Source organism: Paenibacillus sp. cl123, from assembly GCF_900101595.1.
GTDB lineage: Bacteria > Bacillota > Bacilli > Paenibacillales > NBRC-103111 > Paenibacillus_G.
In genome coordinates this window covers 1-178,287 of the sequence record NZ_FMYY01000007.1, presented here as the reverse complement: position 1 = coordinate 178,287, position 178,287 = coordinate 1, and the positions used below count along the sequence as shown (strand labels likewise).

Here is a 178,287-nt window from a genome sequence, read left to right as displayed (position 1 = left end):
AAAGACGGCCTCACACTCTCCGCACCATTGCGCCACGGCCTCCAGGTCATCACCGCAGACCAGAGTGGACCGGCGCGGGTGACGGTGCTGGGGCGGACGCTGCAGCAACTCAATCAATACGCCGAGTGCGATTCACTCACAGGATGGACTACATCTGCCGTTACATTAGACACATCTATCAAACGCTACGGCGACGCAAGCTTTAAAATGTTCGGGACCGGAGCATCCCGGGCTGCATACAGGGACATTGATCTTGATGCAGCAAAAATGTACGTGGCGGCTGTGGATGTTTACGTTGTGCGCGCCGTAATATTGCCCAACATTGCCGTGTATAACAAAGGTGGGTTTAGCAACGGTGTATTTAAACAAATTAACCCGTCATTACTCGACCAGTGGCAAACGGTCTATGTCAAGTTTACAGGGCGTCCGTCAATACGATTATTGATTGGCCTGTTATCAGGAACTGACAACTTCGATGCTTACTTCGATGGAGCGGATTTATACGAAGTAGACACCGCGCTGTACAACGCTATCGGCACGACAATTACGGAGAGCAATATCCGTGATTACCTGCCACATGTAAACGGCATGCAGTCGGTGGCGCTGCCTGCCGTAATCAAGACGGGTAAAAACCTGTTAAAGCCATTAACGGAGCAAACCATCACATCCGGACACACGGTAAGCTTGGTGGACTCGTATACGATGGATCTCACTACCAACACCGCAAATGGCAATGCCTATTTTATAGTCGATGTACTGCCTAACACTAACTATACTTTGAGTATTAACAGCGGAGCAGGCAGCACGTACGCTATCTTCGATAATGCGGCAAGTTTGTCAATTATATCTGGATACGCGACCACACCAAGAGCGTTTAATTCCGGTGCTAACACGACGATTCGGGTGTACGTACGCAATACGTCGACTGGAACGGTACGGTATAGCGATTTTATGCTCATCCTCGGTACCGCCGCAGACCTGCCGCTGAGCTTTGAACCGCGTAACGACGATTATACCGTCGGCGTCTCGGACAGCGACGGTAAGCCGCTGGAACTGCACGGCGATCCGATTAGCGGCGTGTATGACCGCTTGGACTTTACAGCGCAGACGGTGTATCGGCGGTTCAAAAAGATAATGCTGGACGGGTCGTTACCTTGGTCCTACGTGGATGACTACGTAGGATTTAAGCGTGTGCAACTTCCGTATACGTCTCTACCCGGATTAGTAGCCGCGGTTACGCCATCCAATTCGCTTGTCACAAAATATGACGGTAAAGTCATAACGCAGTCGGACAGCACAATAACGTCCGATAGGTACAATACTCGTGTGCCTTCGGGGGTCTCATACTTAGTGATTTCTATATCCGACGCTGACAGCGGATTTGGAGAGGGGTATACCGCGCTCGATGCGGAGGTGCGCGCAACCCTTAACGGTTGGCAAGCGAAGACCGTAGACGGCAACGGCAAGCCTACGGCATGGCGCTCGCTACTCACGCAGGCCGACGCGCCGACACAGACGCTGGCTTACGTCAGCGCCAACAAAGCGGCGGGATGGACCGGATGGGCGACGTTGGTGTATCAGCGGGCGCAGGGCGTTGAGGAGTCCGTCACCGTAGAGGGCGCTATCTCGATGCATAGCGGCGGCAATCTGGTCGAGCTGGCGGAGGGCGTTATCGTGCGCGAGCTGGCGAATCCGGCACTTGTCGCTGGCAAGTACGTAATAAACGACGGCAATACACCGAGTACGCTGCTCAAGTATCGTAGCGCTCGGCTGCTGGGCGTATATAAAGGCGTTGATCCCGCAAAGGGAACGCGCGTCAATGACAACTTTTACAAAAATCAGCGGTTTGACATACAGCCTGCTGATTTTGACCCGTCCCAAAAATACTACGTTACTTATGTAGCGACCGATAAGCAAAACATGACCGCAGCGGCTACGGACGGCCGCGTCGAGTACCCCGGCAATCCCGGCAGCGCGGTTAGCGCCTTGTCGCAAGGACTGGCGGATGCTCAGACGCAGATTGCCGTACACAAATGGCTACTGACGTGGGATGGCGCATTGCTCGAAAACCTGCGACTTGACGTTGATGCAGACAAGGCAGCGTTCAATACGCACCGGACGGCAGCGACGATGGATCATCCGCCGGGATCGGTCGGCACGGATCACCTCGGCAGCAAGATCGTGACTGCCGCTAAGCTGGCTGACGGAGCTGCGACGGATGTGGTGATCGGACAGCGTACAGTTGACGATACGGTCGCACTGCCAGCGACTACGAGCGGGACGATTACGCAGATACTCAACTGGTTCGGCAGCATGATCAGGCGGATTACCGGCGAGGCGAAGTCGTATAACGCACCAGTACGGAGTATCCGGCAGCTGTACGACGAAAAGCTCGATAAGGCAGGCGGGGCGATGACTGGCATATTGTCATTGCCGCAAATCACCGGTACAGGCGCGTCCCTAAACTTTCACGGCCCAACGACAACGTATCCGAGCGGAGCGGCAGCGGTTAAAGTCGGCAGCCTACGTGCGACAAGTAACTATAGCGACACCACGCCATCTTCCGAAGGAGTTGTTTCCGCATCAGTCGAGATAAATACCGAGGGCGTGTATAAATGGCAGGGTAATACATTGGCGCCAGTGCGATATAATGCGGGCGTGCCCGAAATTTGGAATGGAACGGGGTGGCAACCAGTGGGCGGTATAAAAGCGGTACAGCGCGGGGTCGCGTCTATGGCGTATGACCAGGTTCAAATCGACATTACCATAAGTCCTGTTAATCTAAGCAAAACGTTTACGACGTTTACAAACTCGGGTTCTGCCATTAGGGTTTCTGGCGGTGACGCGTCGAGAGAGGTAATAAAGGCTAACCTAATCAACAATAACACCTTGAGGATAACGCGGCGCAATTCAGGCATTAACAGCGAACTTCCGCTGGAGTTCGCATGGGAAGTCGTAGAATCCTATTAAGGAGGGCGGAGGAACAATGGATTATAGATACGCACAAATCGACGCAAAGGGACGTGCTTTCAACGTCTCTTTTTTGTCCGGCGAGATCGACGCTCCTGATATGATCCTTCTTGGGCCGGAGGATGACGTAAAGCCCGGCGACATCTATGAAGACGGAGTATGGACGCCAGCGCCTCCTGTGGAGCCTCCTGAGCAGCCGAGCGGGCCGACGATGCGTGAACAAATCGAGCAGCTACAGGCTGAAAATCTTAATCTCATGCTCGCGCTTACCGAAGTGTACGAACAGGCCGAGGCAGACAAAGCGGCGCTGCAGCAGGAGAGCTTACAGACCATGCTAGCCATGACCGAGCTTTACGAGATGATCAATCCGCCAACTCCGGAAGGAGGCGAGTAACCATATGGCAGCGATCTATTATAAACTGATCAAGCTCGGCGCAAAGACGATCGAGCAAGTACCCGTTAACCTACGAGATGACGTGCAAGCCCTACTGGATGCCGATGTTTAACCGGCTGATAGTCGGGCTTTTATTATGGCTTTGGGAGGGAGGTGATACCATGGTCACTGTATATGCGACGCTGATCGTAAGAGGAGCAAAGACGTTTGCTCAGGTCCCGAACAACCTTAAGCCGGCCGTGCAAGCTGAGCTTGAGGCGCTTGGCCTCGGCACGGACGGGAAACCGCTGCCGGAGGAGCCGGTTAAAGAAGAGTAGTATCCATGCCCCGAGCAATCGGGGCTATTATTTTTGTCGCAGAGAGGAGGACCATGCGTGTACAATATCAATCGTTTTGGCGTAAATAACGGGCGCGTCATCAAAGAGGATGGCACGACCGTCAATGTAGGCGACCTGCTGGAACAGCTGGCTGCTGGCGGAGGCGGGGGTGGAGGAGCATCCGGTGAGAACCCGTTTAATACACAATCAGGCCAAACTGTTGTATCCATTAACGAGACATATTGGTCCCGCCTAGCTCGGCATGCACGCCCGATATGGGCCATCGTCGAGGGGAACGCAACGGGTACGAGCGGCAATATGTCTTACAGCGTATCGTACAGCGTCAAAGAGGGATATCTGTTTTATCCCAAACTCATGATGGTGCATATCGATGTGGATGGCATAGTCGGGATCAATATCGACATCGGATCGTTTACCACGAATAACAGCAAGGAGCTTAAATTCAGCATCCCCACCAAGGCTGCTCAACCGTCCGTGCTCAGGATGGATTTCGACGGCGAGATATGTGTCCAGGCCGGAGGCAAATGTCAGGTGGGGTCAGCAACAACGGTCGTCGGCAAGGTATACGGATACATTTACGGATATGAGGTGAGCCGAGATGTCTAAACGAGGCGGGCGTTATATCGCTCTTGGCAGCTCCAGCACCTATAACACAGTCACGGATTATCGTAACTTGTACCCTTATATCATCCGTAACCGCATCGCAGCTCAGTATGGCGCCATTGAGCATCGCAATATGGGGTGGAGCGGCGCAAAATCCACCGACATGATTAATGGCATCCATCGCATCTCAAACCTTGAGGCCAATCTCTTTACATTGCAGATCGGGGCCAATGATGCAACGTCGACCACGCCGGTCATTAGCAAAGAAACGACACGAGACAATAACCGCACCATTATCCGCCGGCTTAAGCAGACCAACCCGGACGCTGTCATAGTCGTAGTAACGCCCCACACATTGGCAAATGCCGACGAAGACAAGTATGCAGCGTATCGGCCTTATATCATTGAGGCGGCACAGCTAGAGGGAGTAGCTTATTGCGATACATCTACAGCGTGGACAAAGGCTGCGGCAGCGACCTATCTCGCAGATGCGCTGCACGCCAATGATGCCGGGCACGTAAAGGTCGCGGACGTGCTATGGCCGGTGGTGCAAGCAACTGCTGCAACATGGCTGCAAAAGCTTGGATAGGCCCCGGATACGGGGCTATTTTTAATGCTCGGGGGAGTGGAGGGACACATATATGCCAGTGGATGACATCAAAATGCTGACCGAGCAGATGACCGGCGTCCGGCTTGACCTGGCTCGGCTGGAGACGAAATTGGACGCGATCAAGGATCTCAGTAAAAAGGTCGAGGAGATCGACGACCTCGCCAAAGAGGCGATGCAGAGCACCAAGGCTGCACACAAGAGGCTGGACATGATCGATAAGGTGATCAACTGGGCCGGGACGACGATCATCGGCAGCGTGCTCTTGGCCGTTATTGCGTTGGTCATCAAAAAGTAGGGGGATGGGTATGAAGCTTATTGCTTTGGATAACGGCCACGGCGCTCAGACGGCCGGCAAGAGGACGCCGGTCTTTCCGGATTCGACGCCTGTGATGCGCGAATGGGAGTTTAACCGCCGCGTCGTGCAGCTGCTCAAGATCGAGCTCGAGCGCTGCGGATTTCGAACAATTGAAGTATCCCCGGGAGAAGCCGACACGGACCTGATGCTCCGCACCAAGCGCGCAAATGACGCTGGTGCGGATTTTTATTTGTCCGTGCACGCCAACGCTGCAGGCGGCAACTGGAGCTCGGCCAACGGGATCGAAACGCTGACTGCCGTATCGGGAGATGGACTGCGGATCGGTAAGGTGCTGCAGCGGTATCTGGTCCAGGCGACGGGACTGCGTGACCGCGGCATTAAGGATGGCACTTGGCTGGCAGTCGTCAAATACACCAAGATGCCGGCTGCGCTGGTCGAGTGCGGGTTCATGGACAATTTGACGGAGGCCAGGCTGCTGATCTCTGAGACGTACCGCCAAACATGCGCGGTCGCGCTGGCTAAGGGACTTTGCGAGGCATACGGTGTCTCCTATGTGCCGGACGCCCCGGAGCCAGAGCCGGACGACCGCATGCTCGACGAGGGTGTCGCAAGGACGGTCATCGACACATGGATCAGCAAGTCGTGGTTTGACACGTCGAGCGCCGAGCTGCGCGATCGATACCATTGGCTGGCCGACGAGCTGCGCTATGCATCCGGCATCCTACTGCCCCACAAGTCGCTTGCGGGATGGGTGGCCGATACGATCATCAGCACATGGATGTCCAAGTCGTGGCATCTGGCTTATGACGCAGGCTCGTACAGCGAGGCCAAATACATCGGCGACCTGGCCGACGCGCTCCGGATCGCAGCCGGGTTGCTGCCTGAAAACCAATAAGAGAGGATGTATGTATGATGAGTCAACAAATCACGGAGATTTTAACCCCACTTGTCCTGGCCGTCCTGACGGCGCTTGTCAGCGTCGCAGCGGTCGCCATTAACGCAGCCAAGGATCACGCCATTAACTGGCTCAAGGCGCGCACCAACGCCGCACAGCAAGAGATCATCGGAAAGGTGGCTGTCGAGGCTATGGCATATGTGGAGACGCTGGCGGATATGTACCAAGGGCGGCAAAAGCTTGAGGAAGCTGTCAGCTACGCGGCAAACGAGCTGCAGGCCCGGGGGATAGCTGTGTCGCGGGAGAAGCTGATCGGGACCATTCAGAAGGCTTGGATGGACTACAACAAGCCCAAGGAGTTTGTCGTCGAGGAAAAGCAGTAGTTCAGAAAAAAATGCCCATCAGCTTATGCTGGCGGGCATTTTCTTTGTTTTTGGGTTACTTGCTCAGCTTAAAGAGAATGTACTGATTTAGAGAAATTCCTTCCTCATCAGCCTTGAAAATGAGCTGCTGATGGAGCGACTTCGGCAACCGTACTAAGATCTTACCGCTAAAATTTTCGTGCGGCTCCGGGATCGGATCGCCATGCTCCAGTTTAATCTCGATGTGATCCTTCAACACTTCCTGCAGATCGGCATAAGCTTCCTCCCAGGTATCCCCGGACGTATGGCATCCGTCAAGTTCTTTCACGTTGGCCCAATACCGGCCTTTAGAATCTTCCTCCACACGGCGGACTTGGAACGTATACGGTAAGGATAAATAGTAAGCAACATCCTTTTGATTTTTCATAAATTTCGGCATATGATAAAGGGAGGAAGGGAAGAGGGGATTTCTCCCCTCCGGCTACTGCCCTAACCTTTCGAGCGCGTCCTTGACGGCTTCCGGGTTAACCGGATTCTCGCGCTTGACCGTTGTCAGAAGTCCTTGTGCATTCCGGAAGTGATGGTGAGAGCCGCGAACTCTTACTTCACTATATCCTGCATGCTCAAGGGCTTTCTTCAATTCGTTGAAGGTTATCCCTTGCTGACTCCTTCTCATCTTCTCGATGAGCTTCTCTATCTTCGCCATTTCTCAACTCCTTTCTATATATTTATGATATCATATATAGTATCATTTTTCAATAACAAATTGACTCACAAAGGTAATGTTCTCTTGAAAAACAAACAAATGTTCGTATATAATAAGAACAAATGTTCTATTCGGAGGCGAACAGTTATGCAAAAATATGTTGGCCATGTTGTCGAAATTATCTACCTTGGCCGAGATGGCAAGATTACGCAGCGCAAGATCGAGATCCGGGGTGTCGCCGGGGGAGTCGTTAAAGCCTACTGCCTACAGCGTAAGGCGCCTCGTGTGTTCAGGCTTGATAGCATCCTCGCTGTGCAACCGGTGGTGTCCATGCATGCTGTCTGACAACGAGCGCAAGGTGCTACGAATCATATCTGCCTCGCTGCGGCTATACCGTCGAGAGCCTACAGTGGCGGAAATAATGATGCGATCGGGCAAGAAAAGAGCGGATGTCTTGTCCGTCTTAGGCTCCCTCAGCACCGCGGGATACATAGAATGGTCATCGCATACCCCTGATGACATCCGACTGCTTAAAGATACCGATGAACATCTTAGAGCGCCCGTAGCGCGGCGAACAGACTATTTTATGGATTGAGGTGGTAGGCATGGCTGGCAAGCTGGAGGAGAACGGATTATGGGAATCCAGTAGGATGATAATTCCCCAGCATCGTGATGCTGCGGTAATGCAAGAAAAAGAGAGCAAAAAGCGGAGGCGACCTGAGTTGGACGAGCAAGAATGGGAACTGATCGCCCAAGTCTTGTACGAGTCTCGGGCTTATACGCTCCCCTGCACTGTGACAATCTTCGAAGTTTACGAGGACCGACAGGTGACTGGGGTCGTCGAGCGGATTGATACGGCTGGCGATCGCCTGCTGCTGGACATCTCCGCGGGAGAGGCACGGGATATCGAGCGTATCAAATTGTCGGATGTGCTCAAAGCAGAACGGTCTTAGGAGGACATAGGCACCCCCGCGGCGAATAACACGATGGAAGATATTACTGGGGGTGTTTGTGTGCGGAAAATAGTCATAGTCATGATGATGATCCTTGTGCTCACCGCGTGCGGGAAGCCTGCTGAAACGGTACCTGCCGTCGATAGTAGACAAACGATGATGAACGATATCCAGGTATATTTGACCAGCGCGAAAACGGGGAAGACTGCGGCAGCAGATGCTGGGAAACTGATCCGAGCGACCTTGCCGAATTATAAGGGGAACGACGCGGAGAAGTTTAAGGAGATCGCGGATAAAATGGATCAGAACAAAGTGGATGAGGTCAGCAAGCTCTACCAGGAGCTAGGAGGCAAATAGGGAGAGCCAGGTCTGTTAGTGGACCTGGCTCTTTTTTATGGCGATCGTGGTCAGTACGACCTTGAGGTTATAAGCGATGTGGAAGATGATCGGAACCATGAGGCTGCCGGAGGTAAGATATAACCAGCTCAGAGCCACGCCGAGCAGGGCCGTGTCAATCATACGTTCCACTCCCTGCTGGAAGTGGGCTAAGCCGAACAGAATGCTTACTGCAATGAGCGCGACCCAAGCGGGCAATCCCCAGTCTGCAAGGAAATATTGATAAGCAAACCAACGATACATCATCTCCTCGGCAATACCGGTCACGAAAGCAAGGATGCTAAACACCACGAGCCCGCGGGTAGTTTTGGGAAACGTCTCTCGCTTGCCTACATACTCCTTGGCAACCGCAGCACGCATCCTAGGACTCCTCCAGGTCAACAGCAACGGCACGACAAGCATGAATGCTTGATAAGCGACAATAGACCAGAGCACCGATTTCACGATCAATGGAGCGTCGAAGGAGTGGGGGGGATGAAACAGCTCGTCGACCGGTCGAATCTGCATTGTTGTTGCAGCGGCGCCTATGTATAAAACGATGAGGAGACAGTATACTCGAACCTTTGACTTATCCGTCTTGTCTCGAGCGAGGTATCGAGTGAAAAGCAAGCCTGCAAAAGGCAAAATAAAGACAGCAACTAATATAAAAATATGGTTCAAAACAGCACCTCGCAATCATATATTGACGACCGATAGCGGTCATGGTACTATTTTACTAGATTGACCGATAGCGGTCAATGGAAGGAGGATATCATGAAGGCGGAGGACCTGCAAAAGATCATCATGGGAACGGAACAAGCGGCCGAAATGTGGGGTCTATCCCAAGACCATATAAAGAAACTATGCCGGCAGGGTAAGTGCGTGGCTGTCCAAATAGGTAAGACATGGGTCATCGCGAAAGGACAAGAAAATCCAAAGAGTAGGCGGGGAGAATGATTTGTTGCTTGAGACGGTTTTCAGGGTTGTAGTCACCATCCTATTTGTTTCATCGGTCGTATTGTGCAGCTTCGCTATATTTCGCATGATCATTGTACCCAGCCAAATCTTCACTATAGCCGCGGTTGTAGGGATCACGAATCATTACTTCAAGTTTGTGATAGACTCCCCCTTTTCGATGCTTGCTCAGACCATCGTCTTCACGATAATGGTTATGGTGACAAAGCGGTATCCTGCTCTGTACGCTCTCCTTGTCACGTTTACCGGATCAATCATTGTCTCTTTGATCGATGCTCCAGTAACGATCCTGGCTATGCAAACAGGGTTTGCTGCCGTTGAGGACATGCGTAATAACCTCTTGGTATTCACGGTGCTGCATATTATCACTGGTGCGTTGCTTGTCGGAATATCCACGCTGCTGATACGATTGAAGGCAGGGTTTTCCTTCATCATTCGGCGATATGAAGGTAACTCCATATTGCGGGCGTCAAATTTCATCTGGGCTTCCATATTGCTTGGGGCATTACTTTTCTTCCAGTTTACATATGCAAGGCTCCCCGTGCTCTCCATGCACGGATACATACTAATGCTGATGGCAGCCACGATGCTTGTAGTACTATGGTACGCTATCCGGCAAAACTATAAATCAGCCGAAGCACGGAAAGGGCGCACACTTACATGACATATGTCGATAGATTTGCAACATACTTGGCCGAGTCCATCAGGCATAATAAACCAGAATCATCGTCCGTAGCTGTGCTGCGGTACGCCTTGATTGCACTGATAAATCAAGCGATAACGATGGCGATTGTGCTAGTAGTCGCCGCAATAACCGGCGACATTTTAAAAGCCTTGGCCGCGAGCCTTCTGTTTCCGCTACTGCGTAATTACAGTGGCGGTTTTCACTTTCAGAATGCGACCCTATGTAACTGGATAACTGCAGCTTTTGTCCTAGTCTCTGTGTACGTTCCTGTTGATTTTTGGTATAATGGGATCATACTTTCGGGTGCGACGGTTGTCATCTTGCTGCTTAATGCCCCGGCCGGGATCAAGAGGAGCCGCATTGATAAAAAGCACTTTCCAGTTTTAAAGCTGGTTGCCGTTGGCATTGTGAGTATAAACTTCTTTCTGCAGATTCCATTCGTATCGGTACTGTTCTTCATACAGGCACTGACTACATTCCCGTTTCTGCAGCGTATTGTAGATAAATTAAAATTATAGGAGGCACATAGAAAAATGAAAACGATTCTTGCAAACATCGGAGATAGCATCTGCACATTCTTCAGCAAGCGTCTGGCGACAACCGGCTGTTGGTGGGGTTGTCATCGCGAAGAAGCTCCGGACGAACTGTTCAAATAAAACGAAAGCGGCCCCGACGAAGGGCCGCTTTTCTTATGCTCGGGATGCTGCAATCGTACGGACGAACAGATCGGCAATGCGCTTTATGTAGCCGCGGTGCTCTGCTTCAGCCCGTTCGTATACCTCTATGTCTTGTTTGTCCAGTGCCAGCCCGATCCCTGGATGCATTTGATGATGCTTGATGATCAGATAGCATGCTGTTTCTTGCAGCTCGATCGGTATGTTGCTATTGATCAACATAATATGCCGGTTACTCTCATCTTCCCGCAGATACAACCCACAGATGGCGTCACCGACGTTTGTGTCGTAGTGTTCAATCCCCATATGCTTGGCTGCCTTAAAAGGGCAACGCTCCCCGATCTCTTGATAAAGTGTTTCGATTTGAGCATCTATGTTCATTGGCTCAGTTTCCTTTCAGCACCGACCCCGACCCCACGCGTGTCAGCTGCTCTTTGATTTTGTGATATTTTGACTTTGTATTAGCAGGGATAACTCGCAAACCCCGAGCGATGGATATTTCCATGACAGCCTGAGTATGTGCCGCAGCAACGTCGCCGTAAAGACTCAATTCGTTCGGTTTTGGATCGAAATAGAGTCGCCCGCGCCACTCATCATAAACCTGCGCTTTAACAAAGTTACAGACGTTCGTACTATCAGTAGAGCGGAAACCTCTGTGGAACCATGCTTCCTCGATTTCTTCTTGGTTACGGGGCTGCCGGTATTTTCGGCCGTCCTCCGTTTGGAATACAAGACCGCGCCTATCGCTACCTATGATCAAAATGGACTCACGATTTATTTCCTTCACTTCCCCTGTGTCAATATCGACCACTGGGATGAGACTCACATAGATGACTTTTTCGTCGGACATACCAGACACCCTCCGTCCGAATAACACATTAATTTATATTAGTCAAGAATTTTATTTCCGGATATTCCGGTCAGACTGTTCGTGTTTTGTTCGCTTCAAATCTACGTAAATAAGACATAAGATAACTATAAGACAAATTCCTTAACTCCAAACGATGGCTGAATGGGTTGCCGCCCCAGCCGTTTTCTTGGGGTATTTTTTTGTTTTTTCGACTGATCACCTCCTCAAGGTTCCTTTGTGCGTGATTTTTTGGTACGATGTACCAGTACCTTAAAAGCTAGGAGGCAGCCTACCCAAATGCGTTATAAGTTGGGAGATTGCCACTTGCACGCGATTTGGAAGGAGATTGGCTGGACCAACCAAGACTTTGCCGATACCCTGGGGCTTTCGCGCCAGCAAGCGTCCGACTACGCTAATGGCAATAAAAAGATGGGTACGGCTCTCTTGCTATCTTCTGCAAGAGCGATGGGAGTAGATCCCTACAGGATCTATGATCTCATTCCTAAAGTCAGTCGCAAGGGGCAACATTCAACGGAGAGCACCGAATAATCGGTCTCTTCTGGGGAAGTTGTCCTACTTTTAGGGTACAAAGTGCGTAAAAAAAATCCTCATGCCCCAAAAGATGAAATATGGGCGATGTAGGAATCATTATAGCACGGACATTTGCATTTTTTACGTCATTTTTGCGTCATGATGCAATTCTAAAGGTTTTTTTATAATTGATCTCCTTATTTTGAATCTTTGAATACAAACTCCAAGAATTTCAATGCATGAGCAATGTCCTCTTCCTTCACTTCAGATTTGCCTCTAATAAGGGCTTCTGCTTCAGCAAGGAACTTCTCTTTTGCGCCGTCTTCAACTCGAGTTTTGTCAAAGAAATGCTTTTCGGCGTTCTCGCGACCAAGCAGGTAGTCCGTGGTCACGTTAAAATAATTAGCCAACTTAATCAATGTTTCGTAATCCGGTGTCGCCTTGTTGTTCTCATAATTTGAGATATTGACCCGACTCGAGCTAATGATCTCTGCCAACTCCGGCTGTGTGATGTCCCTCTTGGTGCGCAAATCTTTGAGTATTTCTCCAAACGTTGCCACAATCAACCTCTCCTCAACAAAAATATAAGACGTCAAGAAAAATTACTCTTGCGTCAATAAAATTTACGTGTTATTATTCGAACATAGCCAAACGAAGACAAACGTAACCTATCGTTAGGCTATGTAATCAGTATTAACAGTTTAATTCGTTATAATCATCCAACGATAAGGTAAATCGCTTCTTATTTATAAAGCGTTACTTATCGGTACAAGATGATTATATAACGTAATTAAAAGTTACGCAACAGTAAATTTTCTGTACTCTGTGCAGGAGTCTATTTGTTATGCGCCTCGGGTAAAAATTATGTGCGTAAACGTCAAGAAAAATTACGCGAAGGAGGTGAGGGGCTTGTTTATACAGTTCAAAGACCTAGATAAATTCAACGAATTTTTGCTCCGTAATGGCTATACCAGGTCAGACCTGAGCAAGAAACTTGGAATCACCACGGTAGCATGCGGAAGGATGCTTAACGGTAAGTTGTCTAAAATCTCCCCGCCTATGGCTACAAAAATTGCGGGTGTGCTCGGTCAAGATTTTGATGACATTTTCCAAATTGTTAAGGAGGTGCGAGCTGGTGGATAGGAGATACCTTGCAAGGCTGGCCGAGGCAATGATTACCGAGGCAAAACAGATTAATCCTGAAAATGCTTTGGAGGTTGCAGTTGCAGAGCTGGAAAAAGCATGTTGTTCAGATGTTGACAAGGAGCGTGAGTCGTATGATCGGCATTCACCCGGTACATCGTAAGCTGGCCGAGTTCGCCCAGATGAATCTCCAGAAGGACGGCAGCATCGTCCTGGACGTACATGACAGAGTAGTCCTCCTGAGACTGCTCAAGCAGAATCTCGAACTGGTCCAAGAACTTGACGGATTGAAGCAGTTAGCCCACCAACTCCATTTGATTGGAGAGATGGAATGGCATCAGGAAGTACGCAGCCGCATCGAAGAGATCGAAACAAAAATGATATGAGAGGGGCGGTCATCATGACAGCCGTAGCAGTAGTTAATTATCACCTCGGGCCGAAAGATGAAGTAATCGCAGCAAACCTCCGCTTGGTCCACCATTTTGCGAGGAAATATTTATCGTATGGTCGGCGGAACGGCGTAGAGTACGACGATTTGTATGGTACCGGTTGTGTGGGATTGGTCAAAGCGTACAACAAATTCGATCCGGAAAAATCAATGTTTTCCACCTATGCCGGCACATGGATCAAATTCGAAATCCTTAGACATATCGAGCGGCATTCTGGCAGAGTAAAGATCCCAAGAACGACGTTGGAGTTAAGGCGAAAAGCTCAGAAGTTAGGATTAATAAATGAACCTGTGGTTGAAATAGCGAATCGATTGGGCTGCTCATTAAAGGCTGCGGAGCGGATCTCAAAGACCGAAATGACCAGGGTTACGAGCATCCATGTGCAGTTGGATGAGGAGCAGAATATGACCGTAGAGGACATGATCGGCACATCAGATGACTTAAGCGAGATTGAGGTCAGAGACTTTATGAGCCAGTTGCCTGCTCGGACCCAAACGATAATCAAACTGCGCATCCAGGAGATGACTCAGGCGGATATCGCTGCTCAAGTAGGGCTCCAACAAGTCCAGGTAAGCAGGATACTCGCCAAGATCAAGCGGCAAATCCTGAATCATGATGGGAGGTGAGGACGCTCATGAACGCACTGAGCATGCAGCAGGGCAGACGTTGGATTTTAGCCGTCAGCGGGCTGATGAAGGGAGCTGATGTACGGCGAGAAACGGCCAAATATCTGCAAGAAAACAAAAAGAGCCGAGCATAAGCCACGGCCGATAAGAAAATCACCTAACTGCATTGTAGCACGCATTTTTAGCCAGGCCTATTATTTTTTTGCCAAAAACGGGATTTTGACCTTGAAAGGAGCTGCGGAATGCCTCGAATTATCCGATTTATCGAGCTGCAGTTGATCAATTTTACGACCCATCGAGAGTTGACGATGACATACGGCCGCAGCAATTTTTTGAGCGGCAAGAACGGCGAGGGTAAATCCTCAATCGGTACGGCGCCGGCATGGATATTCTTCGGGACGGATTTGGCCGGAAAGACATATGACCCGTCGCCGAGCAATTATGAGTTTGACCGTGTGTACGCATCCCTTCTGCTGAGCAAGGATGACACGGAGCACAAATTCGCCCGGGAGATCAACGACAAGGGCAAGAACGTATTTTACGTCAACGATGTACCGCAGTCGGCCACAGCATTCAAAGCAGCCGTAGCGGAGCTGTTCGAGCAGGATGAGTTCTTGTCGCTCTACTCACCAGCCTACTTTTTCACCCAGCACTGGACAAAACAGCGGGAGCAGGTCATGCGCCATGTGGCGGCTCCGACCAACAAAGAGGTATTCGAGGCTATGAGCCGCTCTTCCCCAGAGCAGCCGGCTAAGGATATCGTGCTCAACCCGCATGCTGCCAAACTCAGCGAGCTGCTGAAGAAGCACAACATCGATGATTTGCTCAAGATTCACAGCGGCAAAGACGGCCAGAAGACGAGGCTGGAGAAACAGCACCCAGCCGCGCAGGCCAGGACCAGAACGCTTAAAGAGCAGTTGGATCGGTTGCCGAAGGGTGAGGTTGATCTGCAGGAGTTGAAACAGCAGGCAGACGCACTGCTTGAGCAGATTAAGGCCGAGGAAAAGGTCCTTGCATCAGCTGATGAGATTAATCGGAGAATCAACACTCTGGGCTTCAAAATCCGGTCCATGTACGACCAGGCCGAGCGCATGCGAAATGAGTTCATGCTGGTGCATGAGGAGCCGATCCTTGAAGCCTGCCGTACCTGCGGGCAGGCGTTGGACGATGAGAGCCGCAAGAAGTCGGAATTAGCGAAGTTTGCCCGCAAGGTGAAGATCAACGAGGACAGAAAGGCCGTAATTGCTGAGCGAAAAGCATTGGAAGAAGAAGCCGCCTCCCTTTTCGCAGTCGACATCACGGAGCAACTGCAAAAGGTTCGTGAGCTGGAGCAGCAGCGGGAGCCGATCGCCGAAGCCATTCGCAACCAACTGGAGCGCACCAGACTGACGTCCGAGGTCGAGAAGGCCAAGGCCGCCGAGGAGAAGACGCTCGCCGACCTCAAGGAGTCTATATTCATCCTGGATGCGGTCAAAGCGTTCAAGGCCAAAGAGGCTGAACTGCAGGTGAGCAAGGTCGATGCTTTATTCACGACTTTGAAGGTACGGCTGCACAACTATGTCAAATCGACGGATTCGTACGAGCCGACATTCGTCATCCAGCGCGACGGCAAGGATTACGGCCAGTTGTCGGCAGGTGAGAAGATTGGCGCTGGCTTGGAGATTGCTGAAGTGCTGTTTGAGCAGTCAGAGCTTATCGTTCCATGCTTTGCTGACGGCATCGAAAGCTACACCGGGCGATTGGCAGTTTACGACCAGCTCATCACCGGCCGCACGGTGCCGGACCAATCGCTAAAGATCGAAACGAGCCAGTCATAATGTTCCGGGGATTTATATGGGCAATGTCACTTTACGGTTATGTGCTGGCAATAGGCGTGATCCTGTGGTTGGTACTCAAATAAACGAACGGAGGATGTCAATGAGTCAGGTAAAGGAAATAACTGCGGGGTACACATATACCAAGAATCTGGGGAACTACGAATCACTCAAAATCGACGGGTCTGTAACGATCACCGTGCAGCCCGGTGAAACTGCTGAGGAAGTTACGGCCAAGGCATACAGCGTCGCCAAACAACAGGTAGTCAACGGACTTAAAACATGGGGAGCAGGTGTCGGACGATGATCAGGAGCGTCGAGTTTGCAGATTTTCGTGGGCACCCATCCATCGAGCGTAACGACTGCATCGTGCTTCGTCGGGTGGAGTATGTCGGTTCCCTGAATGTGAATATCGCGTTCCCTTTTCATGAGGACACTCCGAATTTCACCCTTACCGTTCCAGAAGCTCTAACGCTGCGGAATGCGATCGACGATATGGTTGCGATCAAAATGATCGGCGAGCCGGCTCCAAACTATCCACATCGCATGACGGCTGTCAGCGAGCGGGACATTACCCGGATCGATGCGCTGCAGGAAGAATATCCGCTTGATAGTGGATTCGATAGATCGGCTCGGGATGCAATTCAGCGGGTCAAAATTATACTGGGCATCGCCCAAGGAGGTACGCGATGAGCGCAAACAAGTCACTTCAAACGGTCAATACGCAGGCGCTGGTAGGCAACTTCACACAAACTGAGCTCGACACCCTTAAGGCCACGATTGCCCGCGGGACAACGAACGAGCAATTTGCATTGTTCGTCCAGACATGCGTCAGTGCAGGCCTGAACCCGTTCCTCAATCAAGTATTTTGCATCGTCTACGACGGTAAAAATGGCCCTGTTATGAGCATCCAGATTGCTGTTGAGGGTATTGTCGCCATCGCAAAGAAGCACCCCGAATACAAGGGCTTTATTGCTTCAGAGGTCAGGGAAAACGATCACTTCAAGGCCAATGTGGCGAAAGGCGAGGTCGAGCATGAACCGAACATGATGAGCCCCGGGAAAACGGTGGGTGCTTACTGCATCGCTTACCGCGACGGAATGCCAAACATCTTGGTAATCGTCCGGAGCGATCAGGTTGAGCATCTGGTAAAAGGCCGGAACGGGCAGATGTGGAAGGACTATTTCGACGACATGATCGTCAAACATGCGATCAAGCGAGCTTTTAAGCGCCAGTTTGGCATTGAGGTCGCGGAAGATGAGTACATTGGCTCCGGGGGCGGAGATACCTTGCAGCAATACGAACCGCAGCGCCGGGACATTACTGCTGAGGCGGAGAAAATTGCTCCCGAGCAACTCCCACAGTCAAGCCAGCAGCAGAAAGCAGACGGTCCGACTCCAGCGCCTCACGATCAACAACAGCCCGACCCGAAGATCAAGCAAGCCCGGGCTCAGATGAGCGCAAAATTCAAGGAGTTGGGAATCACAGATAAAGACTCCATGTCAGCATACATCGCTCAGCACGGCAAGCTTAAAGGAGATACGCCGACACTCGCGGAGTACAACGCGCTGCTGAAGATCATGGACCTCCATATTCAAGAGAGCAAAGCGGCGGCAGACGCCCGGCCAGATGATGATGATTTACTCGACGACGAACTGTTCGACGCCATTAAATAGGTGACGACGCAACCTATACAGATTGACCTGTTCTCGATGCTCGATCCGTACCCGGTGCCAGCTGCCATAGCGGTGCCGGCAGCTCCGGTCCTGAACGGATTTTACTATGAGCGATCCAGCGACATGTTCGTTTCCTTTGCCCAAGGGCGCCGACACTACGAGATTCCAGCTAGAGGCTGCGGCCATCTTAAAGCGTGGCAGGAACGGTTGAAGCGGGAGCGCGAGATTTGAAAGGAGAATGAACGATGTTGGATAGACTAAATGATTTAGATTGGCAAGAAGCTTTCGGGGCTGCAGGAAAAGAGGTAGACACAGAGTTGAATGGCAAGCCTGTAGTCGTCCAGTTCGCTTCCCCTGTTTCTACAACACCATTCGACCGCGAGGATGTTGCAGAAATTATTGCAATCTCGGATGGGGAACACAACGGGGAAAACTGGTTAGGGGTATTTCTTCTAAAAGATGGACGATTTGCAACGATCGACTCTGGCTGCGATTACACAGGTTGGGGATGCCAAGAATGGGGTGTCGCCGAAGTGGCTGGATCGCTTGAGGAGATTGTTCGATACGGTCTATCTAATGAGCAACGCACACGATTAGGTCTATTTTTGCCCGGTGGTACCGAGGAATGAAAATCGACATCCTCGCATCCGGCAGCGCGGGCAACTGCATCGCCCTGACCGCCAACGGCAAAACGATCCTAATTGATGCCGGAGTAGCGAAGACAAAGATCGAGAAGCGGCTGCTCGAGGCGGGCATATCGGCCCCGGACATAATCGGCATTTTTATCACTCATGCGCATGCTGATCACGTCAAAGGCCTGCCGCTGGCTGCAAAGTACATCATCCCCGTCTACGCGACGGACGGGGAATGGAAGTCCATTCGGGAGCCGGAAGACCATGACGGCCTTGTGCGGCCGGGGAATACCGTGATGAGCAGCTCCGACGGCTGGGAGGTTGCAGCATTCAAGACCTACCACGACAGCTACGAACCGGTAGGATACACGGCGAACTGCGACGACTACAAAGTCAGCATCTGCCTAGATACAGGCAAAGTGGACGATGACATGCTGGAGGCCATGGCCGGCAGCCACGCCATCATCATTGAGGCAAATCATGACGAGAGCATGGTCGAGCAAAATGAGCAATACCCATCAAGCGTTAAAGCGCGCATATTGTCCGATATCGGTCATTTGAGCAATGAGCAGACGGCTGCGGCACTGTCCCAGCTAGTCCGGGGCCGGGGGGAGCGGATATACCTGACCCACCTCAGCAGCAATAACAACATGCCGGAGCTTGCCCGGATGACGGCTGTATCTGCGCTACGACGGTGCGGGTTTACGGAAGGCAAGCATTATTATCTGGAGGTGCTTTAGGTGATCATTCGTATCCTCAAAACATTCCCGCACACTCGCGGCGATTTTATCCATAGCGGCACGGAGGTATCGGCTCGAAAATCGTTGACTAATGACAGGGCATACCAAATCCTCGAAGGGGTCCATATTGGGGCAGAGATTCCAGACCATCAATGCTATGAGGTCGATCAGGAGGTCGTACATCTCCAAAATAAAATCAACAAACTGTCCCTCGAGCTGGAGGAGAAAAGAAATAGAATCTCCCAGTTGAGCAAGAAAGTCACCGATTACAGCTTTGACCTGTCGGAAGCAAGAAGAGAACGTGACCTCTTACTGCAGCAGATCGAGCGCAGCATAGATGAGCTGCCGCAGCCGAGCGATGCAGAAGTGAAGGCGGGAATCAGCAAGATTTTTGACGAGTGGGATGCGGATCGGTCGTCGGGGCGCCCGATGGATGATGACCTGGAGACGAGGATTATCAGGTTCGTTCGGAGTGTTTACTTCCGGTAAAAGCAGGTGAGGGGAATGGCTAGTCCCCAGAAGGAGAACGGCTATACGGGGATCGCCAACGAGATCCTGGACGAGACATGCAGGTTTAATTTTAACGGAGCTCAGTTCCGGATCATTATGAAGGTTTGGCGAATGACTTACGGGTACGGTCGCAAAGCACATGAGTTTTCGCTGACATTCCTACATGCCTCAACCGGCATATCCGAGCGGACAGTCAAAAAGGAAGTGGCTGCGCTCGTAAAGGCAAACGTGCTGATTGTAACTCGGAAAGCAACCAGTACGACAGCAAGGATGCTTGCCTTCAACAAAGATTTTGACGCCTGGACGATTCCGAAGGGAGGGGAGCCGGTGATTCAGGGAGACCTTTTTGACGACTTAGGGGGGAGCGATTCTTCCCCCCACAGTAACGAGGGGGAGGGGAGCAATACTTCCCCCCAGGGGGGGAGCAATACCTCCCCTCAAAGTAACGATTTTCCTTACTCAGGGGGGAGCAATACCTCCCCCATAAAAAGAAAAAAGATCTTAAATAAAGTATTTAAAGAAAATGTCGACTACTTTGCAATCTTCTACTCTGCATATCCACGACGGATATCAAAAGCAGCCGCTCAGAAAGCATGGTCTGCACTCGAAAAGAGCCCAGACTATGATCCGGAGCTGATCATCCAGAACACCCGCAATTATGCCGAGACATGCAAACTGTTGGGCACGGAAACCAGGTATATCCCGCATCCTTCAACCTATCTCAACCAGAAGCGCTTTGAAGATTATAACAGCGTAGATCCCGAGGGCATTACGGCCGGCTCGGGTGGTAACAAGGTCAGTGACAATATGGATTTCCTGAAAAATCAATTGGGAGGCGGTCAATTTGACCAGGGACGAAGTGGCGCTGCTGATGGCGAAAGCTTCCGCAGCTTACCCGGACAGCGCTCCGAATTTGAAGAGGAACCCTGAAATCTTCGAGCTCTGGGTCGAGAGGCTGGCCGACTTCGATGCTCGGGAGGCACTTGCCAACCTGAATGATCACATCGACGAGAGCGAGTGGTTCCCTAAAATCGCCTCAATTAAGCGGCAACGGGAATCGTACGTCGATCCCGAGATTAGAGCGAGAAACATCCAGATTGCACACCAAGATTGGGTAGCAGCAGGCAACGACCCGGAGGAGTTTGTATATGAGCCAAACAGCGGAAACAGCATTAGACGACTTACAAGCTGAGCGATCCGTTCTAGGGGCCGTATTCCTCAAACCGGAGGTCTTGGATGATCTACTCTTCCTGGAGGCGCGGGACTTCTACTCCAAGAAAAACGAGCTTATATTCGGGGTGATGCGGTACCTGCACGGCAAAGATATCCCGATCGATCTGCTGACCGTCACGGAGCATTTCCAGCGGCGTGGCCGGTACGACGATATGGGCGGGGTAGCATACATCGCCGAGCTAGCACAGTCTTGCCCGACCGCCGAGAATGCCCTGTATCACGCTAGGATCGTGCGCTCAAAGGCACACAGGCGCAGGGGAATCGAAGCAGCAAGGGATATCGTTGAGATTGCGACAGGCGGGGACTATACGGTGCAGCTCGTTCCTAATAGTTCCCTGAAAAACAAGCCTGCTGAGTTCGAATCCGACGAGGACTATTTCGCAGCAGTCGAGGAGAGAGTCTTCGACATCCGGCCGCAAAACACCTCGAAGATGAGAAGTTTCGCGGATATGAGGAAGGACTACTTCGACCACCTTAAAAGCAAAGCAGCCAAGCTCCTGACTGGCGTATTCAAGCAATTTGATGAGTGGGCCATGATCTGGATGGGATGGCTCTACATCATTGCTGGCAGGCCGGGGGTCGGGAAGACTGCTAAGGCGTTGCAGCTCGCATATGGCATTTGCAAACATAACGCTTCAGCTGGCCCCGTGCTGTTCTTCTCCCAGGAGATGGACGAAACCGAATTAATCGATCGGATGGTCGCCATGTCAGCCGGGGTCAATTATAACCGGTTGATTAATAAGGGCGGGCCGGAAGGCTTCACTGAAACCGAGTGGAAGCGAATTAACGATGCATATGACGAGATCGAGCGGTTCCCACTCTATGTCCAAGACAGCGCAGGCGTAACGATCGACGAGATCCGGGCCACAGCTCGCCAGTTCAAGAAGCGGTACGGGAAAATCGCTGCGATCATCGTCGACTATCTGCAGATCATGGAGATCCCCCTGCGGGGCAAGAACGAAAACCGGGCTCAGGCTATCGGACGGGTGACTCGTACAGCGAAAACGATGGCTCGGAACATGAAATTCTGCTTTATCATGCTAAGCCAGCTTGACCGCGAGGTAGACGACGGCGAGCCGAAGCTCCGACATCTTAAAGAGTCCGGATCCATTGAACAAGACGCCGATGTCGTTGAGTTTTTGTATCATGGTGGGGATTATGAGAACGGCGCAAAGGTCATACAAAGCATATTCGCGAAAGGCCGGAACGTCGGCCAGAACCGATTCCGCTTGAAGTTTGAATGGTGGCTGCAGCGATACGTTGAGCTTGAAAAAAAGGGCGGTGATGATGGTGGCAAAACTGGAGCTCCAAACCGAGGAGCAGGCGGCAAAGGCGGCGGCTCTAAAAAAGGAGCTTGAGATCGAGCTGGAGGACCCGCTGCTCGAAGATGACGAACGGGAGAAGATGCAGGCCAAGGTCAGGAGACTGGACCAAGCGCTGGACGAATACCGGGTCCGTAACGCAAAACCTAAAACGTCTCCCGTTGACGAGCAGCCGCTGCCGCCTCCACCGAACGAGGCGCCGCCAGCACAAGCAGGGCCTGCAATTATCCTTCAAGAGGCCGCTCCGCCTACCGTCGACCCGCGGCCCGACCTGGCCGACGACATGCACCTCTGGCATGTACTGCTTAAGATGGCAGCAGAAGATGACCAGCGAGCAGGACGGGTGTACGGAGTGGACGACAACACGCTTTGCGGTGTGCTCAATGGTATCCGCTGCGGCGGTACCCGGATCAGGCCCGGAAAAAATGGCTGGGTTATCAGGCCCGACATTGACCCATCTGGCCATACAGCCTGGACGACACAGGAAGAATACGACTACATTAAGGCGCGGTACCTGCAGCCATGGGTCAGCCAAATTGCTGGACTGCTGCAGGAGCTCAAGAGCACTCATCCGCTGCCCGGATAGGAGAATATGCGTGGAAGTGATGAATATACCGGTCCAGCTCAGACTGACCGACAGGGGCCCGGAGGAATGCCGGCACCGCTTGCTGCAGAGTCTCGATGATCTGCTCCATGAGGTGAGCGGAAGCGAAGTCGATAAGGCTCAGGCTGCGAAGTATCTCTCGGCGGTAAATCAGCACTTAATTGACTATTTCATGGCGCGCGGAGTGCTGGCATACCCGGCCGAGGATGTGGCGGGGAACGTCAATGATTTTTTCGGAAGTCAGAACCCGGAATGTGCGATCACATGACTTGCCGCAGACAAAAGGTGCGATTGCAAGGAGGTCACATGTTTGAAAATGACTAGAGAGGATTACCAGCGGGCAAAGGCACACGGCATCTCGGGACCAACTCTCCTGAGACGAATCCAAAACGGTTGGGATAAGGAAACAGCGCTCACCCGGCAGCCAAGAAAACAGGCGGTCAGAGACGAAGCATACTATTCATGGCGCGATGTCGCACTCAGCAATGGTATAGGCAAAGAAACCTACAAGAGCCGCATCTATGAGGGATGGAGCTATGAAAAGGCGGCAAGTGAACCTCTAAGGCGTCGTGTTGAGGAAGTGCCTCCTATTGATCCCGATGAGTCAGTTGGTCCGCAAAAACGATTGATATCAAAAGAGATTCACCGCCTCGCCAGATGTAACGGGATACCACGGGAATTGCTTTTGGAGAGAGTATATCTCCAAAAATGGAACCCGATAAAAGCGGCGACGGAGGCACCATAGGGAGGAGATAGCATGAACCCTTACGATTATTACATCACGCCCGAGGAGTATAAGCAGGCTGAGGCAATTGGCATCCGTCCCACATTACTGGAAGCAAGGATTCGCCAACTTGCATGGCCGAAGGCGAGGGCATTATCAACTCCGCCGCACTCGAAAAAGCCGCTTAAAGATTGGGTCGAAGTCGCCGCTGCAAATGGTATCTGTTACAGCACTTTGCGGTATCGGGCTAACCGACTCGGATGGGATATCGAACTGGCTGCTACGCAACCTCTCCAGGATCGCAGCGCGCAAGCCGTTCGGGCGCATGAGGCCAGTCGGAAATATCCGGTCGAAGCACTGAAAAAGGCTATTGAAAACGGGATTCCGGAGCGAACATTCCATCGCCGCATGAAAACCGGATGGGACGCCGAGGAAGCAGCTACCCGTCCGCCTATGACGCATCGGGAAGTGGGCCTGCTGACTAAATCAAAACGGCAATGGAGCAGGAATCTCCTGAAACGGTCTAATTGGCAAGGCACATACAGTGTCAGACAATCCAGGTGATCAGGGGGAGGAGATAGCATTGGGAGTCCCCCGTATACTGCACGGAGACTGCCGCCTCGTAATGCGTGATCAGCTGCCGGCGAGGCATTATCACACCTGCGTCACGAGCCCGCCGTATTGGGGCCTGCGCGATTACGGCGTTGAGCCCAGCGAATGGCCGGAGGTCATCTATACGCCGATGCCCGGGCTTCCGCCGATTACGGTCCCAGCATGGCGCGGATGTCTGGGGTTGGAGCCTACGCCGGAGATGTTTGTCGGTCACATGGTGCTGGTGTTCCGGGAGGTCTGGCGAGTATTGAGGGACGACGGAACCCTTTGGATGAATTTCGGAGACAGCTACGCCAAGGCCGGAATATCCGGATTAGGTGATCCGACGATCGGGCAGCGCAACCTTGGGGGCATGAAAGCCATCTCCAAGACTATTCCGTCCGGACTCAAGCCGAAGGACCTGATCGGCATTCCGTGGCGCGTCGCCTTTGCCCTCCAGGCAGACGGATGGTATCTCCGGATGGACAACATATGGGCCAAGCCTAACCCGATGCCTGAGAGTGTGGCGGACCGGACGACCAAGGCACATGAATACATGTTCCTGCTGGCCAAGTCCGAGCGCTATTACTACGACAAAGAAGCGATCAAGGAACCGGGTGTACAGGATGAATGGGCAAATGGATTTCGTGGTGGTGCTTACACGGGAAACAGCACCTTCGACAACAACCAAGGGGGGAAACGAACGGTTCGGGGGAATTTCAAGGTTCCGGCAGGCTGGGACACAGAACCAGGGTCGCACGGCACGATTCACCGGACCGGGAGGAGCCGGTCAAATTCATTCGCCAGGAAGGTTAAGGAATCGCCGCCGCCCGGTCAGCCCTCGCAGCATCGAGAAGAGCGTGAAGAAGTGGAATACAGCGGCATGCGGAATAAGCGCAGCGTCTGGACGGTGGCGACGCAGCCGTTTCCGGAAGCACACTTTGCAACATTTCCCGAGAAACTGATTGAACCATGCATCCTCGCAGGCGCTCCGGTAAGCGGCTGGGTCATTGATCCCTTCGGCGGCAGCGGAACGACAGCCAAGGTCGCACTGGCAAATAACCGGGAATGCACCTTGATAGACATAAATCCAGACTATATCGCCATGCAAGAGCGACGGACGGCTGCGGTACAGACCAATTTGTTTTAGAGGGAGGAGATAGCAGCCATGCTGACACTACAGCCGACGACATTTGCCGATGCCTGCGAATTTGTGAAGCAGTACCATCGTCATCACATAGCGCCGCAGGGCCACAAATTTAGCATCGCCGTTGCGGATGATGACAAGGTCGTCGGCGTGATCATGGTCGGCAGGCCGGTCGCCCGACATTTGGACAACGGCCGGACGCTTGAGGTGGTACGCTGCTGCACGGACGGCACGGCCAACGCCGCCTCCATGTTATACGGAGCTGCTTGGCGCGCTGCTAAGGCGATGGGATATCGCAGGATCGTGACGTACACACTGGCCGAGGAGCCGGGAACCAGCCTGCGGGCGGCCGGGTGGACGGAACTATACAAGACGCCGGGCAAGAGTTGGAGCGTGCCGAGCAGGCCGCGGATGGATCGTCATCCGCTGGGGCAAAAAACGATTTGGGAAATGATTTAGGGAGGAGATAAGGGTATGACCAGAGAGATTAAGTTCAAGGCTTTCTACAAGCCCCTAAATATAATGTTACAACCGGGACAGATCGAGAGTATCAATTTTGAGACAAAAGTCCTCGGCGTGTACTTGGACATCGATGGTAAAGGATTTCACAAACTGCGCATGTCTGACTTTGAGATGTTGCCCTATACCGGCCTGAAGGACAGGGAAGGCAAGGATGTCTATGAAGGGGACATCGTGACTCTTACAGTTCCTGATCAAGATTTCGTAATCCAAGGTAATGGCTATATGGATAACGGAGTACACAAGGGGTTCAGTTTGAAAGGTGAAGTGAAGTTTCTGTATAGCTGCTGGTTCATCGACGAGGGCGGCGGAAAAGGAGGACCGTTGAATTTCGAAGATGGTCAGACCCTTGAAATCCATAGCAACATCTACGAAAATCCCGATCTACTGGAGGTATCCCCATGACCTACACAGTAGAGCAGATACGCCAGCAACCGGCAGGTGAACAACTGGACGCAAGGTTGGCGAGCGCCTTCGGCTGGGAGCATTATTTTGCCAAGACAGGGATCGTAGTAAAAAGGCAAGACGGCAAAACATTCCATGCGCATCTATCGACGACTTGGTCTGGCATGGAACTGGTAGTAGAGGAGATGCGTGCAGAATACTCCCTTGAACTAAGTGTACCTGGAAAGCGTTACGGAGATAGATGGGCGGCAAGGTTCGGGATTTATAGTGAACACGCATTTGCTGAAACAGCCCCTCACGCAGTAGCCATTGCGGCTCTACTGGCTCTCAAGGGGGAGACAGCATGACAAACTTATCTGCAGAGGCACTGTCCATCTGCAATCAGCACTACGCCAAAAACTGCGGCGGATGCTCCTTACGTCCGGCTTGCGTTTCATACATCGGGCAAGGACAAGAGGCGCTGGATAAGTGGATAGACGAGGTTAATCGTAAAGCTCAAGAGTTGAGGGATGGAGGGGAAGTATGAGCGACAAAACCAAAATAGAATGGTCTGATTCGACTTGGAACCCGGTAACCGGCTGCACTAAGGTCAGCGAAGGATGCCGCAACTGCTACGCCAAAACATTCGCGGAACGCTTCGAGGGAACACCCGGGCATTATTTTGAATCGGGATTCAAGGTGACGCTGCGACCTGAAAGATTAGGACAGCCGCTGCGTTGGAAGCGACCGCGAAAGATATTCGTCAACAGCATGAGCGACTTGTTTCATCCGGACGTGCCGGACGAGTACATTGATCGGGTCTTCGCGGTCATGGCGCTTTGCCCGCAGCACACGTTCCAGGTGTTGACCAAACGGCCTGAGCGGATGAGAGAATACTTGTCTGACAGGAAAGAGGTCGTTAATGAAACGATCGCCTTTAATATGATGGATGTGCCAACAAGACATATTGGCAAGCGTTGGGGAGGATGGACCCCGGCGCAAACGGGTGAGTACGGAAGGGTTGAAATTCCCGGATATTTTGACGATGTGAGCATAGATTGGCCCCTCCCGAACGTCTGGCTAGGTGTGAGCGTCGAGAATCAACAGGCAGCTGATGAACGAATACCGTTGCTGCTGCAGACTCCTGCGGCCGTCAGATTCCTGAGCTGCGAGCCGTTACTGGGTCCAGTAAACCTAGGTAAATGGTTGCTTACTCAAGGATGGAGTCCGAGTTATTACGATCCTGATAACATTCATGGTTACCCTGAGTCAGAACCGACAAACGAGCATATCAATTGGGTCATCGTCGGCGGCGAAAGCGGACGGAATGCCCGACCGATGCATCCAAACTGGGCGAGGAGCCTCCGCAATCAGTGCAATGCAGCTGGCGTGCCGTTCTTCTTCAAGCAATGGGGAGAATGGAAAAAAGTTCACGATCTCAGTGCTAATGACCCCGGAATTAAAGGGAAGCTTTGGCACACCTTCGATCCTGATACGTCGGTATGCCGGATCGGGAAAGAGGCTGCTGGCCGTATGCTAGATGGTCGAGTTTGGAGTGAAATGCCGCTCGTTGGCGGAGGGGAGAGTGAACAGCCATGAAGGAACACCGATTGAAAACTTGGCCGGAATATTTCCAAGCGGTGGTGGACGGAAGCAAGACTTTCGAAATCCGTGAAAACGATAGGGACTACCAAGTAGGAGATAATCTCCTCCTGCTTGAATGGGACCCGAAGGTGGAAAAATACACCGGCGATTTAATAAGTCGAAAGGTCACATACATGACAGATTTCGCTCAGCGTCCTGGATTCGTAGTGATGGGAATTAAGCCTTGGGAGTACGGTGAACAGCCATGAACAAAGTGCCTGTAATGGTATTGCGTAATAAATCCAATCCAGACAGATATCTGGCGGCAAGTATGGATGTCGGAGACTGGGATGATGAAAACCTGGATGTTACTTTAAACGACATCCAGAACGCTTATATGGTCGTTCGCAAGGATTTGTCAAGGCCGACAGCCGCTGATTTCGAAGAGCACAAGGCATTGCACGCGAAATGGAAGCAAGTGCTGATCGAAAAATATGGAGAAAACGCCTGCATTTCATTGGATTTTGAGGGTGTCTGCGAACACTACGAGCCAGTGAACATCGAGATAACACAGGATCAATATAACTATTCCAAAGATCTGGCCGAGTAAGGCACCTAAATACAAGGGAGGGCTAACCATCGACCACCAAACAGCAGCGATCCGGACGAAAGTATTCGTGCTGTACGTCCACCGCCGGATGACGATCCGGCAGATCGCGGAAGAACTGGATACCAACAAGGGCGCCGTACAGCGTCACCTCAAGCAATTGCTGCAGCTCTCCCCGCGCATCCGGTTTATGGTACGGAGACAGGCTGAAATCCAGCGGCATAATGGCAATGCGTCGCGCTTGGATGTGCAGCCCATGATTCGGGTGTTCAATGTATGATCAGCGCATCCGAAATGACGAAGCGTCATCTTTATGAGGTTGCCACGGCGAGAGATGTTGTTCTTGACGACCGGTACGAGGCAGCGCGGGAGCTTCAGTCGCGTGCTCTGGGAGCAAACATGATCGTCGACCTAGTCCGGATGTGGCCGACGCATACGATCGCTGATATCGGAGATTACCTGGGTATACCGCCGCAGACAGTGCTCGGAGAGGCAAACAAGCTCGGACTGCCGATGGGACTGCGCAGGGAGGCACACCATGCCCATTGACCCATACTTCGGTTCTTATATCGTAGATGTCATTACGCATGATGGCGAGGCCATTGGAGCGGTTTACTGGCTGCCATTACATCAAAAAAGCCTAGGAGGCGGTACCCATACGGCACATCGGTATAGATCCAGCGACGCGCACCGGGCTCGTAGCGCTCGGCCCGAACGGAGATATCTTGACGGCCAAAGAGTTGACCGGAGCAGGGGCATCCACACCACGCAAGATCCGGACGCTCCACGATGAGGTGCTCCGGCATCTGCAAAAAGGCGACAACGTTTGTATCGAAGGCTTTGCGCTGGATGCCCAAGACACAAACAAGGTAAGCAGCGGAAATAACTGGGCGGCCAGGCTGGCGGCGGATCGGATTGTCGGAGCATTTGAAGTGGCTGCACCGGGCCAGCTTAAGAAGTTCGTGGATGTCTCGGAGTGGACCGGGGTTAAGGGCAGTAAGAAACGGTTGCCAGGACCGACGGTCAAGAAACTCGTGCAGCAGGCTGTTGAGCGGATATGGGGCTTTAGGGCACCAACGGACAACATCGCAGACGCTTATGTCCTGGCACGCATTGCCGAAGCTCTGCATGCCGTTAAAGCCGGCAGGGACCCGGCAACATACCCCGACTATCAACGAGAGGTGCTGGAGTCGATCATCGATCCAGACTCGGCCAAGAAGAAGGGGAAAACGAAGAAACCCGGTGCAGCTGCTCGGGGACCGGCGAAGCGCGCTCAAAAAACAGAACAAACGATCTTATTTTGAGGAGATGAGGCAGTGGGAAGACCCCGTAAGAAAAACTATATCATCGCTGGCCCGCCGGACTCAGTCAAAAAATTCCGCCTCTCAAAAGAGCAGTATCTGCTCGAGCGGATCGCCGGCAAGAGCCGGCAGCGGATCGCTGACGAGCAGGGTATCAGTTTCAACACCCTTTATAACCGGCATTTGGTCAAATGGGGCATCAGAGCAATGAATCTCGAAGAGGCCGCCATGCAGCTGCTGGGAAAGAGCACAGGGATAGGAGGAAACAACTGTGAAAATTCAAGTCGAGGATGATCTCTACATCGAGGATTCATCTACCGGGTTCGGTTTTGTCATAAAGAAGTACGCTCCACCGCGTTTCGATGAGGCGAAAGGACAGGACGTTACCACCCACAAAATCATCGCCAACTTCCAATCGTTGCCCGGCTGCGTGAGCTACATTCTCCATAAGCACAATGTTTCAAACAGTTGCGCTGCTGATCTGAAAGCACTGACTCAAGAAATCCGCAAGCAAGAAGCATTGATTAAAAACTTGTTCGAAAAATCCAAACGTACCGAGGGGAGCAAATAACTATGGCTATTAAAATCCGTGCATCATTTAACAAGCAAACGAAGGACTCGAAAAAAGAACTCATCCAATTTTATTTGACCGGCGATGACGAAAAGAACCCCGAACTGAACGAGCTGTGCAGGGAGGTCGTGGAGCTGGAGATTGACGGCGTTGAATCGAAGCTGACGGCAGAGTTTTCGAAGGTTGTCCAGGATGCCAAGAAGACGACCCTCGACTTTATCGTTAAGGGCAACTCGTCAGTGTCCCAGTCCTATGATTTTTATCGCAAGGCCGGTTCAACCGTGCTCCTGACAATTGCAGCCGCGCAAATGTCCTTGGGTGATTACCAACAGGAACCGCCGCACGAGGGCATCGAGTATACAGTCAACGGCGACGGTACGGTCGAGACTGACCCGAATCAGGTGTCGATTGATGATGTGCCGCCTGGAGACGGCGACGCACCACCACAAGGGACCGAGAATGTGACGGATCTGCAGCAGGCTCGGACAAGACGGGGACGGCCACGGAAGGCGACTGAGCAGGAACAGAAAGCTGAGCAAGCGGCGCCGGCGGCAGATGATGCCGACGACCTGATGGAGCAGGCCAGCGATGAGGATTTGCCGTTTTAACGTCCATATAATCAATGCCCCCGATCACCGCGGGGGCTTCCTCCAAGAAAGGAGCGAGCTGCGCGCATGGGGCAAATGGGATTCGAACTGCCGGAAGTGGACCGGAAGCAAACGAAGGAGGCCGTCGAGGGGGCTCTCGAACGTTATCGGATATACAAATTCCTGAGCTTCGAGGAGCGCGAGGCGACGATCACAGCCTCTTATGACGACACTCCGCGGAGCAATACCGACGTAACGAGCGATCAGACGGCTAAGATCGCAATATTCAACGTCGACGCTCAGGCGGCCCGAAAAGCACACATCGAGCAAGTCGAGCGAGCTGTCAACCGGCTGCCGCGGATGGAGAAATTTTTGATCATGGAGCGATACATGACGTCCGAGGCGGATTATCTTACTGATCAAAATGTTTATAATCACAAATTCAATCCGCCGATTAGTCAGGGGAAGTATGACAAAATTCGTTGGAAGGCATTTTATAAGCTGGCATTTTTTATGGAGCTAGTGGTTGTAAAAAAGAGGGAGGACGGAGGGGCAAGTTAACCAAGCCCCTCCTCATAAGATAAAAGTGGGTGATGCCGATGGGTAGAGGTGGCAACAAGCAAAAAGCAAAAGCCTACAGTATCGAAGTAATCCGTGTTGGGGACAAATCCGACGAAATTATGAGGTCCATCGTCAAGAGAGAAATCAAAAAAGTGCTGGAGAAAAATGGAGTTATAGCGTACAATCTTGATGATGTTTTGACTAAATACATTACGGAGGAAACGTGTAATGAGCAAAAAGAAGAAGAAAAAAGCAGCTTACGTACGCGTATCAACGTTAAAGGAAACTCAACAGGATAGCCCAGAACACCAAGAATCAATGATACGATCCCACGCAAGCCGCATGGAGATGGAGATTGACCATGTCTATGAGGACAGGGATTCAGCGACGAGTATGATGAGCAGGGACGACGTCATGCGAATGATTGCGGATGCCAAGAGGGGTGAAATCGATACCCTCTTTTTCGCGTCTCTATCTAGGTTTAGTCGCGATGCATTAGATGCCATCTCGCTGAAAAGGACTTTGGTGAACGCGCTGAAGGTAAGGGTTATTTCGATCGAGGATGGATATGATTCCGCCTTAAAAGACGACGAGCTCCTCTTCGGAATAAAGTCCGTAGTAAACCAAGATCAGAGCGGAGCTATAAGCGTTTCATCCAGGCGGGGGATCAATGAGTCCGCGGAAGCCGGTAACTTCACGGGATCTATCGCCCCTTATGGATATAAAAAAGTACTTGTACCCGGGGAAGGAATCAATGGAAAACCTCGTAAATCCCTCGAAATTGTTCCCGAAAAGGCTGAAATCGTGAGGATGATTTTCGAACTGGCCAGTGAGGGCATGGGGGCAAAGAGTATCACAAAGTACCTGAATGGAGAAAACCCTGCTGGCGTTCAATACCCGTCCTATTTTGGAGGCCCATTCGGGCTCACATCGGTACAAAATATTCTTAAAAACGAAAATTACACAGGGTATACGGTCTTTGGTAAATTTACGAATGAGGTTGCTTATAATGACCTAAGCAATCTAATGGATCGCAGAAAAAAGCTAGTGAAGAAACCTGAATCTGAGTGGAAAAGAACTAAGTTTCAAACACATGAAGCTATAATTTCAAAGGAATTGTTCGACAAAGTCAAAGGGGCTAGGCTGCAGCAAGGCGGAAATACAAGGGGCGGCAGAAGGAATTTCGTTAATGTCTTTGCGAAGCTAATATTTTGTGAATCATGTGGTTCCGCAATGGTTTCTATGGCCGGAAAGAAGCCAAAAAGTGAAAATTATGAGTATCGGTATCTTGCTTGCTCGCGGCGGAGAAGGATGGGCGCTCGGGGATGCAATAATGACAAATGGATACCATACCAGCCATTTCGAGATGATATTATCGCCGAGCTAATCAAGCTCATGCGGGAGAAAATGAAGTTGATTGAGAAGGAAGGCATCCAATCGATCATGCTCGGTGCCAATGATGGAGGCAATGACCGGGAGAAAGAAAAAAAGAAGCTCACCAAGAATCTCGAAAGCTTCCGCAAACTGTTATTCGAGATCAGACGTCAGCATATGCTCGAAGAAATTGATGCAGCACAGTATGAATTTGAAAAGGATCAGTACGAAAAGGATATCGCGACAATTGAATCAAGACTTGCGGCAATTGAATACGCTGAAAAGCGAGTTGTTGATCTGGAGAAAAATGCAAGAGAAATTAAAATCGCTCTGGGCAAGCTGACTAACCTGAAAACTTATGATAATGTGGAAAAGACGCGGCCGCTGCTAATGGAGATAATTAGGCGCATTGATATTAATCATGAGGGACAAGCACGCTTGCAGACATACTTATGACGTTTGCGTACTTGAAAACATATCTCCAACGTGATATAGTTTGAAGCACACAATATGTGATGCTTCTTTTTTTGCGCCAGTGAGTATCTATAAGTGTAGGCGTGGCGCGGCATCAGGGGGATCGGGCACAAGGTTGATAATGCCGGCGGGCTTACGCGGGGAAGTTTTGTAATGTCGGATTATAGTGAAGCCAGAAATAAAGCGGTCAATGAAAGTATATCCGGTATGAAATTACGTGCTGGTTTAAAGGATTTAACTGATGAGCAATGGGAAGTGATATCGTATTATGTAATGATTGCTTTTATTGATGGCAAAGATTATGCCCTAGAAAAGTACATCCTTAAGAATACTCAAATAACTTAAGGGGCTTCGGCCCCTCTTAGGAGGGACTCGCATGAACGTCATAACTTGGATCATCGCAATATCCGCGCTGTTGCTGTCTATCGCTGCGCTGCTCAGGGTGCGTAAATGACGCACTGGATGCGTGAGGCGGCGGACAGGATTGGAGGCTACCGAACCGGTACGCTCGTTATCGAGTGCGGCACGGTAAGCCTCCAAGATGCCGCAGGGTCGTTAACGGAGTTGTCGGAAGAGGATTGGATCGAAGTGCTTAATGATGGAGTGTTCGAGCCTGTCACGCTGCAGCGGGCCTTGACGTTGCGGACGGCGGAGGGGTGGCCGCTACTTGGCGGACTATATGCTAGGATAAAATAAAGAAATGACTACTTAAGGCGAAGCAGCTCAAAATGGGCTGCTATTTTTGTTTTGTCATTAAATGACCGAATCGATGAAAATTTTGATCGAAATTTGCAAAATAAATGATTGAAACGTGTGTGTTGCTGGACTTGATAGGGTGTATATTTGTATTATCGAGAATTGAGCAAGAGGGAAACACAAAAGTATGAGGGGAGCAATCGCTCCTCTCTTGACGGGAATGCATGTTCGCTGTAAAATGGTCTTATCCCTTCTTTGCACTTAGTAACAAAGTACGTATGCTTTTAAATGCACGAGCGCAGCAATGTGCGGTCTTCGCCCACTGCGTTCGAGATCGAAACCCGTTCCGCGACACACACTCACGTGCTCCGGGCGGGTTTTTTAGTGCCATCCTTTCGAAGGTTGATAAAAAACGGTCGACGAAGTCGATCACGTCGGGTGAATGCCGAAGGCAGAGGGGCGGCGTTTGAGCCCCTTTCTTTAAATACGCTCGAGCGTGACTTTAGTGCTCTAAGAGAGTTCTAGCGTCTAAACAGGCCCATATATAGTTATGCGGGACTTGACTAATAGCACACGGTCAAAAAAATATTGTTCCACCAGGCTGCTCATACGAGTGGCCTTTTTTATGCCCAAAACCAGTAGAGGAGTTGATTATCCATGCTAACCATTTGTAATGAAGGGTGCAGCAAACAATTCTACATCAGCGACATGCCGACAGAAATACTTCCTGGAGGCGTGGAGAAGACCCATTTCAAGTGCCCGCATTGCCAGCACGAATATGTGTCGTTTTACACCGATGTCGAGATCAGAAAGCTTCAGGCAAAGATCAGGGACGTGCTTAAAAATAATGGGAAGACCACCCGAGTGGAAAAGTTGAGAGCCCAGATTAAAGAGAAGATGGATACGCTGCGATCCAAGGTTGAGAGGACATCGGTTTAAAAACGAAGAATGGAGGGAAGGAGTTATGAGCGAAAGCGAAGCAGCAAAGGAGGCGTTGGTAGCTGCAATTACGGACCATGCCTATGACCAATACTGCAGCCGCGTTGAAAAGGTCAGCAGAGGCGATCTGGTTGCTCTCGTGCAGCAACAGCTCGACGATCTGGACTATGACTACCGAAAGAAATCATTCATCCACTTAGCCGGCATATGGTGGGTTTACACCATAGAGGACAATCGATTCGTGATGGTCACCTGCTACGGCCGGAGTGACTGGAACGTGCCGCATGCTCTACACTGGGCACGATCGCAGAAAGACAGGTTGGATTTTACGAAACCACTGGAGGTGTAAAGCTATGAATGAACAGGAAAAGGAACTGTATTCAGAGCAAATTAAACTATGGTTTGAAGAACAGGTCATCATCAGGAGAGAGTTGGAGAGAACACACGAAAGTCATCAAGCTTTAGCTGAGTTAAACCGCAAGCAACTCCAACTGCATAATGCACGGATCAATATTGCTGTTACTGAATACAACGAATGGGCAGCTGCTAACGCTTATCCGAGCTTGTGAAGAAAACAGTCGACCCTTTCTACAAATCTGCTGCATGGCTCAAGTGCAGGGAAGCCGTACTGATTCGGGATCATTACCTGTGTCAGCCCTGCTTACGAAAACAGAAAATCACCTGCGCTTATGCAGTCCACCACATTCAATCATTGCACGATAGGCCAGACCTTGCGCTTACTATGGACAACTTGGAAAGCATCTGCGCAGCATGCCATAACAAGGAGCATCCGGAGAAAGCTGCGGGGAAGCGTAAGGAGCATCTGCTCAAGCGTAGGGCTACGATACTGAAATCAAAGGCAAATGAGGAAAGGTGGTAATTAGATGGACTTATACGTATTGGCAAAGGACGGAGCTCAAGCACAATTCTTGTGGCGGTTTATCAGGGAGCAGCTCGGAAGCAACGGCTTCAGCAGAGTGAAGATGACCAGCAGTAGATTCATGCCAGATGGTTTGAACCCTGCAAACATGACGATCTTGTTGTGCGGCGAATATTGGATGAATCCAGCGCTTCGAATTATCGAAGGACTCGCATTCGAACAGCGAGGTGCCTTGATTGTGAAGGTGGATCCGTTAACCCATAAACCCCAATGGCCGGAAGTGAGGAGCTCAGAAGAAGGTCATGCATTAACGAAACCAGGTCGAGAGCCTTGAACTCATACGAATAAAAGGGGGCGCGCGGCGGCTGACGAAGATGTCGCCAGAAGGACGGCAAAAACGGAAAAAGGGGAATGAGGGCAGCCGAAGAACGCCTTCCTAGGATCGATTCTAAGGAGGCTAAGCACGAAGGTGGGTTTGTTACCGGAAAAAGTCGTGAAGCCCCCCCTGGCATCGAACTTGGGGGTCTGAGCTGCTCCGGACCGGTGGGCCACCTTCGTTTTCGGCGTGGGATCATTTTCATTACGAGGGGGGGGTGTCATGGGGCACAAACCGAAAAAAGAGATCAAGCACAGAGCAGCAAAGCAACTATTTGAAATCATCATTCGAGAACTTGAGATCGATGAGAATCTATCCGATCGAACGATAATGATTACGGACAATATGGCGCTGTTGGAGCAGTTGAAACAGCAACACATCGAAGACATCAAAAACCGAGGTGTAGTCGAACTTTTTGTCAATGGAGCGCAGCAAATGTACCGTCAGAACAAGTCTGTCGACGCTGTAATCAAAATTATTGAGCACCAACGAAAGTTGCAAGCGGAGCTGAAACTCACCCCTGCCTCAGACCGAAAGGTGTCCGGCGTCGTCAATCCGGAAGGTGGAGATCAGGGTGACGATTTTACCGCTTTCTGAGCCGCCCAAACTCCAGACAACTCAATACGCTTGTGATGTAATTAATGGGAAGGTCATAGCATCTAAGAAAGTAAAACAGGCTTGTCAGCGGCATTTAAATGACCTGAAAAGGCAAGGAACCAATTCGTTTCCGTACGTTTTTGACGAAGAAAAGGGCTATAGGCCAGTCGAATACATCGAAAAATTCTGTAAACCGTCCATGGGTGACTATGACAAATTGGTGCTGCAGCCGTGGCAGCATTTCATTGTCGGTTCACTCTATGGGTGGGTGCATAAAGATACCGGCCTCCGACGCTTCCGTGAGGGGCTTATTTTTGTTGCTCGGAAGAATGGTAAGTCGGCAATCGTGTCCGGCCTGTCTCTCTATGGCGCATCGAAGGACGGAGAGAACGGCGCAAGGGTTTTCCAGCTGGCCAACTCAAAGGAGCAAGCCAGGGAGCTATTTGACGAGTGCAAGGCCATGATCAAGGCTTCGCCGCTGCTCCGGAAGCACTTCGACGAAACGCTGCATGAGATCCGCTTCCGCCGGACGATGTCTAAGATAATGCCGCTTGCTACAGACAGCAAGAAACTGGATGGCAAGAACTGCAGTATGGGCGCTTTCGACGAGATTCATGAGTACAAGACGTACAAGCTGATCAACGTCATTAAGAACTCCACCGGCGCGCGTAAGCAGCCCATGATTCTCTATATCACAACAGCCGGCTATCAGCTCGACGGACCGCTTATGGACTACTACGACAAAGCAGCCGATGTACTGGAAGGAGTATACCCGGCAGATCATGCATTTTACTTCATCGCGGAGATTGATCCTGAGGATGATGTTGAAGATCCGATAAACTGGCCGAAGGCAAATCCGAACTTGGGCATCACAATCAAACTTGAGGATATGCTCAAGGAATGGGAAGATCGCAAGCATATCCCGGCAGAGCGGAACGACTTCGTCACAAAGCGGCTCAACCGGTTTGTTCAGTCCGATGAGCAATCATTCGTGGATTTCGAAATACTCAGGTCAAACGACAAGATGATCGACATCAATACCTTAACCGGTCGCCCGTGTATCGGGAGCTTCGATCTTTCCGAATCCGAGGATTTCACTTCTGCCTGCCTAGAATTTCCCTTGGGCGATGGCAATGTGTTTGTGCTTTCTCACTCCTGGATTCCGCAACGGAAAGTGGATCTGGACAACGAAGGGTTACCGTTTAGAGAGTGGGAGGCAGATGGACTGCTTACCATCAGCCCGGGGAGATACGTTAAGTATGAGCTCATATATGAGTGGTTCGTGAAACAAGCGGAGTTGTATGCTATTGAATTGATAGGATATGACCCGGCCAATGCATTTCGCTTGGTCGAGGATTTGAAGGCGTATGGGTTTAACACTCTGGTCGTTCGCCAGGGCCCTCTGACGCTCAGCCCTGCACTTAAAGACGCCAAGGAGCTACTTATCGATGGGAGGGTAATCTTCAACCAAAACCCGCTGTTCCGCTGGTATTTGAACAACGTGAAACTGGTCGAGGATCAGAAGAAGAACTGGATGCCGACCAAGCAGGGCAGGTACAGGAAGATCGATGGGTTCGCGGCCTGGCTCAACGCACATACTGAGGTCATGAAAAAGATGGCCATACCGCAGGCGACCGGTAATGTAGAGTTCATCAGCATCAATGACCTGCTGGGGAGGTGAATAACATTTGAAGTGGGGACAACGACTCAAACTGGCCTGGAATGTTGTTAGGAACAATGTCCAGGGCGTAGGAGATGGCTTCGGGAAGTGGTTCTTCGGCGGCAGATCGATCTTCGCCGGCAGGTCTGGAAATACGTTGGCGACGAATGAGACGATTTTTGCAGCTGTAACCAGACTATCTAACTCAATGGCGTCGCTGCCGCTGAAGCTTTATAAGGAATTTGATCCTATTGTTTCTGCTACGTCGGATATGTTGGCTAATGCTCCTAACAACAATATGACCGGGTTTGACTTCATTCGAACGATGGAGACATTCCGGAACGTAACAGGGAACGCCTATGCACTAAAAATGTATGATGCAAGGTATCAAGTCTCATCATTGCTCATTCTAGACCCGTCTTATGTGGAGCCGGTCGTGGAGCAGGGGACAAACGAACTCTGGTACTCAATTAACGGCGACAAAGGGCAGTATTACGTTCACAATATGGATATGATCCACGTCAAGCACATCCATACCACTGGATACAAGGGTATTAGCCCCATCGATGTTCTTGCGAATACGATCGAATTTGACCGAGAAGTTCGAAAGTTCAGTTTGGATCAGATGGACACAGCGATCAAGGCATCCTTCATCCTGAAGATGGCCACACATCTCGGCAAGGAGAAGAAAGAAGAAATTCTCGAGAACTTCAAACAGTTCTACAAAGAAAACGGTGGCGTGATCATCCAAGAATCTGGTGTTGAGGTCCAATCAATCGATCGGAAGTTCATCGATACGAAGGTTTTTGAGGTCGAAAAGATTACAAAATCGCGTGTGGCAATGGTCTTTAATATCCCGCTGTACCTTCTCGGGGAGACCGATGGGGTAAGCTATTCCAGCATGGAGCAGCTTTCACTAGATTATGTGACCAATACCTTGGTTCCGATCGTTCGGCAATACGAACAGGAATTCAATCGGAAACTATTAACACGCGAAGAGCGTTTGCGAGGACTGTATTTCAAGTTCGCCGTGAACGCTCTTTTGCGTGGGGATATGCAGACCAGGGGCGAGTTTTACTTCAAGGGCATTCGATCGGGACTGTTCAAACCAAATGAGGTCCGCGCTTGGGAAGAGCTCCCTCCCGAAAAAGGCGGAGAAAAACTCTACATTAGCGGCGATCTCTACCCAATCGATACACCCGTTGAGCAGAGAAAGGGGGTGAACAAGAGTGAGCAAACACACGGCTAAACAGAAATATTGGGAGTTTAAAGCTGCGGCAACTGATGGTCAAGGGGACCTGTTCATCTATGGTGATATCACATCCTGGGAATGGGATGACTCGGATACGTCGGCCAATAGTTTCAAACGCGACCTGGACGCCCTCGGAGACATCCAAACGCTGAACCTATACATCAACTCACCAGGCGGCTCCGTGTTCGAGGGTGTGGCGATATACAACATCCTGAAGCGCCACAAGGCCCGTGTGAACGTCCACGTCGATGGTCTGGCAGCGTCTATTGCCTCGGTCATTGCGATGGCAGGGGACGCCATTTATATGCCTCGTAACGCGATGATGATGATCCATAACCCATGGACTGTTACTTGGGGAAATGCCAGTGAGTTGCGAAAGACTGCAGATGACCTTGACCGTATCGCAGGCAGTATGAAACACAGCTACCTAGATCGGGCTGGAGATAAATTGAATGACGCAAAGCTGACAGAACTCCTTGATGCTGAAACGTGGTTGTCGGCCCAAGAGTGCCTAGACTACGGATTGTGTGATGTTGTCGGTGATGCAAACCAGGCAGCGGCGTGCGTCAGCAATGAACTATTTGCGAAATACCGCAATGTCCCTAAGGCACTGGGGGCAACTACAACGCCGGCTGAACCAGTTGCTTCAGTGACAGCTGAGTACTTGCGGGAAGTCCAAGAGGCAGCAAAGCTTGAAATTCAAAATTTGAGAAGTTACTTAGGGGGAGTTTAATCAATGAAAACACTTTTTGACGTGAAAAATGACCTGGTCACCATCGGCAATGCCCTGGCTGCTACAAAGCAAGATAAACTGGCTGAAGCATCCAAGCCGGATGCAAATATCGAAACGATTAAAGCGTTGGAGACAAAAGAGTCCAACCTTCAGACTCGCTTCGATATCCTTCAAAAAGAGCATGATGCTATGGAGACCGAACAAAAGGCTGCACTGGCGGCGAAGGTACCTAAACAATTTGGCGCTAACTCCGCAGATCCCAAGGAACAAGTGAAGGCTGCTAAGGCATCCTTGTACCGTGCAACTGTCAAGGGTCAGGAAGTGACTCCAGATGTCAAGGCGGCCTTGGGCGATCATAATTCCACTGGCGGCGAGAAAATTTTGCCTTCTACGATGACAAATGAACTCTTGCATGAGCCGTTTGTTAAGAACCCCCTACGTAATCGGTCCACATTTACCAGTATCACCAATCTTGAAATCCCAAAGGTCAACTTCACTCTGGATGATGATGATTTTATTGCAGACACGGAGATGGCCAAAGAATTGAAAGTTGACGGCGATGTTGTAAGTTTCGGCCGGCACAAGTTTAAAGTCTTCGCGCCGATCTCTGAAACGATTTTGGCAGCCACTGACACAAACTTGGTCCAAACCGTTGATCGCGCACTGGAAAGCGGTTTGGCAGCAAAGGAGCGAAAGGTGGCCTTCACTAAGACTCCAAAAACTGGGGAAGAGCATATGAGTTTCTACTCGACTCAAAATGCAATCAAGGTTGTTACTGGGGCAGATAAGTACAAGGCCATCAAAGCTGCTATCGCGGACTTGCCTGAGGATTTCCGAGAAAGTGCCACTATTTACATGACATATGCAGATTACATGGACATTATCGAAACCCTTGCGAACGGTAGTGCTACTTTGTATAACGCACAACCCGAGCAAGTTCTCGGTAAGCCGGTTGAATTCTGCGACCTTGCGACGGACCCGGTAGTTGGGGATTTTTCGTACTCCCACTTTAACTACGACCCGAGTATTCTTTACGACCGAGACAAGAATGTTCGCACAGGCATTTGGGATTTTGTTTTGACAGCATGGATTGATCACCAAATCAAACTCAAGTCCGCATTTCGTATCGCAAAAAAGGCCTAGCTCTGCCTGGAACATGGCATCCAACAGGCAATGAGGGCTTGCACAACGGGGTAAACCACGTTGAGTTCGAGCTGTTGGATTCAGGCGGAGTTCGAGTCTCCCTCGCAGCCAGCAACGTGCAATATATCAAGAAAAACGGCATTAATCTGGTCCTTGACAGCAATGAAACGCTTTGGTTTAGCGAATCCAATCTTGCAGGTGACTACTCGTTCGAGATTTTTACCAAGGACGGGAAGCTTTACATCGCTACTCTGAATTGGATTCCTACGCCATGATCGGAGTGATACCATGGCTGAAATGGAACTGTCTCTGGAAAATGAGCTAAAGCCGTATCTGCGGATTGATGGGAGCGAGGATGATTCGGTCCTCGCTCTTTTAGTTGATGCCGCCAAAGAGTACCTGACCGACGCTGGTGTGCCGGAGTCGAATGCAGCGAAGTACAAGTTGGCAGTCATGCTCCTTGTCGCTCTCAATTATGAGAACCGCAACCCGGCAATGAAGATCGATAAGCTCAGTTTTTCGCTTGAATCAATCATTTTGCAGTTAAAAATGGGGTGAAAAAATGCAAAAATACCGTGTTTTAAGGACGTTTCGGGACAAGTTTACACTCGCAATCCATGAAACAGGTGGACTTTACCCTACCGATGATATCGAGCGGGCAGCGGACCTCCACCGGCGTGGCTTTATTGACGCGGGGGAAACTTCGGCGCCTACACAGGGGCAGTTGTTTGCAGGAAAAGATGAATCGCTGGGACATACAACTAACCCTGGAGAGGGAGGAACTGCGGTACCGAAGAAGCGCGGTGGTCGTAAGCCAAAGACTGCTGATCCTACGGTAGAAGTGCAGGAGCCGGAAGGCGGAGAAGATGTCGAATCCGACCAATCCGAGTAAGTACGATCGGCGCATTAAAATCCAGCGACAGGACGGTCACACGACGGACAACGAAGGGATTTTTACACCCAATTGGGTAGATATTATTTCACTTTGGGCTGCAAGGAGGCCTTTAAGGGGGCGGGAATTCTTCGCTGCAGCCGCTGTCAATGCTGAAAATACTGTCCGATACGAAATTCGATGCCGCCAAGGGATCGCAGAGGACATGCGCTTAATCGATAGCGGACGTATTTACAACATCATGGCCGTCCTAGATGATCCCAAAGGTGACGGAACCGAAACGCACCTGATGACGCAGGAGGCGCTGAAAAATGGCTAATGGGCGCGCAGAACTCTTGGGGGGTAAAGAAATGCTTGCAGCTATCAGGTCTAAGCTTAACGGCGCTGCCGATCGCCTGGAGAACAAGGCCTTGAAAACGGCTGGTGAACCCATTGCAGAGGCCATGAGCGCCCGAGTCAACGTCTCCAATCTCAAGTACAAGCACTTGAAACAGGACATCAAGGTGAGTCGTGTTATAAGACAGGATGGACTTAAGTTTGTACGCATAGGAGCGGGGAAGAAAACTGCCTGGCGCGGACATTTTCTGGAATGGGGGACATCGAAAATGTCTGCTCAACCATGGGCTGAACCAGGCTTCCTCGAAAAGAAGGGCGAAGCGCTCCAAATCCTTGTAGATGAGTTCCGAAAGGGGTTGCGGGGCAAGTGATTACTGATGTCAAAGCAATCCTACACGCTGCGCTGCTGGGCAATCAAGCATTGGTCTCCCTGCTCGGAGGTACTGAGATATATCAGCTCGTTTCTCCAAAATCGGAGACATACCCACGGGTCACGTACTTTGAAGTGAACAATCGCGACAGTTTTTTCGCCGACGATACTCCAATTGCAAGCGACATCGTCCTTCAGGTAGATATTTGGTCCAAAGGCAGTACTTCGGCTATTGCCAAAGAGGTTGATCGGACAATGAAGGAATTGGGGTATACCCGAACCTCTGGCGCTGATCTTTACGAGGAAGATACCAAGGTTTATCACAAAGCGCTCCGGTATCGGACGCGAATACAGGAGGATTGATTGAATTGGCAAAAAACATTCCGGTTGGATTGGATATGCTCTTTTACGCCTTAATGACCGATGAGTCGAATGAAACCTACGATACCCCGAAACGAATCTGGGGGGCTATCCAGGCCACGATCACCCCAACGATCAATAGCACCACACTTTACGCCGACGATATCGCATACGAAAGTGCGAGCTCTATGGGGGACATTGCTGTGTCGCTTAACGTGGCTGATATCCCATCGGCTGACCGTGCTGCATTGCTTGGTCATACGATTGATGCTAATGGTGGTGTTGACGAAAAGTCTACGGATATCGGACCGTACGTAGCAATTGGTTACCGCCGGCGCATGTCGAATAAAAAATTCCGTTATGTATGGTTGTACAAGGGCAGATTCACTCCAGGTGAAGAGGAAGCGAACACCAAAGGCGATACACCGACTTTTCAAACTCCAACAATTAATGCTACATTCATCTCCCGTCAGACAGATGAACGGTGGAGATATGGGGTTACTGAAGGTGATCCGGGTGTGTCCAATACGTTCATAAACAACTTCTTCAATACAGTTTACATTCCTGGAGCGGATACTACCTTGCCAACCGTTACAACAACGCCTGCAAACAACGCTACTGCGGTGCCGGCGAGCAGCTCGGTTAAGTGGACTTTCAACAAGGCAATCAACCCCGATACCGTTAATGCAGGTAATTTTTTGGTACAGAAGGCAGACGGAAGCGGTGCAGTACAAGGCACGCTGACCATTGACACTGCTCAGAAAGTTGTCACCTTTACCCCCGCGGCCAATCTTGCTGCAGCTACTGCGTACTTGGCGTCTGCTGGGCTTGGAGTCAAAGACATCGCCGGCAATGCTCTGGCTGCCACGAATATCATCAAATTTACTACTGCATAGAGGTCCTTCAGGGGCCTCTTTTTCATGATCGAGGAGGAGATTATCTATGGAAATCAAGCTTAAGGTAGAAGGCAAGGACACTACTTTCACGCAAGGCTTTATTTCGGGGCTCATGTTCCGGCGTACCCTGGAGATCCAAAAAAAGTTTGATGGAAAAATTGACGAAACAACGCTTGACGCAATGGTTGATTACGTTGTTGATCTCTTTGATAAACAGTTCAATCGAGATACTTTTTACAGAGGCGTCGATGCCAGAGTGCTGTTGCCGACAATTACGAATTGCATCAATGAGGTGGTAAATGGTGCCTCCGACGCTGTAGGGACAGATCCTGACGCCCCAAACGTGTAGAGGGGGAATTTGACCCCCAGCAATTTATCAATGAACTGTACTCGACACTTTTAAAGCAGGGATGGACACTCGCCGCAATCGACGAGATGGACATCTTTTTTTATTTCCAGTTGATTTCGAGCGCCAGCAGCAAGGAAAAAGAGGCTGCCCATAGCACACTGGATAGTCTCGGACTTTAATCCGGAAAGGGGAGAGAATCGTGGAGAATATCGAGGTGGCCGGGCTAGTCGCCAAAATAGCGATAGACGACACCGGGATTACGAAGAGCATGGCTGAGTTGGACCGGCAGATGAAACTGGTCACCTCGGAGTTTCAAAAGGCTTCTGCCCAACTCGGAGACTTTGGCAAGACTGAGGAAGGACTCAAGACCAAGGCAGATGCTTTGAACAAGCAGATCGATATCCAACAGCAAAAAGTAGCTGCATTGTCTGCTAAACATGCGGAGTCGGCGGAAAAGAAGGGTCAGGACGCGCGCGAAACTCAGAACCTACAGGTGCAATTGAATAAAGCGGAAGCGACCCTCGCAACCCTATCGAACGAATTGAACTCAACCAACGCAGACCTTGAAAAAATGCAAAATGGGATGAAGCAGGCTACATCACAGGCAGCGCAGCAGGCTGCTGCATGGTCGAAATTATCCGATCAGTTTGCGGCAGCAGGCAAAAAAATGGAGTCTGTGGGAAAGGTTATGACAGAAGCGGGCAAGGCTCTAACAATTGGGGTAACGGCGCCGCTAACTGCGGCGGCGGGGCTGTCCACCAAAGCTGCCATTGACTTCGAGACAGCGTTCGCGGGCGTGCGAAAAACGGTAAATGGAACAGAGGCTGAATTCGCAGCCCTTGAAAAAGGGATTCGTAATATGGCGAAGGAAATCCCGGCTTCGGCAACTGAAATCGCGAAGGTTGGTGAGGCGGCGGGCCAGTTAGGCATCAAGAAGGACGCCATAATGGGTTTTACCCGAACAATGGTTGACCTAGGCGTGGCTACCAATATGAGCAGTGATGAAGCAGCTACGGCACTGGCGCGGTTGGCAAACATTACCCAAATGCCTCAGCAAAACTTTGATCGCCTTGGCGCGACAATCGTTGGCCTGGGCAACAACTTAGCGACGACGGAATCGGAAATCGTGGCGATGGGCTTGCGAATTGCAGGCGCCGGGCATCAAATCGGCCTGACGGAAGCGCAGATTCTAGGTTTCGCGGGAGCATTATCCTCTGTTGGTATCGAGGCCGAAGCTGGTGGATCGGCGATAAGTAGAGTCATGATTGATATTGCCCAAGCTGTTGATGTTGGCGGAGAAAAACTGAACCTCTTCGCCCAGGTAGCTGGGAAGAGCACAACTGATTTCCGAAGAGCCTTCAAGGAGGATGCAGCCTCGGCGATCCTTGACTTTATCGAAGGTTTGGGACGAATGTCCAAGTCGGGGACAAACACGTTCGGTGTCCTTGATAAACTGGAGTTGTCAGAAATTCGTGTGCGTGACTCCTTGTTGCGTGCTTCAGGTGCCGGCGACTTGTTCCGCGACTCCATAGAACTTGGGTCCAAAGCTTGGAAGGAGAATACAGCCCTCACGAACGAGGCTGAACAACGCTACAAGACTACGGCGTCGCAACTACAGATCATGAAAAACAGACTTGTCGATATCGGGATAACGCTAGGTCAGGCACTCATTCCGGCCATGATGAAAGCACTCGACGCCGCGGCACCTTTATTCAAACTGATCGAGCAAGGTGCAAATTGGTTTGTAGGTCTGGATAAAAGTATGCAAACAACCCTCATTTCCATAGGCGCAATGGCAGCAGCTGCTGGTCCGTTGCTTTTAGGTTTGGGTAAATTGGCTGCTGTTATTGGACAAATTATGGTCGCTCTCTCCACATTCTCCGCCTCGGCGGCCGCTGCAGCTTCTGCTACAGCTGCGGCTGGAACAGCAGCGACAGGCGCCGGGGCAGCCATTGCAGCAATGAGTGGGCCAATTGGTTGGACTATCGCGGCTATTGTTGCACTCACTGCAGCAAGCACTGCGCTATATCGACACTTTAGTAAGGACGCTGTCCCAGCGGTGGAGAGGTTCGGTGACCAGGCTAAGGCGGCAGCGGATAAAGGATCTGGCAGCTTTAAGCAATTCCGGGACGAATCCAAGGGAACTCTTACTGACACAACGAAAACTGCAGAGACCGAGGGCAGGAAGATCGGGGATAATCTGGCATCGGGCGTCGGGGCTGGCAGCAAGAAAGCGAAGGAAACTGCTGTAGAGGACATGAAAGAAATGGTCGACAAGATGAAGGCAGAAGTCGACAAAAGCAAAGATGTCCTTAACAAACTCGGGGATGCCATTGTCCAGGCGCTCAAGAAGCGTTATGACGAACAGGAGAAACTGGCAATTGCCAGTAAAGATGTTGAGGTTAGAGAGGCTGAGAAGGCTGCAGAGGCCCGGGTAAAGTTGCTTGAGGACCAGCAGAGGGCTGCTGAGAAGGTTTCAGATGAAGAGGTCAAACTACAGCGTAAAACCAGTGACGCCAAGATAAAAGAGTATGACCGCGAATATGCCGCCAAGCTGAAAAACATAGATGCGGACACAGCAGCAGCTATCAAAGTCATACAGGACCAAATTGATGGAATCGACTCTCAAGCCGAGGCGGAGGAAAAGGCACGCAAGGAACAAGAATATCAAGCGAAATTAGCCGAACTGAGAAGGAACCTTGCTGTCGCCGAATCGGCCGAAGAACGAGCAAAGATACAGGCTGATATCGATAAGGAAACGGCTACTCGGCAAAAGGAGCTTTTGCAGGAGAGCAGAAAAGCCGAGAAGGAACAACTCAAAGCTCAAATAGATGTGATCAAACAGTCTGCGTCTGATCGGCGCGACGCTCTCAAGGAAGAACTCCAGAACAAGAAGACTAATGAGAAAGACATGCTTGATGCGACGATTGAACGTCTTGGCCAGGAAAAAGAGCAGAGCAAGGAAAAGTCCAAGTCCTTGATCGAGGATGAGAAGGACCAACTCAAGGCCGCAAAGGAATCGCTCGAGGAAGAAAAAAAAGCAATCAAGCAAAAGTTTGATGAGTTGAAGGCAGACGAGAACACTCGTGCAGAGGCCAGGAAATTGATTATCGAGCAAAACAATGAAGAAATCATTCAATTGCTCGAAACCTACGCTCCTAAGTGGCAGGATGCAGGTCAAAGTATGGCCGATAGTTTTGCCAAAGGCCTCGACTCCGAGAAGAGGTCAATTGCTGAAGCAGTTAAATCCGCTATTGATTTGAGCCCATACATTGACGATCAAGTCACGAAACTTGAGGCGCTGCAGGCCAAACTTAAAGAGTTGGAGGCAGCCAAGAAGAATGATGGAGGAACTACTTCTTTCAGCCCGCCGTCTGTTGGCTCTAGTGTAGCGGACAAGGCCAAAGAGTTGGAAAAAACCTTGAACCAGGGCCTTAAGCCAGCAATAGCCGGGGTTGGGGAAGCAACCAAAAAGATGGAAGTCGAGTCCTTCAAGGCCTTTTTAGGGCTCAATGACACTGCCACTGTGGCGCTCAATCAGCTTAAATGGTCTGGCGGGAAAGTGACAGAGGAAACAGCAACGAAGATCGCGGACACGTTTTTCTCGATGGGCGCGACAATTACCGAAAATATGGGCGTTAGCCATGCAGAGCAACTACAGACCATGAGAGATTTCTTTTCCAAATCAGCTACCTTAACCGAGGAAGAAAAGGCTGCGGCCTTGAAAAAACTACAGGAGTCCCAATCCAAAGAGTCAACGGAGATAGAGACTGGGCAGAAGCGTATTGCAGAGATTTTATCCAAAGCATTGGATGACAAGCGGGCATTGACCCAGCAAGAACAGACCGAGATCAACCAGATCCAGAAAAACATGCGTGATATCGGACTACGAACGCTCGGCGAGCATGAGACACAACAGAAAGCTATCCTCGAAAAAATGAAAGCTGAAGCTGGAGAAATCACAACTCGCCAGGCTGCGGAGGTTGCGAAGAACAGCGCAACTCAGAAAGAGCAATCCATCAAATCAGCGGAGGAGCAGTACAGTAAGGTAGTAGCGGAGATCATCCGCCAGCGGGATGAAACGAAGAGCATAAGTGCAGAGCAGGCCGACAAGCTCATTGCTGATGCCAAGAGGCAACGCGACGCTGCGGTTTCCAATGCCGAGGAAATGCACCAAAAGGTGGTTGACGCAGCCAAAGCCCAGGCCGGCGATCACTGGAAGGAAGTCGATTGGGAAACGGGGCAAGTAAAAAGTAAATGGGAAGTTTTCAAGGATGATGTTGGCCGAACCTGGGATGGCGTTGTCAAAGACACAAAGACCAACATAGAGAATCAGATTGAAGCCGTCCGTACTGGCTACATCCGGATGAAGATTGCCGCCGGCGAGAAGTTGGATGAATTTGTATCGTGGGTCTCATCTAAATGGCAGCCGATCGAAGTTTTTTTTAAAGGTATCGACCTACGAGAAATTGGGCGCAACGTTATAGATGGATTTATCGAAGGAATCAAGGAAAAGTTTAATTCGGTCAAAGATGTATTCGGAGACCTTGCAGGCGGCGTGGTGGAATGGATTAAGCAACCTCTCGGAATTAGGTCGCCATCTCGAGTCACAATGCAACTTGGTCGCTTTACAGGGGAAGGGATGGCACTCGGCATCAGGGATAGCTTAGATGATATCCGGCGCCAATCAGCAGCAATGGCAGCAGCAGCCACTCCGTTGATGCAATCTGTCCAAGTGCCAGGAGGTAACGTTTCTGCCATGTCTGCAGATTCGAACAGAGGGCAACCGACAGCAGGATGGTCCAGCATTAACTTTGAAGGTATGTTTGCAGGAGCTGTTTTTAACATTCGAAAGGACGATGACATAAAGAAATTGGCAATGGAGTTGGTCCAGGAGTTTATGTCCATCGCCCAAAACGAGTCTAGGGCCAGAGGGGGACTGATGCCGTCATGAGTGTTAAGACTTTAGCCGGCAAGACGCCCCGGGAAATGGGGATGATAGTGCTTCGAGGATCGCAGCGTTCTGGTCTTCCGAGCACACGCGACAAGTCGGTAGCAATTCCCGGAAAAAATGGGGAGCTTGATTATGGCGCTGACATGCATCCGCGGCTATTTGTCTTGGAATGCGCATTTGCTGCAAGAAACTCACTCGAACTGCAGCTGCGAATTGAAGGCCTGGCCAGATTAATGGTGGATAGTTATGGGAGGCCGCGAACTGTCGAATTGGTTTTCAATGCCCACCCAGACCGGTCTTACAGCGTACGGTATAGTGGCGCATTTACAATTGAACGAATAGCGGGACTGGGGAAGTTCTCCTTGCCATTGACCGCCTACGAACCTTATTCTCACGGATTAGAGCAATTATGGGAACAGACGGTGGTGACGTCGCCACGAACTTTTACAATTAATTCGGAGGGCGATATTCGGACTGAGCCGGTCATTGAGCTAACCAATACAGGCAGCACAACCATTACGAATTTCCGCATTCAGAATGAGTACGAAATAGACCAAGGATAGGAGTGATCATCTTGCCACTTTCAAACACGCTTGCAACGGCGCTGCTCAATCAGGTATTCCGTAATACGGCCTACACACGGCCTACAACCATTTACGTAGCTCTTTATACCTCAAACCCTACAGGCGCTGACACAGGCACGGAGGTTACAGGCGGGGGTTATGTGAGACAGGCCATCACGTTTAGCGCTCCGACAAATGACTCTTATAACGAATACAACAATAAGACCGGGCAACTCGGGACAGTCACAAAGCCGACGAGTAAAAATAGCGCGGAAATTGTATTCCCAATTGCTACAGCCGATTGGGGTACGATAACGCATATTGGATTGCGGGATGCAGCCACAGGCGGCACGTTGCTGTCCTATGATCAAATCAACAACCCGCGGACGGTTCTGGCGAACGACCGGTTGCGGCTTCCGATCGATGCCATTATCCAGACCATGAGGTAAGAGGGGGCCGAACGATGTTCAATCGCGGCTTTTATAACCGTATGCCCTTTAACCGATTCGCTGTCGTGGACATTTTTGCTGCGGTGAGGATTGACGGATTCGGGGATTTGACCGCCCGTACAGTCGCGGAGATGTACACCGGGGCGAGGGTCGATGGGCATGGGGACTTACAGGCGGATGCGACACGGGAGATTTTCTTTGGGATAACGATGGATGGGCAGGGCGACCTGTCCGCAACCATTAGCCGTGAGGTCTTTCAAGGGGCTGTCATTGACGGCCGGGGCGATCTGTCTGCGGATGCCCGCCGCTATCATGTGGACGTGCTGGAGTTTACCGGAAACTTTGCTCCGGGTGACAAGATCGTTATCGATTCCAAGCAGCTATCTGTAACCAAAAATGGTGTGAACATCCTTCATAATTTTACGGGGGATTTCTTTAACCTGAACGTCGGCAACAACGATTTCTTGTATCAAGATACGGCAGCGGGGCGGTCAGTGCTGATCCGCATCACACACCGAGACAAATTTGTGTAGGAGGTCCATATGCATGATATCGAACTGATTATTGTTGACATAAATAAGGATCTTTGCCGGGAAATTCAGGTATGCTTTGAAGGATTGGAACGCGTCTCGGTCGTCAACGGGTCATTCACTGACATCAAAGAATGGGACTGCATAATCACTCCCGGAAACAGTTACGGGATCATGGATGGCGGGTTTGATTTGCACGTCTCTAGATTCTTCGGGCCTCAACTGGAGCATCGGGTGCGAGGATACATTTTTGCAATGCATGCAAGTATCCAGCCAGTTGGAACGGCATTGATTGTCCCAACCAAAGATCAAAAGCATCCTTATGTGGCTTACGCTCCGACAATGCGGACACCCATGCCGATCTTTGGAACAATCAATGTCTTTTTGGCAATGAAAGCGGCTCTACAGGCTATCCAAAATCATAATGATACCTGTTCGCAAGATGGGTGCCGGCCTATTCGAAAAGTGATTTGCCCTGGTTTTGGAACAGCAACCGGACATGTCGCATATGACGTTGCAGCACATCAAATGCGCATCGCATACGAATTAGTCTACGAACCTCTGCGGCGTGTAACATGGGAAAAGGTTGAAGAATTCGAGCGCAAGCTTGCCAGGAGGACAACATGCCGAACGCTCCGATAACCATCTATGATAACCAGATGCGCCGAGTGGCATACCTGCAAAATGCCTTTGGTATTAGCTACGAGACGCCGTTCAATGGGTTATGGACGGCGTCTTTTTCATTGCCTGCAAATGACCCTAAGTCAGTTGAATGCAAGCCTCTGTATTTTGTCGAGGTTTACGACGAGCGGGAGCGTGTGGAACTGTTCCGCATACTCCCTCAGACGGCCCGGCGCAGCGCTGATGGCCAGACGGTCACCTATAGCTGTGAGCATGTCCTAGCGACGCTGCTGGATGACGTGCTGTTCCAGTACCACACGGTGGGCAACCTTGGCTATCCGACGGCAAATGTGCTGCAGTATATCCTGAGCAATCAGACCGTCAAACGTTGGCAGCTCGGTTCGGTCGGGATCAGCAGGCAATTTGAGTACAACTGGGAGAACGAGACACTTCTGGCCGCGCTAATCAGCGTCCCAAGGCCATTCACGGAGCAATACCAATGGACCTATGACACAACGGTCTACCCTTGGCGCATTAACCTTGTTGAGCCGCCGCAGCTTGTAGAGGCGTATATCCGGTATGGCGTCAACATGCAAGGCGTAGAAAAGACTGTCGATCCCACTAACCTCTGCAACCGAATCTATGGCCTTGGATACGGCGAGGGCGTCAATCAGCTTACGTTTGCAGAGATCAACGCTGGCCGACCATATATTGAGGATGCAGCCTCCCAAGCTCAGTATGGGGTAATTTCCCGCGTCATGGCGGATCGGAGGTTCGAATATCCAGAAACCCTGCTTGCTCGCTGTGAGGCGCTTCTATCCGAGCTTAAGCAGCCTCGTATCACGTACACGGTGGCGGCTTCTGAGATTGGAAGGTTCTCAGACACACCTATCTACAAGTTTTATAGCGGGGCGTTGGTCCGCGTGCAAGATAAGGAAATGGGGATTGACTTCACGGCGCGCGTTGTCAACAAAAGGAAGCGGGACGTTCGCGGACAACCAGGGGCGGTGGAACTGGAGATTGCCAATCGACCACAGGATATTGCTGGAACCATCGCGGACCTTGCCAATCGGCAGCGAATTGGAGAAGTATACGCTCAAGGAGCTACCAACCTAGACTCCCATGACTTTGCTGATAACTGCGACCCAACTCATCCTGCCGTGCTGCGCTTCCGCATTGACGAGCAGGCAGTCCGGGTTAACAAGGTTCTATTATCGTACAAGTCGGAGGCGTTTCGAGGATATAACAGGCCAATCCAAGCGGCTCCTGCGGTTTCCTCCGGGCCAAGCAGCAAGACAACCACAGCGAGCGGCGGCGGGCAGACGAGCGGCTCAAGCAGTGCCACTACAACGGCGGCAGGTGGGGCGACAACGAGCGGGCCGAGCAGCACGACGACAACTAATCCTAGTGGTGCTAATAATTTGGAAACTCCTACAGAAGGGGATTTCTGGCCTTTTACTTATAACTATGGGCCAGGGGACGTGATGTCATTTACAGGACTACATGATCACGGAATCAGCGCTGGTGTCCAACTTATGACAGTCGGTGGCGGTTATGTGACATGGGTTCCATCGGGGAATCATAGACATGGGCTAGTTCACCATTACCACAAGTATGCTACCCTTGACCACACTCATGGTATGGATCATACACACACGATAGGAAGCCATGTCCATAACATGGAACATACGCATCAAATCGCTTCACACACCCATGATATGGACCATACACATGAAATACCAGCACACAATCACGAAATGGAGTATGGAATCTTCGAGGGGCCAATACCTTCTGCAATTATGGTAAAAGTAGATGGGGTAGTTATTCCGGGTTTGGGGACGAATGCGGACGATATTGATATCATCCCTTATTTATCAAAGGATGGAGGGGGGAAGATAAACCGAGGCTGGCATAATGTTGAGGTGATACCAAACAGCCTCGGGAGGATCGTAGCCAGCATTAACACCCAAGTGTTCTGCCAGTCTAGAGGGGGCGGAGATTTTTAATTCTGGATAATACCCAGTTTTATTAAGTCATATTTATCAAGGTAAGTAGTCCCGTCAATAAACATGACGTTGATATTGCCCTTGGCGCTGGTGGCAATTTGTTCCCCTGTTTTCTCTGACGGCAATGATATTTGTAGACTTTCATTTCCGTACTTTAATAGCAAACCATCAAATGCTCCAAAAGCTTCGACATTAAAGTTTTTAACTAAAGTTTCTAGAGAAATCCAATCCTCCATTTTCTCGGCACCCGCTTCCTTCTTTTCTTCAATCTTACCAACGGGAACGGGTGTTTGCAATGAAATCGTACGGGTTGCATCGTCATATGCTACTTTGGCCCCAAGCAGACCGGCGACTTCGCGCACAGGGAGATAAGAGTTTCCATCAACAACGATAGGAGAGGTAGTAAGCTGCTTTTCCTGCCCATTGACCTTTATAACGAACTTGGCGATAGTCGCCTGCACCGTCTCGCTCGTCGCGGCTACGGCCGTCGCTGCCGATCCTATCAGCATGCCGAGGGACAGGGCGATGATTACTTTTTTCAAAACTACCAACTCCTTTTTTTAGCATCAGTATACCACATATATTCAATTTTAGACCCCGACAGGTTTCGGGGTTATTTGACTTGGAGGTGTTCAAAGTGGTGGATAGTAACAACTACCAGCCCAGTTACGGTGGAGTCCTCAAGGAGGATGGCACCAAGGTAAATGTCGGGGATATGCTTCAGGATGTCCTTGACACACTTGGAAATACCGGGGGAGTGGGTGTTGGTAACGAAACAGTAAGTGTACCGGTCAATGCTATTGCCCAACTAGCACATATTCCTTCGAATGCGACGAAAGCAGTAATCAGTGTCGAGTCCGGTGATATTAGGTACTGGCGTAAAACTCCTCCGTTGCCAACCTCAACGAGCGGCCATCTTGGTAAGGCGGGTAGTGAGTTCCAGCTAACATCAGCGGCGCAGCTGGCTGACTTTCGTGCATTCGGTTTGTCGGGATCCCCGACCCTGCAAATTAGCTATCTAGGTCCGACTGAAAAACCTGATCCCATTGACACGCAGCCGCCAACAGCACCAACGGGATTATCTGCCACCGAGGTAACCGCCTCGCAGGTCAAACTTAGTTGGACTGCATCTAGCGATAACGTGGGAGTTGTTGGATATGATGTGTACCGGAATGGAGTTAAGATCAGTAACAGCGCGACAACGACTTACACGGACAATACTGTTTCACCGGCAACATCGTACACTTACACTGTCAAGGCCCGAGATGCAGCTGGAAATGTTTCTGCAACGAGCGAACAGGTTACTGCAAAAACCTTGCCCTCTCAAACTACTGAATACGGAGCTATTTCGGACCCCCAAGGAAGGTCATTTGTGGCCGATAAGGGTTATGTATCCAACAGCTTATCTGACCCAACAAGCGGCATTTGGCTGACTTCTGCAACTTTTCGCAGCAAGCACACGGCGATGAAAAATTTTAACAAAATGCAATTTGTCTACTCTGCATCTAGTGGCGAATCAGCCTTGCCCAATACGATGACGCTTAAGTTAGCAATCGAGGTAGAGGACCCTACGACCAAGGCCCTGACACGATACCCGATCACTTGGGATGCCGGGGGTACACGATCGCTGACATTCCAGCCGGGGGAAATCAAATATACACACCCGTTGGAACTGGAGTTCGTAAAGGGTCAAAACTTTTGGATTCGGTCCTTTATTTCTGTTCCAACAGACGGAAAATATCCGAAAACTGCTGTAGCGCTGCACAATCTGCTGCAAGAGGGCAAAGTCGTGGGAGAGGATCGTTGTGACTTTGACCAGTCGGTTAACCCTGTATTGACGGGCAGCTCCGACGTTGCGGGTTCTTTCATGCCTTTAGCTATCATTGGCGTCGAAAAATCCGGAGAGAGAACGCCTTCTGTACTCCTATGGGGCGACTCGATCAATTCCGGATCGGCTGACGATCAGGCTGCAGGAAAATTACCGAATCAGCGTGGTTTCGGGGCGCGGGCCTGCTATGAAGCCGGATTACCGTTTGCAAACATCTCCATCGGCGGCGAACGTGTAGCGGATTTCCAGCAATTTAATACTATTCGCCTGAATATAGCCAAGTTTGCAACACATGCAATCGGCAACTACGGGACTAACGATAACGGTTCTTCCCTGGCGACTATGAAAACGAACTTGTCCAACGCCTTTACAGCGGTCAAAGCGGCGAATCCAAAAATCATGGTGTACCAAATGAAAATCCTCCCTCGTAACGTTACGAATATCAATACGATCTACAGCACATGGTACGCTCCGGGTAATGTCCGGGATCAGGTTAATGACTGGATATCTACCCTGCCATACGCTGATGGCCTAATCGACGGATATTTTGACGGCGCATATCCGACCGAGAAGCAAAATCCGCGCAACGGTGGATTCCGCAGTACGGCATACACGACCGACATGACGCATCCCATCCCGTACGGCCATGAGATTATCCGAAAGGCCGTAGATATGGAGCGCATATTGGCATTCCAGCCGTTCCGCAAGGTGGAGGACCGGATTCCGGCGAAGCCGACAGGATTCAAGGCCGCAGTCGGGGAGACGAATGCATTCCTAACCTGGGACGAGTCGCCTGACTTTTTCGTAAGCGGGTTTAACGTATACCGTAACGGCACGAAAGTAACGGCTACTCCGATTGATTACAAAACGCCGTTGTTCTACGACTCCGGCTTGACCTCTGGCATAAGCTACACATACACGGTTAGGGCCGTATCGCTCTTTGACGTAGAGAGCCAGGACAGCGCAGCCGTTACGAAAACAGCCGCACCGCTGCCACTTTTGGTATCCGATACGTTTAACCGGCCATCCAGTACATCATTGGGCGATGCTGAGACTGGTGTCGAGGGCTCCAAGGCGTGGGAGCGTAATAGCACAGACAGGTATGATATTTACAACCCGAGCGGCACGGACGGCCAACTACGGCGCGTGGGAACGGCTGGAGCAAACCAGTTTGCATATATCGAGACTGGCGTGGATGACTATGCATTGACGGTCACCCATACGGCGCTTGCGAATAACGGCGGGCCTACGCTTTGCCTGAGACTTAAGGACGCGCAAAATATGGTTTCCGTCAACTTCTCATTGCGGGCAGGCGTATCGACTCGAATTAATAACCAGTTTACGGCCAACATTTTCGAGTCTCCGACCATTACACCAGCTTCGACGGCGGGGGAAACGCGCAAATACACGGTTGTCATGCAGGGCAGTGCGGTGTTCCTGCTTATCAACGACGTACTTGTGCATGCCGCTTATGACAAGCGGGTTAGCTTTGCAGGACATGGCACAAAGGCCGGATTTAGCGCATCTACAGTCAACGACGCGATTGATAATTTTTCGGTCAGAAAGATTTAGGAAAGGTAGGATCATATGGCTCAATTACCTATGTATAGCGCGGTTGTAAATTCACCGCAAACAGAATTGCCATCTGGTATTAATGCGACACAGACGACCGTTCCTGTGGTTAATGCCTCGCTGCTGCCGCCAGCGCCGAATCTGGTGACGATCGGCACGGACGAGTCGGCGGAAACTATCCTTTACACCGGGATCAGCAGCAACACCTTGACAGGGGTGACTCGGGCTTTCCAGGGGCAAGCGAGTGATATTAATCATGAGGGACAAGCACGCTTGCAGACATACTTATGACGTTTGCGTACTTGAAAACATATCTCCAACGTCATGCAGAAACTGAATGTAAAAGGACGTTCGCAAGCGGTGGTGGAATTAATCAAGCTTGGGGAACTAACGATCTGATCCAGACCAAAGCTACTCGGCGACTGACCACAATTCAGCCTTCTTGGCGCTCTCCTCCTTCGGGAGACGAGCGGCGGGAAGGCTATTTGGCCGTTAAGGCCCCTGGCGAACAGCAGAATAACACGGGGGAGCTGTTTCCGGTTGAAGCCGGATGCCTTTTCCTATAAAATAATAAATGATAATCATTCTCAGAAAAGCGGGCATTTTAGGAAGTTCAGGGAGGAAACGATGGATAACGACTTCAATATAGATGAGCAAGCCCGCTTATGGGCCTACGCTTCGCACAAGGTGCTGGATGTCCGCCTTGGAACATTGCTGCCCAGGGAAACGCTTCTTTCCTACCGGCTGCCGGCCAGCGCTTTTCTGTTCGCGGTGAACGGCGAGGCTCGGATCTCGCTGGACGGGACGGAATATGCGGCGAAGAAGTTCCATGTTCTGCATGCGGGGAAGGGCTTTTGTCTGGATATTGCCGCAGAAAAGGAGCGATTCGAATACTATTTGATTTTTTACAAAGCGGTGCTGCCCCCTGTGCGGGTTCCCGAGCTGCATCGCCTTATGGAACGGTGCAATCCGTTTCAGAGCCAGTTCGGGTTTGCTCCCCGGCATCCGCTGTCGTTGTTCCGCCAGCTAGAGCTGATGGACCGCGATTGGCATCGGCAGGCAGGGCTGGAGCGTCTGCATGTGAAGGCTTTGTTTCATCAGTTCATCTATGAACTGATGCGCCAGCTCCACGAGCAGAAGGTCCCGCTGGTGAAGGCGGATGCCGCAGCCCAGGCGATCCGCTATATCCATGAGCACTATGCGGAGCCTCTGACCTTGGAGGAGCTGGCCCGATTGCTGGACAGCAGTCCCCGGCACCTGTCGAGGATGTTTAAAAGCCGGACAGGCTGCAGCCCCATCGACTATCTCATCCGGCACCGCATCGATAAAGCCAAGGAAATGCTGCTGTGTACGGATGCTTCCTTGCTGCAGATTGCAGCGGAGGTCGGCTTTCAGGACCGGTACTACTTCAGCCGGATGTTCAAGAAGTTTACTGGCATCACCCCTGTTCAATACAAGCAGCAGAATGCGCATGAGCAGGATCGTCCGTATCCTCCATCGGTTATGGCCAGAAGCTCTATTGCGGTGCGAAGGGTTCGCCCCTATACTGTTGACGAGGATGATAATCATTATCAACAAAAGTGTGAAGGGGCATCTACCATGAAAAGCCGTACAACATCATTTACCGTACTAACTTTGCTGCTAAGCCTTACCTTGCTGCTTGGCGCATGCGGAACGAATTCGGGCGCCACCCAGGAAAGCCAGCCTCCGGCCGGCCAGCAGGCCGCCGAGCCTGCCGCAGCTGAGCGCGTTCTGAAGGACGGGCTTGGGCATGAAGTGAAGGTTCCTGCCAAGCCGCAGCGGATTATCGCCTCTTACTTGGAGGACCATCTGGTCGCACTCGGGGTAAAGCCGGTCGCTCAATGGTCAGTTAAACAATCGAATGTGCAGTTCTACCTGCAGGATGCCTTGAAGGACGTTCCCTTGATTCCTTCCGACCTGCCCTTCGAAGTGGTCACCAGCTTCCAGCCGGATCTGCTTCTGATCGATTCCGCCGAGACCGTCGCCGGTGATAAGTACGCCCAATACGCCAAGATCGCGCCGACGTATACGGTAGGCATGGACAAGAATAACGATTGGCGGCAGGAGCTGCTTGAAATCGGCAAAGTGCTGAACAAAAGCGCTGAAGCCAAGCAGGCGCTTGATACGTATGAAGCTAAGGTCAAGGAAGCGAAAGAAAAGCTTCAGAAAGCGATCGGCACCAAGTCGGCGGTAGCGGTCTGGCACAGCAAGAAAAACTTCTATGTCGTGAACGAGAAGATGTCCAGCGGTGATGTTCTCTACAAAGACCTGGGTTTTACGGTTCCGGCCGTGGTGAAGGAGATCACAAGCACCAGCAACAATAACTGGAATGCGATCTCGCTGGAGAAATTGGCGGAAATGGATGTCGACTATATTTTCTTGGTCAACAGCAACGGAAAAGATGCCTCCGAAGAGCTGCAGCGTCCCCTGTGGAAAAATATCCCGGCTGTAAAAAACGGACAGATCTATGAGTTCGGACTCGAGAAAAGCTGGCTGTACACAGGGACCATAGCCAATACCCAGATGATTGACGATGTGTTGAAAAGCGTTATTAAGTAGGGAAGCTTAAAAACGAAGAAGCCTTCAAAACCACCGCTAAAGTGGGCTTGAAGGCTTCTTTTTGCCCGGAAACCTATCTAATGTCCCCAAACACCAGCGCTCCATGCAAGAGCCTGCGGAGAAGGGGCCGGTGGGGCAAGGGCACTGCTCGCTGCTTGGCGGGGCCGTCCGGTCCGGCCGAGATATTTGCCTGCTCGCCTCTCCTGTCATTTACCCGGGCTGGCTTCGGAAGCAAGTTCCCCCACCTGAGGGGATAATTCAAGAAAAATCATTCGATAGATTGTAAAAAAACAAGAAAGAAAATAAAGGACGAGCTTGAATGTTTGTGGAATAATAAGTGTATACTGGGAGTATATGAACCTATTTTTCTCAGTTAGGAGGAATTCAATTTAATCATGGATCAAATCTCATCCTTATCCGAATTGCTGTCGGTTCAAAAGGCCGCGTCTTTTATCGAAATTCCGGGAGCGCTTTCTAGGACATTCGGTCAAGCGACGTTGTCTACGACACTGCCGATGAGCAAGCTGTTTGCTATCTATGAAGTTGACCTGGAGGTACAAAGAGCGATCGTTCCTCAAAATTTGTCACGGATGATGGATTACATTATGCTGTATCTGGATCATGGGCAGGGCATCTATTTTCCGGGACTGATTTTGTCTGCGCGCGGAGCCGGCGAATATGACCACGGGTCAGGGACTTACCGTCTGCAGGCGATCGAGAAGCTGTATGTTGTGGACGGCCAGCATCGTCTGGCGGCGTTCAGACGCCTGATGGAGACGCTGCAAAGCGCCATGGCGCGGGCTAAGGACCGCCGGGAGTACGACCGTATGGAGGAAATCGGCAAAAAGCTGAGCAAGCTGTATCAATTTCCGATGTCGACGATGATTTATCTGGATATTAACGCCAGACAGGAGCGTCAGCTGTTCTCGGATATTAATAAGCTGCCCCGCAAGATCGGCGGCAACCTAGCCGTGCTGCGCGAGCAGCGGCGCTTCTACCATGTGCTGGCTACCCGGCTGGTAGAGGAAGCCCCGGTGATGAAACAGATTCCCGTCGATATGTATACGGAACGGGGTAAGGGTCCTGAATACTTGTTCTCTTATCATCTGTTAATTGAAATATTGATCGGGCTCACAGAAGGACGGCTGAAATCTGCGTCGCGCGGAAATAGTTATTACTTCGAAGAAAAAGATATCGAGTCGCAGATGGAGATAGCCTCCCATTATTTCGAGGGGCTGCTGCGCTTTCTCCCCGCTCCCGAGAAGGGAGAGCTCTGCTGGTCGGAGAACCTGCAGATTGCGCTGGCGATGTTCTTCCACGGCGAGGCGACCAAGAGCGGAAGCTTCAACCGGTATGCGCTGGATTATGCGCTGCATATTTTGCCGCATCTGGATTGGAACGGGATCTATGCGGGCGACGAGAAGGATCGTTTGCCGAGACGCTCGCGCATTATGAAGGCCTACCAGTATGTCAAGGGATTCTATGAGGAGCATCATCTTTTCCTGATCCGGGAGTCGGATATGATGGATGAGCTGCAGGATGAGCTGCAAGAGAAGGAGGATGTCGGTTAATGGACGGCTTACGGTTAAATATGACCATTCATCCGTTCTGTGAACGGTTCGGCTTGGCGACGATCCCTATTCAGGTGCAGGATTTGCTTAACTATACGACGATCGACCCGATGGTGCAGCGCAAGCTGAGCAGCGGACAGCGCCGCAAGATTGCGAATTATTTGCAGGAAAGAGAGCTGGACCGCGTGTTCTTCGGACCGGTGACGCTGTCGCTGCGCGATGTGGTCAGTCTGGCGAAGACGAGCGAAGGATTATCGCTGCGTCCCGGCTCCAAGCTTAGCATCCTGGACGGACAGCACCGGATTTTGGCGCTTGGCTATGTCAACGAGCAGTTGCTGAAGGAAGCAAGACGCCTGGAACGCAAGCTCGCGGCTTTGAAAATCGTCATTCGCAAAAATCCGCAAAACGCGGAAGCGGTGACTGAGGAGGAGCTGCTTAGCGGTCAGCTTGAAGCGTTGGAGCGCCGCAGACTGGAGCTGATGGAGAGCGAGCTCGGGGTGCAAATTTACATCGGTCTGAGCGAGGAAGAAGAGAAGCAGCTGTTCGGGGATATCAACTCGAAGGTTCAACTCGTCAGCAAGGAGCTTGGCCATTCGTTCGACTCGATCGATCCGCTTAATCTCGTAATTCAGCAAGTGGTCGACCACAATATGTTCCTCAAGGGAGCAGGTGTGGAGCGCCGGGCGAATTTGACTGCCTACAACAAAAATTTCACGTCGTTCAGCTGGTTGTATTCGACGGCTACGATGCTGTTTACAGGGAAGATGCAGCCTTCCTACGAGCTGGCCCGGAAAATCAAGTCCGAGCCCAGCATGTATATTGAAATATTGCATCAGTTTTATACGACCTTGCTGCCGCTGATGCCGGAGCAGCCGGGACTGCCGCAGTACAGCTCCTCGGCCCGCGCCATGCAGGAGAGCATCGCACTTTTCGCGCATCGCTTCCTGTTCACGGACGGGCAGTATACGAAAAACTGGACGACATGCCTGCGCATCTTCGACGGCTTCGACTGGTCGCAAGGGAATGAGCAGCTGATCGAACGGTTCGGCCTGCTCGACAACGGCAAGCTGAATCTGATTCATGAGAAGTCGCTGCGCAAGCACGGCAGACTTGTTCAGTTGTTCCAGGAGCTGCACGGCGATTCGGGGGCTTCGGAGGATGAAGCGACGGCGTAGCCGGAAGACCGGAGCGGCGGTAAAATCATGAAGCACGCAAAATGAAGCAAATATCAAGGCTATTCCGCGGGATCCAACGATCTTCGGGATAGCCTTGTTTCAGGTTCGGCTCCAATCTGGGGTGGCTGAGACAGCTGAGGCTTCCAGCCGCCCTAACCGGCGGTCATCCGGTTAATGACCATCAGAGCCGCTCCGGTCGCCAGCGCGTCTTCGCCCAGCGAGCCAAGGCTGAAGACGACCTGGTATTTGGGGTAATAATAGGCTCGCTGAATGGCAGTCCGGGTGGCCGTGTGGAAAAAACCGGTATGGCTGCTGATCAGCGCTCCGCCGAGAATCACCTTCTCGGGGTGAAGAATATTGAGCAGGTTGGCCAGCCCGATCCCGAAGTAAGTGGCCGCTTGCGTAAACAGCTCCACGGTCAGCGGATCATTCTCCTGCAAGGCCTGCTGAAGATGGGAGAATTGGACGCTCTCCGGCTCCGGCGCGAGGCGCAGAAGAAGGCTCTCTCTGCCCTGCTTCAGCCTGGCCTGCGCCTGCTGCTCCAGGGCATGGATGGAGACATACGACTCGAGCGCTCCGAAGTTGCCCTGTCCCCACAGACGGGGACCGTCGGTTTGAATGATCATCTGGCCAAGCGAGCCTTCCATATCGACGGCTCCGTAGACGAGCTGTCCCCCCGTCATCATGGCCGACCTGATGCCTACCCCTACATGCACATACAGCAGATGGCGGTAATCCCGCTCGCGGACGGACCACGACTCGGCGATCAGCGCGGCATTGGCGCCGTTGTCCAGCATGCAGGGGAAGCCGAGCCGCTCCTCCATATAATCCGTAAGCGCCACCTGATTCCAGCCGGGGGCTGGGAAATGCAGCGGATCGAGCAGAGCACCGGTCGTCCTGTCCAGCGGGCCTACCGCCCCGATTCCGAGGCCAAGCACACGAGAGCGGTCGAGATGGCGCCGGGCCAGCATGTCTTCCGCTTCAGCCGCAATTTCGCCGAGCAGCTTCTGGGGGGTCATGCGCTCGTTCATGATCCAGCGCTTCGATTCGAGCCGGTTCATCTGCAGATCGAAAAGCATCAATTTGGAGTGCATCCGGGAAATATCCAGCCCGAACACATAGGCATAATCGGAATTGATCGTATAAAGAATCGGCCTGCGCCCGCCTGTCGACTCGCCGAAGCCGGCTTCGGCGATCAGCCCTTGGGCCGTCAGCTCTTCAAGCGTCCGGGTGAGCGTGCTGCCGGTAAGACCGCTTCTGTCCAGCAGGTCAATCTTTGACACGACTCCATGCTTGCGGATGTGCTCATATATATCTTTCGCTTTGCGTCCGTTAATCAGCTGTTCGATACGCACTCGGCTCATACAGATTCCTCCATCGCTTGGGAAGGGCGTTGTTCAAGCATTCATTATACTACAGCGTCTGCCGCTTAACCATAGATTTTCCAAAGCGCTATCTGGTAGAATAAAGGTTAATTGCCATTAGACCAAAGGAGCAGAATCAAATGTCGGAGTGGTACACCAAAAGTTTCGGAGACGATTATTTGGTCGTCTATAAACATCGCGACATGCAGGGGGCTTATGAGGAAGTCAGATCCATGATGGAATGGCTGGAGCTGCCCGAGGGCTCGGAGGTACTGGATTTGTGCTGCGGCATGGGAAGGCATTCGATGGCGTTGACGGGGTTCGGCTTTCGGGTCACAGGCGTCGATCTGTCGGAGGTGCTGCTGACGGAAGCGCGCAAGCTGGACGAAGGCGGGGAGGTCGTCTGGGTGCGGGGCGATATGCGCGAGGTGCCGCTGGAGGGGCCGTACGATGCTGTTGTCAATCTGTTCACTTCCTTCGGCTACTTCGAGGAGGATGCCGATCATGAGCGTGTGCTAGGAGAAATCCGCCGTCTGCTGAGCAGCGAAGGCCGGTTTATAATCGATTTTCTGAATCCGGAGCATGTTCGCACCCATCTTGTCCCTCATTCCGTGCGGACGGAGGATGGATTGCGGATCGAGGAGAACCGAAGAATCGAGCGTGGTTATGTGTGCAAAACCATCATACTGCAGGATTCGGATTGTGCGGACAAGCGCGTGTATGAGGAGAAAGTCAAGCTGATCGGGCTGGAGGAGTTCCGAGTTATGCTGGACAAGGCCGGCCTTATCGTGGATGCCGTATATGGAGGCTACGATGCTTCTCCTTATTCGGCCGCCGATTCCAAGCGAATGATTTTTGTCGGCAGGAAGGGGGAGGCCGGTGAGTAATACGCGAGCAGCACGGCAAGAGGTGATCGTCAAGCATCCGGATGCGTATCAGATCAAAGTGCCGCTGCCGTTCCCGCTTCGCTGGGTGAACGCTTATGTGCTTGGCGGGCCGACGGGCTGGACGATTATCGACCCGGGACTCCGCACCGCCGAAGCCGAGAAGGTGTGGCAGGCCGTGTTCGGCGAGCTGGGCCTGGAGCCGAAGCGGATTGAGCGCATCGTCTTGACCCATCACCATCCTGACCATTATGGACTGGCGGGCTGGATGCAGGAGCTGGCGGATGCGCCGGTTCTGTTGTCCCGGACCGGCCTGGAGCAGGTAAAGCTGCTCTGGGGCGCAGGAACGCCGCTTACGGATCAACTGCTGGCGCTGTTCCTGCGGCACGGGCTGCCAGATGAGCTGACCGCGCCGATGCGCGAGCATATGGACGGCTTCGTCCCGGCCGTATCGCCGCAGCCGGAGGTTACGGTGATGGAGGACGGGGAAGACATTCCGCTGGGGGGCCGCGTCTACCGCGCTATTCATACGCCGGGTCATGCGGCGGGCCATCTCTGCTTCTACCGGGCGGAAACGAAGGTGATGTTTTGCGGAGATCATGTGCTGCCGCAAATCTCGCCGAATGTCAGCTACTTGACCGAACGCATCGACGCCAACCCGCTGGACAGCTACCTGAGCAGCCTGGAGGAGATGAGCCGGTACGAGGTAAATTTCGCTTACCCGGGCCATCGTGAGCCGTTCAGCCGGTTTGCCGAACGGACGGGGGAGCTGATCGCTCATCATGAGGAGCGTCTGGAAGCTATGGCCTCCCTGCTGGCGGAGCCGCAGACCGCCTATGAGGTATGCCAGTCGATGTTCGGCGACCGCCTCAGTCTGCATCAGCTGCGGTTTGCGCTGGCGGAGACGCTGGCGCATTTGATCTGGCTGCAGGAGGCGGGACGGTTGTCGGCCGAGGAGGAGCAGGGCGTTATCCGCTTCGCGAAAAAAAGCGGGTAGCTGCTTATGCGGATATGTGGGCCGCAAGCAGCCGACCATCTCGCCGAAGCGTCGTTACGGGGTAACCCGGACGGCGCTTTTTCGTCTGCGATCGAACTTATACATGGGGCTGGCCCCTTTCCTCACCGCAAAGTATCTGAGCCGGTTTCGAAATGACCTCCCCGTTTTATGGAGCTTATTTGAAATCTCAGAAAGATTTCTTAGGTCAGCGCACTAAGTGTATAACCCTTCCGGAAGGAAAAGGTATTAAAGCTGGGTGTACGGAGCGGTCCGGAGTTTTTACGAAGTCAGCGACCCTTAGCGCACGAAATCGACCGCATTCCATTTGTTACGGAACTCGGAGCCCGTTACAATGCGAAACGATTCCGTTTCGCTCATGTTGCCCGTCTAAGGGTCGCTGATTTCCGTCAGGATGGTGAGGTCGTGAGAAAAGCGGCTCTAAGGAACAACGATTTCCTTTACAGTTTCATGCGCGCCATCCACCTCTCATCCGTCTGAGCATAAGGACGCCGTCAGGTGTTTATCCTCGACTTCCTGCTTAGTTTTATTGGGGGGACCTAGCAGTGGGTTTTTCGTACAAATCCCTGCGATTGATCGCCAGCCGAGCGAGTGTATGCGATTTTTCGTATAAAACCTGTACGTTTGAGCGTCAGTGGGGCGCAAGTATGCTATTTTTCGTATAAAACTTCTGCGATTGACCGCCAGCCGAGCAAGTGTATGCGAATTTTCGTACAAAACCCCTCCGCTTGACCGCCAGCCGAGCAAGTGTATGCGATTTTCCGGTTGCTGCTCGGCATCTCTTTCGAGACAACCTAAGTAGTCTCATTCTTTAAGAGTCAGCGCCGCAGAACTTTCTGCTCGACAAAAAAGCTACCGCTAAAACACGCATGTGTTTCCACGAAAGGGCTCCGATCATGAGCTTTTCTTATGCATAATGGGCTCAGTGGATGGAAATAGTAGGAATTCAAGGTAAGCATCATAAGTTCCTGGTGGAAGCGGAGGAGGAGCAACATGCACGGAAAGCCATCGAGCCGCAGAAAAGGGTTGACGGTGGGGCTGCTGCTGATGTCGCTCGGCTGTGCGGGTTGTGCAGCCGGGGAAATGGAGGAGTCATCCTATCGGATAAGCCAGGCGGCTCCGGGAGGAGCGAATCTTGCGATCGCGGGCATTGATGAAGGCGCTGGGGGCATTCGCGTTACAGCTCTGCGGGGACCGTCCGAGAGGGCGGGAGGCGGCCTCAAGCCGTTAGCGGCCGCGGGTGTGGAAACCCGCTCCTTCGTTTCGCTGTCGGATGCGTCGCTCCCCTGGCGCAGTACGCAGCCGCCGCAGCTCGTCGTCATCAGCGAGCGCTGGGTGGCTCGTCACGGCTTCCCCTCATCCTGGGTCGCCGAGCTTCGCCGTCTCGGTCTGCGCACCGGCAGCCAGCCCCGGATCGCCGCAGTCGAAGGAACCGCCGAATCCTTCGTCCGGCGCCCGGATGCTGCGCAGCTTGGCCGCTATGTAATGGGCGGCCATACCGCCGTGCGCGACTCGCTGCGGGAGATGAGGACGGAATATGAAGCCGACCAGGCGCTGCCTTTATTCCCTTCCGGGTTGTCTGCGAGGTCGGATGGAGGATTTGCGCCTGTTTCAATTCAGATGTTATTGTTTAAGAAACAAGAGCTTGTCGGCCGCCTGAGCGCGGAAGAAAGCCGACTTTTCGCTTGCCTGCGGGGCGGGAGGGAGCTTGCAGACCCGCTCGCCTTCGCAGGGCCGGACGGAGGTCCCGCGGAGCTGCAGGGAGTTGTCTGCCGCACAGGAGTTGCCTGGAACGGCGATTGGAAGCGCCCGCTGATGAAGGTTTCCTTGCGCATGAGCGGATATCCCGCAGCTTCTGCCGGGGCGCCGGACAAGCAAATGGTTGTTCGTTACGAAGAACGGCTGAAGGCTCAGGTTATTTCTCTGATTCGCCATCTGCAGCAGCTGGGCGTAGACCCGCTGGAATGGGGGGAGTCGGCCCGCGCGCAATTTCCGGGCTATTGGAGTGCCGACAGGTGGAGGGGCTCTTGGAAGAGAGCCGATGTCCAAGTGAACGTGGACGTACATATTCCTGGAGGTGTTTAATATGTTATTCTTGTCTCATTCAAGCTGGAAGCGAACTTGGGTAGGAGCCGCGGCTATCCTGCTGGCTTCCGCTTCGATCATGTCCGCCTGCTCCAAGCAGACGCCGCAGCAGGGGGAGACTCCGCCAGCCGCATCGACGGGGGAGACCGGCCAGCAGCCGCAGACGCCTGCTCCGACTACGCCGGGGGAGACTGGCCAGCAGCCGCAGACGCCCGCTCCGACTACGCCGGGGGGCCAGAACGGTCAGCCGCCAGCAGCCGGGGGGACTCAGAGCGGAACTCCGGCGGCGCCGGCCGAGCCGGTGAAGCTCGCGGCTCTGGATATTTCCGATATGTACAAAAAAACGGTGCTGGATCTGGCCAAAGCCCAAGGTCTGAAAACGGCCTACGTTCCCAAGCTGGGGGCGCAGGATGACCGGGTTTCGCAGATTCAGGGCATGGGGGATTCGTTTACGATCCAATATCTAAACATGGAGCTGAGCGAATCGGCCAAGGAAATGAAGCCTGCCGGGAAAGTGGACTCGGAGAAGCCGGTGCAGCTCAAGATTGGCAGCGGCAAATGGGTGACGGAAGGCGGAAAATCCACGTTGTACCTGAAGGTGGGGGACGCTTATCTGGCCCTCCGGTCGCTCCAGAAGCTGACAGCCGCGGATATCGAGGCGATCGCCGAGACGCTGGCCCCGCTTGAGTAGCATATTGCCGGCCTGCGGCAGCTTGTTCATCAGGAGGAGTCCGCCGTCGCGGTCTCCTCTTGATGCTCCCGACGGGTGTTCTTCAACGCTTGTCGGAACATCGAGGAATCAGAAAGGGATGTCTGCATGAAAACGTTTCTGAAAGAGAAAGTGGAAATTTTTAACGAATTCCGTGAGGAAGTGTTTGCGCTGTATCCTCAGGCCGTGCTGGAAGAAGCGATCGCCCGGCTGCTGGTGGAAATCAAAGGAACTAAAAAAATTCCTCATGAGACGATCACGACTACCTTGATGGGGGTTTTGAGCAAAACGGAAACGTTTAATGTGATGTCTACGCTGATCGAACTTCAGCAAATGGTGAGGCATGATTCCGAGCTGCTCGCCAGCATGAAGGACCCTTCCTACAATGTTCACCGCACGATCGCGATGTCCATCTGCGGCCTCTACGGCAGCGGGGCTATCTCCCTGTTCGGCTTCGTGGATTGCAAGTTCAGGTTTTTCTTCCCGACCAAACGTCCCAAATCCTTTATTTCCAAAGGCATCGCGGCCATTGTGGCCTCCGCGACGAGCGTCGTCATCTCGGATAAGGTCAAGGAAAATTACGCGGCCAGAAATTTGGAGCTGCTGGGCACCCGGGGAGTGAAGCTGGACGATCTCGTTGATATCCTCGATCAGCTGCAGCGTCCTTATAACCCGGATATGCCGCGCAGCTTGTGCGAAGATCATATTTTAGCCGTACTGGCCAAGCAGCAGACCTTTCACACGATCCAGCTGGCGATCAAAATCGACAGAGCCGTGGAGAATGGCGAATTGAACAGGCAGTACACGCATATCGTCGGTCAGGACGAAGGGCTGTTCGGTGTGGATGAAAGCATTGCGACGGCTATTCCATTGATGTACGGCACGATCGCGTTAACGAATTTCGGTTATTTGGACAAGGTCAAGCCGGGCATTATTCAAGATTTGGATTCGGATCATGCGGAAGGCAAATGCAACACCTTCATGGATGATATCGTATGCGGCATCGTAGCGGCCGCCTGCGGACGTCTGGCTCACAACAACGTGCCCAAGTACAGCAAACCGCTGCAGTAGGAAGCATCCCCTTCTTTCATCCGAAAGGAGCTGCCGCCTCTGCAGCGGTTTCGTTAGGGCGCCGCTTATACAGGACGCCGGCTGTCGACCGGGCCGATCCCCCGGCACGGCTTCAGCCGTCCTCGCTCTCCCGGGAGGGGACAGGCTTTTTTCTGATGCCGGCCAAGGTTGAGAGCTCGGGCACCGGATGAAGCCGGGATTTGGATACGCCGATCTGCTGGGAGGAATAAATGCCGGTATGACCTGAAAACAAATAGCTGATAACGCAAGCCGTCAACAAGTAAACGGCCGCTTCCGAGCCGAACAGCTCGATCCCCATGATAAAGCAGGCGATGGGCGTATTGGCAGCTCCGCTGAATACGGCGACCATGCCCAGAGCCGCCAGAAACGGCGCGGATAAGTGAAGCAGGCCGGCCAGCGAATGACCGAGCGTGCTGCCGATGACGAACAGCGGGGTCACTTCGCCGCCCTGGTAGCCGGCTCCGAGCGTCACGGATGTAAACAAGATTTTCCACAAGAAGGCAAGCGGAGCTACCGTGTCGGTAAATGAAGCCTGAAGCAGGGGGATGCCAAGACCGAGATAATCCCGTGTACCGAACAGATAGGTCAAGGCGATAACGAGCAATCCGCCCGCGAAGGCGCGAATAACCGGATTGCCGAACAGGCCGGTCAGCAGCCGCTTGCAAGCATGGGTCAGCTCGCTGAATGCGAAGCCGGCCAAGCCGAACAGAGCGGCCGCCAAGACTACCTTGCTCATGACCAAGGCAGAGAAGACGGGCGTCTCCCCGATGGCAAGAGGCAGATGGCGCACCCCCCAGGCCGTCGTTGTGAGATGCCCCGCCAGACTGGCGATCAGGCACGGCAGAAGCGCCTGATACCGGATAAGTCCGATCGCGACGACCTCCACCCCGAACACGGCGCCGGCCAGCGGCGTGCCGAATACCGAGCCGAACCCTGCGCTGATGCCGCACATCAGCAGCAGCTTGCGGTCCGCTTCGTCTACCCGCAGCAGACGGCCGGCAAAGTCCGCAAGGCTTCCCCCCATCTGCACGGCCGTCCCCTCCCGGCCCGCCGAACCTCCGAACAGATGCGTCAGCCAAGTGCCGAGCAGGACGAGAGGAGCCATGCGCAAAGGAACGGCTTCGCCGCCATGCTGAATTTGCTCCAGAATCAGATTGTTTCCTTTGCCCGCCTGATTCCCGTACCTCGTATACAGATAGCTCATCATCGCCCCGCCCAGCGGCAGCAGAAACAATAGCCACGGATGCGCCAGCCGCTGCTCGGTAACCGCTTCAAGACCGGTCAGAAACAAGGCGGAGGCCGAGCCTGCCAATATCCCTGTGAGACTGCCGTACCATAACCATTTGAAGCAGAAGGCCAGAACGGCCAGCTGCAACGATTGCTGCGCATAGCGGTAAAGCCTGGAACGAAGCCTCATATCCAATCGCTCCTATCTCCTAACGTTTGCAAGAGCCGTTAGGCAAAAAACAGACTCCTACCAAGTGCAGCGCACGCTGGTAGGAGTCATGTTATCGCCTGAAAGGCAACCGGCAGGCAAGAACCCCATCGCCTTCGATTATTGCCTTTAACTATACGGGATTTGCCAAAGATCGTCAACGATGCAGGCAAGCCGGTAACTTGAGGAGCCGCCGCCAGAGCGCAAGCGCCTGTGCGCTGTCCGGGAGCTAGGCTTCCGGGTCCGTAAAAAACCGGAACTGATTTTTGCCCAGCTGCTTGGAGGCGTACATGGCGTTGTCCGCGCATTGGAGCAGCGTCTCTCCGTCATAGCCGTCCTGCGGATAGAGCGCAGCCCCGATGCTGCTGGAAATCCGAATATGATGGCCTCCTATATCGAACGGCTGTCTCAGCGCCTCGCTGATCCTCCGGCCGATCTTGATCATATCGTCCGTCTGATCGACCTGCTGCACGAGAACAACAAATTCATCGCCTCCCATCCGGCATACGGTGTCCGGATCGCGAATGGAGTGGGACAGCCGAGAGGCGGCGGCTGTCAGCAGCTCGTCGCCTACAGAGTGGCCGTATTTGTCGTTAATGCGTTTGAAGTCATCGAGATCGATATACAAAATCCCCAGTTTATGGTGATATCGCTTGGCGATGTGCATGGCTTGCATGAAGCGATCCTGAAATAATCGCCGGTTGGGAAGTCCGGTCAATGCGTCGTAATAAGCCAGACGGGTGAGCCGTTCTTCCTGCTGCTTATAGGGCGTGATATCCCTGGCCGACACAGCCGCCGCGACATGCCCTTCTTCCACATGAACAGGGAATCCGCGTACCTCGAGCCAGAGGCGGGCGCCGTCCGGCATGACGGCTTGAAGCATGAGGAGAAAGGGCTGCCGCTCGCGCAGAAGCACGCGGCAAGCTTGTTTCAAAGCCTCAAGATTTTCATCGTGTACAAGACGGTATAAGGATTGGCCGGCCCATTGCTTGGGGGATATGCCGATCGGCGTGCCGGCGTCGTCGAAGATCCAAAGCCAGTCCGGCGATTGCTGAGCCACGGCTCGGTATACCCGGTCGGGAAAGGAATCCTGCAGACGGTTTTCCATGGGGAATCACCTCTTTTTGGAAAAACACACCTATATTATAGGCTTTTAGTACTGGTTAAATCAAGGTGACATGCAACTAAAGAACCAAATTACTTTCTTTGCGAAAATGGACAAAAGCAGGCATAAACTTGTCTTGTTCCCGTATACATAAGTAAACGGACAACTTCCCAAACCAAGGAGGAACAAGTACATGAAACCGAATAAGCCGATCCGGTGGGCCGCCGTTACCGGCCTGATCATGGTCATGACGACTGGCTGCTCCATGCTGGAGACGAAGGAACAATCCCGCCAAATCGATCCTCCCCAGGGCGGTGTGGAAGCCAAAGCGACAAGCGGCCATGTCAGCGTCCCCGAGCTGGTAAATCCGATGCAATTAACCGTTTATGCCAAAGATGAAAAAGGCTTTGTCGCTCCGGTCACCGTGCAGATCGAGAAGGCGGTGGACACGGCCAAGAAAGCGCTGGAGTATATGGTGGACGGCGGACCTGCCGAAGGGCGGATGCCTGCCGGCTTCAGGGCGCTGCTGCCGAAGGGAACCGAGGTCAAGGGCATCAATATTATTCCGGATCAGAAGCTGGCGGTTGTCGACTTCTCCAAGTCTTTCCATGATTATAACCTGCAGGATGAGCGGAAGATTTTGGAGGCGGTCACCTGGACGCTTACCGGCTATCCGACCGTCGAGAAGGTGCGGATCCGCGTCGAAGGGGCGGATATCAAGGAGATGCCCGTAGGCGGAACTCCGCTTGACGAACCGCTCTCCCGCGCGATGGGCATCAATCTGGAGAAGCCCGAAAGCGTGGAGTACGGCCAGGCAACGCCGGTAACTTTATATTTCCTCAGCCGCAATCAGGAGGATTATCACTATTATGTGCCGGTAACCCGGTTAATTAACCGGACGGATCAAATCTCCGAGGCGGTCGTTCAGCAGCTGATCGCCGGTCCTGACGATAGCAAGGGGCTCGCCGCTGTATTGAACGCCGGCAGCGAACTGCTCCAGATCACGAGCACAGACGATGTCATTACCGTCAATTTCTCCGATAAGATGCTTGGCCCGGATCTCAAAGCGCCGGCGGAAGCGCTCAAAGCGGTCGTTCTGTCGCTCACGGAGAATGAAGCTTCGGGCAAGAAGGTGCAAATTCTGGTTAACGGCGATGCGAAGGTAAGCGCAACGGACAATCAGAGCTATGCCAAACCTGTCGCCCGTCCGTCCACGGTGAATCCGGGCAAGCTGTAACCCATACAAACGCAAGGACCTGGACAAGGGAGCCAGGTCCTTCTTCGCCTGCCGTCAGCGCCGGGACAAGCGTTTGGTTTTCACGGGGGCCTTTGGTACAATGGGTTACGGATTGAATAAAGGAGGACGAACGACGTACATGAGAAGCGACGGGAGAAGTGCGGATCAGACGAGACCGATAACCATCACGACGAATTATACGAAACATGCGGAAGGCTCCGTTCTGATCGAAGTGGGAGAAACCAGGGTAATCTGCACGGCGACGGTCGAGGAACGTGTTCCTCCTTTTATGAAGGGCCAGGGCAAGGGCTGGGTGACGGCCGAATATTCGATGCTGCCCCGCGCCACTTCCGTGCGCAATCAAAGGGAGTCTGCGAAAGGCAAACTGGGCGGACGGACAATGGAAATTCAGCGGCTCATCGGGCGCGCCCTGCGCTCCGTCGTGAGCCTTGAGGCGCTTGGCGAGCGTTCGGTTACGCTGGATTGCGACGTCATTCAGGCGGACGGAGGCACGCGCACGACCTCGATTACCGGCGCTTTCGTAGCGATGGCGATCGCGATGGACAAGGTGTCGCGGGAGAAAAATTTGAGCCGGTTTCCGATCAATGATTTCCTCGGCTCCGTCAGCGTCGGGATCGTTCAGGAAGCGGCCTGCCTTGACCTGAATTACGAAGAGGATTCCAAAGCCAAGGTCGACATGAACGTCGTGATGACCGGGCTGGGCAAATTCGTCGAGGTGCAGGGGACCGGAGAGGACGCTCCGTTCTCCCGCGAGGAGCTGGATTCGCTGCTGGCCTTGGCCGAATCGGGCATACGCACGATGATCGGGGAGCAGCAAAAAGCGCTCGGGCCTATTGCAGACCGAATCAGGGGGAATGCTCATGCGCCTGCTCGGCCATAAGACGGAAGAGGTCGTTATCGCGACTACCAATGCGGGCAAAGTTAAGGAGTTTGCCGCGATGTTTGGGGAGGACGGGACGAAGGTCAAGAGCCTCAAGGATTACCCGGACATCCCCGACATTCCGGAGGACGGGGATACGTTCGCGGCGAACGCGCTGATCAAAGCAAGGGCCGTAGCGCGCATATTGGGCGTGCCTGTTATCGCCGACGACTCCGGGCTTGCGGTGGATCGGCTGGGTGGCGCGCCTGGGGTATACTCCGCCCGCTATGCGGGCGAGCCGTCCAACGATGCGGCCAACAACCGCAAGCTGCTTGCCGAGCTGGGCAAGCTGGAGCGGGTAGTCCCGGCCCCCGATAAGGGCGGCGATGGTCCGGTCACGCTCAGCGGCGCGCAGTTTCTGTGCGCCATCGCCTTGGTCGATGCGGCGGGCGAGCCGATCGCGCAAGTGGAGGGAGCTTGCCGGGGCGCCATCATCGGCGAGCAGCGGGGCGAAGGCGGATTCGGCTACGACCCGCTGTTCTACCTGCCGCAGCTTGGCAAGACGATGGCGGAGCTGACGATGGAGGAGAAAAACGCGATCAGCCATCGCGGCCAGGCTCTGCGTTTGCTGCAGACCGTGCTGAAGCAAGCGGATCAGGCTTAGACGAGCGGGGGCGGGCCGGAGCAGGCTGACCCGAGCTGGTTATGGGACTCGCAGGCTGCTCCGTTCCCCGCCTAAAATAATGCTGCACAAAGACGCTTTCAGCCCCACGGAAACCGCGGGACCCAAGGCGTCTTTGTTTTGGAAGCCGCGACCGGTGCTGCCAGCCGTCACCGGATCGAGACCTTGTAGTGGCGCAGCCACGTATCCACCTGGGCCAGATAGGCGAACAGCTGCGGGCCGGTCATCAACTGCCCGAACCAGGGCAGATTAAATTGTCCATTGTCGTTTTCGGCCAGCGCCCGGATCTTCTTCGCATCAATGAATGGCAGCAGAGGGGAAGTGGAATCATCCAGAATGTCGAGCACCCAGGAACGAACGGCCGATAAATAACCCGGGTTATGCGTTTTGGGGTAAGGGCTCTTCTTGCGGGTCAGCACATCCTCCGGCAGCACGTCGCGCAAGGCTTTGCGGAGAATGCCCTTCTCCCGGTCGCCGGATGTTTTGATCTCCCAAGGGATATTCCAGACATATTCCACAAGCCGGTGATCGCAGAAGGGAACCCGCACCTCCAGGCCGACGGCCATGCTCATCCTATCCTTGCGGTCCAGCAGCGTAGGCATGAAGCGCGTAATATTGAGGTAGGACATCTCTCTCATCCGGTGCTGCTGTTGATTTTCGCCGGCCAGCCGCGGCACTTCGGACAACGCCTGGCGGTACCGGTCCTGCACATATTGCTCCGGCTTTACCCACTCTATGAATTCGGGCGACAGCAAGGCAGCCCTCTCCGGCGTAGCTAGCGACCAGGGGAAGGTGTCGGCGTTCAGCGCCTCGTCGCGGTGAAACCACGGATATCCGCCGAAGATTTCGTCGGCGGCTTCTCCGGACAGTGCGACCGTCGCGTCCTTCTTGATCTCATTGCAAAATAAATACAAGGAGCCGTCGACATCGGCCATGCCGGGCGTATCCCGGGCGAACACGACGGTTTTCAGCGATTCGATAAGCTCGGGGGTATCGAAGGTTTTGTCATGATGTACGGTGCCGAGGTAGTCGGTCATCCGCTGAATCCAGGGGGCGTCGGAATTCGGCTGGAAGGCGTTGGCCTTGAAATGCTTGTCATTGTCGACGTAATCGACCGAATACGTATGCAGCGGGCCGAGCCCTTGTTCTTTATAGTAGGTGGCGGCGAACGAAGTCAAGGCGCTGGAATCCAGTCCTCCCGACAGCAGCGTGCAGATCGGAACGTCCGAAGCCAACTGGCGGATGACCGTATCCTTCAGCAGATCATGAACCTTGGCTGCCGTAGCTTCGACATCGTCTTCATGCGGCTTGCTCTCGAGTTTCCAATAAGCGGTGATCCGGATGCCTCCTGCATCCATGACCATCGCGTGTCCCGGCTTAAGCTCGTTCATGTTTTTGTAGATGCCGTGCCCCGGCGTTCGTGCGGGACCGACCGCGAAAATTTCGGCGAGCCCTTCGCCTGTGATCTGAGCGGGAAAGTCGGGATGAGCCAGAATCGCCTTCGGCTCCGAGCCGAACAGCAAGCGGCCGGAGTCATACGAGTAGAACAAAGGCTTCACGCCCAGGCGATCCCGGGCAAGGAACAAGGTCTGCTCCTCGTCGTTCCATACCGCAAATGCAAAAATGCCGTTCAGTCTCTCCACGCAGGCGCGCCCCCACTCGATGAAGGAGACGAGCAGCACCTCCGTATCGCAGTTGGTCGAGAAGCGGTGGCCGCGGGACTCCAGCTCCTTCTTCAGCTCGGGCGCATTGTACAGCTCCCCGTTATATACGATGGCGAACCGGTTGTCCCCGCAATTTCGGATCATCGGCTGCGCGCCGTTAGCCGGGTCCATTACGCTCAATCTCCGGTGTCCGAGGGCGCAGCGAGGCGTAATCCATGTGCCTGAAGCGTCTGGCCCGCGCAGCGCCATTGTATCCGTCATGTTGATTAAAATGGAGGAATGCCCGGTCAAGTCTCGGTTCCAATCGATCCACCCCGTGATGCCACACATAGGTCTTCATCCTCTCTGGTCTCAAGTGTTGGCTGATCCTGCCTTTTCCAGGCGAGGCGCGAGATGTTTAAGCGTATGCGTCGATCCGGCGTCTCATGTCTGGTCAAGCTCCTGCTTTTCCTCGCCGAATGATCGGGAAAAATTGGACAAACGGACGCGGACAAGCTAAACTAGGGGCAAAGGAATTATTGGAAAACTCCCGTTCCATTCGGCTTTCTATGCATAGAAAAGTACGGTTTTGTCCCAACCTATAGCTTAAGACGAAGCTTGGCGACATTTAGGGAGCAACAAGAAAGGTGGCCGTCAACATGAAGAAAACGATGTCCGAACAACAGAAGGAATATAAAGAAGCGAAAGAGCTTTTCCAGGCGGCTAACAGCGCATTTGAGAAAAAGCTCGCGACGACGAAGAAGCTTGGCAAAGTCGACCAGAATGTGATGGAGCGTCTCGTGGAGGATACGGGCCTTCACACGGCTCTGAACCGCCTCGGAGCAGCCGAGAAAGCTCTTCTCGAATGGTCTCACGAGATGATCCGCAACGAACGCGATTATCTGAAAAATAAAGATTCCGTTGACCGGATGTATGCCTTCATCGACGAGAATCCGAATATTAAAGCGCAGCTGATCCAAGCTGCGATGAAAATGGAATAGCTGCAGTCCATGACGGGCGGCCGGGGAGATGATCCCCGGCCGCCCGTCTGCCGTATAACGGGAAAGGCAATATGGCAACCTAGGGTTATACAGGCAGATAAAGGAGGGTACCGGGATGTCCGGCTCGATACGGATGGGGCAAGCTGTGATGATCATCATGACCTTCATCGGATTGATGAACCATGTTTTGATCATTCCGGTCATGCTGGATGCAGCCCGGCGGGACGCCTGGGTATCCACGCTTGTCAGCGTGCCTCCTTATTTGCTGTGGATTGCGATGCTGGCCTTCATCGTCAGGCGCAGCGGACAGAAACCGATCACGGATTGGATCAGCGGGCTGGGAGGCGTATGGACAGGGCGGATTATCCGCCTGGCGGTATGCGTCTATTTGCTGGCCGTTATGTTTATTACGTTGAAGGATACGGTATTTTGGGCCAAGGATTCTTATTTGCCGGAAACCCCTTTGTTTGTCTTATGCGTCCTTCTGCTGCTCATCTGCTTCTTTGCCGCGCGTTCGGGCTTTGCAGCCATTGCGATTCTTACAGGGATTCTGCTTCCGTTCATCGTCGTATTCGGATTTTTCATCGGCATCGGCAACGGCCCGAACAAAGACTATTCGTTTTTATTTCCGATATGGGAGAAGGGGTATTTGCCCATGCTGCATGGGTGCGTACCGGCATTGGCAGGCTTGGGAGAGCTGACCTTGTTCCTCTTTATGCAGCATCATGTGTCCACGCGGGTCCGCTTCCTCCACCTGGCAATCACTGGGCTTATCCTGGTGGGGCTGACCTTGGGTCCGATCACCGGAGCTATCGCCGAATTCGGAACCAATGAAGCCGTCAAGCAGCGGTACCCGGTATTTGAACAATGGAAGCTGCTCATTATCGCGCATAACATCGAACGGCTTGATTTTCTGTCGATTTATCAATGGTATGCCGGCGCCTTCGTGCGGCTGTCGGTTTCGCTTTGCCTGTTGGTGGAGCTGCTTGGGAAGGGCAGAAGCGTCCGGTACAGGGACATCGTTTTGCTGATCCTGCTTGTTCTGCTGCTCTGCGGAGCGCTCCTTCCGTTCACGGACAACAGCTTTTATTTATGGCTGAAAACCCAATATTTTTGGATCTCTCTTCCATTCCTAGTTCTGCTTACACTCTGGTTGTTCATCCTAGCATTAATTTCCGGCCGAAGGGAGGGACGGACAAGTTGACTGAAACGTCTTCCACATCAGAAAACAGGCGTCTCTGGGATCGGGAGAGGCTTGTGTCGTTATTCCGGGCAAGCGATGACGTCAAGCAGTACCTGCTGCCCGATCAAGCCGGGCTCCTCTTGTATTCCGAGGGGCTCAGCAGCCTCAAAAGCATGAATGAAGTGCTGGGGGTCGATTGGGAGAAGAGGGTCGCCCACGAGGCGAAGAGCTGGAGAGACGAAGGCTGCCTCCCGTTTCAGGTAAGCCCCGTCTCAAGCTGGGCCGATACCGCTCAATTGTCCGCGCTCCTGTTCGCCGGGTGGGGCCTGCTGTACCTGGAGGCGACCGGTTTGCTCTATGGCGTCAACTGCAGCCAGCGGCCTGAGCGGGAGCCGGATGCCTCCACCACCGAGCCGACGAATTACGGACCGAAGGATGCGTTCGTCGAAAGCGTGCAGGTGAACGTCGCTCTGGTCCGCAAGCGTCTGCGGACCCATCTGCTGGCCTGCGAGATGTTCACGGTGGGCTCGCGCAGCCAGACGAATATCGCGCTGCTGTACATGACCGATCTGCTCGATCCGGACACTCTGCGGCATATCCGGGATAGACTGAGCGCCATCAAGCCGGAGATCGTCTTTACCAATGAGCAGTTGAAGAACATGCTGCTCCGGCCGGGCTTAGCGTTCTTCCCGCTGATGTACAACACGTCCAGGCCCGATATGGTGGTCGAAAGCCTCGCCTCCGGCAGGTTCGTGCTGCTGACGGACGGGCTGCCCAACGCGCTGATCGCTCCCGTGCAAATCTCTTTTCTGCTGGCAAGTCCCGAGGACGCTCATCTGCCTGCGCCCGTGCTGATCATAGGCAAAGCGATGCGGCTTGCGGGCCTTCTCATAGCGCTGCTGCTCCCGGGCTTCTGGACAGCCCTGACTACTTATCATCAGGACCAGATTCCATTGGCCCTGCTCGCAACGATCACGATGGCGAATATGGGTACGCCGATATCGGGGCCGCTCGAGATGCTGCTTATGCTGGTCATGTTTCAGCTCTTTGTCGAGGCGGGGGCTAGGCTTCCCTCCACCTTCGGCCCGTCTATATCCGTCGTCGGGGGACTCATCATCGGGGATGCGATTATTCGTGCCGGTCTTTCCTCGCCGGCCTCCCTGGTCGTGGCCGCCGCAACGATGACCAGCCAATTTGTGCTGATGGGCGGCATGTTCGGGCTTGCGGTTACGATGCTGCGGTTTTATATTTATTTGCTTGCCGCCTTTTTCGGCTTGTTCGGCTTCTTTACCGGCGTTATCACGATCCTGATCTACATGGCCAATCTGCGATCGTTCGGCGTGCCTTATCTGATCCCGGTATCTCCCTTCCGCTTGTCCGCTCTCCGCTTTATCCTGATCCGGTTCCCGCGCGGGGACAAGCGCAGAAGACCGACCTTCCTCGGCGATAAGGTGCTCAGCTCCTCCGACGGCGTCAAGAGGGAGGACAAGCCGTGAAGCGTCTGCTGTCTGGACTGTGCTTGCTGGTTCTGCTTCCGCTCACGGGCTGCTGGAACTCGAGCGACGTGGACGACCAGGATTACGTTAACGCCGTCGGCATCGAATACCGGCAGAAGGAGAAGCAGTACGGGGTCTATCTCCAATTGATCAGCTTCTCCAAAATCGCCAAGGACCCTGCCGGCGGCACCCAGCCTTCTCCCGTGCCGGCCTGGATCGCGACAGGCAAAGGCGATACGCTGCTCGAAGCCATCAACCAGATCTACAGCATGTCCGAGCGCAAGCTGTACTGGGGCCATGTCACGGCTATGGTGCTGGGCGAGGAGATGGCCGGCACCCAGAATCTGACGGAGGTGCTGGAGACGTTCATGAGATATTACTCGCTGCGATACACGATGTGGACCTTCTGTACGCGAGAGGACATGGTCAAGCTGTTCACCGCTTCCCCAAACTTTGAGAAAAGCCGGCTGTCGACGCAGCTTCATTCTCCGGACTCTCATTACGAGATTATCTCGAATGTTGAGCCGCTGCGCCTGAACCGGTTTATCCAGCTGTACAGCGGGACACGGAGAACGGCGCTGCTCCCCTGCCTGTCTTTGTCGAGCCGAGTATGGAGTAAAGACGACAAGCCGTTCACTTCCATGAGAGTGGCGGGAGTTTATACCTTCAAGGAGAAACGGCCGCATGGGTATTTGGCGCTTGACAAGCTCCAGGGTCTGCGCTGGCTCGAGAAAAACACGACTCGGGCTCTGATAGGCATTATGGAGGAAGGCAAGCCGCTGGCAGCCATCCGTATGCATCATCCGAAGGTAAAAATCCTGCCTTCTTATAAGAACGGCGCCATGACCTATGATGTCAAGGTAACGGTGAACGGCACGATCAACGAGCTGAAGCGGTTTATCTCGGAGAAGGAGCTGGAAGAGAAGGCCGGCCAGACCATCGCAGCGGAGATTCGCCGCACGTTCGCATACGGGGTGAAGATTGGAGCGGACCTGTATCAGCTGCAGGTTCACGGCCGGCCGGCTATCATGCTGCCGGGGGAGAGAGGCAGAGCGGCGGCGGCCGACGAACCGCTCACAGAGGCTTCCTTGCGCGACATTCAGGTAAAGGTCCACATCGTATCGGGAGGGAAATATAAAATATACAGCGAGCGTTAGTACGGTACGCAAAAGGGAAATTTTGCTTTCGCCCCTTATTTCCGGTACACTGCTGTCAAAGAGTCCCGATGAAAGGCGGTGGTTACCATGAGTTCGCTGCCTCATGACAACGTGATTTTGTTTCCCAAAACCGTTGAGTATTATCAATATGAACTGACTCGGCTGCTGGAGGCGGAGCGATACGGCGAGGCCATCGAGCTGCTGGTCTTCCTGCTTGGCTGCCATTCGGCCGACAGCGCCGTTCGGGAGGAGTGGCAGTCTCTGCTGGACTGGATGCGGATGATGTTCCCGGATCTGACCGGCGGCCAGCCGTCCGGGGAGGAGGAGCCGGAGCAATCCGAGTCCGAGCTGCTGCGCAGCCACCTGCTTGCCCGGGAGGAGAAAAGCGAGGCTTACGCCGAGCGGCTGCTGGAGACGATCCGCAGCCAGCAGGCGCCCGACAAGCTGCTGCTGGCGCTGGATCAGCTGGCTTTCCTGGAGCATGGGAGAATCGATGAAGCTTTGACCGGATGGCTCCGCGAGGAAGAGCTTCACCCGCTGATTCAGTTCAAAACCTTGCAAACGCTGAAGAAAAGAGGCGTGACCGGCTCGGTCACCTTACATAAAAACGGCGAAAGCGCGGTATGCGAGATTGAGGATACCCCGGCGGATTTCGACCGTTTCCCGTCGCAGATCCAGGAAATCATCGCCCGCGTGCAGGAAATCAGCGAGATCAAGCATCCCGCATTGTCTTATTTTGCCTCGCAAACCTGGAATGAATTTCTCGCCTACATCTACGGCACCTCCGCCTACCGGCAGATGCTGCGCCAGGATGAAGCCTGTGTGGACGTTTGGGCGGCCGCGCTGCATCTCACGCTGCTGGAGCGCGTGTTTGACGGAGGAGACAAGGAAGAGCTGCTTGAGCTGTACGGGATTACTTCTGATCTGACCTTCCAGTGGGAGCAGGCGTACCGCATCATGCAGCAGTTCGCTTCGGCCATGTTCGGGCGGGGCTTGTAGCCGGGCCCGATAACGAATAGGGGAGCACCCTTGAAAACTACAGGCATTACGGGTATAATATAGTGGTTATATTGGCGGGCTTGTCCGCATAGCGGAACTAGGCGGCCAGAACGTGAAAATTGATTATCGACCATTTTTGGAGGGGAAGGCATAAAATGAAAGCAAGTTGGGAAAAAATAGAGAAGAACGTTGGAGTTCTTGATATTGAAGTGGACGCGGAGCAGGTAGCTGCCGCTCTGGACAAGGCATTCAAAAAAGTAGTGGCCAAGGTGAACGTACCGGGCTTCCGCAAAGGTAAAGTGCCGCGTTCGATTTTCGAATCCAAGTTCGGCGTTGAAAGCTTGTATCAAGACGCTCTGGACATCATCGTGCCTGATGCATACGTAGCCGCCGTTCAGGAAACGGGCATCGTGCCGGTCGACCGTCCGGAAGTGGACGTTGAGCAATTCGCCAAAGGCCAGATCCTCAAGTTCAAAGCGAAGGTTGTCGTGAAGCCTGAGGTTGAGCTGGGCGAGTACAAAGGCATCGAGCTTGAAGCGGGCGATACCAGCGTGTCCGAGGAAGAGATCGCAGCCGAGCTGGAGCGTCTGCAGCAGCGTCATGCCGAGCTCGTTCCTGTCGAGGAAGGCGAAGCGCAAAACGGCGACGTCGTTGTGATCGACTTCGAAGGATTCGTCGACGGTGTTGCTTTCGAAGGTGGACAAGCTGAGCGCTATTCGCTTGAACTCGGCTCCGGCAGCTTCATCCCGGGATTCGAGGAGCAGGTTGTGGGTCTTGCCAAGGACGGCGAGAAGGATGTTAACGTTACTTTCCCTGAGAGCTACCATGCGGAAGAGCTTAAGGGCAAGGAAGCCGTCTTCAAAGTCAAGCTGCATGATATCAAACGCAAAAACCTGCCTGCTCTGGACGACGAGTTCGCCAAAGATGTCAGCGAGTTCGAGACATTGGAGGAGTACAAGGCAGACCTGGCTGCGAAGCTGGGAGAGCGCAAGCAATCCGAAAACGAGCGCAAGAAAGAAGCGGACGTCGTAGAGAAAGTTGCGACGGCGGCTCAAGTGGAAATTCCTCAAGTGATGATCGACGACGAGGCCGAGCAAATGGTGAAAGAGTTCGAAAACCGTCTGCGCACGCAAGGCATGAACCTGCAAATGTACTATCAGTTCTCCGGCCAGACGCAGGAAGACCTGAAAGCTCAGATGGCAGGCGACGCCGAGAAGCGCGTACGGAACAACCTCGTGCTCGAAGCGGTTGCAAAGGCTGAGGGAATCGAAGCTTCCGAAGAGGATATCGAAGCTGAGCTGAACAACCTGGCGGGCATGTACGGCCGCTCCGCTAACGAGATCCGCAGCATCTTCGCACAAAACGGCTCGCTGGGCACGCTCGTGCAGGACGTTGTAGCTCGCAAGACGGTCAAGTTCCTCGTAGACAACAGCAAAACGGCTTAAGCGTCCGTGTTCAGCGGCGTGACATAGACAACAAGGGCACGTGTATTCTTATGCGTGCCTTTGTTTTGTAGATACGGCAAAACGCTGCGCCTCAAGTAATGTAGAGGGGTGCGGCATCCGTATCGCAGCCGGCGGGGAGCGGTTTACGGCAAGGCGTATTTTTAGGCAAGTCTGACAACGACATAGAAGGTTTAGGTGTTCGACTGGTTACATACATATGAATGAGAGCTGCATAAACGTTCGTTTTTCTGCGAGGAAGGGCGGACCAAGCGCCGAAATTTGTAGAAGACAAGGTTCCGGCGGATATGACTTTGAAGGTGAAACATGTTACAATACAGGGTAAGCAAATTTTGCTGCGCATTCTTGGAGTAAAGGGGTTGGGACATTTGACTCTAGTGCCTATGGTTGTGGAACAGGAGGGTCGGGGCGAGCGATCGTATGATATTTATTCGCGTCTGCTCAAGGACCGTATTATTTTTCTGGGAAGCGCGATTGATGACGACGTCGCCAACCTGGTGATTGCCCAGCTGCTGTTTTTGGCTGCAACGGATTCTGAGAAAGATATCAGCTTGTACATTAACTCTCCGGGCGGTTCGGTGACGGCCGGTATGGGTATATATGATACAATGCAGTTCATTAAGCCGGACGTATCCACGATCTGCGTCGGGATGGCGGCGAGCATGGGTTCCTTGCTGCTGACGGCCGGAGCCAAGGGCAAGCGCTTCGCGCTGCCGAACAGTGAAGTGATGATTCACCAGCCTCTGGGCGGTGTCCGCGGTCAAGCTTCCGATATCAAGATCCACGCGGACTGGATCATCAAGACGAAGCAGAAGCTGAATCAAATTTATGTAGAGCGCACCGGTCAGCCCTACGACAGAATTGAACGCGACACAGACCGTGACAACTTCATGAGTGCTGAGGATGCGAAAGCTTACGGCCTCATTGATGCGGTTATCACTCGCAGTGATTTGACTTAGAAAAGGAGTGATCCCATGTTTAAATTTAACGATGAGAAAGGTCAGCTGAAATGCTCCTTCTGCGGAAAGTCGCAGGAGCAGGTACGTAAGCTGGTCGCCGGTCCCGGCGTTTATATATGCGACGAATGCATCGAGCTTTGTACCGAAATCGTTGAGGAAGAATTGGGTCACGAGGAAGAACTCGATCTGAAGGATGTGCCGAAGCCGAAGGAGATCCGCGCCATTCTTGACTCTTATGTAATCGGTCAAGAGCAGGCGAAGAAATCGATGTCGGTGGCTGTTTACAACCACTACAAGCGGATCAATTCGCAAGGCAGCAAGAACGACGAGGTTGAGCTGCAGAAGTCCAATATCGTGCTTGTCGGCCCGACAGGTAGCGGGAAGACGCTGCTCGCCCAGACGCTGGCCAAAATCCTGAACGTTCCGTTCGCCATCGCTGACGCCACCTCCTTGACGGAAGCCGGCTATGTCGGCGAGGATGTGGAGAACATCCTGCTCAAGCTGATCCAAGCGGCTGATTACGACGTGGAGAAAGCCGAGCGCGGCATCATCTATATCGATGAGATCGATAAGGTGGCCCGCAAGTCCGAGAATCCGTCCATTACCCGCGACGTATCGGGCGAAGGCGTGCAGCAGGCCCTGCTGAAAATTCTCGAAGGCACGGTCGCTTCCGTTCCTCCGCAAGGCGGACGCAAGCATCCGCATCAAGAGTTTATCCAGATCGATACGACCAACATTCTGTTTATTTGCGGCGGTGCTTTCGACGGCCTCGAACAGATCATCAAGCGCCGGATCGGCAAGAAGGTCATTGGCTTCGGCACGGACGGACAGAAGGCCGATCTGAAGCCGGGCGAGTATTTATCGCTGGTACTGCCGGAAGATTTGCTCAAATTCGGCTTGATCCCGGAATTTGTCGGCCGTCTGCCGGTCATCTCCACGCTGGAGCCGCTGGATGAAGCAGCCTTGATCCGCATCTTGACCGAGCCTCGCAACGCCCTGGTGAAGCAGTATCAGAAGATGCTGGACATCGACGATGTGACGCTCGAGTTCGAACCTGAAGCGCTTGAGGAAATTGCCAAGGAAGCGATCAAGCGCAACACGGGAGCGCGGGGATTGCGCGCCATCATCGAAGGCATTATGCTGGAGGTCATGTACGAAGCGCCTTCCCGTACGGAATCGTCCAAGTGCGTTGTGACTAAAGAAGCGGTGCAGGAGAAGATTGCTCCGCCTATTACAGCCCTCGATGCGCCGATAAAGAAAAAAGAAGAAAGCGCGTAAGCGCACGAATACAAACAAACCCGGACACCTCCAATCCGCAGACGGAACTACCTTTTTCATAGGGCGAGTTCCGCATGCGGAGCGGAGGATGTTTGGTATCATGGGAGAGAAGAAATCTATGTTCCACAGAACCGAAACGATTCCGGTTAAAGTCGGCAACCTGACCATCGGTGGAAGTAATGAGGTTATCATCCAGAGCATGTGCACGACCAAGACGGCGGATGTAAAGGCGACCGTGGCCGAGATTCATCGTCTCGAAGAAGCGGGCTGCCAGATCGTGCGCGTCACGGTAAACAATAAGGAAGCGGCGGAAGCGATCAAGGAAATCAAGAAGCAGATATCGATCCCGCTCGTCGCCGACATTCATTTCGACTACAGGCTGGCGCTGCTCGCCATCGAGAACGGCATCGATAAGGTCCGGATCAATCCCGGCAATATCGGGCGCCGCGAGAAGGTAGAGGCTGTCGTGAAGGCGTGCAAGGAGAAGGGGATTCCCATCCGGATCGGCGTCAATGCAGGTTCGCTGGAAAACCATTTGCTGGAAAAATACGGCTACCCGACGCCGGAAGCGATGGTAGAGAGCGCGCTTTATCATATCGGGATTCTGGAGGAGCTGGACTTCCGCGATATTATCGTGTCGCTCAAAGCCTCCGACGTTCCGATGGCGATCGCCGCGTATACGAAAGCTGCCGCTGCCTTTAATTATCCGCTGCATCTGGGCATCACCGAGGCCGGGACCTTGTTTTCGGGGACGGTCAAGAGCGCGGCAGGTCTCGGAGCATTGCTCAGCATGGGCATCGGCTCCACGATCCGGATCTCGCTGAGCGCTGACCCGGTCGAGGAGGTCAAGGTTTGCCGCGAGCTGCTGAAGTCATTCGGGCTGATCACGAATGCGGCTACGCTTGTCTCCTGCCCGACCTGCGGCCGGCTGGACATCGATCTGTTCTCGATCGCCAATGAAGTTGAAGCGTACATCTCGAAGCTGAAGGTGCCGATCAAAGTATCGGTGCTGGGCTGCGCGGTGAACGGCCCCGGGGAAGCGCGGGAAGCGGATATCGGCATCGCGGGAGCGCGAGGCGAGGGTATGCTGTTCCGGTACGGAGAGATGATCCGTAAAGTGCCGGAGGCTGATCTGCTCTCCGAGCTGAAGAAGGAGATCGACGTTATTGTCGAGCACTTCGAGCGTACGGGAGAGATCCCTGGGCGCAAGCATCATGCAGGCGTTTAGAGCCTGAACAGCGGGCTCCGCGGCTGAGGCGGCGGGCATGGGCGGTTTGCACAGCCCGCGCTGTTTGGCGATTGTGTTTATAATGAAAGACCGTGCGTTCTGTCCGCAGAGCTCACGGTCTTTTTTATTATTTTAGAAGACGGCTGCTTAGCACCGCTTTCCCTGCATACATTTCTCAGATTTGGCGAAAGCTTTAGAGGTATAACTTCCAGAAGAGATGAGGCGAGAGCATGTATAGAACAAAGGCTTTGATTGCAGCAGTTCTGCTGCTCGGGATGGTTATCGGGGCAGCCGTGCCCGCCGACACTTCCTCAGCTTCGCCGCTCAAGCCTCCGGATTTCGGTGCAGTCAGACGGGTAGCGCTGGTCATCGACGACTTCGGCAATGATATGCTGGGGACCGAGCAGATGATGGAGTTGCCCGTTCCTTTCGCGGCCGCGGTCATGCCTTTCCTGCCGACGACGAAGCGGGATGCGGAGTGGGCCCACCGCAAGGGGCATACGGTGCTCGTGCATGTGCCGATGGAGCCGAATGCGGGCAAGCCTGAATGGCTTGGTCCCGGAGCCATCACGACCAAGCTGACGGACGAAGAGGTGCGCCAGCGGATCACGGCAGCGATCGAGGATGTGCCTTATGCGACGGGCATCAACAATCATATGGGGTCCAAGGTGACGGCTGATGAACGGATCATGCGAATCATTCTGACGGTGTGCAAGGAAAAGGGGCTGTTCGTGCTGGACAGCCGCACGACGGATAAAAGTGTGATCGGCAAGCTTGCGCGCGAATTGGGGGTGCCTACAGCCAGCAACAACTTATTTCTGGATGATGTATACACCCGGAGCCATATTGCCAAGCAGGGAGTCAAGCTTCAGAAGCTGGCCAATACCCGCGAAGCCACGATCGTGATCGGGCATGTAGGAGTTCCCGGCAAGCATACGGCCGACGTGCTTGGGAGCGCGATCCCGGCAATCCGGCAATCGGGCGCCGTATTTGTCCCGATTGCTCAGATGATGCAATAGAAGCAGCCGGGCCGCCAAGTCAATCAATGGCCGCTGTCTGAAGGCTGATTCTGCAAATAACCGGCCACCCCGGCGCATATCCGGTCGGCAACGGCCTGCTGGCCTTTCTGACTTGTTAACCAGTCCCGGTCCTCCTTATTCGTCAGAAAACCCATCTCCACGATGACCGTCGGGCTTTTGGAGTAATTCAGCAGATAGTAGGTCCGGCCATACACCGGCGTGTTCGGAATGCCGTACATCTCATTGAGGCTGGTCTGCAAGGACAGGGCGAGCGCTTTACTGCGCTCGTCTTTCTGATGCAGAATCAAAGCGCCGCGGGAGGATGCGCGTTTGGCGGCATTCACATGCAGGCTGATGACCAGCTTTGGCTTGACTTCATTGGCAAGCATCGCCCGCTGCGCCAAATCCTTGATATGCCTGGATTTGGACTTCAACCACATATTTTCGCCGCTGAGCGCATAATCGTCCACTCGATTTATCAGCACCCGGTAGCCCTTCTGCCGAAGCTGCTCGTAGGTGAGCTTGGCGATCGTCAGATTGATATCCTTCTCCAAAATACCGCCATGCGTGGTGCCGCTGTCGATCCCGCCATGGCCAACGTCGATAACGATATCCATCTGGGAAAGGGCGGGGTGATCGGTTTTAATCTCAGGCAGCAAGAAAGAGTCCGGCAGCGCCGCCCAGGAAGAAGCCGGCAGGCTGAACAGGAGTAGGGCTGCGGCAGCAATCCGTCCTAATGCTCGAAGGGTTGGATAGATCATCGTGGCTTCCTTTCCCGGAAGATCTCCGGATAGAGTATGGAACGCATAGGACTAGCATTCCGAAAAACTTTGCAGGCTATAGGGATTAATGCTGTCAGCAGAGGGCAATACTACCAATTATAGTTTGCAAGCAGGAGGGTGAAGGGAAAATGAATATCAGTGTGGTTTTAATGGTTATTCAACTGTTTTTTGCCATCGTCATCGGTTTGTACTTCTGGAATTTGCTCCGCAACCAACAAACCAATCGTTCGGCCGTGGATAAGGAATCGAAGAAGGAATTGGAAAAGCTCCGTCGGCTGCGGACGATTTCCTTAAATAAACCGCTCGCCGAGAAAACAAGGCCGCAGGACATGGACGATATTGTCGGACAAAAAGAAGGGCTGCGCGCCTTGAAGGCGTCCTTATGCGGCGCCAATCCTCAGCATGTGATTGTCTACGGTCCGCCTGGCGTAGGGAAAACCGCCGCAGCGCGCGTCGTGCTGGAAGAGGCGAAGAAAAACCCGGAATCGCCGTTTCGCCCTGATGCGAAGTTCACGGAAATCGATGCGACAACCGCACGCTTCGACGAGCGCGGAATTGCTGATCCGCTGATCGGCTCCGTTCATGATCCGATTTACCAAGGGGCGGGCGCCATGGGCGTCGCAGGCATTCCCCAGCCCAAGCCGGGAGCCGTAACCAAAGCCCATGGCGGCATTTTGTTCATCGACGAGATCGGAGAGCTTCATCCGCATCAGATGAATAAGCTGCTGAAAGTGCTGGAGGACCGGAAAGTATTCCTGGAGAGCGCTTATTATAATTCGGAAGACAACAATGTGCCGGGCTATATTCATGACGTGTTTCAAAATGGGCTGCCGGCCGATTTCCGGCTGGTTGGAGCCACGACGCGCAACCCGTCCGAGCTTCCGCCGGCGATTCGTTCCCGCTGCATGGAAATCTTCTTCCGTCCGCTGCTTCCCGACGAGATCGGCCTGATTGCTTCCAAGGCACTGAAGAAAATCGGCTTTCCCGACAATCCGGCTGCTGTCGATGTGGTGAAACGGTATGCGACAAACGGCAGGGAAGCCGTGAATGTGATCCAGCTTGCCGCCGGCCTGGCCTTGACGGATCAGCGCAGAGAGCTGACGGCGTCCGATGTCGAATGGGTGGTCAACAGCTCGCAAATCTCGCCCCGTCCGGAGAAAAAGATCCAGAACCGGCCTGAGGTCGGACTCGTCAACGGGCTAGCCGTATACGGTCCCAATATGGGGATGCTGCTCGATATCGAAGTTACGGCGATCCCGGCTGTGCAGCCTGGAGCCGGACAATTCACCATTACCGGGGTTGTCGATGAGGAAGAGATGGGCGGCGGCTCCCGGACGCTGCGGCGCAAAAGTATGGCCCGCGGCTCCGTTGAAAACGTGCTGACCGTGCTGCGCCGCAAAAATTTGCGTCCCTATGATTACGACTTGCATATTAATTTTCCGGGAGGCATCCCGATCGACGGACCGTCGGCCGGAGTGGCGATGGCGGTCGCCATCGCCTCGGCTATCAAGCAGATTCCCGTTGACAACCATGTCGCCATGACCGGTGAAATTAGCATACACGGGAAAGTGAAGCCGGTGGGCGGCGTCATCGCCAAGGTGGAGGCAGCCTTCCAGGCCGGAGCTACCAAGGTCATCATTCCGAAGGAAAACTGGCAGGAAATATTTGCGGGCCTGCATGGCCTGGAGGTCGTTCCTGTGGATTCCATCGAAGAAGCGCTCCACCATTCGCTCGGCCTACAGTTGGCCGAACGCGCCGACGTGGATACGATAGCGGTAGACGGCGCCGCTCCGGCTTCCGTGGCCATATTGCATGCTGACGCGCTCGATTGAGCGCGTTTTTTGCATATTTATTCAGTGTTTAAGCATGACCCATACGCAGACATCCTCAAGGACCCGGCGGACGGGTTTGTTTGAACTTCCACTTATACGCGGGTGCGCTTTGGGAGAAACTTCGTTAAGGACAGGGTTGGCTCATTGGTGTTTTGCATGTAATTTTGCTAAGATAAAGAAGCATGTAAGTGACTCAAGAATGAGCTGCAAGTCAGTAAAGTCGGGAGGTGCCGGGATATGGGGCCAAGCAAGCATAAGATGCGACGGTTGCCGCTGCTGCCGCTGAGGGGGCTGCTGGTATACCCGAGTATGGTTTTGCATCTGGACGTCGGCCGGGAAAAGTCGGTGCGCGCGCTGGAGAAGGCGATGGTCGACGACAGCATGATTCTGCTGTGCTCGCAGTCCGAGGTAAATATCGAGGAGCCGAAAACCGAAGACATTTACCGGATCGGTACGATCGCTAAGGTACGCCAGATGCTGAAGCTCCCTAACGGGACGATCCGCGTGTTGGTGGAGGGTGTGGTCCGGGCGGAAATTGCCGAATTCCTGACCAATGAAGAATATTACGAAGTAAACGTTCGCGAGCTGCCGGAGCAGGATACGTCCGATCCGGAGATCGATGCGCTGATGCGCACGGTGCTGACGCAATTCGAACATTATATTAATTTATCCAAGAAAGTGACCCCGGAAACGCTTGCAGCGGTATCGGATATCGATGAGCCGGGCAGGCTGGCCGATGTTATCTGCAGTCATCTGTCCTTGAAAATTAAAGATAAGCAGGACATTCTGGAGACGGTGGATGTCAAGCAGCGGCTGGAGAAGCTGCTGGCCATTCTCAACAATGAACGGGAAGTGCTGGAGCTCGAACGGAAAATCAGCCAACGCGTCAAGAAGCAGATGGAGAAAACTCAGAAGGAATACTATCTTCGCGAGCAGATGAAGGCGATTCAGAAGGAGCTCGGCGAGAAGGAAGGCCGGGCCGGCGAGGCTGAGGATCTTCGCAACCAGTTGAACGAGAATGAGGTTCCCGAGAAGGTTCGCGAAAGAATTGAGAAGGAAATCGAGCGGCTGGAGAAAATGCCGGCGACCTCGGCGGAGGGCTCGGTTATCCGCAACTATATCGATTGGCTGCTCGGCCTGCCATGGGCGCATAAGACAGAGGATGATCTGGATATACAGAAAGCGGAAGAAATTCTCAATGAGGACCATTATGGCCTGGAGAAGCCGAAGGAACGCGTGCTTGAATATTTGGCCGTTCAGAAGCTTGTCCAGAAGCTGAAAGGACCGATTCTTTGTCTCGTCGGACCTCCGGGTGTCGGTAAAACGTCGATTGCCCGTTCGATCGCCAGATCGCTCGGACGCGAATTCGTGCGCATCTCGCTGGGGGGCGTCAGGGACGAGGCGGAGATCCGCGGTCACCGGCGCACGTATGTCGGCGCGATGCCGGGGCGCATCATTCAAGGGATGAAAACAGCAGGCACCAGCAATCCGGTTTTCCTGCTTGACGAGATCGACAAGATGGCGATGGATTTCCGAGGAGACCCGGCTTCGGCACTGCTTGAAGTGCTTGATCCCGAGCAGAACTCGACATTCAGCGACCATTATGTAGAGGTGCCGTTCGATCTGTCGAACGTCATGTTCGTAACGACGGCGAACGTCGTTCACAATATTCCGCGGCCGCTGCTGGACCGGATGGAAGTGCTTCATATCCCGGGCTATACGGAGATCGAGAAGCTGAATATTGCCCGCAATTATTTGCTGCCCAAGCAGAAGCGGGATCATGGCCTTCAAGACGGCCAACTCGTATACGAAGAGGCCGCTCTTATGAGGACGGTACGCGAATATACGCGCGAAGCGGGCGTGCGCAATCTGGAGCAGCAAATCTCCTCCGTCTGTCGGAAGGCAGCCAAGCAGGTCGTTGGCGGAGCGGAGAGCGTGTCTATAACGGCGGACAACCTGAAGGAGTTTCTGGGGCCTCCCAAGTTCCGGTTCGGCGTAGCCGAAGAGCGGGATCAGATCGGAGCGGTGACAGGGCTTGCCTGGACGGAGGTTGGCGGGGATACGCTGGTTATCGAAGTGACCGTGATGCCGGGCAGCGGGAAGCTGACACTGACAGGGAAGCTGGGCGATGTGATGAAGGAGTCGGCGCAGGCCGCATTCAGCTACACGCGCTCCCGGGCCGCGCAATTCCAGATTCAGCCGGATTTCCACGAGAAATTCGATATTCATATCCATATTCCGGAAGGGGCTATCCCGAAGGACGGTCCGTCTGCGGGCATCACGATGGGAACGGCCTTGATCTCGGCGCTTACGAATATTCCCGTCTCCCGCCATGTGGCGATGACCGGCGAAATCACCTTGCGGGGCCGGGTTTTGCCGATCGGCGGGCTTAAGGAGAAGTGTCTGGCCGCCCATCGGGCCGGCATCCGCACGATCATCCTGCCCAAAGATAATGAGAAGGACATCGAGGAAATTCCCGAAAGCGTCCGCCGCGAGCTGACATTTTATCCGGTATCGCATATGGATGAGGTGCTTGAGCATGCGCTGGTAAAGCCTGCCCGGGTATAAACGCAGCGTGTGAAATACGTCTTTAACGAGAAGCAGAAATGAGTGAGCATCAATGAAGGTCAACCAAGCTGAGTTTATTATCAGCGCGGTTCGTCCGAATCAGTATCCCGAGGATGCCTTGCCGGAGCTAGCTCTGGCAGGGCGTTCCAATGTCGGGAAGTCTTCTCTGATCAATCGGATGATCAACCGCAAAAATTTAGCCAGAACGAGCTCCAAGCCGGGCAAAACGCAGCAATTAAACTATTACCGGATTAATAACGATCTGTATTTTGTCGATCTTCCCGGCTACGGGTATGCCCAGGTGTCCAAGACGGAGCGGGAGAAGTGGGGCAAGTTCATCGAAGAGTATCTGCTTGGGCGCGAGGTTTTGAAGCTGGTGCTGCTGATCATCGATCTGCGTCATCCGCCGTCCAAGGACGATCAGGCCATGTACGAGTGGCTGAAGCATCACGGAGTGCCTGTATGCATCGTCACGACCAAGGCGGATAAAATCCCCAAGGGCAAGTGGCAGAAGCATGTCAAAGTCATACGCGAGACGCTCGGGGCTGACAAAAGCGACCCGATGATTTTGTTCTCCTCCGAGCTTGGGCTCGGCAAGGACGAGCTGTGGAGCCTGATCGAGCAGCGTATCGGATACGGCGCAGGCGATGCAGAGGCGGAAGCTCACGCAGAGCTGCCGGAGGCGACGGCTGAAGCGCTTGCGGAGGACGGAGCGGCGCCGGGCAATCCCCCTACGGAGCCGAAAGCCGAGTAACCGGAATGAGCAATCAGAGTGAATGGAGCAGGAGATCCCGGCTGTCGGCAAGCCGCACGGGGTCTTTTTTGCATCCGGTTTCCGGTGATTCCGCCGCATAGATGATTCTTTTCTTAAGCCCGCCCCAGCTGTTTCAAATCCCGAGGAATGGGTGAATATAGAGGTAGCCCGCATGCAAGCTAGGCAGGGAAATCTGGAACATCGTGCGCGATAGCGAGTTATCAGGTTATTTTTTCGGCCTCACTCCGGGAAAAAGCGGATTTTTCTGAATTCCGGCGAAATACAAAGGCTTGCAAGCAGGAATATTAAATAAATATGTAGTATAATGTATATAGAACAACAAATCAGAATGCAGGCTTCAAGGTTCGAAAACAATGAATCGAGGGATTTTTATGGCAAATAGGTTAGCGACCGTATACGTCAAAACCTGCCTACAGTTAACGGAAGCCGAAATGGACAGCTTTATCCGCATGTTCAAGGATCATGGAGCTTCTATGCAAGTGCAAGTGCTTGAGAACGGTAACCAAGAGGTGGTATTGGAGGATGACGCGGATGAGGATATCGTCCTGTCATTCGAGCGTCAAATGAATTTGTACGTCTGCCAAGGCACCTGCCGCATTCATAACAAAAATATCGTCAACGCTATGCGGAAAGCTGTATCCCTCTTCAAAGGCGATGCTGTTGTTCACCGAATCTACGCAGGTTATACGATGATTTATACGTACCAACAAGGCGCTGTCGTCAAGATTACGGAAAATACGGAAACCTCTGAGAAAGTTGTGTATGAATACCGCGATACGCTCGGTCAGCTCGAGAGATTGTTCCACAGAAACGAAGTGGAAGCCGAAATCTCCTCTGTCCGCACGCAGATCAACAGCTTGCTCGATCTGAGAAATGAACTGCAGGACGATGGTCTTCGCGAGCATATCGACGGCCGCCTGCATAAGCTTACACACCGTCTTTTCGTACTCGAAGCTTAATTCCATACAAGACTTGTGTACAGAGAAAACCGCTTTTTTCGGCCGCGGCTGAAAAAAGCGGTTTTCTCTGTACAGCGAGAGTCCGCTCAAAAAAATTCTTCGATGCCGCAGCGGGCCAGCACATCGGCCAAGTTTTCCACATATTGTGCTCATGTACTGACAACATTCAAGTCTTTAAAAAAATAGTTTTAAAAAAAGTATTGCTTTTCTGGTCAATAGATGTTATTTTTATTTTCGTTGAAAACAAAATAGGAACCAGGATTCACTCAGGACATTGAATGTTGCGAGAGATTATTCCCTCGAGAAGTGAATGACGTAGGTCCTAGCGGATGAAATTTTCAAAACATTTTATTCCTAGGAAGGGGGAACCGAAAGATGGAATACTCAACTTTCGGAAGACACGTAGCTGTAGACACTTGGGGAGTCGACTTCGACCTTCTCAACAGTGCAGAGTGGTTACAGGCGCAAATGGTAGAAGCAGCTGAGGCATGCGGAGCAACTGTGATGTCGGTACAATCGAAGCAATTTGAACCCCAAGGAGCAACTGTTCTTGTATTGCTCTCGGAAAGCCATCTCTCCATTCATACGTATCCTGAGAGAGGATTCGCGGCTCTGGATTGTTATACTTGCGGCGAAACGGTAGATCCTCAACTCGCGATCGAGCACATGTTGTCTGTGTTGAAGCCTGAAACTGTACACGCGAAGAAAATCGTGCGCGGTATCGGCGAATTGCAAGTCGAAACACCGGTTCTAAAGCAAGCTCAATTGGTTAAATAATAAGAGACTGACATATGGTAACCTCGGAGGTCACATTCCGGGGTTATTTCTTTTCATCCTGCCGGTATTTTTCCTGAAAGCCTATGAGCAGGTATATGAGGGAAGCTTTCAGAAAAAACTACTATGAGAACTAAAAATGGCAAGGGTCCCCTTAAGAACGTTAAAAAAGTTTTCATAAATTTTGTCGAAGCACCGCGTATCGCTATGATATAATGAACCTAAAATTCAGAGAAGGGGGCAGGTGAACCAGATGCATATCGTCGTCGCGGGTTTAAATTATCGTACGGCACCCGTGTCTATTCGTGAAAAATTTACATTCGCCGAGGGTGACTTACCATTGGCGCTGCAAGAGCTTAAGGCAACCAGGAGCGTGATGGAATGTGTTATCGTGGGCACCTGTAACCGCACGGAGCTGTATGTGGCGGTCGATACGCAGCAGTTGTGCGCCAATCACCTCAAAACGTTCATAGAGAAATGGTTCCAAGTGCCTAAAGAGCAATTCAACAAGCATTTATATATTTATGAGAATGAACAGGCAATCGAGCACCTGCTGCGCGTGACGAGCGGACTGGACTCGATGGTCATCGGCGAAACCCAGATTCTCGGCCAGGTGCGGGACGCTTTTCTGCTGGCTCAACAGCTGAAGACGACGGGCGTGCTGTTCAATACGCTGTTCAAGCAAGCGGTCACGATGGCGAAGCGCGCGCACTTCGAAACCGGGATAGGCGATAATCCGGTGTCGGTCAGCTATGCGGCTGTCGAGCTTGGCAAGCGGATCTTTGGCACCTATGAGAACAAGAAGGTGCTGATCATCGGCGCAGGCAAGATGAGCGAGCTTACCGTCAAGCATCTCTGCAGCAGCGGCGCCAGCAAGGTGACGGTCGTCAACCGTACTTTAAGCCGCGCCGCAGAGCTGGCAGAACGCTTCGGAGGCGTGGCAAGCACGATGGACAAGCTCGGGATTCATCTGGAGGAAGCGGACATTGTGATCAGCTCGACCGGTTCGGCCGGTTATGTGCTCACTGCGGAGCAGGTGTCCTGTATTTTGCAGCGGCGCAGGTCGCGACCGCTGTTCATGATGGATATTGCCGTACCGCGCGATCTGGACCCGCGTTTGGGTGAGCTGCCTAATGTTTTCCTGTACGATATCGATAATCTGCAATCGTTGGTGAATGCCCATATGGAAGAAAGACATAAAGCGGCTGTGCAGATCGAAGCCATGATCAAGAACGAGATGGCGGCGTTCGAGCAATGGTCCAAGACGCTCGGTATCAGCCCGGTTATCCAGGCGCTGCAGTCCAAGGCATCCGTCATTCATGAAGAGACGATGGACAGCCTGATGAAGAAGCTGCCGGAGCTGGATGAACGTGAGCTTAAAGTGATCAGCAAGCTGACGAAGAGCATCGTCAACCAGATGCTGCGCGATCCGATAGTTCGCATCAAAGAAATGGCCGCAGAGCGCCACGGAGATGAGGCGCTGGATATGTTCACCAAAATTTTTGCTCTGGAAGAGCAGTTGGACGGGCAGAAACGGGCGGAGCAGGAGCTGCGGCAGCGGGAAGCGGAGGCGGCGCAGGAGCGCGCCAAAGAGGAATTACTCGCCAAAGTGCGTGTAGCCGTGCCCGGCGACATACTGGCCAAGGCCTGATCCGGAAAGGAAAAACCATGGTCACGCAAACCTGGTTTTATGATGCGATACTGTATATGTATGCCCTGAGCCTCCTGTTTTACTTCGCGGATTTTAGCAATCCGAACCGAAGCGCCAAACGGATGGGGACAGGGTTGCTTCTTTTTGTATGGGTTTTGCAAACCGGCTATCTGGTGTCCAGCTTGACGGTTCACTCCAGCCTATCGGCGTTTTCCATGTTCGAGACCTTGTTTATATTCGCTTGGCTGCTGGTAACGGTATCGCTGGCGATCAGCCGGTTTTTCCGGATAGAGCTGTTTGTGTTTTTCGTCAATGTGCTCGGATTTTCCGTGCTGGCGCTGAACATGTTCTCCAAGCCGGGCTTGTCGCCTGCGCTTTCGCATTGGAATATTCAAGACGAGCTATTATTTATTCATATCTCGCTGGCCGTAGCCGGCTATGCGGCTTTTGTCGTATCCGCCGTCTTCTCGGGGATGTACTTGTTCCTGCACCGCAAGCTGAAGGAGAAGCAATGGTCGCAGCGCATGCAGCGGCTGCCGAGTCTGGAGCGGATGGACCACTTCGCGTTTGTGGCGGTTCTGATCGGAGCACCTCTCATGCTGATGACGATCTCGCTGGGCATCGTCTGGATCGCGATTCAAGGCGATTACGCGCTGTTCCTTGATCCGAAAGTGCTGAATTCCTGGTTTGTGCTGCTGGCCTACGTATTTTATCTGTTTCAGCGAATGCTGCTCAAAGCGCCCGGGAACAGGCTGGCCTTGTGGAACCTGGCCGCATTTGTGATTACGCTGGCTAATTTTATATTGACTAACTATTACTCGACCTTCCATCAATGGTCGTAAGGAAAGGTGGAGCGGCCATGACACGATGGTATCCGGTTATGCTGCAGCTGGAGGGAAAACGGTGCTGTGTCATCGGCGGCGGACGCGTGGCTCAGCGCAAGGTACAGGGCTTGCTGGACGCAGGCGCCGAGGTGACGGTCATCAGTCCGCGAACGACGGCGGCGCTGGGAACTTGGGCCGCCCAGGGTCTTCTGCGGCTGGTCCGGCGTCATTATGAGCAGGGGATGCAAGAGGTGCAAGAGGCGGCCCTGCTGTTTGCGGCTACGGATGATGAAGGCGTCAACGCTTCCGTTCGTGAGGAAGGGGCGGCTTTGGGGATTTGGGTCAATGCCGCGGATACAAGGGAGCACGGGGACTTGCTGCTGCCCGCCGTACTCCGACAAGGCGGACTCACGGTCGCGGTATCGACCTCGGGCGCCAGCCCGGGGCTGGCGCAGCTTGTCCGCGACGAGATCGGGGAATGGCTGGGCAGCGGGTATGAAACGTACCTGGACCTGCTGCTGGAGCTGAGGCTGACTGTCCAGCAGCTCGTAGCCGATACCGGGCAGCGTCAGACCTTGTTTCGTATGATGCTGGATTGGGATTTGCAGCGGCGTATGCGTGCCGAGGGCGGCCTACCGCAGCCGCTGCGGGAGGAGCTGCTGGATCGGGTGCGCCGGGACCCGAGTCCCGAAGGCATACGCCGCATCGGGATATGGCTTGCCGAGAACGACTATACATAAGCTGGGAGCGATCAAGACATGCGGACTATCGTTGTGGGAACGAGACAAAGCGCGCTGGCCTTAACTCAGACTGGCCAAGTGATCGAGCATTTGCGTAAGCTTTGCGCCGAGCACGGGATCGAAGCGGAGTTCGAACTAAAGAAGATTGTGACAAAGGGAGACCGGATACTGGACGTTACGCTGTCCAAGGTTGGCGGCAAAGGGCTGTTCGTGAAGGAGATCGAGCAGGCGCTGCTGGATGGCGAGGTGGATCTTGCTGTCCACAGCATGAAGGATATGCCCTTCGAGCTGCCGGACGGCCTGGTCGTTGGCGCTGTGCCTGAGCGCGAGGACCCGCGGGACTGTCTGATCATGCGAAGCGGATACGGGATCGATGATCTGCCCAAAGGCGCCAAGGTGGGAACCAGCAGTTTGCGCCGTGCCAGTCAGCTGCAGCACTATCGTCCCGATCTCAAGATCGAGCCGGTGCGGGGGAATATCGATTCCAGGCTGCGCAAGCTGGAGACGGAAGGCTTCGATGCGATTCTTCTGGCGGGAGCCGGGCTGCACCGCATCGGCTGGCAGGATAGAATCTCCGCTTATTTGGAGCCTGAGCTTTGTCTGCCTGCGGTCGGACAAGGGGCGCTGTGCATCGAGTGCCGCGGGGATGACGAGTTCATCCTGAAGCTGCTCTCCTATTACCGTCATGAGCCGACGACGCTTGCGGTCGAGGCGGAGCGGGCCTTTCTCGGGAAGCTGAACGGCGGATGCCAGGTGCCGATCGGGGCTTATGCCAAGCTGACGGGGGAGCAGGGCGGCGATGGCCGTCCGCGTATCGAGCTGACGGGCATGGTCGGTTCGCCGGACGGCCAAACGATGCTGAAGGAAACGATGACCGGCTCGGACCCTGAGCTGCTTGGCCTCAGCGTTGCGGAGACGCTGATCGGCAGGGGAGCGGCAGAGCTGCTGGATGCTGCCCGGGAATAGGGCGCGAATGCCTGCAGCCCGGGCCGTATCCGCGGCGGCAGGATGGACGGGATGATATAGAGAAGCGATTGAGGGGAGAGCGTTTATGAGCAAGGCGACCGTTTATTTGGTAGGGGCGGGTCCAGGTGACCCTAAGCTCATTACGCTGCGCGGGCTGGAGGCTATCCGCAGGGCGGATGTGGTGGTCTATGACCGGCTGGCCAACCCGCGGCTGCTCCGGCATATGAAGCCGGGAGCGGAGAAAATATTCGTGGGGAAGCTGCCGGACAAGCATATGCTGAAGCAGGAAGAGATCAACCAGCTGCTGGTCGATCTGGCTCTCCAGGGAAAGACGGTTACCCGTCTCAAAGGAGGCGATCCCAGCGTATTCGGACGCGTGGGAGAGGAAGCCGAGCTGCTTGCCGACAACGGCATTCCCTTTGAGATCGTGCCCGGGATTACATCGGCCATCGCGGTGCCGGCCTATGCCGGCATCCCTGTGACACATCGCGACTTCACTTCATCCTTCTCAATCGTTACGGGGCATGAATATAAAAATAAAACCTATTCGAGCGTAAATTGGCCCAATGTGGCCGGGGCGTCGGGAACGCTAATATTCCTGATGGGCGTTGCCAATCTGGAGACGATTTGCGCCGAGCTGATGGCAGGCGGGAAATCGCTTGACACGCCGGTGGCGCTGATCCGCTGGGGGACCTGGATGGAGCAGGAGACGCTCACCGGCAACTTGAGCGATATCGCCGGCAAGGTCAAAGCGGCAGGCTTTCAATCTCCGGCTGTCACCATCGTTGGCGAGGTGGTGCGGCTGCGCGACAAGCTGGCCTGGTTCGAGAAAAAGCCGTTGTTCGGCAGGCGCATTCTGGTGACCCGCGCACGCAGTCAGGCCAGCGAGCTGGTCGATCAGATCGAGGAGCGCGGCGGGGAAGCCGTCGAGTTTCCGGTGATCCGCACCCAGCCGCCAAGCCGGCCGGAAGCCCGGGAGGCGCGCGATCAGGCTCTGGAGAATCTGGACACCTTCGACTGGATTGTGTTTACAAGCGTAAACGGCGTAGAAGCCTTCTTCGACCGGCTGAAGGAGCTTCGCCGGGATATTCGCTCCCTGGCAGGAGCTCGTCTGGTGGCCGTCGGCCCCAAGACGGCTGCGGCCCTTGAGCGCAAAGGGCTGCTCGTGGAGGCAATCCCGCCGGTCTTCCAGGGCGATGCGCTGCTCGAAACGCTGGCTCCCCGGCTGCAGAAGGGAGATCGCATTCTGCTGGCTACGGCGGACATCGCCCGTACGGTTCTTCCGGTGAAGCTCAGGGAGCTGGGGATGGACGTCGTCAAGATCGACATCTATGAGAATGTGCTGGAGACGGAGGGCGGCGATGAGGTGCTGGAGCTGCTTCGTCAGGGGATGATTCACATCGTGACGTTCACCAGCTCATCGACGGTAACGAACCTGCTGCAGGCGCTTGAGCGGTTGGGCGTCAGCGAACCGCTCGCGCTGCTGCAGGGCTGCCGGATTGCCTGTATCGGTCCGCTGACGGCGCAAACGGCCCAGAAGCTCGGCTTATCGGTCGATTATATCGCAGAGGAAGCGACGGTGGACGCTCTGGTCCGCAGCATACAGGAGTCGAGCTAGAGTTGTACCGTCATCCGCGGACAACAGCGATCGAAAAAGCTCATCACTCGTGCGCGGCCATTCCAGGTTAGAATTTCAGTTCAATATTATACAGCAAGACAAGGAGGAGCATCATCATGGGTTTTCCTATCGTCCGAAACCGGCGGCTGCGTTCCACGGCCGCTATGCGCAATCTGGTCCGCGAGCATTCCGTCTCGGTGAACGATCTGATCTATCCGATATTCGTTACCGTGGGTGAGAATGTAAAGGACGAGATCGCTTCGATGCCAGGCGTCTATCATCTGTCGCTCGACCGGCTGGAAGAGGAGATTCGCGAGGTAGTGTCGCTCGGCATCCAGGCGGTGCTTCTGTTCGGAGTTCCTCATGACAAGGATGCTCACGGCAGCTCGGCTTATGATCCCAACGGCATCGTCCAGCAGGCGACAAGATTGATCAAGCAGTGGGCTCCGGAGCTGCTGGTCGTGGCCGATACATGTCTGTGCCAGTTCACCGATCACGGTCATTGCGGCGTTGTGCATGCGGATCAGGCTAAGGGCCGTGCTGACATTCAGAACGATCCTTCCCTGGAGCTGCTGGCCAAAGCGGCCGTATCCCAGGCGGAGGCCGGCGCGGATATTATTGCGCCATCCAACATGATGGACGGCTTCGTTTATGCGATCCGTCAAGGGCTTGATGCGGCGGGCTTCGAGCATGTGCCGATCATGTCGTATTCGGTCAAATACGCCTCCTCGTTCTACGGTCCGTTCCGCGATGCCGCCCATTCGACGCCGCAGTTCGGCGACCGCAAGACGTACCAGATGGACCCGGCTAACGCGAGGGAGGCGCTTCGGGAAGCGGAGAGCGACATCGCAGAAGGAGCCGACTTCCTGATGGTAAAGCCTGCGCTTGCTTATATGGACGTGCTGCGCATGCTCCGCGACCGCTATAACCTGCCGCTGGTCGCTTATAACGTCAGCGCCGAGTATTCGATGGTGAAGGCTGCGGCTGCCCAAGGCTGGATCGACGAGAAGGCGGTTGTGCTCGAGACGATGACCGGCTTTAAGCGTGCAGGCGCAGACCTGATTATTACGTATTTTGCCAAAGATATCGTAAGATGGCTTCAAGCCTAGCCATTAAGCGAGCGGCCAACACAAAGAACGTCCTGCTTTCCTAATCCGGAGGCAGGACGTTTTCACATATCGGCAGAGCGGCGCATCAAGGGGACACTGTCAAACATTTGTCGGAAAACCCGGCTGCCATGCGTTGTTAGCTGCATCCAAATAGGGCATAATGGTAGGTAGAAGTTTGGAAGTTTGCGGAAAAGAGGATGCTTCGATGAATTATAACGATTTGTTTATTCGCGCTTGCAAAAGCGAGCCGGTCGACCAGCTGCCAGTCTGGTACATGCGCCAGGCGGGAAGATATGACCCGGATTACCGGAAGATCAAAGAAAAATACAGCCTGCTGGAAATTTGCAAGCAGCCGGAGCTTGCGGCCGAGGTTACCCTAATGCCTGTGAAAAAGCTTGGGGTCGATGCGGCCATTCTGTATTCCGACATCATGAACCCGGTAGCCTCGCTAGGCATTGATTTCGATATCGTGAAAAACGTCGGACCGGTTATCGATAATCCGATCCGCTCGGCAGCTGATGTGGAACGGCTGCGCCCGATTCAGGTGGAGGCCGACCTGCCTCACATCCTGCGTACGATTGAGCTGCTCGCGGCCGAGCTGAAGGTGCCGCTCATTACGTTTGCAGGGGCTCCGTTCACGATCGCCAGCTACCTGATCGAAGGCAGACCTTCGAAGAGCTATATCCGCACCAAGTCGCTGATGTACGGCGAACCGCAGGTATGGTTCCAGCTCATGGACAAGCTCGGGGACATGGTCGTTACGTATCTGAAGGCTCATGTCGCCTCGGGGGCTAAAGCCTTCCAGGTGTTCGACAGCTGGGTAGGCGCGCTTTCTCCCGCGGACTTCCGGGTATACGTGCTGCCGACGATGCGCCGCATCTTCAGTGAGCTGAGTCATCTGGACGTGCCGAAGATTTATTTCCCCGGCGTAAGCTCAGGCGAACTGCTGCCTGATCTGCAGGGCTTGCATGCCGACGTGATCGGTCTGGACTGGCGGGTCTCCATCTCGGAAGGCAGAAGGCGTCTGGGGGGCCGGTATGCGGTTCAGGGCAACCTCGATCCCTACGTGCTCACCGCGCCGATGCCCGTGATCCGGGAGCAGGCCAAAGCGATTATCGACGAGGGCGTGCGGCAGCCGGGCTATGTGTTCAATCTGGGCCACGGCCTGTTCCCTGAGGCATCCCTTGAGAAGCTGAAGGAGCTGACGGACTTCGTCCACGACTACTCCCGGCAAGCGCTGAAGGAGCGGGCGACTATTAAGCAGGGGAGCGGCGCTTCATGATGAGCCATCACACTACTAACCAGACGGGCCCACGGAAAATCGGCGTGCTGGTCATGTCCTACGGAACTCCCGAGAGCATCGAGCAGGTGGAGGCTTATTATACGCATATCCGCCGCGGCAATCCCCCGTCGCCCGAGCAGCTAAAGGATCTGACGGACCGCTATGAAGCGATCGTCGGGGGCGTATTTCCGCTCCGCGAAAATACGGACAACCAGGTAAAGGCGCTGGAGAACAGATTGAACGAAAAATATCCGGACGCGACCTTCGTTTGCTATCAAGGGCTCAAGCATGCTGCCCCGTTCATTGAAGACGGTGTGGAGCGCATGGCGGCGGACGGGATAACGGAAGCGGTCGGGGTCGTACTGGCCCCGCATTATTCCGTGATGAGCGTCGGCGGATATATGAAAAGAGCGCAGGAAAAGGCCGATGAGCTGGGCCTGAAGATGAGCTTCGTGCGCAGCTATCACCTTCACCCCAAGCTGATCGAAGCGCTCGCGGTCCGCGTCGAGGAGGCGATGCATCGCTTCGGGGATGCGCCGAAGGACGAGGTGCTGGTCCTGTTCACAGCCCACAGCCTGCCGGAGAAAATTATCGAGATGCGCGACCCGTATCCCGAGCAGTTGCTGGAAACATCGCGCGCTGTCGCCGCGCAGGCGGGCATTACCCGCTGGCAGTTCGCCTGGCAGAGTGCGGGGCAAACCGGCGTCCCCTGGCTCGGACCCGACCTGCTGGACGTGCTGAAGACGGTTAAGGTGGAGCGGCAGGCCAGCCATGTGCTCGTATGCCCCGTAGGCTTCGTATCGGATCATCTGGAAGTGCTGTACGATCTGGATATCGAAGCGCAAGCTGAGGCCAAGGAGCTGGGCCTTCACCTCGAACGGACGCGCTCGCTTAACACGGACCCGCTCTATATGGAAACCTTGAGCGATGTGGTGCATGCGCAGGCGTTCGCCGAAGGGAAATGACCGCTATGGACATATCGCCCAGGCGCACAGCTATCATCGGAGGCGGCATCACCGGGCTTAGCGCGGCTTATTATTTGAAGAAGCAGATGGAAGAGGATGGAATTCCCTATCGGATTACGGTTTATGAGAAAAGCGAAACGTTCGGCGGCAAAATTAAGACGCTTCACCGGGACGGCTTCGTCATCGAGCAGGGGCCGGACTCGTTCCTGGCCCGTAAGCCTGCATTAGTTGAGCTGGCGCGCGAGCTTGGTCTCGAAGAGCATCTGACCGGCACGAATCCGAACGCGAAGAAGACGTATATTCTCTCGGGCGGCAAGCTTCACCGCATGCCTCCCGGCCTGATGCTGGGCATTCCGACACGGCTCGGACCGTTCATGCGGACCGGGCTGCTCTCGCCGAAGGCCAAGGCCAGAGCGGCGCTGGATCTGTTTCTGCCGAAGCGGCAATCGACGGAGGATGAATCGCTCGGCGAGTTTCTGGAGAGGAGGCTGGGCCGCGAAGTGCTTTCGCAGATCGCTGAGCCGCTGCTTGCCGGCATCTATGCCGGAGACACGTACTCGCTGAGCGTGAAGGGGACGTTCCCTCAATTCCACAGCATCGAGCAGAAGCACCGCAGCCTGATCCTCGGCATGATGAAAAACCGCAAGGAAGGCGGCCAGGAAAGCCGGACGCTGCCCGAGGTTGCTCAAAATACGACCTTCCTGACGTTCAAGGATGGCCTGGAGACGATCATTCATGGACTGATCGACGCGTTGGACAATGTGCGCTTCGTGAAGGGCTGCGGGATAACCTCCGTAACGTCCACTGACGGAGGATACCGTCTCGTGCGGGAGGATGGCGGAACGGACGAAGCCGACGGCGTGATCGTGACGCTGCCGGCCTATGCGATGGCAGGCCTGCTGGAGGAATCGGCGCCGGCTGCCGCGGCGGAGCTTAAGGCGATCGAGCATGTATCCGTAGCGAATATCGTCATGGCCTTCGACGAGAGCGACCTGAAGGCGAAGCTCGACGGCTCGGGCTTCGTCATCCCGCGCGGGGAAGGACGATTTATTACGGCTTGTACCTGGACCTCCGTCAAATGGCTGCATACGGCGCCAAGCGGCAAGGTGCTGCTTCGCTTCTACGTCGGCCGGTCAGGCGACGACCGCTGGCTGCATATGACGGAGGATGAAGTGATCCGCGCTGTGCGCAAGGATTTGAAAGAGATCATGGGCGTTACGGCGGAGTCGCTGTTTACCGAGATGACTCCGCTGCTGCGCTCCATGCCCCAGTACCCGGTCGGTCATCTCGAGCGAGTGCGGCGCGTCCGCGAAGCGGTTGCCGCCGCTTTGCCCGGCGTGCGGGTAACCGGCGCTGCCTTTTACGGCGTAGGGCTGCCCGACTGCGTGCGCCAAGGGAAGGAATCGGCGCTGGACCTGGCGAAGCAGCTTAAGACGGGCGCCCGGTAGGGTGGGCAGACCGTTTGACGGGTTAATCGGCCAGATTGCCGAGATGAAGAGTCATGGCGTTATCCTGGAAGCTCAGGATGCGCTTCTCCTGCAAATCCCGGATGACCTGCAAAAGCACAGGCTTCTGAACGCTGGCGAGCTGGGAGATTTCATCATAGTCCAGCATCGTGCGGAATGTGATCAGATTGCCGTGACGCAAGCCGTTTTTGTTGGCGAGCTTAATTAAGCTTATAGGCCCGGCTTCTCTCAATATATAGCGGTTTATTAGCAGATTCAAGTACAATTACAGGAAAGGTGTGGGAGGAATGAACGAACGCCGCGAACGATCGGAAACACGGTCGGCAGCAGCTTTTCAGGAAGCGAAGCAGTACATTCCGGGAGGCGTCAACAGCCCTGTACGCGCCTTCAAATCAGTCGGCCTGACCCCTTTGTTCATGAACAAGGGGGTAGGATCGCGCGTCTACGATATCGATGGCAACGAGTTCATCGACTATATCGGGAGCTGGGGGCCGCTCATACTCGGCCATGCACGCCCGGAGGTTATCGAGGCGATCAAGCAGGCAGCAGAGCTCGGGACGAGCTTTGGCGCGCCTACCGAGCTGGAGACGGAGATGGCCAAGCTCGTTATTGAGCGCGTGCCGTCGATGGAACTCGTCCGGATGGTCAGCTCAGGCACGGAAGCGACGATGAGCGCCCTGCGCCTCGCACGCGGTTATACGGGCCGGAACAAGATACTGAAGTTCGAAGGCTGCTACCATGGCCATGCGGATTCCCTCTTGATCAAAGCGGGTTCGGGCGTGGCGACGCTGGGTTTGCCGGACAGCCCTGGCGTGCCGGACAGCGTTGCCGTGAACACGATTACGGTGCCGTATAACGATCTGGAAGCGGTGCGGGTGGCATTCGAGAAGTTCGGCGAAGAGATCGCTGCCGTTATCGTAGAGCCTGTCGCCGGCAATATGGGAGTCGTTCCGCCACAGCCTGGATTTCTGCAGGGCTTGCGCGACATTACGAGCGCGGCCGGCACGCTGCTTATCTTTGACGAAGTCATGACCGGCTTCCGCGTCGGCTTGAACTGTGCGCAGGGCAGGTTCGGCATCACCCCGGATCTGACATGCCTTGGCAAGGTCATCGGCGGCGGGCTGCCTGTCGGAGCCTATGGAGGCAAGCGGGAGATCATGGAGCGCATCGCTCCGGCGGGGCCGATCTATCAGGCGGGCACCTTGTCCGGCAATCCGCTGGCGATGGCGGCCGGTTATACGACGCTCAAGCTGCTCGGCGAGCCGGGCGTATATGAACAGCTGGAGGAGCGCGGCGCCCGTCTGGAGGATGGCTTGCGGGCCAATGCGGCCGAGCTGGGCATTCCGCTGACGATCAACCGCATCGGCTCTATGGTATGCCCGTTCTACACGGAGCAGCCGGTGACCAACTACGAATCGGCCAAAACCTCCGACCTGCAGCGCTTTAATCAAGTGTTTGCCGGTCTGCTGGATAGAGGGATCAGCATCCCGCCGTCCCAGTTCGAAGGTTTCTTTATATCGACCGCTCATAGCAAGGAAGATATTGAAGCAACGATCGCGGCTCATCGGGAGGCGCTTCGCTCGCTGTAGGCTGATATAGGTTGAATGGATATAAAGTCTGGCAGAGACCCACGTCTGCCAGGCTTTTTTCTATGTACGCCAGCATGGGCGTCGTCTTTAGGGGGAAAGTCCTGAATGGGGCGAATTCTGCAAACAATATGCTTTTCGTGGATATTATTTCCCGCAATTGAAATAATAACGATAAAAAACGAAGGAGTGTTGTCTATGGAAGCAAACAGTACTCCCTTGACATCATCCGAATTAGGGAATCTGTGGTTGGATTATCAAGAGAAAACCATGCTTCTAAGATTTTTGGAGTATTTGCGTGAACATGCCGACGACGCAGACATTCAAAGCATTATCCATTCAGCTTACGAAGCCACGAAAAGTTTTATCCATGAAATTGCACAGATTTTTCAAGCTGACGGGGCTGTGGTTCCGATTGGCTTTACAGCCGAAGATGTGCATCCGGGCGTTCCAAAGCTTTTTGATTATCTGTACGAGCCTATGTTTCTGCACATGATCAGTAAGATAGAAGTCAATCTCTTCGCGCTTCATTTTACGATGTCTTACCGCAAAGACATTCGTCAGCTCTATGAGCGATTAGAAGCAAGCTCTCAAAGCATTTTTAACCGGTGCTCGCAGCTTCTGCTCGACAAAGGCGTCCTTGTGCGCCCGCCCTATATGTCCATGCCGAAGGAAGTCAGTTTTGTTAAAGATGACAGCTATTTGACAGGATTTAAATGGATAGGAGAGAAACGAGCGCTTAATGCCATTGAAATCTCGCTTATCCATCATGCTATTGAAACGAATCTGACGGGGATGCAGCTTATGATCGGCTTTGCACAAGTTGCCAATGATCGGGATGTGAAGAACTATTTCATCAAAGGGATGGAATTGTCCAAAGGCATAGAGACGACGCTGGGCGAGTTTCTGCGTCGCGACTATATCGAACCGCCGGCTACGCATGCTGGAAAAGCTACCAATTCAACGGTGGCCCCGTTTTCCGACAAGCTGATGATGTATCTTACCAATCTGCTGGGGGCCTTCGGTCTCGGCAGCAACGCGCTCGGCGGAGCGTTCAGTTTGCGCAGCGATTTGCCGCTTGCGATGGCTCACACGGCGCAGAAGATTTTGCCTTTTTTGAAAGAAGGCGCAGAGCTTATGATCAGGCACGGATGGTTGGAGGAGCCTCCCCAAGTGGAGGATCGCAGAAAGCTGACAAGATCGTAGGCGCAGAGATGATGCGGAAAATAATGTTCTTGCCTGACGCGGACAGGGAGTCTGCAAATGCGAGGCAAACTCAAAAGCCCGTCCGATGAGGGACGGGCTTCAAGCCGAACGGGCATTATGCTTATGTAGCTTGCTAAGGCGCTTTTACCGGTGAGTCTGCCGGAGCCGTCGTCCCTGGGGCCGGCGGAGTCGCCGTGCCTGAAGCCGGGTTGGCTGTGTCTCGCCTGACCGCGTCTGTTGGGGTATCCTTTGCCGGTTTGGCGGAAGAGCTTGTCTCGGCCGTTGACGTATTTCCTGACGGCACGGTTGCGGGCGGATTGGCCTGCGGCTTGTCCGTTCCCTTCGCCGGAGCTTCAACGGGCTGGCCGCCAGCCGAAGGGGGAGAGGAGCCTGCGGCTCCTGTCCCGTCCGGCGGGGCTGGGCTGCCTGCTCCCGTTTTATCCGGTTGCGTCTGCCCGTCTGTTCCTGATGGCGTCGGCGTACCGCCGGGGGCCGTCTTGGCGCCGCCTTCCTTGTCTGCGTCCGAAGCGGTGCCGCCTTTGGCTGAACCCGAGTCTGCGTTCCCGCCGCCGCTTGCTTTGTCCTTCTCTGTCGGAGCTGCCGGCGAACCGTTCTTACCGTTCGCGCCGGTTCCGGGCGAGGAAGGCGTTTTGCTGCCAGTGGCAGGCGCGCCTGTCTTGCCTGGATCGCTTGTGCCGCCGCTCGGAGCCTTCCCGTTCTCCTGCTTGCCGCTCCCCTGCTTCGTCTTATCCGTTTCAACGGGCGGCTTGCTTGTCGAAGCAGGCGGAGTTTGCTGCAGCTTCGCTTTCTTCTCGGCCTGCTCCCGTAAATAATCCGGATGGTCGTAGGAGCCGCCGGCATCGATCTTGTCGACGCCGTCCCAGATGCGGGGAGCCCGTACGGAAGCGGGATTGTCGTATACGAGGAAGGCCGAAGGCAGCCTGCGCTCCCCATAACGGCTGGACGGCTTCGTAACCAACTCTCCGTCCACGACCAGCTCGGAAGATGCGCCGCCGTCCAGATTGCCTGCGATCACGCAGCCTTCCTCCAGCAGCAGATCCTGCATCTCCTTGAGCGTAGCGCCGACGCTATGCGTCTGGCGTCCGTCGACGACGATGAAGATGACCGTGCCGTCGGCGCGCTGGCCGACCACGGTCCGGGGCGCGCGGCCCCAGCCGCCGTCGCCGCTGGTAATCAGCGGTTTGCCATTGGCGATGAGACGGGGGTAGAAGGAAACGGCCTCCGTAACACCCATATCTCTCAGCTCGAACGCATCGTATTTCCCGACGACAAGCCGGCCTTCCTTCGTAAATCCGACAATATGCTGCGGGATGGAGCCGTCTTGGTCAGTGAAAATAATTTCACCCTCGGAGACAATCATCCCGAGTGCGGCGAAACCGTTCCCGAGCCCTTCGGGATCATTGAAAGCTCCCCCGTTCAAGCCTGCGACCGCGCCGGTCCGGCTCACCATGGAGGTGATGCGCTCTCCTTCGCCGACTTTGCTTGGCGTCATGATCTTGATGGTCGTCGGGTCGTACACGTACATCTTCTTGCCCTTGTAGAACTGCGAGGAAATATCCTCGACCTTAATCAACTCATCGATAGACCGGTGCTTCTCCGTATTGGAACGCACCGAAACAAGCCCCAGATTATGCTTCTCCGCGGCCGCAAGCTCAATATCGTCCTGCAGCTTCTTCACCATCAGATCGCGCTGCTCGGCGCCGACGAAAATCCATGCCCAGCTGCGGTGCTGAGTGGTGATGACGGTCTCCGCCATCCATTGGCGCATCTTGCCGCCCGGTACCGTCAAATACAGAAAGCTGGATGTACAAAAAGTAAGCAGCGCGACGACAAACAACGTCTTCTTAATAATGCTCCACTGACGAATCGCTAGCAAACTGCCTTTCAAATGCATTCCTCTCCCAACAACAGGCCCACGTAGGCCTATTATGTCTATGAACCTTAGGTTATTCTATCATAAATCGACTGTTTTTAACAGAAACCGCTAGAGTAAGATGAAGGGTGCGCTGGCAATGTAATCGCTTTGAGAAAGGCGGCGGCTTTGGTACAATGACAGATATTACATAGATATGAACGAATGGGGCGAGACATGTGCTGCAGCGATACAGTTTGTTTGGAATCACGTTGGAGATGCTGCTAGTATTCGGGTTGTTTGCGCTCGGACTCATCTTGATTCTGGGCTATGCTTTCTATGAGCACAGCAGGAGGAAGCGGCTGGACAAGCAGGCTGCGGGCAGGGAGGCGAAGCCGTCGTGAGCTGGCTGAGGAAAGGCGAGTGGCTGGAATGGCGGCACCGCACGGATATAAGCAGCCGGGACGAGGCGAGGGAGGCGGCCGCTGCGCTGGTTGGCGACAAGTGGAGCCGGACCTTGCTGCACAGCGAGGGGTTGCTGTGGCAGGGCAGCCGGCTGCGGCTGAAGCTGTTCCCACTGGAGGAGAGTCAGTATGGAGCGGCGGAGGCCGGACAATCGGGGGAGCCGGAAGAAGCGGAGCTCCTGTACGAGGATGATTTCTGCCTGGTTGCAGGCAAGCCTGCCGGGATGAAAGTGCATCCGACCGAGCCGCTGGAAACCGGAGCATTGTCCCAAGCGGTTAGCCGGCGGCTGTATCTGGAAGGAAGACCCTGCCGTCCCCGTCATATCCACCGGCTGGACGAGGATACGACCGGACCGGTTTTATTTGCCAAATACGCCTGGGTGCAAAGCCGTCTGGACGTATGGATGAGCGAGAAGCGGATTGAACGGACTTATGTCGCTATCGTTCAAGGGCAAGTCGCGCGCGCGAAGGGCAGAATAGATGCCGCTATCGGCCGTGACAGGCATCATCCGACGCGAAGAAGAGTGTCGCCTTCGGGCGATCGTGCGGTGACGCGCTACGAGCGGCTGCAGGTGTGGAAGCATGCCACGCTCGTCCGGCTTACGCTGGAGACGGGGCGTACCCATCAAATTCGCGTGCATATGAGCCACCTCGGCCACCCTTTGCTCGGAGATGTTTTATACGGGGGACCGGCAGACCCGATCGCGCGTCAAGCGCTCCATGGAGAACGGCTTGTTTTCCCCCATCCGCTGACAGGCGAGACCATCGCCGTAGATGCGCCATGGCCCGAGGATTTGACGGCCTTGCAAGCGCGGCTTGAAAAATAGATGTCATGCTCCTTCCGCAAGAGCCATATAAATGGGATAGGACAATGGGGCTCTTAGGATCAAGAAAGGGAGGACATGACATTGACAACACCATCAAACGGATTACGGTTCGATATTTATGAGCGGGTGCACGTCAGCGATGAAGTGCTCGGTATCAAGCAGCTGGAGGGCGTCGAGCTGGTACCTCATATTCAAGTGCTTACTCAGGGGGAACAAGCTGTATTGCGCGGCAATCTGCTATTAAACGGCAGCTATGTGGATGAATTAGGCCGCGAATCGCAAAGGCTGGAGCATCTGATCCCCGTGGAAATTACGCTGCCGATGAACCGGGTAGCCCGCGTGGAGGAGATAGCGGTCGAAATCGAAAATTTCGACGTGGACCTGCTGTCTCCGAGAAGTCTGAATATTACCGGCGTGCTGTCGCTGAACGGGCTGGAGGTCAACGCCTCCCGGGATGAGCAGGAGCCCTCCTGGCGGGAGACCGAGGAAGAGGTTGTCTTCGTGCATGAAGCGGCCAATGCGCGGACCGAAGCGTTTGACGGAGACGCTCAAGTCAGGCAGCGTCAAGAGGATCAGGCGGCTTTTCAGGTGCCGGCGGCGGACACGGCGGAATCGTTCGGCAGCCGGCTGGAGGAGCCGCCGCCTCAGGAGGTTGCGGAGGAAAACGAGCCGGAGATGCCGGAGGATGCGGAGGCTGCACCCTTAGAAGAACCTGTGAACGACTGGCAGCCTCAAGCCGAGCAGGCTCCTGAAGCGGAGAAGAAGGAGCTGAAGGTAGGTTTCGGGGCCAAGAAGGCGCCGGCCGAGGAACCTCCCGCTGCCGCGGCTGACAATGCCGCGCCCAAGCCGGGGGCTTTCGGACTGGCATCGCTGATCAATTACAGCGCGTCCAAATCCGAGGCGCGCGCAGCCGAGGAAGCCGCGCAGGCGCAGGCCGCAGCTGAAGCGGCTTCCGCCCAGAGAATGGAGTGGGGCAATCTGCTGCTTTCGCGGCGCGGAGACCAGCAGGAATTCAAGAAAGTCCGGCTTGTCATCGTACAGAAGGAGGACACGCTGGAGACGATCGCCAAAAAATACGAGCTGAACCCGCGTGAGCTTGTGCTGTACAACCGGCTGGGGGACAACGAGCTGGCAGCCGGCCAAATCGTATATATTCCACGCTAAAGCTTCCACAGAAATCCGGATGGCCTGACAAAAGGCTTATCCGGATTTTTTTGCAAATCTCGGAGGGTATAAGCTCCCGATGAAATTCGGCAATCGCCTTCCGAAGCCTTTTTTTCGTGCCGAAAGGCCCGATGTCCCCGCCTCATATTGACTCTGACCCCGGGATTGTTTATCATAGTAGGCATAAGAAGCTGTAATAACGTGGAAAGGGAGTAGTAAGCAGCGAATCCTTCAGAGAGCGGAGCCGGCTACATGCTGAGAGGTTCTGCAGGACGTACCTGTTGAAGTCGCCCCGGAGTTGCCGGATTGAAGCGGAATGCTTAGATTCGGCCGGTCACAGCCGTTATCTGTCTAAGAGCCGTATGCATACAGGCGGCCGGGAACGTTCCGGTTAGTCGTCAGGCATGCGGAATAAAGGTGGTACCACGGAAGCGTAAGCCTTCGTCCTTTGCGGCGACAGGCTTTTTTCATTGTTTAAGGGACTTAAACGTCTGTTGAGCAAGAGGCCGGAGAGCCGACGGGGAGTGGAAACGGCGAGTGGAAGCCCCGATCGGCCGCGGGCCGCGCGTTGTTCACCGGATTTTTAAAAGTAGCGTTGTTATTACACTTACCGAGGAGTGAATGAGGATGGAAGAGATGAAACAAGGAGCGCCGGAGACGACGATGCCCACCACCTATGATCCGAAGGAAAGCGAGAAGAAATGGTATGACTTCTGGCTGGAGGGTCAATACTTTCAAGCAGGCAAGCGTCCGGACGCCGAGCCCTACACGATCGTCATCCCTCCGCCGAACGTGACGGGCATGCTGCACATCGGGCATGCGCTCGACAACACGCTGCAGGATATTATGACGCGCTTCAAGCGGATGCAGGGCTACGATGCGCTGTGGCTGCCGGGCACCGACCATGCGGGCATTGCGACGCAAACCCGCGTGGAGCAGAAGCTGCGGGAAGAAGGGCTCACCCGCTACGATCTCGGGCGGGAGAAGTTTCTGGAGAAGGTGTGGGAGTGGAAGGACCACTACGCAGGCACGATCCGCGGGCAATGGGCGAAGATGGGCTTGTCGCTGGATTATTCCCGCGAGCGGTTCACGCTTGATGAAGGGCTCTCCAAAGCCGTTCGGGAAGTATTCGTGCGGCTGTACGAGAAAGGGCTCATTTACCGGGGCAAACGGATTATTAACTGGGATCCTGCCGCACGGACGGCGCTCTCCGACATTGAAGTCGAATACAAGGAAGTGCAGGGCGCTCTCTACCATCTTAGGTACCCGGTAAAGGACAGCGGCGAGTTTATCGTTGTTGCGACGACCCGCCCCGAGACGATGCTGGGCGATACGGCGGTAGCCGTCCATCCGGAGGATGAGCGCTACAAGCATCTGATCGGCAAGACGCTGGTGCTGCCTATTATCGGCCGCGAGATTCCGATCGTCGGGGATGAATACGTGGACAAGGAGTTCGGCAGCGGCGCGGTGAAAATTACGCCGGCTCACGATCCGAACGACTTCGAGGTAGGGAGCCGCCATGATCTGCCGCAGGTGCTGGTGATGGACGAATCCGGCAAGATGAATGAAAATGCCGGCAAGTACAACGGACTCGACCGGTTCGAATGCCGCAAGCAGATCGTCGCCGACATGAAGGAGCAGGGCGTGCTGCTGAAGATCGAGGAGCATGTGCATCAGGTCGGCCACAGCGAGCGCAGCGGCGCCGTCGTGGAGCCTTATTTGTCCACACAATGGTTCGTCGCCATGAAGCCGCTGGCCGAGCGGGCTGTCAATTTGCAGAAGTCCGGAGACGGTGTGAAATTTGTGCCCGACCGCTTCGAGAAAACCTATTTGCACTGGATGGAGAATATCCGTGACTGGTGTATTTCCCGCCAGCTGTGGTGGGGCCATCGGATACCGGCTTGGTACTGCGAGGATTGCGGCGAATTGACCGTATCCATGGAGGATGCGAAGGGCTGCGGGCATTGCGGAGGCTCTCGCCTGCAGCAGGACAACGACGTGCTCGACACGTGGTTCAGCTCCGCTCTGTGGCCTTTCTCCACCATGGGGTGGCCGGAAGAGACTGACGACCTGAAGCGCTACTTCCCGAACAGCCTGCTGGTAACGGGCTATGACATTATTCCGTTCTGGGTGTCGCGGATGATTTTCAGCTCGCTGGAATTTACGGATCGTATGCCATTCGACGATCTGCTCATTCACGGTCTGGTGCGCGATGCGGACGGGCGCAAGATGTCGAAGTCGCTGGGCAACGGCGTCGATCCGTTCGAGGTTATCGAGAAATATGGAGCCGACGCGATGCGCTTTATGCTGTCGACCGGCTCTACGCCGGGCCAGGATCTCCGTTTCCGCTGGGAAAAGGTGGAGCAGGCGCGCAACTTTGCCAATAAGATCTGGAATGCGTCGCGCTTCGCGCTGATGAATCTGAACGGATTCCGCTATGAGGATATCGACCTGTCGGGAGAGCTCGGAACGGCGGACCGCTGGATTCTGCACCGGCTGAACGAGACGGTCCGCGACGTGACGCGACTGATGGACGCGTACGAGTTCGGAGAGACGGGACGATTGCTGTACAACTTCATCTGGGACGATCTGTGCGACTGGTATATCGAGTTCAGCAAGCTATCGCTTTATGGAACCGACGATGCCGCCAAGCGGAAAACCCAATCGGTGCTGGCTTATGTGCTGGACCGTACGCAGCGGCTGCTCCATCCGTTTATGCCGTTTATCAGCGAGGAAATCTGGCAGCATCTGCCGCATGAGGGCGAGACGATTATGCTGGCGCCTTGGCCGGTGTACGAAGCGGCTTTCGAAGCGCCGGGAGCTGTCCGCGAGATGGAGCTGCTGATGGAAATTATCCGCACGGTCCGCAACATCCGCGCGGAGGTCAGTGTGCCGATGAGCAAAAAAGTTGAGCTGCTGGTGAAGCCGACCGACAGCGAAGCGCTCGATATTTTGCAGCGCAACGAAGAGTATTTGCGCCGCTTCAGCAATACGTCCAGCCTGGCGATCGACGCCGCGTTGCCCGCGCCGGACAAGGCGATGTCAGGCATCGTGACCGGGGCCGAGCTGTTCCTGCCGCTGGCGGGACTTATCGACATTGCCCAGGAAATAGCGCGTCTGGAGAAGGAACTGAAGACGCTGCACGGCGAAGTCGAGCGGATCGAGAAAAAGCTGTCGAACGAAGGCTTCGTTGCTAAAGCTCCGGCGAAGGTCATCGAAGAGGAAAAAGCGAAGCTGGCGGATTATGCCGACAAGCGCGATAAAGTGACGGCGCGCATCGCCGAGCTGAAGGGGTGAGCGGGCGATGACAAACGAACAGGCTGAAAGCGCCGCGGCGGCGGGCTTGCCGTTCCAGAACGCCAAGGAGGCGGTAGACTGGATCGTGCGGTTTATCCCGCTGGCCGGCATCAAGCTGGGGCTGGAGCGGATGGAGCGGGTGATGGAGCTGCTGGACAATCCGCACCGCCGGCTGAAGTTTATCCATGTCGCCGGAACGAATGGCAAAGGCTCCGTCTGCGCTTACTTGACATCAGCGATCCGCTCGGCGGGCTACGATGTGGGGACGTTCACGTCCCCCTTCATCGAAACTTATAACGAGCGAATCCGGCTGAACGGGCAGAACATCAGCGATGAGGATCTTCTGCGGACAATCAACAAAATCAAGCCGCTGATCGATGAAGTAACGCCGGAATACGGGCAGCCGTCGATGTTCGAGATATCGACCGTCGTGGCTATCGAATATTTCGCCCGGACCGCGTATCCCGACTTTGTCGTCTGGGAGACGGGAATGGGAGGCCGGCTCGATTCGACCAATATCGTAACGCCGCTCGTATCGGTCATTACGAACATCGGTCACGACCATATGGATTTTCTGGGCGACTCGCTCGCAGCGATCGCAGGGGAAAAAGCCGGAATCATCAAGGCGGGAGTGCCGCTAATCAGCGCGGTGGAGCAGCCGGAGGCGCTCAGCGTTATCGAGGCCAAGGCAGCCGAGAAGAAAAGCAAGCTTTACCTGCTGGGCCGCGACTTCAAGACCGAGCTGATCTCGCGGAAGGAAAATGAACAGCTGTTCCGCTTTGAAGGACTGTTCCGCCATCTGCCTGATATGGCGATCACGCTGAACGGCGCGCATCAGGTCAACAATGCGGCGGTCGCGCTGATGACGCTGGAGGTGCTCCGGCAATATTATGCGCTGATCGTGGACGATGAGGACTTGTACCGGGCAATGCGGGAGACGGCTTGGCCGGGACGGCTGGAGCAAATTTCCGATTCGCCGCGCATCCTCATCGACGGAGCGCATAATCCCGAAGGAGCGGAGACGCTGGCGGCGTCTTTGACGGATACTTACAAGTACGGCAAGCTGCATTTTATGATGGGAATGCTGTCAAACAAGAATCATTCCGGTTATTTCCGGCATATACTGCCAATAGTGGATACGCTTATTGTGACCGAACCGAATTGGCATAAGAAGGCGTCTGCGGCTGAGCTTGCGGAGTTGGCCAAGCGAATGCTGGTCGAGCTCGGCCGGCAAGACGTGGAGATCGTGGTCGAGCCGGACTGGAAGCAAGCGCTGGACCACCTTAAGCGCATGTCGGGGCAGGATGATCTTGCCGTCGTATCCGGCACGTTATATTTGATAGGGGATGTACGTTCCTGGATCAAGCATCAATCCGATTCTGACAAAGGCTGGTGACACGGGCGTGAATACATCGGAACACATCCATTTTATCGGCATCGGCGGGTATGGCATGAGCGCCATTGCCAAAGTGATGCTGGAAATGGGCTACCAGGTTTCGGGATCTGATCTGGCGCAGGCCGAGCTGACGGAGAAGCTCGCCGCCAAGGGCGCCCAGGTGTTTATCGGTCATGAGGCGCAGAACGTGAAGGGCGCGGATGTTGTCGTCTATTCGACGGCTCTGTCGAGCGATAATGTGGAGATGGCGGCGGCTGAGGAATTGAATATTCCTATCCTGCACCGTTCTCAGATGCTTGCCCGGCTGATGAACGAGAGAAAGGGAGTCGCCGTCGCCGGCGCTCACGGGAAGACGACCACGTCGTCGATGATCGCCCTGGTGCTGGAGGAATGCGGCCAAGACCCTACCTTTATTATCGGCGGGGAAATTTTGAACGTAGGCAGCAATGCCAAGGCGGGGAAAGGCGACTATGTCGTGGCCGAAGCGGATGAAAGCGACGGTTCCTTTCTCCAGTATCAGCCGCTGATCGCCTTGGTTAATAATATTGAGGCCGATCATCTGGAAAACTATGACGGCAGCTTCGATAAGCTGAAGCAGGCGTACGCCCAGTTTCTCAGTCAGGTGAAGCCGGAAGGCAAAGCGGTTATATCCAAGGACGATCCGTATCTGCGCGAGATGATGCCCGCCATCCGCAGCGAGGTGATTACCTATGCGGTCGATACGGAGGCCGACTATGTCGCGCGCAACCTCGTGCTGGGCGACCGCAAGGTGTCGTTCGAGGTGGTTCATGACGGGAAAACGCTGGGGACTTTGCGATTGTCCGTACCGGGCAAGCATAATGTGTACAATGCCATGGCTACATTGATCACATGTCTGGAAGCCGGGTTAACCTTCGAGCAGATCGCGGAGGCCATCAAGGAGTTCCGGGGCGCGAAACGCCGTTTCCAGGTGCTTGGCGAGGTGAATGACATGCTGGTCATTGACGATTATGCTCATCACCCGACGGAGATCGAAGCGACGATTCAGGCGGCGAAAGCTACGGGCAAGCGCATCGTCGCGGTTTTTCAGCCGCAGAGGTATACGCGCACGTATTTCTTGTTCGAGCAGTTCAGCCGGGCATTCCCTGAGGCGGATGAGGTGATTATCACCGACATCTATTCGCCGGCAGGCGAGAAGCAGATCGAAGGCATTACTTCCGCCAAGCTGGTGGAGCTGATTCGCCAGAACAGCAACGCCAATGTCACCTATATACCGACCAAGGAAGAGGTGCAGACGTACCTGCTGGGCGCGGCCCGGCCGGGGGATCTGATCATCACGATGGGAGCCGGGGACATCTGGAAGACGGCTGTCGGGCTGGCGAAGGCGCTTGAGGAACGGGCTGCGTTGCAGGACGGAGAAATCTCCGGCTGAGCAGGAGCCGAAGGAACCGGATCACGATAACGGAACAGAGAGAGGGATGCTTGGCGGATAGCCGCAGGGCATCTCTTTTTTTGCGCCTTGCGGCTGACTGTTCCGGCCGACTGGCTGAAGGTCGGTCGGGAATGCCTCCGAACCGGCCTAATTTGCAAGGCGTTTCAGTTCTAATCGCGCGGCGACTCTCATAGTCTAGTAGCAAGATCACTGACAAGGGAGAGTTGAAGCTATGAATAAAGCCAAGATGACGTTTCGTTTCTCGCAGGACCGCCGGCAGGAGGAGGTAAGCTCCCGCCGTGACTCCAAGGTCATCCCGCTTCGGCCCGAGGAATATCGTGTGGAAGAGCCCCCATCCCAGGCCCAGGCCGTTGACAGCTACCGGATACCCCAAAACGAATCCGGGGTGTACAAGCCCGATAGAGAACTGGAGCGGCCTCAAGCTTCCACTGCCTCGTTTGGCGTGAAGGATACTCAAACTCCCAGACCGGTGAAGCCGCTGAGCGATTTTACGACAGATTTCGGGGGCTGGCAAAGCTCCTTCGATGAAGAGACGGATCGTGTCAGCAGCATGATCCGCAGCTCCCGGGAGCATGCGATAGATCCGGAGACTGGCTATATGGAACGCGATCCGGACATTAACGAGAAGCTGAACCGTCCAAGCAGGGCCGATATGCAGCCCGAACAGGCAGGAGCACACAGCGATGGCGGACCAAGAGATATTCAAGGAAGCGGCATCGGCGGATATGTCCGCATCACGCGCTCGCCGGGCGGGGGAGGCTCCTTCCTTCGCATTGTGGCTTCGGTGGCCGGAGCGGTCGTTACCGGCGTGGCCTTCGGCTTCCTCGTTCTCTCCATGTTCACGGCGCCGGAAGAGGATCAGACGGCGCGAGCAGGGGGCGGCAAGAATGGGCAGACGCAAGCTTCAACCGCATCCGGTACGGGGGCAGGGGCTGCTCAGCCGGGGGCTGCCGGAGCCGGCAGCGGAGCTCTTCCCACCACGGCCGGCGCAGGGGCTGCCGTTAATTTGCCGGCGCGGAGCTACACCATTTTGCAGGGCGGCGTGTTCAGCACGGCTCAAAGCGCGGAGACGGAGGTGGCAAACTTCCGCAAGAAAGGATTGTCCGCTGTCAGCGAGGCAGGCGAGAAATTTACGGTTTTTGTAGGCGTGGCTGCGAGCCGGGATGAGTCGCTGGGCTTGTCGCAGACGTATAAGGATCAGAACATCGACGTTATGCTTAAAGCCTATGACATTCCTGCGGTCTCCCAAATCCGCTGGAGCGGGAAGCAGCCTGAGCTGTTTTCAGCTTACATGAACCTGGGCAGCAAGCTCGTGCAGCAGATCGCTGCTCAAACCTCGCTTCATGTGGTGGACAAAGAGGCCAGGCCGCTCGATGACAAAGCCTTGCAAAGCATCAAAGCGACCCATCAGTCCTGGGCCCAATCGGCTTCCGCCATCAGCGACGGTTTGGGCGAAGCGGGAAAGGCGGCTCTGCCCAAGCTGAACAGCGCGCTCAATACGGCCGTCGTAACGCTGGAGGAATATAAGAAAAATCCGTCGGCTTCCCTGATGTGGCAAGCTCAGACGGCCATCATGCAATATCTGGTAGCCGAGAAGGAGCTGCTGAAGGCGGTTGCGGTTTCGTAGGAAGCGGACGGTACGGGAGGCGGGCAGTTCCAGACAGGTACAAACCGGACAGAGATAAAGACAGAAACAGAGACAGAGACAGAGACAGAGACAGAGACAGAGACAGAGACAGAGACAGAAACAGAGACAGAAACAGAGACAGAAACAGAGACAGAAACAGAGACAGAAACAGAGACAGCTGCCGGACGGCCGGCATAAAATAAAAGAGGCCTCGGACCCGCCGCTATGGCGGAGTTCGAGGCCTTTATTGTCATCTGCGGAGCCGGCGGCAGCAGCGGTCGGACTATCTGGAGCCGCTCCGCATATAGCGGTCAAGCAAGGTTGCCGCCTCCGCGCGCGTCATGGACTTGTCCGGAGCGAAGCTGGTGGCCGTCGCCCCGTCGATCAGTCCGCTTTTCTTCAGCGCCGCGATAGCGGGAGCGGCCCAATGGCCGGCCGGCGTGTCGCGGAACGGGCCGGTGTCGGTTCCTGCCGTCGGCAGCTGCGCCAGGCGCTCGAACAGGACGGCAACTTCAGCGCGGCTCACCGTCTGATTGGGACGCAGCGTGCCGTCCGGGTAGCCTTCCAGCAGGCCGGTCTTGACGGCTTGGTCCAATTGGCTGAACGCCCAGTGCTTCGCTGTCACGTCACGGAAATCGGCGGCGCCTTGCACGGCTGCCGGCGATTTCGAGCTGCTGCCGCCGCGAGGGACTGCAGAGCTTGTCCCTGAGCTGATCCCGCCTGTGCGATTCCCGTTTGCGGCAGCAGACGAAGGCTTGCAATCTTCGTACACAGAACCCGATACGGAGCCGCTTCCGGCAGGGCAAGCGGAATTCGCGCTTCCCAAGTCGAATACCCGGCCGAGCAGCGTTACCCATTCCGCTCTCGTTAGCGCTCTTGCAGGCTCGAAACGCCCGCCTGGGCTTCCGTCCACGATGCCCTGCTCTTTCAGCCGGATAATGGCTTCTCGGGCCCAATGGCTGCGTATATCGGCAAAGCCGTCTGCCGCGGCCGGCATATAAGCTTCGATGCCGTCGGCAATTCCCACGGCCATCAAATTTCGCGCGCTATCGGTCGAAAGCATCGCCGCATCCTCGGCATTGGATAAAAAAGCCGTCTCCACCAAAATGCTGGGAATATTGCCCATCCGGACGACATATACGGCGCTGGGAACCAAACCGCGGTTCGTGCCGCCGGCCGAGGCCAAGAAGCCGTCCAGCACTCGCTGCGCGAGCTCGCGGCTTTCGGAAGATAACGCCCGCATCTCCTCGCTTGCCGGATAACTGGCTTGCGGATAGGCGTCGTCATAATAGAGCACCATGGCTCCTCTTGTAGAAGGATTGCTGTAGGAGTTCGCATGAATAGAGACAAACAGATCCGCCTGCTGCGCTTTCGCATAAGCAACCCGTTCGCTGAGCGATAAATATATATCGGAATCCCGCGACATTCGCACGTCATAACCTCGCTCCATGAGCAGATCGCGTACCTTGCGCGAAATATCCAGATTGACTACTTTCTCCTGCAGACCATTTACCCCGATTGCCCCGGGGTCGCTTCCTCCGTGACCCGCATCTACAACGACAGTTGCCGCCAGTGCTTGTCCTGGCGCTGCCCATAGGCATAATGCCGCCAGGGCGGCCCCAAGCCATTTTGTTTTCAACCGGTTCACTCCCTCCCATGTTGTTCATTGTACTAGGTGCGACGGACGGATGTAAGCCGGAAACATTCCCCAATAATGCTCACGACCAAGATCAGGATTATGGTATAATAGCGAAGGATTCTGGCATCCTTTTCTTGAATGGCGAAGTCCTATTTTGCTGAAAGAGGTTATCTAACGTTGAAGAAAAATACGCTTACGCTCATCCTTATGCTGCTGATCGGACTTGTCGCGGGCACGCTCGTCGGACAACTGCTGTCTCCGGTCGCGGCACTGTCATTTCTGACAAAGGCTGTCGAGCTGTCCTGGCAGCCCAAGGCGGATCTGCTGGTCATCCGCTACGATCTGGACCTCTATATACGGCTTAATCTGATCAGCATCGCAGGACTTGCCGCAGGATTTTGGGTTTATCGCAAGATATAGGACCGGCTTACGGGCATCTCTATACCCATTTTATAACTATTCGAAACGAGGTGTCGTTTTATGTCGATAGTTCCGCTTATTTTGGCATCTTCCTCCCCGCGCAGAAAAGAGCTGCTTGCAGGGATGAAACTTAGCTTCCGTACCCATCCGAGCGACGAGGATGAAACCGTTCCGCCCGGCACCCCGCCGGCCGAGATGGTTCGGATGCTTGCCTTGCGCAAGGCGTCGTCGGTTGCTGCTCATTACAGTGAGGGAATAGTGATCGGCTCGGATACGATCGTCGTCTGCGACGATGAGATTATGGGCAAGCCGGCGGATGAGCCGGATGCGTGCCGGATGCTGGCGCGGCTCTCGGGCAGGGCGCATCAGGTTTACACGGGAGTTGCGATTGTGGAGGCGGGTGGCGGCAGATCGCGGTCGGCTCACTCACACGCCGAGGGCGATGGCAATGCCGTATACCTTGGAGATATCGGTCAATACCGGATACTAGCTCAGTCGCCAAGCGGACATCCAGAGGTCATGGTGGGGCATACGGTCAGCAAAGTAATGTTTAGGCACATGAGCGACGAGGAAATTGAAGCTTATGTAAAAACAGGCGAGCCGCTCGATAAGGCCGGAAGCTACGGAGTACAAGGGTTGGGCGCTGTTTTTATTGAAAAAATCGAAGGTGATTTTTACAGCATTATGGGGCTTCCCATAAATATGTTGTACCAGATGCTGCAGGCGGTTGGCATAAATCCATTTCAAGCAAAGTAACGTTTACACAACGGAAGGCGCTAAAAATATTTGGCACCTTTTTCGTATATCTCGAGCGAAGGCAGGGCTTCACACAAAGTGTGGGGCTTTGCTTTTTTTATTTCGGCAATGCGAGCGGGAGCCGACGGCATCCATCATGCGCAGCATATGCGTGCTTTCGATTATTTCGACATAGACGACATGGATTCCGTGCTTGGCCAGCAAATCGCGTATGCGCTGATGGCGATGCCTCGCCAAGCGCCTTGCCGATCGTAACCAGATCGGGCTTCGCCTTGCTAAGTCGAGATGCCCAGGCGGATGCCGCCTGCATGGTCCCGCGATATTCTGAAAGTACTCCTGTCATCTTCTGAAAGTTCCCGGGGTTTCGCCGCCCTCGCTTTTCTATATAGTGAAATTGTAAACGAAACGATGCAGCGGGCAGGACATGATCTCATCGGGACCGCACAGGAAGAGGGGACGCTACCATGAAGCAAGGATTCATTCAAGATAGAGGGTTTGAGGCTTTCAGCCAAGGAACGTTCGGGAATGCGGGTCACAACCTGTACGTGTCGAAAAAAGGCATTGTGCAGCGGATTCATTTGTTCGACGTCAACGGGGACGGATACGTCGACTTGCCATTCGCCAACTCCCATGATGACGGAGTGAGGGTTCCGGCTTATGTATACGCTAATCCGCTGGAAGGCGGGGAGCGGATCGAAATCCCGTCCGAGGGCGCGTTCGCAGGGGCGGTCGCCGATTTGAACAACGACGGCTACGACGATCTGGTCATCGCCAACCAATACAACGGCGCTTCCAATTACGCTTATGCGCAAGTCTATTACGGTTCGCCGGAAGGCTACAGCTCGAAACGGATGCTCCAGCTATGGGCGCCGTCGGCAATAAGCGTCGCCATCGGCGACTTCAACGGAGACGGAAGGAAGGATATCGCTTTCATAAGCTTTGGACAGCTTCGGATCTTCTATCAGGAGCCAAGCGGTTTTCGGACCAAAGGATACGTTGATCTCGAGCTGGACCATACGCTGGATTCGCTGGTCTCCATGGACTTGGACGGCGACGGATTCGACGATTTGGCCGTTCGTACGGGCAACAGCCGGTTGGTCATCTATTGGGGGGGCCCCGAAGGGATTCGGGCGGATAACCGAACGTGGCTGGATCCTAGCCTGACGGGAGAGCAAGCGTTGGACGCGGGTCTTGACAGCGCCGCAAGCGGCGCGGGGGCGGGCAGTCTGTTCGTATTCAGCGTACCGGCAGCGCCAAAGCTTAAAGCGGTAAAGCTGAAAGGAACGTCTCATCTGTTCGCTTGCCGGGACGAACAAGTTTTGCTCATCCCCATTCTGCCGGACCGCCGGATCGGGCGGCCGCTCGTACTGGACAGCGGCCCCGTAACGGGTGTAAGCGTAGGCGATGTGCGCGGCAGAGGCGGCGAAGATTTGATTCTTTCCTCCAGGCAAGCGGGCGAAGACGGAATCGAGCGCTCATGGATTTATTGGGATTCGGAGTCGGGTTACTCCGAGGATCGGCGCACCCCGTTCGTTACACGCAGCGCAGCGGATGTCGTCGCAGCCGATCTGAGCGGCAACGGCTGCTCGGATATTATCGTCTGCCAGGACAAGACGGACCATCTTTATTCGTTCGAATCGCTTATTTACAGAGGTTCTCCGGGTGGTCTGCTGCCGGAACCGATCCGGCTGGAGACGCATTGCGCGGCAGGGGCTTTCGTGGCGAAAGCGATGGATGCGGAACGTCCGCAGGTTATTTTCCTCAATCATTTGACCAATCGCATATTGGGGGACGTGCCGGTATATCTCTACCTTGGCGGACCGGAAGGCTTCTCGCCCGAGCGCAGACTGGAATTGCCTGGATGGGCCGCGACGGAGCTCCGCATCTGCGATTTCGACGATGACGGCTATCCGGATATTTTCATGGCCAACAGCAACGAAAACGCGATGCATCTCGATAACGGCTCGTTCGTGTACTACAACGGTCCGGACGGATTCCGCACGGACAAACGCGTCGAATTGCCGACCAGGCACTCGATGAACAGCTGCTGCGCCGACCTCAATCGCGACGGCTGGCTCGACTTGATCGTAGCTGGCCACAACAATGACGAACTGCTCATCTTCTATGGTTCGGAAGCCGGCTTCGTCGACGCTCCCGTTCGCATTCCGCTTGTTGCAGACGGAGTTGTTTACAGGCAGCCCAGATTTATGACGCTTGCGGATCTGAATAATGACGGCTGGCTGGATCTGGTCGCACCGGACTGCGGGGCGACGGACGATCTGCTTATTTTATGGGGAGGGCCGGAGGGCTTCGACATCGGGCGGCGCACCCTTCTTCCGGAAGGCGCGGGCATTAGCTCCCGCGCGGCCGATTTGACCGGGAACGGCTGGCTCGACCTGATCGTCGGCGGGTTCAAAGGCCCCGACCAGGGCGATCCTTACGCAACGTTCGTGTACATCTATTGGGGCGGTCCCGAAGGGTTCTCCAACGACCGCAGGACGGAGCTGCCCGCCCATTTCGCGGCCGATCTGGCCGTGGCCGATTTTAACAACGACGGCATTCTGGATATTTTCGTTGCCTGCTACCACGGCACGCGCACCCGCGATATCGACTCCTATATTTATTGGGGAGAGCCGGGCGGGCGTTTCTCCGCGGACAATCGTACGCGTCTGTTCGGCCATTCCGCCGCAGGAGCGCTGGCCGCCGACTTCAACGAAGACGGCTATGTCGACCTGGCCATGGCCAACCACAAGACGTACGGCAATCATCCCGGCATGTCCTTCGTCTGGTGGAACGGTCCCAACGGCTTCTCGGAGAGCGATATAACCCGGCTGCCGACGAACGGTCCGCACGGCATGACGCATTCCGATATCGGCAATGTGATGGATCGCGGTCCGGAGGAATATTACGAATCGAGAACGATCGCGCTGCCTGATGGGGCTGAGCTCGCAGGCATTTCCTGGATTGCCGACATCCCGCCGAAAACGTGGGTCAAAGCGCAAATTCGCGTCGCGGACCGGGAGGAAGACCTGCCGTCGCAGCCTTGGCAAGGAGACGAGGGAGCCGGGACGTGGTTCGGGAACGGACACACCGCCATGGCGAGGCCCGTCAAGGGACGTTGGGCGCAATACCGGCTGGCGCTCGGCGCCATCAATAGCGGAAGCACGCCCAGAGTCAGCGAAGTGCGGCTGTCTTACAACGTTCCGTCGACGTCGACGTCGAAGTCAATAAAGTAGAGGAGGAGACATCATCGTACAGACTGCAGCAAGCAAGAAGCCGGAAGCGTTCGGGCAGCTAACGAGACGGCCCGGAAAGTGGAAGAAGCTGCTTGGCCAATATCAGCTTATTCTAATGTCCTTACCGTTCGTGGGCGTGCTGGCCGTATTTACGTATGCCCCGTTATGGGGCTGGATTATGTCGTTTCAGAAGTATTCGATACCCCTCGGCATCTTTGGAAGCGAATTTGTCGGACTTAGCCAATTCCGCAAGATGTTCACCGACGATTGGTTCCATATTGTACTTCGGAATACGCTTGCGATGAGCGCCATGAATCTGGTCACGAACTTTGTCGGCGCGATTCTGCTCGCTTTGCTGCTGAATGAAGTCCGGGCGCGCGTCTTCAAACGGACGATTCAGACGATTACGTACATTCCCCATTTCGTGTCCTGGGTCGTTATCGCCAGCATCATTACGTTCGTCCTGTCTCCCGACGGAGGGCCACTCAACGAATTGCTCCTGTGGCTTGGAGCGATTGACGAACCGCTGTATTTCTTTGCGAAAGAGAAGTGGTTCTGGGTCATTCATACGCTGGTCGGCTTGTGGAAGGAGCTCGGGTGGAGCACGATCATTTATTTGGCCGTGCTTGCGGGCATCAATCCCGCTTTGTACGAAGCCGCCGAGGTGGACGGCGCCGGCCGTTTCCGCAAAATGTGGCATATCTCTTTGCCCGGCCTTTTGCCAACGGCGGTTATTCTGCTCATTCTGAACACAGGCAACCTGCTGTCCACCGGCTACGAATCCCAGATGCTGCTGGGCAACAGCCTTGTTATGGAATATTCGCAAGTACTGGATTTGTACGCACTCGATTATGCGATGAAGATCGGCGATTATTCCTACGGTACGGCGATCAGCATGTTCAAATCGGTGGTCAGCATTACACTTGTGCTGCTCGTTAACGCGTTGGCGAAGCGAATCGGCCAATCTACCGTGCTCTGACGGGAGTGGAGGGAAGGATATGAGAAGCAGGCTGAGCGCCGGAAGCGCTTTGTTTCACGGATTGAACTATTTATTTCTGCTGGTTCTCGGGTTCGCGACGCTGTATCCGTTCTGGAATCTATTCGCCATCTCGCTGAACGAATCGCTGGATACGCTGCGCGGCGGCATTTATTTTTGGCCGCGTCATTTTACGCTCGATAATTACGTTCTTATCTTCCGGAACGATCGTATTTACTCAGCGGCGGGCCTTTCCATCGCCAGAACGCTGATCGGCACGACGTTGTCGGTCGTTTGCACCACGATGGTCGCTTATGCCCTGAGCCGCCGCGACTTTATGCTTCGCAGGCCGCTCAATTCGATCATTGTGGTCAGCATGTACGTCAACGGAGGGTTGATTCCCTATTATCTGATGATCAAAAACTTCGGACTTACGAACACGTTCCTGGTTTATATCATCCCGGGCCTTATCGGAGCTTTTAACGTCATGATCATGCGCAGCTACTTCGATCAGCTGCCCGAAGGGCTCATCGAATCGGCCAAGCTGGACGGCGCAAGCGAATGGCAGACGCTGTTCCGGGTCGTTATCCCGATCAGCCTTCCCGTGATCGCGACCATTACGTTGTTCATTGCGGTCGGCCATTGGAACGCCTGGTTCGACAACTTCCTGTACAACAGCAAAGAAAGTTTGACGCTGCTTCAATACGAGCTGATGAAAATATTACTGCAGTCGACGGAGCAAATATCCGCCAGCCCCGGACAAGGCGGAGACGACGCGCTGATGCGCGTAACAACGCCGCAGGCGATCCGCGCCACGATGACCATCGTCGTGACCGTCCCGATTCTGTTCGTTTACCCGTTCATGCAGCGCTACTTCATTCAAGGCATGACGCTTGGGGCTATGAAAGAATGATATCAATCGGGACAACTCGTCTGATATAATAATACAAATGGGGAAGGGTGTTCGTATGAAGAAAAGTTTGATTATTCTAACTTTGGCGTTGCTTGCAGGGCTTGTGTCCGCTTGTTCGGAAGGGAACAACGACCCGGCCGCCTCCAATAGCGGTGGAGCGGGAACGGGCGGCGACCAGCCGAAAGAGCCGGTTGTCATTCAATCGGCCAATTTATTCCCCAACCTGACGGCGGACAATCCTGTCATGCAAGAGCTGGCCAAGCGAACGAACGTCAAATTCGACCTCGTAACCGTGACGGGCGACCGCAACCAGAAGTTCGACGTATGGCTTGCTTCCGGCGATTATCCGAAGGACACGCTGGTCTTGAAGCCGGACTATATTGCCAAATACCGAGACGCGGGCGCTATCCTTCCTTTGGAAGATCTGATCGAGGAATACGGGACGAACATCAAGGCGAAATACGGCGAATACTTTGATCTGCTAAAGGATGAGGACGGTCATATCTATTCGCTGTACGTGCCGAACATTTCGACGGAGGCGGCGCCGCAGCAGCAAGCTTCGTTCGCCGTTCGCTACGACGTGCTGGAAGATGCCGGCTATCCGGAGATTAAGACGCTCGACCAATTGTTCGAGGTGCTGAAGGCCTACTACGAGAAGCATCCCACAATCGACGGCAAAAAGATGATTCCGTTTTCGGGATTCAGCTATAACAATAAAGGCGGCGAAAATTTGAGCGCCCCGGTCTTTGCGGCTTCCGGCCTGACGGATCACGGGAAGTTCAAAATCGACGACGACAACAACGCCAAACTGATCTACGATTCGCAAGAGTTGAAAAGCTACTATTCTTTTCTGAACAAGCTTTATAATGCGGGCATGCTCGACATCGAATTTTTCACCCTGAACAACGACGGCATGACCAAAAAAATAACGGAAGGCCGCGTGCTGGCCGGTTATTTCCCGGATTGGTACGTTCAGCCGGAAGTCGAGAAGGTGATGCGCGCCTCCGGCGATACCGGCAACCTGTTCGCTTACTTCCCGCTGCTGCTCGACAAGAACATGGAGAACAACACGTTTGCGTCGCTGAAGACGCGCTCCAACTGGAACTGGGCGATCTCGGCCAATTCGAAGCATCCCGAAGAAGCGATCAAGCTGCTGGATTACATGTTCTCCGACGAAGCGCAAATTCTGATCAACTGGGGCATCGAAGGCGTCCATTACGAGGTGAAAGACGGCAAACGCGCCGTAACGGAATCGTACAAGCAGCAGCTCGCCAACAATCCGGACGCGCTTTGGAGCGAGCACGGCAGCATTTTCTATGGAACGTCCATGTATTTTGCCCACGGCACGAAGCTGGGAGACGGCGACTATGCCACTCCAACAACGAAGGAATCGGTCAAAAGCGGTTATGACGACAGAACGAACGAAGTGCTGAGCCAATACGGCAAGGAAGTGTGGTCGGACTTCCTGCCTGAACTGAACTACATTCCGGCGTCGCTTGGCCAGCTTGGCGAGCTGGAGGATACGCGCGGGGAACTGGCGCGGATTGAGCAAATCTGGCTGAAGGAATCGGCCAATCTCGTATTCTCCAAGACGCAGGAGCAGTTCGAGCAGGTATGGACCCGCTATGTGGCGGCGCTGGAGCAAGCCGGGGCCCGCACGGTGGAGGACAAGTACACGGCATTGTGGAAATCGGCCACGGACCGCTACAGCGCCATAATGAAGTAAATACGAAGGAAGAAGGAGGGGAGCGGGATGAGTATACGAAGCAAGCTGTTTCTGACGAACAGCATCGTAGTCATCCTGCTTCTCGTTTCTTTGACCTTCGTATTCGAGCATTACAGCCGGCAGGCCGTTCTGGCAAAGATCGAGGAGAACAACCGGAACTCCTTGTCGCAGCTGGCGGAGAACATGGACAACTTTCTGGGATCCTATGAGCAAATCGCGGACTTGTTGTATATGGACGACGGTTTGCAGGAGCAGCTGCTGCGTCCCTTCCATTCGATTAGCGACCTTCATTCGGCTTACTTCGAACGGGTATTTCCGCTGCTTCAATCCATACGTTCCACCAAGGAAATCCGAAATTTGACCTTATATTCGAACAATCCGAATTATTGGATCGGAGACATCAAACCGCTGGACGCCTTGCCTTTGCAAATTGCAAGCAGCTGCTATCCGGCCTCCGAGCCGAAATTCCGCTCTATTCGTTCATGGAGCGGAGTGCGGGAAGACAATGAAGAACAGATTCTGAGGCTGACGCAGCGGCTGAATCATCACAGCCAGCGGGCCTGCCTGTTCGCAGCCATTGATGTGGACGTGCGATTGCTGGAGGCATTCGTAAGGCTGGACAGCTCGCAAAGCCGGCTTGTCGTCAGCTTGCCCGACGGGGGCATCGTCTTCGACAGCTCCGAGGCCGGAGCGTTCGGCGGCCGCTTGGAGGACCAGTGGTTCTATGCGGACGGCAGCCCGGTGGAGACCGGAAGAGTAGTACGGGAGGACGGCAAGGAATATTGGGCCGCCGAACGGACATTGCAGTCCCGCAATAGCGTCAGAGGCATCCGGATCGTATCGCTGACTCCGCTGAACCAGCTTGCCATGGGAGCGCGCGAAATGCGCGCTACGGCTTTGCTGTTGCTGCTCGTAGCCATCGGATTGTTCGTGATTGTCAATTACTTGATCACGTCGGGTTTGACGAGAAGGCTGATCGGGTTGTCCGTTAAGATGAGAAAAACGGATATCGAAAACTTGCAGCCGATCGAAGCCGTCGAAGGCAATGACGAGGTCAGCCAGCTCGGAAGAAGATTCAACGAGATGGTCGGCCGCATGCAGCGATTGATAACGGAAGTGTACGAATCGAAGCTGGAACGCCAGGAGCTTGAGCTTCGGACCAAGGAATCGCAGCTCTATGCGCTGCAAACGCAAGTGAACCCTCATTATCTGTTCAACACGCTGAACGCGATTCGCGGCAATTTGCTGGAGAAGGGCGACCGCGAAAACGCGGAAATCGTCACGCTGCTCGCCAGATCGTTCCGCAACGTGCTTGGCAAGAGCGGCCAGATGGTCACGCTGGCCGAGGAACTGGATATCGTGGAGACGTATTTGAAAATTCAGGCGTTCCGCTTCGCCGACCGTCTGTCCTACAGCCTTGCAGTGCCCAGACCGCTCCATCGCATCGGAGTGCCGAAGCTGTCTTTGCAGACGCTGGTCGAAAACGCCATCGTTCATGCGCTGGAGCCAAGCGCCGGCAGCATCCATATTGCGATACGGGCCGTGCTTGGCCGGGAAAGCGGATTTACGCTGACCGTCGAGGATAACGGGCCGGGCATCGCGCCGGAACAGCTTGCGGCGATCAGGGAAAGGCTGGATGCCCCCGATCAGCCCGAAGACGCTTACCGGATCGGGCTGCGCAACGTGCATCAGAGACTGCGCCAAAGCTTCGGCCCGGCATACGGGCTGCGCGTGGAAAGCGAAGCGGGCCAGGGAGCCAGACTATCGTTAATACTGCCGCTGGACATGACATAATAGGCAGCTCTGGAGGTGAAGGCATTGTATCGCGTACTACTTGTTGACGATGAGCCGTGGGCGATCAAATCGCTGAAATATTTGCTGGATTGGGAGAAGCTCGGTTATACGGTCGCGGGGGAAGCGTCCAACGGAGAGCGGGCGCTGGAGATGTTCCGGGGCGGCTCGTTCTCGTTAATCGTTACCGATATGAAGATGCCGGTTATGGACGGCGTCACCTTCATAGCTGAAGTGCGCTCGTTCTCGGATGTGCCGATCGCCGTAATGAGCGGTTACGAGGAGTTTGCTTATGTCAAGCAGGCCATGTCGCACGGAGTGAAGGATTATTTGCTCAAGCCCGTCGAAGCCGGTGATCTGGAGCGGGTGTTGAAAGCGGTGAAAAGCGATCTGAATCAGTCGCGCGCGCTTGAGCTGGGCAGCGTGGCGATGAAGGAGCGCATTGCTCGCGAGTGGGTGACCGGCTACACGGGCGGCGGCGAAGCGAAGGAAAGACTGAAGCTGTTCGGAGTGGAGCTTCGGGAGCGGCTTGGCATCTGCTGCCTGCTGGCGGAGGTGGATATAGGGGAGTTGACAAACGCCGAGTTGACCGACTCCGACTTGAATTACAAACGGTTTGCCGCCCGCAATGTCATCGAGGAAGTGGCGGGGCAGCATGGTTTCGTGTTCGAAGATTCGGATTTCAGATTCGGAATTGTGATTACGTCGGCAGCCGATCCGTTGGAACGGAAAGACGTGCTGGCATTGGCCGGGCAGATCAAGGAATATACGGAGAAGTTCGCCAAAGTCGGCATGGCGGTAGGCGTGGGAAGCATCGTATATGACATGAAGGAAGCCGCGGAATCCTTCGCGTTGTCCAGATGGATGCTGGATCAGCAGTTTTTTTTCGGCAAACGGATGGTGATCTCGGCGGAACAAATGGCGGCAAAGTCGGACAACGAAAGCTTGCAGGACTGGAATGCGATTCTTCAAACGGCGGGAACGGGAGATTTCGAATCGTTTAAGGGTTTACTGGAATCGCAATGGAGACGGTTCGCCCAGGCGAGCATCTCGCCCAATGCGGTCAAGTCCATGGTGCTGGAGCTGTATACCGTTTTTTTTCGGCTTGTCCGCGAACAGGGGGGCGACTACGAGTCGTTGTTCAACCCCAGGCTGAGGGATTATGAACGCATTATGGAAGCGGGAACGCTGGACGAGCTGTACGACATGACATGGAGCAAGTACCGGGAAACCTCCGCTTTGCTGCGCCGGGCCCAGCCGCAGACGGAAGGAGCGGTGGACTTCGTCGTCCGCTGGGTGGACGAGCATTACGGAGACAACTTGAGCATGCGCAGCATCGCTTCCCAAGTCTATATGAATGCGGCTTATTTGGGTCAATTGTTCAAGGCGGAGAAGGGCGTCGGCTTTAATGACTATTTATTCCAGGTGAGGATGGAGAACGCGAAGCGGATGCTGGCGGGGACGGATATGAAAGTGTACGAAGTGGCCCAGGCAGTCGGTTATAACGATTTGGACTGGTTCTACAAAAAATTCAAAAAGTATACGGGAATGAGCTCCAGCGAATACCGAACGGCGCATGCGGAGCGGTTTTGATCGTGTCTGGTCTGTGAAGCCGTTTACAACTTCTATAAATTCCCCCGTTATCATCTGCATGTTGTCCGGTTTTTCGGGTGCGGCGCGTGCGCGTATACTTTGAACTGTAAGCGGATCGGTTGCGCCGGTCCGGCTGCCAATATGCGCATAATGAAACGGGGGAGAAATGATGGCTCGGATGAAGCGGATGTGGAGCAAAGCCGGCAAACTGCAATTTTTCTTATGTACCGTTCTGATTATGGCGATGATAGCGCCGGAGGCATGGGCCGCCGGCGGGGTTCCCGACAAGGGCGCCCCGTCCAAAGCGGGCTCAGTCTCCGGCGCTAGCGCGCTTGAGGCCGTCGTTGGATATGCGGAAGACGACGTCAATCCCGAATGGGGACCGCTCGGCCGGTTCGGGTATGACGAACGTCTCGAACTGGACTACGAGGGACGAAGCGTCGGTGTTGATCTTGGCATGGTGCGGTCCTTCAACCGGATTGAAATCGTTTCCTCGGGCGGAGCGAACAGGGTGGAGAAGACGGATCTGTCGCTTTACATCGGTACCGACAACTACGAGTACGAGAAGGTGAACGATTGGGATTTCGTCAAGATCGGCAACCGCATCGTGTTGTATAACTTGTCGGAGACGGCCCGCTACGTCAAGGTGCACAACCACTTCGACGACCGTGTCGGTTCATTCTATCACAACCGCTTTCAGGATATGATCGGCGTTTATTCGCTCCCCGCGGGAAGCTGGACCGGCAGCGGCGGAGGCGGCTGGCTCTACCGCAAGCCGATTGCGATAACGAATCCGGGATCGGAGACGATCTTCGACCGGCCGGTCTACCTGGATAAGCAGCAGCTCGGCATCGAGGCGTTGATCCAGTCGGGCAAGCTGCAAGCCGATATGCGGGATGTCCGCTTCGCGGCCGGGGACGGCCGGGAGCTGCACTTTTACGCGGATGATGACGGGTTCTACGTCCGCATCCCGGAAATGCCGGCTTCCGCCAGTATGACGATCGACATGTATTACGGCAACCCGGACGCCTTGTTCCGCGGCGGTTCCCCGGAGGCGCTGCAGATCGAATACGGCAATAAAACCTTGATCGAGCACACGGCTGACTTGACCGCCGGAGAGCAGGAATTCGGCGGAGACCTGAAGCCGCTTCGCCTGAACGACGGAACCCTGGTGCTGATGGCCGGCTCGGACGGTCAGGGCATCCTGGCGAAATATTCCTACGACGGCGGGAAGAGCTGGACCAATCCGGAAAGCTTTGTCGATTCCGTCGTGCCGCAAGGGTCCTCGTTGTACGAATTTCCGGGCGGCGCTTACGTGGATCCGGCTACGGACGAAGTATATTTGTTTTTCAGCGTTCATCACTACTTCGGCGTGTGGGAAGGCAACAACTCCTGCCTGTCCGCCGACGCATGCCGCAACGACTTGTATATGGTGAAATCAACGGGATACGACGGCAAAAAACCGGTGTTCGGCGTTCCTCAGCAGATTACGGGTCTTCAGACGGCTTCGGGTGCGGCGATTCATTATTCGCTTACCTACACGAATCCGATTCGCCTGACGACGGGACGGCTGCTTGTGCCGTTCACGTATGTCATCAGCTCGGACGGCACCTTCGGCATCGGCGTGCTCTACTCGGACAACGACGGGGCATCCTGGAACAAAAGCGCCTCGGAGCTGAGCATTCCTTCCATCGGAGGCGAGGGCGGCGTGACCGAGGCGGCTATTGCGGAGCTGGCGGACGGCACCGTCAAGATGTACTTCCGGCAGCAGCGTTCGGACCTTTATACGCTGGGCGCGAGCACATCGACCGATCATGGCGTCACCTGGTCGCCGGTCGCGGACAGCGAGATCATGAGCAGCAACACATTTCCCGCCTTGATTCGCGACGGGCAGGACGATTTGCTGCTAACGTGGTCGGGGCATAACGCGCTTGGCGGCGGAAGCTACCAGCGCAACAATCTGACGGTTGCCTATAGCGAAGACGACGCATCAACCTGGAACGGCTATCTCGACTTGATGGGTCGAACGAGACTTTCGACGCCGGGCTGGCTGTCCCCGAGCGAGCAGAGGACGGTGGTGCAGGCAGACAAAATTCCGGCAGGCGACGACGCCTGGTTGTTCGCCTGGTCGGGGCCGGGCGGCGCGTACTCTATGCTCGTGGAGGACTTCGACCGTTATTTGCGGCGCACGCACGGCGTGATGGATTCGTTCGAATACGACAATCCGTTCATATCGCCGGATAACGGCAGCAGGCTGGCGAACGAACACTGGTGGAAGACGACGAGCGCGGGAGTTGTCGAGTCGAGCGGCGCGCGCGCCAAGCAAGGCGAACGATCGTTATATGTCGCCGACAATGCCGATGACAAAAAAATAACGGGAGCGTCCCGTCTGTTCCCGGCGTCGAGGAAAGCGAGCGTACAGTTTTCCGTCTATGGGGAAAGCTTCGGCAACGACCTGTACGTCTCGCTGCAAGAAGGATACTCGCAGCATTGGAACGCGCTTGGAGCCGGGTTCATCCTCCGGATCGGGCAGGACGGCTCATTGACCTATACGGATACCGCAACGGATTCCTCGACCACGGAGGCGAAGATCGGCTTCGTCAATCCCGATTCGAATCCGCTGACAGGCAATCTGATCGAGCTGGGATCGACAGGCAGCTTCGCGCTGGATTACCGCAATCGCAGCATCGGCGCCGATCTGGGCCAGGTGACGCCGATCTGGCAGATCAAGCTGCTGGACAGCAAGGCGTTCAACAAGCCGCAGCCCGACGGCACGCTGGGCAACCGGTTGCGGGAAGAACATCTGGAAGTCTACGTAAGCAATACGAATAACGGCGACTGGACGCGGGTGGACGGATGGAATTACGACAAGACGGACGGCAATATTACGCTCGACCTGCAGGGACTTTCCGTTGCGGCACGGTTCGTGAAGGTGCATCAAAGCTTCTCCGACGACGCGTTCACCTTCGGCGGACCTCAGCAGGAGATCATGGAGGTTGTGACGGACGCCAATCAGCCGATTGCGTTCTCCGAGCTGCCTGTGCCGGCCGACATCGGCTTAAACGAATGGACGCAGATCCGGATCGATTACGATCTGACGGAGGAATCGGCGGACATTTACGTGAACGGCGACTTTAAAGGCGTAATCTCCGACGCGCATCCGGGGGCGACGATCAATCATTTGATGTTTTCGAGCGGTGCGGCCGGCATGGGGACCGAGGTTTACATCGACGAGGTCATTATCCGGGACGGGACCTACCCGCTGCCCGTTGTATCGTCAGTTGGAGCGGAGTCCGGCGCGGAGACAGGAGCCGGCGGCAAGGGCAAGGGGAAAGGAAACGGGAAGGGCAAGTCCGATAAATAAAACAACGGCAGCCGGGCCTCCGCGAGGATGAGCGGCGGAGCGCCCGGTCGCATGGCATCAGGAGGGAATGCCTTGAGTCCGAAGCTTGAACAAGGAATATGGAAATACGGGAGCCGGCTGCCGGGCGTGTCCGAGGACTGCCGAATCACGCTTGGAGAAGGCCGGACTCCCTTGGTGCCAAGCGCCGGCATTGGCCACGATATCGGACTTGAGAGCCTGTACTTCAAGCTGGAAGCCTTGAATCCGACGGGCTCTTACAAGGACCGCATATCGGCGCTTGGCGTTTCGCTTGCGAAGGAAAGCGGCAAGACGGGCTGCATCGGCACGACGTCGGGCAATGCGGGCGCATCGATTGCGGCATATGCGGCGAGGGCCGGACTGAAGTACCAGGTGTTCGTGCAAGAAAATATCGTCCCGTCCAAGCTGGAGCAGGTACGGATTCATCGAGCAAGCATTACGAGAGTTCGAGGGTTCGGATTCGATCCGGCGATAGGCGAGCGCGTGTTCCATCATGTATTGCGTACGGCGGAAGCGCACAATCGGCAATTGATGGTGACGGCGTACGCTTATGCCCCCGAAGCCATGGAGGCGGTGAAGACGATTGCGTATGAAATCGCGGAAGCGATGCCGGAAGGAGGACCGGATGCGGTCTTCGTTCCGGTGGGCGGCGGTGGGCTGCTGTCGGGCATCGCGTGCGGTTTCGCCGAGCTGCGCGAGGAAGGTTCGTTCGGCGGAATGCCCCGGATGGCGGCCTGCCAGTCGGCCGGCTGCGCGAACGTGGCGAAGGCGTGGCGGCTTGGATTGAGCGAGCCGGTGCCGGGACCGTCCGTCTCGCGCATCTCCGGCATCCAGGTGCCGAATCCGCCCGACGCCGGGTTGGTGCTCGGGCATCTCGCGCAGAGCAACGGCTTTGCGGAGGCTGTCGAAGACGAGCAGACGTGGTATTGGCAGGAGCGATTGGCGGAGCGGGAAGGGATCTTCTGCGAGCCGGCCGGGGCGATCGCGCTGGCCGGCGTCGTTCAGGCGCTGCGCGAAGGGCGTATTGACAAGCGAGCCAAGGTAGTATGCATCGTCTCCGGCGCAGGTTACAAGGATGCCGAGCGAATGGGTGCCATGGCAAGCGCCGCGCCGGACATTCCTTGTCTATCCGTGGACGAACTAGAGATGGGGGCGGAGATGGAGATATGAAGACGATCAGGCTCGGAATGGTCGGCTTGGGGCGCTTCGCGCAGCTTCATCTGGCCTGCTTGCGGCAATTGCCGATGGTTGAAATCGCGGCGGTATGCGATGTTCGGAGAGAGGCTGCGGACGCGCTTGCGGCACAATTGGGCTGTCGCGGTTATTCGGATGTGCGTGACATGATTGGAGAGGAGGCGCTGGACGCCCTAGACGTGCTGACGCCGGAGGCCTTTCACTGCGAGGCGGCGATGGCGGCGCTGAATGCGGGCGTGCATGTATTCGTCGAGAAGCCGCTGGCGGTCGATCTGGCCGAAGCGGAGCGGATGACGGCGGCCGCCGCCGCGCGAGGCAAACTGTTAATGACGGGGCACCTGACGCGGTTCGATCCGCGCTATGTCGGTATGAGGCAGGCGATCGAGCGGGGAGAGATCGGACGGGTTCGCAGCTTTTATGCGAGGAGGAGCGATAAACGGGAGTTTTTTGGCTTGTACAAGCGAACGTCACCCATTCATATTCTCGGCGCCCACGATATCGATCAGCTCTTGTGGTATACAGGCGAGATGCCAATCGAAGTGTATGCGCGAAGCTCCTCCTCCGAGGAAGGCGTGGATCAGGTATGCGCGATGCTGGCGCTTCCGGGCGGCGCAACCGCCATACTCGACGCCAACTGGCTGGCGCCAAAGGCGTGGCCGGCCCCCCAGGATCAGTATACGCAGGTCGCGGGAGACAGAGGCGTGCTTGTTATGAGGCACCCGGATCATTCGCTCGGAATCTGCACGGAAGAGAAAAGCGAAATTCCGTATCTGTACGCAAATCGTGATCTATACGGGACGTTGGAAGGACCGCTCATGTCGGAGCTCCGTCATTTTGTCGATTGCGTGCGCGACTCCCGTCCTTCCGCCATTCTGCGGCCGGAAGACGCGCTGGGGGTCGTGCGGGTGGCGGAAGCCATCGCACGCTCCTGCGAGCTTGGCCGCGCCGTTCGGCTTGAAGAGAGGGGTTCCTGATGCGAGTCGGGGAACGGGTATACTGGATCGGCAGCGGCATACTTGGCATGAACATGACGGATGAACTGGACTGCAACGTTTATCTGCTCGACGGAGGAAGCGAGTGGGCGATGATCGATACCGGCGCCGGTTACGGCGTCGGCCGGATTGTCGAAGAATTGGAGAAAGACGGATTCCGGCTGGACCGGCTGCGTTACATTGCGCTGACGCACGCTCATGCCGACCATGCCGGCGGGGCGGCGGAGATAAGGCGGAGAAGCGGAGCCGCAATAGCTGCTTCGGAGCTGACGGCCGCGATGGTGGAAGCGGCGGACGAGGAAGCGATGGGGCTCCGGCAAGCGAGAGAAGCGGGCGTATACCCGGCGGATTATTCGTTTGCCCCGTGCCCGGCGGATGTGAAGCTGCGAGGCGGAATGAAACTCCGAGTTGGCGAGCTTACGCTGGACGTGCTGATGACGCCCGGGCACAGCCGGGATATGGCCGCCTATTATTGTCCCGAGCTCCGCACGTTGTTCAGCGGAGATACCGTGTTTGCCCGAGGGGAGATCGCAAGGCTCTCTACGCCGGACTTTTCGCTTGAAGAACTGCGCGCTTCCCTGCGGAAGCTTGTGAGGCTTGAAGTGGAGAGTCTGATGCCGGGGCATATGGCGCCGGTTGTCCGCGACGGCGGCTTGCCGATTCGCCAAGCTTTGCGAATGTTCGATCGAGACGAAATACCGCGCAGTCTGGTGTAAATAAAAATAGGAAACAAAAGGAGAGTCAACAAGATATGAGTCATAGCTTTTATACGGCGCTTGGAACCCCTGTCGACGAAGCGGGACACGTAATCGCCGAAAGCCTGGCCGGACATGTCGAGGATCAAGTGGACAGAGGGGCGGAGGGGCTGCTTGTAATGGGCTCAATGGGGATGCAGCCGGCTATAAGGAACGGCGAGTACGCGAAGGTTGCCCGGATCGCGGCCGAAGCCGCAAAGGGCGCATGCCCGGTTTACGTCGGCGTCATGGACAATGCCATCGCCCGAGTCAAGGATCGGATCGACAGCCTCGAAGGGTTGGCGATCGACGGGGTTGTAGCGACGCTGCCGTTTTTCTTTCTGCCTTCCCCCGGAGAAGCGGCGCGGTTTTTCCGCGGATTGGCGGATGCGTCGCCGTTTCCCGTCTATTTGTACGACTTGCCGGGCGTGACGCAATGCCGTTTGTCTGCCGCTGTCGTCATGGAACTGGCCGCGCATCCGAATATAGCCGGCATCAAGTCGGGTGATTTGGCATTGAGCCGCGTTCTCCAGTTAGAGCTTTCAGGCAGCCGTCCCGATTTTCAGATCATCTACAGCGGGCTGGATACGTTCGATGCGGCGTATTCATACGGCATTCGGCGCAACTTGGACGGCATGTTCAGCTGTACCGGGGCCGTCGCGTCGGACATGTACGCTGCGCTGCAAGCCGGACAACAGGTTACGGCCGCGGGCAAGCTGGACGATATTCTCGGACTTCGCAATTTGTTCGTGGAAGTCGGCGTTTTCCCCGGATTTACCTGCGCCATGAACCTGCTTGGCTTTGAAGGCCGGTTTCACCCGGATTACAGTGCGGCGCTTGGTCCCGCCCAAGCTGAACGAGTGAAATCGTATATGAAGAAAATCAGCCTGATTTGAGGAACGAACAGAGGATGGATCAAATGAAAATACTTGATAAGCCCGAGCGTATGCCTGCGGAACAGTTCGGATCGGCGACGATTGCGAGATTGGAGAGGCGACGGCTGGAGCTGACGTTCGAGGCCGACGAACAAGGGGAGGAAGGGAGCATTCCCCTGCATATTCTAGCCGGAGCGGAGCCGGGGCCAACGTTGCTCGTGCTCGCGGCAGTTCACGGCGACGAATATGAAGGTGTACAGACCGTAATCGAACTGGGACGCCTGCTTAAGCCCGGCGATATACGCGGCACCTTGCTGATGGTCCCGGTCGCCAACCCATACGCCTATCGTGCGGCGAATCGCTGCGCTCCGGAGGACGGCCGCAATCTGGCCCGCGAATTTCCCGGGAACCCCGAAGGGACGTTGACACAGCGGCTAGCTTGGCAGATTGCTCATCGTTTGATAGATCAAGCCGATTTTCTGCTCGATCTGCACAGCGGCGGCACTTATTATGAAGTGGCCGAACTGGTGGGCTACTACGATAAAGATGAGACGGAAGCCGGCAGAAGATCCAAGGCGGCGGCTGAGGCGTTCGGTTTAGAGGTGCTTTGGGGACACCGGGAGACCGGCCCCGGGAGAACGATCACTTATGCGAACGAGCGGGGCATCCCCTGGCTGTACACGGAAGCGGCCGGAGGCAGGCGCATCAAGCGGCAGGAGCAGCTTCGCTTCCGTCAAGGAGCTCTGCGGCTTATGAATCATTTGGGCATGCTGGTAGCACCGGGATGTTGGATCGAGGGAGAGGCTGCGCAGGTTATTTGCCGGTTGGGCGGCAGCGGCGATTTCGACGGCTCGGTCACGGCCGAATGCGAAGGCTTCTTCATACCCGAGGTTGAATTGCTTCAACGGGTAAGGCGAGGTGCGCCAATTGGCGCCATTTATGACGGCTACGGCCGGGAGAAAGCGGAATTGTGTGCTATAAGCGACGGCGTGATCGTGGGACTGGCGGGCACTCCGGCCGTTGCGGTCGGGTCGGTCGTCTACATGATCGCTGAAGAGTACGAAGGGGAGATAAATGGATGATCGTTGGACAATTGCGGCACAGCGATAGCGAAGAGAAGATGTACGCGCCAGCGATCCGGGAAGCGCTCGCCTATTTGCGCAAGACGGATCTGGCGGCGCTGGAGCCGGGACGGCACGAAATAGACGGAGACAGAATGTTCTGCATGATCAGCGAATGCGAGACTTCGCCGCTGTCGCAGCGAAAGGCCGAGTCCCATCGCGCTTATATCGATGTCCATTGCGTGCTGAGCGGAGCGGAGAAGATCGGATTTGCAAGATGGTCGGAAGAGCAGGAGGTTGTCGAAGATTTATTGGCATCAGGAGACGCCTTATTATATGACGAGCTGCGCGACGAGGCGGAATTATGGATGCGGCCGGGCAGCTACGCCGTCTTCCTGCCGAACGACTTGCACCGGCCCGGCGGGAGGCTGGGAGAAGAACCGAAGGTGCGCAAGGCAGTCGTTAAGATCAAGTGGGAGCATTAACCGGAAAGCATTCTCCTCTGTCGGAATTCCCTTGCCGACAATCGCATGAGATCGCACAGGACCGGCATCAAAGCATAGTGAACTCACTTTCTTAAGCAGACTTGTCCATAATATACTGTTTGCATCATATACAATTTTGCGAATAGAAGGGCGGATCCGATTACGCCTGAGGAAGACACGGCAAGCTGGCGCGAGGAAATGAGGATTTTCGTAAAAACACTCGTGAAAGCGTATCTGGATCATCCAGGATTTGCTGATATTCCGACTACGGGCGTTTCGTTTACCCGGAACAATCTTAAAGTACGATTGGGCGCTTCGGATGATGAAGGAATTTCCGATCAACGATTTTGAGAAGATCTCCTTCCTCCTGTTGATCAGCGGCTATGCCAAGTCGGTCGGTACCCTGGAGGGATATGATCCAGGCGATCCGGGAGAGATGCACAGTCCGATTGGCGACGATCCGATTTTGGATTGGAACGAATTTTGGACGGAATCGAGCAGTAAATCGAGCAAAGGGGTTTCAAGCAAAAGCCGAATGATGTATAGGAACAGGGGCTCCGGTGTTCATCGTGGACATTGGAGCCCTTTTTTGTCATTTCAAGAAATGAAGAGCTTCACTCTTATAACAGGCCTGATTTCACCGCGAAACGGTCGCGTTCTCAAGCGGGGGAGTCAATGCCGTCCGTCTTGCCTTGACCTGTGTACCGGCGGGCCAAATGCGGCTGCAACTTCGTATCCACATCGCCGAGCGCAGCATGCAACCGGGCATGCGTGAGGATTGGAGTGCCGATACCGGCTGCCTTTGAACGCCATTTCGACCGAAACAGACTTAAATAAAGTCTTCCTGACGAAAATAATAAAGTCTGTGTCCTCCACGAAAACGTTAAGGCTGCAAGCCTCTGGCTTCCGCTTGTACCGGCCTGTTTCCCGTTTTTTTGTTTGCTGTTTTTTGAACGTTCGAAATGGTATAATGGAAACTCGAATGGAAAAGGGGGGAATACATGGAATCGCTCAATATTACATTGCGCGATGTCCCAAATGAAGATCGACCTAGAGAACGAATGATGCAGCATGGGGCTGAAGCTTTAAGCAATGCGGAGTTGCTTGCTATTCTATTGCGTACCGGCACGATCGCCGAATCGGCGGTTCGACTGGCCGAACGTCTGCTGCGGGAAAGCGGAGGCTTGCGCAAGCTGGCCGATGTCAGTATCGAGCAATTAACCGAGATCAAAGGAATCGGGGCCGCTAAGGCGCTGCAGATAAAAGCCGGAATTGAGCTCGGTCGAAGAATGGCCCGATCGGCGATGAACGATGCCGTTACGATCCGCTCTCCGCAAGACGCCGCCGCGCTGCTGATGGAAGATATGCGTTATTTGCAGAAAGAGCATTTTGTATGCTTGTTTCTGAATACTAAAAATCATGTGATCGGACAGGAGACCTTGTCGATGGGGAGCTTGAACGCTTCGATCGTGCATCCGCGGGAAGTGTTCCGGGCGGCGATCAAGCGCAGCAGCGCGTCGATCGTATGCGCGCACAACCATCCGAGCGGGGACCCGACGCCGAGCCCTGAGGATATACAATTGACCCAAAGATTAGTAGAGGCCGGCGAGATTGTTGGCATCGAGGTGCTTGATCATTTGATCATCGGCGACCGGCGTTTTGTGAGTTTGAAGGAACTCGGAATGATGTAATATAATAATCAGATGCGTGCGATACGCCTTCACCAATAGAAGGGAGAAACATGGATGTTCGGATTGGGAGGATTTACGAAGGATTTAGGCATTGATTTGGGTACGGCGAATACGCTCGTATATGTGAGAGGAAAAGGGATCGTCGTCAGGGAGCCTTCCGTTGTCGCGATCCGTACCGATACGAAGACGATCGAGGCAGTCGGCAATGACGCCAAAAAAATGATCGGGCGCACGCCGGGCAATATCCGTGCGATCCGCCCCATGAAGGATGGCGTTATAGCGGATTTTGAGACGACATCCACGATGATCAAATATTTCATCCGGCAGGCGCAAAAGCAGCGTCTGCTGTTCCAGCGCCATCCGAGCGTCATGGTATGCGTGCCTTCGGGCATTACGGCGGTGGAGAAACGGGCGGTGGAGGATGCGACGCGGCAGGCGGGAGCGCGGGATGCTTATACCATCGAAGAGCCGTTTGCTGCAGCTATCGGCGCCGATCTGCCTGTATGGGAGCCGACAGGCAGTATGGTGGTGGATATCGGCGGCGGCACGACCGAGGTTGCGGTCATTTCGCTGGGCGGTATCGTAACGAGCCGTTCGATCCGGGTGGCCGGAGACGAGATGGACGAAGCGATCACCCAGTATATCAAGCGTACTTACAATTTGATGATCGGCGAGCGGACCAGCGAGCAGATCAAGATGGAGATCGGCTCCGCTTTGCCGATGGAGAAGTCGGCCAAGCTGGAGATTCGCGGCCGTGATCTTGTGTCCGGACTGCCCAAGACGATGTCCGTCTCCTCCGATGAGATTACCGAGGCGCTTGGAGACACGGTGAACAGCATCGTCGAGGCGGTCAAGGTGACTTTGGAGAAATGTCCACCCGAGCTGTCGGCGGATATTATGGACCGCGGCATCGTGCTGACGGGGGGCGGAGGCCTGCTGCGCAATCTGGACAAGCTGCTGGCCCGCGAGACCGGCATGCCCGTACTTGTTGCGGAGAACCCGCTGGACTGCGTAGCTATCGGGACGGGGCGCGCGCTCGAGAACATTCATTTATTCCGCAAATCGGGCCCGGCGAGCAAAGCACGCCGTTAATCCGCGCCGGAAAGCGGATGACGCCGGTAAGAAGGCGGTTTCGCTCACTTTCTATCAAAGTTTGCAAGTTTGGAAGGTGTAAGCATTGAAGCTATTGGGGAACAAACGGCTGCTGATCCTGATGCTGGGTCTCATTCTTTTTATCGTGCTCATGGGACTGACCTATGGGAAGCGCGGTTATGAGACCTGGCCGGGGAAGTTTGTCAAAGATACGGTTTCATTCACGCAAGGGCTGATTTATAAACCGGTAGGAGCGGTGGTCACCTATTTCCAGGAAATTGGCCAAATCCGCACGATCTATGAGGAGAACCGGGTGCTTCGAGAGACGTTGTCCCGGTATGCGCGCGATACGACTCGGCTGAACGATCTGGAACTGCAGAACCAGCGGCTTCAGGATGGGCTTGGCTTCACGGAGCGGCAAAAGCAGATGAACAAGTATAAGTTCCGTATAGCGGAGGTTGTGCAGTTTATCCAGCAGGGGAAAACGATTACGATCAATCTGGGCGAGAAGGACCATATCCGTCCGAATATGGCTGTTATTTCGGTAGAAGGCTTAATCGGCCGCGTAACGGAAGTATCGGCATTTTACTCGAATGTGCAGCTGCTTACGGGGATTGACGATAAAGCGTCCATCGACTCCAAAGTGACAACTCTCGATTCCAAGGCCATTGCTGTCACGGCGAAGGGACGGGTGAATGAGACGTTTGGCCTGATTGAGCGTTACGATCCCGATACCAAGATGCTCATTATGACCAAGATCGACCGCAACGATCCGCTGCAGGTAGGGGATACGGTTATTACCTCCGGGCAAGGGCTCGTATTTCCGCGCGGTATCGAGGTCGGCAAGGTCGTCGAGCGCAAGGAAGGCGACTTCGGCATCACGCATGTGGCCATGATCGAGCCGCTTGCCTCGTTCAATCATCTTCGCGAAGTTTTTGTCGTCGAAGTGCCGGAGTGAGGTGGGGAGCGACTGTGATTCATAAAAAGCTGTGGCTGCTGCTGGCTTTGCTCTTTCTGCTCGAGCCCACGCTGCTCCCGTGGATTCTTCCGCTGGGGTGGCAGACGAATGTGGAGGTCAATCCGCATTTCGTTCTCGTCCTCGTCCTGTACATCGGACTTTATGTCCGCCGGCATGTGGCTTTGGCTTATGGACTATTGTTCGGCTTCCTGTATGATTTTCTGCTGTTCACGCCGATGCTGGGGCCCACTTCGTTCGCGATGGGGGTAGCCGGCTATGCGGCGGGCCTGATGCAAGGGAGGATGTATTCCAGCATCGTCATGAGCATGCTTGTGATCGGGAGCGGGCATTTATTCTATGATTCGATTCTGTACGGTATCCATCGGCTGTTTCGGGTAACGAATGTTTCGTTTGAGTGGATCTTTCTGCATCAAATCCTGCCGAGCATGCTGATTAATTTATTATTCGCCTTGGCGATCTATGTCCCGGTGCGCCGTATGTTCGAGAGCCTGCCCGGGAAATCGGCGGAGAAGGAAGAATAAATTTCCTTCTTACGGCAGGAGAACGCCTGCTCCAAGCCGAATTGTATAGGCTTAGGAGGTAGGAACGTTTATGACGGCAGCCAAACATCATGTGACCATCAAGGGAGTGAAGGACGGGCTCGTCTTTTTGCTGGACGATGCGTGCGAGTTCTCCAAGGTGCTGGAAGAGCTTAACCACAAGTTGGAGAAAACGCATCAGCAAATCTTGACGGGACCGATTATTCACGTGCATGTCAAGCTCGGCAAACGGGCGGTGACAGATGAACAAAAAGAGCAAGTGCGCCGCATTATCGGGCAGAAGGGCAACCTGCTCATTCAAACAATGGAAACGCTCGACCCGTCGCATGACAGGACAATGCCGGACCCTGCGGACGTCAAGATCGTCCGGGGGATCGTTCGTTCCGGCCAAACCTTGACGCATGAAGGCAATATGCTGTTTCTCGGTGATGTCAACCCGGGTGGAGCTATTGTCAGCACGGGCAGCATTTATATTATGGGATCATTACGCGGGATGGCGCACGCCGGCTCGGACGGCGATGAACGGACAGTCATTGCGGCTTCGTATATGCGTCCCACGCAGCTTCGCATCGGGGGGATCATCTCTCGTCCGCCGGACGAATGGGACCTGAGCGAAGCTTTTGATGCGTACATGGAGTTCGCTTATATTAAGGACGGCAAGATGGAGATAGACAAGGTTCATCATATGCACAGATTCACGCCGCTTCATCATGCCTAGCCGGATGCACCGGCTTCGGGGGATCGGCGACTGTGCAGCTGACGCACAGCATAACTAGAGGCAGAGAAGGAGTGGGACCTATGGGAGAGGCAATTGTCATCACTTCAGGCAAAGGCGGCGTCGGCAAGACGACGACCTCGGCAAATATCGGGACGGCTTTGGCGCTTCAGGGGAGAAAGGTTGTCATGGTCGATACGGATATCGGCCTGCGCAACCTGGATGTCGTGATGGGGCTGGAGAACCGTATTATTTATGATCTGATCGATGTGGCCGAAGGGCGTTGCCGTCTGGCCCAGGCTTTGGTAAAAGACAAGAGGTTCGACGAGCTGTACATGCTTCCGGCCGCGCAGACGAAGGATAAGCATGCCATTTCCCCGGATGCTGTCCGGCAGATCGTACTTGAGCTCAAACGCGAATTTGAGTTCGTTATCATCGACTGTCCGGCCGGTATCGAGCAGGGCTTCAAAAATGCCGTTGCCGGGGCGGACAAGGCGATTGTGGTGACGACGCCGGAGAACGCGGCTGTCCGCGACGCTGACCGGATTATCGGCTTGCTCGAGAAGGAGCCGAACGTGGAGTCGCCCAAGCTGGTCATCAACCGGATTCGGCCGATGATGATGAAGAAGGGCGAAATGCTGGATATCGACGAGATTTGTTCCGTGCTTGCGATCGACCTGCTGGGGATTGTGCCGGACGACGAATATGTGATCAAGGCTGCCAATACGGGAGAGCCGACCGTGATGAATCCGAATTCCCGCGCGGCCATCGCCTACCGGAACATCGCCCGCCGCATGCTGGGAGATACGGTGCCGCTGATGCAGCTGGAAGACCGCCCGGGGATGTTCGGCAAGATGAAAAAGTTTTTCGGGATAGGATGACGCAAGGTGCTGCACAAGTTTAAAAAAATAGATCCGCTGATCGTGACTTTGCTCATCCTGCTTATCTCGGTCGGCGCGCTGCTTCAATATAGTGTTGGCGTGGGGAACTCTTCCTTTGCATTCGATGTAAAGAAGAGCATCGTCATCTATTTGATTTCTATCCTGGCGTTTGTCGCAGCCGCTTACTTCGATTATCGGATACTAACCAAAGTTTCGTTGTACTTATACGGCTTCGGCGTGCTTTTGCTGGTGGCCGTTTACTTTTTCGGCTCCAATATCAATAACGCCCGCGGATGGTTCAGGCTCGGATTTCTTGACTTCCAGCCCGTTGAGCTGATGAAGATCATACTGATTATTACACTGGCCGCGTTCATGGCAAGGCGGAAGGGCGAGCCGCTGGAGCTGATTCGGGATATTGTGCCGATCGGGGTTCTGGTGGCTATTCCGATAGGGCTTGTCCTCCTTCAGCCGGACTTTGGGAACGGTCTGATTCTTGCTGTGCTGCTGGTCGGCATGCTGTGGATCGGCAACATTAAAGGCCGGTTTGTATTAATCGGCGTATCGCTGATGGGCGGAGTCTCTTATTTGCTGTTGTTCCTGGTCAATCAATATTATAAGATTCTGATTGACTTTCTTAGCGGCAAAAATTTGCCCGTGCAATGGATTGTGCGGATCAATACGTTTCTGAATCCTACGGATGCCGGAGATAACGAAAGCTACCATGTCAAAAGCGCGATTCGTTCGATCGGCTCCGGCTTTTTGACGGGAGAGGGGTATCTTCAGGGGACCTCGGCCCGTTCTGTGCCGTACGCTTACTCGGACTCCATCTTTGCGGTGGTCGGCGAAGAATTCGGCTTCGTGGGAGCGTCCATCCTGCTGCTGATGTATTTTGTTCTGATTTACCGTATGATCCTGATTGCCTTGTACTGTAATAATTATGCCGGATCGTACATCATTATCGGGATCGTCTCCATGCTGGTGTTCCAAATCTTCCAGAACGTGGGGATGATGATCGGCATCATGCCGCTTACCGGCATTACGCTGCCATTCGTCAGTTACGGGGGGACATCCCTGTTGATTAATATGGTATCCATGGGCCTTGTGATGAGCATCAAAATGCATGATGATAAGCTGCTGGATGAGGATTAGAGCCGGGGCGGCGAGTATGCAGAGAAAGGGCATGTAGAGAGTATGTAAAGAGGTCAGAGGCTAGAGGTCAGGCGCCTGCGAGCGAAGTTGCTTGCAGGCGCTTATTTTGGGTTTGGCTGCCTGTGTTTAAATAAGAGCGGAACAATCGATGGGGAACATCTTATAAGGCGGGGGAAGTCTTGAGGTGACGGGACTTTCGCTTGATCATCTTAAGGAGATGAGCAAGAAGCTCTAATGCCTTGTACGCAGAGCCGGCAACAGAGCATTGCACTCCCTTTTGATATCACGATCGTCGCTTCCGTCCTCCTTCTTCATTGTGCAGCAGTTGATAGACGGAGACGATGGAGCCGGCCACGTCGGCCATTCGCTTGCGTTCGTTCATGGCTTGTTTGCGCAGAAAGTCGTAAGCCTCCGCCTCCGTAATACCTTTGATTTTGGTGAGTATATGCTTGGCTTGGTCAATCCGCTTCCGTTCCTCCAGACGGGACAAAAGCTGTTCTTTCTCCTGCGCCCATTCCGTACGGCGGAAAAAGTGATTGGCTCCCACCTGAATGGCGCAATGAATCTCGAGATCTGTCATCCCGCCACCCAGCATGCCGTCGATCTCCGCATCGAGCCTGCACTCATGGCTGGGGAAGCTTTGCCGGTCACACCACCAGAATACGGGCAGACGGCGGACGGCTAGCGCCGCGGCTCGCCAATATCCGATATGTTCGGTACGGACATTCAGCACGAAGGCGTCCGCTTTGCTGCTATAGAAGGCAAGCTCCTCGGGATTAGCCGCAGGATAGAGACGGAATCCCATATTTCTCAGTTTATTCAGAGCAGCGGAAAAGGTCGTGTTGTCTTGAGGAAGAGAGGAGATGGAGGCCTCATCTGCGTCTGGGACTGAAGCGGACGCAGACGGATGCCCTTCCTGAATGACCACAAAGGACTGGAACATGACGATTCTACCTCCAAACGGATAATAAAGCTCCAATAAATTTTATATGTTATTTATTTGTTATATTTATGTTACAAAATGAAAGGTCGCTTACGGGGCATTTAAAAATATAACATGAAAATCACCATTTTGTCGATGTATTCAAACGTTTTTAGTAACATAACATAATTTTAATGTTATGTTTATTGACATTTTTAATTAGGGTTCATATAATAACGCTATGAACAATGATGTTCAGGAGCGACACAAAGATGTGTCTGTTTATCTGGCAACGGCGCCTATCCTTTACAATTGCGTAAATCGGATAGGCTTTTTGTGTGCAATGGGCATAAAAAAGACAAAAGCGCCGGCACAATGCTGTGCCTGACGCTTCGGCAATGAAGCCGGGGAAAGTCTCTGTGAAGCGGGACTTTCACCGGCTTTTTAGGTAAAACGTCCAAAGGAGAGGGTAGCGGTGGTTGATCGGAAAAGTTTTTTGCAAAGCGGGCATAAAGGTTCGCTGCTAAGCGCGTTTCTGTACTTTGACGTTAGCTTTATGCTCTGGGTGCTGCTCGGGCCGCTGGCCGTTCTCATCGCTAATGATTATGGCTTGAACGCTGCGCAGAAAGCCAATTTGGTCGCTTTGCCCGCGCTTGGAGGGTCGGTGCTGAGACTGGTGCTGGGCTATCTGACCGATCGGATCGGGGCCAAAAAAACCGGAATCCTCGGCATGCTGCTAACGGTAGTGCCGCTCCTGTACGGATGGAAGCTGGCAAGCTCGCTAAACGACATGTATTTCGTGGCCTTGATGCTTGGTATCGCAGGCGCCAGCTTCGCTGCCGCTCTGCCCCTCGCCAGCCGCTGGTATCCGCCCCAATATCAGGGGCTTGCGCTCGGCATCGCAGGAGCGGGCAACAGCGGTACTATTTTCAGTACGCTGTTCGCGAATCGCCTCGCTCAGCACTATGGCGACTGGCATCTGGTGTTCGGGCTCGCCCTTATTCCGCTGGCTGTCGTATTTCTGATCTTTTTGTTTACGGCCAAAGACAGCCCGACGCAGCCTGCTCCTCTCAAGCTGGCCGACTACGGACGCGTTCTGCGGCAGAAGGATACGTGGCTGTTCTGTTTCTTCTATATGGTTACGTTCGGAGGCTTTTCCGGAATGGCCAATTATTTGACGATCTTCTTTAATACCGAATATAAGCTCAGCGCCGTGACCGCGGCCGACTTTGCCACTATCTGCATTATTGCAGGCAGCTTGTTCCGTCCGATAGGCGGGTATTTGTCGGACCGCATGGGGGGGATCAAAATGCTGATGCTGCTCTATGGCGTGATCGGGGTCATGCTGGCGGCCGTGTCGATGCTGCCGGCCTTGTGGCTGACGACGGCTTTGCTGTTCGTAGCCATGATGGGAATGGGGATGGGCAATGGAGCCGTCTTTCAACTGGTGCCGCAGCGCTTCAGCCATGAGGTCGGCATTATTACCGGGATCGTCGGGGCTGCGGGAGGTTTGGGCGGGTTTTTCCTCCCCAAAATTTTGGGCACCTTGAAGCTGACGACGGGCTCTTTCACACCGGGCTTTCTGGTTCTGAGCGTCATCGCTTTGTCCTGCATCGTTGTCATAGCAGCCGTACAAGGCAAGTGGAAGCGCACCTGGGTCGGCGAGGGAGGGAAAGTCCAAGCGACCGGCGCTCTTGACAGCGTCGGAACCGTTTAACGGAGACGCCCCCACAGCGGACCGCCGTCACCATAAGGGAGGATGATTGAGATGAACAAAGAAAAGCTGGTGCTGATTGGCAATGGCATGGCGGGAATGAATGCGGTCGAGCATTTGCTTAAGCTGGCTCCGGACAAATATGACATCATCGTATTCGGCGATGAGCCTCATCCGAACTACAACCGGATTCTGCTCTCCTATGTGCTGGCCGGGGAGTCGGAGATCCGGGATATTGTGATACATCCTCTGGAGTGGTACGAGAGCAAAGGGATCAAGCTGCATGCCGGCGACAAGGTGACTGCTGTCGATACGACCCGGCGGACAGTGAGCAGCGAACGGGGGGTCACTGTCCATTATGACAAGCTGGTGATAGCGACCGGGTCGAAGCCTTTCATGCTGCCGGTGCCGGGAGCGGAAAAGGAGGGGGTGATGGCCTACCGGACGATCCGCGACTGCGAGAGGATGATCGAAGCATCGAAGACGTACCGGAAAGCGGTCGTCATCGGCGGCGGTCTTCTCGGTCTGGAAGCCGCAAGAGGTTTTCTGAATCTGGGCATGCAGGTGGATGTCGTCCATCTCAGCGATACGATCATGGACCGGCAGCTCGACCGTACAGCCTCACATCTGCTCCAGGAAGCGCTGGAGAGGCAAGGAATGAACTTCCTGCTCGGCAAGCAGACGGCAGAGATTACGGGAGAGAGTCGGGTCACGGGCCTGCGATTCCAGGATGGAACAAGCGCGGAGGCTGATCTGGTCGTGATGGCCGTCGGCATCCGGCCGAACAGCGGGCTGGCCCTGGAGGCGGGCATCGCGTGCAGCCCGGGTATCGTCGTGGACGATTACATGCAGACGAGCGATCCGCATGTGTTCGCAGTCGGCGAATGCGCGATGCATCGCGGCATCGTATATGGGCTCGTTGCACCTCTGTATGAGCAAGGGGCGGTGCTGGCCAAGCGGCTGGCAGGCGTGGACACTGCCCCTTATGAAGGGTCGGTCGTTTATACGAAGCTGAAGGTATCCGGGGTCGATGTATTTTCCGGAGGCAGCTTCCAGGATAGTCCCGGGACGAAGGCGATCCGCATACAGGACGATTTCTCCGGGGTATACAAGAAAGTTGTGATGAAGGACAACCGGATCGTCGGAGCGGTGTTGTTCGGCGATACGGCGGACGGCACGCGGCTCATGCAGATGATTCGCGAAGGTACGGACATCAGCCGTATGGAGAAGACGGCCATTTTGCAAGACCCTTCAACCGGAACGGCAACCGGCAGCGGTACGGCGTCCATGAGCGACGACGCAATCATATGCGGCTGCAATGGGGTGACGAAGGGGGTGATCTGCTCGGCGATCCGCGACCAGGGGCTGACCAGCGTGGAGGAAGTAAAAAACTGCACGACCGCATCCCGCTCTTGCGGGGGCTGCAAGCCGCTTGTGGCCGATTTGCTGGCGCTGACCCTCGGGGACGCTTTCGACCGTACGAAGGCGCGGGAGACGATGTGCGGGTGTACGGGGCATACGCGCGATGAAATTGTGGCCGCTATCCGGGAAAAAAGGCTGACACATGTGCGGGAAGTCATGAACGTGCTTGGATGGAAAAACGAAGAGGGCTGCTCCAAGTGCAGGCCGGCTCTGAATTACTATCTGGGCATGATTTTCCCGGATGTTTACGAGGATAACAAGGCATCGCGCTTCGTGAATGAACGGATGCACGCAAATATTCAGAAGGACGGCACGTACTCGGTCGTTCCCCGCATCTACGGAGGGGTGACCACGCCGTCCGATCTGAAGCGGATTGCGGAGGTAGCCGAGAAGTTTAACGTACCGACGGTCAAGCTGACCGGGGGGCAGCGGATCGATCTGCTCGGTGTCCGGAAGGAAGACCTGACCGCAATGTGGGAGGAGCTTGACATGCCCTCGGGCTACGCCTACGGCAAAGCGCTGCGCACCGTGAAGACATGCGTGGGCGAAACGTACTGCCGCTTCGGCACAGGCGATGCGATGGCGGTGGGGATCGCGCTGGAGAAGCGCTTCGAGCGTCTGAACACGCCTGCCAAGGTGAAGCTGGCGGTGTCCGGATGTCCCCGCAACTGCGCCGAGTCGGGCATCAAAGATTTGGGCGTTGTCTCCGTAGACGGCGGCTGGGAGCTGTACGCCGGCGGTAACGGAGGCGTGAAGGTGCGGGTGGGAGATCTGCTGACAACCGTGAAGACGGAAGCGGAGATTATGGCCTACACCGAGGCTTATCTGCAGTACTACCGGGAAACGGGGAATTACGGCGAACGCACGAGCGAGTGGGTGAACAGGCTGGGCATCGACCATATCCGCCGTGTGGTCGAGGACTCCGAACAGCGACGGGAGCTGGGCGGGCGTATGGCGGCGGCACTGGCCGTAACGAAGGACCCTTGGCAGGAGGCGATCCGCAGCGAGAGCATCCGGAAGGATCTGTATGAGGTTGTCGAGCTGAAATAGACGCGGGGAGCAAACAGGCAGAGGCTTGGGCAGGAAGAGGAGTATGAATTCCATGACCTAACAGGCAGGAACGGGAGGAGCGGAGACGATGAATATACACAAAGAAGCGTCGTTAGTATGGGTGAAGGCCGTGGCATATGAAGATTTGGCGCCGCATACGGGCAGAACGATCCGGTACCAAGGCGAGGAGGTCGCTCTGTTCAAGCTGAGCTCCGGCAAGCTGCACGCCATTCAGAATCGCTGCCCGCACAAGGACGGTGTGCTTGCCGAGGGCATCGTCTGCGACGAGCATGTGTTTTGCCCGATGCATGACCGCAAAATCCATCTGCCGTCCGGCGAGGTGCAGAAGCCGGATACGGGCTGCGTGCGCACATATTTGACCCGGATCGAGGACGGGCTCATTTACATCGCTTTCCCGCAAGCGGAAGAGCTGGCTAGCTAAACGGAAACGGCACGAAGCGGGAGGTGAGACGGGTGGGCGCAGAAGGAACGGGAACGATGAACGCTGACAATCTCTTGACCCACTGCTGCTTCTGCAGCATGCAGTGCGGGATGGAGCTGGTGAACGATAAAAATACCGGGGAGCTCGCTATCAGGCCGCGTCACGATTTTCCGGTAGCTGCGGGACGGCTCTGCCAGAAGGGCTTGAACGCGCTGGAGCATGTCCGGCATCCCGAGCGGGTCTTAAGACCGCTTGTCCGCCCGTGGCTGCCTGAAGCTGCATGGCTCCAGGGCGGAGTACGGCTGGAAGAAGCGGCTGCCGCCCAGGCAGACGGTACGGAAGGCTGGCAGCCACTGGCATGGGAGGAGGCTGTGCCGGATATTGCCCGGCGTATCCGCGCCATTCAGTCGGAATATGGCCGTGACGCCGTGGGCGTATATGGCGGCGGGTCGCTAAGCAATGAGGTTTGTTATTTGTTGGGAAAATTCACGAGAGTAGCGCTGCGGTCGAAATATATCGACTACAACGGACGCTACTGCATGTCCTCGGCCGCTGCGGCAGGCAATCAGGCCTTCGGTCTTGACCGGGGCATGACGATGCCGCTTTCGGACATTCCGCAGGCAAAGTTTATTATTTTGGCGGGAACCAATATCGCGGAATGTCAGCCGACCATGGTGCCCTATCTGTTGGAGGCCAAGAAAAACGGCGCCTTGCTTGTCACGATCGACCCGCGCAACACGATGACATCGAAAATGGCCGATATCCATGTACGGCTCCAGCCGGGCTTTGATTCGGTGTTTGTTAACGGGCTTCTTCATGTGATCATCGCGGAGAAGCTGTACGATCAGCGGTTCGTCGACACTAGGACGACGGGCTTCGAGCAGCTGGCGGAGGCGGTGAAGCCGTTCACGCCCGAGCGGGTAGAAGAGCTGACGGGCATGCTGGAAGCGGTCGTGCGCACCATTGCCCGCGGCTTCGCCAAGGCTCCTACCGGCATCGTGCTGACGGCCCGCGGGCTGGAGCAGCAGGTGAACGGCGTGGAGAATACGCTGAACTATATTAATCTGGCTCTGCTGACGGGGAAGATCGGCCGTGCGGGCTGCGGCTACGGGGCGGTTACCGGGCAGGCCAACGGCCAAGGCGGCCGGGAGCACGGGCAGAAGGCGGACCAGCTTCCCGGCTACCGGCTGATCGAAGACCCCGCCGCTCGCGAATATGTAAGCAAGGTATGGGGGATTGACCCGGCGGAGCTGCCGGGCAAAGGGGTATCGGCTTACGAGCTGCTTCAGAAAATTGACGAAGGAGAGATCAAGGCGCTGATCGTGCTGGGCTCCAATCCCGTCGTCTCCAGTCCGAACAGCCGAATGGTCGAGCGGGCGCTGCGCAAGCTGGACCTGTTGGTGGTTATCGATATGTTCGAGACGGAGACGGCTGCCTTCGCGCATTATTTGCTGCCCGGTTCATCCTTCCTGGAGGGCGAGGGAACGTTGACCAACCTGGAAGGCCGGGTGTTTCACCGGCCGCAGGCCTTGGAGCTGCCCGGGGAGGCCAAGCTTGATTACAGGCTGATCTGCGAGCTGGCGGAGGAACTCGGCTACGGACGTTATTTTCAGTATGAGAGCATCGAGGAGGTCTTCGACGAACTGGCGCTCGCGACAGCCGGCGGGAAAGCCGATTACAGCGGGATCACGTATGAGCGGCTGAAGCGGGAGAAGGGCTTGTTCTGGCCCTGCCCGTCGCCGGAGCATTCAGGTACTCCGCTGTTGTTTACTGAGCGCTTCCATCATCCGGACGGCCGAGCGCGTTTGTTCGGGATTACGCCCAAGATGCCGGCCGAGCCCGTCGATCAGGATTACCCGTATGTGCTTACGACGGGACGGGTGGGCAGCCATTATTTGAGCGGGGCGCAGACCCGCCGTACGGCTGCCTTACACAAAAAGACGCCCGTGCCGGTCGCGGAAATTCATCCATGGCTTGCGCGCCGGATAGGTCTCAAGGTCGGTGATCAGCTGCGTCTGACCAGCCGCCGGGATTCTGTTGTCTTTGCGGTAAAAGTGACCGAGGGCATTCATCCTCTCACGGTATTTGTACCGTTTCATTGGGGAGGAGAGCTGTCCGTGAACCGGCTGACCATCCAGGCGCTCGATCCGACAAGCCGCATGCCGGAGTTCAAAATCTGTGCCGTTCAAGTCCGGGGCGAGAAGGTTTAACCGGCTGGCCCATCTAGTCTCCCTTTCGCTGCATCTGCAGCCGGAAGGGAGTTTTTCGTGTGTTCGGACATGCGTATATTTGCCCGTACAAGCTCATAGGATGGAGAGAACGAGCGATTCAGCTGGCGAGGAGGTCACCGGGGTGGACACGAAAAAAAACGTGCGAGACCGCAGAATGGAAAAAATTCGCAGGCTCCAGGAGCATGCGTGGCGCAACGGCCACGGAGAGCCGGCACTTACGCATATGAGCTTTCCGCATGAAGGGGAGCGGGGCCGTTACGAGCGGACAGAGCCCGAGGGGCCGCTGGTGGCGGACCGCTACGATTATGAATACGGGGGGATCGCTCCCGCTCGTCCGGACCCGGAGGTGGAGTGGAAGCGAAAATATGAGCGGGAATGGTCCTCATACAGCTCTCGCTACCGCGACGGGGGAGAGGATGGAGGCGCCCATCATCCGCGGGGGCGAAGATTTGCCGTCCGGCTGGCGCTCAGCGGGCTGCTGTTTGCCGTCGTATGGGGGATGTACCGGATCGATCATCCGTGGACCGAACGGGCACGCGCGCAAGTAGCGGCGGCATTGTCCGAGCCGATGAACACAGCGGCGCTTGCCGTTTGGTACGAGCGGCATTTCGGCGGTACGCCTTCCTTCCTTCCCGCTATCGGCGGAGGGTCCCGGCATCAGGAAGCGGAGAAGGTCGCTTCGCTGCCCAAGCATTACTTTGCGCCCATGGAGGGCAAGCTGATCGCATCCTTCACACCGGCCTTGGGCGGGATCCTGATGGAAGCGCGGGGAGGGACGCCGGTGGCGGCCGTCGATACGGGCATGGTTGTTTTCGCCGGTATGAAGGACGATACGGGCTATACGGTTGTGCTTCGTCATTCCGGAGGCATGGAATCTACTTACGGACACCTGAACGCAGGAGGCATCCGGCTCAATGATTGGGTGAAGGGAGGAGAGACGGTAGGCACGCTTGCCGAGCCTGCCGGCGGACAAGCGCCGGGCGCCTTGTTTTTCGCTTTCTCCAAGGAAGGCAAGCCCGTCGATCCTTCGGATGTGATTCCGATTGACTAACAGGCTCCGGCATGCCTTATTTTATAGGTCCTGGAACGTATGGTTCGGGACTTCCTTCCGTTTCCATCCCTTATTCACCCTGCTGCTGATTTTATCGATTCTGACCGGTTATGCCGCTGAGCTGCTGACCTTGTTCGGTGTCGTGCTCGTCCACGAGCTGGGACATGTCGCCGCCGCCCGGAGTCTGGGCTGGCGGGTGCGGGAAGTTCGACTTCTGCCCTTCGGGGGCGTTGCCGTTGTGGAGGAAGCTCCGGGAGCCACCGCCGTTCACGAGCTTGCGGTGGCGCTCGCGGGTCCGCTGCAGAACGTGTGGATGATGGCGGTCGGTTACGGGTTGATCTGGTCTGGTTTACTTCCCCCGTTATGGGGTGAATATTTCATACAGGCCAATGCGATGATTGCCTTGTTCAACCTGCTGCCCATTCTGCCTCTCGACGGTGGAAAGGTGATGACTGTCTTGTTCGGCCTGTGGCTGCCTTATCAGCGGACGCTCCAGCTTGCGGCGGGGGTCAGTCTCTTGTTCAGCGCGCTGCTGCTGGCCGCTGCCCTGTTCCATGCATGGACGGAGAGGGGCGGCGTGCAGCTGAATTGGCTGCTGATCGGCTGTTTTCTGTTCGCCTCAAACTGGTACGAGCGGCGGGGCGCGCCTTACCGGTTCATGCGGTTTCTGCTGAACAGGGAGGGCAAGTTCGCTGGCGAAATTGCCCAAGGGACTTTGGCTTGCCCGATCGTCGTGCACGGCCATCGCAAGGCGGGAGAGATCGTCCGCCTGTTTATGCGCGATCGCTACCATCTGGTTTATGTGCTGGACGAGCGCTCGCGCATCCGCCATATTATTCCGGAGAAGCAGCTGCTGGACTGCTACTTTGACGGGAGGAAGCGGGAGAGGACGGTCGCCGAGCTGTTCGCCTGAAGGTCTGCAGCAGGCAGAGCCTGCAAGATTATGTTACAATAGACCCGAGGTGTTGCCGGAGATGAAACGAATATTGGTGAAATGCGATCAAGAGCATACCGAGGTGGCTGTTGTCGAATTCGGCAAGCTCACCGAGTATTATAAAGGACACCGTGATCAGGGACAGCTGGCAGGCAACATCTATATAGGCCGCGTCGTCCGCGTGCTTCAAGGCATGCAGGCCGCTTTCGTGGACATTGGCCTTGCGCGCAACGGTTTTTTGTATATCGACGACGTGCTGCCCGCGAATCTGGATAAACAGCCGAAGGAAAAGCCGCCGATTCATGAGCTGGTGCATGTCGGCCAGCAGATTATGGTCCAGGTGGCGAAGGAGCCGGTCGGCAGCAAGGGAGCCCGGGTAACGACCCATTATTCGCTGCCCGGCCGGTTCGGCGTGTACATGCCGAACGCCGATTATGTAGGCGTATCGCGCAAGATCGAGCTGACCTCCGACCGCGAGAAGCTGAAGCGGATGGCCGAGCGGCAGCTGGAGCCCGGCGAAGGCTTTATCGTGCGCACGGCCGCACTGGGCGAGACGGAGGAGGCGCTGGCCGCCGATCTGCAGGAGCTGCGCGGCCGCTGGCGGCTGCTTGGCGCATCTGCGGCGCGGGAGGGAGCGGTCCCTCGTCAAGTTCACAGCGATGTGGACATGCTGCCGAGGCTGATCCGCGACGTGTTCCGGGAGGATGTGCAGGAGGTGCTTGTCAGCTCCCGCGATGTGCGGGATTTGGTGCTCAGCGTCCTGTCGGTTCCCGGAACCCAGTCGCTGGCCGGACGGGTGAGCGTGCACGGCGGCCGCGACGTGATGGAAGACTTCGGCATCGCCAGACAGCTTGAGCTGGCTTTGCGGCGCAAGGTATGGCTGGACAACGGAGGATATCTGATCGTTGACCGGACCGAGGCGTTGACCGTATTCGATGTCAATACGGGCAAATATACAGGCTCGGTCGACCTGGAGCAAACCGTGTTCGATACGAATATGGAAGCGGCCCGGGAGATCGCGAGGCTGCTGCGGTTGCGCGACATAGGCGGACTGATCGTTATCGATTTCATAGATATGGAGACGCCGCAGCGCCGCCAGCAGGTGCAGGACGAGCTGAACCAGGAGATCCGCAAGGATCGCACCAAGACGGTTGTCGTCGGCTGGACGAAGCTGGGCCTTGTCGAGATGACGCGCAAGAAGGTGAGAGACAGCAAGGAAACGACTGCGCTGGAGCCCTGCCCGGTCTGCGGCGGTACGGGCTTTGCTTGTCGGGATAAATAAATTCTTGCATCGCAGGATTGCTTTGTGGTAGAATGATCGGGTGTGTTGCTAACAACATGCTGTAACCGCTCGAAGCGGGTACCCCAAGAGCTTGTCTTTCCGGACAAGTCACCTGGCTTATAGGCGAGTCTGAGACATGAGGAGGTGCAACTATGTACGCAATTATTGAAACAGGCGGCAAACAATACAAGGTTTCCGAGGGCGATGTTCTTTACATCGAGAAGCTGGAAGTCGGCGCAGGCGATGCGGTTACTTTTGACCGTGTGCTCGCAGTGTCGGGCGAAGGCGGCTTGACTGTAGGCGCTCCGCTCGTTTCCGGCGCTACCGTATCCGGTAAAGTCGAGAAGCACGGCAAAGGCCAGAAGGTCATCGTTTACAAGTACAAAGCGAAGAAGAACTATCGTCGCAAGCAAGGTCATCGTCAACCGTACACGAAAGTTGTGATCGAGAAGATCCAAGCGTAAGACCGACATGATTCGCATCAAGATTAGTCGGGGCGCGGACGGTCGTATCGTACGATTTCAAGTCGACGGACATGCGCAATATGACGAGCGCGGCAAGGATATTGTTTGCGCCGGCGTATCGGCGGTTACAGTCGGCACGGTTAACGCGGTTGAAGCGCTGACCGGAGTACAGTTGAATGCCCGGATGAAGCATGGGCTGCTTAGCGCGGATATTCCGGCGCAGACCGACGCGGATACGGAGCATAAGATGCAGCTTTTGCTTGAAGGCATGGTCGTCATGCTGCAATCCATCCAACAATCGTACGGCGCATATATAACGATGCAAGACCAACCATCACGGAAGTAAGGAGGTAGACTCATATGTTGAAATTGGATCTCCAGTTATTCGCATCCAAGAAGGGCGTAGGCTCCACGAAAAACGGACGCGACAGCATCGCGAAGCGCCTTGGCGTTAAGCGTGCTGATGGTCAAACAGTGACCGCCGGCAGCATTCTCGTTCGCCAACGCGGAACGAAAATTCACCCGGGCAACAACGTGGGCATCGGATCTGACGATACGCTGTTCGCGAAAGTCGAAGGCGTTGTGAAATTCGAGCGTCTTGGGCGCGACCGCAAAAAAGTCAGCGTCTACCCTGTTGCAGCTGCACCTGTAGCTGCCGCGGTAGAAGTGTAACATGAACGAAACGTCCAAAACCCTGGCGAACTGAGCTTCGCCGGGGTTTTGTTTGTATGCCGGGCAGGAAAATGCAGGCAGATATAAAAAAACGTTGAACAAGAGGGCGGAGAGCCGTTTTGGGGGAGTTGAAACAGCGAGTGGAAACCCCGACCGGCGCAGGCCGCGCGTTGTTCAGCGGACTTAATCAATAGGTTGGCTGAATATTCTGGAGAAATCTGGGGAATTTTCGGTTCCGCTCGTGTACTTTGCCAGAGGTCATGCTATACTGTTAAAGATATCGATGATGCGGAACGGAGAGATTGAGCATGGCAAATGCAAAAGCCGAGGAATACGGGCGTCAGCCGGAGGACGAGCTTGGACGGCATTCCGCCGCATCGGAAGCTGCCGGATCTGCTTCGGAGCAGGACCTGCGCACCCTTCGTCTGATCAATCATTACCGGCATGATTGGATGAACGATATCCAGGTATTGATGGGCTATATACAGCTGAAGAAGTATGATAAATTACCGGCAATGATGGAGAAAATAAAAGACAAGGTCCAGCAGGAGAGCCTGATCGCCAAGCTGGGCATTCCGTCTCTCATTTTATGTCTGCTCGCCTTCCAGGCCGAGGTCAAGGAATTGAGGCTGGATATCCGGATGAACGAAGAGATCCGGCTTCACGAGCTTCCCGGCTGGGAAGAAGTGGAGGCCGGCATCGTGCTTATTCTGGAGGGCTTCCGCACAGAAGCCACCGCTTCGCCTGATTCGGACGATAATCGTCTGGAGCTGGGCTGGTCCAGAGATGAACGATGTCTCAGACTGGACATCCGTTACTCGGGAGCTTTCCGAGCGGAACGTGTCCGGCAGTTGGAGCGGGAGCTGGCCAAGCGGTGGTTGCCTTGGCAGGCCCGGATGGCATGCAGTTACGAAGAGCAATCGGTCGTATGGAGCGTCAAATGGAAGTTGGACGGCTCCGCGGCGCAATGATAAGAGGGTGAGACTTCATGTTTGTAGATAAAGCTAAGATTTATGTAAAAGGCGGCGACGGGGGCGACGGACTTGTTGCGTTCCGAAGAGAGAAATATGTTCCTGAAGGCGGACCGGGCGGAGGCGACGGAGGCGACGGAGGCGATGTCATCTTCCGGGTGGACGAAGGGCTGCGCACGCTGGTGGATTTCAGGTATCAGAAGCATTTCAAGGCGGACCGCGGGGAAAAAGGCCGAAACAAAAGCCGTCATGGCGCCAATGCCGAGGATTTGATCGTACGCGTACCTCCCGGTACGGTAGTAGTGGACGACGATACGCAAGAGATTATAGCGGATCTGACGAGGCATGATCAGCAAGTGGTCATCGCCAAGGGCGGACGCGGCGGACGCGGCAACACGCGCTTTGCAACGGCGAACAATACTGCTCCGGAAATTGCGGAGAACGGCGAAGAGGGCCAGGAGCGCTGGGTCGTGCTCGAGCTGAAAGTGATGGCCGACGTTGGACTCGTCGGATTCCCGAGCGTAGGCAAGTCGACGCTGCTGTCCGTCGTGTCAGGAGCGAAGCCGAAGATTGGCGCCTACCATTTTACAACGCTGACGCCGAATCTGGGCGTTGTCGAGGTGGGCGACGGCCGCAGCTTCGTGATGGCCGATCTGCCCGGCCTGATCGAGGGAGCCCACGAGGGGGTCGGACTCGGGCACGAGTTTCTCCGTCACGTCGAGCGGACAAGGATTATCGTGCATGTCGTGGATATGGCCGGAACGGAAGGCCGCGATCCGTTCGACGACTGGGTGAAAATCAATGACGAGCTGAAGCTGTACAATGCGAAGCTGGAAGAACGTCCGCAGATTATCGCCGCCAACAAGATGGACCTGCCGGATGCCGAAGTTTATCTGCAGTCGTTCAAGGAACAGCTGGCGGCTCGCGGACTGGAGCTGCCGATCTTCCCGATCTCCGCTGTGTCCAAATCCGGGGTGCAGGAGCTGCTCTACAAGGTGTCCGATTTGCTCGAAACGATACCGGAGATGCCGCTGGTAGAGGATCTGGTCGACTTGTCCGAGCGCAAGGTATACCGGCTGGAGGATAATGAAGACGAGGACTTCACCATCCGCCGCGATAACGAAGCGTACGTGGTCGATAGCCCGAGCATCGAACGGCTGATCAAGCGCACTAATTTCAGCACGCAGGAGGCGGTTTTGAGATTTGCCCGCATCCTGCGCAAGAAAGGCGTCGACAAGGCGCTGCGCGAACGCGGTGCGAAGGACGGCACGATCGTGCGGATCGGCGATTTCGAATTCGAATTTGTCGAGCAGGAATAGACATAAGCGCCGAGAGGCTTTCAGTAAAAAACGCAGCAAGAAGGTCGGATGACCACTTTGCTGCGTTTTTTTGCCTTTAAAGTCAGTGGGTCCCCGCAAGGTACCTGCTGAGCCGGCTTCGAAGCAAAATCCCCACTTTGTGAGGCTATTTGGCATATGCCGTCTCTACAAGCTCAAAGCTCGGACCGGCGCCGCTCCAGCTGACGTTCGACCGACTCCAGTTTCTGCCGGACGGACCCCGGCTTGTCGCGGCGGTCATCAAATTTCACGGAGGTGCAGACCCGCTGAGCGCCGGCCTCGAATGGAAGCTCATGCATGCCGCGAATGACTCGGAACAGCTCGTCAAGCTCGCCCTCCAAAATTGTGCCCATGGCCGTCATCTGAAACGACAAGCTTCCGGCTGTCTGCTGAGCGGTCAAATAGGCGTGAAGCTCCGCGACATAGGCGCTTAAACTGGTGGAGCCTGTCCCGACCGGGATAACGGTGATTTCTGCGATAGCCACTGCTAGGTTCTCCTTTCCATGTACATAAAATAGAATGCCCTTTTCGAGTTTCCCTCCAACGCTATAGCTGCTGAGGATCGATCAGAGCCGTCCAGCGCACCGTAGGGGCGCCTGCAGGCTCATAGCCGGCCGTCCCGACCCAGACATGCGTGCTTGAGGGATGCTGGAAATAATGTTCAAGCAGCTTGTGAAAAATAAACGGAATCTCTCTGTTCAGCACCTGCTGCCGGGGAATCCAGTGCAGCGTCCCTTCATCGGATTGAGTAATGTCGCGCCTCCGGGCAGTGGAGGTATAAATAAACTGCTGGCGCACCTCCTGCTGATTCAGCCGGATTAAAATATACCGCAGCTGCAGGTCCTCCAGGTCTTCCTGAAGCAATCCGGTTTCCTCATGAATTTCCCGCAGTACGGCGCTTTGCGGATCATTGATCTCGTGGGGCTCCAGATGTCCGCCGACCGCGGCCCATAAGCCGGGAGACAGAGTGCGCGTCTCGGACCGCTTCATCATAAGCAAATCTTCCTGGTTAAACAGCATGGCCGTCGCCATCATACGAGCTCGAATCATGGGGCTTCTCCTCTTTCCTGATGGTAGTTTTAACTTTATCATATTTATATGCGTCAAGCCTATTGCCCGAAGCGGTGGGCATGCGATATAATGTCCTCTAGGTAAGAACAATCGTCTGTGTAGAGAGGACTATTGCTGTGCCTGATAAATATATCGAGGAAGGTCCGCCGCAGGGAGAACGTTTTTTCCTGGTTCGGGAGGACATGCTGCCGGAAGCGCTCGTCAAGACGGTGCAAGCGAAAAGCTTGCTGGCCCGGGGCAAAGTGAAGACGGTCCATGAGGCTGTCGAGCAGGTGGAGCTGAGCCGGAGCGCCTTTTACAAGTACAAGGATGGCATTTTTCCCCTTAGCAAGCTGGAGCGCGACCGGATCGTGACGATTTCCATGGATTTGGAGCATCGATCCGGCATACTGTCCAAGGTGCTGGCGCTGATCGCAGGACTTGAGGGCAATGTGCTGACGATTCATCAAACGATCCCTTTGCAGGGCATCGCCAATGTCGTCATCTCCGTAGAGACATCGCTGATGGGCGAGAGCGTAGCCGTATTGCTCGACAAGCTGCGGGAGCAAGATGGCGTAACGCGCGCGACTCTCGCCGGGCAAGGTTAACATTCGACTAACTAACTATAGGAAAGAGACAACGAGGAGGAAGAAGCTGTATGAAACCCGTCAAAGTAGGATTATTGGGACTTGGGACTGTCGGAACAGGTGTAGTGCGCATTGTGGAAGGGCATCAGCATGATCTGATGAACAAGTCGGGCTCCCCGATCGAGATCGCCCAAATTCTTGTCAAAGATAAAAGCAAAGCCCGCAATATCAGCGTGTCCGAAGATAAACTGACGGAAAACGCTTGGGATATTATCGAAAATCCGGACATCGATGTAGTCGTTGAGGTGATGGGCGGAATCGAGCAGACGAAGGAATTGATGCTCGCGGCGCTGGAGCGCGGCAAGCATATCGTGACGGCGAATAAGGATCTGATGGCGCTGCACGGGCCGGAGATTCTGCAGAAGGCAGCCGATCAGGGCTGCGACGTCATGTACGAAGCGAGCGTAGCCGGCGGCATCCCGATCATCCGTACGCTGATCGAGGGATTTTCTTCCGACCGCATCACGAAGATTATGGGGATCGTCAACGGAACGACAAACTATATTCTGACGAAGATGAGCCAGGAGGGGGCTGCTTATGACGATGTGCTGAAGGAAGCACAGCAGCTCGGCTATGCGGAATCCGATCCGACCTCCGATGTGGAAGGCTTCGATGCGGCCCGGAAAATGACCATTCTCGGCACGCTTGGCTTCCATGCCAATATCGCTTTGTCCGATGTGACGGTCAGAGGAATCTCCAAGGTAACCAAGGAAGATATCGCCTACGGCAAGAAGCTTGGCTATGAGGTAAAGCTTCTTGGCATCGCGGAGCGGCAGGATGAGCATATCAGCATCAGCGTGCAGCCGACGATGGTGAAGCAGTCCCATCCGCTCGCTGCGGTTAACGGCGTGTTCAATGCCGTCTATGTATATGGAGAAGCGGTCGGGGAGACGATGTTCTACGGTCCGGGCGCCGGCGAGATGCCTACGGCTACTTCCGTGGTCGCCGATCTCGTCGCTGTCGTCCGCAACTCGAATCTGGGGGTCAACGGCCGCCGCGGCTTCATGCCTTACAAAGAGAAGAAGCTGAAAACCGACGAGCAGATCGCTTTCAAAAACTTTATCCTGCTGCATGTAGAAGACAAGGCCGGCGTGCTGGCCAAAATCACGCAGGTGTTCGCCGAGCATGAAGTCAGTCTTGAATCCGTGCTTCAGCATCCGAACCAGGCGAACCCGCTGGCCGAGATCATCATCATCACCCATGATGCCAACCAAGCATCCATGAACAAGGTGCTGAAGCAGTTCGAATCTATGCCTGTCGTTCATGCGATCAAGAGCGTGTACCGGGTCGAAGGGTAGGCGTGAAGGGGAATGACACAGACAACTAAGCGCAAAGTTCGCGTTCAAGTGCCTGCAAGCACCGCTAATCTGGGTCCTGGCTTTGATACGCTCGGCATGGCGCTGAATTTGTACGCATGGATTGAGATGAGCATGGCGGAGGAAACGCGCTTCACCCTGTATGGCGAGCAGATGCAGGGCATTCCGACGGATAAAAGCAACCTGCTCTACGAAGTCGCCAAGCTCGTATTCGAGCGTGCGGGGCTGGAGGCTCCCGAGCTGGAGATCGCCATGTACAGCGATATTCCGCTGACCCGCGGGCTGGGCAGCAGCGCCTCGGCAATCGTCGGCGCGCTGGCCGCAGCCAATGCTTTGATCGGAGGAAGATTCACGGATGACGAGCTGTTCCAGTTCGCGACGGAGCTGGAGCAGCATCCGGACAATGTCGGCGCCTCGCTTTTCGGGGGCATCGTCGTCGCTTTCTGGGACGGCGAGCGGGCCGAGCATATTCGCATCGAACCCCACGAGAGTATCGAGGTGCTGGTGGCGATCCCGCATTTTCAACTGGCGACGGAGAAGGCCCGCGGCATACTGCCGCGCGAGCAAAGCTTGGACAATGCGGTGTTCAACGTCGGACATTCCTCCGTACTGGTCGCGGCGTTCTGCACCGGCAGACTGGACATGATCAGCCGCGCGATGAAGGATGCGCTGCATCAGCCGTACCGCGCGCCTATGGTGCCGGGACTGTCCGAGATACTGGCCGAAGCGACCGAGCATGGCGCGCTTGGCGTAGCGCTCAGCGGCGCCGGCCCGACGATTCTCGCGCTGGTCGATCGCGATTCGCAGAAGAAGGCCGAGCTTGAGGCGTTTATGCAGGGCAAGCTGCGCAGCGAGGGCATCGATTCGACGATGCTGTGGCTGCTTCCCGATAAAACGGGCGTTATCGTGCAGGAAGCGGCTGCCGGCGAGGCGGAAGACAGTCTGCTGGGCGCCGTGAAGGGAGCGAAACGGCCATGAAGAAGGTAGCTTTGCTAGGACCGGGCACGTACACTGAGGAATCTGCTCATCACGTGCTGGGCAAAGAAGCGTTCGATTATGTCGGCTGCAGTCTGATCGCCGACGTGTTTCAGTCAACGGTAACGGGAGAGACCGACTACAGCGTTATTCCGATCGAGAATACGTTTGAAGGCTCGGTGACGCTGCATGTGGACTGGCTCGTGCATGAGGTCGATCTGCCGATTCAGGCGGAGTGGGTGTACCCGATCTCCATCAATTTGCTTCGGCTGCCCGAGGGGGAACAGGCTGCGGTGGCTGACCGTAAAGAGGCTTGCTCCCGAATCCGGAAAGTATATTCGCACAGCGTCACGATGGCTCAATGCCAGCGCTTCCTGCGGGAGCTGCTCCCGCATGTCGAGCTGGAGCAAGTAGGCAGCAACGGCGAAGCGGCCCGCCTGGTGCGGGAGTTGAACGATCCGGCCGTAGCCGCATTGGCTCCGCAAGGAGCCGGCATCCTGTACAAGCTGCAGACGGTTGCGGCGGGCGTACAGGATCACCAGGACAACTACACCCGCTTCGTGCTGATCGGGCCGGAGAAGCCGGAGCTGAAGCCATCCTCGGAGACGAAAACGACGATTCTGGTCACGCTGCCTGAAGATTACCCGGGAGCGCTGCATCAGGTGCTGTCCGCCTTCGCCTGGCGGAGGATCAACTTGTCCAAGATTGAATCGCGGCCGACGAAAAAACGGCTGGGCAACTATTTTTTCTACATCGATATCCAGGCATCCATGGACTCTGTGCTGCTGCCGGCCGCCCTGCAGGAGATCGAAGCGATCGGCTGCCAAGTACGGATTCTCGGCTGTTATCCCACCTATTCCTACGAGCCCGCAGTATCGGAAGTGTAGCTCCTTTATAGCGCAGCTAGCCGAGCAGGCAGCCGTGCATTGCGCAGCAGACAAATAAAACCGTCGGACGGGTCCGGCGGTCTTATTTGTCTTGTCAGGACGGCATCAGCTTACGGCAGGAAGCAGTCGCTTTGTGTCGAATTGGAGGTACTAGGTGAAGTTAGTACTACCGTCTGCCTCGCCATTGACTACAATGAAGCTAACGAAGACATCGCGATGGATGGGGGAATCGACATGCTGAGACGCGAGGTTAAAATTGTCGGTACGGGAAAATATTTGCCGCGAGAGAGGGTAACGGCAGAAGAGATGGACAGGCGCCTTGGGGTGCCAAGCGGCTGGGTGCTGAAGAAGTCCGATGTGGCGGTCCGGTATTTTGCGGGGGATGAGAAAGCTTCCGAGATGGGGGCCCGGGCGGCGGAAGCTGCCTTGGCTTCAGCCGGATTGGCATTCTCCGATATCGATTGCCTCCTGTGCGCAAGCGGGACGATGGAGCAGCCGATTCCCTGCACGGCTGCGCTTATCCAGCAAGCCATGGGGCAAGGGGACTCCGGGGTGCCGGCGCTTGATATCAATACAACCTGCCTGAGCTTTGTAGCGGCTCTGGACATGGTTTCCTATATGGTAGCGGCAGGACGTTACCGCCGGGTACTGATCGTATCCGCGGAGATTGCGTCCAAGGGCTTGAACTGGCAGCAGAAGGAAAGCGCAGCTCTATTCGGCGACGGAGCCGCAGCGGCGGTGATTGAACGGACGGCGGCCGGCGAGCCGTCTTGTATTTTGCACGCCGCCATGGAGACGTATGGGGCCGGATCCGGCCTGTCCGAAATACGCGGAGGGGGCAGCGGGCTTCCCGCTAGCCTGTATGCGCCGGAAGCGTCGGCGGATTTCTCGTTCGACATGAATGGATCCGGCATCTTCCGGATGGCTTCCCAGCTGCTACCGTCCTTCCTTGATCGGCTGCTCGCAGCCAGCGGACTGCGGATCGGCGATTTCAAGCTGGTCATTCCCCATCAAGGCAGCGCGATGGCAATGCGTTTGCTGGGCCGGAGGCTGAATATCTCCAAGGAGCAGATGATGTATATTACGCCTGATCACGGCAATACGATAGCCGCCTCGATCCCGATGGGGCTGCACGAAGCGGTCAAGCAGGGCCGCCTCGAGCGGGGAGACCGCGTGCTGCTGCTCGGCACCTCCGCCGGGCTGTCCCTGGGAGGGCTGGCCTTTGTCTATTGAACGCGGCCGCGTGCTGCTCACGGGAGGCCGGGCCCCGGCCGCGCTGGAGCTGGCCCGCCAGCTGTCGGCCGCCGGCTGGACCGTGTTCGCAGCCGAAAGCGCGGATTGGCATTTATGCCGCACTTCCCGGTCGGTAGCAGGCTCGTATCGCGTGCCGCCGCCGGCTCAAGAGACGGAGGCGTATACCACGGCGCTGGAGCAAATCGTGCTGAAGGAACGGATCGACTGGCTGGTGCCGACCTGCGAAGAAATTTTCTACGTCTCCGCCGGGCTGGATCGTCTCCGCCGTCATTGCGGGGTGCTGACCGCGCCGCTGGGCCAGCTGGCCAGGCTGCACAGCAAATGGGCGTTCATCCGGCTCGCCGAGCGGCTGGGCTTTCCCGTGCCCGCCACGATCAGGCTGGTGCCGGGCGATGCGGCCAATGTCGAGGAATGCCTGCAGGCGCTGGCACAGGAGAGCTTTGCCCAAGGCGTGATCCTGAAGCCCGAATTTTCCAGGTTTGCGGCGAAGGTCCGGCGATTCGACCGTCTGGAGGAGGCCAGGAGCTTTATTTTGCAGCTCCATGCGGGGGCAATGAGGGCGGCGGAGAGGCAAGAGGAAAAGGAAGCACGTTGGCGCGAAGGGACAGCGGTTGGCGTAAGCGACGGCACGGGGCTGCTGCTGGAGGAGGCGGGCCTAGACGGTAGTTCCCGGGAGAGAGAGGAAGCCCAAGGCGTCTGGGTGATTCAGCAGTGGGTACGGGGACGGACGTTGTGCACGTACGGAGTTGCGCACGGCGGGTCGCTGCGGGCGCATGCGGTGTATGAGTCGCGCTACACGGCCGGAGCGGGCGCGACGATTTTTTTTGAAGCGATCGCACATGATGGCTTGAAGGAATGGGTAGGACGGTTTGTGCGCGAGGAAGACTTCAGCGGACAAATCGCCTTTGATTTTATAGAAGACCCGGAAGGCGTCCTATATCCGCTCGAATGCAATCCCCGCTCCACGAGCGGCGTGCATCTGTTCGGCCCGGAGGACGGCCTGGTCCAGGCGCTGCTGCCCGGCGAAGCCATGCCATCTGAGCATCCGGCCGAGCCGAGCTGCGGAGCCAGAGCGATGCTGGCGCTGCCTATGTTAGCATATGGGCTGCCGGCCGCTCTGGCCGGGTCGGAGCTTGGGGCATGGATCAGCCGCTTCCGGACGGCCAGGGATGTCATCTACCGGAAGAAAGACCCCGGCCCCTTCTTCGAGCAGGCAAGGATGGCTTGGATGCTGGGACGAATGGCGGCGGTCCGGGGAATCTCCGTCATGGAGGCGTCAACCTCTGATATCGAATGGAACGGAGGAAGGATGCGATGAAAGCGTTAGTGACGGGCGGCACCGGATTTCTGGGCGGTCATCTGGCCAGAAGGCTGTGCGCTCTGGGCTGGGAAGTGACGGCGGCAGGCCGCAATGAGGAGCAAGGCCGCCGTCTGCGGGCGGAGGGCATACGCTTCGCGTCCGCCGACCTCGCGGACGGCGAGAAGATGCAGTCGCTATGCGCCGGACAGACGGCCGTGTTCCACTGCGGAGCAATGTCGGCGGCCTGGGGGCGATATGCGGATTTTTATGCCAGCAATGTATCGGGGACGGCTCATGTTGTGGAAGGCTGCTTGAAGCACGAGGTGCGCCGCCTGATTCATGTGTCTACGCCGAGCATTTACTTCGGTGCGGCACATAGATTGAACGTGAACGAGCGTATGCAGCCGGCTGCCCGGCAGGCGAGCTCGTACAGCCGCACCAAGTGGATGGCGGAGCAGATCGTCAGGCAGGGGCTGGAGCGCGGGCTGCAAGCCGTTCTGATCCGTCCGCGGGCGATTTTCGGTCCGGGGGACCGGACGATCCTGCCAAAGCTGATCCGGGCGAACGCGAAATCGGGCGTGCCGATGATTGACGGCGGCCGGGGGCTGGTCGATCTCACCTATGTTGACAATGCGGTCGAAGCGCTGATCCTCGCCTATGAAGCGCCTGATTATGCCCTTGGTCAGCCGTACAACATTACAAATGGCGAGCCGATGAAGCTTGCCGATGCGGCATCCATGCTGTTCGCCAAGCTTGGTCAGCCGCTGCGGACCGTCAAGCTGCCTTTCGCCGCCGCTTACGGGCTGGGCGCTATTTTGGAGCTGGCGGCCGCACTCCGGCCCGGAGCGCGGGAGCCGGAGCTGACGAGGGCGTCGGCAGGCATGCTGGGCCGCAGCCAGACGCTGGACATTTCGGCGGCCAGAAGAGATTTGGGCTACGTTCCGGCGATAAGCGTAGCGGAAGGGCTGGAGCGGTTCGCCGGGTGGTGGAGAGAACGAGAGGGGGCGGAAGCATGAGGCCGGACTGGCTGGAGCGAATAGGGCTTAAGGCCAAGCTCCGCGCGCCTGCGCTCAGGCTGCGGTTGTTCACAGCCGGCGCCTGCAGCCATCCGGAGTGGGTGACGCTGCGCGGAGGAACGCTGCGGACGGTGAAAATCCCGGCGATGTTTGCTTGCCTGGAGCATCCGCAGCATGGCCATATATTGTACGATACAGGCTACGCCGGCCGCTTCCTGGAAGCGACGGCTCGTCTGCCCGCCAGGCTGTACCGGATGGTGACGCCGGTCTCCTTTCGGCCGGAGCAAGGGGCCGCCGAGCAGCTGCGCCGCTGCGGCATCGATCCGGCCCGCATCGGCAAGATCGTCATCTCACACTTCCATGCCGATCATGTGGCCGGACTGCGGGATTTCCCCCATGCGCGGTTTCTCTATGAGCCCGAAGCGTACGCGGCGGTCCGGCGGTTGACGGGACTGGCGGCTTTGCGGCGCGCCTATTTGCCGGAGCTACTGCCGGAAAATTTCGCCGCCCGCTCCGATATATGGAGCCCGGAGGCTTGGCAGTCCACAGACCCGGCGACCGGCTTCCCCTTTTCTTCCGTTCTCGATGTGCTTGGCGACGGCAGTCTGCTGGCGGTGAAGCTGCCGGGGCATGCCGACGGTCAGATCGGACTCCTGTTCGCTACGGAGCGCCACATGTATTTCTTGTGCGCCGACGCTGTTTGGTCCAGCCGAGCTTACCGGGAGTCGCGTCCGCCGCATCCGCTTGCGGGATTGATCATGCCTAGCCGGACCGACTATCACAGCAGTTTTGAACGGATTGTCAGATTTCATCGGCTGTACCCGGAGGTGCGCATCATTCCGTCACATTGTTCCGAGGCGAGCGGCAGATGGTCCGGAGGAGGGGAAATTTTGTGAAGAGCTTCGAGCGTTTATGCATAGCTGCACACTATATGCGGGCGCGCATGAGGGGACGGCGCTGGACGGACCGCGCTGCTCTCGAGCGATGGCAGCAGGCTCGGGTGATCCGGCATCTGGAGCGGATTCGCGAGACATCCGCCTTCTACCGGGAGCTTTGGGGAGAGCGGCCGGTCTCGGAATGGGAGAAATACCCCATCATCGACAAGCAGGCGATGATGGAAGGGTTCGACCGGCTTAATACGGCCGGCATCAGCCGGGACGAGGCTTTCAAGCTTGCGCTGGCGGCTGAATCTACGCGCGACTTCACGCCGGCCATTGGTCACACGACCGTCGGCTTATCTTCGGGAACCTCCGGCAGCCGGGGGCTGTTTCTGGTCAGCCGCCGGGAAAGGCTTGCCTGGGCGGGAACCGTGCTGGCCCGGGTGCTTCCAGGCTCATTGCTTGACCGGCATGCGATCGCCTTTTTCCTGCGGGCTGACAGCAATCTGTACGGCACGGTCGGCGGCGGACGGATCGACTTTCAATTCTACGACCTGTTGAACCCTCCGGATCAGCATATAGCGAGACTGAACAGACAGCGTCCAACCGTGTTGGTCGGGCCGCCCTCCATGCTGCGGCTGCTGGCGGAAGCCTCCCGCTCGGGCCTCTTGCGCATCCAACCGCAGCGGGTGATCGGAGTGGCGGAGGTGCTGGAGGAGCTGGACCGGCGCTTTATCGAGGAAGCCTTCGGCCAGAAGCTTCATCAGGTGTACCAATGTACGGAAGGTTTTCTGGGAGCAACCTGCGGGCACGGAACCTTGCATCTGAACGAGGACATCGTCTGCGTGCAGAAGGAGGCTTTGGACGAACAGTCCGGCCGGTTTGCGCCCATCATCACCGATTTTTCACGGATGGCCCAGCCGATTATCCGGTACAGGCTGAACGACGTGCTGACGGAGCGATCCGAGCCTTGTCCTTGCGGTTCTGTTTTGCTGCCGATCGCTCGCATCGAAGGCCGCTGCGACGATATTCTGACGTGGCCTGCCCTGTCGGGAGCGGGGATGGTGACGGTGTTTCCCGATTATATCAGCCGTGCGATTATTTCGGCCTCCGAGCTGATTTTGGCTTATCATGCCGTTTGGGCCGAGAAGGAACGCATACTGAACATTTCGCTCGAAGTTAAGCAAGAAGCCGTCGCAGCGGAAATACGGGAACAAGTGGCGCGCGAAATCGCCGGATTGTGCGACCGTCTCGGCTGCCGGCTGCCTGAGCTGCGTTTCCTTCCGTATACGTTCGAGCCCGGAGCGCGGAAGCTGCGGCGGGTGGAAAGGAGAGCCTCCTCATGAGCCGGGACATCCGTGTCAAAGTCTATGGAGGAAGCGGGGAAGCCGTTCCCTGGCCGGACGACGAGCAGGGCCGGTATGCGCAGCGGTATTGTCAGCCGATGCTGGAGCGGCCTATTGCCGATTATATAGCCAACGTCGATACCTCGCTTCGCCTGCTCAGTGTTGCCGGCTGCATGCTGCCGCTGACGGTCAACGAAGAACAGTATGACAGCTCGTATGTGTGCTCTCCATTTACCCACTATGTTACGTATGCCAAGGAGGAGCTTGGCTTGACCGGCTTCCGCCGGCTCCGGCCTCCTCTTTCGGCGCTGCTCGACGGAATCGGCGCTGTGCTGAAATGGACAGCGTTCAACCGGGTTGTCCAGGTTAACAACTGGCTGCTGTCGACAAATTTATATCCGGAGCTGCCGGACCGCGCGTGGCTGTCGGCCGTTAGCCTGCTGCAGGCTTCGTTTCCCGGCCATGCCCTCATCTTCCGGTCTTTGAGCCGGAGGCTAAACGGCGCACTTATCGATCAACTGCTGCAGTTGGGCTTCCGTCTGGTGCCCAGCCGGCAAATCTATCTCCTGAATCCTGCGGATGACGCCTCCACCACTTCGAAGGCCCGCTGGCTTGTGAAGCGTGATTATGCGCTGCTTGGCAGGCATGGCTATGAGCGGCTGGGACCGTCCGAGCTTACAACAGAGGACGTACCCCGACTGAAGGAGCTGTATCACGCCTTATATGTGCAGAAATATTCGGCCTGCAATCCGCAATTGACGGAGCGGTTTTTCGAGACTGCGCTGGAGCAGGAGCTGCTTCAATTCCATGCATTGCGCAGCAGGCAAACGGGGCGGATCGATGCAGTGCTGGGCTATTACCGCCGGTGTGGGGTTATGACGACGCCGGTATTCGGCTACGACACTTCTCAGCCGCAAAGCCTCGGCTTGTACCGGATGCTTTCAGCGGTGCTGCTTGATCTTGCTCGCAGGGAGGGATGCCTGCTGCACGAGAGCTCGGGAGCGGCTCAGTTCAAGCGCAATCGGGGAGCGGTGGCCGAGATCGAATACTCCGCCGTGTATGACCGGCATCTGCCTGTCAGACGGCGCGTCGGCTGGGCGGCGCTTAGAAGCGTCTTGAACACGCTGGGGGTTCCTTTGATTCGGAAATACAAGCTGTAGTTGGATGAGAGAAAGCGGTCGCAAAGGGGGTTCGGGCTGTTCGCGGATTTTTTTCACGGTTTCATGGTCAAATGCCCAGGTTGTTGCATAAACTGTAATGTCATTTTGTTCCGGCAGCACAGAGCGCAAAACTGAAGGAGGTTTAGCATTTGAAAATCCATATCGTGAAGAAAGGCGATTCGCTCTACGGGCTCTCCCAGAAATATGAGGTGGAGCTCGATAAGTTAATCGCTTTAAATCCGCAGATTGCGAATCCCGACGTCCTCGACATCGGAATGAAGGTCAAAATTCCGAATGATCCGAAGCCGGTCGCGCCGCCCTCCGATTATTTGTATAAGCATTCCGTGGTGCAAGGGGATACGCTGTGGAAGCTGGGCAAAGCCTGGAGCGTTCCGCTGGCGGACATGGTTGCGGCCAATCCGCAGCTGAAAAATCCGAATGTGCTGATGACCGGGGATGTCGTCTACATTCCCAAGCAAAAATCTATTCCGGGCTCGAACGGACAGCCCGGTCATAAAGCGGATACCTCGGTTCAAGGCGGAGCCGGACACAAGGCGGACACTTCGCCGGTCGAGTCACCGCCTAAGATCGATACGAGCCCCGAGCCGATGGCTCAGCTGCCTGTCGAGGCCACACCGGTGTCGGAGCTGCCGCCCGCACCGGTGGTCGCGGAGGAGCCGGCCCCTGTTCCCCAGGAGCCGATCAAGACGCCGGAGCCGAACATCCAGCCGAACCAGCCTCAACTAAAAGTGGAGGCAATGCCCAATGTGCCGCAGCCTCCTAACCTGGAGCTGCCGTATGCTCCGACCCAAGCCGGCAATATGCCTCCGGCTGCCGATCTATTCGAGCAGTTTAAAGTGCCCGCCGTTAAGGCAGGGGAGCTGCCTTATTCAGCTGAACCGCAGCTTCCGGTATTTCCGAATGTACATGTGCCGAATGAGCAGATGAATGCAGGCGTGCATTGGCCCCATGCCGCATATCCGGCTTATCCCGGATGGGGGGCGAATGTTCAGGGAGCGGGGGATTGCGGCTGCGGCCAGCCGAATCTTCCTTATGCGATATCCCCTGCGGCGGAATATCCGAACGCAGCGCCGCATGCGTACCAGCCGACAGCGGTAAGCCCGGTGGCGGAATGGCCAAACACGTATCAGCCGAATGCATATCCCCCGACGGCGGTAAGCCCGGTCGCGGAGTGGCCGAACGCGTACCAGCCGACGGAGGTAAGCCCGGCTGCCGAATGGCCGAATGCGTACCAACCGAACGCGTATGAGCCAAACGCGTACCAGCCGACGGCGGTAAGCCCGGCTGCCGA

Annotated in this window: 189 protein-coding genes, 1 pseudogene and 2 other annotated features; of the genes and pseudogenes, 172 read left to right on the top strand and 18 right to left on the bottom strand. The window is 55.1% G+C overall.

From position 1 onward, the window contains the following. Positions 1–78: 78 nt before the first annotated feature. Genes BLR08_RS14390 through BLR08_RS14355 form a run of 9 tightly spaced genes read left to right on the top strand, consistent with a single transcriptional unit; the run spans position 79 to position 6,509 of the window. Positions 79–2,970, top strand: a complete 2,892-nt coding sequence (locus tag BLR08_RS14390) for a hypothetical protein (RefSeq protein WP_143014381.1) — start codon at positions 79–81, stop codon at positions 2,968–2,970. A gap of 16 nt (positions 2,971–2,986) precedes the next feature. Beyond that, positions 2,987–3,364: a hypothetical protein gene (locus BLR08_RS14385; RefSeq protein ID WP_072330613.1), complete on the top strand. Its 378-nt coding sequence runs from the start codon at positions 2,987–2,989 to the stop codon at positions 3,362–3,364. 4 nt (positions 3,365–3,368) lie between these two features. After that, the gene (locus BLR08_RS31710) at positions 3,369–3,476 is read left to right on the top strand and encodes a CD1375 family protein (RefSeq protein ID WP_256257619.1); all 108 of its coding nucleotides are present in this window, start codon (positions 3,369–3,371) and stop codon (positions 3,474–3,476) included. A gap of 49 nt (positions 3,477–3,525) precedes the next feature. Then, positions 3,526–3,681, top strand: coding sequence for a CD1375 family protein (locus BLR08_RS31140; RefSeq protein WP_256257620.1), 156 nt, complete (start codon positions 3,526–3,528; stop codon positions 3,679–3,681). A 57-nt stretch (positions 3,682–3,738) separates the two neighbouring features. Next, complete coding sequence (locus tag BLR08_RS14375) at positions 3,739–4,308, top strand: hypothetical protein (protein ID WP_072330615.1); 570 nt, start codon at positions 3,739–3,741, stop codon at positions 4,306–4,308. Beyond that, positions 4,301–4,894, top strand: coding sequence for an SGNH/GDSL hydrolase family protein (locus tag BLR08_RS14370; protein WP_072330616.1), 594 nt, complete (start codon positions 4,301–4,303; stop codon positions 4,892–4,894). The genes BLR08_RS14375 and BLR08_RS14370 overlap by 8 nt, the downstream gene beginning before the upstream one ends. A gap of 52 nt (positions 4,895–4,946) precedes the next feature. Further along, positions 4,947–5,210, top strand: coding sequence for a hemolysin XhlA family protein (locus tag BLR08_RS14365; protein WP_072330617.1), 264 nt, complete (start codon positions 4,947–4,949; stop codon positions 5,208–5,210). A gap of 10 nt (positions 5,211–5,220) precedes the next feature. Further along, positions 5,221–6,126 (top strand): N-acetylmuramoyl-L-alanine amidase, encoded by a 906-nt coding sequence (locus BLR08_RS14360; protein ID WP_072330618.1) that lies wholly within the window; start codon positions 5,221–5,223, stop codon positions 6,124–6,126. Positions 6,127–6,140: 14 nt separating this feature from the next. Next, positions 6,141–6,509: a phage holin, LLH family gene (locus BLR08_RS14355; protein WP_072330619.1), complete on the top strand. Its 369-nt coding sequence runs from the start codon at positions 6,141–6,143 to the stop codon at positions 6,507–6,509. A gap of 55 nt (positions 6,510–6,564) precedes the next feature. Here BLR08_RS14355 and BLR08_RS14350 read toward each other — a convergent pair whose 3' ends face one another. Both BLR08_RS14350 and BLR08_RS14345 read right to left on the bottom strand, forming a co-directional pair. After that, positions 6,565–6,915 carry a type II toxin-antitoxin system HicB family antitoxin gene (locus tag BLR08_RS14350; protein ID WP_072330931.1) on the bottom strand — a complete coding sequence of 117 codons (351 nt, stop codon included), beginning with the start codon at positions 6,913–6,915 and terminating at the stop codon, positions 6,565–6,567. A 54-nt stretch (positions 6,916–6,969) separates the two neighbouring features. After that, on the bottom strand, positions 6,970–7,194 hold the full coding sequence (locus tag BLR08_RS14345) for a type II toxin-antitoxin system HicA family toxin (RefSeq protein WP_072330621.1): 225 nt from the start codon (positions 7,192–7,194) through the stop codon (positions 6,970–6,972). Positions 7,195–7,341: 147 nt separating this feature from the next. Between BLR08_RS14345 and BLR08_RS14340 the strand changes: the two genes are divergently transcribed. The 3 genes from BLR08_RS14340 (at position 7,342) to BLR08_RS14330 (ending at position 8,504) form a co-directional block, all read left to right on the top strand. Next, positions 7,342–7,539 carry a hypothetical protein gene (locus BLR08_RS14340; RefSeq protein ID WP_072330623.1) on the top strand — a complete coding sequence of 66 codons (198 nt, stop codon included), beginning with the start codon at positions 7,342–7,344 and terminating at the stop codon, positions 7,537–7,539. A gap of 260 nt (positions 7,540–7,799) precedes the next feature. Further along, positions 7,800–8,147 (top strand): YolD-like family protein, encoded by a 348-nt coding sequence (locus BLR08_RS14335; protein WP_072330629.1) that lies wholly within the window; start codon positions 7,800–7,802, stop codon positions 8,145–8,147. Positions 8,148–8,207: 60 nt separating this feature from the next. Next, complete coding sequence (locus BLR08_RS14330) at positions 8,208–8,504, top strand: putative periplasmic lipoprotein (RefSeq protein WP_143014380.1); 297 nt, start codon at positions 8,208–8,210, stop codon at positions 8,502–8,504. Positions 8,505–8,519: 15 nt separating this feature from the next. Here BLR08_RS14330 and BLR08_RS14325 read toward each other — a convergent pair whose 3' ends face one another. After that, the gene (locus tag BLR08_RS14325) at positions 8,520–9,203 is read right to left on the bottom strand and encodes a CPBP family intramembrane glutamic endopeptidase (protein ID WP_072330633.1); all 684 of its coding nucleotides are present in this window, start codon (positions 9,201–9,203) and stop codon (positions 8,520–8,522) included. Positions 9,204–9,296: 93 nt separating this feature from the next. On the opposite strand from BLR08_RS14325, the gene BLR08_RS14320 reads away from it, so the two are divergent. From BLR08_RS14320 to BLR08_RS31705, 4 genes are read left to right on the top strand one after another with little or no spacing between them, the layout of a single operon-like run. After that, complete coding sequence (locus BLR08_RS14320) at positions 9,297–9,479, top strand: helix-turn-helix domain-containing protein (protein WP_072330635.1); 183 nt, start codon at positions 9,297–9,299, stop codon at positions 9,477–9,479. A gap of 4 nt (positions 9,480–9,483) precedes the next feature. Then, positions 9,484–10,161 (top strand): hypothetical protein, encoded by a 678-nt coding sequence (locus BLR08_RS14315; RefSeq protein WP_143151543.1) that lies wholly within the window; start codon positions 9,484–9,486, stop codon positions 10,159–10,161. Next, positions 10,158–10,700 carry an accessory gene regulator B family protein gene (locus BLR08_RS14310; protein WP_072330639.1) on the top strand — a complete coding sequence of 181 codons (543 nt, stop codon included), beginning with the start codon at positions 10,158–10,160 and terminating at the stop codon, positions 10,698–10,700. The genes BLR08_RS14315 and BLR08_RS14310 overlap by 4 nt, the downstream gene beginning before the upstream one ends. Before the next feature lie 15 nt (positions 10,701–10,715). Beyond that, complete coding sequence (locus tag BLR08_RS31705) at positions 10,716–10,838, top strand: hypothetical protein (protein ID WP_256257623.1); 123 nt, start codon at positions 10,716–10,718, stop codon at positions 10,836–10,838. A 33-nt stretch (positions 10,839–10,871) separates the two neighbouring features. Here the strand turns inward: BLR08_RS31705 and BLR08_RS14305 are convergent, their stop codons facing one another. Both BLR08_RS14305 and BLR08_RS14300 read right to left on the bottom strand, forming a co-directional pair. After that, a complete protein-coding gene (locus tag BLR08_RS14305; protein WP_072330641.1) occupies positions 10,872–11,237 on the bottom strand; it encodes a hypothetical protein in 366 nt (121 codons plus the stop codon). Positions 11,238–11,241: 4 nt separating this feature from the next. Then, positions 11,242–11,706 (bottom strand): hypothetical protein, encoded by a 465-nt coding sequence (locus BLR08_RS14300; RefSeq protein ID WP_072330643.1) that lies wholly within the window; start codon positions 11,704–11,706, stop codon positions 11,242–11,244. Positions 11,707–12,003: 297 nt separating this feature from the next. Here BLR08_RS14300 and BLR08_RS14295 point away from each other — a divergent pair, with 297 nt between their 5' ends. Then, complete coding sequence (locus BLR08_RS14295; RefSeq protein ID WP_072330645.1) at positions 12,004–12,255, top strand: helix-turn-helix domain-containing protein; 252 nt, start codon at positions 12,004–12,006, stop codon at positions 12,253–12,255. A gap of 179 nt (positions 12,256–12,434) precedes the next feature. On the opposite strand, the gene BLR08_RS14290 is transcribed toward BLR08_RS14295, so the two are convergent. Then, the gene (locus tag BLR08_RS14290) at positions 12,435–12,797 is read right to left on the bottom strand and encodes a helix-turn-helix domain-containing protein (RefSeq protein WP_072330647.1); all 363 of its coding nucleotides are present in this window, start codon (positions 12,795–12,797) and stop codon (positions 12,435–12,437) included. A gap of 349 nt (positions 12,798–13,146) precedes the next feature. Here BLR08_RS14290 and BLR08_RS14285 point away from each other — a divergent pair, with 349 nt between their 5' ends. The 61 genes from BLR08_RS14285 to BLR08_RS13995 all read left to right on the top strand — a co-directional run bounded on the left by BLR08_RS14285 (position 13,147) and on the right by BLR08_RS13995 (position 54,012). Next, a complete protein-coding gene (locus tag BLR08_RS14285; protein WP_176835521.1) occupies positions 13,147–13,380 on the top strand; it encodes a helix-turn-helix domain-containing protein in 234 nt (77 codons plus the stop codon). Further along, entirely contained in the window at positions 13,373–13,543 is a 171-nt protein-coding gene (locus BLR08_RS31135) for a hypothetical protein (RefSeq protein ID WP_176835520.1), read from the top strand. Before BLR08_RS14285 ends, BLR08_RS31135 begins: the two co-directional genes overlap by 8 nt. Further along, on the top strand, positions 13,515–13,766 hold the full coding sequence (locus BLR08_RS30665) for a DUF7667 family protein (RefSeq protein ID WP_072330651.1): 252 nt from the start codon (positions 13,515–13,517) through the stop codon (positions 13,764–13,766). The genes BLR08_RS31135 and BLR08_RS30665 overlap by 29 nt, the downstream gene beginning before the upstream one ends. Before the next feature lie 14 nt (positions 13,767–13,780). Beyond that, positions 13,781–14,455 (top strand): sigma-70 family RNA polymerase sigma factor, encoded by a 675-nt coding sequence (locus BLR08_RS14280; protein ID WP_176835519.1) that lies wholly within the window; start codon positions 13,781–13,783, stop codon positions 14,453–14,455. 8 nt (positions 14,456–14,463) lie between these two features. Further along, a complete protein-coding gene (locus BLR08_RS31700) occupies positions 14,464–14,589 on the top strand; it encodes a hypothetical protein (protein WP_256257624.1) in 126 nt (41 codons plus the stop codon). Positions 14,590–14,763: 174 nt separating this feature from the next. Beyond that, positions 14,764–16,272: an ATPase gene (locus BLR08_RS14275; RefSeq protein WP_256257625.1), complete on the top strand. Its 1,509-nt coding sequence runs from the start codon at positions 14,764–14,766 to the stop codon at positions 16,270–16,272. Between the two features lie 100 nt (positions 16,273–16,372). Further along, entirely contained in the window at positions 16,373–16,576 is a 204-nt protein-coding gene (locus BLR08_RS14270; protein WP_072330657.1) for a hypothetical protein, read from the top strand. Then, positions 16,573–16,962, top strand: a complete 390-nt coding sequence (locus tag BLR08_RS14265; RefSeq protein WP_072330658.1) for a hypothetical protein — start codon at positions 16,573–16,575, stop codon at positions 16,960–16,962. The genes BLR08_RS14270 and BLR08_RS14265 overlap by 4 nt, the downstream gene beginning before the upstream one ends. After that, entirely contained in the window at positions 16,959–17,945 is a 987-nt protein-coding gene (locus BLR08_RS14260; RefSeq protein WP_072330660.1) for a RecT family recombinase, read from the top strand. The genes BLR08_RS14265 and BLR08_RS14260 overlap by 4 nt, the downstream gene beginning before the upstream one ends. Then, on the top strand, positions 17,946–18,176 hold the full coding sequence (locus BLR08_RS14255) for a hypothetical protein (protein WP_256257626.1): 231 nt from the start codon (positions 17,946–17,948) through the stop codon (positions 18,174–18,176). A gap of 14 nt (positions 18,177–18,190) precedes the next feature. Next, positions 18,191–18,574, top strand: coding sequence for a hypothetical protein (locus tag BLR08_RS14250; RefSeq protein WP_072330664.1), 384 nt, complete (start codon positions 18,191–18,193; stop codon positions 18,572–18,574). Next, on the top strand, positions 18,571–19,317 hold the full coding sequence (locus BLR08_RS14245) for an MBL fold metallo-hydrolase (protein WP_072330666.1): 747 nt from the start codon (positions 18,571–18,573) through the stop codon (positions 19,315–19,317). The genes BLR08_RS14250 and BLR08_RS14245 overlap by 4 nt, the downstream gene beginning before the upstream one ends. Further along, positions 19,318–19,806, top strand: a complete 489-nt coding sequence (locus tag BLR08_RS14240) for a hypothetical protein (RefSeq protein WP_072330668.1) — start codon at positions 19,318–19,320, stop codon at positions 19,804–19,806. It abuts the gene before it with no gap. 15 nt (positions 19,807–19,821) lie between these two features. Then, on the top strand, positions 19,822–20,757 hold the full coding sequence (locus tag BLR08_RS14235; protein WP_072330670.1) for a replication protein: 936 nt from the start codon (positions 19,822–19,824) through the stop codon (positions 20,755–20,757). Next, entirely contained in the window at positions 20,672–21,019 is a 348-nt protein-coding gene (locus tag BLR08_RS14230; RefSeq protein WP_143014377.1) for a replicative helicase loader/inhibitor, read from the top strand. The genes BLR08_RS14235 and BLR08_RS14230 overlap by 86 nt, the downstream gene beginning before the upstream one ends. After that, positions 20,976–22,418 carry a replicative DNA helicase gene (locus tag BLR08_RS14225; RefSeq protein ID WP_083537099.1) on the top strand — a complete coding sequence of 481 codons (1,443 nt, stop codon included), beginning with the start codon at positions 20,976–20,978 and terminating at the stop codon, positions 22,416–22,418. Before BLR08_RS14230 ends, BLR08_RS14225 begins: the two co-directional genes overlap by 44 nt. Next, positions 22,345–22,968 (top strand): hypothetical protein, encoded by a 624-nt coding sequence (locus tag BLR08_RS14220; RefSeq protein WP_143014376.1) that lies wholly within the window; start codon positions 22,345–22,347, stop codon positions 22,966–22,968. Before BLR08_RS14225 ends, BLR08_RS14220 begins: the two co-directional genes overlap by 74 nt. A 10-nt stretch (positions 22,969–22,978) precedes the next feature. Further along, positions 22,979–23,254, top strand: a complete 276-nt coding sequence (locus BLR08_RS14215) for a hypothetical protein (protein WP_072330676.1) — start codon at positions 22,979–22,981, stop codon at positions 23,252–23,254. Positions 23,255–23,296: 42 nt separating this feature from the next. Then, on the top strand, positions 23,297–23,731 hold the full coding sequence (locus BLR08_RS14210; protein ID WP_072330679.1) for a hypothetical protein: 435 nt from the start codon (positions 23,297–23,299) through the stop codon (positions 23,729–23,731). A 12-nt stretch (positions 23,732–23,743) separates the two neighbouring features. Then, a complete protein-coding gene (locus BLR08_RS14205; RefSeq protein ID WP_072330681.1) occupies positions 23,744–24,274 on the top strand; it encodes a hypothetical protein in 531 nt (176 codons plus the stop codon). Positions 24,275–24,335: 61 nt separating this feature from the next. Next, on the top strand, positions 24,336–25,451 hold the full coding sequence (locus tag BLR08_RS14200) for a DNA-methyltransferase (protein WP_072330683.1): 1,116 nt from the start codon (positions 24,336–24,338) through the stop codon (positions 25,449–25,451). Positions 25,452–25,469: 18 nt separating this feature from the next. After that, positions 25,470–25,907 (top strand): XF1762 family protein, encoded by a 438-nt coding sequence (locus tag BLR08_RS14195; RefSeq protein ID WP_072330685.1) that lies wholly within the window; start codon positions 25,470–25,472, stop codon positions 25,905–25,907. 15 nt (positions 25,908–25,922) lie between these two features. Next, a complete protein-coding gene (locus tag BLR08_RS14190) occupies positions 25,923–26,372 on the top strand; it encodes a YopX family protein (RefSeq protein ID WP_072330687.1) in 450 nt (149 codons plus the stop codon). Then, positions 26,369–26,719 carry a hypothetical protein gene (locus BLR08_RS14185; RefSeq protein ID WP_072330689.1) on the top strand — a complete coding sequence of 117 codons (351 nt, stop codon included), beginning with the start codon at positions 26,369–26,371 and terminating at the stop codon, positions 26,717–26,719. Before BLR08_RS14190 ends, BLR08_RS14185 begins: the two co-directional genes overlap by 4 nt. A gap of 175 nt (positions 26,720–26,894) precedes the next feature. Continuing rightward, the gene (locus tag BLR08_RS14175; RefSeq protein ID WP_072330693.1) at positions 26,895–27,950 is read left to right on the top strand and encodes a DUF5131 family protein; all 1,056 of its coding nucleotides are present in this window, start codon (positions 26,895–26,897) and stop codon (positions 27,948–27,950) included. After that, positions 27,947–28,204 (top strand): ASCH/PUA domain-containing protein, encoded by a 258-nt coding sequence (locus BLR08_RS14170; RefSeq protein WP_072330695.1) that lies wholly within the window; start codon positions 27,947–27,949, stop codon positions 28,202–28,204. Before BLR08_RS14175 ends, BLR08_RS14170 begins: the two co-directional genes overlap by 4 nt. Then, positions 28,201–28,545: a hypothetical protein gene (locus BLR08_RS14165; protein WP_072330697.1), complete on the top strand. Its 345-nt coding sequence runs from the start codon at positions 28,201–28,203 to the stop codon at positions 28,543–28,545. The genes BLR08_RS14170 and BLR08_RS14165 overlap by 4 nt, the downstream gene beginning before the upstream one ends. 67 nt (positions 28,546–28,612) lie before the next feature. Next, entirely contained in the window at positions 28,613–28,822 is a 210-nt protein-coding gene (locus tag BLR08_RS14160) for an ArsR family transcriptional regulator (RefSeq protein ID WP_072330699.1), read from the top strand. Next, positions 28,819–29,091: a hypothetical protein gene (locus BLR08_RS14155; protein WP_072330701.1), complete on the top strand. Its 273-nt coding sequence runs from the start codon at positions 28,819–28,821 to the stop codon at positions 29,089–29,091. Before BLR08_RS14160 ends, BLR08_RS14155 begins: the two co-directional genes overlap by 4 nt. 176 nt (positions 29,092–29,267) lie before the next feature. Next, on the top strand, positions 29,268–29,846 hold the full coding sequence (locus tag BLR08_RS14150; protein ID WP_083537101.1) for a hypothetical protein: 579 nt from the start codon (positions 29,268–29,270) through the stop codon (positions 29,844–29,846). Positions 29,847–29,858: 12 nt separating this feature from the next. Beyond that, positions 29,859–30,137 (top strand): hypothetical protein, encoded by a 279-nt coding sequence (locus BLR08_RS14145; protein WP_072330705.1) that lies wholly within the window; start codon positions 29,859–29,861, stop codon positions 30,135–30,137. Further along, positions 30,115–30,414, top strand: coding sequence for a hypothetical protein (locus BLR08_RS14140; protein ID WP_072330707.1), 300 nt, complete (start codon positions 30,115–30,117; stop codon positions 30,412–30,414). Before BLR08_RS14145 ends, BLR08_RS14140 begins: the two co-directional genes overlap by 23 nt. 2 nt (positions 30,415–30,416) lie before the next feature. Then, positions 30,417–31,022 carry a hypothetical protein gene (locus BLR08_RS14135; protein WP_072330709.1) on the top strand — a complete coding sequence of 202 codons (606 nt, stop codon included), beginning with the start codon at positions 30,417–30,419 and terminating at the stop codon, positions 31,020–31,022. Between the two features lie 66 nt (positions 31,023–31,088). Further along, the gene (locus BLR08_RS14130; protein ID WP_072330711.1) at positions 31,089–31,562 is read left to right on the top strand and encodes an ArpU family phage packaging/lysis transcriptional regulator; all 474 of its coding nucleotides are present in this window, start codon (positions 31,089–31,091) and stop codon (positions 31,560–31,562) included. Positions 31,563–31,591: 29 nt separating this feature from the next. Continuing rightward, a complete protein-coding gene (locus BLR08_RS31130) occupies positions 31,592–31,861 on the top strand; it encodes a hypothetical protein (RefSeq protein ID WP_218131572.1) in 270 nt (89 codons plus the stop codon). Beyond that, on the top strand, positions 31,791–33,392 hold the full coding sequence (locus tag BLR08_RS14125) for a recombinase family protein (protein ID WP_072330713.1): 1,602 nt from the start codon (positions 31,791–31,793) through the stop codon (positions 33,390–33,392). The genes BLR08_RS31130 and BLR08_RS14125 overlap by 71 nt, the downstream gene beginning before the upstream one ends. Positions 33,393–33,563: 171 nt before the next feature. Continuing rightward, a complete protein-coding gene (locus BLR08_RS14120) occupies positions 33,564–33,755 on the top strand; it encodes a hypothetical protein (RefSeq protein WP_072330565.1) in 192 nt (63 codons plus the stop codon). A gap of 105 nt (positions 33,756–33,860) precedes the next feature. Further along, on the top strand, positions 33,861–34,106 hold the full coding sequence (locus tag BLR08_RS14115) for a hypothetical protein (RefSeq protein ID WP_083537086.1): 246 nt from the start codon (positions 33,861–33,863) through the stop codon (positions 34,104–34,106). A 657-nt stretch (positions 34,107–34,763) separates the two neighbouring features. Then, complete coding sequence (locus BLR08_RS14110) at positions 34,764–35,045, top strand: hypothetical protein (RefSeq protein ID WP_072330567.1); 282 nt, start codon at positions 34,764–34,766, stop codon at positions 35,043–35,045. Positions 35,046–35,070: 25 nt separating this feature from the next. Continuing rightward, complete coding sequence (locus tag BLR08_RS14105; RefSeq protein ID WP_072330569.1) at positions 35,071–35,394, top strand: hypothetical protein; 324 nt, start codon at positions 35,071–35,073, stop codon at positions 35,392–35,394. A 4-nt stretch (positions 35,395–35,398) separates the two neighbouring features. Beyond that, positions 35,399–35,614 carry a hypothetical protein gene (locus BLR08_RS14100; protein ID WP_072330571.1) on the top strand — a complete coding sequence of 72 codons (216 nt, stop codon included), beginning with the start codon at positions 35,399–35,401 and terminating at the stop codon, positions 35,612–35,614. Beyond that, on the top strand, positions 35,611–35,925 hold the full coding sequence (locus BLR08_RS14095; protein ID WP_072330573.1) for an HNH endonuclease: 315 nt from the start codon (positions 35,611–35,613) through the stop codon (positions 35,923–35,925). The genes BLR08_RS14100 and BLR08_RS14095 overlap by 4 nt, the downstream gene beginning before the upstream one ends. Positions 35,926–35,929: 4 nt before the next feature. After that, a complete protein-coding gene (locus BLR08_RS14090; RefSeq protein ID WP_072330575.1) occupies positions 35,930–36,259 on the top strand; it encodes a hypothetical protein in 330 nt (109 codons plus the stop codon). 264 nt (positions 36,260–36,523) lie between these two features. Then, positions 36,524–36,898 carry a P27 family phage terminase small subunit gene (locus tag BLR08_RS14085; RefSeq protein WP_072330577.1) on the top strand — a complete coding sequence of 125 codons (375 nt, stop codon included), beginning with the start codon at positions 36,524–36,526 and terminating at the stop codon, positions 36,896–36,898. Then, the gene (locus tag BLR08_RS14080) at positions 36,876–38,579 is read left to right on the top strand and encodes a terminase large subunit (protein ID WP_256257616.1); all 1,704 of its coding nucleotides are present in this window, start codon (positions 36,876–36,878) and stop codon (positions 38,577–38,579) included. Before BLR08_RS14085 ends, BLR08_RS14080 begins: the two co-directional genes overlap by 23 nt. A gap of 7 nt (positions 38,580–38,586) precedes the next feature. Then, positions 38,587–39,807 (top strand): phage portal protein, encoded by a 1,221-nt coding sequence (locus BLR08_RS14075; RefSeq protein WP_072330581.1) that lies wholly within the window; start codon positions 38,587–38,589, stop codon positions 39,805–39,807. Beyond that, positions 39,788–40,543: a head maturation protease, ClpP-related gene (locus tag BLR08_RS14070; RefSeq protein ID WP_072330583.1), complete on the top strand. Its 756-nt coding sequence runs from the start codon at positions 39,788–39,790 to the stop codon at positions 40,541–40,543. Before BLR08_RS14075 ends, BLR08_RS14070 begins: the two co-directional genes overlap by 20 nt. 3 nt (positions 40,544–40,546) lie before the next feature. Next, complete coding sequence (locus BLR08_RS14065) at positions 40,547–41,686, top strand: phage major capsid protein (protein WP_072330585.1); 1,140 nt, start codon at positions 40,547–40,549, stop codon at positions 41,684–41,686. Positions 41,687–41,974: 288 nt separating this feature from the next. Further along, entirely contained in the window at positions 41,975–42,244 is a 270-nt protein-coding gene (locus BLR08_RS14055) for a head-tail connector protein (RefSeq protein WP_083537088.1), read from the top strand. A 4-nt stretch (positions 42,245–42,248) separates the two neighbouring features. Then, positions 42,249–42,578: a hypothetical protein gene (locus tag BLR08_RS14050; protein WP_072330589.1), complete on the top strand. Its 330-nt coding sequence runs from the start codon at positions 42,249–42,251 to the stop codon at positions 42,576–42,578. Next, complete coding sequence (locus tag BLR08_RS14045; RefSeq protein WP_072330591.1) at positions 42,553–42,897, top strand: phage head closure protein; 345 nt, start codon at positions 42,553–42,555, stop codon at positions 42,895–42,897. Before BLR08_RS14050 ends, BLR08_RS14045 begins: the two co-directional genes overlap by 26 nt. Then, positions 42,890–43,285, top strand: a complete 396-nt coding sequence (locus BLR08_RS14040) for an HK97-gp10 family putative phage morphogenesis protein (protein ID WP_072330593.1) — start codon at positions 42,890–42,892, stop codon at positions 43,283–43,285. Before BLR08_RS14045 ends, BLR08_RS14040 begins: the two co-directional genes overlap by 8 nt. Continuing rightward, positions 43,282–43,647, top strand: coding sequence for a tail completion protein gp17 (locus BLR08_RS14035; protein ID WP_083537090.1), 366 nt, complete (start codon positions 43,282–43,284; stop codon positions 43,645–43,647). Before BLR08_RS14040 ends, BLR08_RS14035 begins: the two co-directional genes overlap by 4 nt. Before the next feature lie 5 nt (positions 43,648–43,652). Further along, complete coding sequence (locus tag BLR08_RS14030) at positions 43,653–44,540, top strand: major tail protein (RefSeq protein WP_072330595.1); 888 nt, start codon at positions 43,653–43,655, stop codon at positions 44,538–44,540. A gap of 46 nt (positions 44,541–44,586) precedes the next feature. Next, positions 44,587–44,889, top strand: coding sequence for a phage tail assembly chaperone G (gpG, locus tag BLR08_RS14025; RefSeq protein WP_072330597.1), 303 nt, complete (start codon positions 44,587–44,589; stop codon positions 44,887–44,889). Between the two features lie 199 nt (positions 44,890–45,088). Continuing rightward, positions 45,089–49,843: a phage tail tape measure protein gene (locus BLR08_RS14020; RefSeq protein WP_218131571.1), complete on the top strand. Its 4,755-nt coding sequence runs from the start codon at positions 45,089–45,091 to the stop codon at positions 49,841–49,843. Next, entirely contained in the window at positions 49,840–50,406 is a 567-nt protein-coding gene (locus tag BLR08_RS14015) for a phage tail domain-containing protein (protein ID WP_072330599.1), read from the top strand. Before BLR08_RS14020 ends, BLR08_RS14015 begins: the two co-directional genes overlap by 4 nt. Positions 50,407–50,408: 2 nt before the next feature. Further along, on the top strand, positions 50,409–50,855 hold the full coding sequence (locus BLR08_RS14010; protein WP_256257618.1) for a phage tail fiber protein: 447 nt from the start codon (positions 50,409–50,411) through the stop codon (positions 50,853–50,855). A 14-nt stretch (positions 50,856–50,869) separates the two neighbouring features. Further along, positions 50,870–51,388 (top strand): phage distal tail protein, encoded by a 519-nt coding sequence (locus tag BLR08_RS14005; protein WP_072330603.1) that lies wholly within the window; start codon positions 50,870–50,872, stop codon positions 51,386–51,388. Positions 51,389–51,397: 9 nt separating this feature from the next. Then, positions 51,398–52,027, top strand: a complete 630-nt coding sequence (locus BLR08_RS14000) for a macro domain-containing protein (RefSeq protein ID WP_072330605.1) — start codon at positions 51,398–51,400, stop codon at positions 52,025–52,027. Next, positions 52,009–54,012, top strand: coding sequence for a phage tail spike protein (locus BLR08_RS13995; RefSeq protein ID WP_072330607.1), 2,004 nt, complete (start codon positions 52,009–52,011; stop codon positions 54,010–54,012). Before BLR08_RS14000 ends, BLR08_RS13995 begins: the two co-directional genes overlap by 19 nt. Here the strand turns inward: BLR08_RS13995 and BLR08_RS13990 are convergent. After that, positions 54,009–54,554: a copper amine oxidase N-terminal domain-containing protein gene (locus BLR08_RS13990; RefSeq protein WP_072330609.1), complete on the bottom strand. Its 546-nt coding sequence runs from the start codon at positions 54,552–54,554 to the stop codon at positions 54,009–54,011. The genes BLR08_RS13995 and BLR08_RS13990 overlap by 4 nt on opposite strands. 86 nt (positions 54,555–54,640) lie before the next feature. Between BLR08_RS13990 and BLR08_RS13985 the strand changes: the two genes are divergently transcribed. The 6 genes and pseudogenes from BLR08_RS13985 (at position 54,641) to BLR08_RS13960 (ending at position 62,738) form a co-directional block, all read left to right on the top strand. Beyond that, on the top strand, positions 54,641–57,412 hold the full coding sequence (locus BLR08_RS13985) for a fibronectin type III domain-containing protein (RefSeq protein ID WP_256257640.1): 2,772 nt from the start codon (positions 54,641–54,643) through the stop codon (positions 57,410–57,412). 15 nt (positions 57,413–57,427) lie between these two features. Then, positions 57,428–57,703 carry a hypothetical protein gene (locus BLR08_RS13980; RefSeq protein ID WP_090586149.1) on the top strand — a complete coding sequence of 92 codons (276 nt, stop codon included), beginning with the start codon at positions 57,428–57,430 and terminating at the stop codon, positions 57,701–57,703. Positions 57,704–57,721: 18 nt separating this feature from the next. Beyond that, positions 57,722–57,811: pseudogene (locus BLR08_RS13975) on the top strand (LuxR C-terminal-related transcriptional regulator); the annotation flags it as partial. A gap of 228 nt (positions 57,812–58,039) precedes the next feature. Beyond that, positions 58,040–59,992: an AraC family transcriptional regulator gene (locus tag BLR08_RS13970; protein ID WP_072330933.1), complete on the top strand. Its 1,953-nt coding sequence runs from the start codon at positions 58,040–58,042 to the stop codon at positions 59,990–59,992. Positions 59,993–60,387: 395 nt separating this feature from the next. Next, the gene (locus BLR08_RS13965; RefSeq protein WP_072330715.1) at positions 60,388–61,563 is read left to right on the top strand and encodes a DNA sulfur modification protein DndB; all 1,176 of its coding nucleotides are present in this window, start codon (positions 60,388–60,390) and stop codon (positions 61,561–61,563) included. Then, the gene (locus BLR08_RS13960) at positions 61,563–62,738 is read left to right on the top strand and encodes a DNA sulfur modification protein DndB (protein ID WP_072330717.1); all 1,176 of its coding nucleotides are present in this window, start codon (positions 61,563–61,565) and stop codon (positions 62,736–62,738) included. The genes BLR08_RS13965 and BLR08_RS13960 overlap by 1 nt, the downstream gene beginning before the upstream one ends. Before the next feature lie 152 nt (positions 62,739–62,890). Here the strand turns inward: BLR08_RS13960 and BLR08_RS13955 are convergent, their stop codons facing one another. After that, on the bottom strand, positions 62,891–64,102 hold the full coding sequence (locus BLR08_RS13955) for an ROK family transcriptional regulator (RefSeq protein WP_072330719.1): 1,212 nt from the start codon (positions 64,100–64,102) through the stop codon (positions 62,891–62,893). A gap of 140 nt (positions 64,103–64,242) precedes the next feature. Between BLR08_RS13955 and BLR08_RS13950 the strand changes: the two genes are divergently transcribed. The 5 genes from BLR08_RS13950 to BLR08_RS13930 all read left to right on the top strand — a co-directional run bounded on the left by BLR08_RS13950 (position 64,243) and on the right by BLR08_RS13930 (position 69,866). Then, entirely contained in the window at positions 64,243–64,989 is a 747-nt protein-coding gene (locus BLR08_RS13950) for a class I SAM-dependent methyltransferase (protein ID WP_072330721.1), read from the top strand. Continuing rightward, positions 64,982–65,983, top strand: coding sequence for an MBL fold metallo-hydrolase (locus BLR08_RS13945; RefSeq protein ID WP_083537103.1), 1,002 nt, complete (start codon positions 64,982–64,984; stop codon positions 65,981–65,983). Before BLR08_RS13950 ends, BLR08_RS13945 begins: the two co-directional genes overlap by 8 nt. A 1,011-nt stretch (positions 65,984–66,994) precedes the next feature. Then, positions 66,995–68,086 carry a Ger(x)C family spore germination C-terminal domain-containing protein gene (locus tag BLR08_RS13940; RefSeq protein ID WP_072330725.1) on the top strand — a complete coding sequence of 364 codons (1,092 nt, stop codon included), beginning with the start codon at positions 66,995–66,997 and terminating at the stop codon, positions 68,084–68,086. Between the two features lies 1 nt (position 68,087). After that, a complete protein-coding gene (locus BLR08_RS13935) occupies positions 68,088–68,777 on the top strand; it encodes a hypothetical protein (protein ID WP_072330727.1) in 690 nt (229 codons plus the stop codon). Between the two features lie 126 nt (positions 68,778–68,903). Beyond that, on the top strand, positions 68,904–69,866 hold the full coding sequence (locus BLR08_RS13930) for a phosphatidylglycerophosphatase A family protein (RefSeq protein ID WP_083537105.1): 963 nt from the start codon (positions 68,904–68,906) through the stop codon (positions 69,864–69,866). 112 nt (positions 69,867–69,978) lie between these two features. Here the strand turns inward: BLR08_RS13930 and BLR08_RS13925 are convergent, their stop codons facing one another. Then, a complete protein-coding gene (locus tag BLR08_RS13925) occupies positions 69,979–71,304 on the bottom strand; it encodes a voltage-gated chloride channel family protein (protein WP_072330729.1) in 1,326 nt (441 codons plus the stop codon). 247 nt (positions 71,305–71,551) lie between these two features. Further along, on the bottom strand, positions 71,552–72,430 hold the full coding sequence (locus tag BLR08_RS13920) for a sensor domain-containing protein (RefSeq protein WP_072330731.1): 879 nt from the start codon (positions 72,428–72,430) through the stop codon (positions 71,552–71,554). Between the two features lie 190 nt (positions 72,431–72,620). On the opposite strand from BLR08_RS13920, the gene BLR08_RS13915 reads away from it, so the two are divergent. The 3 genes from BLR08_RS13915 (at position 72,621) to BLR08_RS13905 (ending at position 75,208) form a co-directional block, all read left to right on the top strand. Further along, positions 72,621–73,664: a GerMN domain-containing protein gene (locus BLR08_RS13915; RefSeq protein ID WP_072330733.1), complete on the top strand. Its 1,044-nt coding sequence runs from the start codon at positions 72,621–72,623 to the stop codon at positions 73,662–73,664. A gap of 139 nt (positions 73,665–73,803) precedes the next feature. Next, positions 73,804–74,565, top strand: a complete 762-nt coding sequence (gene rph, locus BLR08_RS13910; protein ID WP_072330735.1) for a ribonuclease PH — start codon at positions 73,804–73,806, stop codon at positions 74,563–74,565. Beyond that, a complete protein-coding gene (locus BLR08_RS13905) occupies positions 74,546–75,208 on the top strand; it encodes an XTP/dITP diphosphatase (RefSeq protein ID WP_072330737.1) in 663 nt (220 codons plus the stop codon). Before rph ends, BLR08_RS13905 begins: the two co-directional genes overlap by 20 nt. 167 nt (positions 75,209–75,375) lie before the next feature. On the opposite strand, the gene asnB is transcribed toward BLR08_RS13905, so the two are convergent. Continuing rightward, the gene (gene asnB, locus BLR08_RS13900; protein WP_072330739.1) at positions 75,376–77,220 is read right to left on the bottom strand and encodes an asparagine synthase (glutamine-hydrolyzing); all 1,845 of its coding nucleotides are present in this window, start codon (positions 77,218–77,220) and stop codon (positions 75,376–75,378) included. A gap of 308 nt (positions 77,221–77,528) precedes the next feature. Between asnB and BLR08_RS13895 the strand changes: the two genes are divergently transcribed. The 10 genes from BLR08_RS13895 to BLR08_RS13850 all read left to right on the top strand — a co-directional run bounded on the left by BLR08_RS13895 (position 77,529) and on the right by BLR08_RS13850 (position 88,652). Beyond that, on the top strand, positions 77,529–77,870 hold the full coding sequence (locus BLR08_RS13895; protein ID WP_072330741.1) for a hypothetical protein: 342 nt from the start codon (positions 77,529–77,531) through the stop codon (positions 77,868–77,870). Positions 77,871–77,985: 115 nt separating this feature from the next. Then, entirely contained in the window at positions 77,986–79,074 is a 1,089-nt protein-coding gene (locus tag BLR08_RS13890) for a GerAB/ArcD/ProY family transporter (protein WP_072330743.1), read from the top strand. Continuing rightward, complete coding sequence (locus tag BLR08_RS13885) at positions 79,071–80,549, top strand: spore germination protein (RefSeq protein ID WP_256257629.1); 1,479 nt, start codon at positions 79,071–79,073, stop codon at positions 80,547–80,549. The genes BLR08_RS13890 and BLR08_RS13885 overlap by 4 nt, the downstream gene beginning before the upstream one ends. Then, positions 80,546–81,706 carry a Ger(x)C family spore germination protein gene (locus BLR08_RS13880; protein WP_072330747.1) on the top strand — a complete coding sequence of 387 codons (1,161 nt, stop codon included), beginning with the start codon at positions 80,546–80,548 and terminating at the stop codon, positions 81,704–81,706. The genes BLR08_RS13885 and BLR08_RS13880 overlap by 4 nt, the downstream gene beginning before the upstream one ends. 87 nt (positions 81,707–81,793) lie before the next feature. After that, positions 81,794–82,705, top strand: a complete 912-nt coding sequence (locus BLR08_RS13875) for a hypothetical protein (protein WP_072330748.1) — start codon at positions 81,794–81,796, stop codon at positions 82,703–82,705. A 155-nt stretch (positions 82,706–82,860) separates the two neighbouring features. Continuing rightward, entirely contained in the window at positions 82,861–84,150 is a 1,290-nt protein-coding gene (tig, locus tag BLR08_RS13870; RefSeq protein WP_072330750.1) for a trigger factor, read from the top strand. 386 nt (positions 84,151–84,536) lie between these two features. Next, positions 84,537–85,127: an ATP-dependent Clp endopeptidase proteolytic subunit ClpP gene (gene clpP, locus BLR08_RS13865; RefSeq protein ID WP_072330937.1), complete on the top strand. Its 591-nt coding sequence runs from the start codon at positions 84,537–84,539 to the stop codon at positions 85,125–85,127. Between the two features lie 15 nt (positions 85,128–85,142). After that, on the top strand, positions 85,143–86,405 hold the full coding sequence (gene clpX, locus BLR08_RS13860; protein ID WP_072330752.1) for an ATP-dependent protease ATP-binding subunit ClpX: 1,263 nt from the start codon (positions 85,143–85,145) through the stop codon (positions 86,403–86,405). 118 nt (positions 86,406–86,523) lie between these two features. Further along, positions 86,524–87,633 carry a flavodoxin-dependent (E)-4-hydroxy-3-methylbut-2-enyl-diphosphate synthase gene (gene ispG / locus BLR08_RS13855; RefSeq protein WP_072330939.1) on the top strand — a complete coding sequence of 370 codons (1,110 nt, stop codon included), beginning with the start codon at positions 86,524–86,526 and terminating at the stop codon, positions 87,631–87,633. 230 nt (positions 87,634–87,863) lie between these two features. Next, positions 87,864–88,652 carry a divergent polysaccharide deacetylase family protein gene (locus BLR08_RS13850; protein ID WP_072330754.1) on the top strand — a complete coding sequence of 263 codons (789 nt, stop codon included), beginning with the start codon at positions 87,864–87,866 and terminating at the stop codon, positions 88,650–88,652. Between the two features lie 23 nt (positions 88,653–88,675). Here the strand turns inward: BLR08_RS13850 and BLR08_RS13845 are convergent, their stop codons facing one another. Further along, positions 88,676–89,413: an N-acetylmuramoyl-L-alanine amidase family protein gene (locus BLR08_RS13845; protein ID WP_072330756.1), complete on the bottom strand. Its 738-nt coding sequence runs from the start codon at positions 89,411–89,413 to the stop codon at positions 88,676–88,678. A gap of 149 nt (positions 89,414–89,562) precedes the next feature. Here BLR08_RS13845 and lonB point away from each other — a divergent pair, with 149 nt between their 5' ends. The 14 genes from lonB (at position 89,563) to hemG (ending at position 106,945) form a co-directional block, all read left to right on the top strand. Further along, positions 89,563–91,266, top strand: coding sequence for an ATP-dependent protease LonB (lonB, locus tag BLR08_RS13840; RefSeq protein ID WP_072330758.1), 1,704 nt, complete (start codon positions 89,563–89,565; stop codon positions 91,264–91,266). Between the two features lie 237 nt (positions 91,267–91,503). Beyond that, entirely contained in the window at positions 91,504–93,834 is a 2,331-nt protein-coding gene (gene lon / locus BLR08_RS13835) for an endopeptidase La (protein ID WP_072330760.1), read from the top strand. Positions 93,835–93,886: 52 nt separating this feature from the next. After that, positions 93,887–94,588, top strand: coding sequence for a ribosome biogenesis GTP-binding protein YihA/YsxC (gene yihA, locus BLR08_RS13830; protein WP_072330762.1), 702 nt, complete (start codon positions 93,887–93,889; stop codon positions 94,586–94,588). A 392-nt stretch (positions 94,589–94,980) separates the two neighbouring features. Further along, positions 94,981–95,568 (top strand): non-ribosomal peptide synthetase module, encoded by a 588-nt coding sequence (locus BLR08_RS13825; RefSeq protein WP_072330764.1) that lies wholly within the window; start codon positions 94,981–94,983, stop codon positions 95,566–95,568. Positions 95,569–95,943: 375 nt separating this feature from the next. Then, positions 95,944–96,345 carry an adenosylmethionine decarboxylase gene (speD, locus tag BLR08_RS13820; RefSeq protein WP_072330766.1) on the top strand — a complete coding sequence of 134 codons (402 nt, stop codon included), beginning with the start codon at positions 95,944–95,946 and terminating at the stop codon, positions 96,343–96,345. Between the two features lie 250 nt (positions 96,346–96,595). Next, the gene (hemA, locus tag BLR08_RS13815) at positions 96,596–97,993 is read left to right on the top strand and encodes a glutamyl-tRNA reductase (RefSeq protein WP_072330768.1); all 1,398 of its coding nucleotides are present in this window, start codon (positions 96,596–96,598) and stop codon (positions 97,991–97,993) included. Between the two features lie 17 nt (positions 97,994–98,010). Then, positions 98,011–98,835, top strand: a complete 825-nt coding sequence (gene ccsA / locus BLR08_RS13810; protein WP_072330770.1) for a cytochrome c biogenesis protein CcsA — start codon at positions 98,011–98,013, stop codon at positions 98,833–98,835. Positions 98,836–98,852: 17 nt separating this feature from the next. Further along, positions 98,853–99,557, top strand: coding sequence for a precorrin-2 dehydrogenase/sirohydrochlorin ferrochelatase family protein (locus BLR08_RS13805; protein WP_072330772.1), 705 nt, complete (start codon positions 98,853–98,855; stop codon positions 99,555–99,557). A gap of 18 nt (positions 99,558–99,575) precedes the next feature. Beyond that, the gene (gene hemC, locus BLR08_RS13800; protein ID WP_072330774.1) at positions 99,576–100,523 is read left to right on the top strand and encodes a hydroxymethylbilane synthase; all 948 of its coding nucleotides are present in this window, start codon (positions 99,576–99,578) and stop codon (positions 100,521–100,523) included. Positions 100,524–100,608: 85 nt separating this feature from the next. Further along, positions 100,609–102,141, top strand: a complete 1,533-nt coding sequence (gene cobA / locus BLR08_RS13795) for a uroporphyrinogen-III C-methyltransferase (RefSeq protein WP_072330776.1) — start codon at positions 100,609–100,611, stop codon at positions 102,139–102,141. A gap of 116 nt (positions 102,142–102,257) precedes the next feature. Next, the gene (gene hemB / locus BLR08_RS13790) at positions 102,258–103,250 is read left to right on the top strand and encodes a porphobilinogen synthase (protein ID WP_072330778.1); all 993 of its coding nucleotides are present in this window, start codon (positions 102,258–102,260) and stop codon (positions 103,248–103,250) included. A 205-nt stretch (positions 103,251–103,455) separates the two neighbouring features. After that, positions 103,456–104,532, top strand: coding sequence for a uroporphyrinogen decarboxylase (hemE, locus tag BLR08_RS13785; RefSeq protein WP_072330780.1), 1,077 nt, complete (start codon positions 103,456–103,458; stop codon positions 104,530–104,532). After that, positions 104,529–105,497 (top strand): ferrochelatase, encoded by a 969-nt coding sequence (gene hemH, locus BLR08_RS13780; RefSeq protein ID WP_256257631.1) that lies wholly within the window; start codon positions 104,529–104,531, stop codon positions 105,495–105,497. Before hemE ends, hemH begins: the two co-directional genes overlap by 4 nt. Before the next feature lie 5 nt (positions 105,498–105,502). Then, a complete protein-coding gene (gene hemG, locus BLR08_RS13775) occupies positions 105,503–106,945 on the top strand; it encodes a protoporphyrinogen oxidase (protein WP_072330782.1) in 1,443 nt (480 codons plus the stop codon). 22 nt (positions 106,946–106,967) lie between these two features. On the opposite strand, the gene BLR08_RS13770 is transcribed toward hemG, so the two are convergent. Then, positions 106,968–107,222: a hypothetical protein gene (locus BLR08_RS13770; protein WP_143014374.1), complete on the bottom strand. Its 255-nt coding sequence runs from the start codon at positions 107,220–107,222 to the stop codon at positions 106,968–106,970. Positions 107,223–107,250: 28 nt separating this feature from the next. Here BLR08_RS13770 and hemL point away from each other — a divergent pair, with 28 nt between their 5' ends. Together hemL and BLR08_RS13760 are read left to right on the top strand one after the other, a co-directional pair. Further along, entirely contained in the window at positions 107,251–108,552 is a 1,302-nt protein-coding gene (gene hemL, locus BLR08_RS13765; protein WP_072330787.1) for a glutamate-1-semialdehyde 2,1-aminomutase, read from the top strand. Between the two features lie 105 nt (positions 108,553–108,657). Beyond that, complete coding sequence (locus BLR08_RS13760) at positions 108,658–109,755, top strand: DUF3231 family protein (protein ID WP_256257632.1); 1,098 nt, start codon at positions 108,658–108,660, stop codon at positions 109,753–109,755. A 133-nt stretch (positions 109,756–109,888) separates the two neighbouring features. On the opposite strand, the gene BLR08_RS13755 is transcribed toward BLR08_RS13760, so the two are convergent. Further along, entirely contained in the window at positions 109,889–111,670 is a 1,782-nt protein-coding gene (locus tag BLR08_RS13755) for a phosphodiester glycosidase family protein (protein ID WP_083537113.1), read from the bottom strand. Positions 111,671–111,867: 197 nt separating this feature from the next. Here BLR08_RS13755 and BLR08_RS31125 point away from each other — a divergent pair, with 197 nt between their 5' ends. The 7 genes from BLR08_RS31125 to BLR08_RS13725 all read left to right on the top strand — a co-directional run bounded on the left by BLR08_RS31125 (position 111,868) and on the right by BLR08_RS13725 (position 121,835). After that, positions 111,868–112,032, top strand: a complete 165-nt coding sequence (locus tag BLR08_RS31125; protein ID WP_176835518.1) for a hypothetical protein — start codon at positions 111,868–111,870, stop codon at positions 112,030–112,032. Next, positions 112,029–112,919, top strand: a complete 891-nt coding sequence (locus tag BLR08_RS13750; protein WP_072330793.1) for an RluA family pseudouridine synthase — start codon at positions 112,029–112,031, stop codon at positions 112,917–112,919. The genes BLR08_RS31125 and BLR08_RS13750 overlap by 4 nt, the downstream gene beginning before the upstream one ends. A gap of 75 nt (positions 112,920–112,994) precedes the next feature. Continuing rightward, positions 112,995–114,083: a LysM peptidoglycan-binding domain-containing protein gene (locus BLR08_RS13745; protein WP_256328363.1), complete on the top strand. Its 1,089-nt coding sequence runs from the start codon at positions 112,995–112,997 to the stop codon at positions 114,081–114,083. Positions 114,084–114,276: 193 nt separating this feature from the next. Next, positions 114,277–114,535, top strand: a binding site (T-box leader). A 175-nt stretch (positions 114,536–114,710) separates the two neighbouring features. Beyond that, a complete protein-coding gene (locus BLR08_RS13740) occupies positions 114,711–117,380 on the top strand; it encodes a valine--tRNA ligase (protein WP_072330797.1) in 2,670 nt (889 codons plus the stop codon). Positions 117,381–117,387: 7 nt separating this feature from the next. Next, on the top strand, positions 117,388–118,776 hold the full coding sequence (locus BLR08_RS13735; RefSeq protein WP_072330799.1) for a bifunctional folylpolyglutamate synthase/dihydrofolate synthase: 1,389 nt from the start codon (positions 117,388–117,390) through the stop codon (positions 118,774–118,776). A 7-nt stretch (positions 118,777–118,783) separates the two neighbouring features. Next, complete coding sequence (gene murC, locus BLR08_RS13730; protein ID WP_072330801.1) at positions 118,784–120,187, top strand: UDP-N-acetylmuramate--L-alanine ligase; 1,404 nt, start codon at positions 118,784–118,786, stop codon at positions 120,185–120,187. A 232-nt stretch (positions 120,188–120,419) separates the two neighbouring features. After that, entirely contained in the window at positions 120,420–121,835 is a 1,416-nt protein-coding gene (locus tag BLR08_RS13725) for a hypothetical protein (RefSeq protein WP_072330803.1), read from the top strand. Positions 121,836–122,118: 283 nt separating this feature from the next. Here BLR08_RS13725 and BLR08_RS13720 read toward each other — a convergent pair whose 3' ends face one another. Then, complete coding sequence (locus BLR08_RS13720) at positions 122,119–123,474, bottom strand: N-acetylmuramoyl-L-alanine amidase (RefSeq protein ID WP_072330805.1); 1,356 nt, start codon at positions 123,472–123,474, stop codon at positions 122,119–122,121. A 177-nt stretch (positions 123,475–123,651) separates the two neighbouring features. Here BLR08_RS13720 and BLR08_RS13715 point away from each other — a divergent pair, with 177 nt between their 5' ends. From BLR08_RS13715 to BLR08_RS13605, 24 genes are all read left to right on the top strand, one after another. Beyond that, the gene (locus BLR08_RS13715; protein WP_072330806.1) at positions 123,652–123,894 is read left to right on the top strand and encodes a DUF4321 domain-containing protein; all 243 of its coding nucleotides are present in this window, start codon (positions 123,652–123,654) and stop codon (positions 123,892–123,894) included. A gap of 60 nt (positions 123,895–123,954) precedes the next feature. Continuing rightward, positions 123,955–124,650, top strand: a complete 696-nt coding sequence (locus tag BLR08_RS13710; protein WP_072330808.1) for a Maf family protein — start codon at positions 123,955–123,957, stop codon at positions 124,648–124,650. A 30-nt stretch (positions 124,651–124,680) separates the two neighbouring features. Continuing rightward, positions 124,681–124,905 (top strand): hypothetical protein, encoded by a 225-nt coding sequence (locus tag BLR08_RS31120; RefSeq protein WP_072330810.1) that lies wholly within the window; start codon positions 124,681–124,683, stop codon positions 124,903–124,905. Between the two features lie 209 nt (positions 124,906–125,114). Next, complete coding sequence (locus BLR08_RS13700; RefSeq protein WP_072330812.1) at positions 125,115–127,886, top strand: FG-GAP repeat domain-containing protein; 2,772 nt, start codon at positions 125,115–125,117, stop codon at positions 127,884–127,886. A 115-nt stretch (positions 127,887–128,001) separates the two neighbouring features. Beyond that, positions 128,002–128,865, top strand: a complete 864-nt coding sequence (locus BLR08_RS13695) for an ABC transporter permease (protein WP_083537117.1) — start codon at positions 128,002–128,004, stop codon at positions 128,863–128,865. A gap of 19 nt (positions 128,866–128,884) precedes the next feature. Next, positions 128,885–129,775: a carbohydrate ABC transporter permease gene (locus BLR08_RS13690; protein ID WP_072330816.1), complete on the top strand. Its 891-nt coding sequence runs from the start codon at positions 128,885–128,887 to the stop codon at positions 129,773–129,775. A 55-nt stretch (positions 129,776–129,830) separates the two neighbouring features. Next, the gene (locus BLR08_RS13685) at positions 129,831–131,501 is read left to right on the top strand and encodes an extracellular solute-binding protein (RefSeq protein WP_072330818.1); all 1,671 of its coding nucleotides are present in this window, start codon (positions 129,831–129,833) and stop codon (positions 131,499–131,501) included. Positions 131,502–131,528: 27 nt separating this feature from the next. Continuing rightward, a complete protein-coding gene (locus tag BLR08_RS13680; protein ID WP_072330820.1) occupies positions 131,529–133,295 on the top strand; it encodes a cache domain-containing sensor histidine kinase in 1,767 nt (588 codons plus the stop codon). 24 nt (positions 133,296–133,319) lie between these two features. Beyond that, positions 133,320–134,885 carry a response regulator transcription factor gene (locus BLR08_RS13675; protein ID WP_072330822.1) on the top strand — a complete coding sequence of 522 codons (1,566 nt, stop codon included), beginning with the start codon at positions 133,320–133,322 and terminating at the stop codon, positions 134,883–134,885. Positions 134,886–135,054: 169 nt separating this feature from the next. Then, a complete protein-coding gene (locus BLR08_RS13670; protein WP_176835517.1) occupies positions 135,055–138,249 on the top strand; it encodes a sialidase family protein in 3,195 nt (1,064 codons plus the stop codon). A 72-nt stretch (positions 138,250–138,321) separates the two neighbouring features. After that, positions 138,322–139,437, top strand: a complete 1,116-nt coding sequence (locus BLR08_RS13665; protein ID WP_176835516.1) for a pyridoxal-phosphate dependent enzyme — start codon at positions 138,322–138,324, stop codon at positions 139,435–139,437. Then, complete coding sequence (locus tag BLR08_RS13660) at positions 139,434–140,435, top strand: Gfo/Idh/MocA family protein (RefSeq protein WP_072330828.1); 1,002 nt, start codon at positions 139,434–139,436, stop codon at positions 140,433–140,435. The genes BLR08_RS13665 and BLR08_RS13660 overlap by 4 nt, the downstream gene beginning before the upstream one ends. Continuing rightward, positions 140,435–141,169: an MBL fold metallo-hydrolase gene (locus BLR08_RS13655; protein WP_072330830.1), complete on the top strand. Its 735-nt coding sequence runs from the start codon at positions 140,435–140,437 to the stop codon at positions 141,167–141,169. Before BLR08_RS13660 ends, BLR08_RS13655 begins: the two co-directional genes overlap by 1 nt. Before the next feature lie 35 nt (positions 141,170–141,204). After that, a complete protein-coding gene (locus tag BLR08_RS13650; RefSeq protein WP_072330832.1) occupies positions 141,205–142,083 on the top strand; it encodes a dihydrodipicolinate synthase family protein in 879 nt (292 codons plus the stop codon). 23 nt (positions 142,084–142,106) lie between these two features. Continuing rightward, positions 142,107–143,144 carry a succinylglutamate desuccinylase/aspartoacylase family protein gene (locus tag BLR08_RS13645; protein ID WP_176835515.1) on the top strand — a complete coding sequence of 346 codons (1,038 nt, stop codon included), beginning with the start codon at positions 142,107–142,109 and terminating at the stop codon, positions 143,142–143,144. Further along, positions 143,141–143,608: a NanQ anomerase/TabA/YiaL family protein gene (locus tag BLR08_RS13640; RefSeq protein WP_072330836.1), complete on the top strand. Its 468-nt coding sequence runs from the start codon at positions 143,141–143,143 to the stop codon at positions 143,606–143,608. The genes BLR08_RS13645 and BLR08_RS13640 overlap by 4 nt, the downstream gene beginning before the upstream one ends. Before the next feature lie 319 nt (positions 143,609–143,927). Next, positions 143,928–144,383 (top strand): hypothetical protein, encoded by a 456-nt coding sequence (locus tag BLR08_RS30655; RefSeq protein WP_143151545.1) that lies wholly within the window; start codon positions 143,928–143,930, stop codon positions 144,381–144,383. 226 nt (positions 144,384–144,609) lie between these two features. Then, on the top strand, positions 144,610–145,299 hold the full coding sequence (radC, locus tag BLR08_RS13635; RefSeq protein WP_072330838.1) for a RadC family protein: 690 nt from the start codon (positions 144,610–144,612) through the stop codon (positions 145,297–145,299). 54 nt (positions 145,300–145,353) lie between these two features. Beyond that, entirely contained in the window at positions 145,354–146,391 is a 1,038-nt protein-coding gene (locus tag BLR08_RS13630; protein ID WP_072330840.1) for a rod shape-determining protein, read from the top strand. An 85-nt stretch (positions 146,392–146,476) separates the two neighbouring features. Continuing rightward, a complete protein-coding gene (mreC, locus tag BLR08_RS13625; protein WP_072330841.1) occupies positions 146,477–147,349 on the top strand; it encodes a rod shape-determining protein MreC in 873 nt (290 codons plus the stop codon). A 14-nt stretch (positions 147,350–147,363) separates the two neighbouring features. Beyond that, entirely contained in the window at positions 147,364–147,891 is a 528-nt protein-coding gene (mreD, locus tag BLR08_RS13620; RefSeq protein WP_072330843.1) for a rod shape-determining protein MreD, read from the top strand. 70 nt (positions 147,892–147,961) lie between these two features. Further along, positions 147,962–148,627: a septum site-determining protein MinC gene (locus BLR08_RS13615; RefSeq protein WP_072330845.1), complete on the top strand. Its 666-nt coding sequence runs from the start codon at positions 147,962–147,964 to the stop codon at positions 148,625–148,627. Positions 148,628–148,707: 80 nt separating this feature from the next. Continuing rightward, positions 148,708–149,505 carry a septum site-determining protein MinD gene (minD, locus tag BLR08_RS13610; protein ID WP_072330847.1) on the top strand — a complete coding sequence of 266 codons (798 nt, stop codon included), beginning with the start codon at positions 148,708–148,710 and terminating at the stop codon, positions 149,503–149,505. A 6-nt stretch (positions 149,506–149,511) separates the two neighbouring features. Beyond that, on the top strand, positions 149,512–150,654 hold the full coding sequence (locus tag BLR08_RS13605; protein WP_072330849.1) for an FtsW/RodA/SpoVE family cell cycle protein: 1,143 nt from the start codon (positions 149,512–149,514) through the stop codon (positions 150,652–150,654). A 283-nt stretch (positions 150,655–150,937) separates the two neighbouring features. Here BLR08_RS13605 and BLR08_RS13600 read toward each other — a convergent pair whose 3' ends face one another. After that, positions 150,938–151,597 carry an ANTAR domain-containing response regulator gene (locus BLR08_RS13600; RefSeq protein WP_083537128.1) on the bottom strand — a complete coding sequence of 220 codons (660 nt, stop codon included), beginning with the start codon at positions 151,595–151,597 and terminating at the stop codon, positions 150,938–150,940. A 454-nt stretch (positions 151,598–152,051) separates the two neighbouring features. Between BLR08_RS13600 and BLR08_RS13595 the strand changes: the two genes are divergently transcribed. The 12 genes from BLR08_RS13595 to obgE all read left to right on the top strand — a co-directional run bounded on the left by BLR08_RS13595 (position 152,052) and on the right by obgE (position 165,128). Further along, positions 152,052–153,293: a nitrate/nitrite transporter gene (locus BLR08_RS13595; protein ID WP_072330850.1), complete on the top strand. Its 1,242-nt coding sequence runs from the start codon at positions 152,052–152,054 to the stop codon at positions 153,291–153,293. Between the two features lie 51 nt (positions 153,294–153,344). Beyond that, a complete protein-coding gene (gene nirB, locus BLR08_RS13590; RefSeq protein ID WP_072330851.1) occupies positions 153,345–155,762 on the top strand; it encodes a nitrite reductase large subunit NirB in 2,418 nt (805 codons plus the stop codon). A gap of 88 nt (positions 155,763–155,850) precedes the next feature. After that, the gene (gene nirD, locus BLR08_RS13585) at positions 155,851–156,204 is read left to right on the top strand and encodes a nitrite reductase small subunit NirD (protein WP_072330853.1); all 354 of its coding nucleotides are present in this window, start codon (positions 155,851–155,853) and stop codon (positions 156,202–156,204) included. Positions 156,205–156,236: 32 nt separating this feature from the next. After that, entirely contained in the window at positions 156,237–158,414 is a 2,178-nt protein-coding gene (locus BLR08_RS13580; RefSeq protein ID WP_256257637.1) for a molybdopterin oxidoreductase family protein, read from the top strand. Positions 158,415–158,556: 142 nt separating this feature from the next. Next, positions 158,557–159,486: a peptidoglycan DD-metalloendopeptidase family protein gene (locus BLR08_RS13575; RefSeq protein ID WP_072330855.1), complete on the top strand. Its 930-nt coding sequence runs from the start codon at positions 158,557–158,559 to the stop codon at positions 159,484–159,486. Then, entirely contained in the window at positions 159,479–160,399 is a 921-nt protein-coding gene (locus BLR08_RS13570) for a M50 family metallopeptidase (protein WP_072330857.1), read from the top strand. Before BLR08_RS13575 ends, BLR08_RS13570 begins: the two co-directional genes overlap by 8 nt. Positions 160,400–160,460: 61 nt before the next feature. After that, positions 160,461–161,702, top strand: a complete 1,242-nt coding sequence (locus tag BLR08_RS13565; RefSeq protein ID WP_176835514.1) for an Rne/Rng family ribonuclease — start codon at positions 160,461–160,463, stop codon at positions 161,700–161,702. A 53-nt stretch (positions 161,703–161,755) separates the two neighbouring features. Next, positions 161,756–161,843, top strand: a sequence feature (ribosomal protein L21 leader region). Positions 161,844–161,854: 11 nt separating this feature from the next. Next, positions 161,855–162,166, top strand: coding sequence for a 50S ribosomal protein L21 (gene rplU / locus BLR08_RS13560; RefSeq protein ID WP_072330861.1), 312 nt, complete (start codon positions 161,855–161,857; stop codon positions 162,164–162,166). Positions 162,167–162,173: 7 nt separating this feature from the next. Further along, positions 162,174–162,512, top strand: coding sequence for a ribosomal-processing cysteine protease Prp (locus tag BLR08_RS13555; protein WP_072330863.1), 339 nt, complete (start codon positions 162,174–162,176; stop codon positions 162,510–162,512). 14 nt (positions 162,513–162,526) lie between these two features. Then, complete coding sequence (gene rpmA, locus BLR08_RS13550) at positions 162,527–162,838, top strand: 50S ribosomal protein L27 (RefSeq protein WP_072330864.1); 312 nt, start codon at positions 162,527–162,529, stop codon at positions 162,836–162,838. A 308-nt stretch (positions 162,839–163,146) separates the two neighbouring features. Then, the gene (locus BLR08_RS13545) at positions 163,147–163,809 is read left to right on the top strand and encodes a Spo0B domain-containing protein (RefSeq protein WP_072330865.1); all 663 of its coding nucleotides are present in this window, start codon (positions 163,147–163,149) and stop codon (positions 163,807–163,809) included. 17 nt (positions 163,810–163,826) lie between these two features. Then, on the top strand, positions 163,827–165,128 hold the full coding sequence (gene obgE / locus BLR08_RS13540) for a GTPase ObgE (RefSeq protein ID WP_072330867.1): 1,302 nt from the start codon (positions 163,827–163,829) through the stop codon (positions 165,126–165,128). A 173-nt stretch (positions 165,129–165,301) separates the two neighbouring features. On the opposite strand, the gene BLR08_RS13535 is transcribed toward obgE, so the two are convergent. Both BLR08_RS13535 and BLR08_RS13530 read right to left on the bottom strand, forming a co-directional pair. Beyond that, positions 165,302–165,631 (bottom strand): MTH1187 family thiamine-binding protein, encoded by a 330-nt coding sequence (locus BLR08_RS13535; RefSeq protein WP_072330868.1) that lies wholly within the window; start codon positions 165,629–165,631, stop codon positions 165,302–165,304. A 61-nt stretch (positions 165,632–165,692) separates the two neighbouring features. After that, positions 165,693–166,196, bottom strand: a complete 504-nt coding sequence (locus BLR08_RS13530; RefSeq protein ID WP_072330870.1) for an NUDIX domain-containing protein — start codon at positions 166,194–166,196, stop codon at positions 165,693–165,695. A gap of 137 nt (positions 166,197–166,333) precedes the next feature. Here BLR08_RS13530 and BLR08_RS13525 point away from each other — a divergent pair, with 137 nt between their 5' ends. The 11 genes from BLR08_RS13525 to BLR08_RS30650 form a co-directional block, all read left to right on the top strand. Further along, positions 166,334–166,804, top strand: coding sequence for an ACT domain-containing protein (locus BLR08_RS13525; protein WP_072330872.1), 471 nt, complete (start codon positions 166,334–166,336; stop codon positions 166,802–166,804). A 50-nt stretch (positions 166,805–166,854) separates the two neighbouring features. Next, positions 166,855–168,141: a homoserine dehydrogenase gene (locus BLR08_RS13520; protein ID WP_072330874.1), complete on the top strand. Its 1,287-nt coding sequence runs from the start codon at positions 166,855–166,857 to the stop codon at positions 168,139–168,141. A gap of 12 nt (positions 168,142–168,153) precedes the next feature. Next, positions 168,154–169,137: a homoserine kinase gene (gene thrB, locus BLR08_RS13515; RefSeq protein ID WP_072330876.1), complete on the top strand. Its 984-nt coding sequence runs from the start codon at positions 168,154–168,156 to the stop codon at positions 169,135–169,137. Next, the gene (pheA, locus tag BLR08_RS13510; protein WP_072330878.1) at positions 169,134–170,021 is read left to right on the top strand and encodes a prephenate dehydratase; all 888 of its coding nucleotides are present in this window, start codon (positions 169,134–169,136) and stop codon (positions 170,019–170,021) included. The genes thrB and pheA overlap by 4 nt, the downstream gene beginning before the upstream one ends. Positions 170,022–170,255: 234 nt before the next feature. Next, positions 170,256–171,254, top strand: a complete 999-nt coding sequence (locus BLR08_RS13505) for a beta-ketoacyl-ACP synthase III (RefSeq protein ID WP_072330880.1) — start codon at positions 170,256–170,258, stop codon at positions 171,252–171,254. Further along, entirely contained in the window at positions 171,244–172,593 is a 1,350-nt protein-coding gene (locus tag BLR08_RS13500; RefSeq protein WP_072330882.1) for an ATP-grasp domain-containing protein, read from the top strand. Before BLR08_RS13505 ends, BLR08_RS13500 begins: the two co-directional genes overlap by 11 nt. After that, positions 172,590–173,591 (top strand): NAD-dependent epimerase/dehydratase family protein, encoded by a 1,002-nt coding sequence (locus BLR08_RS13495; RefSeq protein ID WP_090586145.1) that lies wholly within the window; start codon positions 172,590–172,592, stop codon positions 173,589–173,591. Before BLR08_RS13500 ends, BLR08_RS13495 begins: the two co-directional genes overlap by 4 nt. Further along, on the top strand, positions 173,588–174,487 hold the full coding sequence (locus BLR08_RS13490; protein ID WP_072330886.1) for an MBL fold metallo-hydrolase: 900 nt from the start codon (positions 173,588–173,590) through the stop codon (positions 174,485–174,487). Before BLR08_RS13495 ends, BLR08_RS13490 begins: the two co-directional genes overlap by 4 nt. After that, positions 174,484–175,815: a F390 synthetase-related protein gene (locus BLR08_RS13485; protein ID WP_256257638.1), complete on the top strand. Its 1,332-nt coding sequence runs from the start codon at positions 174,484–174,486 to the stop codon at positions 175,813–175,815. The genes BLR08_RS13490 and BLR08_RS13485 overlap by 4 nt, the downstream gene beginning before the upstream one ends. After that, entirely contained in the window at positions 175,812–176,975 is a 1,164-nt protein-coding gene (locus BLR08_RS13480; RefSeq protein ID WP_072330890.1) for a GNAT family N-acetyltransferase, read from the top strand. Before BLR08_RS13485 ends, BLR08_RS13480 begins: the two co-directional genes overlap by 4 nt. Before the next feature lie 149 nt (positions 176,976–177,124). Further along, positions 177,125–178,287 (top strand): LysM peptidoglycan-binding domain-containing protein (locus BLR08_RS30650; RefSeq protein WP_143014372.1); only part of this gene is annotated, 1,163 nt, incomplete at its 3' end.

Bases quoted from the DNA above. Each gene is read 5' to 3' on its own strand.
- BLR08_RS14385 (WP_072330613.1), top strand. From the start codon at position 2,987: ATGGATTATAGATACGCACAAATCGACGCAAAGGGACGTGCTTTCAAC.
- BLR08_RS31710 (WP_256257619.1), top strand. From the start codon at position 3,369: ATGGCAGCGATCTATTATAAACTGATCAAGCTCGGCGCAAAGACGATC.
- BLR08_RS31140 (WP_256257620.1), top strand. From the start codon at position 3,526: ATGGTCACTGTATATGCGACGCTGATCGTAAGAGGAGCAAAGACGTTT.
- BLR08_RS14370 (WP_072330616.1), top strand. From the start codon at position 4,301: ATGTCTAAACGAGGCGGGCGTTATATCGCTCTTGGCAGCTCCAGCACC.
- BLR08_RS14365 (WP_072330617.1), top strand. From the start codon at position 4,947: ATGCCAGTGGATGACATCAAAATGCTGACCGAGCAGATGACCGGCGTC.
- BLR08_RS14360 (WP_072330618.1), top strand. From the start codon at position 5,221: ATGAAGCTTATTGCTTTGGATAACGGCCACGGCGCTCAGACGGCCGGC.
- BLR08_RS14355 (WP_072330619.1), top strand. From the start codon at position 6,141: ATGATGAGTCAACAAATCACGGAGATTTTAACCCCACTTGTCCTGGCC.
- BLR08_RS14350 (WP_072330931.1), bottom strand. From the start codon at position 6,915: ATGAAAAATCAAAAGGATGTTGCTTACTATTTATCCTTACCGTATACG.
- BLR08_RS14345 (WP_072330621.1), bottom strand. From the start codon at position 7,194: ATGGCGAAGATAGAGAAGCTCATCGAGAAGATGAGAAGGAGTCAGCAA.
- BLR08_RS14340 (WP_072330623.1), top strand. From the start codon at position 7,342: ATGCAAAAATATGTTGGCCATGTTGTCGAAATTATCTACCTTGGCCGA.
- BLR08_RS14335 (WP_072330629.1), top strand. From the start codon at position 7,800: ATGGCTGGCAAGCTGGAGGAGAACGGATTATGGGAATCCAGTAGGATG.
- BLR08_RS14320 (WP_072330635.1), top strand. From the start codon at position 9,297: ATGAAGGCGGAGGACCTGCAAAAGATCATCATGGGAACGGAACAAGCG.
- BLR08_RS14310 (WP_072330639.1), top strand. From the start codon at position 10,158: ATGACATATGTCGATAGATTTGCAACATACTTGGCCGAGTCCATCAGG.
- BLR08_RS31705 (WP_256257623.1), top strand. From the start codon at position 10,716: ATGAAAACGATTCTTGCAAACATCGGAGATAGCATCTGCACATTCTTC.
- BLR08_RS14305 (WP_072330641.1), bottom strand. From the start codon at position 11,237: ATGAACATAGATGCTCAAATCGAAACACTTTATCAAGAGATCGGGGAG.
- BLR08_RS14300 (WP_072330643.1), bottom strand. From the start codon at position 11,706: ATGTCCGACGAAAAAGTCATCTATGTGAGTCTCATCCCAGTGGTCGAT.
- BLR08_RS14295 (WP_072330645.1), top strand. From the start codon at position 12,004: ATGCGTTATAAGTTGGGAGATTGCCACTTGCACGCGATTTGGAAGGAG.
- BLR08_RS30665 (WP_072330651.1), top strand. From the start codon at position 13,515: ATGATCGGCATTCACCCGGTACATCGTAAGCTGGCCGAGTTCGCCCAG.
- BLR08_RS14280 (WP_176835519.1), top strand. From the start codon at position 13,781: ATGACAGCCGTAGCAGTAGTTAATTATCACCTCGGGCCGAAAGATGAA.
- BLR08_RS31700 (WP_256257624.1), top strand. From the start codon at position 14,464: ATGAACGCACTGAGCATGCAGCAGGGCAGACGTTGGATTTTAGCCGTC.
- BLR08_RS14275 (WP_256257625.1), top strand. From the start codon at position 14,764: ATGACATACGGCCGCAGCAATTTTTTGAGCGGCAAGAACGGCGAGGGT.
- BLR08_RS14270 (WP_072330657.1), top strand. From the start codon at position 16,373: ATGAGTCAGGTAAAGGAAATAACTGCGGGGTACACATATACCAAGAAT.
- BLR08_RS14265 (WP_072330658.1), top strand. From the start codon at position 16,573: ATGATCAGGAGCGTCGAGTTTGCAGATTTTCGTGGGCACCCATCCATC.
- BLR08_RS14260 (WP_072330660.1), top strand. From the start codon at position 16,959: ATGAGCGCAAACAAGTCACTTCAAACGGTCAATACGCAGGCGCTGGTA.
- BLR08_RS14250 (WP_072330664.1), top strand. From the start codon at position 18,191: ATGTTGGATAGACTAAATGATTTAGATTGGCAAGAAGCTTTCGGGGCT.
- BLR08_RS14245 (WP_072330666.1), top strand. From the start codon at position 18,571: ATGAAAATCGACATCCTCGCATCCGGCAGCGCGGGCAACTGCATCGCC.
- BLR08_RS14235 (WP_072330670.1), top strand. From the start codon at position 19,822: ATGGCTAGTCCCCAGAAGGAGAACGGCTATACGGGGATCGCCAACGAG.
- BLR08_RS14225 (WP_083537099.1), top strand. From the start codon at position 20,976: ATGAGCCAAACAGCGGAAACAGCATTAGACGACTTACAAGCTGAGCGA.
- BLR08_RS14220 (WP_143014376.1), top strand. From the start codon at position 22,345: ATGATGGTGGCAAAACTGGAGCTCCAAACCGAGGAGCAGGCGGCAAAG.
- BLR08_RS14205 (WP_072330681.1), top strand. From the start codon at position 23,744: ATGAACCCTTACGATTATTACATCACGCCCGAGGAGTATAAGCAGGCT.
- BLR08_RS14200 (WP_072330683.1), top strand. From the start codon at position 24,336: ATGCGTGATCAGCTGCCGGCGAGGCATTATCACACCTGCGTCACGAGC.
- BLR08_RS14195 (WP_072330685.1), top strand. From the start codon at position 25,470: ATGCTGACACTACAGCCGACGACATTTGCCGATGCCTGCGAATTTGTG.
- BLR08_RS14190 (WP_072330687.1), top strand. From the start codon at position 25,923: ATGACCAGAGAGATTAAGTTCAAGGCTTTCTACAAGCCCCTAAATATA.
- BLR08_RS14185 (WP_072330689.1), top strand. From the start codon at position 26,369: ATGACCTACACAGTAGAGCAGATACGCCAGCAACCGGCAGGTGAACAA.
- BLR08_RS14175 (WP_072330693.1), top strand. From the start codon at position 26,895: ATGAGCGACAAAACCAAAATAGAATGGTCTGATTCGACTTGGAACCCG.
- BLR08_RS14170 (WP_072330695.1), top strand. From the start codon at position 27,947: ATGAAGGAACACCGATTGAAAACTTGGCCGGAATATTTCCAAGCGGTG.
- BLR08_RS14165 (WP_072330697.1), top strand. From the start codon at position 28,201: ATGAACAAAGTGCCTGTAATGGTATTGCGTAATAAATCCAATCCAGAC.
- BLR08_RS14155 (WP_072330701.1), top strand. From the start codon at position 28,819: ATGATCAGCGCATCCGAAATGACGAAGCGTCATCTTTATGAGGTTGCC.
- BLR08_RS14135 (WP_072330709.1), top strand. From the start codon at position 30,417: ATGGCTATTAAAATCCGTGCATCATTTAACAAGCAAACGAAGGACTCG.
- BLR08_RS14130 (WP_072330711.1), top strand. From the start codon at position 31,089: ATGGGGCAAATGGGATTCGAACTGCCGGAAGTGGACCGGAAGCAAACG.
- BLR08_RS14125 (WP_072330713.1), top strand. From the start codon at position 31,791: ATGAGCAAAAAGAAGAAGAAAAAAGCAGCTTACGTACGCGTATCAACG.
- BLR08_RS14120 (WP_072330565.1), top strand. From the start codon at position 33,564: ATGTCGGATTATAGTGAAGCCAGAAATAAAGCGGTCAATGAAAGTATA.
- BLR08_RS14115 (WP_083537086.1), top strand. From the start codon at position 33,861: ATGACGCACTGGATGCGTGAGGCGGCGGACAGGATTGGAGGCTACCGA.
- BLR08_RS14110 (WP_072330567.1), top strand. From the start codon at position 34,764: ATGCTAACCATTTGTAATGAAGGGTGCAGCAAACAATTCTACATCAGC.
- BLR08_RS14105 (WP_072330569.1), top strand. From the start codon at position 35,071: ATGAGCGAAAGCGAAGCAGCAAAGGAGGCGTTGGTAGCTGCAATTACG.
- BLR08_RS14100 (WP_072330571.1), top strand. From the start codon at position 35,399: ATGAATGAACAGGAAAAGGAACTGTATTCAGAGCAAATTAAACTATGG.
- BLR08_RS14090 (WP_072330575.1), top strand. From the start codon at position 35,930: ATGGACTTATACGTATTGGCAAAGGACGGAGCTCAAGCACAATTCTTG.
- BLR08_RS14085 (WP_072330577.1), top strand. From the start codon at position 36,524: ATGGGGCACAAACCGAAAAAAGAGATCAAGCACAGAGCAGCAAAGCAA.
- BLR08_RS14065 (WP_072330585.1), top strand. From the start codon at position 40,547: ATGAAAACACTTTTTGACGTGAAAAATGACCTGGTCACCATCGGCAAT.
- BLR08_RS14055 (WP_083537088.1), top strand. From the start codon at position 41,975: ATGGCTGAAATGGAACTGTCTCTGGAAAATGAGCTAAAGCCGTATCTG.
- BLR08_RS14050 (WP_072330589.1), top strand. From the start codon at position 42,249: ATGCAAAAATACCGTGTTTTAAGGACGTTTCGGGACAAGTTTACACTC.
- BLR08_RS14045 (WP_072330591.1), top strand. From the start codon at position 42,553: ATGTCGAATCCGACCAATCCGAGTAAGTACGATCGGCGCATTAAAATC.
- BLR08_RS14040 (WP_072330593.1), top strand. From the start codon at position 42,890: ATGGCTAATGGGCGCGCAGAACTCTTGGGGGGTAAAGAAATGCTTGCA.
- gpG (WP_072330597.1), top strand. From the start codon at position 44,587: ATGGAAATCAAGCTTAAGGTAGAAGGCAAGGACACTACTTTCACGCAA.
- BLR08_RS14015 (WP_072330599.1), top strand. From the start codon at position 49,840: ATGAGTGTTAAGACTTTAGCCGGCAAGACGCCCCGGGAAATGGGGATG.
- BLR08_RS14005 (WP_072330603.1), top strand. From the start codon at position 50,870: ATGTTCAATCGCGGCTTTTATAACCGTATGCCCTTTAACCGATTCGCT.
- BLR08_RS14000 (WP_072330605.1), top strand. From the start codon at position 51,398: ATGCATGATATCGAACTGATTATTGTTGACATAAATAAGGATCTTTGC.
- BLR08_RS13995 (WP_072330607.1), top strand. From the start codon at position 52,009: ATGCCGAACGCTCCGATAACCATCTATGATAACCAGATGCGCCGAGTG.
- BLR08_RS13980 (WP_090586149.1), top strand. From the start codon at position 57,428: ATGGCTCAATTACCTATGTATAGCGCGGTTGTAAATTCACCGCAAACA.
- BLR08_RS13970 (WP_072330933.1), top strand. From the start codon at position 58,040: ATGGATAACGACTTCAATATAGATGAGCAAGCCCGCTTATGGGCCTAC.
- BLR08_RS13965 (WP_072330715.1), top strand. From the start codon at position 60,388: ATGGATCAAATCTCATCCTTATCCGAATTGCTGTCGGTTCAAAAGGCC.
- BLR08_RS13960 (WP_072330717.1), top strand. From the start codon at position 61,563: ATGGACGGCTTACGGTTAAATATGACCATTCATCCGTTCTGTGAACGG.
- BLR08_RS13955 (WP_072330719.1), bottom strand. From the start codon at position 64,102: ATGAGCCGAGTGCGTATCGAACAGCTGATTAACGGACGCAAAGCGAAA.
- BLR08_RS13950 (WP_072330721.1), top strand. From the start codon at position 64,243: ATGTCGGAGTGGTACACCAAAAGTTTCGGAGACGATTATTTGGTCGTC.
- BLR08_RS13940 (WP_072330725.1), top strand. From the start codon at position 66,995: ATGCACGGAAAGCCATCGAGCCGCAGAAAAGGGTTGACGGTGGGGCTG.
- BLR08_RS13935 (WP_072330727.1), top strand. From the start codon at position 68,088: ATGTTATTCTTGTCTCATTCAAGCTGGAAGCGAACTTGGGTAGGAGCC.
- BLR08_RS13930 (WP_083537105.1), top strand. From the start codon at position 68,904: ATGAAAACGTTTCTGAAAGAGAAAGTGGAAATTTTTAACGAATTCCGT.
- BLR08_RS13925 (WP_072330729.1), bottom strand. From the start codon at position 71,304: ATGAGGCTTCGTTCCAGGCTTTACCGCTATGCGCAGCAATCGTTGCAG.
- BLR08_RS13920 (WP_072330731.1), bottom strand. From the start codon at position 72,430: ATGGAAAACCGTCTGCAGGATTCCTTTCCCGACCGGGTATACCGAGCC.
- BLR08_RS13915 (WP_072330733.1), top strand. From the start codon at position 72,621: ATGAAACCGAATAAGCCGATCCGGTGGGCCGCCGTTACCGGCCTGATC.
- rph (WP_072330735.1), top strand. From the start codon at position 73,804: ATGAGAAGCGACGGGAGAAGTGCGGATCAGACGAGACCGATAACCATC.
- BLR08_RS13905 (WP_072330737.1), top strand. From the start codon at position 74,546: ATGCGCCTGCTCGGCCATAAGACGGAAGAGGTCGTTATCGCGACTACC.
- asnB (WP_072330739.1), bottom strand. From the start codon at position 77,220: ATGTGTGGCATCACGGGGTGGATCGATTGGAACCGAGACTTGACCGGG.
- BLR08_RS13895 (WP_072330741.1), top strand. From the start codon at position 77,529: ATGAAGAAAACGATGTCCGAACAACAGAAGGAATATAAAGAAGCGAAA.
- BLR08_RS13890 (WP_072330743.1), top strand. From the start codon at position 77,986: ATGTCCGGCTCGATACGGATGGGGCAAGCTGTGATGATCATCATGACC.
- BLR08_RS13875 (WP_072330748.1), top strand. From the start codon at position 81,794: ATGAGTTCGCTGCCTCATGACAACGTGATTTTGTTTCCCAAAACCGTT.
- tig (WP_072330750.1), top strand. From the start codon at position 82,861: ATGAAAGCAAGTTGGGAAAAAATAGAGAAGAACGTTGGAGTTCTTGAT.
- clpX (WP_072330752.1), top strand. From the start codon at position 85,143: ATGTTTAAATTTAACGATGAGAAAGGTCAGCTGAAATGCTCCTTCTGC.
- ispG (WP_072330939.1), top strand. From the start codon at position 86,524: ATGTTCCACAGAACCGAAACGATTCCGGTTAAAGTCGGCAACCTGACC.
- BLR08_RS13850 (WP_072330754.1), top strand. From the start codon at position 87,864: ATGTATAGAACAAAGGCTTTGATTGCAGCAGTTCTGCTGCTCGGGATG.
- BLR08_RS13845 (WP_072330756.1), bottom strand. From the start codon at position 89,413: ATGATCTATCCAACCCTTCGAGCATTAGGACGGATTGCTGCCGCAGCC.
- lonB (WP_072330758.1), top strand. From the start codon at position 89,563: ATGAATATCAGTGTGGTTTTAATGGTTATTCAACTGTTTTTTGCCATC.
- lon (WP_072330760.1), top strand. From the start codon at position 91,504: ATGGGGCCAAGCAAGCATAAGATGCGACGGTTGCCGCTGCTGCCGCTG.
- yihA (WP_072330762.1), top strand. From the start codon at position 93,887: ATGAAGGTCAACCAAGCTGAGTTTATTATCAGCGCGGTTCGTCCGAAT.
- BLR08_RS13825 (WP_072330764.1), top strand. From the start codon at position 94,981: ATGGCAAATAGGTTAGCGACCGTATACGTCAAAACCTGCCTACAGTTA.
- speD (WP_072330766.1), top strand. From the start codon at position 95,944: ATGGAATACTCAACTTTCGGAAGACACGTAGCTGTAGACACTTGGGGA.
- hemA (WP_072330768.1), top strand. From the start codon at position 96,596: ATGCATATCGTCGTCGCGGGTTTAAATTATCGTACGGCACCCGTGTCT.
- ccsA (WP_072330770.1), top strand. From the start codon at position 98,011: ATGGTCACGCAAACCTGGTTTTATGATGCGATACTGTATATGTATGCC.
- BLR08_RS13805 (WP_072330772.1), top strand. From the start codon at position 98,853: ATGACACGATGGTATCCGGTTATGCTGCAGCTGGAGGGAAAACGGTGC.
- hemC (WP_072330774.1), top strand. From the start codon at position 99,576: ATGCGGACTATCGTTGTGGGAACGAGACAAAGCGCGCTGGCCTTAACT.
- cobA (WP_072330776.1), top strand. From the start codon at position 100,609: ATGAGCAAGGCGACCGTTTATTTGGTAGGGGCGGGTCCAGGTGACCCT.
- hemB (WP_072330778.1), top strand. From the start codon at position 102,258: ATGGGTTTTCCTATCGTCCGAAACCGGCGGCTGCGTTCCACGGCCGCT.
- hemE (WP_072330780.1), top strand. From the start codon at position 103,456: ATGAATTATAACGATTTGTTTATTCGCGCTTGCAAAAGCGAGCCGGTC.
- hemH (WP_256257631.1), top strand. From the start codon at position 104,529: ATGATGAGCCATCACACTACTAACCAGACGGGCCCACGGAAAATCGGC.
- hemG (WP_072330782.1), top strand. From the start codon at position 105,503: ATGGACATATCGCCCAGGCGCACAGCTATCATCGGAGGCGGCATCACC.
- hemL (WP_072330787.1), top strand. From the start codon at position 107,251: ATGAACGAACGCCGCGAACGATCGGAAACACGGTCGGCAGCAGCTTTT.
- BLR08_RS13760 (WP_256257632.1), top strand. From the start codon at position 108,658: ATGGGGCGAATTCTGCAAACAATATGCTTTTCGTGGATATTATTTCCC.
- BLR08_RS13755 (WP_083537113.1), bottom strand. From the start codon at position 111,670: ATGCATTTGAAAGGCAGTTTGCTAGCGATTCGTCAGTGGAGCATTATT.
- BLR08_RS13745 (WP_256328363.1), top strand. From the start codon at position 112,995: ATGACATTGACAACACCATCAAACGGATTACGGTTCGATATTTATGAG.
- BLR08_RS13740 (WP_072330797.1), top strand. From the start codon at position 114,711: ATGGAAGAGATGAAACAAGGAGCGCCGGAGACGACGATGCCCACCACC.
- BLR08_RS13735 (WP_072330799.1), top strand. From the start codon at position 117,388: ATGACAAACGAACAGGCTGAAAGCGCCGCGGCGGCGGGCTTGCCGTTC.
- BLR08_RS13725 (WP_072330803.1), top strand. From the start codon at position 120,420: ATGAATAAAGCCAAGATGACGTTTCGTTTCTCGCAGGACCGCCGGCAG.
- BLR08_RS13710 (WP_072330808.1), top strand. From the start codon at position 123,955: ATGTCGATAGTTCCGCTTATTTTGGCATCTTCCTCCCCGCGCAGAAAA.
- BLR08_RS13700 (WP_072330812.1), top strand. From the start codon at position 125,115: ATGAAGCAAGGATTCATTCAAGATAGAGGGTTTGAGGCTTTCAGCCAA.
- BLR08_RS13695 (WP_083537117.1), top strand. From the start codon at position 128,002: ATGTCCTTACCGTTCGTGGGCGTGCTGGCCGTATTTACGTATGCCCCG.
- BLR08_RS13690 (WP_072330816.1), top strand. From the start codon at position 128,885: ATGAGAAGCAGGCTGAGCGCCGGAAGCGCTTTGTTTCACGGATTGAAC.
- BLR08_RS13685 (WP_072330818.1), top strand. From the start codon at position 129,831: ATGAAGAAAAGTTTGATTATTCTAACTTTGGCGTTGCTTGCAGGGCTT.
- BLR08_RS13680 (WP_072330820.1), top strand. From the start codon at position 131,529: ATGAGTATACGAAGCAAGCTGTTTCTGACGAACAGCATCGTAGTCATC.
- BLR08_RS13670 (WP_176835517.1), top strand. From the start codon at position 135,055: ATGGCTCGGATGAAGCGGATGTGGAGCAAAGCCGGCAAACTGCAATTT.
- BLR08_RS13660 (WP_072330828.1), top strand. From the start codon at position 139,434: ATGAAGACGATCAGGCTCGGAATGGTCGGCTTGGGGCGCTTCGCGCAG.
- BLR08_RS13655 (WP_072330830.1), top strand. From the start codon at position 140,435: ATGCGAGTCGGGGAACGGGTATACTGGATCGGCAGCGGCATACTTGGC.
- BLR08_RS13650 (WP_072330832.1), top strand. From the start codon at position 141,205: ATGAGTCATAGCTTTTATACGGCGCTTGGAACCCCTGTCGACGAAGCG.
- BLR08_RS13645 (WP_176835515.1), top strand. From the start codon at position 142,107: ATGAAAATACTTGATAAGCCCGAGCGTATGCCTGCGGAACAGTTCGGA.
- BLR08_RS13640 (WP_072330836.1), top strand. From the start codon at position 143,141: ATGATCGTTGGACAATTGCGGCACAGCGATAGCGAAGAGAAGATGTAC.
- BLR08_RS30655 (WP_143151545.1), top strand. From the start codon at position 143,928: ATGATGAAGGAATTTCCGATCAACGATTTTGAGAAGATCTCCTTCCTC.
- radC (WP_072330838.1), top strand. From the start codon at position 144,610: ATGGAATCGCTCAATATTACATTGCGCGATGTCCCAAATGAAGATCGA.
- BLR08_RS13630 (WP_072330840.1), top strand. From the start codon at position 145,354: ATGTTCGGATTGGGAGGATTTACGAAGGATTTAGGCATTGATTTGGGT.
- BLR08_RS13615 (WP_072330845.1), top strand. From the start codon at position 147,962: ATGACGGCAGCCAAACATCATGTGACCATCAAGGGAGTGAAGGACGGG.
- minD (WP_072330847.1), top strand. From the start codon at position 148,708: ATGGGAGAGGCAATTGTCATCACTTCAGGCAAAGGCGGCGTCGGCAAG.
- BLR08_RS13600 (WP_083537128.1), bottom strand. From the start codon at position 151,597: ATGTTCCAGTCCTTTGTGGTCATTCAGGAAGGGCATCCGTCTGCGTCC.
- nirB (WP_072330851.1), top strand. From the start codon at position 153,345: ATGAACAAAGAAAAGCTGGTGCTGATTGGCAATGGCATGGCGGGAATG.
- nirD (WP_072330853.1), top strand. From the start codon at position 155,851: ATGAATATACACAAAGAAGCGTCGTTAGTATGGGTGAAGGCCGTGGCA.
- BLR08_RS13565 (WP_176835514.1), top strand. From the start codon at position 160,461: ATGAAACGAATATTGGTGAAATGCGATCAAGAGCATACCGAGGTGGCT.
- rplU (WP_072330861.1), top strand. From the start codon at position 161,855: ATGTACGCAATTATTGAAACAGGCGGCAAACAATACAAGGTTTCCGAG.
- BLR08_RS13555 (WP_072330863.1), top strand. From the start codon at position 162,174: ATGATTCGCATCAAGATTAGTCGGGGCGCGGACGGTCGTATCGTACGA.
- rpmA (WP_072330864.1), top strand. From the start codon at position 162,527: ATGTTGAAATTGGATCTCCAGTTATTCGCATCCAAGAAGGGCGTAGGC.
- BLR08_RS13545 (WP_072330865.1), top strand. From the start codon at position 163,147: ATGGCAAATGCAAAAGCCGAGGAATACGGGCGTCAGCCGGAGGACGAG.
- obgE (WP_072330867.1), top strand. From the start codon at position 163,827: ATGTTTGTAGATAAAGCTAAGATTTATGTAAAAGGCGGCGACGGGGGC.
- BLR08_RS13530 (WP_072330870.1), bottom strand. From the start codon at position 166,196: ATGATTCGAGCTCGTATGATGGCGACGGCCATGCTGTTTAACCAGGAA.
- BLR08_RS13520 (WP_072330874.1), top strand. From the start codon at position 166,855: ATGAAACCCGTCAAAGTAGGATTATTGGGACTTGGGACTGTCGGAACA.
- thrB (WP_072330876.1), top strand. From the start codon at position 168,154: ATGACACAGACAACTAAGCGCAAAGTTCGCGTTCAAGTGCCTGCAAGC.
- pheA (WP_072330878.1), top strand. From the start codon at position 169,134: ATGAAGAAGGTAGCTTTGCTAGGACCGGGCACGTACACTGAGGAATCT.
- BLR08_RS13505 (WP_072330880.1), top strand. From the start codon at position 170,256: ATGCTGAGACGCGAGGTTAAAATTGTCGGTACGGGAAAATATTTGCCG.
- BLR08_RS13495 (WP_090586145.1), top strand. From the start codon at position 172,590: ATGAAAGCGTTAGTGACGGGCGGCACCGGATTTCTGGGCGGTCATCTG.
- BLR08_RS13490 (WP_072330886.1), top strand. From the start codon at position 173,588: ATGAGGCCGGACTGGCTGGAGCGAATAGGGCTTAAGGCCAAGCTCCGC.
- BLR08_RS13480 (WP_072330890.1), top strand. From the start codon at position 175,812: ATGAGCCGGGACATCCGTGTCAAAGTCTATGGAGGAAGCGGGGAAGCC.